Annotated in this window: 183 protein-coding genes and 8 pseudogenes (2 of these 191 running past the window's edge); 116 read left to right on the top strand and 75 right to left on the bottom strand. The window is 69.4% G+C overall.

What is annotated here, in order from left to right; translation table 11 throughout:
- A protein-coding gene (locus ACWPN5_RS30495) for a MarR family winged helix-turn-helix transcriptional regulator (RefSeq protein WP_145684022.1) crosses the window boundary here: on the bottom strand, window positions 1-120 show its 5' portion. It extends 354 nt beyond the left edge of the window; the window shows 120 of its 474 coding nt (coding positions 1-120); it begins with the start codon at window positions 118-120; its stop codon lies beyond the left edge, outside the window.
- 128 nt (window positions 121-248) lie between these two features.
- Here ACWPN5_RS30495 and ACWPN5_RS30490 point away from each other — a divergent pair, with 128 nt between their 5' ends.
- From ACWPN5_RS30490 to ACWPN5_RS30480, 3 genes are all read left to right on the top strand, one after another.
- Window positions 249-1,043, top strand: a complete 795-nt coding sequence (locus tag ACWPN5_RS30490; RefSeq protein WP_145684024.1) for an alpha/beta fold hydrolase — start codon at window positions 249-251, stop codon at window positions 1,041-1,043.
- 49 nt (window positions 1,044-1,092) lie between these two features.
- Window positions 1,093-2,706, top strand: coding sequence for a GMC family oxidoreductase (locus ACWPN5_RS30485; protein WP_492299286.1), 1,614 nt, complete (start codon window positions 1,093-1,095; stop codon window positions 2,704-2,706).
- Window positions 2,707-2,848: 142 nt separating this feature from the next.
- On the top strand, window positions 2,849-3,016 hold the full coding sequence (locus ACWPN5_RS30480; protein WP_492299284.1) for a hypothetical protein: 168 nt from the start codon (window positions 2,849-2,851) through the stop codon (window positions 3,014-3,016).
- Here ACWPN5_RS30480 and ACWPN5_RS30475 read toward each other — a convergent pair.
- The 3 genes from ACWPN5_RS30475 to ACWPN5_RS30465 are packed head-to-tail and all read right to left on the bottom strand — an operon-like array spanning window position 2,982 to window position 5,553.
- Complete coding sequence (locus ACWPN5_RS30475; protein ID WP_492299282.1) at window positions 2,982-3,455, bottom strand: SRPBCC family protein; 474 nt, start codon at window positions 3,453-3,455, stop codon at window positions 2,982-2,984. The two genes, ACWPN5_RS30480 and ACWPN5_RS30475, sit on opposite strands and share 35 nt — an antisense overlap.
- A 12-nt stretch (window positions 3,456-3,467) precedes the next feature.
- Complete coding sequence (locus ACWPN5_RS30470) at window positions 3,468-4,304, bottom strand: phosphoenolpyruvate hydrolase family protein (RefSeq protein WP_200478016.1); 837 nt, start codon at window positions 4,302-4,304, stop codon at window positions 3,468-3,470.
- A gap of 13 nt (window positions 4,305-4,317) precedes the next feature.
- Entirely contained in the window at window positions 4,318-5,553 is a 1,236-nt protein-coding gene (locus ACWPN5_RS30465) for a Tm-1-like ATP-binding domain-containing protein (RefSeq protein WP_492299281.1), read from the bottom strand.
- A 96-nt stretch (window positions 5,554-5,649) separates the two neighbouring features.
- On the opposite strand from ACWPN5_RS30465, the pseudogene ACWPN5_RS30460 reads away from it, so the two are divergent.
- Both ACWPN5_RS30460 and ACWPN5_RS30455 read left to right on the top strand, forming a co-directional pair.
- Window positions 5,650-7,233: pseudogene (locus tag ACWPN5_RS30460) on the top strand (phosphoenolpyruvate hydrolase family protein); the annotation flags it as partial.
- Complete coding sequence (locus ACWPN5_RS30455; protein WP_492299459.1) at window positions 7,158-7,439, top strand: helix-turn-helix domain-containing protein; 282 nt, start codon at window positions 7,158-7,160, stop codon at window positions 7,437-7,439. The pseudogene ACWPN5_RS30460 and the gene ACWPN5_RS30455, both read left to right, overlap by 76 nt.
- On the opposite strand, the gene ACWPN5_RS30450 is transcribed toward ACWPN5_RS30455, so the two are convergent.
- Window positions 7,421-8,005, bottom strand: coding sequence for a phosphoenolpyruvate hydrolase family protein (locus ACWPN5_RS30450; protein ID WP_186466082.1), 585 nt, complete (start codon window positions 8,003-8,005; stop codon window positions 7,421-7,423). The genes ACWPN5_RS30455 and ACWPN5_RS30450 overlap by 19 nt on opposite strands.
- A gap of 217 nt (window positions 8,006-8,222) precedes the next feature.
- Between ACWPN5_RS30450 and ACWPN5_RS30445 the strand changes: the two genes are divergently transcribed.
- From ACWPN5_RS30445 to ACWPN5_RS30415, 7 genes are all read left to right on the top strand, one after another.
- Entirely contained in the window at window positions 8,223-9,452 is a 1,230-nt protein-coding gene (locus ACWPN5_RS30445; RefSeq protein ID WP_247888811.1) for an ABC transporter substrate-binding protein, read from the top strand.
- 450 nt (window positions 9,453-9,902) lie between these two features.
- Window positions 9,903-10,895, top strand: coding sequence for an ABC transporter substrate-binding protein (locus ACWPN5_RS30440; RefSeq protein ID WP_492299279.1), 993 nt, complete (start codon window positions 9,903-9,905; stop codon window positions 10,893-10,895).
- 8 nt (window positions 10,896-10,903) lie between these two features.
- Window positions 10,904-11,728 (top strand): ABC transporter permease, encoded by an 825-nt coding sequence (locus tag ACWPN5_RS30435; RefSeq protein WP_492299278.1) that lies wholly within the window; start codon window positions 10,904-10,906, stop codon window positions 11,726-11,728.
- A gap of 178 nt (window positions 11,729-11,906) precedes the next feature.
- A complete protein-coding gene (locus ACWPN5_RS30430) occupies window positions 11,907-14,192 on the top strand; it encodes a TonB-dependent receptor family protein (protein WP_492299276.1) in 2,286 nt (761 codons plus the stop codon).
- Between the two features lie 27 nt (window positions 14,193-14,219).
- On the top strand, window positions 14,220-14,993 hold the full coding sequence (locus ACWPN5_RS30425) for an ABC transporter ATP-binding protein (protein ID WP_492299275.1): 774 nt from the start codon (window positions 14,220-14,222) through the stop codon (window positions 14,991-14,993).
- Complete coding sequence (locus tag ACWPN5_RS30420) at window positions 14,990-16,204, top strand: NnrS family protein (RefSeq protein WP_492299274.1); 1,215 nt, start codon at window positions 14,990-14,992, stop codon at window positions 16,202-16,204. The genes ACWPN5_RS30425 and ACWPN5_RS30420 overlap by 4 nt, the downstream gene beginning before the upstream one ends.
- Before the next feature lie 26 nt (window positions 16,205-16,230).
- Window positions 16,231-17,427, top strand: coding sequence for an NnrS family protein (locus ACWPN5_RS30415; protein ID WP_492299272.1), 1,197 nt, complete (start codon window positions 16,231-16,233; stop codon window positions 17,425-17,427).
- A 209-nt stretch (window positions 17,428-17,636) separates the two neighbouring features.
- Here ACWPN5_RS30415 and ACWPN5_RS30410 read toward each other — a convergent pair whose 3' ends face one another.
- Window positions 17,637-17,933 carry a hypothetical protein gene (locus ACWPN5_RS30410; protein ID WP_211101663.1) on the bottom strand — a complete coding sequence of 99 codons (297 nt, stop codon included), beginning with the start codon at window positions 17,931-17,933 and terminating at the stop codon, window positions 17,637-17,639.
- 56 nt (window positions 17,934-17,989) lie between these two features.
- Between ACWPN5_RS30410 and ACWPN5_RS30405 the strand changes: the two genes are divergently transcribed.
- Window positions 17,990-18,250, top strand: coding sequence for a DMT family transporter (locus ACWPN5_RS30405; RefSeq protein WP_492299270.1), 261 nt, complete (start codon window positions 17,990-17,992; stop codon window positions 18,248-18,250).
- Window positions 18,251-18,387: 137 nt separating this feature from the next.
- Window positions 18,388-18,676 (top strand): annotated as a pseudogene (locus ACWPN5_RS30400) (transposase); the annotation flags it as partial.
- A gap of 72 nt (window positions 18,677-18,748) precedes the next feature.
- Here ACWPN5_RS30400 and ACWPN5_RS30395 read toward each other — a convergent pair.
- Window positions 18,749-22,390 (bottom strand): FG-GAP-like repeat-containing protein, encoded by a 3,642-nt coding sequence (locus ACWPN5_RS30395; RefSeq protein ID WP_492299268.1) that lies wholly within the window; start codon window positions 22,388-22,390, stop codon window positions 18,749-18,751.
- Window positions 22,391-22,687: 297 nt separating this feature from the next.
- Here ACWPN5_RS30395 and ACWPN5_RS30390 point away from each other — a divergent pair.
- Both ACWPN5_RS30390 and ACWPN5_RS30385 read left to right on the top strand, forming a co-directional pair.
- Window positions 22,688-22,883 (top strand): annotated as a pseudogene (locus tag ACWPN5_RS30390) (IS256 family transposase); the annotation flags it as partial.
- Between the two features lie 69 nt (window positions 22,884-22,952).
- Window positions 22,953-23,134: pseudogene (locus ACWPN5_RS30385) on the top strand (transposase); the annotation flags it as partial.
- 66 nt (window positions 23,135-23,200) lie between these two features.
- On the opposite strand, the gene ACWPN5_RS30380 reads toward ACWPN5_RS30385, so the two are convergent.
- Entirely contained in the window at window positions 23,201-24,379 is a 1,179-nt protein-coding gene (locus tag ACWPN5_RS30380) for an ROK family protein (RefSeq protein WP_492299267.1), read from the bottom strand.
- Between the two features lie 189 nt (window positions 24,380-24,568).
- Here ACWPN5_RS30380 and ACWPN5_RS30375 point away from each other — a divergent pair, with 189 nt between their 5' ends.
- From ACWPN5_RS30375 to xylB, 7 genes and pseudogenes are all read left to right on the top strand, one after another.
- The gene (locus tag ACWPN5_RS30375) at window positions 24,569-26,128 is read left to right on the top strand and encodes a sugar ABC transporter ATP-binding protein (protein ID WP_492299265.1); all 1,560 of its coding nucleotides are present in this window, start codon (window positions 24,569-24,571) and stop codon (window positions 26,126-26,128) included.
- The gene (locus ACWPN5_RS30370) at window positions 26,106-27,110 is read left to right on the top strand and encodes an ABC transporter permease (protein ID WP_186466083.1); all 1,005 of its coding nucleotides are present in this window, start codon (window positions 26,106-26,108) and stop codon (window positions 27,108-27,110) included. The genes ACWPN5_RS30375 and ACWPN5_RS30370 overlap by 23 nt, the downstream gene beginning before the upstream one ends.
- Window positions 27,111-27,137: 27 nt before the next feature.
- On the top strand, window positions 27,138-28,091 hold the full coding sequence (locus ACWPN5_RS30365) for a substrate-binding domain-containing protein (RefSeq protein WP_035681887.1): 954 nt from the start codon (window positions 27,138-27,140) through the stop codon (window positions 28,089-28,091).
- A gap of 79 nt (window positions 28,092-28,170) precedes the next feature.
- Complete coding sequence (locus ACWPN5_RS30360) at window positions 28,171-29,226, top strand: sugar phosphate isomerase/epimerase family protein (RefSeq protein WP_492299263.1); 1,056 nt, start codon at window positions 28,171-28,173, stop codon at window positions 29,224-29,226.
- A gap of 13 nt (window positions 29,227-29,239) precedes the next feature.
- The gene (locus ACWPN5_RS30355; RefSeq protein WP_492299261.1) at window positions 29,240-30,415 is read left to right on the top strand and encodes a Gfo/Idh/MocA family protein; all 1,176 of its coding nucleotides are present in this window, start codon (window positions 29,240-29,242) and stop codon (window positions 30,413-30,415) included.
- A gap of 11 nt (window positions 30,416-30,426) precedes the next feature.
- A pseudogene (xylA, locus tag ACWPN5_RS30350) lies at window positions 30,427-31,716 on the top strand (xylose isomerase); the annotation flags it as partial.
- Between the two features lie 47 nt (window positions 31,717-31,763).
- Complete coding sequence (gene xylB / locus ACWPN5_RS30345) at window positions 31,764-33,239, top strand: xylulokinase (RefSeq protein ID WP_492299259.1); 1,476 nt, start codon at window positions 31,764-31,766, stop codon at window positions 33,237-33,239.
- 6 nt (window positions 33,240-33,245) lie between these two features.
- Here the strand turns inward: xylB and ACWPN5_RS30340 are convergent, their stop codons facing one another.
- The 3 genes from ACWPN5_RS30340 to ACWPN5_RS30330 form a co-directional block, all read right to left on the bottom strand.
- On the bottom strand, window positions 33,246-33,923 hold the full coding sequence (locus ACWPN5_RS30340) for a GntR family transcriptional regulator (protein WP_492299257.1): 678 nt from the start codon (window positions 33,921-33,923) through the stop codon (window positions 33,246-33,248).
- 121 nt (window positions 33,924-34,044) lie between these two features.
- Complete coding sequence (locus ACWPN5_RS30335) at window positions 34,045-34,773, bottom strand: amino acid ABC transporter ATP-binding protein (protein WP_492299255.1); 729 nt, start codon at window positions 34,771-34,773, stop codon at window positions 34,045-34,047.
- 74 nt (window positions 34,774-34,847) lie between these two features.
- Entirely contained in the window at window positions 34,848-37,802 is a 2,955-nt protein-coding gene (locus ACWPN5_RS30330) for an FAD-dependent oxidoreductase (RefSeq protein WP_492299253.1), read from the bottom strand.
- A gap of 139 nt (window positions 37,803-37,941) precedes the next feature.
- Between ACWPN5_RS30330 and dapA the strand changes: the two genes are divergently transcribed.
- The 11 genes from dapA to ACWPN5_RS30275 all read left to right on the top strand — a co-directional run bounded on the left by dapA (window position 37,942) and on the right by ACWPN5_RS30275 (window position 49,648).
- Window positions 37,942-38,862, top strand: coding sequence for a 4-hydroxy-tetrahydrodipicolinate synthase (dapA, locus tag ACWPN5_RS30325; RefSeq protein ID WP_492299251.1), 921 nt, complete (start codon window positions 37,942-37,944; stop codon window positions 38,860-38,862).
- A 47-nt stretch (window positions 38,863-38,909) separates the two neighbouring features.
- The gene (locus ACWPN5_RS30320; RefSeq protein WP_492299249.1) at window positions 38,910-39,740 is read left to right on the top strand and encodes an ABC transporter substrate-binding protein; all 831 of its coding nucleotides are present in this window, start codon (window positions 38,910-38,912) and stop codon (window positions 39,738-39,740) included.
- Window positions 39,741-39,812: 72 nt separating this feature from the next.
- A complete protein-coding gene (locus ACWPN5_RS30315; protein ID WP_492299247.1) occupies window positions 39,813-40,508 on the top strand; it encodes an amino acid ABC transporter permease in 696 nt (231 codons plus the stop codon).
- Window positions 40,509-40,518: 10 nt separating this feature from the next.
- Window positions 40,519-41,202 (top strand): GntR family transcriptional regulator, encoded by a 684-nt coding sequence (locus ACWPN5_RS30310; protein ID WP_492299245.1) that lies wholly within the window; start codon window positions 40,519-40,521, stop codon window positions 41,200-41,202.
- 145 nt (window positions 41,203-41,347) lie between these two features.
- Window positions 41,348-42,772: a dihydropyrimidinase gene (gene hydA, locus ACWPN5_RS30305; RefSeq protein ID WP_492299244.1), complete on the top strand. Its 1,425-nt coding sequence runs from the start codon at window positions 41,348-41,350 to the stop codon at window positions 42,770-42,772.
- Window positions 42,773-42,883: 111 nt separating this feature from the next.
- On the top strand, window positions 42,884-43,300 hold the full coding sequence (locus ACWPN5_RS30300) for a DUF3830 family protein (RefSeq protein WP_114859247.1): 417 nt from the start codon (window positions 42,884-42,886) through the stop codon (window positions 43,298-43,300).
- Window positions 43,301-43,499: 199 nt separating this feature from the next.
- Window positions 43,500-44,075: an RNA polymerase sigma factor gene (locus ACWPN5_RS30295; RefSeq protein ID WP_492299242.1), complete on the top strand. Its 576-nt coding sequence runs from the start codon at window positions 43,500-43,502 to the stop codon at window positions 44,073-44,075.
- A 20-nt stretch (window positions 44,076-44,095) separates the two neighbouring features.
- Window positions 44,096-45,109: a FecR family protein gene (locus ACWPN5_RS30290; protein WP_492299240.1), complete on the top strand. Its 1,014-nt coding sequence runs from the start codon at window positions 44,096-44,098 to the stop codon at window positions 45,107-45,109.
- 176 nt (window positions 45,110-45,285) lie between these two features.
- Window positions 45,286-47,763 carry a TonB-dependent siderophore receptor gene (locus tag ACWPN5_RS30285; protein WP_492299238.1) on the top strand — a complete coding sequence of 826 codons (2,478 nt, stop codon included), beginning with the start codon at window positions 45,286-45,288 and terminating at the stop codon, window positions 47,761-47,763.
- Complete coding sequence (locus tag ACWPN5_RS30280; protein ID WP_492299236.1) at window positions 47,760-48,050, top strand: hypothetical protein; 291 nt, start codon at window positions 47,760-47,762, stop codon at window positions 48,048-48,050. Before ACWPN5_RS30285 ends, ACWPN5_RS30280 begins: the two co-directional genes overlap by 4 nt.
- Window positions 48,047-49,648 carry a PepSY-associated TM helix domain-containing protein gene (locus tag ACWPN5_RS30275; protein WP_492299234.1) on the top strand — a complete coding sequence of 534 codons (1,602 nt, stop codon included), beginning with the start codon at window positions 48,047-48,049 and terminating at the stop codon, window positions 49,646-49,648. The genes ACWPN5_RS30280 and ACWPN5_RS30275 overlap by 4 nt, the downstream gene beginning before the upstream one ends.
- A 32-nt stretch (window positions 49,649-49,680) precedes the next feature.
- Here the strand turns inward: ACWPN5_RS30275 and ACWPN5_RS30270 are convergent, their stop codons facing one another.
- From ACWPN5_RS30270 to ACWPN5_RS30240, 7 genes are all read right to left on the bottom strand, one after another.
- Entirely contained in the window at window positions 49,681-51,588 is a 1,908-nt protein-coding gene (locus ACWPN5_RS30270) for a nitric oxide reductase activation protein NorD (RefSeq protein ID WP_492299232.1), read from the bottom strand.
- A 21-nt stretch (window positions 51,589-51,609) separates the two neighbouring features.
- Window positions 51,610-52,422, bottom strand: a complete 813-nt coding sequence (locus ACWPN5_RS30265) for a CbbQ/NirQ/NorQ/GpvN family protein (RefSeq protein ID WP_200477786.1) — start codon at window positions 52,420-52,422, stop codon at window positions 51,610-51,612.
- 88 nt (window positions 52,423-52,510) lie between these two features.
- Entirely contained in the window at window positions 52,511-53,863 is a 1,353-nt protein-coding gene (locus ACWPN5_RS30260) for a cbb3-type cytochrome c oxidase subunit I (protein ID WP_200477787.1), read from the bottom strand.
- A gap of 16 nt (window positions 53,864-53,879) precedes the next feature.
- Window positions 53,880-54,332, bottom strand: coding sequence for a c-type cytochrome (locus ACWPN5_RS30255; protein WP_014199532.1), 453 nt, complete (start codon window positions 54,330-54,332; stop codon window positions 53,880-53,882).
- Window positions 54,333-54,613: 281 nt separating this feature from the next.
- On the bottom strand, window positions 54,614-56,092 hold the full coding sequence (locus ACWPN5_RS30250) for an aldehyde dehydrogenase family protein (RefSeq protein ID WP_492299229.1): 1,479 nt from the start codon (window positions 56,090-56,092) through the stop codon (window positions 54,614-54,616).
- A gap of 149 nt (window positions 56,093-56,241) precedes the next feature.
- Window positions 56,242-57,174 (bottom strand): LysR family transcriptional regulator, encoded by a 933-nt coding sequence (locus ACWPN5_RS30245; protein WP_492299227.1) that lies wholly within the window; start codon window positions 57,172-57,174, stop codon window positions 56,242-56,244.
- A 52-nt stretch (window positions 57,175-57,226) separates the two neighbouring features.
- The gene (locus ACWPN5_RS30240; protein ID WP_492299225.1) at window positions 57,227-57,940 is read right to left on the bottom strand and encodes a UbiX family flavin prenyltransferase; all 714 of its coding nucleotides are present in this window, start codon (window positions 57,938-57,940) and stop codon (window positions 57,227-57,229) included.
- Window positions 57,941-58,270: 330 nt separating this feature from the next.
- Here ACWPN5_RS30240 and ACWPN5_RS30235 point away from each other — a divergent pair, with 330 nt between their 5' ends.
- From ACWPN5_RS30235 to ACWPN5_RS30215, 5 genes are all read left to right on the top strand, one after another.
- A complete protein-coding gene (locus ACWPN5_RS30235) occupies window positions 58,271-60,010 on the top strand; it encodes a thiamine pyrophosphate-requiring protein (protein ID WP_492299223.1) in 1,740 nt (579 codons plus the stop codon).
- Entirely contained in the window at window positions 60,010-61,341 is a 1,332-nt protein-coding gene (locus ACWPN5_RS30230; protein WP_492299221.1) for an alpha-hydroxy acid oxidase, read from the top strand. The genes ACWPN5_RS30235 and ACWPN5_RS30230 overlap by 1 nt, the downstream gene beginning before the upstream one ends.
- Window positions 61,342-61,410: 69 nt before the next feature.
- Entirely contained in the window at window positions 61,411-62,805 is a 1,395-nt protein-coding gene (locus ACWPN5_RS30225) for a sodium:solute symporter family protein (protein WP_145684103.1), read from the top strand.
- 340 nt (window positions 62,806-63,145) lie between these two features.
- A complete protein-coding gene (locus ACWPN5_RS30220; protein WP_492299219.1) occupies window positions 63,146-64,318 on the top strand; it encodes a UbiD family decarboxylase in 1,173 nt (390 codons plus the stop codon).
- Between the two features lie 171 nt (window positions 64,319-64,489).
- Window positions 64,490-65,350: an AraC family transcriptional regulator gene (locus ACWPN5_RS30215; protein ID WP_145684107.1), complete on the top strand. Its 861-nt coding sequence runs from the start codon at window positions 64,490-64,492 to the stop codon at window positions 65,348-65,350.
- Here the strand turns inward: ACWPN5_RS30215 and ACWPN5_RS30210 are convergent.
- From ACWPN5_RS30210 to ACWPN5_RS30185, 6 genes are all read right to left on the bottom strand, one after another.
- Window positions 65,316-66,467, bottom strand: a complete 1,152-nt coding sequence (locus tag ACWPN5_RS30210) for a hypothetical protein (protein WP_492299216.1) — start codon at window positions 66,465-66,467, stop codon at window positions 65,316-65,318. The genes ACWPN5_RS30215 and ACWPN5_RS30210 overlap by 35 nt on opposite strands.
- 160 nt (window positions 66,468-66,627) lie before the next feature.
- On the bottom strand, window positions 66,628-67,437 hold the full coding sequence (locus ACWPN5_RS30205) for an enoyl-CoA hydratase/isomerase family protein (RefSeq protein ID WP_492299214.1): 810 nt from the start codon (window positions 67,435-67,437) through the stop codon (window positions 66,628-66,630).
- 27 nt (window positions 67,438-67,464) lie between these two features.
- The gene (locus ACWPN5_RS30200) at window positions 67,465-69,006 is read right to left on the bottom strand and encodes an AMP-binding protein (protein ID WP_200477792.1); all 1,542 of its coding nucleotides are present in this window, start codon (window positions 69,004-69,006) and stop codon (window positions 67,465-67,467) included.
- A complete protein-coding gene (locus ACWPN5_RS30195) occupies window positions 68,999-69,598 on the bottom strand; it encodes a (2Fe-2S)-binding protein (RefSeq protein WP_492299212.1) in 600 nt (199 codons plus the stop codon). Before ACWPN5_RS30195 ends, ACWPN5_RS30200 begins: the two co-directional genes overlap by 8 nt.
- Window positions 69,586-70,422, bottom strand: a complete 837-nt coding sequence (locus ACWPN5_RS30190; RefSeq protein ID WP_492299211.1) for an FAD binding domain-containing protein — start codon at window positions 70,420-70,422, stop codon at window positions 69,586-69,588. Before ACWPN5_RS30190 ends, ACWPN5_RS30195 begins: the two co-directional genes overlap by 13 nt.
- Complete coding sequence (locus ACWPN5_RS30185) at window positions 70,419-73,445, bottom strand: xanthine dehydrogenase family protein molybdopterin-binding subunit (RefSeq protein WP_492299209.1); 3,027 nt, start codon at window positions 73,443-73,445, stop codon at window positions 70,419-70,421. The genes ACWPN5_RS30190 and ACWPN5_RS30185 overlap by 4 nt, the downstream gene beginning before the upstream one ends.
- Before the next feature lie 262 nt (window positions 73,446-73,707).
- Here ACWPN5_RS30185 and ACWPN5_RS30180 point away from each other — a divergent pair, with 262 nt between their 5' ends.
- Together ACWPN5_RS30180 and ACWPN5_RS30175 are read left to right on the top strand one after the other, a co-directional pair.
- Complete coding sequence (locus ACWPN5_RS30180) at window positions 73,708-74,352, top strand: ParA family protein (RefSeq protein WP_492299207.1); 645 nt, start codon at window positions 73,708-73,710, stop codon at window positions 74,350-74,352.
- Window positions 74,345-75,031, top strand: coding sequence for a hypothetical protein (locus tag ACWPN5_RS30175; RefSeq protein ID WP_145684118.1), 687 nt, complete (start codon window positions 74,345-74,347; stop codon window positions 75,029-75,031). The genes ACWPN5_RS30180 and ACWPN5_RS30175 overlap by 8 nt, the downstream gene beginning before the upstream one ends.
- Before the next feature lie 70 nt (window positions 75,032-75,101).
- On the opposite strand, the gene ACWPN5_RS30170 is transcribed toward ACWPN5_RS30175, so the two are convergent.
- From ACWPN5_RS30170 to ACWPN5_RS30155, 4 genes are all read right to left on the bottom strand, one after another.
- A complete protein-coding gene (locus ACWPN5_RS30170) occupies window positions 75,102-76,001 on the bottom strand; it encodes a LysR family transcriptional regulator (RefSeq protein ID WP_145684121.1) in 900 nt (299 codons plus the stop codon).
- 200 nt (window positions 76,002-76,201) lie between these two features.
- Window positions 76,202-76,444 carry a hydrogenase maturation nickel metallochaperone HypA/HybF gene (locus ACWPN5_RS30165; RefSeq protein WP_492299205.1) on the bottom strand — a complete coding sequence of 81 codons (243 nt, stop codon included), beginning with the start codon at window positions 76,442-76,444 and terminating at the stop codon, window positions 76,202-76,204.
- A 77-nt stretch (window positions 76,445-76,521) separates the two neighbouring features.
- Window positions 76,522-78,693, bottom strand: a complete 2,172-nt coding sequence (fdhF, locus tag ACWPN5_RS30160; protein ID WP_492299203.1) for a formate dehydrogenase subunit alpha — start codon at window positions 78,691-78,693, stop codon at window positions 76,522-76,524.
- A 63-nt stretch (window positions 78,694-78,756) separates the two neighbouring features.
- Entirely contained in the window at window positions 78,757-79,299 is a 543-nt protein-coding gene (locus ACWPN5_RS30155) for a 4Fe-4S dicluster domain-containing protein (RefSeq protein WP_492299202.1), read from the bottom strand.
- 550 nt (window positions 79,300-79,849) lie between these two features.
- On the opposite strand from ACWPN5_RS30155, the gene ACWPN5_RS30150 reads away from it, so the two are divergent.
- The 12 genes from ACWPN5_RS30150 to ACWPN5_RS30095 are packed head-to-tail and all read left to right on the top strand — an operon-like array spanning window position 79,850 to window position 92,184.
- A complete protein-coding gene (locus ACWPN5_RS30150) occupies window positions 79,850-80,443 on the top strand; it encodes a 4Fe-4S dicluster domain-containing protein (protein WP_145684130.1) in 594 nt (197 codons plus the stop codon).
- Window positions 80,440-82,467, top strand: coding sequence for a hydrogenase 4 subunit B (hyfB, locus tag ACWPN5_RS30145; protein ID WP_492299199.1), 2,028 nt, complete (start codon window positions 80,440-80,442; stop codon window positions 82,465-82,467). The genes ACWPN5_RS30150 and hyfB overlap by 4 nt, the downstream gene beginning before the upstream one ends.
- A 12-nt stretch (window positions 82,468-82,479) precedes the next feature.
- On the top strand, window positions 82,480-83,418 hold the full coding sequence (locus ACWPN5_RS30140; RefSeq protein WP_492299198.1) for a respiratory chain complex I subunit 1 family protein: 939 nt from the start codon (window positions 82,480-82,482) through the stop codon (window positions 83,416-83,418).
- A 19-nt stretch (window positions 83,419-83,437) separates the two neighbouring features.
- A complete protein-coding gene (locus ACWPN5_RS30135; protein WP_492299196.1) occupies window positions 83,438-84,901 on the top strand; it encodes a hydrogenase 4 subunit D in 1,464 nt (487 codons plus the stop codon).
- A 14-nt stretch (window positions 84,902-84,915) separates the two neighbouring features.
- A complete protein-coding gene (gene hyfE, locus ACWPN5_RS30130; RefSeq protein ID WP_492299194.1) occupies window positions 84,916-85,569 on the top strand; it encodes a hydrogenase 4 membrane subunit in 654 nt (217 codons plus the stop codon).
- A gap of 57 nt (window positions 85,570-85,626) precedes the next feature.
- Window positions 85,627-87,198: a hydrogenase 4 subunit F gene (locus ACWPN5_RS30125; protein WP_492299193.1), complete on the top strand. Its 1,572-nt coding sequence runs from the start codon at window positions 85,627-85,629 to the stop codon at window positions 87,196-87,198.
- Window positions 87,195-88,910, top strand: coding sequence for a hydrogenase large subunit (locus ACWPN5_RS30120; RefSeq protein ID WP_492299191.1), 1,716 nt, complete (start codon window positions 87,195-87,197; stop codon window positions 88,908-88,910). The genes ACWPN5_RS30125 and ACWPN5_RS30120 overlap by 4 nt, the downstream gene beginning before the upstream one ends.
- A gap of 12 nt (window positions 88,911-88,922) precedes the next feature.
- Entirely contained in the window at window positions 88,923-89,513 is a 591-nt protein-coding gene (locus tag ACWPN5_RS30115; protein ID WP_492299190.1) for a formate hydrogenlyase complex iron-sulfur subunit, read from the top strand.
- Entirely contained in the window at window positions 89,510-90,313 is an 804-nt protein-coding gene (locus tag ACWPN5_RS30110) for an NADH-quinone oxidoreductase subunit B family protein (RefSeq protein WP_492299188.1), read from the top strand. Before ACWPN5_RS30115 ends, ACWPN5_RS30110 begins: the two co-directional genes overlap by 4 nt.
- Window positions 90,310-90,777 (top strand): formate hydrogenlyase maturation protein HycH, encoded by a 468-nt coding sequence (hycH, locus tag ACWPN5_RS30105; RefSeq protein ID WP_492299186.1) that lies wholly within the window; start codon window positions 90,310-90,312, stop codon window positions 90,775-90,777. Before ACWPN5_RS30110 ends, hycH begins: the two co-directional genes overlap by 4 nt.
- The gene (gene hycI, locus ACWPN5_RS30100; protein ID WP_492299184.1) at window positions 90,774-91,232 is read left to right on the top strand and encodes a hydrogenase maturation peptidase HycI; all 459 of its coding nucleotides are present in this window, start codon (window positions 90,774-90,776) and stop codon (window positions 91,230-91,232) included. The genes hycH and hycI overlap by 4 nt, the downstream gene beginning before the upstream one ends.
- Before the next feature lie 43 nt (window positions 91,233-91,275).
- A complete protein-coding gene (locus tag ACWPN5_RS30095) occupies window positions 91,276-92,184 on the top strand; it encodes a formate/nitrite transporter family protein (protein WP_200477010.1) in 909 nt (302 codons plus the stop codon).
- Between the two features lie 78 nt (window positions 92,185-92,262).
- Here the strand turns inward: ACWPN5_RS30095 and fdhD are convergent, their stop codons facing one another.
- Window positions 92,263-93,048 (bottom strand): formate dehydrogenase accessory sulfurtransferase FdhD, encoded by a 786-nt coding sequence (fdhD, locus tag ACWPN5_RS30090; RefSeq protein ID WP_247888662.1) that lies wholly within the window; start codon window positions 93,046-93,048, stop codon window positions 92,263-92,265.
- A gap of 536 nt (window positions 93,049-93,584) precedes the next feature.
- Here fdhD and hypA point away from each other — a divergent pair.
- Genes hypA through ACWPN5_RS30075 form a run of 3 tightly spaced genes read left to right on the top strand, consistent with a single transcriptional unit; the run spans window position 93,585 to window position 94,829 of the window.
- On the top strand, window positions 93,585-93,926 hold the full coding sequence (gene hypA / locus ACWPN5_RS30085) for a hydrogenase maturation nickel metallochaperone HypA (RefSeq protein ID WP_145675620.1): 342 nt from the start codon (window positions 93,585-93,587) through the stop codon (window positions 93,924-93,926).
- A 23-nt stretch (window positions 93,927-93,949) separates the two neighbouring features.
- Window positions 93,950-94,231, top strand: coding sequence for a HypC/HybG/HupF family hydrogenase formation chaperone (locus tag ACWPN5_RS30080; RefSeq protein WP_492299181.1), 282 nt, complete (start codon window positions 93,950-93,952; stop codon window positions 94,229-94,231).
- 43 nt (window positions 94,232-94,274) lie between these two features.
- Window positions 94,275-94,829, top strand: coding sequence for a HupE/UreJ family protein (locus ACWPN5_RS30075; RefSeq protein WP_145684159.1), 555 nt, complete (start codon window positions 94,275-94,277; stop codon window positions 94,827-94,829).
- A gap of 193 nt (window positions 94,830-95,022) precedes the next feature.
- On the opposite strand, the gene ACWPN5_RS30070 is transcribed toward ACWPN5_RS30075, so the two are convergent.
- Window positions 95,023-96,195, bottom strand: coding sequence for a hypothetical protein (locus ACWPN5_RS30070; protein WP_145684162.1), 1,173 nt, complete (start codon window positions 96,193-96,195; stop codon window positions 95,023-95,025).
- Window positions 96,196-97,032: 837 nt separating this feature from the next.
- Between ACWPN5_RS30070 and ACWPN5_RS30065 the strand changes: the two genes are divergently transcribed.
- From ACWPN5_RS30065 to ACWPN5_RS30050, 4 genes are all read left to right on the top strand, one after another.
- Window positions 97,033-97,842 carry a helix-turn-helix domain-containing protein gene (locus ACWPN5_RS30065; protein WP_492299179.1) on the top strand — a complete coding sequence of 270 codons (810 nt, stop codon included), beginning with the start codon at window positions 97,033-97,035 and terminating at the stop codon, window positions 97,840-97,842.
- 93 nt (window positions 97,843-97,935) lie between these two features.
- Entirely contained in the window at window positions 97,936-98,481 is a 546-nt protein-coding gene (locus tag ACWPN5_RS30060; protein WP_247888661.1) for a hypothetical protein, read from the top strand.
- A 142-nt stretch (window positions 98,482-98,623) separates the two neighbouring features.
- On the top strand, window positions 98,624-99,634 hold the full coding sequence (locus ACWPN5_RS30055) for an AAA family ATPase (protein ID WP_145675626.1): 1,011 nt from the start codon (window positions 98,624-98,626) through the stop codon (window positions 99,632-99,634).
- Window positions 99,624-100,571 (top strand): ParB/RepB/Spo0J family partition protein, encoded by a 948-nt coding sequence (locus ACWPN5_RS30050; protein ID WP_492299176.1) that lies wholly within the window; start codon window positions 99,624-99,626, stop codon window positions 100,569-100,571. The genes ACWPN5_RS30055 and ACWPN5_RS30050 overlap by 11 nt, the downstream gene beginning before the upstream one ends.
- A gap of 214 nt (window positions 100,572-100,785) precedes the next feature.
- Here ACWPN5_RS30050 and ACWPN5_RS30045 read toward each other — a convergent pair whose 3' ends face one another.
- Window positions 100,786-101,388: a cysteine hydrolase family protein gene (locus ACWPN5_RS30045; RefSeq protein ID WP_492299174.1), complete on the bottom strand. Its 603-nt coding sequence runs from the start codon at window positions 101,386-101,388 to the stop codon at window positions 100,786-100,788.
- Between the two features lie 84 nt (window positions 101,389-101,472).
- Between ACWPN5_RS30045 and ACWPN5_RS30040 the strand changes: the two genes are divergently transcribed.
- Window positions 101,473-102,387, top strand: coding sequence for a LysR family transcriptional regulator (locus ACWPN5_RS30040; RefSeq protein ID WP_492299173.1), 915 nt, complete (start codon window positions 101,473-101,475; stop codon window positions 102,385-102,387).
- Here ACWPN5_RS30040 and ACWPN5_RS30035 read toward each other — a convergent pair.
- A complete protein-coding gene (locus ACWPN5_RS30035; protein WP_492299171.1) occupies window positions 102,354-103,340 on the bottom strand; it encodes an MBL fold metallo-hydrolase in 987 nt (328 codons plus the stop codon). The genes ACWPN5_RS30040 and ACWPN5_RS30035 overlap by 34 nt on opposite strands.
- Window positions 103,341-103,488: 148 nt before the next feature.
- Here ACWPN5_RS30035 and ACWPN5_RS30030 point away from each other — a divergent pair, with 148 nt between their 5' ends.
- On the top strand, window positions 103,489-104,394 hold the full coding sequence (locus tag ACWPN5_RS30030; protein ID WP_200477002.1) for a LysR family transcriptional regulator: 906 nt from the start codon (window positions 103,489-103,491) through the stop codon (window positions 104,392-104,394).
- Between the two features lie 45 nt (window positions 104,395-104,439).
- Here ACWPN5_RS30030 and ACWPN5_RS30025 read toward each other — a convergent pair whose 3' ends face one another.
- The 3 genes from ACWPN5_RS30025 to ACWPN5_RS30015 are packed head-to-tail and all read right to left on the bottom strand — an operon-like array spanning window position 104,440 to window position 108,242.
- Window positions 104,440-106,620 (bottom strand): xanthine dehydrogenase family protein molybdopterin-binding subunit, encoded by a 2,181-nt coding sequence (locus ACWPN5_RS30025; RefSeq protein ID WP_492299168.1) that lies wholly within the window; start codon window positions 106,618-106,620, stop codon window positions 104,440-104,442.
- Window positions 106,617-107,618, bottom strand: a complete 1,002-nt coding sequence (locus ACWPN5_RS30020; protein ID WP_492299166.1) for an FAD binding domain-containing protein — start codon at window positions 107,616-107,618, stop codon at window positions 106,617-106,619. The genes ACWPN5_RS30025 and ACWPN5_RS30020 overlap by 4 nt, the downstream gene beginning before the upstream one ends.
- A gap of 3 nt (window positions 107,619-107,621) precedes the next feature.
- Complete coding sequence (locus ACWPN5_RS30015; protein ID WP_145684181.1) at window positions 107,622-108,242, bottom strand: (2Fe-2S)-binding protein; 621 nt, start codon at window positions 108,240-108,242, stop codon at window positions 107,622-107,624.
- A 449-nt stretch (window positions 108,243-108,691) separates the two neighbouring features.
- Between ACWPN5_RS30015 and ACWPN5_RS30010 the strand changes: the two genes are divergently transcribed.
- From ACWPN5_RS30010 to ACWPN5_RS29980, 7 genes are all read left to right on the top strand, one after another.
- Window positions 108,692-109,399 carry a GntR family transcriptional regulator gene (locus ACWPN5_RS30010; protein ID WP_492299164.1) on the top strand — a complete coding sequence of 236 codons (708 nt, stop codon included), beginning with the start codon at window positions 108,692-108,694 and terminating at the stop codon, window positions 109,397-109,399.
- Window positions 109,400-109,441: 42 nt separating this feature from the next.
- On the top strand, window positions 109,442-110,293 hold the full coding sequence (locus ACWPN5_RS30005; protein WP_145684189.1) for a transporter substrate-binding domain-containing protein: 852 nt from the start codon (window positions 109,442-109,444) through the stop codon (window positions 110,291-110,293).
- Window positions 110,294-110,384: 91 nt separating this feature from the next.
- Window positions 110,385-111,050 (top strand): amino acid ABC transporter permease, encoded by a 666-nt coding sequence (locus tag ACWPN5_RS30000; RefSeq protein WP_492299161.1) that lies wholly within the window; start codon window positions 110,385-110,387, stop codon window positions 111,048-111,050.
- Window positions 111,051-111,062: 12 nt separating this feature from the next.
- Window positions 111,063-111,728, top strand: a complete 666-nt coding sequence (locus tag ACWPN5_RS29995; protein WP_492299159.1) for an amino acid ABC transporter permease — start codon at window positions 111,063-111,065, stop codon at window positions 111,726-111,728.
- A gap of 26 nt (window positions 111,729-111,754) precedes the next feature.
- The gene (locus ACWPN5_RS29990) at window positions 111,755-112,549 is read left to right on the top strand and encodes an amino acid ABC transporter ATP-binding protein (RefSeq protein ID WP_145684195.1); all 795 of its coding nucleotides are present in this window, start codon (window positions 111,755-111,757) and stop codon (window positions 112,547-112,549) included.
- Between the two features lie 92 nt (window positions 112,550-112,641).
- Entirely contained in the window at window positions 112,642-113,565 is a 924-nt protein-coding gene (locus ACWPN5_RS29985) for an aminotransferase class IV (RefSeq protein ID WP_145684197.1), read from the top strand.
- Window positions 113,566-113,613: 48 nt separating this feature from the next.
- A complete protein-coding gene (locus ACWPN5_RS29980; protein ID WP_492299157.1) occupies window positions 113,614-115,389 on the top strand; it encodes a chloride channel protein in 1,776 nt (591 codons plus the stop codon).
- Between the two features lie 64 nt (window positions 115,390-115,453).
- Here ACWPN5_RS29980 and ACWPN5_RS29975 read toward each other — a convergent pair whose 3' ends face one another.
- Complete coding sequence (locus ACWPN5_RS29975) at window positions 115,454-116,110, bottom strand: DUF6064 family protein (RefSeq protein ID WP_492299155.1); 657 nt, start codon at window positions 116,108-116,110, stop codon at window positions 115,454-115,456.
- Complete coding sequence (locus tag ACWPN5_RS29970; RefSeq protein WP_492299154.1) at window positions 116,110-117,024, bottom strand: aldo/keto reductase; 915 nt, start codon at window positions 117,022-117,024, stop codon at window positions 116,110-116,112. The genes ACWPN5_RS29975 and ACWPN5_RS29970 overlap by 1 nt, the downstream gene beginning before the upstream one ends.
- A 574-nt stretch (window positions 117,025-117,598) precedes the next feature.
- Between ACWPN5_RS29970 and ACWPN5_RS29965 the strand changes: the two are divergent.
- The 3 genes and pseudogenes from ACWPN5_RS29965 to ACWPN5_RS29955 form a co-directional block, all read left to right on the top strand.
- Window positions 117,599-118,317 (top strand): annotated as a pseudogene (locus ACWPN5_RS29965) (IS5 family transposase); the annotation flags it as partial.
- A gap of 250 nt (window positions 118,318-118,567) precedes the next feature.
- Window positions 118,568-118,717 (top strand): annotated as a pseudogene (locus ACWPN5_RS29960) (IS5/IS1182 family transposase); the annotation flags it as partial.
- Between the two features lie 485 nt (window positions 118,718-119,202).
- Window positions 119,203-119,805 (top strand): DUF1003 domain-containing protein, encoded by a 603-nt coding sequence (locus ACWPN5_RS29955; RefSeq protein WP_492299152.1) that lies wholly within the window; start codon window positions 119,203-119,205, stop codon window positions 119,803-119,805.
- An 18-nt stretch (window positions 119,806-119,823) separates the two neighbouring features.
- On the opposite strand, the gene ACWPN5_RS29950 is transcribed toward ACWPN5_RS29955, so the two are convergent.
- From ACWPN5_RS29950 to ACWPN5_RS29925, 6 genes are read right to left on the bottom strand one after another with little or no spacing between them, the layout of a single operon-like run.
- A complete protein-coding gene (locus tag ACWPN5_RS29950; protein WP_492299151.1) occupies window positions 119,824-120,921 on the bottom strand; it encodes a CgeB family protein in 1,098 nt (365 codons plus the stop codon).
- Entirely contained in the window at window positions 120,918-122,012 is a 1,095-nt protein-coding gene (locus ACWPN5_RS29945) for a CgeB family protein (protein WP_200478080.1), read from the bottom strand. Before ACWPN5_RS29945 ends, ACWPN5_RS29950 begins: the two co-directional genes overlap by 4 nt.
- The gene (locus tag ACWPN5_RS29940) at window positions 122,009-123,133 is read right to left on the bottom strand and encodes a CgeB family protein (protein ID WP_492299149.1); all 1,125 of its coding nucleotides are present in this window, start codon (window positions 123,131-123,133) and stop codon (window positions 122,009-122,011) included. Before ACWPN5_RS29940 ends, ACWPN5_RS29945 begins: the two co-directional genes overlap by 4 nt.
- Window positions 123,130-124,272, bottom strand: a complete 1,143-nt coding sequence (locus ACWPN5_RS29935) for a glycosyltransferase family 4 protein (protein WP_200478082.1) — start codon at window positions 124,270-124,272, stop codon at window positions 123,130-123,132. The genes ACWPN5_RS29940 and ACWPN5_RS29935 overlap by 4 nt, the downstream gene beginning before the upstream one ends.
- On the bottom strand, window positions 124,257-125,564 hold the full coding sequence (locus ACWPN5_RS29930) for a TIGR04295 family B12-binding domain-containing radical SAM protein (protein WP_492299147.1): 1,308 nt from the start codon (window positions 125,562-125,564) through the stop codon (window positions 124,257-124,259). The genes ACWPN5_RS29935 and ACWPN5_RS29930 overlap by 16 nt, the downstream gene beginning before the upstream one ends.
- A gap of 37 nt (window positions 125,565-125,601) precedes the next feature.
- Entirely contained in the window at window positions 125,602-126,714 is a 1,113-nt protein-coding gene (locus ACWPN5_RS29925; RefSeq protein ID WP_492299145.1) for an NAD-dependent epimerase/dehydratase family protein, read from the bottom strand.
- 312 nt (window positions 126,715-127,026) lie between these two features.
- Here ACWPN5_RS29925 and ACWPN5_RS29920 point away from each other — a divergent pair, with 312 nt between their 5' ends.
- The 5 genes from ACWPN5_RS29920 to ACWPN5_RS29900 are packed head-to-tail and all read left to right on the top strand — an operon-like array spanning window position 127,027 to window position 132,269.
- A complete protein-coding gene (locus ACWPN5_RS29920; RefSeq protein WP_492299143.1) occupies window positions 127,027-128,130 on the top strand; it encodes an inositol-3-phosphate synthase in 1,104 nt (367 codons plus the stop codon).
- 8 nt (window positions 128,131-128,138) lie between these two features.
- Complete coding sequence (locus ACWPN5_RS29915) at window positions 128,139-128,735, top strand: histidine phosphatase family protein (protein ID WP_307833644.1); 597 nt, start codon at window positions 128,139-128,141, stop codon at window positions 128,733-128,735.
- Window positions 128,732-129,547, top strand: coding sequence for a TIGR04290 family methyltransferase (locus tag ACWPN5_RS29910; RefSeq protein WP_492299141.1), 816 nt, complete (start codon window positions 128,732-128,734; stop codon window positions 129,545-129,547). The genes ACWPN5_RS29915 and ACWPN5_RS29910 overlap by 4 nt, the downstream gene beginning before the upstream one ends.
- Window positions 129,544-130,470 (top strand): beta-xylosidase, encoded by a 927-nt coding sequence (locus tag ACWPN5_RS29905; protein ID WP_492299140.1) that lies wholly within the window; start codon window positions 129,544-129,546, stop codon window positions 130,468-130,470. The genes ACWPN5_RS29910 and ACWPN5_RS29905 overlap by 4 nt, the downstream gene beginning before the upstream one ends.
- A 44-nt stretch (window positions 130,471-130,514) precedes the next feature.
- Window positions 130,515-132,269 carry a hypothetical protein gene (locus tag ACWPN5_RS29900; protein ID WP_492299138.1) on the top strand — a complete coding sequence of 585 codons (1,755 nt, stop codon included), beginning with the start codon at window positions 130,515-130,517 and terminating at the stop codon, window positions 132,267-132,269.
- A 99-nt stretch (window positions 132,270-132,368) separates the two neighbouring features.
- Here the strand turns inward: ACWPN5_RS29900 and ACWPN5_RS29895 are convergent, their stop codons facing one another.
- The 7 genes and pseudogenes from ACWPN5_RS29895 to ACWPN5_RS29865 form a co-directional block, all read right to left on the bottom strand.
- On the bottom strand, window positions 132,369-133,451 hold the full coding sequence (locus ACWPN5_RS29895) for a potassium channel family protein (RefSeq protein WP_145684227.1): 1,083 nt from the start codon (window positions 133,449-133,451) through the stop codon (window positions 132,369-132,371).
- An 89-nt stretch (window positions 133,452-133,540) separates the two neighbouring features.
- Window positions 133,541-136,846, bottom strand: coding sequence for a DEAD/DEAH box helicase (locus ACWPN5_RS29890; RefSeq protein WP_492299136.1), 3,306 nt, complete (start codon window positions 136,844-136,846; stop codon window positions 133,541-133,543).
- 184 nt (window positions 136,847-137,030) lie between these two features.
- A complete protein-coding gene (locus ACWPN5_RS29885) occupies window positions 137,031-137,960 on the bottom strand; it encodes a YsnF/AvaK domain-containing protein (protein ID WP_492299135.1) in 930 nt (309 codons plus the stop codon).
- Between the two features lie 4 nt (window positions 137,961-137,964).
- Window positions 137,965-138,381 carry a YsnF/AvaK domain-containing protein gene (locus ACWPN5_RS29880; protein ID WP_103039891.1) on the bottom strand — a complete coding sequence of 139 codons (417 nt, stop codon included), beginning with the start codon at window positions 138,379-138,381 and terminating at the stop codon, window positions 137,965-137,967.
- 604 nt (window positions 138,382-138,985) lie between these two features.
- Complete coding sequence (locus tag ACWPN5_RS29875) at window positions 138,986-139,378, bottom strand: response regulator (RefSeq protein WP_492299133.1); 393 nt, start codon at window positions 139,376-139,378, stop codon at window positions 138,986-138,988.
- Window positions 139,379-139,416: 38 nt separating this feature from the next.
- Window positions 139,417-139,839 (bottom strand): annotated as a pseudogene (locus tag ACWPN5_RS29870) (transposase family protein); the annotation flags it as partial.
- A 288-nt stretch (window positions 139,840-140,127) separates the two neighbouring features.
- Complete coding sequence (locus ACWPN5_RS29865) at window positions 140,128-141,030, bottom strand: ferritin-like domain-containing protein (protein ID WP_145684235.1); 903 nt, start codon at window positions 141,028-141,030, stop codon at window positions 140,128-140,130.
- 229 nt (window positions 141,031-141,259) lie between these two features.
- On the opposite strand from ACWPN5_RS29865, the gene ACWPN5_RS29860 reads away from it, so the two are divergent.
- From ACWPN5_RS29860 to ACWPN5_RS29815, 10 genes are all read left to right on the top strand, one after another.
- Window positions 141,260-143,515, top strand: coding sequence for a 4Fe-4S binding protein (locus tag ACWPN5_RS29860; RefSeq protein ID WP_492299132.1), 2,256 nt, complete (start codon window positions 141,260-141,262; stop codon window positions 143,513-143,515).
- A gap of 52 nt (window positions 143,516-143,567) precedes the next feature.
- Window positions 143,568-145,511: a TAT-dependent nitrous-oxide reductase gene (gene nosZ / locus ACWPN5_RS29855; RefSeq protein WP_492299130.1), complete on the top strand. Its 1,944-nt coding sequence runs from the start codon at window positions 143,568-143,570 to the stop codon at window positions 145,509-145,511.
- A 145-nt stretch (window positions 145,512-145,656) separates the two neighbouring features.
- Window positions 145,657-147,024, top strand: a complete 1,368-nt coding sequence (locus tag ACWPN5_RS29850) for a nitrous oxide reductase family maturation protein NosD (RefSeq protein ID WP_492299129.1) — start codon at window positions 145,657-145,659, stop codon at window positions 147,022-147,024.
- Window positions 147,021-147,890: an ABC transporter ATP-binding protein gene (locus ACWPN5_RS29845; protein WP_492299127.1), complete on the top strand. Its 870-nt coding sequence runs from the start codon at window positions 147,021-147,023 to the stop codon at window positions 147,888-147,890. Before ACWPN5_RS29850 ends, ACWPN5_RS29845 begins: the two co-directional genes overlap by 4 nt.
- On the top strand, window positions 147,887-148,717 hold the full coding sequence (locus tag ACWPN5_RS29840; protein ID WP_492299125.1) for an ABC transporter permease: 831 nt from the start codon (window positions 147,887-147,889) through the stop codon (window positions 148,715-148,717). Before ACWPN5_RS29845 ends, ACWPN5_RS29840 begins: the two co-directional genes overlap by 4 nt.
- Entirely contained in the window at window positions 148,717-149,316 is a 600-nt protein-coding gene (locus tag ACWPN5_RS29835; protein WP_145684245.1) for a nitrous oxide reductase accessory protein NosL, read from the top strand. Before ACWPN5_RS29840 ends, ACWPN5_RS29835 begins: the two co-directional genes overlap by 1 nt.
- The gene (locus ACWPN5_RS29830; RefSeq protein WP_492299124.1) at window positions 149,313-150,299 is read left to right on the top strand and encodes an FAD:protein FMN transferase; all 987 of its coding nucleotides are present in this window, start codon (window positions 149,313-149,315) and stop codon (window positions 150,297-150,299) included. The genes ACWPN5_RS29835 and ACWPN5_RS29830 overlap by 4 nt, the downstream gene beginning before the upstream one ends.
- 27 nt (window positions 150,300-150,326) lie before the next feature.
- A complete protein-coding gene (locus ACWPN5_RS29825; protein ID WP_200479768.1) occupies window positions 150,327-150,515 on the top strand; it encodes a twin-arginine translocase TatA/TatE family subunit in 189 nt (62 codons plus the stop codon).
- A gap of 22 nt (window positions 150,516-150,537) precedes the next feature.
- A complete protein-coding gene (locus ACWPN5_RS29820) occupies window positions 150,538-151,251 on the top strand; it encodes a cyclic nucleotide-binding domain-containing protein (RefSeq protein ID WP_492299122.1) in 714 nt (237 codons plus the stop codon).
- 28 nt (window positions 151,252-151,279) lie between these two features.
- Window positions 151,280-152,326, top strand: a complete 1,047-nt coding sequence (locus tag ACWPN5_RS29815) for an NnrS family protein (RefSeq protein WP_492299120.1) — start codon at window positions 151,280-151,282, stop codon at window positions 152,324-152,326.
- 177 nt (window positions 152,327-152,503) lie between these two features.
- Here ACWPN5_RS29815 and ACWPN5_RS29810 read toward each other — a convergent pair whose 3' ends face one another.
- Window positions 152,504-169,504, bottom strand: a complete 17,001-nt coding sequence (locus ACWPN5_RS29810; RefSeq protein WP_492299118.1) for an Ig-like domain-containing protein — start codon at window positions 169,502-169,504, stop codon at window positions 152,504-152,506.
- 107 nt (window positions 169,505-169,611) lie between these two features.
- Between ACWPN5_RS29810 and ACWPN5_RS29805 the strand changes: the two genes are divergently transcribed.
- The 4 genes from ACWPN5_RS29805 (at window position 169,612) to ACWPN5_RS29790 (ending at window position 175,690) form a co-directional block, all read left to right on the top strand.
- Window positions 169,612-170,508: a LysR family transcriptional regulator gene (locus tag ACWPN5_RS29805; protein WP_145683563.1), complete on the top strand. Its 897-nt coding sequence runs from the start codon at window positions 169,612-169,614 to the stop codon at window positions 170,506-170,508.
- Window positions 170,509-170,747: 239 nt separating this feature from the next.
- Entirely contained in the window at window positions 170,748-171,818 is a 1,071-nt protein-coding gene (locus ACWPN5_RS29800) for an HlyD family secretion protein (RefSeq protein WP_492299117.1), read from the top strand.
- Complete coding sequence (rbbA, locus tag ACWPN5_RS29795; RefSeq protein WP_492299115.1) at window positions 171,815-174,565, top strand: ribosome-associated ATPase/putative transporter RbbA; 2,751 nt, start codon at window positions 171,815-171,817, stop codon at window positions 174,563-174,565. Before ACWPN5_RS29800 ends, rbbA begins: the two co-directional genes overlap by 4 nt.
- A 3-nt stretch (window positions 174,566-174,568) precedes the next feature.
- Entirely contained in the window at window positions 174,569-175,690 is a 1,122-nt protein-coding gene (locus tag ACWPN5_RS29790) for an ABC transporter permease (protein ID WP_492299113.1), read from the top strand.
- Window positions 175,691-175,739: 49 nt separating this feature from the next.
- On the opposite strand, the gene ACWPN5_RS29785 is transcribed toward ACWPN5_RS29790, so the two are convergent.
- The 13 genes from ACWPN5_RS29785 to ACWPN5_RS29725 all read right to left on the bottom strand — a co-directional run bounded on the left by ACWPN5_RS29785 (window position 175,740) and on the right by ACWPN5_RS29725 (window position 189,475).
- Window positions 175,740-178,058 carry a TonB-dependent hemoglobin/transferrin/lactoferrin family receptor gene (locus ACWPN5_RS29785; RefSeq protein WP_492299112.1) on the bottom strand — a complete coding sequence of 773 codons (2,319 nt, stop codon included), beginning with the start codon at window positions 178,056-178,058 and terminating at the stop codon, window positions 175,740-175,742.
- A gap of 110 nt (window positions 178,059-178,168) precedes the next feature.
- Entirely contained in the window at window positions 178,169-178,717 is a 549-nt protein-coding gene (gene hutX / locus ACWPN5_RS29780; protein ID WP_186466071.1) for a heme utilization cystosolic carrier protein HutX, read from the bottom strand.
- Window positions 178,718-178,804: 87 nt separating this feature from the next.
- The gene (locus ACWPN5_RS29775) at window positions 178,805-180,271 is read right to left on the bottom strand and encodes a sensor histidine kinase (RefSeq protein WP_492299111.1); all 1,467 of its coding nucleotides are present in this window, start codon (window positions 180,269-180,271) and stop codon (window positions 178,805-178,807) included.
- Complete coding sequence (locus ACWPN5_RS29770) at window positions 180,258-180,926, bottom strand: response regulator transcription factor (protein ID WP_145683572.1); 669 nt, start codon at window positions 180,924-180,926, stop codon at window positions 180,258-180,260. The genes ACWPN5_RS29775 and ACWPN5_RS29770 overlap by 14 nt, the downstream gene beginning before the upstream one ends.
- Before the next feature lie 75 nt (window positions 180,927-181,001).
- A complete protein-coding gene (locus tag ACWPN5_RS29765) occupies window positions 181,002-181,823 on the bottom strand; it encodes an ATP-binding cassette domain-containing protein (RefSeq protein WP_145683574.1) in 822 nt (273 codons plus the stop codon).
- A 2-nt stretch (window positions 181,824-181,825) separates the two neighbouring features.
- Window positions 181,826-182,935, bottom strand: a complete 1,110-nt coding sequence (locus ACWPN5_RS29760) for a FecCD family ABC transporter permease (protein WP_492299110.1) — start codon at window positions 182,933-182,935, stop codon at window positions 181,826-181,828.
- Window positions 182,932-183,807: a heme/hemin ABC transporter substrate-binding protein gene (locus ACWPN5_RS29755; protein ID WP_492299108.1), complete on the bottom strand. Its 876-nt coding sequence runs from the start codon at window positions 183,805-183,807 to the stop codon at window positions 182,932-182,934. Before ACWPN5_RS29755 ends, ACWPN5_RS29760 begins: the two co-directional genes overlap by 4 nt.
- Before the next feature lie 17 nt (window positions 183,808-183,824).
- The gene (locus tag ACWPN5_RS29750) at window positions 183,825-184,784 is read right to left on the bottom strand and encodes a ChuX/HutX family heme-like substrate-binding protein (protein ID WP_492299107.1); all 960 of its coding nucleotides are present in this window, start codon (window positions 184,782-184,784) and stop codon (window positions 183,825-183,827) included.
- 183 nt (window positions 184,785-184,967) lie between these two features.
- Window positions 184,968-185,939 (bottom strand): carbon-nitrogen hydrolase family protein, encoded by a 972-nt coding sequence (locus ACWPN5_RS29745; RefSeq protein WP_174451648.1) that lies wholly within the window; start codon window positions 185,937-185,939, stop codon window positions 184,968-184,970.
- Window positions 185,936-186,637, bottom strand: coding sequence for a flavin reductase family protein (locus ACWPN5_RS29740; RefSeq protein ID WP_492299105.1), 702 nt, complete (start codon window positions 186,635-186,637; stop codon window positions 185,936-185,938). Before ACWPN5_RS29740 ends, ACWPN5_RS29745 begins: the two co-directional genes overlap by 4 nt.
- Before the next feature lie 71 nt (window positions 186,638-186,708).
- Window positions 186,709-187,767: an ABC transporter substrate-binding protein gene (locus tag ACWPN5_RS29735; RefSeq protein WP_492299103.1), complete on the bottom strand. Its 1,059-nt coding sequence runs from the start codon at window positions 187,765-187,767 to the stop codon at window positions 186,709-186,711.
- Complete coding sequence (locus tag ACWPN5_RS29730) at window positions 187,764-188,618, bottom strand: ABC transporter ATP-binding protein (RefSeq protein WP_492299101.1); 855 nt, start codon at window positions 188,616-188,618, stop codon at window positions 187,764-187,766. Before ACWPN5_RS29730 ends, ACWPN5_RS29735 begins: the two co-directional genes overlap by 4 nt.
- A 17-nt stretch (window positions 188,619-188,635) precedes the next feature.
- Entirely contained in the window at window positions 188,636-189,475 is an 840-nt protein-coding gene (locus ACWPN5_RS29725; RefSeq protein WP_492299099.1) for an ABC transporter permease, read from the bottom strand.
- Between the two features lie 295 nt (window positions 189,476-189,770).
- Between ACWPN5_RS29725 and ACWPN5_RS29720 the strand changes: the two genes are divergently transcribed.
- Window positions 189,771-190,520, top strand: coding sequence for a TrmB family transcriptional regulator (locus ACWPN5_RS29720; RefSeq protein ID WP_247896700.1), 750 nt, complete (start codon window positions 189,771-189,773; stop codon window positions 190,518-190,520).
- A gap of 6 nt (window positions 190,521-190,526) precedes the next feature.
- On the opposite strand, the gene ACWPN5_RS29715 is transcribed toward ACWPN5_RS29720, so the two are convergent.
- The 4 genes from ACWPN5_RS29715 to ACWPN5_RS29700 all read right to left on the bottom strand — a co-directional run bounded on the left by ACWPN5_RS29715 (window position 190,527) and on the right by ACWPN5_RS29700 (window position 194,758).
- Window positions 190,527-191,417: a LysR substrate-binding domain-containing protein gene (locus tag ACWPN5_RS29715; RefSeq protein WP_492299097.1), complete on the bottom strand. Its 891-nt coding sequence runs from the start codon at window positions 191,415-191,417 to the stop codon at window positions 190,527-190,529.
- Window positions 191,418-191,499: 82 nt separating this feature from the next.
- The gene (locus ACWPN5_RS29710; protein WP_492299095.1) at window positions 191,500-191,964 is read right to left on the bottom strand and encodes a nuclear transport factor 2 family protein; all 465 of its coding nucleotides are present in this window, start codon (window positions 191,962-191,964) and stop codon (window positions 191,500-191,502) included.
- A 48-nt stretch (window positions 191,965-192,012) separates the two neighbouring features.
- A complete protein-coding gene (locus tag ACWPN5_RS29705; protein ID WP_492299093.1) occupies window positions 192,013-194,088 on the bottom strand; it encodes a 2Fe-2S iron-sulfur cluster-binding protein in 2,076 nt (691 codons plus the stop codon).
- A 55-nt stretch (window positions 194,089-194,143) separates the two neighbouring features.
- Window positions 194,144-194,758 carry a glutathione S-transferase family protein gene (locus ACWPN5_RS29700; RefSeq protein WP_137118433.1) on the bottom strand — a complete coding sequence of 205 codons (615 nt, stop codon included), beginning with the start codon at window positions 194,756-194,758 and terminating at the stop codon, window positions 194,144-194,146.
- A gap of 266 nt (window positions 194,759-195,024) precedes the next feature.
- Between ACWPN5_RS29700 and ACWPN5_RS29695 the strand changes: the two genes are divergently transcribed.
- The 3 genes from ACWPN5_RS29695 (at window position 195,025) to ACWPN5_RS29685 (ending at window position 198,176) form a co-directional block, all read left to right on the top strand.
- Window positions 195,025-195,708, top strand: coding sequence for a GntR family transcriptional regulator (locus tag ACWPN5_RS29695; RefSeq protein ID WP_492299092.1), 684 nt, complete (start codon window positions 195,025-195,027; stop codon window positions 195,706-195,708).
- Window positions 195,709-195,803: 95 nt separating this feature from the next.
- The gene (locus ACWPN5_RS29690; RefSeq protein ID WP_492299091.1) at window positions 195,804-196,853 is read left to right on the top strand and encodes a phosphotransferase; all 1,050 of its coding nucleotides are present in this window, start codon (window positions 195,804-195,806) and stop codon (window positions 196,851-196,853) included.
- Between the two features lie 6 nt (window positions 196,854-196,859).
- On the top strand, window positions 196,860-198,176 hold the full coding sequence (locus ACWPN5_RS29685; RefSeq protein ID WP_200478690.1) for an aspartate aminotransferase family protein: 1,317 nt from the start codon (window positions 196,860-196,862) through the stop codon (window positions 198,174-198,176).
- Between the two features lie 55 nt (window positions 198,177-198,231).
- Here the strand turns inward: ACWPN5_RS29685 and ACWPN5_RS29680 are convergent, their stop codons facing one another.
- A complete protein-coding gene (locus ACWPN5_RS29680) occupies window positions 198,232-198,852 on the bottom strand; it encodes a pentapeptide repeat-containing protein (protein ID WP_145683600.1) in 621 nt (206 codons plus the stop codon).
- A gap of 98 nt (window positions 198,853-198,950) precedes the next feature.
- Window positions 198,951-200,861 (bottom strand): methanol/ethanol family PQQ-dependent dehydrogenase, encoded by a 1,911-nt coding sequence (locus tag ACWPN5_RS29675; protein ID WP_492299089.1) that lies wholly within the window; start codon window positions 200,859-200,861, stop codon window positions 198,951-198,953.
- A gap of 314 nt (window positions 200,862-201,175) precedes the next feature.
- Here ACWPN5_RS29675 and ACWPN5_RS29670 point away from each other — a divergent pair, with 314 nt between their 5' ends.
- Together ACWPN5_RS29670 and ACWPN5_RS29665 are read left to right on the top strand one after the other, a co-directional pair.
- Window positions 201,176-202,552: an ATP-binding protein gene (locus ACWPN5_RS29670; RefSeq protein ID WP_492299087.1), complete on the top strand. Its 1,377-nt coding sequence runs from the start codon at window positions 201,176-201,178 to the stop codon at window positions 202,550-202,552.
- Complete coding sequence (locus ACWPN5_RS29665) at window positions 202,549-203,196, top strand: response regulator (RefSeq protein WP_492299085.1); 648 nt, start codon at window positions 202,549-202,551, stop codon at window positions 203,194-203,196. Before ACWPN5_RS29670 ends, ACWPN5_RS29665 begins: the two co-directional genes overlap by 4 nt.
- Before the next feature lie 60 nt (window positions 203,197-203,256).
- Here ACWPN5_RS29665 and ACWPN5_RS29660 read toward each other — a convergent pair whose 3' ends face one another.
- Window positions 203,257-205,320: a methyl-accepting chemotaxis protein gene (locus ACWPN5_RS29660; RefSeq protein WP_492299083.1), complete on the bottom strand. Its 2,064-nt coding sequence runs from the start codon at window positions 205,318-205,320 to the stop codon at window positions 203,257-203,259.
- A gap of 298 nt (window positions 205,321-205,618) precedes the next feature.
- Here ACWPN5_RS29660 and ACWPN5_RS29655 point away from each other — a divergent pair, with 298 nt between their 5' ends.
- The 10 genes from ACWPN5_RS29655 to ACWPN5_RS29610 all read left to right on the top strand — a co-directional run bounded on the left by ACWPN5_RS29655 (window position 205,619) and on the right by ACWPN5_RS29610 (window position 216,130).
- Window positions 205,619-206,587, top strand: a complete 969-nt coding sequence (locus ACWPN5_RS29655) for a helix-turn-helix domain-containing protein (RefSeq protein ID WP_200478099.1) — start codon at window positions 205,619-205,621, stop codon at window positions 206,585-206,587.
- A 121-nt stretch (window positions 206,588-206,708) separates the two neighbouring features.
- A complete protein-coding gene (locus tag ACWPN5_RS29650; RefSeq protein WP_200478100.1) occupies window positions 206,709-207,323 on the top strand; it encodes a YbhB/YbcL family Raf kinase inhibitor-like protein in 615 nt (204 codons plus the stop codon).
- Between the two features lie 36 nt (window positions 207,324-207,359).
- Window positions 207,360-208,262: a polysaccharide deacetylase family protein gene (locus ACWPN5_RS29645; protein WP_200478101.1), complete on the top strand. Its 903-nt coding sequence runs from the start codon at window positions 207,360-207,362 to the stop codon at window positions 208,260-208,262.
- 60 nt (window positions 208,263-208,322) lie between these two features.
- Window positions 208,323-209,327, top strand: a complete 1,005-nt coding sequence (locus ACWPN5_RS29640) for a TRAP transporter substrate-binding protein (protein WP_492299080.1) — start codon at window positions 208,323-208,325, stop codon at window positions 209,325-209,327.
- A gap of 76 nt (window positions 209,328-209,403) precedes the next feature.
- Window positions 209,404-209,931 carry a TRAP transporter small permease subunit gene (locus ACWPN5_RS29635; RefSeq protein ID WP_492299078.1) on the top strand — a complete coding sequence of 176 codons (528 nt, stop codon included), beginning with the start codon at window positions 209,404-209,406 and terminating at the stop codon, window positions 209,929-209,931.
- 1 nt (window position 209,932) lies between these two features.
- Entirely contained in the window at window positions 209,933-211,225 is a 1,293-nt protein-coding gene (locus ACWPN5_RS29630; protein ID WP_145683619.1) for a TRAP transporter large permease, read from the top strand.
- Between the two features lie 26 nt (window positions 211,226-211,251).
- The gene (locus ACWPN5_RS29625) at window positions 211,252-212,058 is read left to right on the top strand and encodes an enoyl-CoA hydratase/isomerase family protein (RefSeq protein WP_492299076.1); all 807 of its coding nucleotides are present in this window, start codon (window positions 211,252-211,254) and stop codon (window positions 212,056-212,058) included.
- On the top strand, window positions 212,058-213,422 hold the full coding sequence (locus ACWPN5_RS29620; protein ID WP_492299074.1) for an MmgE/PrpD family protein: 1,365 nt from the start codon (window positions 212,058-212,060) through the stop codon (window positions 213,420-213,422). The genes ACWPN5_RS29625 and ACWPN5_RS29620 overlap by 1 nt, the downstream gene beginning before the upstream one ends.
- A gap of 10 nt (window positions 213,423-213,432) precedes the next feature.
- Window positions 213,433-214,818 (top strand): phenylacetate--CoA ligase family protein, encoded by a 1,386-nt coding sequence (locus tag ACWPN5_RS29615; protein WP_492299072.1) that lies wholly within the window; start codon window positions 213,433-213,435, stop codon window positions 214,816-214,818.
- Window position 214,819: 1 nt separating this feature from the next.
- Entirely contained in the window at window positions 214,820-216,130 is a 1,311-nt protein-coding gene (locus ACWPN5_RS29610; protein WP_492299070.1) for an amidase, read from the top strand.
- A gap of 34 nt (window positions 216,131-216,164) precedes the next feature.
- Here ACWPN5_RS29610 and ACWPN5_RS29605 read toward each other — a convergent pair whose 3' ends face one another.
- From ACWPN5_RS29605 to ACWPN5_RS29595, 3 genes are all read right to left on the bottom strand, one after another.
- Window positions 216,165-217,043, bottom strand: a complete 879-nt coding sequence (locus ACWPN5_RS29605; RefSeq protein ID WP_492299068.1) for a CPBP family intramembrane glutamic endopeptidase — start codon at window positions 217,041-217,043, stop codon at window positions 216,165-216,167.
- The gene (locus ACWPN5_RS29600) at window positions 217,040-217,711 is read right to left on the bottom strand and encodes a helix-turn-helix domain-containing protein (protein ID WP_492299066.1); all 672 of its coding nucleotides are present in this window, start codon (window positions 217,709-217,711) and stop codon (window positions 217,040-217,042) included. Before ACWPN5_RS29600 ends, ACWPN5_RS29605 begins: the two co-directional genes overlap by 4 nt.
- A 363-nt stretch (window positions 217,712-218,074) precedes the next feature.
- The gene (locus ACWPN5_RS29595) at window positions 218,075-219,103 is read right to left on the bottom strand and encodes a GlxA family transcriptional regulator (protein WP_492299064.1); all 1,029 of its coding nucleotides are present in this window, start codon (window positions 219,101-219,103) and stop codon (window positions 218,075-218,077) included.
- A 119-nt stretch (window positions 219,104-219,222) separates the two neighbouring features.
- On the opposite strand from ACWPN5_RS29595, the gene ACWPN5_RS29590 reads away from it, so the two are divergent.
- The 5 genes from ACWPN5_RS29590 to ACWPN5_RS29570 all read left to right on the top strand — a co-directional run bounded on the left by ACWPN5_RS29590 (window position 219,223) and on the right by ACWPN5_RS29570 (window position 224,148).
- Entirely contained in the window at window positions 219,223-220,293 is a 1,071-nt protein-coding gene (locus tag ACWPN5_RS29590) for an ABC transporter substrate-binding protein (RefSeq protein ID WP_035681838.1), read from the top strand.
- A gap of 26 nt (window positions 220,294-220,319) precedes the next feature.
- Window positions 220,320-221,417 (top strand): ABC transporter ATP-binding protein, encoded by a 1,098-nt coding sequence (locus ACWPN5_RS29585; RefSeq protein ID WP_492299063.1) that lies wholly within the window; start codon window positions 220,320-220,322, stop codon window positions 221,415-221,417.
- Window positions 221,414-222,277: an ABC transporter permease gene (locus ACWPN5_RS29580; protein WP_492299061.1), complete on the top strand. Its 864-nt coding sequence runs from the start codon at window positions 221,414-221,416 to the stop codon at window positions 222,275-222,277. The genes ACWPN5_RS29585 and ACWPN5_RS29580 overlap by 4 nt, the downstream gene beginning before the upstream one ends.
- Complete coding sequence (locus ACWPN5_RS29575; protein WP_145683651.1) at window positions 222,274-223,062, top strand: ABC transporter permease; 789 nt, start codon at window positions 222,274-222,276, stop codon at window positions 223,060-223,062. The genes ACWPN5_RS29580 and ACWPN5_RS29575 overlap by 4 nt, the downstream gene beginning before the upstream one ends.
- A 78-nt stretch (window positions 223,063-223,140) precedes the next feature.
- The gene (locus ACWPN5_RS29570) at window positions 223,141-224,148 is read left to right on the top strand and encodes a proline racemase family protein (protein WP_247888829.1); all 1,008 of its coding nucleotides are present in this window, start codon (window positions 223,141-223,143) and stop codon (window positions 224,146-224,148) included.
- A 128-nt stretch (window positions 224,149-224,276) separates the two neighbouring features.
- On the opposite strand, the gene ACWPN5_RS29565 is transcribed toward ACWPN5_RS29570, so the two are convergent.
- A complete protein-coding gene (locus tag ACWPN5_RS29565; protein WP_492299058.1) occupies window positions 224,277-224,978 on the bottom strand; it encodes a GntR family transcriptional regulator in 702 nt (233 codons plus the stop codon).
- Window positions 224,979-225,138: 160 nt separating this feature from the next.
- Here ACWPN5_RS29565 and ACWPN5_RS29560 point away from each other — a divergent pair, with 160 nt between their 5' ends.
- From ACWPN5_RS29560 to ACWPN5_RS29545, 4 genes are all read left to right on the top strand, one after another.
- Entirely contained in the window at window positions 225,139-226,011 is an 873-nt protein-coding gene (locus ACWPN5_RS29560) for an isocitrate lyase/PEP mutase family protein (protein ID WP_145683653.1), read from the top strand.
- A gap of 26 nt (window positions 226,012-226,037) precedes the next feature.
- A complete protein-coding gene (gene leuC, locus ACWPN5_RS29555) occupies window positions 226,038-227,453 on the top strand; it encodes a 3-isopropylmalate dehydratase large subunit (RefSeq protein ID WP_200478115.1) in 1,416 nt (471 codons plus the stop codon).
- Window position 227,454: 1 nt separating this feature from the next.
- Window positions 227,455-228,081 carry a 3-isopropylmalate dehydratase small subunit gene (gene leuD / locus ACWPN5_RS29550; RefSeq protein ID WP_492299056.1) on the top strand — a complete coding sequence of 209 codons (627 nt, stop codon included), beginning with the start codon at window positions 227,455-227,457 and terminating at the stop codon, window positions 228,079-228,081.
- 67 nt (window positions 228,082-228,148) lie between these two features.
- Window positions 228,149-228,855, top strand: the 5' portion of a protein-coding gene (locus ACWPN5_RS29545; protein ID WP_492299055.1) for an ABC transporter substrate-binding protein. The gene runs 244 nt beyond the window's last position; the window shows 707 of its 951 coding nt (coding positions 1-707); it begins with the start codon at window positions 228,149-228,151; its stop codon lies off the right edge, out of view.

Raw genomic sequence — 228,855 nt, 5'->3', positions numbered from 1 at the left:
GGTGAGACCAAGGGCGTCCAGCAACGGTTTGTAGGCCCGCTGGATGGCGATACCGGCCGAGTAGATCGCGAAGCAGAGCTGCTCCTCCAATGGCACCGGCGGGTTGTTCTCATCCGACATAGGCTGGCTCCCTTCGCAACGCATCATCCAAAAATATATATCGCGATAAATTTCTCTGGACAAGGCAGCTCTTCGGCGATACAAACAGTTATCGCGATAACAATTATCGCCATTGAGCGGAGGCAAACATGAAAAACACGCTTCAGTCCCTGATCCTGGCCGCTTCGGTCGTCACGCTGCCGCTGTCGGTGTCGCAGGCGCAGACGATCAGCCATTCCGCCGATCAGGCGGCCGTTAAGAACATCGTCCTCGTTCATGGCGCCTTTGCCGACGGATCGGGATGGCGGAAGGTCTATGAGGATCTGACCACCCGTGGCTACCGGGTCACGATCGTCCAGAATCCGCTCACCTCTTTCGACGACGATGTGGCGGCCACACGGCGCGCGCTCGATAGGCAGGATGGTCCCGCCATTCTGGTCGGCCACAGCTGGGGCGGCACGGTCATCACCGAAGCCGGCGTCCATCCGACGGTGCGTGGGCTGGTCTATGTGTCGGCCCTGTCGCCCGACGCCGGCGAGACCACGGCTCAGCAATATGGCGGCTACACGACACCGCCCGAGTTCGTCATCGAGACGAGCAAGGACGGCTTCGGCTTCATCAAGCCCGACAATTTCGCCGCCGGCTTCGCGGCGGATGCGACGAAGGCCGATGCCGATTTCCTGAAGGCGTCGCAGGTTCCGATCAATATGGCGAGCTTCAGCGTGAAGCTCCAGCATGCCGCCTGGCGGACCAAGCCCAGCTGGGCGGTGATCGCGACGGAGGACAAGGCGTTCGATCAGCGGATGCTCCAGGACATGGCGAAACGCATCGGTGCGAAGGTCACGAACGTCCCGGCCAGCCATGCCGTCTACTTCACGCAGTCGGACGTCGTCGCAAAGGTGATCGACGAAGCGGCCCAACAGTCGGGCGCGGCGTCGCCCTGATCCCCGGTCTCGTCAGACCACGCTCCCCGCTCACTGAAAGGTCCATGACATGAGCGAACCCACGTCCGAAGGCTCCGAGGAGTTCAACAGACGCGTCCGTGACAATCAGACGCAAAGACTCGCCAACCTCAAGTCTGCCTACGACTTCATCGTTTGTGGCGCCGGCGCATCGGGATCCGTGATCGCGCGCCGCTTGGCCGACAACGCCGACTGCTCCGTGCTTCTCATCGAGGCGGGGGGCGGCGACGAGGATGAGGCGGTGCTGAATCCGGCATTGTGGCCCACGAATCTCGGCAGTCGGCGCGACTGGGGATTCCAGGCCGAGCCGAACCCGCATCTGGACGGCCGCGCGCTTCCCATGTCGATGGGCAAGGGGCTCGGCGGCGGGTCGAGCATCAATGTCATGGTCTGGGCGAGGGGCCATCGCACCGACTGGGATTATTTCGCGCAACAATCCGGCGATGCCGGCTGGGGCTATGAGGCGGTTCTCGGCATCTACCGACGCATCGAGAACTGGCAGGGCGCGCCGGACCCGCAGTATCGCGGCGATTCCGGGCCGGTGTGGGTGCAGCCCCCGCAGGACCCGAGCCCGATCGCCGGCGCTCTGCTCGACGCGGCCGAGTCCCTCGGCATCCCGCGCTACGACAGCCCCAACGGCCGGATGATGGAAAGCGCGGGGGGTGCGGCCCACACCGACATGCTCGTGCGGGACGGACGGCGCAACTCGCTCTACCGCGCCTATGTCCATCCTGTGGCCGACCGACCGAACCTCACGATCCTGACAGACACGCTCGTGCGCCGCGTGCTCCTCGACGGGACGACGGCAACCGGTGTCGAGGTCGAACGGGGCGGCGCGATCCGGTCGTTCATGGCGGGTTCGGAGGTCATCCTGTCCGCCGGCGCCATCAACACGCCCAAGCTGCTCATGCTGTCCGGAATCGGCGACCGGAGCCAGCTCGACCGGCACGGCATTCCGATGGTGGGTTATCTGCCCGGCGTCGGCCGCGGCCTGCAGGATCATGTGTCGTTCGGCTGCACCTGGGAGTATCGGGAGCCGATCGCTCCACGCGCCAGCGGGAGCGAGGCGACCCTCTACTGGAAGAGCCGTCCCGACCTGGAGGCCCCGGACCTTCTGTTCTGCCAGGTCGAGTTCCCCGTTCCCAGCGAGCGCACGGCGGTGCGCGGCGTCCCCGATCATGGCTGGACGATGTTCGCAGGGTTGGCGCAGCCCCACAGTCGTGGCGAGGTGCGGCTGCGGTCGGCGGACCCGGCCGCAGCACCTCTGGTCGATCCCAACATGCTGTCCGATCCACGGGACCTGGAGACGGCACGCGCCTGCGTGCGGCTGTGCCGCGAGATCGGAAACGCTGCGGCTTTCGCCCCCCATGTCCGGCGCGAGGCCATCCCCGGGGTGGGAGCGGCGATCGACGATCAATTCCTCCGCGACGCGGCGGTGACCTATTGGCACCAATGCGGGACGGCTCGGATGGGCGTGGATGACCTGTCGGTCGTTGACGCGTCATTGGCGGTTCACGGCATCGACCGGCTGCGCGTCGCCGACGGCTCGATCCTCCCGAGGGTCACGACGGGCAACACGCAAGCGCCATGCGCGATCGTGGGCGAGCGCGCGGCGGACATCGTGCAGCGGCGGCACCGGTTGTAGACGTCTGTCATCAACTCCCGCGCCAGACGTTGCTTGCTAAGCGTCCAACCGGTCGAGGGGTGGCCGACACACCGTGGACCGGTTTCAGTCGAAAATCACTGTCGTGCAATGAGTCCAGCTCGGCCAGACCGGCAAGATCGTGGTGCCGGAGCGTCACATCGCCGTCGGCATCCCAGGGGGGCTCCGGCACCACGTCGGCATGAAGGACAGCACGGTCAGCGTCGCGATCAACAAGAACGAGAAAAACCCCCCGATCCTCCAGGTCGCCGACCTGTTCAAGGCGGGGCCGGAGTTGCAGCAGGCGCTGTGACGCCGGCGCGGCACAGGTCCGCCAGCGCCCGGAACCCGGCGGCGAAGGTGTTCCGGCCGACCTGCTCGCGCAGCGTGGGCAGGTCCTCGGGCCGGCAGTCGAAGTCGGCCCACCATTCGCCGAAGGTCCGGTTTCCCTCCGTCACCTCGGTCAGGCGGAAGGTCGCGACGTAGTCGGTGAGCGGCAGCGGGGATTCGAGAATCGTGTAGGTGTAGGAGCGCTCGCGATCGCTGAAGGACACCAGCTGTTCGCGCAGCCGGCCGCCGGGCTTAAGCCCGAAGTTGCGGACGCAGCCGACCGTGTCGCTGCGCAGCCCGTCCTCGATGTGGCTGTCCGCGATGATGGGATGCCAGGCGTGATGGCCGTTGAAATCCCGCGCCTTGCCCCAGACCTGCCCGACGGGCGCGTCGATGACGGCGCTGACATAGACCCGTGCCATGCGTTCCCCCCTTCAGCGTTGCTTGGTGATGGCCTTGAAACGGCGCGTCTGCTCGGTCAGCGCGGTTTCCGTGGGCAGGCGTTCCATGCTGGACGCCCCGTAGAAGCCGTGACAGACGGTGCACGCGCCGAGAACGAAGGAGGCGTCCTCCGGCGTGGCGATCGGGCCGCCGTGGCACAGCACGATCACGTCCTTGCGCACCCGCAGGGCCGCCTCCGCCCAGGCGTCGATCTTCGGGACGCAATCCTTCAGCGACAGCGCCGTTTCCGCCCCGATGCTGCCGCCGGTGGTCAGGCCGAGGTGGCAGACGATGACGTCGGCCCCGGCCTCGGCCATCGCAACCGCCTCCCCTTCCGAGAAGACGTAGGGCGTGGTCAGCAGGTCCAGCCCATGGGCGGCGCGGATCATGTCCACCTCCAGCCCGTAGCCCATGCCGGTCTCCTCCAGGTTGGCCCGGAAGACGCCGTCGATCAGCCCGACGGTCGGGAAGTTCTGCACGCCGGAGAAGCCCAGATCGGCCAGCCGCCGCAGGAACTGGTCCTGAATCATGAAGGGATCGGTGCCGTTGACGCCGGCCAGCACCGGGGTGTGCCGGACCACCGGCAGCACCTCGCGCGCCATGTCGACGACGATCTCGTTGGCGTTGCCGTAGGCGAGCAGCCCGGCCAGCGAGCCGCGCCCGGCCATGCGGTAGCGGCCGGAGTTGTAGATGACGATCAGGTCGATCCCGCCCGCCTCCTCGCATTTGGCGGACAGCCCGGTCCCGGCGCCGCCGCCGACGATGGGTTCGCCGCGGGCCATCATGCCGCGGAACCGGTCGAGGATTTGTTGGCGGAGAATGCGGGGCATCGTCGAAGGCTCCTTATGGCGTCGTGCCGTGGCCGGCCGCGGCGATGTCCCGGAAGGCCCGGACGAGCGCGGCGGCGAAGGCGGGGTCGTTGATGTTGTGGGGAAGGCGGATCAGCCGGCGCGCGTCCGTCTGCTCGACGGTGCGCTCCAGCGCGTCGAACAGCGCGGCGTCCGCCTCGGGATCGTGGAAGGGCTGGCCCGGCGCGTCGAGCACCGAGACGCCCCCTTCGGGGATGAGGAAGCGCACCGGCCCGGTGAAGGCGTTCAGCTTGCGGCCGATCCAGGCGCCCATCGCCCGGTTTTCCTCCGCCGTGGTGCGCATCAGCGTGACCTGCGGGTTGTGCACGTAGAACAGCCGGTCGCGGTAGCGGTCGGGCACGGTGTCGCGCGGGCCGAAATTCACCATGTCCAGCGCGCCGCAGGACCCGACATAGGGGATGCCGGCCCGCGCGATGGCGTCCAGCCGCTCCTCCCCGGCGCTGAAGACGCCGCCCATCAGCAGGTCGCAGACCTCGGTGGTCGTCACGTCCAGCACGCCCGCCAGCAGGCCCGAGGCGACGAGCTTCTCCATCGCCCGCCCGCCGGTGCCTGTGGCGTGGAAGACCAGGCAGTCGTAGGCGGGGTCGAGCGCCTGGGACAGCTGCGTGACGCAGGGCGTCGTCACGCCGAACATGGTGAGGCCCAGCGCCGGCTTGGCGTCCGTCTCGGGAATCGCGCGCGCCACCATGCCGGCCATGGCGTGGGCGGCGTTGCCCAGCACACGGCGCGAAATCCGGTTCAGCCCGGCGACGTCGGTGACCGAGGCCATCATGCAGAGGTCCGTCTCGCCGACGTAGGACGCGACGTTGCCCGACGCGACCGTGGACACGATCAACTTGGGCGTCCCCACGGGAAGCGTCCGCATGCCCGGCGCGGTGATCGCCGTGCCGCCGGAACCGCCCAGCCCGATCATGCCGGCGACGTCGGTGCGCCGCTCGACGAAGCGCCGGAACGCGTCGGCCATGCGCGACACGGCCAGCCCGCGGTCGTCGGTGCCCAGCACCGCTTCCGCCCCGTCGGGGTGGCAGGAGGCGACGTCCCGCGCCGAGACATCGGCCGGGACGGCCGGCGGGCGGGTGCCCACATCGACCGTCACCGTGCGCAGCCCCTCCGCCGCGATCAGCCCCCGCACATAGTCCAACTCGATTCCCTTGGTGTCGTAGCAGCCGACAACATAGACCGTCGCCGCGCCGTGCTCCGCATCCGCCATGGCCGGGCCTCCTCCCTTCGTCTTTTCCGGAAGTGTAGGCCGCCCGCCGAGGGTGCCAACCGGAGCGTTGCAGCAGAGCGGGTAATATTGGGTATAATGGTTGGCATGACCCATTACCGGACTCAGTTGCTGGATGATCTGCGGCGGGCCTGCGCGGGCCGGCACACGCTGCTGGTCGGCGCCGCCATCGGCACCGGCCTCGCCGCCCGCGCGGCGGCGCGCGGCGGCGCCGACTTCCTGCTGGCGCTGGCCGCAGGACGCTTTCGCACCATGGGGGCGTCGTCCATCGCCACCATGCTGGCGCTGCGCGACAGCAACGCCCTCGTCACCGAGTTCGCCTGCTCGGAGATCGTCGACGCGACGCCGATCCCGGTCTTCTTCGGCGCCTGCGCCTGGGGCCTCGCGGAGGAGGAGTTTGCCCCTTTCATGGAGCGGCTGAGCGGCTGGGGCTTCGCCGGGGTGGTGAATTTCCCGACCGTGTCGCATGTCGATGGACGCTTCCGCGAGGCGCTGGAGCGCACCGGCCTGGGCTTCGCGCGCGAGGTCCGCCTGCTGGAGGCGGCGCGGGCGGCCGGGCTGGCGACCGTCGGCTATTTCCGCCGCCGGGAGGAGGCGCTGGCGCTCGCCCGGGCGGGGGTGGACGTTTACTGCTTCAACATCGGCTGGAACGCCGGCGGCGCCGTGGGCGTGCCCAGCGGGGAGTCGGTGCTGCAGGTCGGCAACCGCGCCCGCGGCCACATCAAGGCGATCCGCACCGCCAACCCCGGCGCGCTCTGCGTGATCGAGGGCGGGCCGATCACCACCCCGCAGGAGATGCACGAGGCCTGCCGCGAGGCGCGCGCCGACGGCTACATCGGCGGCTCGACCATCGACCGCCTGCCCTCGGAAAGCTCGATGGAGGAGATGACCGCCGCCTTCAAGCTGGTCTCCACCCTGCAGCGGCGCATCGACCGGCTGGAGCGCCGCCTCGACCAGACCGGCCAGGGGATGGGGCTGGTCGGCCGCACCGACGCGCTGGTGGAGGCGCGGGCGCGGCTGGAGCATCTCGGCGCCGACGGCGGGCCGGTGTGGGTCGCCGGGCCGGACGGCAGCGGTCGGTCGCTGGTGGCCACACTGCTGCACGGGCGCGGGCCGCAGCGCCAACGCCCGCCGATGACCGTCGATGCCCGCCATCTGGACGGCGGGTGGCTGTTCGGAGCGGAGCCGGTAGAGGGCGGACGCCGCCGCCTCGGTTGGGTCGAGGCCGCCAACGGGACGACGCTGGTGATCGAGAACGCGGAGAGCTTGCCTTCCGGCACGCAGGCCGAACTTGCCGACTTCCTGGAGCGCGGCAGCTTCCGCCGCCAAGGCGGCCAGGACAACCTGCGCTCCAACGCGCGGATCATCCTGATCGGGACGGCGGGTCTGGAGGCCGCGGCCGGCGCCGGGACGCTCGTGCCCGACCTGGCCCGCCGCCTCGCCCGCCGCGGCATCGACCTGCCGCCGCTGAGCGAGCGGCTGGACGACATTCCGCTGCTGGTCGAGCATTTCGCGGCGGCGCTGCGCCCGTCGGCGGGTCCCGTGCGCCTGTCGCCGCGGGCGTTCCGGCTGCTCATCGCCCATGACTGGCCGGGCAACCTCCGCGAACTGCGCGCCGTGGTCGAGCAGGCGCTGGACGACGGCGGCGACGTCATCGAGGCGGAAGCCCTGCCAGTTCTGGACGGCAAGCGCACGGGCCGCCCACGCCCCGACGCGCCCGGAGACCGGTCGCCCAAACAGTCGGAGCGGGACTGGATTCTCGACGGCCTGCGGCGGCACCGTTTCCGCCGGGGGAGACGGCCCGCTTCCTCGGCCTGTCGCGCAAGACGCTCTACAACAAGATGCGGCACTACGGCCTGTTGGAGTGACCGGCGCCGGGCGGAAGCACCAGCCCGTCGGCCGCCCGCCTCATGACATCATGATGGTCTTCGAAGCCGGCCGCTCGATAGAGGAGGACGGGACCGCCGCCCTCTCCGCGCAGGTCGGCGGCGACCGCGGCGGCGTTCGCGACCGCCTCGGCGTCGCGTGACGGATCGCCGGTCGCGGCGCCCGGATGCACGACGAGGCGTCCCGCCCCCACCGCCCTCAGGCGATGGCCGATGTCCGCGTCGGCGGCGAAACCGGTGACGGCGAATCCCGCACGGGCGGCCTGCTCCAGGAACGACACCTCCCGCTCCGCGCCGAGCCCGACGCCGCGCAGCGTCTCGCCGGTTTCCCCGTCGAACAGCGCGGTGGTGGGGAAGTTGGCGACCGCGCGCACCCCGAACCGGTGCAGGGTCTTCAGGAACGGACCCACCGGCCGGAAGGGGTCGACCGCCAGCACGCCGACGCACACGCCCTCCGGCGCGCCGTCCGGCAATTCGGCCAAGGCGGCGAGCAGCCGCCCGTTGCTGTCCTGGACGGGAAGCAGGGCCAGATACTCGGCGCGGTCCACCGGATGCCCGCCGAAGGCCGGGCAAAACAGCCGCTCATCGGACGTTTCCGCCGAGGGACGGAGCGCAGAAACGATTTGTACGTCGAACCGACCGTTTTTCCCCATTTTACCCATGCCCCGGATCACGCGCCGTTGTGGAATCGACCATGGGGCGGGACGGTATGGCAACGGGTTTCGGTGAAGGCTCGCCGGGACGACGCAAAACTGGGAGGAAGCGATGAAGCGTCAGTTGGGCACCGCGCTGCTGTCCGGGACCGCGCTGCTGCTCGCCACCATGCTGCCGGCGGCGGCGCAGCAGGGTGCGAAGATCTCGAACGACGTCGTCCGGATCGGGGTCATCACCGACCTGTCCGGGGCCTTCTCCGACCAGAGCGGCCGCGGCTCCATCGCCGCCGCGCAGATGGCGGTGGAGGATTTCGGCGGCAAGGTGCTGGGCAAGCCCGTCGAGGTTCTGACGGCGGACCACCAGAACAAGGTGGATGTCGGGTCGGCCATCGTGCGCGAGTGGATCGACGCGCAGAACGTCGATCTCATCCAGGACGTGGCGAACTCCGGTCTGGCGCTGGCGGTGGCGGACATCGTCCGCGACAAGAACCGCGTCGCCATCTTCAACGGCCCGTCCGTCACCCGCCTGACCGGCGACAAATGCACGCCCAACACCATCCACTACGCCTACGACGCCTACGCGCTGGCCAAGGGCACCGGGGCGCAGACCATCAAGCAGGGCGGCGACACCTGGTACTTCCTCACGGTCGATTTCGCCTTCGGCCACGGGCTGGAGGAGAACACGGCGAAGATCGTGCAGGAGAACGGCGGCAAGGTCCTGGGCGCGGTGCGCTTTCCGCTGAACAATCTCGATTTCGCCTCCTACGTGACGCAGGCGCAGGCGTCCGGGGCCAAGATCGTCGGCCTCGCCACCACCGGGATGGACGCGCGCAACGCCATCAAGGCCGCCTCCGAATTCGGTCTGACCCAGAGCGGGCAGCAGCTCGCCGGTCTCCTGCTGTTCGACACCGACGTCCACGCCCTCGGGCTGGAGGCGACGCAGGGGATGTACCTGACCACCGCCTTCTACTGGGACCGCGACGACGAGACCCGCGCCTTCTCCCGGCGCTTCCACGAGCGGGTGAAGATCATGCCGAACATGGGGCAGGCCGGCGTCTATTCCTCGACGCTCGCCTACCTCAAGGCCATCGAGGCCGCCGGCACCGACGAGGCCGGTCCGGTCATGGAAAAGCTGAAGAGCATGCGGATCAACGACGTGTTCGTGAAGGACGGCTGGGTGCGCGAGGACGGCCGCTTCATGCGCGAGATGTACCTGATGCAGGTGAAGAAGCCTTCGGAGTCCAAGTACCCCTGGGACTACTACACCCTGCGCGCCACGATCCCCGCGGAGGAGGCCTTCCGGCCGCTGTCGCAGAGCGATTGCCCCCTCGTGAAGAAATGATGGCGGTGGCATAGGCCCCCGTTCAGGATGGTGATGCCGCTCCATGCCCCCGCGTTGTGAACCGCTGGGGTCGGAGCGAGGCGCGTTCCTCCTCGGTCGCTGTGGACTTCCGCGGCGTCGAGGCGGACGCGTGCCCGCGTGTTGGCCGGGGCTGCCTTCGGCGGTGTCGCCCGGCACCGCGATCGCGCGGCGGGAAAACGTCGTGTGATCGGGAGCCGCAGCGAAAATCGAAGCCCGCGGTGATCCTGCTTGTTCCTGCACAACGATCCCCAACCAGCCGACCGGCACTGTCGCTTCCGATACCGCTCATGAGCATGCGGCCTCGGTTGGAGACACCATCATGCCCAAAGATCTGCAAACCTTCGTTCAAGAGCCCTGGAAAGCCGTCACCGCCCTGAAGCGGGGCATCGTCGGCACCGCCAAGACGGCAATCCGTTGATGGCCCCCTCCATGATCCGTCCGAACCGCCGCGCCGCGCTGGCGGGGCTCGCCGCCCTGCTGACCCTTCCCGCCCTCCACCGCCCCGCCGCAGCCGCCACGGCCCCCCTCCCGCAACTGACCTTGTGGGGGCCTCCGGCGGGGCCGTCGATCACGCTGGTCCATGCCATCGCCTCCGGCCTGCTCCGCCCGGTCGCCGACAAGGTGGTGTTCAAGGCGTGGCGCACCCCCGACGAACTGCGCGCCGGCCTGACCTCCGGCACCATGCAGACCTTCGTGCTGCCGACCCAGTCCGCCGCCAACCTGTTCAACAAAGGGCTCGGCGTCCGGCTGGTCAACGTGATGACCAACGGGCTGCTCTATCTGCTGTCGGCCGATCCGTCGCTGACTTCGGTGGCCGCGCTGAAGGGCCGGAGCGTCGCGATCCCCTTCCGCAACGACACGCCGGAATACGTGTTCCGGCGCCTCCTGGCGGCGGAGCGGCTGACCGCCGACGGCGATGTCGCCCTTCAATTCACCGGCACGCCGATGGAGGCGATCCAGCTTCTCGTCACCGGACGGGCCGACACCGCCCTGCTGCCCGAGCCGGCGGCCTCCGCCGCCATCTTGCGCGCCGGGATGGCTGGAAAGACGGTGACCCGGGTCCTCGACATCCAGCAAGCCTGGGGCGCCGCCACCGGGTTGGCGACCGTGCTGCCGCAGGCCGGCCTCGGCGTCTCCGGCGCCTTCCTGGCGGAGCATCCCGCCGCCGTCGAGGCGCTGCACGACGCGCTGGTCAAGGCGACCGCTGCGGTCAACGCCGACCCGGCGCGGGCCGCCAACGACGCCGCGGCGCCGCTCGGCCTGCCCTGGCCGGTCATCGAGCAGGCCATCCCCCATTCCAATCTGGTCGCCCAGCGCGCCAGCGCCGTCCGCGAACCGATGGAGGCCGTCTTCCGCGCCCTGGCGGCGTTCGACCCCAAGATCATCGGCGGCGCGCTGCCGGCGGCGGACTTCTATCTGTGAGGCGCGGCATGACGACGATGCACGCCGACGCGATCCTCGACCGGCTGGGCCGGGTTGGGCAATTCCTGTGGTCGGGCTGGGCCGGGCTGGCCGGGCTGGCCCTGTTCGCCGCCCTTTGGCAGGCGGGGCATGAGCGCTACGGCGACTTCATCCTGCCGGCCCCGCTGGCGACCCTGGCCGCCGGCCTGACCATTGCCGGCGATCCCGCCGCCTGGGAGCTGGCCGGACAGACCACGCTGCGCGCGGTCGAGGGCTTCGCTCTGGCCGCCCTGGCCGGTGCGGCGGGCGGGCTGGCCGCCGGCTACTCGCCGGCGACGATGCGGTTGGCCCGCCCCATCCTGACCGTCCTGCTGGGGGTGCCGCCCATCGCCTGGATCGTTCTGGCGATGATCTGGTTCGGCTCCACCGACGGAACGATCATCACGACGGTTCTCGTCGCCGCGACCCCGGTGGTCTTCGTCGGCGTGGCCGAGGGCGCCGTCACCCGCGACCGCGGGCTGGACGACATGGCCCGCGCCTTCGGCGCCGGCCCGCTCGCCCGGCTGACCACGCTCGGGCTGCGCCACGTCGCCGCCTTCCTGTTCCCGGCGCTGACCGTGGCGCTGGGGTCGGCCTTCAAGGTGGCGGTGATGGCCGAGCTTCTCGCCAACACCGGCGGCATCGGCGGCGCGCTGGCCGCCGCCCGCGCCAACCTCGACGTGGCCGAGGCGCTGGCCTGGGTGCTGATCGCGGTGGCCGGGCTGATCGTCGTCGAACACACGCTGGTCCACCCCATCCGGTCCGAGTTCGAACGCTGGCGCAACGCCGCGCGCCCCTGGGGCGTCAAGCGCTGACCGCCAGACGCTGACTGGCAGGGCCGGCGCCAGCGGGGAAAAAATCGACCGTGCACGCTGCTTTTCCGCCTCGAACTTGACCGCGGACAAACAGCCCGCCCGAAAGGCCGATAAAATGCGAACGACAATCATTTGCATTTAAGTCCGAGCCATCGGCTTCTTCGGGGAAACGAGCACCATGACGACACGGGGACAGGCCGGCCAAGCGGCGTTCCGAACCGCGCGAGCGGACACCGCCACCCGCGCTCCCATCCTTCTGGCCGGATTGGCCCTGGCCTCCCTGGGCGCCGCGGCCTCGCCGCCGGCCCACGCGCAGTCGGCGGCGCCGGGGGCCGCCGTCGTGCTCTCCCCGGTCATGGTCGAGGGACAGGCCGACAGCGCCGAGGCGACCGCCCGCCGCCGTCTGGAGGCGATCCCCGGCGGCACCGCCCTGGTGGCGGAGGAGGATCTGGCCGGCAAGGCAAACGTCACGGTGTCCGACGCGCTGTCCGGGGTGCCCGGCGTGGTGGTGCAGAACTTCTTCGGCGGCAACGACCAGCCGCGCATCCAGATCCGCGGCTCCGGGCTCCAGCAGAATCCGGTGGAGCGCGGCATCCTGGCCCTGCAGAATGGCCTGCCGCTGAACCGGGCCGACGGCTCCTACATCGTCGGGCTGGCCAACCCGCGCCAGGCGGAATTCACCGAGATCTACCGCGGCTACACCGCCAACCGGCTGGGCGCCAGCATGCTGGGCGGGGCGATCAACTTCATCTCCCCCACCGGCTCCTCCGCGCCGGGCTACCGGCTGGGCGTCGAGGGCGGCAGCTTCGGCCAGTTCAACACCAGCCTGCAGGCCGGCGGCAGCGCCGGGAATCTCGACGGGCTGGTCCAGGTCCAGCGCAGCCAGCGCGACGGCTACCGCGACTACAACAGCTCCGAACGCACCGGCTTCGACGCCAATGTGGGCGGCGTGCTGTCCGACACCGTCACCACCCGCTTCTTCGCCGGCTACACCGACCTGTCCTTCGACGTGGCCGGCCCGCTGACCCGCCAGCTTCTGGAATCGAACCCCAAGGCGGTCTACACCGGCCCCCGCGTGGTCAACGGCGTCGCCACCAATCCGGGACCGAACGTCGTCCGCGACCGGCCCGAGCGCGAAGCCAGGCAGTTCCGCGTCGGCAACCGGACGACGGCGACCTTCGGGGCGCACCTGCTGGACGTGGCGCTGGGCTACACCCACACCGACGACACGTTCCGCTTCCCGATCTCCTCGGGCATCCGCAAGACCGAGGGCGGCGACGTCACCGCCGTCGCGCGCTACGCCTACAGCCCCGACGCGAGCCAGCCCCTGCCGCTGTTCGAGACGACCCTGCGCTACGTCGTCGGCTCGGCGGACCGCGAGGACTACCTGAACAACGCCGGCAGCCGCGGCGCCCTGTTCGGCCGCAGCACGATGGACGCCTCCACCCTGGCGCTCCACGGCGGCCTGAACCTGCCGCTGGGCAACGCGGTCACCCTGTCCCCGGCCCTCACCGTCACCCACGCCACGCGCGAGAACGACGACACCTTCGGCGCGGCGCGGCGACCGACCATCGCTTTCAACCCGGCCAACCCGCGGGTGGCGCTGCCCGCCGGTTCGATCCCCGCCGGCGACACCAGCTACGACCGCAGCTACACCGGGTTCAGCCCCAGCCTCGGCCTGACCTGGAAGCCGCTGGAGGACCACACCCTCTACGCCGCGGTCAGCCGCAGCTTCGAGCCGCCGACCCACGACGACCTGATCGCCACCGTCAACGGCACACCGAACAGCAGCGCGGGGCGTCCGAACCCGGCCCAGCCCGGCCTCGTCTCCACCGCCTACCGCACCCCGGACCTCAAGGCGCAGACGGCGACCACCGTCGAGGCCGGTTGGCGCGGCCGCTTCGGGGTCGTCGCGGTCGATGCCGGGACCTATTACTCCTGGGTCAAGAACGAGTTGCTGAGCCTGCGCGACGCCACCGGGGCCTCGCTCGGCGCGGTGAACGCCGACCGGACGCGGCATTTCGGCGTCGATCTCGGGCTGTCGGCCTTCCTCACCGAGCGGCTGAGCGGGCGGATCGCCTACACCTTCCAGGACTTCCGGTTCCAGGACGATCCGGTGCGCGGCGACAACCGTCTGGCCGGCGCGCCGCGCCACGTCATCAACGCCTCGGCGCGCTACGACATCACCGGCGCGTGGTCGGTGGGGGCGGAGGTGGACTGGTATCCCGGCAAGACCCCCGTGGACAACATGAACAGCGTCCACACCGACGGCTACGCCACCGTCGATCTGCGCAGCACCTACGCCATCAACGAGCGTGTCAGCGTCTATGGCGAGGCGCGCAACATCTTCGATGCGACCTACGCCTCCTCGACCCTGATCGTCGATCAGGCGTCGCCGACCCAGGCGGTCTATCTGCCGGGCGATGGGCGGGCCTTCTACGCCGGCCTGAAGGTCAGCTTCTGACACCCGATCCTTGAAAGGCACTCCGCCATGACCCGGGAAACGACGGGCACCACCCCCTCCCTGACGCTGTCCGGCATCGGCCACGCCTATCTCGGCCGCACGGTGCTCGACGCCGTGGACCTGTCGCTGGCGGCCGGGGAGGTGGCGGCACTCATCGGCCCCTCGGGCTGCGGCAAGAGCACGCTGGCGCACATCGCCGCCGGGGTGGTCGAGCCGTCGCGGGGCCGCGTCGCGCGGCGCTACCGCCGCCACGGCATGGTGTTCCAGGACCCGCGCCTGCTGCCCTGGGCAACGGCGCGGGCCAACATCGCCTACCCGTTGCGCCTGCTCGGCCTGCCCCGCCGCGAACGGCGGGAGCGGGCGGAGGAGGCCGCGCGTCGCGTGGCGCTCGACCGCGCCGACCTCGACAAGTACCCCGTCGAGCTGTCGGGCGGCATGCGCCAACGCGCCGCCATCGCGCGGGCGCTGGCGATCGACCCCGACTTCGTCTACTTCGACGAGCCCTTCACCGCGCTCGACGTCGCCCTGAAGCGCCGCATGCAGGATCTGGTGATCGAGGCGGCGCGCGGGGCGCGGTTCGGCGCCCTGTTCATCACCCACGACCTGATGGAGGCGGTGCGCATCGCCCACCGCGTCGTGGTCATGGACGCGCAGGGGCGCGGCATCGCCGGGACGCGCGCCGTTCCCGGCGAACCGGGCGGGCGCGACGACGGCACCGTCTACCGGCTGGTCGCCGGATTCCTGACCGACGACCCGCTGTTCCGCCACATCCACGACATCGACGAAAGGCGGACGCCATGACGGACGCGATCCGAACCGCCCATGCACCGACCCTCGCCGGCATCCTCGGCGACGAGGGGCTGCGGCTGTTCTTCCCGCTGTCGGCCCTGCACGCCGCGCTGTGGCCGGTGCTGTGGGCGGTGGTCAACGGCTTCGCCCTGCCCTTCGACGGCACGATCCCGCCGGGGCTGTGGCACGCGCACGAGATGCTGTTCGGCTCCTTCGGCGCGGCGGTGATCGGCTTCATCACCACCGCCATCCCGGAATGGACCGACAGCCGGCGGCTTCAGGGGCGCGCCCTCTTCGCGCTGGCGGTGCTGTGGGGGATCGGGCGGGTCGCCGGTCTGGCCGGCACCGACGGGGCGGCCGTCGTCGCCGCGGTGGCCGACACGGCGTGGCTCGCCGCCCTGCCCGTCTACGTCGCGGCGGTGTCCTGGCGCAAGCGCACGGGCCGGCTGATCGGCGTTCTCCTCTGGCTGAGCGCGCTCGCGATGTCCGGTGCCGTGGTCCACGCCGCCTTCGTTCTCGGTGACGTGGAACGGGCGCAGGCCGGGCTGCACGCCGCCGGTCTGGTGCTGCTCGGGCTCCTGGGTCTCGTTCTGGCGCGCATTACGGTGCCCGTCACGAATCTCGTGCTCGACCCCAGCCAGGGCAGTTCACCCTACCGGCCTCATCCGGGACGCCTCAATCTGGCGCCCGGTCTGGTCGCCATCGCCCTGGCCGGGGAGATCGCCGGGCTGTCGCCCGCGGTGAGCGCCTATCTCTTCATCGCCGCCGGGGCCGCCTTCCTCGACCGGGTCGCGGAATCCTTCATCGGACGCGCCGTCTTCCGCGCGGAGATCCTGGCCCTGGCCGGGTCGAGCCTGATGGCGGGCGCCGGGCTGCTGCTGGTCGGGGCTTCCCGGCTGGGGGCTGGGTTCGCCGAGACGCCGGCGCTGCATCTGGCGCTGATGGGCGGGCTGGGCCTCGGCGTGCTGGCGGTCTTCGCCATCGCCGGGCTGTTCCACACCGGCCGGACCTTCCCCCTTCCAGCGGCGGCGCGTCTGGCCGTTGCGCTGCTGACCGGGGCCGTGGCCCTGCGGGTCTTGCCGGAGCTGGGCGTCCTGCCGGCGCCGCCCGGACCGCCCCACGCGCTGGCGGCTCTGCTCTGGGCGGCGGCCTTCCTGCTCTGGCTCAAGGTCTATTGGCCCTTCCTGTCGCGGCCCCGCGTGGAGGAGGCCGCCGTGTGCTGATCCCGCGGCGAGGCAGGCGAAACCCGATGACCCCCCCCTCCCCCTCCAAAGCCGGCGGCGGCCCCTTCCTCCTCTTCGGAGCGCTCCACGCCGCGGCGCTGGCCGCCGTCTGGGTGCCGTGGTTTCTCGGCCTCATCAGCCCGGAGATGGCGCTCTCACCCTCCTCCTGGCACGCGCACGAGTTTCTGTTCGGCGTCGTGCCGGCCGTCATCGGTGGCGTTCTGCTGACGGCGGCGCCGAGCCGGACCGGTCATCCGCCTCCAGCCGGCTGGCCGCTGATCATGCTGCTGGCTGTCTGGATCGTCGGGCGGCTGGGCTTGGTCGGATCGGCGGCGCTGGAGCCAATGACCGTCGCGCTGCTCGCCCTGCTGTTCCCGGTCGCCCTCCTCGCTGTGGCCGGACGGGAGTTTCTTCTGACGAGAAACGGCCGCAACCTGACGATCCTCGCCGTCCTTGCCGTCCTGGTCGGCGCGCAGGGCCTGTTCCATTGGGAGCTGTGGCGCTTCGGACGAAGCATCCAAGGCACGCGCCTCGCGGTGGCGGCGCTTCTGGCCTGGACCGTGCTGGAAGCCGGGATCATGCCGGGCATCGCCGGAGGCTGGCGGAAGGCGCACAGCCCCTCCCATCCGCAAGCTCCCTCCTCCCGCATCGACGGGGTGGCGATGGGGCTCGGGCTGCTTGCCCTCGGGATCTGGATCGTTCAGGACGAGGGCATTTTGAACGAACACCTGTCCGGCGCCCTGCTGCTGGCCGCCGGATTCGCGCAGGCGGCGCGGCTCGCACGGTGGCGACCGCGTCACGCGCCGTCCGGGCGATCCGTGGGTGTGCTGCGTGTTTCCTGCGCCTTCATCCCGGCCGGGTTCCTGCTGGAGGCCTGGGCCTCGCTGGGCGGTGGTACGGCCCTCAACGCCGCGGCGCTCCACGCCTGGACCATGGGCGCCATTGGCGGCATGGCGCTGACGGTGATGGCGCGGACCGCCGCCGGTCACAGCGGGCCTGCGCCCACCGCCTCCCGGCTGACGACCGGCATCCAGCTCGCCGTGGCGGCGGCGGCCTGCGCGCGGATCGCCGCCGCGCTCGACCCGCAGCGCACGATGCTGCTGATTCCGCTGGCGGGTGCCTTGTGGATCGCCGCCTTCCTGACATTCGTGCTGCTTCATGGCCGGATATCGGACCGCTGGTCATCCGGCGATGCCAATCGCCATAATCACGCGCCGACATGAAGAGCTTTCACTCCCCTCTTTATGGAGGCTGACGGCTGCAACCTTCGCGTCCTGTGGAGCTGTGCCGGTCCATTCATCCATCGGTGCGCTGGGAACGGAGACGGTCATTCCAGGGGCAAGGACAGGCGGGGCCGGCGGAGCAGCAGCAGGCCGAGGCCAAGCTGGACCTGTCGAACCGCCAGCTTGCCCGCGCATCGGCGCCGGCCGCATCAACCTCGGCAACCATCAACCCGTCGCTCCGAAGAACCCTTGTCTTTCGCCCCTTCCTGACCGGCGAGCATGCGACGCACGTCCAGGGCGACGGCAATCAGCATCAGGGCGGCCGTGCCGACGACACCGGTGAAGGCTTGATCGAAGGCCACCCGGGCCACGCCGATCACCTGCTCGGCCTGGAATGGTACCAGTCCTTCCGATAGAGCAAGGGCCTCATCAATGCTGTCGCGCGCCTCGGGAGCGACTGCAATCCCGGGCGGCACGAGCATGGCCCGTGTGTAAAGCAGCGACATCAGGCTGCCCGGCAGCGCGATGCCGAGCGTTCCTCCCAGCTCGTAGGAAGCCGCGCATGGGGATGCCCCGGATCGGCCCGATGGTGATCGTCGCCGTCGGCGATGCCCTGTCCTTCTGGCTGTTGTCCATATCCCTTCAACGTTTCCCCATCTCGCTCGTCTATTCGGTCTGGGCGGGGTCCGGCATGGCCGGTGCCGCCATCGGCGGCTGGTGGCTGTTCGGCGAAGCCCTGGCCCCGTCGGCGCTGCTCGGCATCGCCGTCATCGTTCTGGGTGTCGTCATCCTGTCAGGCGCCATGGAGCCGTCCACGGCTTGATCCCCGCAGCGCAACCGCTCACGACCACCCTTCACAAATCGATCGCCTGTCGCCGTTATGGAGTGCTCTGCAAACTGAGCCTCCTCCGGATCGGTGAACACCTCTGTTAGGCTCCCGCTGGGAGCGGAGAGCTGGACATGACGACGTCCCGGCGCCTTTTCACGGACGAGTTCAAACGGGAGGCCGTGGCCCCGCTGGAAAGCAGTGGGCGGCCCCTGGAGCACATTGCCAAGGAGTTGGGCATCCAGCCGTCGATGCCGCGCACATGGCGACGGCGCGTATCCGGACCGGGGGGCCGGCGATCAACCGGCGGAGAGCGCGCGCTTGAGGCGCGAACTGGATCGCGTCCGCAAGGGGCGGGACATACTAAAAAAAAGCCGTGAGCATTCTTTCGGAGCCTCTGAAATGAGGCTCCGGATCATTGAGGACTGCCGTGAGGAATGAATTCAGAGCGTTCTACATGCCAGTTCTGTTCGCGTGACAATGCCATCCAGACAGTTACAGCAAGCTCCACCCTTGCTGAGGCGCGGTGTCCAGCATCTGAGCGGACTGGACGGTGGTGCCGTTCATGCTCCACAGAGACAGCGCCCCACTGCTCTGCGAGCGCCACAGGATGTCGGTCTGGCCGTCCCCGGTGAAGTCGTCGAGCTTGGCGATCCGCCAGTCCGTGGAGCCGGGGTCGCCGACGGGCTGGACCTTGAAGACGTCCTTGCCGTGCATCTCCCACAGCGACATCGTGCCGCTGCTCTGCGAGCGCCACAGCAGGTCGGTCTGGCCGTCGCCGGTGAAGTCCGCCGCCCCGGCCAGCTGCCAGTCCAGCGAGCCGGGGTCGCCCACCGCGTTCACCGCCGTCACGCTGGTGCCGTTCATCGTCCACAGCGACATGTTGCCCTGCGAGGCCGAGCGCCACAGGATGTCCGGCCGGCCGTCGCCGGAGAAGTCCTCCACCGCGGCGATCTGCCAGTCGGTGGACCCCGGATCGCCGACCGCGCTGACCGCGGCCACGCTGGTGCCGTTCATCGTCCACAGCGACATGTTGCCCTGCGAGGCCGAGCGCCACAGGATGTCGGTCTGGCCGTCGCCGGTGAAGTCCTGGGTGGCCGCCACCTGCCAGTCGGTCGAGCCGGGATCGCCGACCGCGCTGACCGCCGCCACGCCGCCCTGGCCGTCCATCGTCCACAGCGACATGATGCCCGCCGACTGCGAGCGCCACAGGATGTCCGCCTTGCCGTCGCTGGAGAAGTCCTTGAAGCCGGCCGGCCGCCAGTCGGTCGAGCCGGCGTCGCCCATGAAGGTCGCCGTCGCCTGCGCCCCGTTCATCGACCACAGCGTCAGGCCGCCCTGCGCGTTCTGCCACACCACATCCGCCCGACCGTTCCCGTCAAAGTCAAGGCGTGGCGCGGCAGCAGCCGGGACCGTGATTGCCCCGTTGCTGAAGACAAGAGTCTCAATGCCGGTCAGGGTGTCGGTACCGTAGACACCCCGCAGATCACGCACCGTGATGCTGGCACCGGTGCGGGTGATCTCATAGTCGGAATCGAGCCCGAGGAAAAATGCCCTATCCTCTCCGGCCCCGCCGTCCAGCGTATCGTTGCCCAAACCACCGGTAAGCCAGTCATTGCCATCACCGCCGATCAGCACATCGGAGTTGTAGCCGCTGGGCAGAGACGCGTACTCACCCGCCGTCCACAAGATGCCGCCGTCATAATCGCCATAGAGGCTGTCGTCTCCGGCACCGCCGTCCAGCGTGTCATTGCCATCACCACCGGTGAGCCAGTCATCGCCATCGCCACCGATCAGCGAATCGTAGCTTTCGCCGCCGGACAGAAAGTCGTTGCCACCCCCACCCCACAAGGTGTCGTCATTATAATAGCCGTAGAGGGTGTCGGCACCGGAACCACCGATCAGTACGTCGTAGCCGAAGCCACCATCAAGGGAATCATCGCCATCGCCACCGTTCAACTCGTCATCGCCCTCGCCACCATAGAGTGTGTCCTTGCCGTTGCTGCCGTTCAGGGTGTCGTTGCCGTAGCCGCCGCCAAGGCTCTTGCCTCCATCACCGACGTAGAGAGAATCGGGACCTGAGGTTCCGTATTGGTCGAAGGCGACCAGGACTCCTGATCCGGGCCGGTCCTCCACAAGGTTGAGCCAACCCGCCAGGGTCAGCGTAGCGTCGGCCGTGCCATTTCCATCGGCATCACTGGTGATGACGGTGTTCTGCCCCTGCACCTCAAAGCGTATCTGGGCCTGCCCGACGCCGGCGAAGGCTGCATTTCCAATGAATTCCACATTGTAGTAGGTCCATAGGAAGATCTCATCTCCCGCTGAGAAATCCGCGATGTAATCATTCACAAGGGAACTAATGCCTCGGTTGTATACATAGCTGTCGTTTCCGGTGCCGCCATAGAAGATGCTGTGCCCATTGCTGATGTCAAACCAGTCGTCGCCGGCACCACCTTGAATGTAGTTGTTTCCGCTGCCGCCTATTAAATGATCATCGCCATCGCCACCGTAAATAGTGTCATCACCGTTGCCGCCTGCCAGTTGATCGATGCCAATTCCGCCATACAGAACATCGTTCCCATTTCCGCCGTCGAGAGTATCATCCCCATCCTCACCATAAAGGACATCATTGCCATTCTGTCCATGGAGGTAGTCATTTCCATTTCCTCCATAGAGGGCATCATTACCATCATCGGCCCAGTAGAAATCGCCTCCGTAAATGAAATCGTTTCCATCCCCGCCATAGACGGTGTCGTCTCCTCCGGCCGAATAGACAGAGTCGTTTCCAGCACCGGCAATAACTATTTCCGCGGCAGCTCCCAATGTGTAGTCATGTTTTACTCCTCCGGAGTAGTAATAATAAGAATTGCTGTCATTGTTGGGCGTTCCAAAAACAACGACAAAATCACCAGACCCGTTTCCGACATCCACAGGGAGCGCTGTTGGCGAGTAATGCACGGTGTAGATCGCCGTCTGCGCGCCCAGGCTGACGTTGGTGGTGTGATCGTAGAGGTAGAGCGGGTCGGAAGACAGGCCGCCATCGGGAAATTCGGCGTCAATCAGCGGGCCGCCGGTGGCCGGCCAATTGAAGTCATACCCCACCACATCGCCCGAAAAAGCCAGATCGCCGGCCTTCAAGGTCAAGGCCGCGTTGGCGACGATGCCGGTCTGATTGCGCAGGACGCCGGTCAGCGAATAGGTCGCGGTGACCGTCAGATCCCCCGATCCGGTTGTCGGCGTGGAAAACAGGAATTTGCTGCCCAGTTGGCCGGTCTGGCGCTCCCCGGTCGAGGACACCATATCGACCAGCACCGCGGTGGGGGTGAAGGTGAAGCTTTGCGCCTCGCTGAGCCGGGCTTCCGCGTCGACATCCAGGATGGTGTAGTCGAGTGCCAGCGAACCGGCCGTGCTGTTCCAGGAATAATCGCCCTCCAGCGCATCGCCGGGGATGCCGAACAACCGTTGTGCGATGTCGTCGAGGTCGAGGCCGAGGGTCAGGAACGGATCGCCGGTCCCGCTGCTGTGCAGGCTCGGCAGCGTGCCGGACGACGACGCGCCGCTGCCTGTGGTGCTCAGGGAAGACGGCACCGAAAGTGAAGCCTCGAGCGGCCCGAGCCGGGCGTCGAGGCTCGGATTGCCCATCGTGAGATCGACGAGGCGGATGGGATCGGTGCCGATCTGCGCCAGGACGATGTCTTCGAAGGTGACCGGCTCCACCAGTGGCGGATGATAGGCGATATCCGTCACCGACGCCGAGACATCGAAGAGGAAATCCAGCGTCGCCCCGAAGGTTTCTCCACCGGGGCCGACGCTCGACAGCATCGAGTTGCCCACCATCCAGGAGGAGGTGTCGATGATGAACCAGTCCCCGCTCCGGACCTCCTCCGGCAGCGTGGCATCGACGGTGATCGGGTAGGCGATATCGACGCTGCCGGTCTCCGCCCACATATGCCCGATCAGCCCGACCTCGGCATTCAGGTTGACCGTTGCCGACAGGCCATTCCAGGAATACGTCGTGGCGCTGTTGTGCTGCCAGTAAAGGTCGTCCCAGACCGTATTGAACGATAGGGAAGACCCCTCACCCCACATGTTCAGATCATCAGCCAGGAATGAAAGCTGGTTTGAAATCACTGACATAGGATGCACAACCTCTATCTAGGAAAATTGGCTTTTTGATGGAGAATGGCCGGTTCGATCAACCGAATTGGTGAACTCTGGTTCGAAGATACTCTAAACCAGCTCAGTTTTGTAACAAAATCCAATCTCAAGTAGATCATGAGCGGCGACATCAACTTAAAGAACTGACGCGGTGGCGTTCTGGCCGTTGAGAGGGGAATGGCTGCACCCCACGCACCCGACCCCCTTTGAACCATGATTGAACCGTTGCTCCCGCCGGGGCCGCCGAAGCCGACAGGCAGGCGGTCCCGGCGGGACACTGTCCGCCACCGGACCGTTCGCTCGAAGGGGGTGCTGTCACAAGGAACCGCCAAGCTGATGGTCTTCAAGCTGATCACCGCCGCGAAACCATGGCGCCGCCCGCAGGGGGAGCAAGTTGCCCAAGGTCATCCAGGGCGTCACATCCCGTAACGGCATTGAGCCCACGGAAACCGCCTCACAGGACGCAGCCTGACCAGACCGTCACCCAGTTTCCCGCATAGTTCGTTCGAGCACGCCCAAGACGCGGTACGAGACCATCGACGGTGCCCGTGGACGGATGGAGAACCGGATCGAGGCGCATAAACTGCATCTCGCCTCCGACCGGACGTCCTGCAGCAAGGCAACCGCCAACCAGTTCCGGCTGCTCATCCACACCGCCGCCTACTCGCTACTCAAACCTTGCGCGGCTTGGCACCGAAGACGTCGTTCTGGCGCGACGCGCAGCGGCCTGCCCGCGCTGGAGGAAGCGGTGAAGAAGAGCCGGCAGCGCCCCGCGGCCGGACCCCGGCGTCACAGGATCGGGCCGGGCACCGACAGGAAGCCGTCCATGGCCAACGCGATCCCCCCCATGGGAACGGCGTCCGGGCCGAGTGGTGAGACCACAAGCCGCAGGTCGCGGCGCAACGGTTCCAGCGCGTGCTCGTCGAGGGCGGCGTTCAGAGTCGGCAGAACGAACTCCGCGACGATCGACAGGTTGCCGCCCAGAACCACCAACTCCGGATTGGTCAGGTTGACCATGTGGGACAGCGCGACGCCGAGGTGCGAACCGGCTGCCTCCAGCAAAGCCCGCACCACCGGGTCGCCGTCACGCGCCGCGGCGGCGGCGGCCCAGAGGTCGGGCAGGGCACGCCCCCGTTCGCCCGCCTGGGCGAGGATCGAGGTTTCGGAGACGTAGGTCTCCAGGCACCCCCGCTTGCCGCAGCCGCAGGGACGCCCGCCCGGCACCACGGTCAGATGCCCGATCTCCCCGGCGAAGCCCTGCGCGCCGCGGTACAGCCGCCCGCCGAGGAACAGCCCGCCGCCGACGCCCGAATGGCCGGTCAGATAGACGAAGTCCTCGACCCCCCGGCAGGCGCCGAACAGCCGCTCCGCCATGGCGGCGGCCTTGGTGTCGTTGTCGACATGGACCGGCGCGCCCAGCGCCTCCTCCAGCAGCGGACGGATCGGCGTGTCGCGCCAGCCAAGGTTGGGCGCCAGGACGAGCCGGCCCTCGCGGTCCATCAGCGCCGGAATGCCGATGCCGATGCCGCGCAAGGGCGGCGGTGCCGCTCCGCCCTCGGGCCGGCTCGCCGCGACGACCGCATCGATCCCCTCGTGCAGGTGGCGCAGCGCCGTGGCGAGATCGGTGCTGCCGGGGATCTGCGACTGCTCGACCACCGCGCCGGCCAGCGTGGTGGAGACGATGCGGATCGTTCCCGGCTCCAGCCGGGCGCCCACCAGCAGCCCGGCCGACGGAGCGATGCCGAGCGCGGTTTCCGGCCGCCCGATGCGGCGGGCGCGCGGCGCCTCGCTCCGCTCGACCAGCCCCTCCTCGATCATCTGAGCCACGATGGCCGAGGTCGTCGCCTTGTCCAGGCCGGTCAGCCGGCTGAGGTCGCGCTGCGCACAGCGCGGGTTCTCCCGCAGCGCGTGGAAGACGCGAACCATGTTGAGGCGGCGGATCGCGGCCGAGTTGACCCTTGGCAGCATGCGGATTCCTGTCTCGCGCGTCGGGCGGCAATCGTCGGGCGCCGGGCGGGGCATACACCGAAAAGGTGGGGGACGTCGCCCCGACATGGCTTGACGCGGGCTGATTCGAATCATACGCTTCCATTTGTTAGACCGTCTATCTAATTCGCGGCCACACGAGAAGCCGCAATCCAGGGAGGGGGCGACCCCATGGCCGAGCCGCTTTTGGCAGCGTTCGGCGTCACGAAGAGCTTTGGGCCCGTCGAGGTCCTCCATGGGGTGGATTTCACCGTCCAGCGCGGTGAGGTGCACGCCCTGGTCGGCGAGAACGGGGCCGGCAAATCGACGCTGATGAAGATCCTGTCCGGCTTTCACCAGCCGACCTCGGGCGCCGTGCGCGTAGATGGGCGCCCGATGAGCTTTTCCGGCATCGGCACCGCCGAGGCGGCGGGCGTCGTGCTGATCCACCAGGAATTCAACCTCGCCGAACATCTGACGGTCGAGGAGAACATCTTTCTCGGGCGCGAGCTGCGGCGCGGCCCTTTCCTCGACAAGCGCGCCATGCGCGAGCGGTCCCGCGCCGTCCTGGCGGAGCTGGAATGCCCGGTGGACCCGCGCACAAGGGTGCGCGACCTCGCCGTGTCGGAGCGGCAGATGGTCGAGATCGCCAAGGCGATGTCGCGCGAGGTCCGCGTCCTCATCATGGACGAGCCCACGGCGGTGCTGACCGGTACCGAATCCGCCGTGCTGTTCGGCCTGATCCGCCGGCTGCGCGACCAGGGGGTGGGGATCGTCTACACCTCCCACAAGCTGGACGAGGTGCGGGCCATCACCGACCGGGTCACCGTTCTGCGCGACGGCCACCACATCGCCACCCGCCCGACCGCCGAATTGACGGAGGACGGCATCGCCCAGTTGATGGTCGGGCGGGCGATCAGCGACCTGTTCCCGTCCAAGACGCCGCCGGCGCCGGACGCGCCCGTGGTGCTGGAGGCGCTGGGGATCGACGTTCCCGGCTGGGTGCGGGGCGCCGGCTTCGACCTGCGCCGCGGTGAGATCCTGGGCTTCGCCGGGCTGATCGGCGCCGGGCGGACCGAGCTGGCCGAGGGGCTGCTCGGCCTGCGCCGCCGCACCGCCGGCACGCTGTCCCGCAACGGGGAGCCGCTGCGCGTCCGCCGCCTGGAGGACGCGGTGGCCGCCGGCATCGCCTACCTGACCGAGGACCGCAAGGGCAAGGGCCTGCTGCTCGCCAAGGGCTTGCAGCCGAACCTGACGCTGCTGGCGCTGGACCGCTACGGCCGGGTCTTCGTCGACGAGCGGCGGGAGGCCGCGGCGCTGGAGCGCGCGGTGACGGAGTTCGACATCCGCGTCCGGACGCTGGACGTGCCGGTCGGCAGCCTGAGCGGCGGCAACCAGCAGAAGCTGCTTTTGGCCAAGACCATGCAGGTCGATCCGGAAATCCTGATCGTGGACGAGCCGACGCGCGGCATCGACATCGGGACCAAGCAGCAGATCTACCAGTTCCTGCACGAGTTCGCCCGCCGGGGCGGGTCGGTGATCCTCATCTCCTCGGAAATGCCCGAGATCATCGGGCTGTCGCACCGGGTGGTGGTCATGCGCTCCGGCGTGGTGACCGGCATCCTGGAGGATGACGAGGTCGAGGAGGGCGAGATCGTCCGCTACGCCACCGGCCTGAAGGGCCGCACGGTCGATGGTCTGAAGGGCTTCACATCAAAAGGAGACGCGCATGACGCCGTCGGTCATGCCTGAGGCCGCGCGGAAGCCCTCCTCCGGCTTCGATCTGAAACTCTACGGGCCGTTCCTGGCGCTGGCCGCGCTGATCGTGCTGGGCACCATCGTCAACCCGGTGTTCCTCAGCCCGGGCAACATCGGCAACGTGCTGACCCGCACCGCCTTCATCGGCATCATCGCGGTCGGGGCCACCTTCGTCATTACCGCCGGCGGGATCGACCTGTCGGTCGGCTCGCTGGCGGCCTTCGCGTCGGGCGTCATGATCGTGGTGATGAACGCGCTGGTCGGCTCCATGGGCGCCGGACTGCCGGTCATCCTGGTCGGCGTCCTGGTGGCGCTGGGGCTCGGGTTGGCGGCGGGGCTGGTCAACGGGCTGCTGGTGACCAAGGGGAGGATGGAGGCGTTCATCGTCACGCTGGGGACGATGGGCATCTTCCGATCCCTGGTCACCTACATCGCCGACGGCGGCACGCTGTCGCTGAATTCGGAGATCCGCACGATCTACCGGCCCGTCTATTACGGCGGCGTCTTCGGCATCTCCTACCCGATCCTGGCCTTCGCGGTGGTGGCGCTGATCGGCGCGCTGATCATGTACCGCACGCGCTTCGGCCGCTACTGCGCCGCCATCGGCTCCAGCGAGGACGTGGCGCGCTATTCGGCGATCAACGTGGACCGGGTCAAGCTGCTGGCCTTCGTGCTGCAAGGCATCTGCGTCGCCATCGCGGTGGTGATCTACGTGCCGCGGCTGGGATCGGCCTCGGCCACCACGGGCCTGCTGTGGGAGCTGGAGGCCATCGCCGCCGTCATCATCGGCGGCACCATGCTGAAGGGCGGCTACGGCCGCATCTGGGGCACGGTGGTGGGCGCCGTGATGCTCACGCTGATCGACAACATCCTCAACCTGACCGGCGCCATCAGCGTCTACCTGAACGGCACCATCCAGGGGGTGATCATCATCGTCGCGGTGCTCCTGCAACGGGGAACCGCGGCGCGTCGCTGAAATAATACGAAGAGGGAGGAATCGACCATGACGTTCCGTTTCGGTCTGGCCGCGGCGCTGGCCGCGGGCCTGATGGTGGCGCCGGTCGCCGGCTGGGCGCAGCAGAAGATCAAGATGGGCGTGTCCATCCCCGCCGCGACGCACGGCTGGGCCGGCGGCCTCAACTGGCACGCCCAGCAGGCCGAGAAGCGGCTGGAGAAGCAGTACCCGAACCTCGACGTGGTGATCGTCACCGCCCGCGACGTCGGGCGTCAGGCCAACGACCTGGAGGATCTGGTCTCGGTGCAGCGGATCGACGCGCTGGTCATCCTGCCCTTCGAATCCGCGCCGATGACCGACCCCGTGCGCGCCGTCAAGCAGGCCGGCAAGTTCGTCACGGTGGTGGACCGCGGCCTGACCGACCCGTCCATCCAGGACCTCTACGTCGCCGGCAACAACCCGCAGATGGGCGAGGTCTCCGCCCGGTTCATGAAGGAGAAGATGGGCGGCAAGGGCGACATCGTGGTGCTGCGCGGCATCCCGACCGTGATCGACAACCAGCGCGTCGACGCCTTCATGAAGGAGATCGAGGGCACCCAGATCAAGGTGCTGGGCATGCAGTACGCCAACTGGAACCGCGATGACGGCTTCAAGGTGATGCAGGACTTCCTGTCCCGCTTCCCGAAGATCGACGCGGTGTGGGCGCAGGACGACGACATCGCGCTCGGCGTCATCGAGGCGGTCAAGCAGGCCGGCCGCGAGAAGGAGATGTTCATCCTCGGCGGCGCCGGCATGAAGGACATGATCAAGCGCGTCATGGACAAGGACGTGCTGGTCCCCGCCGACGTCCTCTACCCGCCCGCGATGATCGCCGAGGCCATGGAGATCACCGCCAAGCATCTGGTGGAGAAGGCGCCGATCCAGAAGGAATACATCATCGAGGCGACGCTGGTGACCCCGGAGAACGCCGCGAAATACTACTACCCGGACTCGCCGTTCTAAGTGCGACTGCCCCCTCCCTAAACCCTCCCCCGCCTTCGGCGGTGGAGGGGACACCCGCACACTCATGGGGAGACCCACCATGAAGACGATCAAGGGGCCGGCGATCTTCCTCGCGCAATTCGCGGGGGACGCGGCGCCGTTCAACAGCCTTCCGGCCATCAGCGCCTGGGCCGCCGGGCTGGGCTTCAAGGGCGTGCAGATCCCGTCCTGGGACGGCCGCCTGTTCGACCTCGCCCAGGCCGCCGAGAGCAAAGGCTACTGCGACGAGGTGAAGGGCGTGCTGGCCGAGGCCGGCGTGCAGATCACCGAGCTGTCCACCCATCTCCAGGGGCAGCTCGTCGCCGTGCACCCGGCCTATGACGAGGCGTTCGACGGCTTCGCGGCACCGGAGGTGCGCGGCAACCCGAAGGCCCGCCAGGAATGGGCGGTCAACCAGCTGCTGATGGCGGCCAAGGCGTCGGCGAACCTCGGGCTGACGGCGCACGTCACCTTCTCCGGCGCGCTGGCCTGGCCCTACGTCTACCCCTGGCCGCAGCGCCCGGCGGGGCTGATCGAAACGGCCTTCGACGAGCTGGCGCGGCGCTGGCGGCCGATCCTCGACGCCTTCGACGCGGCGGGGGTGGACCTCTGCTATGAGATCCATCCCGGCGAGGACCTGTTCGACGGAGCCACCTTCGAGATGTTCCTGGAGCGCGTCGGCAACCACCCGCGCTGCAACATCCTCTACGACCCCAGCCACTTCGTGCTGCAGCAGCTCGACTATCTCGGCTACATCGACGTCTATCACGAGCGGATCAGGATGTTCCACGTCAAGGACGCGGAGTTCAACCCGTCCCCGCGCCAGGGCGTCTATTCCGGCTACCAGCCCTGGATCGACCGGGCCGGGCGCTTCCGCTCGCTCGGCGATGGGCAGGTCGATTTCGGCGGCATCTTCTCCAAGCTGACCCAGTACGGCTTCGACGGCTGGGCGGTGCTGGAGTGGGAATGCGCCATGAAGCACCCCGAGCAGGGGGCCGCCGAAGGCGCGCAATTCATCGACGCGCACATCATCCGAGTGACCGAGAAGGCCTTCGACGACTTCGCCGGGGCCGGCACCGACGAAGCGGCCAACCGGCGCATGCTCGGCATCGGCTGAGCGGGAGGGAAGCATGACCATCGAAGGGAAGACGGCCTCCGGGCCGAACCGCCGGCTGCGCCTGGGCATGGTCGGCGGCGGACGGGGCGCCTTCATCGGAGCGGTGCACCGCATCGCCGCCCGCCTCGACGACCGTTACGAGCTGCGGGCCGGGGCGCTCTCCTCCGATCCCGAGCGGGCGCGGGCCAGCGGCGCCGACCTGTTCCTGCCGCCGGAGCGCTGCTACGCCAGCTTCGCGGAGATGGCGCGGGCCGAGGCGGCGCGCGACGACGGGATCGACGTGGTCAGCATCGTCACGCCCAACCACCTGCACCACGACGCCGCCAAGGCGTTCCTGGAGGCGGGCATCCACGTCATCTGCGACAAGCCGCTGACCACCACGGTGGAGGACGCGGAGGATCTGGCGGCGGCGGTGGAGCGCAGCGGCCTCGTCTTCGCGCTGACCCACAACTACACCGGCTACCCGATGGTGCGGCAGGCCCGCGCCATGGTGGCGGCCGGCGATCTCGGCGCCCTCCGCGTCGTTCAGGTCGAATACCCGCAGGACTGGCTGAGCACCCGGCTGGAGGAGAGCGGGCAGAAACAGGCGGAATGGCGGACCGACCCGGCGCGCAGCGGCATCGCCGGCTGCGTCGGCGACATCGGCACCCACGCCTTCCAACTGGCGGAGTTCGTCACCGGCCTGCGCTGCACGCGGGTCGCCGCCGACCTGACCGCCTTCGTGGAGGGGCGCCGGCTCGACGACAACGCGCACATGATGCTGCGCTTCGGCAACGGCGCGCGCGGCATGCTGTGGGCCAGCCAGGTGGCGCCCGGCCACGAGAACGGGCTGCGCCTGCGCGTCTACGGCGACAAGGGCGGGCTGGAGTGGTTCCAGGAGCAGCCGAACCACCTGCGCTACAGCCCGCTCGGCGAGCCGCCGCGCACCATCACCCGCGGCGGCCCCGGATCGGACGGAGCGGCGGCGCACGCCACGCGCATCCCGTCGGGCCATCCCGAAGGCTATCTGGAAGGCTTCGCCCAGATCTACCGCGACGCCGCCGACCTGATCGTCGCCCGCATGGGCGGTGCCGCCGCCGGTGCACCGGCCGCCCTTGTCCCCACCGTCCGGGACGGCGTACGCGGCGTGCGCTTCATCCACGCCGCCGTGGAATCGAGCCGCCGGGACGCCGCCTGGGTCGAGCTTTGAAAGGATTTGTCATGACCGAAGCCTATTTCACCGGCGTCGAGCGCATCCGCTACGAGGGGCCGGACAGCGACACCCCGCTCGCCTACCGCTGGTACGACCCCGACCGCATGGTCCTGGGCAAGCGCATGGCCGATCACCTGCGCGTCGCCGTCTGCTACTGGCACAGCTTCTGCTGGCCCGGCTCCGATCCCTTCGGCGGCGGCACGCTGGACCGGCCCTGGATGGGCAGCGGCGATCCGGTGGCGCTGGCCGAGGCGAAGATGGACGTGGCATTCGAGCTGTTCGAAAAGCTCGGCGCGCCCTTCTTCACCTTCCACGACCGCGACGTTGCGCCCGAGATGGGCTCGCTGCGGGAAACCCAGGCCACCTTCGCCCGCCTGACCGAGCGGCTGCAGGGCTGCATCGAGCGCAGCGGCGTGAAGCTGCTGTGGGGCACCGCCAACCTGTTCTCGCACCCCCGCTACATGGCCGGCGCGGCCACCAACCCCGACCCGGAGGTCTTCGCCTGCGCCGCGGCGCAGGTGCGCGACGCGCTGGAGGCGACGCACCGGCTGGGCGGCGTCAATTACGTGCTGTGGGGCGGGCGCGAGGGCTACGACACGCTGCTCAACACCGACATGGCGCGCGAGCTCGACCAGCTCGGCCGTTTCCTGACGATGGTGGTCGAGCACAAGCACAGGATCGGCTTCACCGGCACCATCCTGATCGAGCCCAAGCCCATGGAGCCGACCAAGCACCAGTACGACCACGACGTGGCGACGGTCTACGGCTTCCTGAAGCGCTACGGGCTGGAGAAGGAGGTCGCCGTCAACATCGAGGTCAACCACGCCACGCTGGCCGGCCACAGCTTCGAGCACGAGGTGGCGACGGCGCTGGCGCTGGGCGTCTTCGGCTCCATCGACATGAACCGGGGCGACCCGCAGAACGGCTGGGACACCGACCAGTTCCCCAACGACCATGTGGAACTGGCTCTGCCCATGGCGCGCATCCTGGAGGCCGGCGGATTCACCAACGGCGGCTTCAACTTCGACGCCAAGATCCGGCGCCAGAGCGTCGAGCCCGACGACCTGCTGCACGCCCATGTCGGCGGCATCGACACGCTGGCCCGCGCGCTGCTCGCCGGGGCGCGCCTCGTCGAGGACGGCCGGCTGCGAGACTTGCGCGCGGAGCGCTACGCCGGCTGGAAGGGCGATCTCGGGCAAAGGCTCCTCGGCGGGCTGGATTTGGCCGGCGCGGCGGACGCCGGCCTCGGCCTCGATCCCCGGCCACGCTCGGGCCGGCAGGAGATGCTGGAAAATCTGGTGAACCGTCTCGTTCTGAGGCCGCCGGCTGATTGGGGGGAGGCTCCATGTATCTCGGCATCGACCTGGGGACGTCCGGCGTCAAGGCGGTGCTGGTCGACGCGGCGCAACGCCTCGTCGGCCAGTCCACCGCGCCGCTGGAGGTCAGCCGCCCGCACCCGCTGTGGTCGGAGCAGGACCCGGAAGACTGGTGGGCCGCCACCGGACGCGCCGTCGCCGGCCTGCGCGCCGCCCATCCCGACGCGATGGCGGCGGTGCGGGGGATCGGGTTGTCGGGGCAGATGCACGGAGCGACGTTGCTCGACCGGCAGGACCGCGTGCTGCGCCCGGCCATCCTGTGGAACGACGGGCGCAGCGGCGCCGAATGCGCGGAGTTGGAGCGCCGCGCCCCCAGCCTGCGCGCCATCGCCGGGAACCGCGCCATGCCCGGCTTCACCGCGCCCAAGCTGCTGTGGGTCGCCGCGCACGAGCCGGACTTGTTCAAGGCGACCGCCAAGGTGTTGTTGCCCAAGGACTGGCTGCGCCTGCGCATGACCGGAGACCACGCCTCCGACCTGTCGGATTCCGCCGGCACGCTGTGGCTGGATGTCGGCCGGCGCGCGTGGTCGGACGAACTGCTGGCCGCCACGGGGCTCGGCGAGGCGCACATGCCGACGCTGTACGAAGGATGCCAGCCCACCGGCACATTGCGGGCGGAGGTCGCCGCCGATTGGGCCGTTCCGCCGGGGACCGTGGTGGCGGCCGGGGCCGGGGACAACGCGGCCGGGGCCGTGGGGGTCGGTGTGGTGGCGCCGGGCAGCGCCTTCCTGTCGCTGGGCACCTCGGGCGTGCTGTTCGTCAGCGGCGACCGCTTCGCCCCCAACCCCGAGCGCGGGGTGCACGCCTTCTGCCACGCCCTGCCCGGCCGCTGGCACCAGATGTCGGTGATGCTGAGCGCGGCGAGCTGCCTGTCCTTCGCCGCCCGCCTGACCGGTGCCGCGGACGAGGCGGCGCTGCTGCGCGAGGCGGAATCTCACGGCGGCGATCCCGGCGCGCTGGTCTTCCTGCCCTATCTGTCGGGGGAGCGCACGCCGCACAACGACCCGCACGCCAAGGGCGTCCTCTTCGGCCTGACCCACGACACCGACCGCGGGGCGCTCGCCCGCGCGGTGCTGGAGGGGGTGGCCTTCGCCTTCGCCGACGGGCTGGACGCCTTGGAAGAGGCCGGCGGGCGCGTCGAGCGCTTCCTGGTGATCGGCGGCGGCGCGCGCAGCGCCCTGTGGGGCCGCATCCTGGCGAGCGCGCTCGGCCGGCCGCTCGACTACCCGGCGGGGTGCGAGGTCGGCCCGGCCTTCGGGGCGGCCCGTCTGGCGCGCCTCGCGGTGACCGGCGAGGAACCCGAGGCGGTCTGCCAGCCCCTGGAGATCCGCCACACCGTGGAGCCGGACCCGGCCCTGGCCGCCGCCCTGGCGCCACGCCGCCGCCTGTTCCGCCGCCTCTACGGCGACCTCGGCGCGGCCTTCCGCGAGGCGGACGGGGTCTGAGGCTTCTCAGCTCTTGGCGATCTCGCCGAGCACGTCCTTGGCGAGGCTGCGGATGTGCCCCTCCATGGCGGCGCGGGCCTGCGCCGGGTCGCCGGTTTCCAGGGCGGCGATGACATCGAGATGCTCATCGCAGTCCGGACGGATGCGCGACGGCAGGCCCGACAGTTCGAACAGGCGGGTGGTCACCCGCAGGTCGCGGATGATCTGCGCCAGCACCGCGTTGCCGGACGCCTCGGCGATCAGGGTGTGCAGCTCCTCGTCGGCCGCCCAATGGTCCTCGAAGCGGATCTTGGGCTCGTCGCGCAGCCGCAGCATCTCCGCCTTCACCGCCTGCAGGCGGGCCGGGTCGATCCGCGACGCGGCGGCGGCGATCGCCTCCCCCTCCAGGATCTCGCGCAGGCGCATGCTCTGGAAATACTCGCGGTTGGAGACCTCGCGCACCCGGTAGGGGCGGTTGAACTCCTTGCGGATCAGCCCTTCGCTGGCCAGCCGGACCAGCGCCTCGCGGATCGGCGTGCGCGAGATGCTGAGCGCGGTGGCTAGCCGATCCTCGACGATCACCTCGCCGCTGGGGATGCGGCGGTCGAGGATCATCTCCAAGATGGTCCGGTAGGCCATGCTCGCCAGATTCACGCCGGCGGCGGCCGGGCTCGCGGTTTTCGGGCTGTCCATGTCCGTGCTCATACCAAGTCCTGCCACCTGACGCTGATTTCTCTCTAACAAAGCAGACGAATCGTTGTCCTGCAAAGCTTCTTGACGATCCATCCGGATGGCGGGATGCGGCGCGGCGCCCTCGGTGCTGGCCTCAATGCTGCAAAATCTTGGCGAGGAACTGGGTGGCGCGCTCCGAGCGCTGGGTCTCGAAGAACTCGGCCTTGGTGCAGTCCTCGATGATGCTGCCATGGTCCATGAAAATCACCCGGTGGGCGACCTTGCGGGCGAAGCCCATCTCGTGGGTAACGCAGATCATCGTCATGCCCTCGTTGGCCAGCTCGACCATGACGTCGAGCACCTCGTTGATCATCTCCGGGTCGAGCGCGGAGGTCGGCTCGTCGAACAGGATGGCGATCGGGTCCATCGCCAGCGCGCGGGCGATGGCGACGCGCTGCTGCTGCCCGCCGGAGAGCTGGCCGGGGAACTTGTGCGCCTGATTGCCCAGCCCGACCCGCCTCAGCAGCGCCTCGCCCTTGGCCTCGGCCTCCGCCGTCGCGCGGCCCAGCACCTTGCGCTGCGACAGGGTCAGGTTCTGCATGATGGTCAGGTGGGGGAACAGCTCGAAATTCTGGAACACCATGCCGACGCGAGCGCGCAGCGCCGTCATGTTGGTGCTCCGCCCGCCGACGTCGATGCCGTCCACCTGGATGCGGCCGGACTGGAAGGGCTCCAGCCCGTTGACGCACTTGATCAGCGTCGACTTGCCCGAGCCGGAGGGGCCGCAGACCACCACGACCTCTCCCTTCCGCACGGTGGTCGTGCAGTTCTTCAGGACCTGGAAGGTGCCGTAGTGCTTGCTGACGTTCTCGATGGCGATCATGCGGCTTCTCTTGCGGATGGGCGGCGCCGCTGCGGCGCCGGGCGTTGAAGGACGGGGGCGGTTCGGCGGACGCGTCAGCGGAACCGGTCGAGCAGGAAGGGCGTCGGGTCGATGTCGGTCCGGCCGTCGAGCAGCAGGTCGGCGGTCATGCGGGCGACGACCGGGGCCAGCGTGTAGCCGTTCGACGTCACCGTGTTGAAGAAGCCGGGCAACCCCGGCACCGGGCCGATGATCGGCGCGCCGTCGATGTTGATGTTCATCGCCGCCCAGGCGCGCACCACATGCAGCCCGGCGATCTGCGGCAGGACATGGCGGGCGACCCACAGGTTGCCCTCGATGCTGGAGCGCGACACCGTGTTGAAGCGGCGCGCCGGGTCGAAGACGGCGGTCCAGGCGCCGCCGATGATCAGCCCGCCGGTGACCGCCTGCTTCAGGCTGAGATGGCGGTCGGCGTGGGCGACGAGCTGGCTGACCAGCTTGGGCGCCGGCTCGGTGACGATCATCTGCAGCGGCGCGCTGTGCACCGGCACGTCGATGCCGACCAGCCGCCCGGTCTCGCGCGCCCAGGGGCCGCTGGCGTTGATGATCCGCTTGGCGCGGATGCGGCAGCGCGGGGTCTCCACCCGCCAGCCGCCGCCCTCGACCGCCGGGGCCGCGGCGATGCCGGTGACGTTGACCCCGCGCAGGAAGCGGGCGCCCTGGCGGCGCGCCTGCTCCAGCACGGCGTAGGTGGCGCGCAGCGGGTTGATCTTGCCCTCCTGCGGGGCGTATTCGGCGCCGACCAGATCGTGCGACAGGGCGGGGGCGAGACGGCGCAGTTCGGCCGCGTCGATGATGGCGTTCTCGACGCCGTAGCGCCGCTCCAGAGCCGCCTTGGCGCGCAGGAAGTCCATGCCGGCCGGGCTGTCGGCGACCATCAGGCCGCCGGTGACGGCCAGCTCGAAATCGACGCCGCAGGCGCGCTCCAGGTCGCGCCACAGCGCGATGGAGCGCGGGCCGAGCGCCAGAGTCGCCGCCGCCGGACCGCCGCCCGCCTCGGCCTTGGCGCCGAAGTCGAAGGACAGGAGCTGGACGTGCAGGCTGCCGGCGTTGGCCCCCGACGCCTGCAGGTTGGTGTCGCCGCGCTCGACCACCAGCACGTCGCGGCCGGCCTGGGTCAGGTAGTAGGCGAGGCAGGCGCCGACCACGCCGCCGCCGACGATCAGGTTCTCGGCCTCCTGGTCGGGCAGCGGGCCGTCCTCCAGCGGGCGGGCGAGGTTGGGGGTGATGGCGCGCTGGTGGCCGCCCCACTCCGGCTTCTCGAAGGCGAAGGCGCCGGCCGGGGTCGGCTTGGCCGGCAGGCGTGGCGCCAGATACTGCTCGGCGGCGCGCGGCCGGCCGGTGGCCTGCTCCAGCAGCAGGGCGGCGGTCGCGGCGCAGTAGCGGCCCTGGCAGCGCCCCATGCCGAGCCGGGTGTTGCGCTTCAGCGCGGCGAGGCTGTCATGGCCGGCGGCGATCTCGGCGCGTACCTGCCCGAAGGTGACCTCCTCGCAGCGGCACAGCGTCGCCTCGTCGGGCACGGCGTCGAGACGCGGCGGCGGTGCCTGGTAGATCGACCACAGCGCGGCCTGGAAGCCCTCGGCCCGCCGCAGGTCGGTCCGCGCCCGCCGGCCCTGCTCCGGGTCGGTGTCGACGAAGCCGAGCTGGGCGGCGGCGGCGATCCCGGCGAGGGTTCCGCGCGCCTGCGCCACCTTCGACCCGCCGAGATCGACGCCGTCGCCGACCGCGAAGACGCCGGGCAGGCTGGTGGCGCCGTCCTCCGCCGTCTCGGTGGCGAGGTAGCCGAGATGGCGGTCGACCAGCCGATGGGCGCAGCCGAGCGCGCGGGCGATCTCGGTGGAGGGAATGAAGCCGTAGCCCAGGCACAGCGCGTCGGCGGGAACGGAGACGGCTTCGGCCAGCCGCGGCGCGCCGTCGGCGCCGAGCGGGGCGTAGCGCACGCCCTCCAGACGCTCCACACCCTCCGCCGCGACAACCCCGTGCGACCACAGCACCGGCACCCCGGCGCGCCGCAGCCGCAGCAGATAGCGGGCGCCGTCGCCGATCAGGCCGGGGGCCGAGCGCACGGCCGTCCACAGGGCGCGCCACTGGGCGGGCGACGGGCGCGGCGCGCTTTCCAGCACGGCGGCGACGGTGACGCCGCCCTCGACCAGTTCGCAGGCCAGTTGCAGGTTCAGCGGGCCGTTGCCGGCGATCACCACCCGGCGGCCGGGCGCCACCCGGTAGGCGCGCGCCAGGGTCTGCCCGGCCCCGGTGGTCATCACGCCGGGCAGCGTCCAGCCCGCGAAGGGCGCCGGCCGTTCGTAGGCGCCGCTGGCGATCACCAGCCGGCGCGGCCGGTAGACGGTCTCGCGCCCGGCGACGACGGCGACCACCTCGTCGGGGGCGTGGGCGCCCCACACCGTCGCCTCCTGGACGATCGTCGCGCCGGCCAGCCGCGCCGCATCGACCAGGGCGCGGCCGGCGCGGAACTGGTGGTCGGTCGGCCGGTCGGCGCGGTGCGACGGGGCGAGTGGCTTGAAATACTGGCCGCCGCTCTGCGGCCGCTCGTCGAGCACGACCACGTCGGCGCCGCGCCGCGCCGCCGCTTCCGCCGCCGCCAGACCGGCCGGGCCGGCGCCGAGCACCAGCAGGTCGGGCGTCCGCTCCTCCGGCGCCGCGCCATCGGGCGGCGGCACCAGCGGGGCCAGCGGATCGGCGGCGGTGCCGGCCGGCGGCTGCGAACGGACGACCTGCCCCTCGGCCACCTTGGTCAGGCAGGCGCGCTGGCTCGCCTTGCCGTCCACCGTCACCAGACACTCGAAGCAGGCGCCCATCCCGCAATAGAGGCCGCGCCGCCCGCCGTCGCGGGTGTGGCGGTAGGCGGCGACGCCGTGCGCCGCCAGGGCGGCCGCCACGGTCTCCCCGGCCAGCGCGGGAATCCGCTCGCCGTCGTAGGTGATCTCGATGAGGGCGCCGTCGCGGCGGACGTTGGGATGTTCGAGGCGCATGGGCGGGCGGCTGTGTCCGGATTGCGGTGGGAAGCGGCTTTTTGAGGGTGCGTCAAAATGCGCTGGATTCCTGTATACAGATAGTATACGAGTAGTATTTAGGCAAGGTCAAAAATTAGGCAGGAGCTTGGGGGAACCCATGACGGCATTGCGCGGCACCTACACGGTTCTCATCACCCCCTTCACCGCCGACGGCGGCGCTGTGGACGTTCCGGCCCTCAAGAAGCTGGTGAACTGGCAGATCGAGCAGGGCATCCACGGACTGATCCCGCTCGGCAGCACCGGCGAGTTCCTGTCGATGACCCCGGAGGAGCGGGCCCAGGTCATCGAGATCTGCGTGCAGGAATCGGCGGGCCGCGTGCCCGTGCTGATCGGCACCGGCGCGGAATGGACCCGCGACGCCGTCGCCCACGCCAAGGAAGCGGAGCGGATGGGGGCCGACGGGATCATGGTGATCCCGCCCTATTACAGTTCCCCGACCCCCGACGAGCTGTTCGAGCATTACCGCCGCATCGGCGAGGCGATCTCGCTGCCGGTGATGATCTACAACAACCCGGCGACCGCCAACGTCGACCTCACCCCGCCGATCGTCGCGCGGCTGAGCGAGATCGACAACGTGCTCTACATCAAGGAATCGACGCTGGAGGTGACGCGGGTCCGCGACATCATCGAGCTGTGCGGCGACCGCATGACGGTGTTCGCCGGCATCCTCGGCTACGAATCCTTCTGGCTTGGCGCCCAGGGCTGGGTCGCCGTCTGCTCCAACCTGATCCCGCGCGATTCGGCCCGGCTGTTCGAGCTGGTGGCCGACCACAACGACAAGGATCAGGCGCTGGCGCTCTACAAGAAGATGCTGCCGATCGTCCGCTGGGTCGGCGGCCACCGCTACGTCGCCGCGTCGAAGGCCGGGCTGGGCATGATGGGCCTGGCCGTGGGCGCGCCGCGCGCGCCGCGCCTGCCGCTGCCGGCGGGCGACGCCGAGGCCCTGCGCGCCGATCTGGCGGCTTACGGGCTGATCAATTCCCTGGGCGCTCCCTCCGTTGCCGGGGCCGGGCGCTGACCGGGTGTGAGTGCTGGACCGTCCAACCAAGACAGAAGGTGACCACGATGACCATTCGCACGCTGCTGATCGCCGCCGGCCTGACCCTGTTCGCGTTGCCGGCCGCCGCCCAAACCGCCGGCTGCAAGCCGGCGGTGGCCGATTCCGAGCTGGTCAAGCCCGGCACGCTGGTGATGTCGACCAACCCGACCCTGCCGCCGATGCAGTTCGTCGACTCCAACGGCCAGCTGAAGGGTATGCGCATCACGCTGGGCAACGAGATCGCCAAGCGGCTCTGCCTGACCCCGGAATATGTCCGCATCGAGTTCTCGGCGATGATCCCCGGCCTCCAGGCCGGCCGCTGGGACCTGATCAACACCGGCATCTTCTGGACCGAGGAGCGGGCCAAGATGATGCCGATGATCAACTATGAATCCCAGGCGATCAGCATCTCGGTGTCCAAGGGCAACCCGCTGAAGATCACCAAGCCGGAGGACCTGTCGGGCCGCCCGGTCGGCGTCGAGCTGGGCGGCTTCGAGGAGCGCAAGCTCCGCGAACTCGACAAGATGATTGTCGCCAAGGGGCTGAAGCCGATCGAGATCAAGACCTTCGACAATTTCGCCACGGCCTATCAGGCGCTGCGCGCCGGCCAGACCGAGGCGTCGGTGGCCATCGACCCGACGGCGGCCGAATACAGCAAGCGCGGCGACTTCGACCGCGCCCTGCACGGCCTGTTCCCCACCCCGGTCGCCCTGGCGATGAAGAGCAAGGCGCTGAGCGAGGCGGTGGTGGCCGTCCTCAACGACATGCAGAAGGACGGCTCCTACAAGGCCCTGATGGAGGAGTACGGCCTGCTGCCCAACGACGGCGCCTTCAAGGTCAACGGCCCGGGCATGTGAGTGGGTGCGGGCGGCGGCGGGGCGCGTCCCGGCCGCCGCCCGCGCGACGGATAAGAGCGAAAGGTTGACGGAATGACCAGCGGCTGGAACTGGGACGGCTTCTTCGACTACCTGTTCAACGGTTACCTGCTCAGCGGAGCGATCACGACCCTGTGGCTGACGCTGGCGGGCATCGCCGGCGGTCTCGTGGTCGGCTGCCTGCTGGCGCTGCTGCGGCTGTCGCCCTACCGCTGGGTATCGGCGGCGGCGCAGGCCTACATCTGGGTGTTCCGCGGCACGCCGCTGCTGGTCCAGCTCATCATCATCTACACCGGCCTGCCGCAGATCGGCATCAAGCTGTCGGTGACGGAATCCGCGCTGATCGGCCTGATTCTCAACGAGGCCGCCTATCTGGCCGAGATCATCCGCGGCGGCATCCTCGGCGTCGCCGCCGGGCAGAGCAACGCCGGCCGCGCGCTCGGCCTGAACTCGGCCCAGGTGATGGTCTACATCGTGCTGCCGCAGGCCATCCGCATCATCATCCCGGCGCTCGGCAACAGCGTAAACGGGCTGCTGAAGACGACCTCGGTCACCTCCGTCATCTCGATGGAGGAGCTGCTGCGCAGCACCCAGCTGCTCATCCAGGAACGCTTCATGGTGCTGGAGCTGTTCACGGTGGCCGCCCTCTACTATCTGCTGATGACCTCGCTGTGGGACATCGTCCAGCGCCGCATCGAGCGCCATTTCGGCCGTGCCTACCGCAACGTCGCGATCGTCGACGGTCAGTGAGGTCCCGCTCATGACCCCTCCCCCGGCCGACCCGCTGTTCCCCAGGCCCGCCAACCTCGGCGACCAGACCTACGGGCATCTGCGCGAGCTGATCCTCAGCCGCCAGATTCCCGGCGGCGCCGAGGTGCCGGAGGGGCGGCTGGCCGAGCGGCTGAGCGTGTCGCGCACGCCGATGCGCGAGGCGCTGGTCCGGCTGGTCGGCGAGGGGCTGCTGGAACGCACCAGCGAGCGCAGCTACCGCGTCCGCGTCGTCTCGGCCCGCGAGTTCTTCGAGTGCATGCAGATGCGCGAGCTGCTGGAGTGCCACGCCATCGCGACGGCGGTGCCGCTGGTCGGCGACGCCGACCTCGCCGAGCTGCGGCGCGGGCTCGAATCGCTGAACGGCAGCGAGGACGACATGCAGCACTGGCTCTACGACAACCACTTCCACAGCTTCTTCGCCCGCGTCAGCGGCAACGCGACGCTGGCCGAGACCATCACGCGGATGCGCGTCGTCGCCCGCCTGTTCCGCATCTCCAGCGCCTTCCACCGCAAGGGCGAGATCGACACGGAGCACCGCGCGGTGCTGGAGGCGGTCGAGCGGCGCGACGCCGCCGCGGCCACGGCCGCCATGCTGGCGCATCTGCGCAACCTCCAGGACGACGCCCGCCGCGCCATCGCCGCCGAGGCCAATCCGGGCGGCTATTTTTTGTAGCACCGACACGCCAATGAACTGGCGTGTCGTATTGCATTCAAACGCCACGCAGGCTTTTCCGCGCCCATGTGGGCGCGCCGCCGCAGTCGCGACGGTACAAACCAGCAACCGCAAAACCCGTCCTTCGGGACCGAGGGAGAGTTTCATGCCGCAGTTCGACACCGTGATCCGCCATGGCACGCTGGCCACCGCGTCCGACGTGTTCGCCGCCGACCTCGGCGTGATCGGCGGCCGCATCGCCGCCATCGGCACCGGGCTCGGGCCGGGCGCCCGCGAGATCGACGCGACCGGCAAGCTGGTGCTGCCCGGCGGCGTCGACGGCCATTGCCACCTCGACCAGCCGACCAGCGACGGTTCGCAGTCGGCCGACGATTTCGAGACGGGCACGCGCTCGGCGGCCTGCGGCGGCACCACGACGGTCATCCCCTTCGCCTGCCAGTTCAAGGGCCAGTCGCTGCGCGACGCGGTGACCGACTACCACCGGCGGGCCGACGGCAAGGCGGTGATCGACTACGCCTTCCACCTCATCGTCAGCGATCCGACCGACCAGCTCCTCGGTCAGGACCTGCCGGCGCTGATCCATGACGGCTACACGTCGTTCAAGATCTACATGACCTACGACGACATGAAGCTGAACGACCGGCAGGTGCTGGAGCTGCTGAGCGTCGCCCGGCGCGACGGCGCCATGGCGATGATCCACGCCGAAAACGCCGACTTCATCGGCTGGCTGACCGACAAACTGCTCGCCGCCGGCCACACAGCACCGCGCTACCACGCCGATTCCCGGCCGATGCTGGTGGAGCGCGAGGCGACCCACCGCGCCATCGCCATGGCGGAACTCGCCGACGTGCCGATCCTGATCGTTCATGTCTCGGGCCGCGAGGCGATCGAGCAGATCCACTGGGCGCAGGGCCGCGGCATGCGCATCTACGCCGAGACCTGCCCGCAATACATGGTGCTGACCGAGCACGACCTGCACGGCCATGGCATGGAGGGGGCCAAGTGCATCTGCAGCCCGCCGCCGCGCGACAAGGCCAACCAGGCGGCGGTGTGGGACGCGCTGGCCGGCGGCACCTTCCACATCGTGTCGTCCGACCACGCGCCGTTCCGCTACCAGGACCCCAAGGGCAAGATGCTGCACGGCGCCAACACGCCCTTCAACTGGATCCCCAACGGCGTGCCGGGCATCGAGACGCGGCTGCCGATCCTGTTCTCGGAAGGCGTCAAGAAGGGCCGCATCAGCCTGCAGCGCTTCGTCGAGCTGTCCTCGACCAACCCGGCCAAGATGTACGGCCTGCACCCGCGCAAGGGTAGCCTCGCCATCGGTGCCGACGCCGACATCGTGATCTACGACCCAGACCGCAAGGTCACCATCACCAACAGCATGCTGCACCACAACGTCGACTACACCCCCTACGAGGGGCTGGAGGTGACCGGCTGGCCGGAAACCGTGCTGTCGCGCGGCGAAGTCGTGGTGGAGGGCGGCGCCTGCGTGGCGCAGCCCGGCCGCGGCGCCTTCCTGCGCTGCGACACGCCGGATCTGGCGCGCCCGAAGGTGGCGGCTGTCTGAGAAAGCACCTTCCCCCACAAAGCAGTTTTCCCCACCCTGGCCCTCCCCCGCCGGGCCGGAGAGGGTTAGGGTGGGGCCTATGAGAAACCAGGAAATGAGGACCGCCACACCATGGACGCCCTGACCATCACCGCCGGCCCCTTCACCTTCGGCGCCCGCTTTGAATCGGCGGCGGCGCCGAAGACCTGCGCCAAGTTCCGCAGCCTGCTGCCCTACGAGGGTCAGATCGTCCATGTCCGCTGGAGCGGCGAGGGCGTGTGGATTCCGCTGGGCGACACCGATTTCGGCCTCGGCTACGAGAACCACACCAGCCACCCGGCGCCGGGCCAGATCATCCTCTATCCGGGCGGCATCAGCGAGACCGAGATCCTGCTGGCCTACGGCGGCGTGCAGTTCTCCAGCAAGATGGGCCAGCTCGCCGGCAACCACTTCATCACCATCACCGACGGGCTGGAGAATCTGGCCGAGCTCGGCAAGCGCACCCTGTGGCAGGGCGCGCAGCCGATCCGTTTCGAGCTGGCCCGCTGAGGCGCGGGGAACCGCCGTGCCCCGATGCACGGCGGTTCCACAGGCGGAACATATCATTGCGAATGATACGCATTCTAAGTATATTGCCGCCGTCATGCACCGGTCATGGCGCGGCCAAGCCGCTTACCTGTGGAGTGATGGGGCAACTCCATGCCCGAGCAGAATCGCGTGAGGTTGCGGGTGCCTCGTCCGGTGGCGCATGGCTGACGCCGTCAAGCCGTCGCTCGACACGGTGTTCATGGGGCACCGGGGCACGCTGGTCCGCCTGCTCTCCCGCATGGTCGGCAGCGCCGCCACCGCCGAGGATCTGGCGCACGAGGCCTATCTCAAAGTGAGGGCGGCGGAACGCGACCGACCGGTGGACCATCCCCTGCCTTTCCTGTTCCAGACCGCCCGCAATCTGGCCTTCGACCATCTGCGGCGGGAGCGCCGGCTCGCCGTGCTGGTGGTGCAGGACACCACCGTCGAAGGCGTGGAGGAGGTCGCCGCCCCCCTGCCCTCCCCGGAAACCCAGGCCGGCGACCGCCAGCGGCTGGCCCGGATGAACGCCGCGCTGGCGACCCTGTCCGAGCGGCAGCGCGGCGTTCTTCTGCTGAACCGGATGGAGGGGCTGTCCCACGCGGAGATCGCCGAGCGGCTCGACGTCTCGGTCAGCACCGTGCAGAAGGATCTGAAGGCCGCCCTGCTGGTCTGTCTGGAGGTGTTCGCCCGGCTCGACCGGGAAGGATTGCGGATTTCCGCCGGCCCGAACGTCTTACAAAGAGACAGACCGTGACGGCACCACCCGCGAGTCCCATGCCCCCCTCCACACCCGACGACACCGACCCTTCCTTACCGCTGGAACAGGCGCTCGACTGGTTCATCCGGCTGCAGGCGGAGGACGCGGGAGAGGAGTGCCGGCGGGCCTGCGCCGACTGGTGCGCCGCCGATCCCCGCAACGCCCGCGCCTGGGCGCTGGCGCAGGACATGTGGGCCTCCCCCCTCCTCAGCGAAGCGCTGGCGGCCAGTACGGTTCCAGCCACAACGGTTCCGGACAGCCCGCCACGCCGCCAAGCGCCCGCCGGCCCGCTCCGGCAGCCCCGCCGTTCCCGGCCGCTGGCGCGCCGGGCGATGGCGTGGGCGGCGGGACTCCTGGTGGCGGTCGGTCTCGGCTTGGCCGCCGACCTGCCGCTGCGCCTGCAGGCCGACCACCGCACCGCGACCGGCGTGCAGGAGCGCCTGGAACTCGCCGACGGATCGCGGGTGCTGATGGACACCGGGACGGCGCTCGCCACCGACCTCGACGGGGACGAGCGGCGGACCCGGCTGCTGCGCGGGGCCGCCTTCTTCGAGGTGACGCCCGACCCCACCCGCCCCTTCCGGGTCACGGCCGGCCCCGCCGTGGTGACCGTGGTCGGCACCGCCTTCGCCGTCCGTTACCTCGACGACCGGGTGACGGTGACGGTGCGCCACGGAACCGTCGACGTGGCGCGGTCCGGCGGCCCCGCCGTGCGGCTGCGCGCGGGCGAGGAGGTGGTGGTCACGGCGTCGGGAGTCGGCGCGGAGCATCCCGCCGACCTCTCCGCGGCGCTCGGCTGGGTCGATGGCCGGCTGGTCTTCGAGGACCGCCCCCTGGGCGAGGTTCTGGATGAGTTGGACCGCTATTATCCGGGGCTGATCCTGGTTCCCGACTCCCTCGCCGACCGGCGGATCACCGGCAATTACCGGCTGGACGATCCGGTGCGGACGGCGACGGCCCTGGCCGGGCTGGTGCGGGCCGAGACGCTGCGGGTGTCCGACGCCTTGCTGATCCTGCGCGCGCGCCCCTGAGTCCACCGGCTTTCCCTGCCCACGAAACGGCCCCTCAAAAAAAATTTCCGCTTTTCACCATCCCCGAACGTCAGGTCGCCACGGCTATTAGGAATGCGTCGCAATTGCAATATGCGGCGCGCTCCGGCCGGTCGATACGTCGCGATCATGGGGAATGCGTTACGATGGGTGCGGGGATGATGGATCGGGGTGCGCGGGGGCGTCGGGGGGCGGCCCTGCTGCGGGCGGCGCTGCTGTCGTCGGCGGTGGCCGGCATGGGTGCTGCGGCGGGAAGCACCGCCCTGGCGGCACCGGCGAAGACCGGCGGGCAGGTGGCCCAGGCTTCCGGACAAGTGGCGGGGCAGCGCTTCGACATCGCCCCGCAGGGGCTGGTCACGGCCCTCAACGCCTTCAGCACGGCCAGCGGCTGGGAGGTCGGCTTCCCGGCCGAGGTGGCGCGCGGTCTGGCCTCGCCCGGCGTGTCGGGCACCATGAGCGCCGACGAGGCGCTGCGCCGCCTGCTGTCCGGCACCGGCGTGTCGTACCAGATGACCGGCCCCGGCCGCGCCGTGCTGTCGCGGCCGCAAGCCGGTGGGGTGGTGCTGGACCCGGTGACCGTCGAAGGCACGCGCGAGCGGGCGACCGGCCCGGTCATGGGCTATGCCGCCCGCCAGAGCGCCACCGCCACCAAGACCGACACGCCGATCCTGGAAACGCCGCAGTCGATCTCCGTCGTCACCCGTGACCAGATGGACGCCCAGGCGGCGCGGAGTCTGGCCGACGTCCTGAACTACACCTCCGGCGTCACCACCGCCCGCAACGGCGGCTCCTCCTCCTTCGGCGGCGACGGCATCTCGGTGCGCGGCTTCGGCGGCAACGGCACCACCGGCGTTTCCTTCAACGAGTATCTCGACGGGCTGCGGCTGAAGGGCAGCGGCTTCCTGACCTCCGGCATCGACCCGTACCTGTTCGAGCGGGTCGAGGTGCTGAAGGGCCCGGCCTCGGTGCTGTTTGGCCAGACCAGCCCCGGCGGTCTGGTCAACATGGTGACCAAGCAGCCCTCCCCCGACGCCCGGCATGAGATCCTGCTGCAAACCGGCAACCAGGGCCGCAAGCAGGCCGCGCTGGACGTCGGCGGCGACGTGACCGGCGACGGCCGGCTGTCCTACCGCTTCGCCGGCGTCGCGCTGGACAGCGACACCCAGACCGACATCGCCGAGCGCCGCCGGCTGGCCGCCGCCCCGACCGTGACCATCCGGCCGACCGACGACACCAGCCTGACCCTGATCGGCCTCTACCAGCGCGACAACTACGACGATTCGCCGCTGAACTACCTGCCGGCCCAGGGCACCGTGCTGCCCAACCCCAACGGCAAGTTGCCGACCAAGCTCTTCACGGGCGATCCCAACTTCAACGACTGGGACCGCAAAACCATGAGCGTCGGCTATCGCTTCGAACACCGGTTCGACGAGCGCTGGACGGTGCGGCAGAACGCCCGCTACCTGCACAACGACCTCGACCTCAAGCAGGTCTACGCGTCCGGCCTGCTGCCCGACCAGCGCACCACGCGGCGCACCAGCTTCTCGGCCCGCGAGCGCGCCTACGACCTGACCGTCGACAACCAGGTCCAGGTGAAGGTCGACACCGGCCCGCTGCGCCACACCGTGCTGGCCGGCGTCGATCACCAGCGGCTGCGGAGCGACACGCTGCGCGGACAGGCGGTGGCGCCGAACCTCGACCTGTTCAACCCGGTCTACGGGCTGCCGATCGCCACCCCGCCGATCTACCAGAGCACCGCCACCCGCATCACCCAGACCGGCGTCTACGCCCAGGACCAGATCAAATGGGGTGGCCTCGCCGTCCTGCTGGGCGGGCGCAAGGACTGGGCCGAGACGCAGCAGCGCAACCGGCTGAACCAGGGGCGGACGTCGCAGCAGGACGACGCCTTCACCGGCCGCGTCGGGGCGCTCTACCTGTTCGACAACGGTCTGGCGCCCTACGCCAGCTATTCGGAATCCTTCGAGCCGACCTCCGGCAGTGATTTCTTCGGCAACCCGTTCGAGCCGACCACCGGCCAGCAGTACGAGGCCGGGCTGAAATACGAGCCGCCGGGCTCCGGCAGCCTGTTCACCCTGTCGGCCTTCACCATCACCCAGCAGAACGTCACCACCGCCGACCCGCTGCACACCAACTACAACATCCAGACCGGCGAGGTCCGCTCGCGCGGCTTCGAAGCGGAGGCGCGCGTCAGCCTTGGCGCCGGACTGAACGCGGTGGCCAGCTACACCTTCCTCGACGCCGAGGTGACCAAGAGCAACGGCGCCGACCGCGGCAAGCAGCCGGTCGCCGTGCCGACCCATTCGGCGGCCGCCTGGGGCGACTACACGGTGCAGGACGGCCCGCTGGCCGGCCTGGGCGGCGGGCTCGGCCTGCGCTACGTCGGCTTCACCTACGGCGATCCGGCCAACAGCTTCAAGGTGCCGTCCCACACGCTGGTCGACGCCGCGCTGCGCTACGACCTGTCCTACCTGAGCCCACAGCTTCAGGGCGTTCAGGCGGCGATAAACGCCAACAACCTCTTCGACAAGGAGTATGTCGCGGCCTGCTCGCGGGCGACCAACTGCTACTACGGCCTGCGCCGCACCGTGATCGGCTCGCTGAAGTATTCCTGGTGACGCGAAAGACCGAGATCGCGCTGCGGGTCGTGACCGCCGTCGGCGGCGGCTACGCCCTGGCGGCGGGAACGGCGGCGGCGCTGTCCCTGGCGCTGCCGGCGGTGCAGGACCGGGCGGAGGCGGTGCTGACCGCCACCATGGCGGCGCTGCTGCCCTGCGTCCTGACCGTGGTGATGGTGTTCGCCGCGGCCAGCGCCCGGCGCGCCCTGGCCTGGACCGCCGGCCTGACGGCCGCGGTCTGGGCGGTGGTCTCACTGTTGAAAAGCATGACGGGAGCCGGGGTATGAACGGCAGTTTCCGCCTGTCGATGACGTGGCTGCACAATTGGGGCGGGCTGGTGGTGGGTTGGCTGCTGTTCTGCGTCTTCCTGACCGGAACCACCGCCTACGCCCGCTTCGAGATCACCCGCTGGATGCAGCCCGAGCGGGTCGAGGCGACCGACAGCCCCGACGCGGCGGCGGCGGCGATCGCCAGCCTGTGGCGCGAGGCGCCGCAGGCGCGCCGCTGGCTGATCACCATGCCCGACGAGCGGCGGACCGCGACCCAGGTCTACGTCTACAACCCGCCGGGGATACAGCCCGCCTTCCGCAAGCTGTGGCTGGAGCCGGACGACGGCCGCCCGGTGCAGGCGCGGGCGACCTTCGGCGGCGACTTCCTCTACTACTTCCACTTCGACCTGCGCGTTCCCGGCCTCGTCGGGCGTTACCTGATCGGCGCCGCCGGGGTGGCCCTGCTGGTGGCGCTGATCACCGGATTCGTCATCCACCGGCGGGTCTTCTGGGACTTCTTCACCGTCCGCCCCGGACGGTCGCGCACGCGGCTGTGGATGGACGTCCACAACGCCCTGGGCATCATCGTGCTGCCCTACCACGCGCTGATCACGGTGACCGGGCTGGTGCCGCTGATGCTGCTCTACATGCCCTGGGGTCTTCAGGCGGCCTTCGGCGACCGGCCCGCGGCCTTCAACACGGCGGTCTATGCCGAACCACCGCCGCCGCCGGCCGCGGGACGGGCCGCCCCGCTCACCGCCATCGAACCGCTGCTGGCGGAGGCGGCGCGGCGCTGGGACGGCGGGCGGCCGGGGTGGATCGTCATCGACAACCCGGGCGACGCCGCCGCCACCATCCTTCTCAAGCGCACCGATTCCGACCGGGTGGTGATCACGCCGGAAGCCATCCTGTTCGACGGCACGACCGGCGCGGTGCGCACGGTCTGGGACGGGACGGGCGGAGCGGCGGCGACGCGGGCCGGCGCCTACGGCCTGCACATGATGCGCTTCGCCGACACGCCGCTGCGGCTGGCGATGATCCTGTGCGGGCTGGCCGGCACCGCGATGATCGGCACCGGGCAGGTCTATTGGATCATCAAGCGGCGCAAGCGCGAGACGGTCCCCTCCTTCGGCCTGCGGCTGGCCGACGGCGCCAATCTGGCGGTGATGGTCGGGCTGCCCATCGCCATCGCCGCGTATTTCTGGGCCAACCGGCTGCTGCCCGCCGGGCTGGCCGGGCGGGAGACGACGGAGGCCCTCGTCTTCTTCGCAGCGTGGTTTCTGGCGGCCCTGCACCCGGCGCTGCGCGGCGTCCGGCGGGCCTGGGGTGAGCAGCTGGCGGCGGCGGCGCTGCTGTGGACCGCCCTGCCGTTGCTGAACGCCCTGACCAGCGAGGCCCATCTCGGGGTGACGCTGGCGCGCGGGCTGTGGGGAATAGCCGGCATCGACCTGACCGCCCTGGCGACGGGCGCCCTGTTCGCGCTGCTGGCGTGGCGCCGCGTGCGCGGCACCTCCACCCGGTCGACCGCCCAGAAACCGGCTCCGGCCTTGCGGAATGCGGAACGGCCTGACGACGCGTCCCAATCCCCGCTGCACCGGCGCCTGCCCTCACGGTGAGGCACGCGGCGGTCGGCCGGTGCCAGGGGCCCTTACCCCACCACCTGCCGGTAGAGCGCCGGCAGCGCCTTGGTCAGATGCGTCACCTGCGGGAAGATCGCGTGCCCGCCCCGGCCGAACAGGTAGGGGAAATATTCGCGGGCCTCGGCGTCGACGGTGATGCCGAACAGGGCGATGCCCTGGCGGCGGGCCTCCTGGATCGCCACGCGGGTGTCCTCGATGCCGTAGCGCCCCTCGTAATGATCCACGTCGTTGGGCTTGCCGTCCGACAGCAGGATCAGCAGGCGGTGGCGGTTGGGCCGCTCCGCCAGACGGGCGGCGGTGTGGCGCAGCGCCGCCCCCATGCGCGTGTAATGGCCGGGCTTCAGCGCCTGGATCCGGCGCTGCACGCGGGCGTTCAGGGGCTCGTCGAACTCCTTGACCGTCTGCACCCGCACCCAGTCGCGCTTCTTCGATGTGAAGGCGAAGATGGCGTGCGGGTCGCCGCAGGCGTTCAGCCCGTTGGACAAGGCCAGCAGGGCCTCCTTCTCGACATCCAGCACGCGGTGCCCGTCGACCCAGCCGTCGGTCGACAACGAGGTGTCGACCAGGACCGCCACCGCCAGATCGCGCGCCGCGTTGCGCGCCGCCTGATAGACGCGGTCGCTGCCCGCCCCGCCCGCCTGCTGGTCGGCGCAGCGGCGCACCAGGGCGGTGAGGTCGAGGTCGTCGCCGTCCGGCTGGCCGGTGAAGACCATGCGCTTGGGGCGCAAGGCCTCGAACTGGCGGCGCACCTGCCGGATGCGGCGCTGCGCCGCCTCGCCGGGCGCCCAATCCTCCCCCTCCTCGGGCGCCGGTTCGGCGATGACGCGACAATGGGCCGGGTGGTAAGCGCGGCGGCGGTGGTCCCATTCCGGGTAGGTCAGCACCGCCGTCAGCGGCGCCGCGTCCACGGCGGCGGGCGCCAGATCGAGATCGAGCTTGAGGCGGGTCGAGGGCTTGCGCTGATGCTGGGCCAGCGCGATCTCCTCCATGTCGTCGGCGGCCTGCCGGGCGGCGTCCTCGTCGTCGTCATCGACCGGGCGGGGGATGTTCATCATCTCCGCCAGACCGAAGATCTTCTCGAAGCGGTTCAGGATCAGCGGGTCCTCGCGCTGCACCTGATCGCTGTCGCGCCGCGTCGCCTTGCGGCGCTGGCCATCGCCTTCGGCGGCGGGGGCCGCCCCGTCCTCGGCGGTGGCATCGGAAGCGGGGCGCGCGCCGGAGCGCGCGGGCCCCGACACCTCGCCCCACAGCGGCACCGGCAGGAACGGCCGGTAGCCGGCCGGAGCGGTGAAGCGGTCCAGGGGAACCGCAGCGTCCAGCACCTCACCGCCGTCGCCGGCCCCCAGCAAAGCCAGCACCGCCGCCTCCACCATCGCCTCGTCCTTCGGCAGGGAGCGCCGGGGCCGCACGGCGATCAGCGCCGCGCACAGCTCACCGTGCAGGCGGGCCAGCCCCGGCCAGCGCGCGAGGACCCGCACGGTGGTCGCATGGGCCTGCCGCAACGCCCGCACATCAGCCCGCAGCGGGTCAGCGGGGGCCTCGCCGTCGGCCTCGGCGTGGGCGAAATAGGCGGCCAGCCATTCGTAGAGCCGCTCGTTCAACGCCGCATCGGGAAACACGTCGAGCAGGGCCGGCAACTGCAGCACGTCGCCGTCCAGCGCCGGCCGTTCCAGACGCTCGGTGCCGAGGCCGATGCGCTCCAGCAGCGACAGCCGATGGCCCGAGGACGCCCGCGCGGCGGCGGCCAGCCGGACGCCGCGGTCACCGCCCAGCCCGCGGAAGAACACCGCCAGCCGGGGCCGGATCGCCTCCAGCGTCACCGCGGCGTCCGGATGGTGCGGCAGGCTCGACCGGCCGCCGACCAGACGGTGCCAGTGGCGGCCGATGAACTCCTCGGGCTCGAGCAGCGACAGCATGGTCCGATTCCCTTGTTTCGCTTACCCGAGGGCGATGTCGGCGACGCGCAGCAGCGCCTGCCGCACGTCGGCGTCGTCGGTCAGCGGTTCGATCAGCGCGGTGCGGATGGCCCGCTCGGGCTTCACGCCGGAGCGGATCAGCGTGGCACAATAGACGAGCAGGCGGGTGGAGACGCCTTCCTCCAGGTCCTGGCCCTTCAGGGCGCGCAGCGCGCCGGCCAGACGGACCAGCGGGACGACGCGCCCCTCCGCCAGACCGCTTTCACGGGCGACGATGGCGGCCTCGTCCTCCGGAGCCGGGAAGTCGAATTCGATGGCGAGGAAACGCTGACGCGTGCTGGGCTTCAGCGCCTTCAGGACGTTCTGGTAGCCGGGGTTGTAGGAGACGACCAGCATGAAGTCGTCCGGCGCCTCCAGCAGTTCCCCCGTGCGGTCGAGCGGCAGCAGGCGGCGGTCGTCGGTCAGCGGGTGGAGCACGACGGTCACGTCCTTGCGCGCCTCCACCACCTCGTCGAGGTAGCAGACGGCGCCCTCGCGCACGGCGCGGGTCAGCGGGCCGTCCGCCCACACCGTGTCACCGCCCTTCAACAGGTAACGCCCGGTCAGGTCGGCGGCGGTCAGGTCGTCGTGGCAGGACACGGTGTAGAGGGGGCGCCCCAGCCGGGCGGCCATGTGCGAGACGAAGCGCGTCTTGCCGCAGCCGGTCGGCCCCTTCAGCAACAGCGGCAGGCGGTGGCGGAAGGCGTGCTCGAACAGCTCGCACTCGTCGCCGACGGCCTTGTAGTAGGGAATGTCGAGGTCGTCCGCGACGGCCTTCAGGGCGCTGCGGGTCATGGGGGTCTCCTCGAAAGCGAAAGGCGAAAACGGAAGGCGGAAAAGAGAGGCCCCCTCCCCCGGCGTGCGGAGGAGGGGAAGGCCCTGATCACTCGGCGGGCTGGACGGCCGCGCCGATCCCGGTGGTCTTGCGGGACGCGGGCACCGGCCCGAGCAGAGCGTAGAGATAGAGGACGGCGCCGATGAACACCGCCGCACCGGCGGCCAGACGCACCCAGTAGAAGGGGGCGATCTCCGCCTGGACGGTCATGTAGTCCATGCCCATCACGCGCTGCAGGTGGACCTGCACGACCCCGGCGAAGGTCAGGGCGAAGGTCATCACCGTCATGCCGCCGGTCATCAGCCAGAAGCTGGCCTTGTTGAGGGTCTGGTGGTAGGGCGCGACGCCGCGCAGATGCGGCATGGCGTAGCTGAAGATGGCGAGGTTGATCATCACATAGGCGCCGAAGAAGGCGAGATGCCCGTGCGCCGCCGTCACCTGCGTGCCGTGGGTGTAGTAGTTGACCCAGGACAGCGTGTGCAGGAAGCCCCAGACGCCGGCCCCGAAGAAGGCCGTCACCGCGCAGCCGACCGACCACAGCAGGGCGGCCTTGTTCGGGTGATCGCGCCCGCCCTTCAGCACCATCTTCACCGCGAAGACGACCATGAAGAAGAAGGGGGCGACCTCCAGCGTCGAGAACAGCGAGCCGATCCACTGCCAGTAGCCCGGCGTGCCGATCCAGTAGTAATGGTGCCCGGTGCCCAGCAGGCCGGAGAAGAGGGCCAGCCCGACGATGGCGTAGAGCCACTTCTCGACGATCTCGCGGTCGACGCCGGTCATCTTGATCATCAGGAAGGCGAGGATCGAGGCCATCACCAGCTCCCACACGCCCTCGACCCAGAGATGGACGACGTACCACCAGTACATCTTGTCCAACGCGAGGTTGGTCGGGTTGTAGAAGGAGAACAGGAAGAAGATCGCGATGCCCCACAGCCCCATCACCAGGATGTTGGTGATGACCGTCCGCCGGCCCTTCAGCACCGTCATGGAGATGTTGTAGAGGAACATCAGCGCGACGACGACGATGGCGACCTTGATCCACGTCGGCTGTTCCAGGAACTCCCGCCCCTCATGGATGCGGAAGACGTAGCCGACGACGGCGGCCAGCGCGCCGAACATGAACAGGCCGAACTGGATGTAGGCCAGCTTCGGGCTGTGCAGCTCGCGCTCCGCCTCTTCCGGGATCAGATAGTAGGCGGCGCCGAAGAAGCCCATCAGAAGCCAGACGATCAGCGCGTTCGTGTGGATCATCCGCAGGATGTTGAAGGGCAGCAGTTCCGACAGGACGTTGGGCAGCACATAGACCGTGCCGGCCAGCAGGCCGACCAGGAGCTGAACGCCGAACAGGGCCAGCGCGCCGTAGAAGTAGGGCAGCGCGACCTTTTGGGATTCGTATTTCATGGCCTTTCGTCCTTCGTCAGCCGGAAATCTTGGGCGGCCAGTTCTGGGTGTTGATGCGGCTGGTCCACTCCAGGAAGGCGGCGAGGTCGTTGACCTCCTGCTCCGTCAGGTGGAACTGCGGCATCTGGCGGCGGCCCTCGATGCCGCTGGGCTGGGCGGCCATCCAGCCGGCCAGGGCGGCGCGCGCGCCCTCGGGGTCCTTGTCGCCGCCGTAGCGGATCCAGACATTGCCCAGCTCCGGCGCGAAGTAGGCGCCCTCGCCCAGCAGCGTGTGGCAGTTGATGCAGGAGTTCTTCTCCCACACATGCTTGCCGCGGGCGACGCTGTCGGTCAGCCCCTTGCTGTCGGTGCCGGTGTTGACGACGTAGATGTGGCTTGCCGCCGTCAGCGAGACGAAGGCGGCGAAGAAGAAGAGCGATCCGCCGTAAAAGATGTTTCGGGCGGCCGCTTTGGTGAAGCGTTCCGTCATGCGTTCGTTTCTCCTGGGTCAGGCCCCCCTTGGTCAGACCGTCGTGGACGGTGGGGCCTTGAGCGGCGTTGGCCGTGCGCCATACCGGAGAAAGTTGACTGATTTGGTGCGACTATCCTTGACGGCGGTCAAGCGGACGGTCGCGTCACGAACGCGAAGGAAACCGCGGCCATCCCGTGGACGAACGCTCGGTCCCAGAGTGTCCTGGCCCGGAGCGTCGTGGTGGGACGACCGGCCCGCCGGAACCGGCGGAGGCGGGCCGGTCGTCCGGCGTCCCGGAGTTACGAAACCCGGCCGACGCTCTGGCAGATGTGCTTGAGCTCGGTGAAGTCGGCGAAGGCGTCGTAGCCGTGCAGCCGGCCGAGCCCGCTCTGGCGGTAGCCGCCGGTCTCGGCCTCGGCGAAGAGGCGGTTGTGGTCGTTGATCCAGACGGTGCCGTTGCGCAGGGCGCGGGCGATGCGCAGCGCGCGCGCGCCGTCCGTCGTCCAGACGCTGGCCGACAGCCCGAACACCGTGTGGTTCGCCTTCGCCACCGCTTCGGCCTCGTCCTCGAAGCGCTCCAGCACCAGGAAGGGACCGAAGATCTCCTCCTGGCAGAAGAAGGCGGCGGTGTCGCCGTGCGCGACCAGCGACGGGGTGAGGAAGGCGCCGGCCGCCGGCAGGCCGTCCGGGACGCCGCCGCGCAGGACCACCTCGTCGCACAGGTCGAAGGCGCGCTCCACCTGCCCCTGGACCTGGGCACGCGCCGCCCTGTCGATCAGCGGCCCCATGCCCATGGCCGGATTCATGCCGTCGCCGACGGCGATGGACGCCAGCGCCGCGCGAAGCTGCTCCTTCATCGCGTCGTAAACGGAGCCATGGACCAGCACCCGGCGGGCGGCGGTGCATTGCTGCCCGGAGATGATGGTGGCGGCGGCGGCGATGCGCGCCGCCGTGGCGGCGATGTCGGCGTCGGGAAAGACCACGCAGCAGCTCTTGCCGCCCAGCTCCAGCGACAGCTTCTTCATGGTCTCGGCGGCGGTGGCCATGATCCGCTTGCCGGTTGCGGTCGACCCGGTGAAGCTCAGCACGTCCACCAGGGGAGACTCGACCAGCCGGGCCGACGCGGCGTGCCCGGTTTCGCTGACCATGTTGCAGACGCCGGGCGGCAGCCCCGGCACCTCGGACAGGGCGCGCAGGAAGGCGGCGGTCAGCAGCGTGGTCTGCGCCGCCGGCTTGACCACGGCGGTGCAGCCGCAGGCGAGCGCCGGGCCGATGGCGCGGGCGAGCAGGACGGCCGGCGCGTTCCAGGGAATGATCAGCGCGGCCACGCCGGCGGGTTCGCGCAGCATGGTGGAGACGACGCCGGGCTCGACCTCCAGCACATGGCCGGGGATGTGCCGGGCGAGGCCGCCGTAATAGCGGATCTCCGAGATGGCCCCGGCGATCTCGCCGCGCGACTGGGCCAGGACCTTGCCGTTCTCCAGGGTCAGCAGGCGGGCGAGATCCTCGGCCTGCGCCTCCAGGTTGCGCGCCCAGTCCAGCAGGACGGTCTGGCGCAGGCGCGGGCTCTGCGCCCATTCCGTCCGCTCGAAGGCGGCGCTGGCCGCCGCGATGGCGGCGTCCGCCTCGTCCCGTCCGCCATCGGCGAAGGCTCCGACGACCGTGCCGTCCATGGGGTTGAGGCTGTCCGCCGTGGTCCGGCCGGGAATCCACGCGCCGCCGATCCATTGTCCGGTCGAAAGGCGGCCGGTCGTTCGATGGCTGTCGGTCATGGTCATGTCTGTTTCCTCCATTGTCTTTGGACGGCCGTGGCGCGTCGGGAACGGGCCGGCGCGAGGCCGCGCGGCGGCGGGCCACGGCACCGGGCAGGCGCCAGCTAATCCCGAGGGCGGTCAGGCGGGCAAATAATCTATTCCAATCAAGGAGATCACTTCGCGTGATGGTCCGCTGTCACCGACGAGGTCGACCGCGCCGCCTCCAGAAGCCGCTCGTTCATGATCTCCATGAAGCGGACGGCGGCGAGGCTGAGCGGGCGTCGCGGGTTGTGGATCCAGGCGAGCGTGCGGGCGATGGCCGGGTCGACGATCCGGTGCGCCCGCAGCGTGCCGTCGGCTAGGCCGCGATGGACGCCGATGCTGGGCAGCACCGTCACCCAGTCCGTCCGGGCCACCAGCTCGGCGATGGAGATCAGCGAGTCGATCTCCAGCTTCGGCTTCAGGTCGATGCCCTGGGCCTCCATCTCCTGCTCGAGCACCGCGCGCAGGCCGTGGCGCTTGGACGGGATCACCAGACGGTAGCGGGACAGGTCGGCCAGCCGCACCGGCTCGACGATCGCCGGGCCCTGGGCCGTGCCGCTGACCAGGACCATCTCCTCCTGCAGGATGTCCTCGGTAGTGAGCGCCAGCTTCTTGCGGGAGCGGTTGATCAGCGCGATGTCGAGCTGCCCCGTGGTCACCTGCTCCACGAAATTGGCGGTGTAGCCCTCGGTGACGTCCAGTTCGACGCTCGAATACTGGCTGGAGAACCGCTCGACCGTCTGCGACAGCGCCGACTGGGTGACGGACGCGATCAGCCCGATGGCGACGTGGCCGGAAATCCGGCCCGACAGATTGCTGATCTCCTGCTTCGCCGCGGCGATGTCGCGGAGGATCGGCAGGAACAGCCGGTACATGGTCCGCCCCGCGGCGGTCGGGATCATGCCCTGGGAGCTGCGCTCGAACAGCTTCTCGTTCAGCTCCGCCTCCAGCTTGGCGATCTGCATGCTGAGCGCCGGCTGCACCACGTTCAGGCGCCGGGCGGCCCGCGTCACGTTGCCCTCCTCGAACAGGCAGACGAAATACTGGAGTTGCCGCAGGTCCATGACGATCTCGCAGGGTCGAAGGGCGCCAGGACGGCGCCGCACCGTGGTTCCCTCAGGTGTCCAACACGGAATCCCCAGCCGGCTCGGCGGCCCGTTCCGGATCCCGATGAGCGGGCGAACGGCCGGAGCGCCGGGCCGTTTCGCCCCAGCGGCGGACCTTTCCGCTGTCCAGGTCGAAGAGGTCCAGGACCCGGCCGACGGTGTGGTCGATCATGTCGTCCAGATCCGCCGGCTTGGCGTAGAAGGCCGGGACCGGCGGGGCCAGGATCGCCCCCATCTCGGACAGCGCGGTCATGGTGCGCAGATGCCCGAGATGCAGCGGCGTCTCGCGCACCATCAGGACCAGCCGCCGCCGCTCTTTCAGCACGACGTCGGCGGCCCGGCTCAGCAGGCTTGTCGTGGTGCCGCAGGCGATCTCCGACATGCTGCGCATGGAACAGGGGGCCACCACCATGCCCAGGGTGCGGAAGGACCCCGACGAGATCGACGCCGCGATGTCGGCGATCGGGTGGGCGACGGAGGCCAGCGCGCGGATGTCGGCGATCTTCCAGCCCGTCTCCATCGCCGCGGTGATCTCCGCCGACCGCGACATCACGAGGTGCGTCTCCACCCCGAGCAGCCGCAGGGTCTGGAGCATCCGTATGCCGTAGATCACCCCGGACGCGCCGGAAATCCCGACGATCAGACGCGGCGGCGCGGCGGCCGGCCGTTCGCGTCCCCCGTCCCCGGCGTCCCTCCAGGCGGAGGTGTTTGGAACCATGTTCATCAGGCACTTCCTTCGCGACTGGACCCTGTCTTTGGCGGCGGCCGCGCCGCCCTGTCCACCGGCCCGAAACCCATTATGAAGAGGTCGCCGGACGATCACTAATAGTGATTGCTAATGCCCGCAATCACGATCCCTGATGGCTGGCACCACCGTCATGAACCGCCGTCATATCGGCCGGCCGGCCATGAGGCGGACTGGGGCATGGCACGGCTTCTCCATCAGTTTTCATGATCGCTTCGATGACTCGAAGTTATTTGATTAATTGGCATCACAAAGCGTCTTATGGACGAACTAAGCCGGACCGGTCGATGAACCGCGGCAGTCGAGGGAGTGACAACGTTGATCGAACAGAAGCAGACGACCGAAGCACTGGAGCAGCATGACGAGTCCGCTTCGGACCAATTCCTGCGTCAACTGTCCGCTTGCGGGGTCGACTACTTTTTCGCGAATGGCGGAACCGACTTTCCTCCAATCGCCGAGGCCTTCGCCCGGGCGGCGGAGCATGGCACGGCGGTTCCCCGCCCCATGGTGATTCCGCACGAGAACGTCGCCGTGTCGATGGCCCACGGCGTCTACATGACGACCGGCCGGCCGCAGGCGGTGATGGTGCATGTGAATGTCGGGACGGCCAACACGGTCAACGCGGTGCTCAACGCCAGCCGCGACGAGACGCCGGTCCTGCTGTTCGCCGGACGCTCCCCCTACAGCGAAACCGGGCGGCATGGCACGCGCACCCGCTACATCCACTGGGCGCAGGAAATGTTCGACCAGGGCGGCATGCTGCGCGAAGCGGTGAAGTGGGATTACGAGCTTCACCTGCCGGAGCAGGCCGCCGACCTGGTGGCGCGGGCCTATCAGGTGGCGATGACCTCGCCGCGCGGCCCCGTCTACGCCACTCTGCCGCGCGACGTGCTGGCCGATCCCATCCGCGTGTCCCGTCCCGACAGCGGCCGCCGGCCGGCGCCGGCGGTGCCCTACCCGCAGCCCGACGACATCCGCCGCCTCGCCGACTGGATCGCCACGGCGGAACGGCCGCTGATCATCACCCAGGGCGCCGGGCGCACCCGGGCGGGCTTCGACGCGCTGGCCCGGCTGGCCGAGCGCTTCGCGATCCCGGTGGTGTCCTTCCACCCGCGCTTCCTGAACATCGCGGCCGACCACCCGATGAATCTGGGCTTCCAGCCGGGCGAGCTGCTCGCCCGGGCCGACCTCGTCATCGCGCTGGAGGCCGACGTCCCCTGGATCCCGAACCTCGAAGCGCCGCCCGACGGCTGCCGCGTCGTTCAGATCGGCGAAGACCCTTCCTTCACCCGCTACCCGATGCGCAGCTTCCCGACGGATCTCAGCATCACCGGCGACACGGCCACGGTCCTCGACGCGGTCGAACGGCGCCTGACCGGCCATGACGCCATCGACGAGGGGCGGATCGCCGCCCGCGGCGCCGTCCTGCGCACCCAGTCCCGCGCCCTGGCCGCCAAGCGTTGCACGCCGGACGCGCCACAGCCGGGCGCGGCCATCGGCCCGGAGTGGCTGAGCGCCTGCATCGCCGAGGCGGTCGGTCCCGACGCGCTGATCGTCAACGAATACCCGCTGCGGCTGGAGCATTGCCCGCAGACGACGAGCGGCCGCTATTTCGGGCTGAGCGCGGCCGGCGGCCTCGGCTGGGGCCTGGGGGCGGCGCTGGGGGCCAAGCTCGCGAACCCGGACCGGCTGGTCGTCGCGACGCTCGGCGACGGCGCCTACATGTTCGCCAACCCCACCGCCTCCCACTGGGTCGCGGAGGCGCACGATCTGCCGGTCCTGACGATCATCTTCAACAACCAGCTCTACGGCGCGGTGCGCAACGCCACAATGGCGATGTACAAGACCGGCGTCGCCGCGCGCGACGGCGGCCGCATGCTGGCCGACCTCAGCCCGGCCCCCGCCTACGAGAAGCTGGTGGAGGCGAGCGGCGGCGCCGGCTTCCGCGTCGAACGGCCGGAGGACCTGCGCGAGACGCTGCGCCGCGCGGTGGCGGTGGTGACCGGCGAGCGCCGGCAGGCGCTGGTCAACGTGCTGTGCGACTACTGATGTCGGCCCGCGACCAGACCATGACGGGGGCCGGGACCGGGGCCGCCACCCCGGCTAGCGCCACAAGCCCGGCAAACGCCGCAAGCCCGGCAGGCGCCGCGAAGCCGGCGGGCGGCTGGGGAACCGGCGGCCTGTCGACGGAGGCCGCGCGCCTGCGCCGCCGCTTCCCGACGGTCGCCGACCTCGCGGCGCAGGCCCGGCGGCGGACGCCGCGCTTCGCCTATGACTTCGTGTCCGGCGGGGTGAACGACGACCTCGGGCTGGCGCGCAACCGCCGGGCGCTCGACGCCATCGAGATCGTGCCGCGCTATGGGCTGGACGTCCGCTCGGTGACGACGGAAACGACCCTGTTCGGCCGCGGCTACGCGCTGCCGGTCGGGGTGGCCCCCATGGGGCTGGCCGGCCTGCTCTGGCCGGACGCCGACGAGTCCATCGCCCGCGCGGCGCAGCGGGCGCGCATCCCCTACGTGATGTCCACGGTCGCCAACACCTCCATCGAGCGCATCGCGGCGATCGCGCCGGACGTCTTCTGGTACCAGCTCTACAACGTGCCGGAGAACGACCACGCGGTCTCGCTGGACCTGATCCGGCGCGCCCAGGCCGCGGGCGCCCACGCGCTGGTCCTGACCATGGACGTGCCGGTGCGCTCCAAGCGGGTGCGCGACGTGCGCAACGGCTTGGTCGTGCCCTTCCGCCCCACCCTGCGCACCGCGTGGGACGTGGCGCGGGCGCCGGCCTGGGCGCTGGCGATGCTGCGGAAGGGCCAGCCGCGCTTCCGCAACTTCGAAGCCTATCTGGGGCCGGACGCGAGCACCGCCGATCTGGCGAGCTTCGTCTTCCAGAAAATGACCGGCCCGCTGACCTGGGAGTCGGTGGCCCGCTTCCGCGACGCCTGGACCGGCCCGCTGATCGTCAAGGGCATCCTGCATCCCGACGACGCCGAGACGGCGGTCGCGCTGGGCGCCGACGGAATCCTGGTGTCGAACCATGGCGGACGCCAGTTCGACGCCGCCCCGGCCACCGCCAGCGCCCTGCCCGCGATCGTCGAGCGGGTCGGCGGACGGGCGACGGTCCTCGTCGACGGCTCCATCTCCTCGGGCCTCGACCTGCTGCGCGTCCTCGGCCGGGGCGCCGTCTCCGCCTTCGCGGGACGCGCCTTCCTGATGGCCTACGCCGCGGCCGGCGAGGACGGCGTCGACCATGTCGTGCGCCTCTTCACCGAAGAATTGCGGGTGGCGCTCGCCCAGAGCGGCGCCGCCGCACTGGGTGTCACCCTGGGCACCGCTCCGGGCGGCGCCGGGGGGCCCACCGGCCCCCACCATCATCCATAACCAACCGGCGCCCCGAACAAGAGCCTCACCCACGGGCCTGGCGTCATCAAACTCCGGGAGGGTATCCGCATGGAAGCCAATTGGACGGCCATGTCCCTGGCTGTCGTCTACATCCTGGCGATGGGCGTGGTCAGCTACGCCGCGCGCCGCTTCTCCAACACCGCCCACAACTTCACGTCCGGCGGCACCACCTACCCCGCCATCCTGGTGGGCTTCCTGCTGATGTCGGAATTCATCGGGACGACCGCCAGCGTCGGCACCGCCCAGGCCAGCTACAAATGGGGCATCTCGGCGGCGTGGAACCTCGTGGCGCTGGGCATCGGCTTCATGCTGTACGCCTTCCTGTTCGCCCGGAAGTTCAAGGACCTGGGCGAGAACACCATCTCCGGCGCCCTGGCGCGGACCTACGGCACGCCGACCAAGGTCGCCACCAGCGTCATCATGATCTTCGCGCTGCAGATCGTCGCCGTGTCTGTCTACGCCAGCGGCGGCGCGGTGCTCGCCGGGCTGCTGAAGATCGACCGGTCGCTGGCCATCGTCTTCACCGGCCTGTTCGCCGCGCTCTACGTCGGCATGGGCGGGATGCGCTCGGTCATCTACACGAACGTGATGCACGCCGTCGTGAAGTACATCGGCATCATCGTCGCCACCGCCTTCGCGCTGAGCCAGGTCGGCGGCTGGTCGGAGCTTCAAGCGCAGCTTCCGCCGGCCATGTTCACCATCGACAACGCCGGCTGGCCGCAGATCCTCGCCTGGATCCTGGCCGGGACGGGCGCCGTCTTCTCCACCCAGTACGTGCTCCAGGCGATCAGCACGGTCGGCGATGCCGGCAAGGCCCAGAAGGCCAGCTTCTACACCTCGGTCCTGCTGATCCCCTTCGGCATCGCCGCGGCCATCTGCGGCATGTGCGCAGCCGTGCTGTTCCCGAAGATCAACTCGCTGCAAGCCTTCCCGATGATCGTGGCGCAGATGGACAGCATGATGGCGGCGGTCGTCGTCGCCGGCCTCGCCGCCTCGCTGTTCGGCACGATCTCCGCCATCAGCATCGGCACGGCGACGCTGCTCTACAAGGACTTCTACCTGCCGATCACCGGCAAGGCCACGGGCGACAGCCAGTCCCTGGTCTTCGTTCGGGTCGCCGCCATCGTCGTCGGCCTGCTGCCGATCCCGCTGGCCATCTTCGCGCCGGACGTGCTGAAGGTGACCTTCCTGGCCAAGTCGCTGCGCCTGACCCTGGCGGTGCTGGTCCTGTTCATCTTCTACGCCCCGTCCTTCGGCACCCCCAGGGGGGCGGTGACCAGCATCGTGCTGTCGCTGTTCCTGACCATCGGCTGGTACATGGCCGGCGATCCCTACGGCATCGACAACGCCTACGTCGCGCTGGTCATCCCGCTGATCGTGATGAGCATCAGCCACCTGCCGCGCCTGACCACCGCGGGCCGGGCCATGCGGGACACCGCCTGACGGCGCGGGCCGGGGTAGCGTCACGGCCCCCCGGCCCCGTTTGAGGCGGTCCCTCCCGCGTCCTCGAAACTCCTCCATCAGGGCACAAACGCCATGAGCGCGCACATCATCGAACGCATCCATTCCCAGGACCCGCGCGGCAAGGCCTTCGGCCTGCGCGGCTGGCTCGACCGGCTGGCGGCGACCAACCGCCTGACGGTGATGCGCCCCGGTGTCGGGCTGGTCCATGAGCTGGCCGCCGCCGCCAAATGCCTGGACGGCACCACCGCCACCCTGTTCCCCCGCCCGGACGGGCATCCGGGAACGGTCGTGTTCCGGCCTCGTGTCGGACCGCGCCTGGATGGCCGAAGCGCTGGGCGTCTCCGGCGACGCGCTGATCGCCCATGTCCGCAAGGCCGCCGAGGAGCCGCTCCCCTGGCGCGAGATCACCAACGCCCCGGCGCAGGAGGTCGTGCACCGCGGCCCCATCGACCTGACCCGGCTGCTGCCCATCCCGACCCACAACGAGCATGACAGCGGCCCCTACATCTCCGCCGGACTGACCATCGCACGCGACCCGGAGACCGGAGTCCAGAACGTCTCGATCCACCGCTGCCAGATCAACGGGCCGGACCGCATCGGCATCCTTCTGCTGCCGCGCCACACCGACCATTTCTACCGGAAGGCCGAAGCGAAGGGCGAGGCGCTGGAGATCGCGCTGGTCATCGGCGTCGACCCGGCCACGCTGCTGGCCTCCCAGGCGATCGTGCCGGTCGGCCAGGACGAGCTGGAGATCGCCGGCGCGCTGCGCGGCGAGCCGCTGGAGGTCGTGCGCTGCCTGACCAACGGGGTTCGCGTCCCGGCCCGGGCGGAGATCGTGATCGAGGGCCGCCTGCTCCCCCGCGTCCGCGAAGCCGAGGGGCCGTTCGGCGAGTTCCCGCAATATTACGGGGAGCGGGCCGACCGCCACGTCATCCAGGTGGACGCGGTGACCCACCGCATCAACCCGATCTTCCACACCATCGTCGGCGGCGGGCTGGAGCATCTTCTGCTGGGCGCCATCCCGCGCGAGGCGACGATCCTCGCCTCCCTCCAGCGCAACTTCCCCGGCGTGCAGGACGTCCACCTGTCGCTGGGCGGCGTCGGGCGCTACCATCTGGTGGTGAAGCTGCGGAAGACGCAGCACGGCGAGGCCAAGAACGTCCTGCTCGGCGCCTTCGCCGCCCATTACGACATCAAGCACGCCGTCGTCGTCGACACCGACGTGGACATCCACAACGCGCGCGAGGTCGAGTGGGCCGTCGCCACGCGCTTCCAGGCCGACCGCGACCTCGTGGTCGTCGGCGACAGCCAGTGCTCCAAGCTCGACCCGTCCACCGCCGACGGGCTGGGCGCCAAATGGGGCATCGACGCGACCATTCCGGTCGACGCGCCCGAGATGAAGTTCAAGCGCATTCGCGTGCCCGGCGAGGACAGCGTGGATCTCGACCGGCTGGTCGATCCCGGCGCCTCCTGGCGCACCGCGATCGGCTAGCTCCGGCCGGCCGCACCGAGTCACGTCCCCACTCGCGCCGATCCGGAGATAAAAGGCCGGATCGGCCGCTTTTTTTGCCGGGTTTACACCCGTCACCCTGTTTCCATCGGCAGACGTCCCCGCGCCATGGCCCCGCGCCATGGGGGACGAGCAGAACGAGGACCGCGCATCATGTCGAAGGCCATGCGGATACACCAGGGCGCGTTCGGCCGCGTCGCGCTGCTGGACATGGACCACGCGCTGATCCACCACGCGCACCCCCATTGCCATGTGCTGATCAAGGCATCGGGCGCCGACACCCAGTTCGCGGTGCGCGAGCGGTGCCACCCCTTGCGCGACGACACCGCCGTGCTGGTGAACAGCTGGGAGGCGCATTCCTACGCCCACCAGCCTGGGGCGCCGGGCACGGTGATCCTGGCGCTCTACATCGAGCCCGGTTGGCTCGGCGCCATGCAGCGGGAGTTCACCGCCAGCGCCACCCCCGGCTTCTTCGCCCACCCCTGCGGCGAACTGACGCCGCACATCCGGCGCCTCGCCGACCGCATGACCGCGGAGCTGCTGTACGGCGATCCCTCGGCCGAGCGGATGGAGCAGGCGCTGGTCGAGCTGATGCTCGCCATCGTCGACCGCTTCTCCGACTGGCGAAGCCTGCGCGGCAGCGCCCTGTCCTCCGTCACGTCGCCCGTGGACTTCCGCATCCGGCAGGCCATCCGCTTCATGAGCGGCAATCTGGGAGAGGAGTTCGACGCCGCGCGCGTCGCCGCCGCCGCCGGCCTGTCGCGGGCGCACATGTTCCGGCTGTTCCAGCGAGCGCTGTCGATCACGCCGGCGCTGTATTTCAACGTGCTGCGGATGGAGGCCGCCATCGGCGCCATGGCGGCTGGGCGGGAAAGCGCCACGGCGATCTCCGGCCGGCTCGGCTTCGCCGCTCCCAGCCATTTCAGCCGCTTCTTCCGCAACCACCAGGGCGTGACGCCGACCGAGTACCGCCGCGTCGTCATGCACCACGGGCCGGCCACCGCAGGGGCCTGAAGGCGTTTCGGACGGTCCAGCGCGCCACCTTGCCCAAGCGCCACAGAGTCGCAAGCGCCATCAGCGCCCCGACCATGAAGGACAGGACACCGCCCGCCAGGGTAAGCAGGGCGCCCAGCGCCATCCCGGACAGCGCACCGACGCGGCCGACCGTCGCGAGAACCTTCTTCCCGGTCAACCGGAAGGCACCGCTTACCGGCTTGCCGAGCAGCTTGGCGGCGCGTTCAGCCTTCTGGACGTCCTTTGCGTCATCCATATACCGCAGAACCGCAAGGGTCCGGGTGGGTGATGTCGCTTGGCTGATCGCACCGAACGACGCGAGCAATGCCCGCGTCTCACTCACATCCACACGCGTGGCGTGACGCCGCGCCACGGCCACCAGATCGTCCAAGCGGTACCAGGGAATGTCGCGGACGGAGTGCCGGAACGCAGGCAGGTCCATCGACCTGGCGACGACGCGCCCAAGCTCCGCCTGGAAGGCCACGCTCAATCGTCCGGTCTTCCGCGCCAGCTTCGCCAGGGAGACGCCCGTCTTGGCCGGCAGAGCCCCGCCGGCCGTGGCCACGGTCCCGGCGGTCAAGGCCACTCCCGCCATCGAGAGGCCAAGCGTCAGTTCGTCCACCGCCTCCCCCCGGATCATCCGCGACGCCTGGACGGCAAGGTCCCGGACATCGCCGACGACGGTCAGGTCGGAGGCGAGTGCGGCGGCGATGCCGACGGCATCCTCCCCCTCGCCGGTCGCGACGCCGGCAGCCGCACGCCGCGCCGTTCGCGACATCGCCCGCCATCCAGAGGTCTCTTCGGCCCAGCGGGAACGAAGGCTGGGATCGAGCGGGACGCCGACGAGGTCGCCCACCTCGAAATATTCTTCCGCTTGTTCCGGGGCGTCACGATCGAGCGCTGCGGCGATCTCCGCCTCCAGCCGCTCGCGCGGAGCGTTCTCCCTGATCATCGCGACCAGATCGGCGCGAACGGCCTCGTCGCTCCGTTCGTCTGCGTTATCGGCCAGCAGCACGAAGGCCGCAGTCACGGCGAACACCGACCCAGCCATCATGAGCACGCGCGCCGTCCGCACCCGGCGCGCCCTCGATGGTTCCGCCATGGCCTCGTCCGGCATCGGACCCCGAACTTCCGCAGCCTGTCGTTTCATGCCTTGTGGATGCCATCAGCCGGCCACCGGTACAAGACGGAATTCAGGCGCACCTCCTTGCCGTAGCGAATGGCCTGCAACGGGGATGCGCCCGTCCGTTGCCGAAAGGGCGCATCCGTTCCAACGTTCAGAGTCCCTTGAAGACCGGCTTGCGCTTCTCGTGGAAGGAGGCGACGCCCTCCGCGAAGTCCTCGGAGCCGCGCAGGCGGCCGTAGGCTTGGCCCTCGATCTCGATGGCGCCGTTGACCGACACGTTGTTGCCGCTGTTCAGCACGCCCTTGATGGTGCGCTGGGCCAGCGGGGAGAAGCCGCGCAGCTCATCCACCAGCGCGGCGACGGTCGCCTCCAACTCGGCGTCGGCGACGCATTCGGTGACGAAGCCCCAGTCGGCGGCCTGACGGCCCGGAATGCGCTTGGCGCGCATCACCATGTCCTTGGTCCGGCCGATGCCGATCATGTGCAGCAGGCGGGCCGAGCCGCCCGAGCCGGGAATCATGCCGATGCGCATCTCCGGCAGGGCGAACTGCGCGGTCTCCGAGGCGATGCGGAAGTCGCAGGCCAGCGACAGCTCGAAGCCGACGCCGAAGCAATAGCCGCGGACCTGGGCGATCACCGGCTTGCGGCAGCGTTCCGGCGCGGCGACGTTGATCGCCAGCTCGGACACATGCTCCGGGGTCTGCTCCAGGAAGCCGGCGATCTTGCCGCCGGAGGAGAAGTTCTCGCCCTCGGCCCGCAGGACGATCACGCGCACCTTTGGATCGCGGTCGAGCGCGGCGAAGGCCGCGCCGAACTGGTCGCGCTGAAGCATGCTGATGATGTTGAAGGGCGGGCGGTGCAGGACGATGTCGGCGCGCTCCTTGGATTCGCCGATCTCGACGCGGAAGCCGTCGAGATCGGCGAGGAGGCGGTTGCTGCTGTCGAACGAATAGGGCTTCACGGGGTCTCTCCAGAAAAGTCGGGTTGTTCAGTGCGCGGTGGGGCTGTGTTCGAGCTGGTATTCGCCGGCCTGGAGCTTGCGCCGCAGGATCTTGCCGACCGGCGACTTGGGGATTTCGTCCAGGAAGACGTACTCGCGCGGGCGCTTGAAGTTGGCGAGGCCGGAGGTGCGGCAGTGCGCGTCGAGGTCGGCGGCCTCCACATTGGGCGCCCGCTTGATGAAAGCGACCACGCGCTGGCCCCAGCGCTCGTCAGGCAAGCCGGCGATGGCGACCTCCAGCACGCCGTCGTGCAGGGACAGGACGCTCTCGATCTCCACGGGCGAGACGTTCTCGCCGCCGGTGATGATCATGTCGTCCACCCGCCCGGTGACGAACAGGTCGCCGTCGGCGTCGAAGAAGCCGATGTCGCCGGTGAAGTACCAGCCGGCGTGCAGCGCCTTCGCGTCGGCGTCGGGGCGCTTCCAGTAGCCTTCGAAGGCCTCGTCGCCCGCCAGATCGGCGATGATCTGCCCCTCCTCGCCCGCCGCGGCGACGTCGCCGGCGTCGTAGGAGCCGAGCCTCACGACGCGGATGCGCTGGTTCAGCGCCGCCTTGCCGGCGGAACCGGGCTTGGCCGGCGCGTTCTGGTCGAGCGTGAAGGTGTAGATTTCCGACGATCCGTAGTGGTTCACGAACAGCTCCGGCCGGAAGGCGGCGTCCAGCCGCTTCAGCAGCCCGTCGGTCATCGACGCGCCGGCGAAGCCCAGCTTGCGCACCGACGACACGTCGGTGGCGGGGAAGCGCGGGTCGGCCAGCAGGTCGTGGTAGAGCGTCGGCACGAGGTAGAGGCAGGTCAGGCGCTCCGCCGCGATCAGTTCCAGCGCGCGGGCGGTGTCGAAGCGCGGCAGGCAGACGAAGGTGCCGTCGACCAGCGCCATCGCCAGCAGGGAGCGCACGCCCATGGTGTGGTAGAGCGGCATGACCCCCAGCGTGCGCTCGCCGCGGCGGTAGCAGTTCTGGGCGACATGGGCCACGGCGGCGGCGCGCTCCGCCCGGTGGCGGCGCGGCACGCCCTTCGGCTTGCCGGTGGTGCCGGAGGTGTAGAGGAACAGCGACACATGATCGTCGGTGGCCCGCGGCACCGCCGGGGCCGGCGCGGCGTCGAGAAGGGCTGCGAAGCGGTGGGTGCCGCCGGACGCGCCGGAGCCGACGGCGACCCGCGGCAGGGCCTGAGCGACGGGGGATCTGGCCGTGGCCTCCGCCGAGACGTCCTGGAAGAACAGGGCGCGCACCTCGGCGTTGGGCAGGCAATAATCCAGCTCGTCCGCCTTCACCCGCCAGTTCAGCGGCACCACGGCGATGCCGGCCAGCTGGCAGGCCCAATGGATGGTCGCCATCTCCCAGCTGTTCTGCAGGGCGGTGGCGATGCGGTCGCCGGGGCGCAGACCGAAGCGGTCGAAGGCGCCGACCAGCCGGCGGATGCGGTCCAGCCACTCCGCGTAGGTCAGGCGCAGCTCGCCGTCGACGATGGCCAGCGCGCCGGGGCTGCGCTCCGCGCTGGCCAGGATGCTGCGGCCGAGGTCAAACATGCGCCGCCTCCCCGCTCCTGGTGTCGCAAGCCGCTGCCTGTCCGGTCACGTCCATCACGGCGCGGACAATCCCGGCGTAGCCGGTGCAGCGGCAAAGATGGCCGCTCAACATGTCGCGTAGCTCCTCCTCGGTGGGTTTCGGGTTGCGGCCCAGGTAATCGGACAGCGACATCAGGATGCCGGCCGTGCAGAAGCCGCATTGCAGGGCGTGGTGCCGGCGGAAGGCCTCCTGAAGCGCCGTCATGCGCCCCTCGGTGGGCCCCTGGTTGGGCACCTCGTTGGGCCCCTTGTTGGATTGGGACAGCCCCTCGACCGTGTCGATGCGCCGCCCGTCGGCCTGCACGGCCAGGGTCAGGCAGGCGCGCTGCGCCACCCCGTCGATGCGCACCGTGCAGGCGCCGCACACCCCGTGCTCGCAGCCGACGCGGGTGCCGTGGGCGCCCAGCTCGTGGCGCAGGAAGTCACTCAGCAGCAGGCGCGGGTGGGCCTGGCCGGTGCGGGGCGTGCCGTTCAGGACGACGGTGACGGTGTGGCGCGCGTCGGCGGCCAGGACGCTGGCGACCGGAGTGGCGGCGCTCTTCAGCGGCGGCATGACAGGGCCTCCTCGAGGACGGTGCGGCCGATGCGGCGCACGAGGTCGCGGCGGTAGCGGGCGGTGGCGTGCTGGTCGTCATCGCCCCCGAGATCCCAGGCGAAGGCGTTGAGCGCCGCGTCGAGGTCCGACAGCAGCGCCCCACCGACGAGCGGCCAGGAGCGCAGCGTCGGCCGGTCGGCCACTCCACCGACGGCGAGGCTTGCCCGCTCCCCATCCACCGTCGCGGCGCAGGCGGTGATGGCGAAGTCGCCGTGCCGCATGGAGACCTCGCGGAAGGCGTGGCCGCTGCCGGCGGCGGCGAGCGGGAAGCGCACGCTCTCGACGATCTCGTCCGCCGCCTTCACCGTGGTCAGCGGACCGACGAAGAAGTCGGCGGCCGCCACGGTGCGGCGGCGCTTGGCGTTGCGCAGAACCACCGCGCCGCCGGTGGCGACGAGGCAGAGCGGCATTTCGGCGCTGGGATCGGCGTGGGCGACGGAGCCGCAGACGGTGCCGCGGTTGCGGGTCTGAAAATGACCGACCCAGGGAAGCGCGGCGGCGAGCAGCGGCACCTCGTCCCGCAGGGTCGGGCGGGCCAGAAGCTCCGCCTGGGTCACCGCGGCCCCTACGCTCAGCCAGCCGGATTCGGCCTTGAGCGCGCGCAGCTCCTCCAGGCGGCTGAGGTCGATCAGCAGGCGCGGCTGCACCAGCCGCATGTTCAGCATCGGCATCAGCGACTGGCCGCCGGCGATCACGCGGGCGTCGTCGCCCCCCGCGGCCAGCGCCGCCAGGGCGTCGGCGACCGTGGCCGGCCGCAGGTAATCGAAGGAGGCGGGTTTCATCGGTTCAGCCCCAGAAAGCGCAACAGGCGGGCGAGAAGGCCGGGCCGTTCGGCCGGCGCCGGAGCGCCCCCGGCGCGGACGACCAGCTTCTCGAAGAACTGGCCGATCAGCAGACGCGAGGCGCTGTCGAGCATGCGCCCGCCAACCGCCGCGACCTTGCCGCCGACCTCGGCGGAGTAGCGGTAGGTGACGCGGGTGCCACCGGCCGTGCGCTCCAGCGTGACGTGGCCGGTGCCCCGCCCGGTGCCGAGCGCGCTCGACCCGCTGCCGGACAGGGTCAGCGATCGCGGCGGGTCGAGGTCGGACAGGGCGACCTCCGCGGTGTAGCGGCCGCGCACCGGCCCGATGCCGACCACCACCTCCGCCCGGTAGGCGTCGGGACCGGCGATATCCAGAGCCTCGCAGCCCGGCAGCAGGGCGGCCAGTTCCTTGGGGTCGAGCAGGATCGCCCAGACCTGTTCCGGCGGCGCCGGAACCTCGCGGCTGCCCTCCCCGGTCAGGCCGCGCCCGCCGGACGCCGACGGCGCCGGTGCGGCCACCGCGCCTGCCGGCCCAGCCGGGCGCGGCGGCTCCGGCGGATGGATCAGCGCGGCGATCTTGGCCGGGGTCAACGGCAATGACGGCACCGGCCCGCCGAGCGCGTCGGCCACGGCGTTGGCGAGGCAGGCGGGCGTGCTCATGCAATTGCCCTCCCCCACGCCCTTGGCGCCGAGCGGCGTGACCGGCGACGGGCTCTCGCGGTGGAGGATGACCGGCACCGGCACCTCGCAGGCGGTCGGCACCAGATAATCGGCGAAGGTGCCCGACAGGAAGCGCCCGTCGTCGCCGTAGGCGTATTCCTCGTAGAGCGCCGCCCCCACCGCGTGGGCGAAGCCGCCGAGGATCTGCCCCTCGACCAGCAGCGGATTCAGCAGCCGGCCGGCGTCGTGCATGGTGACGTAGCGGTCGATCCGCACCGCCCCGGTGTCGCGGTCGATCTCCACCCCGCAGAAGTCGAAGATGAAGCCGTAGCAGGCCGAGCTGTTGATGTGGTCGGCGTCGGTCGGCGCCTTCAGCGGCTCCGGCGTCCAGAAGGCGGTTTCGCGCAGCGCCGCCTCCCGCCCGTCGGGCAGCGTGCCCGGCGCCCAATGGCCGGCGGCGGCGACGCGCGAGAAGGACAGCGCGTTGTCGGGGTTCCCCGCCGCGAAGACCTTGCCCCCGGCGAAGCGCACCTCCTCCGGCCGGCTGTTGAGCGAGCCGGCGACCAGCGCCGCCATGCGGTCGCGCAGCCGCGTCGCGGCGACCTGCGCCGCCCCGGCCACCGCCCCGGCGAAGCGGCTGGAATAGTTGCCCGACGCGATCGACCAGGCGTCCTTGCCGGTGTCGAGGTCGGTGTTGACGCGGACATCCTCGAAGCGCAGGCCGAACACGTCGGCCACCACCTGGGCCAGCACCGTGCGATGCCCCTGCCCCTGCGGCGCGGAGGAGACGTGGACCGAGACTCCGCCGGTCGGGTCCACCGCGACGCTGGCCGTCGCCTGCGCGCCGTTCTTCGGCCCGGCCTTGCGCCGCTCCTCGGCGGTCAGGACGGTGGTGATGTAGCCCATGTTGGAGATGGAGGGCTCGACCACCGCGGCGTAGCCGATGCCGTAGAGCCGCCCCTCGGCGCGCCGCGCGTCGCGCCGGGCCTTCAGCGCGTCCAGCGCGCCGTCGCGCACCGCCTCCTCCAGCGTGGCGGGATAGTCGCCGGAGTCCAGCGACCCGCCCGACGCCGTGCGGTAGGGCATGGCCTCGGCCGCCACGAGGTTGCGGCGGATCACGTCGAGCGGGTCGAGCCCAAGCTCCACCGCGACGCGGTTCATCAGCCGCTCCAGCCCGTAGTAGAGCTGCCCGCCGCCGAAGCCGCGGTTCAGGCCGGTCGGCGTCTTGTTGGTGACGACGATGCGGTTGGTCACCGCGAGGTTCGGGATGTCGTAGGCGCCGGTCAGGTTGCCGTGGTTGCGGTAGAGAGAGGCCGGCTCCGGAGCGCGCAGATAGGCGCCGCAATCCTCCGTCTGCTCCATGCGCAGGGCGAGCACCCGGCCGTCCGCCTCCACCGCCGCATCGATGCGCATCCGCCGCGCCGTGGCCGAGGTGGCGGCCATCAGATGCTCCAGCCGGTCCTCCACCCACTTCACCGGCCGGCCGGCGACGCGGGCGCACACGGCCATCAGCACGATGTAGGGGAAGACCGCCTGCTTGTTGCCGAAGCTGCCGCCGGAATGGGGCGGCGTCTTCAGCCGCAGCCGCGATCCCGGAACCTTCAACGCCCTGGCCATCACCGGATGGACCGCGAAGGGGCCGGAGAAGTTCGACAGGACCTCGTAGGCGTCCTCGGCCGCGTCGTGGTCGGCCAGCACGACGAAGCACTCCATCGGTGTGCAGGAGTTGCGCGGGAACTCCACCTCGACCGACACGCTGCGGTCCGCGCGGGCGAAGGCGGCCTCGGGGTCGCCGTAGCGGAAGCTGCGGCTGTTGACGAGGTTGCTGCCGAGCGCCGGGTGCAGCGGCTCCGACGCCGGGTCCAGCGCCTGGACGATCGAGGTGACCGGCGGCAGCGGGCGGTAACGCACCGCGATGCGGTCGAGCGCGTCCTCCGCCTGGTAGCGGCTGTCCGCCAGAACCACCGCGACGGGCTCCCCGACGTGGCGGACGCGGTCGACGGCCAGACACCAATGCTCCATCGGCGCGCGCACGCCGACCAGGAAGGGGCTGGCGACGCGCTGGGCGTCGGTCCCGGTGACCACCGCGGCCACGCCGGGGACCGCCAGGGCGGCGGCGGTGTCGACGCCAAGGATCTCGGCGTGGGCGTGCGGCGAGCGCAGGATCGCCGCGTGGAGCGTCCCCGGCTTGGCCGGCAGGTCGTCGGCGTAGCGCGCCACGCCGGTCAGCAGCGCCCCATCCTCGACCCGCGGCATCGGGCGCCCGACCAGAGCCGGTGCGCCGGTCCCCGCGGCGGCCTTCGGATCCGCCGCTCCATTCCAAACAGTCCGCATCACCGTCATGTCGGCCCTCCCATTGCGGAAAGCCTAGGGGACCGGACGGCGAAACCTTTTACCGTGGAGTATCACGATTTATCAGCGGGTCTGATTTTCAGCGAGGGCACCTCAGCGCGTGATGGTGCGGGGACAAACGGCCGGTCGTTCGAGTCCGCAGCTTGACGGCCCCTCCCCTATCGCGCACCTTTCGCCCGAAGACGTCACCGAATTCCTTTTCTGAGCGGTCGAGGTGCCGCCGGCCCGTCCGGCGAATCCGGCAGGGGTTGCAATGGGCCAGATCATCACCGTGGGCAGCAGCAAGGGCGGCGTTGGAAAGACGACGCTCGTCAACGCGCTGGCCGAGTTCCTCAGGCGCCGCGGCGCGTCGGTGTTCTGCATCGATGCGGACCCGAACAAGAACCTGAGCGGCTGGCTGTCCGCCACCGGGCGGACGGAGGTCCGGGTGGTCCAAGCCGACGATCTGGTGCAGATGGCCAACGAGGTGTCGGCCGTCAACGACTTCCTGCTGATCGACGTGCCGGGCGCCAACAGCACGGCGCTGGTCAACGCGATCGACATCTCGTCGCTGGTGCTGATCCCGACCAAGGCCGACGCCAAGGACGTGGTGGAGGCGTTCCGGACGTACCAGCATGTGGTCAACGCCATCACCAAGGCCCGGCGCTTTTCCCCCAAGGCGTTCATTCCGGCCGCCGCCGTGCTCTCGCAGATCGACCGCCGCGCGAGCGTCGATCAGGTCGCGCGCCGGCAGCTCGAAGGTTTGGCGATCCCGACGCTGAAGGCGGACCTCGGGCAGAAGGCGTCGATCAACCACGCCAGCTTCGCGCAGAAGCCGGCGCCCTACTCCGCCATGGCGGACGACATCGAGGCGATCGGCGCGGAAGCCTTGGCCCTGCTGGAGACCTTCCGTGGCTAAGCGCGAGGGAAAGGTCGCCGGAAAGGACGTCGAGGTGGTGCGCAAGCCGCGCCTGCGGAAGCCGAAGGAGGCGCCGCCGCCCCTGGCGATGTCGGCCTACCTCACCACCGTGATGGCCGAGGCCGCCCCGCCGGTCGAGCCGCCCCCGCAAGACCCGCCCGCTCTGAGCGGCGACGTCTTCCCTCCCCTTCCCGAAGGACGCGTTCCCCAGACGGTGGAGGAGTTCCTGACCCGGATCGCGGAGCTGTGGGAAGACGCGCAGCAGCGGTTCCTGCGCATCGGGGAGCTGCTGTCGCTCGCGGAAAGCCGCCTGGGCGAGGAGGAGCGCGCCGCGTTGGCCGAGGGGCTGAACCGGCGTTTCGGGAAATCGGCCCGATCCCAGCTCATGAGCGCCTACCGGGCGATCCGCGACGAGGTGGTGCCCTTGGAAATGGCGGCGACCGGCTATGGCACCGTCTACATGCTGGCCCGGCTCTCCGATGCCGAACGCCGGCAGGCGGCGGAGCGCGGCCTGCTGCGCCCGGACGTCCGGCAGTCCGAAATCCGCGCGTTCTGGAAGTCCGTGAGAACGCCGCTCTCATCGGCCGCCACGCGGCGCGCGGACCTGGAGGCGCGCCGCGCGAAGCTGCTCCTCGAAATCTCGAGGATCGACGACGAGCTGGCGCGTTTAATCGATTAAACCTGCGGACTCGATAGTTTTGCAGGATTTCCGAGCCCGCCCATGTGTGGGGGGGGTTCGGAAATCCTGCTTAGGCGGCTGTCGCCATTTCGGGAGCGAGGCGGCGGGCGTCGGCGATCAGCGCCGCGGTCAGCGGCGGCTGCGGGTCGCGCCGGGCCACCACCAGACCGATCAGGGTCGACAGCTCCGGCGCCACGATGGGAATGGCGCGGATGATGGGGGGAAGCAGCAGCGAATCCGCCATGATCCGCGGCATGATCGTCGACCACATGCCGGTGCGGAGATGGTTGGTCAGGACGACGATGGAGTTGGATTCGAGCATCGGTTCGGCGTGCACCCCCGCTTCGGCGAAGGCGCGGTCGATGATCCGCCGGTTCTGCATGGTGGTGTTCAGCAGGCAGAGCGGCAGGGTCGCCGCCTCCTCCCAGGTGACGCTGTCGCGCGCGCCGAAAGGGCCGTCGGCCGCCGTGATCAGGTGATAGCGTTCATGATAGAGCGGCACCTCGTCCACATTGCCGAGCGGCTCGTTGTCGAGATAGGTGATCCCGGCCTCCGCCTCCAGATTCTCCAGCTTGGAGAGGATCTCGGTGGAGCTGTGGGAAGCGATGGTGATCTTGATGCCGGGATGCATCGACCAGACGGTGGCGGTCAGCCGCTGGACCATCGGCAGCGCCGTCGGCACCACCACCAGCCGCAGCGTGCCGGTCAGCCCCTGCTTCATCGTCTCGACATCGGCGCGCATCGCCTTGTAGTCGCCGACGATGCGCCGCGCCCATTCCAGCACCCGCTCCCCCTCGGCGGTGAAGCCGATGAAGCGGGCGCCGCGATCGACCAGCGGCACGCCGAGGGTCGTTTCCAACTGCTTGATCGCGGCGGACAGGTTGGGCTGTGACACCCCGCAGACCTGCGCCGCACGGCCGAAATGCTTCTCCGTGGCCAGCGCGATCAGAAATTCCAGCTTTTCCTGCATGCCGGGGTTCCTCTCACCACGTCCTGCGCCGCGCACGAACGGTGACCGCCGTGGCGGCGCGTCGCAGGTGGGACGTTATCGTTCACAAACCCGGGCACGATCATTGATCCGAGTCAGCCGTTTCCGTCGCGGCGCCGCCTGCCGCAGCGGCAAAGGGACGCATCGTTGGCGCACGTATCGTCTTTCAGGGTCGTCCTCGCTCACGACACCTCCATGTCCACGAGCCGGAACGCCGCGCCCGGCGGCTGATCGATCCAAAGATCGGCGCCCTCCAGGAAGGTGTCGCGGCTGAGCAGGTCGAAGGCGTGGCGCAGGGCGTCGGGCTGCACCCGGCTCTGCCGGCCGACCGACAGGGTGACGCGGACCACCCGGCCGAACGGCGTGGCCTCCCGCGCCTTCATCGCCTGCTCCAGCAGGGATTGGCAAAGGGCGATCTCATGCATGGGCTGGCTCCTGCGAAAGCGGGGGAACACCCCGCCCCTCCCCCGAGGGGAAAGGCGGGGCGATCGGTCCCTCGCGGTCAGGCGTAGGCCGGGGCCTTCTTCACGGCGCGGCTCACCGCGTTGCTGAGGCCGCCCTTCAGCTTCGCGTATTCCTGCTGGACGTGGTTCTCGGCCCAGACCTGGTCGGCGATGGCCTCCACCCGGACGGCGGCGTACTTGTATTCCGGCGTCTTGGCGATGGGATCGACGGCGTGGATGGTCAGCTCGTTGCAGGCGCCGATCCACCACTGGTAGGTCATGTAGACCGCCCCCTTGTTGGTGCGGTCGGTGACGCTGGCCCGGCTGATCACCTTGCCGCGGCGCGACGACACCCAGACCAGCTCCTGGTCGCGGATGCCCAGGGCTTTGGCGTCCTTCGGGTTCATGGTGACGTAGCCCGGCTCGTCGGCCAGCGTCTGCAGGGCGGCGCAGTTGCCGGTCATCGAGCGGCAGGAGTAATGGCCGACCTCGCGCACCGTGCAGAGGATCAGCGGGAACTCCTCGGTCAGCTGGTCCCGCGGCGGACGCCATTCGGTGGCGAAGAGCAGGCCCTTGCCGCCCGGCCGCTGAAAGACGTTGCCCTCGTAGAGATACTTGGAACCGGCCGAGTCGAGGTCGCGGCACGGCCACGGCACGGCGCCCAGCCCCTCCATCTTCTCGTAGGTCACGCCGTAGAAGATCGGGCACAGCTCGCGCAGCTCGTCCCAGATCTGCTTGGTGTTGTCGTAGTGCATGGGATAGCCCATCGCCGTGGCGAGCAGGCTGATGATCTCCCAGTCGTGCTTGACGTCGCCCTTGGCGTCCACCGCCTTGGTGAAGCGCTGGAAGCTGCGGTCGGCGGCGCTGAACACGCCCTCATGCTCGCCCCAGGAGGTCGCCGGCAGGATCAGGTCGGCGAACATCGCCGTCTTCGTCATGAAGATGTCCTGGACGATGACGAACTCCATCGCCTCGAAGCCCTTGCGCACCAGCGCCAGGTCCGGCTCGGTCTGGGCCGGGTCCTCGCCCATCACGTACATGGCCTTCAGCTTGCCGGTCTCCGCCAGATGCGGGACGTCGGTCAGGCGGAAGCCGATCTGGTCGGGCAGCGACTCGACCCCCCAGGCCTTGGCGAACTTCGCCCGCACCTCCGGGTCGGTGACCTTCTGGTAGCCGGGGAACTCGGTCGGCAGCACGCCCATGTCGCAGCTGCCCTGCACGTTGTTCTGGCCGCGCACCGGGCCGACGCCGACGTTCGGCCGGCCGAGGTTGCCGGTCAGCAGAGCCAGCCCCGACAGCCCCTTCACCACATCGACGCCCTGGCCCCACTGGGTGACGCCCATGCCCCACAGGATGGTGGCGGAGGGTGCCGCGGCGTAGATGCGCATCGCCTCGCGGATGTCCTCGGCGGGCAGGCCGGTGATCGCCTCGGCGTATTCGGGGGTGTATTTGTCGACGATTGCCTTGTACTCGTCGAAGCCCTCGGTGTGGTTGGCGACATACTCCTTGTTGTAGAGCCCCTCGTTGATCAGGACGTTGGCGAAGGCGTTGACCAGCGCCATGTTGGAGCCGTTGTTCAGCGGCAGCCACAGATCGGCCAGACGCGCCGTCTCGATCTTGCGCGGGTCGCAGACGATGATCTTAGCGCCGCGCTCCTTGGCCTTGATGATGCGCTTGGCGATCACCGGGTGGCTGTCGGCGACGTTGTAGCCGAAGACCAGGACGCATTTGGTGTGCTCGATCTCGGGGATCGAGTTGCTCATGGCGCCGTTGCCCAGCGTCACCTGCAGCCCGGCGACCGACGGGCCGTGGCAGACGCGCGCGCAGTTGTCGACGTTGTTGGTGCCGAGAACCGCGCGGGTGAATTTCTGCATCACATAGTTGGTCTCGTTGCCGGTGCCGCGCGACGAGCCGGTGGTCATGATCGAGTCGGGGCCGTACTTGGCCTTGATCGCGCTGAGCTTCGTCGCGGCGTGTTGGATCGCCTCGTCCCACGACACCGCCTCGAAGGCCGCGTCGCGGCTGCGGCGCAGCATCGGGTTGCGCAGACGCGGCGTCAGGATCTTGGTGTCGTTGATGAAGTCGTAGCCGAAATAGCCCTTGAGGCAGAGTTCTCCCTCGTTGGTGACGCCGTTCAAGGGTTCGGCACCGACGACCTTCCCGCCCTCGACCAGCAGATTCAGTTTGCAGCCCGTACCGCAGTAGGGGCAGACCGCCATATGCTTTTCCATCTCGACCTCGATGTTCGCTCGATTGTGCCGGCTGTGCGCCGGCCGCAGTGATGGGAGGGGGGATCAGGCCGCGACTTCGGCGGCCTCCTGGGCGGCGCGCTCGCGCCGGCGGCGCAGGGTCTCGTCCATCGCCTCCCGGTCCATCAGGGTCAGGGCGCTGGTCGGGCAGACCGACACGCAGGCCGGGCCGGCGTCGCGGCCGACGCACAGGTCGCATTTTTGCGCCTGCGCCTTGACGCCCAGGCTCAGCGTCATGCCGGCGAACGACCGGACCGCCGGCACCGTCACCACGTCCATGACGCCGAACGGGCAGGCCAGAACGCAGTTCTTGCAGCCCAGGCAGCGCTCCTGCTCCACCTGCACGCTGTGCTGGCGGTAGACGATGGCGTTGTTCGGGCAGGCGTTGACGCAGGGCGCGTCCTCGCAATGGTGGCACATCACCGCGGTGCTGACGTCGGCCGTCCTCACCATGCGGATGCGCGGCTTGAAAGTGTCCGGCGCCATTCCTTCGACGCCGGCACCATCGGAATGGGCAAGCGCACAGGCGACCTCGCATGTGCGGCAACCGATGCACTTGCTCGGGTTGGCAGTGACGAATCTGTTCATTCCCGTCGTCCTTGTTGGCAGCCGGAAGGGGGCCGTCGAACGGCCCCGCCCCGGCGTCGCTTCACTGGTCCCTGACGTTGCGCGCCGGTTGGCCGAATCCGGTGCCGGTGGCTTCGCGACCGATTGAAATCGCTTATCGCCCGATCTTTAAAAGTAATCGACGCCGATAAGCCGATCCTATCGAGTATCTTTTCTCGTTTATCGGAATTAACGGGAGGCCATTCGACAATCAAAACGCCTTCGAACTTCCCGTCTTTGTGTCGCACACCTTATACCCACTTTTTTTGTGTGTCTAGTTGACATCGCGCCATCCAGGGGAATAGCGTATTGAAGTCAACGATGGCGATTACGCATCACCGTTGCTCTGACAAAGATTCGCAACAGATGGCTCTCCTTCTGCCACACCGTCCGTGACAACAGGCGGCTGCTGGGGCGTGCGCGAGCCAATACTGTCTTCTTATTGGTCGATCAGGTTTTCTTATCAGGACTTTCAAAACAGATCCTGATTGGCCGATTCGACGCACCCGCCCGGGAAGCCGGAGGTCTGGACATGAATCGCTTCGTTATCGCGGAACCGAGAAAGTGCATCGGGTGCAACACCTGCATGGCGGCCTGCACCGAGTCCCATAAGAAACAGGGGCTGCAGGCGCATCCCCGGCTGGCCGTCATGCGCACCGGAGACGACACCGGGCCCGTCCTTTGCCACCAGTGCGAGGACGCGCCCTGCGCCCGCGTCTGCCCGGTCAACGCCATCACCCATGGCGCCGACGCCATCCTGCTGGATGAGCAGGCCTGCATCGGCTGCAAAATGTGCGCGCTGGCCTGTCCCTTCGGCGCCATCACGCCCAGCGGCACCGGCATCGCCGGGGTCGCCGGCATCGCCACCGCCACGCCCCGCCACTCGGCGGCGCTCGATCCGCTGCTCGCCTGGGAGATCGGCGTCCGCAGCGTGGCGGTGAAATGCGATCTCTGCGCCTTTTCCGGCGACGGGCCGGCCTGCGTGCGCGTGTGCCCGACCGCCGCCCTTTACGCGGCCGACGCCGATGCCACCCGCCAGGCTGCCGCCGTCAAGCGCACGCTGGCGGCGGCGGCACCGGTCAGTCTTGAAACGCCGCTCGCCTCGCTGGAGGGGCTGGACCCATGATTCCACTCTCCCTGCTCATCATGTCGCTGCTGCTGTCCTGCGGCGGCGGCATCCTCTGCCTCCTCCTGAAGCGTCGGGAGGGGGACATCCGTCTTGGCGGCAGCGGCGTCGGCATCGCCGCGGCGCTCGCCGGGCTCGGCGCCGGGCTGACGGCCATCGGCGCCGGCCAGCCGGCCGTGCTCGACGCCGCCGGCCCCTACCCCTTCGCCCATTTCGTCCTGCGGCTCGACCCGCTGGCCGGCCTGATGATCGCGGTCATCTCGCTGCTGTCGCTGGTCGCCTGGATCTACGGCTTCGCCTATGTCCGCGAATACGCCGGGCGCGGCGTCGGGGCGATGGGCTTCTTCATGAACGCCTTCATCGCGTCGATGATGCTGGTGGTGGCGGCCGACAACGCCTTCTGGTTCCTCATCTTCTTCGAGATGATGTCGCTGGCCTCCTACTTCCTGGTCATCTTCGACCAGGACGACGAGGCGGTGGGCGCCGGCTTCCTCTACTTCCTGGTCGCCCATGGCGGCTCGGTGCTGATCATGGCCGCCTTCTTCCTGATGGCGAACCAGGCCGGCGGCTTCGATTTCGCCGCCTTCCGCGCCCATCCGCTGCCGGCCCCGCTGGACAGCGTCGCCTTCCTGCTGGCCTTCATCGGCTTCGGCGCCAAGGCCGGCATGATCCCGCTGCACATCTGGCTGCCGCGCGCCCATCCGGCCGCACCCTCGCACGCCTCGGCGCTGATGTCGGGCGTGATGATCAAGATCGGCGTCTTCGGCATCGTCAAGATCGGCATCGACCTGCTGGCCGCCAGCGCCGGGCCGGCGATGCTCGGCTGGGGCCTGCTGGTGCTGGCCTTCGGCGCGGTGTCGTCGGTGCTGGGCGTCGTCTACGCCCTGGCCGAGCACGACATCAAGAAGCTGCTGGCCTACCACTCGGTCGAGAACATCGGGATCATCCTGCTGGGCGTCGGCACCGGCATGATCGGCATGGCGCTGCACCAGCCGGTGCTGGCGGTGCTCGGCCTGATGGCCGGCCTCTACCATCTGCTGAACCACGCGGTGTTCAAGGGCCTGCTGTTCCTGGGCGCCGGCTCGGTCATCTTCCGCATGCACAGCAAGGACATGGAGGAGATGGGCGGGCTGGCCCGCAACATGCCCTGGACCGCCCTGTCCTTCCTGGTCGGCGCGCTGTCCATCTCGGCGATCCCGCCGCTGAACGGCTTCGTGTCGGAATGGTACACCTACCAGGCGCTGTTCGCCGCGGCGCTGGACGGCACCCCGCTGGTGGCGTTCGCCGCCCCCATCGCCGCCGTCCTGCTGGCGCTGACCGGCGCGCTGGCGGTGATGTGCTTCGTCAAGGCCTACGGCATCATGTTCGCCGGCGCGCCGCGCAGCCATCATGCGGAGGAGGCGCGCGAGGCTCCGGCCGCGATGGTTGCCGGCATGGCGGTGCTGGCCGTCGCCTGCGTGGCGCTCGGCCTGCTCGCCCCGCTGGTGGCGCCGGTGATGGGCCGCATCGCGGCGGCCACCATCGGCGCGGCTCCGGTCACGCTGGCCGTCGGCGCCACCCTGCTGCCGGGCGACGCGCAGCAGGCGACGCTCTCCACCCCGCTGATCGCCATCCTGCTGATCGCCATGGCTTTCCTGCCGATCGGCCTGAAGGCGGCCTTCGCGGCCAAGCGCGGCGGCGACCGCAAGGCGGCGGCCCCCTGGGCGGCCGGCTATCTGCCGGACCACCACATGCCCGCCACCGCCGGCAGCTTCGCCCAGCCGATCCGCATGTTCTTCGCGCCGCTTTACACCCTGCGCCGCGCGATCGCGGGGCGCTGGACCGGCATCACGCTCGGCTTCGAGCGGGTGGTCACGCTGGCGCGCCGCACCGAACCGCTGGCCGACCGGAGCGTCATCGCCCCGATCGTCGGCGTGGTCAACGCGGGCGGCAAGCGGCTGCAGGCCATCCAGGGCGGCGATTTCCGGATCTACTGCCTCTACATCGTCGCGGCGCTGATCGCGCTGCTGGCGCTGGCCGTCTGACGGGAGGACGCCATGCTGACCTTCTCACACTTCATCCTGGGGCTGTTCCAGGCGCTCCTCCTGCTCGCCGCGGCACCGCTGGTCTCCGGCCTGTCGCGCATGGTCCGGGCGAAGCTGCACACCCGCCACGGGCCGGGCCTGCTGCAGGACTACCGCGACATCGCCAAGCTGCTGACCCGCCAGGACCTGACCCCGCCGAACAGCGGCTTCGCCTTCCGGGCGATGCCGGCGGTGATGCTGACGACGGTGCTGGTCATCGCCATGGGCATCCCGATGCTGACCCGCTTCACGCCGGTGGCGCCCATCGGCGATCTGATCACGGTCATCTATCTGTTCGCGCTGGCCCGCTTCTTCTTCTCGCTGTCCGGCATCGACAGCGGCAGCTCCTTCTCCGGCATCGGCGGCAGCCGCGAACTGACCATGGGCGTGCTGGTGGAGCCGGTGATGCTGCTGTCGCTGTTCGTGGCGGCGCTGCTGGCCGGCTCGACCAACCTCGGCGCCATCGGCACAGCCATCGCCGACGGCCATGTGCGGTCGGCCACCGCGACGGTGATCGCCGCCCTGTCCTTCGCCTACGCCATCTACATCGAGCTGGGCAAGCTGCCCTACGACATGGCGGAAGCCGAACAGGAGCTTCAGGAAGGCCCGCTGACCGAATATTCCGGCCCGTCGCTGGCGCTGATCAAGTGGGCGATGGCGCTGAAGCAGACGGTGGTCGTCGCCTGGTTCATCGGCGTCTTCCTGCCCTTCGGCAGCGCGTCCGGGATGACGGTCTTCGGGCTGCTGTTCGGGCTGGTCGCCTTCGCCATCAAGCTGGTCCTGATCTTCGCCGCGGTCGGCGTGGTCGAGAACAGCGTCGCGCGCGTCCGCTTCCGCCTGACCCCCCAGCACAGCTGGGTCGGGGTCGGCGCCGCCTCGCTCGCCTTCGTCTTCTATCTGGTCGGCCTGTGAGCCGGCGAGGGGCAGCATCATGATAACACTCCCCACGGAACCGCTCGGGCTGTTGGCGCTGGCCGCCATCCTGGTCCCCTTCGGCGGTGCGGCGGTGATCGCCGCATCGAAACGGGCCTCGGCCAAATGGCTGTGCCAGGGCTTCGCCGCCGCCACCGTCGCGGTGATCGCCATCCTCGCCCTGTCGCTGCTCGGCGACGGCAGGATCGGCGGCACCTACGCGCTGATCGCCTTCGGATCGGTCTCGATCCTCGGGCTGGTGGTGGACAGCGTCAGCGTTCTGATCGCGCTGGCGGTGATCGCCATCGGCCTGCTGGTGGCGGTCTATTCCGCCGCCTACCTGAACGCCGGCAACCGCGAGCATCCCGACATCGGCCGGCGGCGCTTCTACGCCTTCCTGCTGGTGTTCATCGGCGCGATGACCGGGCTGGTCTTCAGCTCCACCGTCGTCGGCCAGCTCGCCTTCTTCGAGCTGACGGGCGCCTGCTCCTGGGCGCTGATCGGCTACTACGAGTCGCCCAAGGCGCTGCGCTCGGCGGCCAAGGCGCTGCTGGTCACCCATGTCGCCTCGCTCGGCCTCTACGTCGCGGCGGCGCTGCTGTTCCTGTCGACCGGCACCTTCGCGCTCTCCGCCATCGCCGACCTGGCGCCGGGGATGAAGGCGGTGGTCCTGCTGGCGATCCTGGTCGCCGCCTGGGGCAAGTCGGCCCAGCTGCCCTTCCACATGTGGCTGCCCGACGCCATGGAGGCCCCGACCCCGGTCAGCGCCTACCTGCACGCGGCATCCATGGTGAAGGTCGGCGTCTACATCTTCGCCCGCGGGCTGATGTCGTCCGGCGGCGCGCCGGAGATCGTCGGCTGGGTCGGTTCGATCATGGCGGTTCTGACGCTGGTCTACGGCTTCTTCATGTATCTGCCGCAGGTCGACCTGAAGCGCCTGCTCGCCTACTCGACCATCACGCAGCTCGCCTACATTCTGCTGGCGCTGTCGCTGTCGGTCTTCGGCTCCGACCTCGCCTTCAAGGGCGCCATCGCGCACATCTTCAACCACGCCTTCGCCAAGACGCTGTTCTTCCTGGTCGCCGGCGCGCTGAGCTACACCGCCGGCACGCGCCTGCTGCCGTCGCTGCGCGGCATCGTCACCAAGTCGCCGCTGCTGGGCGTCGCCTTCGTCTGCGCCGCCCTGGCGATCACCGGCGTGCCGCCCTTCAACGGCTTCTTCAGCAAGTTCGCCATCTTCGCCGGCGGGTTCGAGGTCGGGGCGCAGCATTGGGCGCTGATGCTTCTGGTGGTCATCGCGCTGGCGGAATCGGTCGGCTCCTTCGCCTGGTTCCTGAAATGGCTGGGCCATTCGGTGCCCGGCAAGCCGTCCGCCACCATGGCCGCGGCGGCCCCGCTGCCGGCCGGCATGAAGTTCGTGCTGGTCGCCCTGGTGGTGATGACGGTGGTCTCAAGCTCCATCGCCGCCTCGTGGCTCGGTTGAGGGAGGGAACGGTCATGAACGGATTTCTCATCGTCAACGGCCTGTCGGGCCTGCTGATCGTCAGCTCCCTTCTGGTCACGCTCGCCGGCAACCCGGCCAACTCCGCCCGCTTCTATGCGCTGCAGAGCGTCATCCTGGTGATGCTGTTCGTGGCGCTGGCGGGGGCCACCGGGTCGGGCGAGCTGTATCTCTGGTCCTTCACCGCGCTGCTGACCAAGGTGATCCTGGTCCCGGCGATCATGGTCCGCGCCTTCCGCCGGCTCAGCGATCCGGCCATCGGGTCGGGGGCGGTGATGCCGACGGCGCTGTCCATCGTCGGCGCGGCGGTCGCCGTCATCCTGTGCTTCGTCGTCGCGTCCAAGGTGACGCTGCCGGCGGCCGACGCCATCAAGCCGGCGCTGGCGGTGTCGCTCGCCCTCTTCTTCATCGGGCTCGGCTGCATCGTGGCGCAGCGGAACATCCTGAAGCAGGTGTTCGGCTATTGCCTGATGGAGAACGGGTCGCACCTGACCCTGGCCCTGCTGGCCCCCAACGCGCCGGAGCTGGTGGAGATCGGCATCGCCACCGACGCCATCTTCGCGGTGGTGGTGATGGCGGTGCTGGGATCGCGGATCTTCGACACGCTGCACACGCTCGACGCGCGCCAGCTCACGAGCCTGAAGGGATGACCGCCATGGTACCCTCGATCCTTCCCCCTCCTCCTGATCGGCCCGCTGGCGGTGGCGGTGTTCCTGCTGACCCTGCCCTGGTTCCGGGAATCCCTGCCCGAGACCCTGGCGAGCGACCAGGACAGCGTGGCGCTGCTGGAGCGCATCCATCTCGGCTCCATCGCCTACGTCTTCCTGCTGAGCGCCGCGGCGCTGGTCCAGGTGCTGTCGAACGGGGCGATCGCCGCCTTCGGCGACTGGCTGTTCGTCGACGCGCTCGGCGCCGTCTTCATGATGCTGATCGGCGTGGTCGGCCTGCTGACCGGCCTCTACTCCATCGCCTACATCCGCCACGACCTGGAGGCCGGCCTGATCGACGCCGCCAAGGTGCGGATCTACTACGGCTTCTTCAGCCTGTTCCTGTTCACCATGCTGCTGGCGGTGACCGCCAACAACATCATCATGATGTGGGCGGCGATCGAGGCGACGACTCTCGGCTCCGCCTTCCTGGTCGGGCTGTACGGGCAGAGGTCCTCGCTGGAGGCCGCCTGGAAATACGTCGTCATCTGCACGGTCGGCGTCGCCTTCGGCCTCTACGGCACGGTGCTGGTCTTCTCCAACGCCGCCGACGTGCTGGCCGACCCGCACCAGGCGGTGCTGTGGACGGCGCTGGTCGGCCACGCCGCCGAACTCGACCCGATGCTGGTCAAGCTGGCCTTCGTCTTCGCCCTGATCGGCTTCGGCACCAAGGCCGGCATCTTCCCGATGCACGCCTGGCTGCCCGACGCCCATTCCGAGGCGCCGAGCCCGGTGTCCGGCCTGCTGTCGGGCGTGCTTCTGAAATGCGCGCTGCTGATCGTCATCCGCTTCTACGTCATCACCGTCGGCACGGTCGGCGTCGGCTTCCCGCAGACGCTGCTGCTGACGCTGGGCCTGCTGTCGGTCGGCGTGTCGTCGCTGCTGTTCTTCGTGCAGCAGGACCTGAAGCGCAAGCTGGCCTATTCCAGCATCGAGAATGTCGGGCTGATCGTCGTGGCGCTCGGCGTCGGCGGGCCGCTCGGCATCGCCGCCGCCCTGCTGCACGCCATCAACCACAGCGTCACCAAGGCCCTGTTCTTCTGCACCGCCGGCAACGTGCTGATGAAGTACGGCACCCGCGACCTGCGGGCGGTGAAGGGCGTGCTGCGGGCCGCCCCGGCCACCGGCCTGCTGATGATGGCCTGCGCCCTGGCGCTGGCCGGCTTCCCGCCCTTCAACATCTTCGTCAGCGAATTCATGGTCTTCATGGCCGGGCTGAACGAAGGCTACGGCTGGATCATGGCTCTGGTCGCGCTCTTCCTGTGCATCACCATCGCCGGGCTGGTGAAGATGGTCGCCGACAGCGTTCTGGGCAAGAGCCCGGAGACGATGGCCAAGGGTGACGTCGGTTGGAAGGCGCTGGCCCCGCTGGGCGTCCTGGCGGTGCTGGTGCTGACGCTGGGCTTCGCGGTGCCGCAGCCGCTGTCCGATCTGGTCCAGCAGGCGACCGCGGTGGTGATGAACGGCGACAGCCGCCCGGTGGTCGCCGCCCCCTGGCAACACTACGACACGGTGCGCGCCGGTGGTCTTCTGGTGACCGGCAACCTCTCGCAGACGGAGATCTCCAAATGAACCTCATCGCTCCGGAACGGGTCGGGAGCGGCATCATCGCCTCCCTGCGCGAGAGCCTGCCCCACGCCATCCTCGACGAGTCCTGGCAGACCGGCGCCCAGGTGACCATCACGGTCAAGCCGGCGTCGCTGCCCGACGTGGTCGCCAGCCTCTACTACGACCACAACGGCTGGCTGTCGGTGGTCGTCGGCAACGACGAACGGCCGCTGAACGGCGCCTACGCCGTCTATTACGTGCTGTCCATGGAGGGCGCCGACCGGTGCCACGTCGTGGTGCGCTGCGAGGTGCCCGCCGACACGCTGGAATTCCCCTCCGTCACCCCGCGGGTGCCCGCCTGCGTGTGGGGCGAGCGCGAGGTGCGCGACATGTTCGGCCTGCGCCCGGTCGGGCTGCCGGACGAACGCCGCCTCGTCCTGCCCGACGACTGGCCGGACGAGCTGTACCCGCTGCGCAAGGATTCGATGGACTACCGGCTGCGGCCGGCGCCGACCAGCGACGACGAGACCTACCAGTTCATCAACGAGGCCAAGCAGGAGACCCGCGTCGTCCCGCTGGGGCCGCTGCACATCACCTCCGACGAGCCCGGCCATTTCCGCCTGTTCGTCGACGGCGAGGACATCATCGACGCCGACTACCGCATGTTCTACGTCCACCGCGGCATGGAGAAGGTGGCCGAGACGCGGATGGGCTACAACGACGTGACCTTCCTCGCCGACCGCGTCTGCGGCATCTGCGGCTACGCCCACAGCGTCGCCTACGCCAGTTCGGTGGAGAACGCGCTCGGCATCGCGGTGCCGCCGCGGGCGCAGGCCATCCGCGCCATCCTGCTGGAGACGGAGCGGATGCACAGCCATCTGCTGAACCTCGGCCTCGTCTGCCATTTCATCGGCTTCGACACCGGCTTCATGCAGTTCTTCCGCGTGCGCGAGAAGGCGATGACCCTGGCGGAGCTGCTGACCGGTGCCCGCAAGACCTACGCGCTGAACCTGATCGGCGGCGTGCGCCGCGACATCCTGGGCGACCAGCAGGCGAAGACCCGCGAGCTGGTCGCCGAGTTGCGCGACGACGTGACCCGGCTGGTCGAGGTGCTGCTGTCCACCGCCAACGTCAGCGGCCGCGTCAAGGGCGTCGGCCGGCTCGACCCGCAGATCGCCCGCGACTACAGCCCGGTCGGGCCGGTGGTGCGCGGCAGCGGCCACCGCCGCGACACCCGCGCCGACCACGCCTTCGCCGGCTACACGCTGCTCGACATGCCGGTCCATGTGGAGCAGGGCTGCGACGTGCTGGCCCGCACGCTGGTGCGGGTGTCGGAGTTCTTCGACAGCCTGTGGATCATCGAACAGCTGCTCGACAAGGCCCCGGCCGGTCCGGTGCTGAACGAGGATTTCACCTATGTCCCGCACAAGTTCGCGCTGGGCTTCACCGAGGCGCCGCGCGGCGAGGACATCCACTGGTCGATGACCGGCGACAACCAGAAGCTCTACCGCTGGCGCTGCCGCGCCTCGACCTACAACAACTGGCCGGTGCTGCGCTACATGCTGCGCGGCAATACGGTGTCGGACGCCCCGCTGATCGTGGGCAGCATCGACCCCTGCTATTCCTGCACCGACCGCGTGACCGTGGTGGACGTCCGCAAGAAGCGCTCCAAGACCATCGCCTACAAGGAGATGGAGCGCTACTGCCGCGAACGCACGGACTCACCGCTGAAGTGACGGGGGCGACCAATGCTCAAGCTACTCAAGGAAATCCTCCGCACGGGCGAGGCGACGGTCAAGTACCCCTTCGCCCCGATGGAGGTCTGCAAGGACTTCCGCGGCAAGCCGGAACACCGGGCGGCGGACTGCATCGCGTGTGCTGCCTGCACCGTCGCCTGCCCGGCCAACGCCATCCAGATGGAGACCGACACCGCCGCCGGCAGCCGCACCTGGTCGATCAACTACGGGCGCTGCGTCTTCTGCGGCCGCTGCGAGGAATCCTGCCCGACCGGCGCCATCCGCCTGTCCGCCGATTTCGAGCTGGCGGTGGGCAGCAAGGCCGACCTGACGCGGAAGGCCGTCTTCACGCTGGCCGGCTGCGCCTGCTGCGGCAAGCCCTTCGCCCCGGCCAAGGAGGTCGACTACGTCGCCCGCCTGCTGGGCCAAAGCGCCCGCAGCGCCGAGGAGGCGGAGCGGCTGCGCCTGACCGCCGCGACCTGCCCGGCCTGCAAGCGCGCCCAGGACGTCCAGCAGATCGCCAGCATGGGGATCGCCCGGCAGATGGACGCCGGGCATTCTGAATCCGAACACGCGGTCAAGGAACGGGAGACCACGCCATGAACGCCCCACTCGCTCCCAACGCCCTGATGGCGGAGATGTCGCCGGTCTCCACCAGCGACCAGATCGCCACGATGAAGACGGCGCTGCTGAAGACCATCCAGCGCTCCGCCTACGTCTATCGCGTCGATTGCGGCGGCTGCAACGGCTGCGAGATCGAGATCTTCTCGTCCATCACCCCGGTGTTCGACGCGGAACGCTTCGGCATCAAGGTGGTGGCCTCGCCCCGCCACGCCGACATCCTGCTGTTCACCGGGGCGGTGACCCGCTCCATGCGGATGCCGGCGCTGCGCGCCTATGAGGCGGCACCCGACCCGAAGATCGTCGTCTCCTACGGCGCCTGCGGCTGCACCGGCGGCATCTTCCACGACCTCTACTGCGTCTGGGGCGGCACCGACAACATCGTGCCGGTGGACGTCTACATCCCCGGCTGCCCGCCGACGCCGGCCGCGACCATCCACGGCTTCGCCGTGGCGCTCGGCCTGCTGGAGCAAAAGCTGAAGGCCGAAACCCACGTCGAGGCCACGGGCGAGGCCGCCACCCTGCCCCACCCGGACATCCCCTACGCGCTGCGGGTCCGGCTGGAGCGCGAGGCGCGGCGCATGGCCGGCTACCGCCAGGGCCACACCATCGTGGAGGAGTTCATGGCCCTGCTGGAAGGGCATGCGCGCGCCCCCGGAGCCCTGACCCTGCCCGACCGCATGACGGCGGCCGTCGCCGCGGAACGCGACCCGCGCCGCGCCGAGATCATCGGCCGGCTGGCCGAGGTCGTGCAGCGGACCATCCGGGGAGAGGCGCCATGAGCACCCTCGCGCACGCCGACCCCGGCTCCATCCCCGGCCTGCGCAGCGGCCGCGGCCGGGAGCCGGAGGTGGTCTTCTACCAACTGAACGCCAAGGTGCTGGAGCGCAAGGAGGACATCCCGGAGGACGCCCGGCAGGTGGTCTATTATTCGCTGGCCATCGGGCATCACATCGGGGTCTTCGACTGCTTCAAGCCGGCCTTCCGCTGCCCCACCGCGCTGTTCGACCGCGTCCTGGACGCGCTGCAAGACCACGAGGAGGCGCACCGCAAGCTGTCCGGCCTGCTCCGCTTCGGCGAGATCACGGTGGACGGCACCCACACCCGGCCGCTGCTGGCGGCCATCGCTGCGGCGCGGCCGGCCGCCCCGCCCGACGTGGCGGCGTGGCTGGACGGGCTGGGCACGGCGCTGGAAGCCATCCGGCGCGAACCGGCGATCTATCTGATGGGGAGACGGTTGTCATGACCGATGTCGTGTTCACGGTTGGGAACGTCCTGCGCGGCGACGACGGCGCCGGCCCGCTGCTGGCCCAACTGCTCGAGGATCTGCCCGCCCCCGGCTGGACCGTGGTGGATGGGGAGGATGTCCCGGAAAACCACACCCACCACGTCCGCTCGCTGGCGCCGCGCCGGGTGCTGATCGTCGACGCCGCCGACATGCAGCTGCCGCCGGGCGCGGTCCGGCTGATCGAGCAGGACAGCGTCGCCGAGCAGTTCATGGTCACCACCCACGCCATCCCGCTCAACTTCCTGATCGACAGCCTGCGCGAGACCGTGCCGGAGATCCTGTTCCTGGGCATCCAGCCGGAGGACACCAGCTTCTTCGCGCCGGTCACCAGCACCGTCCGCAACTCCGTGGAGGCCGTTCACGACCGGCTGGTCCGCGGCGAGGGATTCGAGGCCTACGAGACGGTGGGCTGATCCGCTGTTCGGGGCAACCCAAGACATCTGAAGGAGTTTCGCCATGGGGGACTCTGCGTCGAAAGACACGCCGGTTCTCGGCATGGACGCCTATGCGCCCGCTGAGATCCAGGACAAGGTCGAAAAGCTGGGGGTGAAGAAGGCGACGATGCCGTTCCTGCCCAGCTTCATGCTGGCGGTGGTCGCCGGCGGCGGCATCGGGTTGGGCGGCATGTTCTTCGTCATCGTGCTGGCCGACCCCGCCCTCAGCTTCGCGGTCCAGCGGCTGCTCGGCGGGCTGGTCTTCTCGCTCGGCCTGTCGCTGGTCATGGTCGGCGGGGCGGAGCTGTTCACCGGCAACTGCCTGATCGTGATGGCGCGGGCCAACGGCCAGATCAGCACGGCCCAGGTCCTGCGCAACTGGGCGACGATCTGGATCGGCAACGCCGTCGGGGCCATCGGCCTCGTCGTCCTGATCTACCTGTCGCACCACACCGAGATGAACAACGGTGCCGTCGGCGCCGCCGTCCTGAAGCTCGCCATCGGCAAGATCGCCCCGGACGCCGTGACGATCTTCTTCAAGGGCATCCTGTGCAACCTGCTGGTCTGCCTGGCGGTGTGGCTCGCCTACGCCGGCCGCACGGTGACCGATAAGATCGTCGCCCTGACCCTGCCGGTCGCCGCCTTCGTCGCCGCCGGCTTCGAGCACTGCATCGCCAACCTGTATTTCCTGCCGCTGGCCTATTTGCTGAAGGTGACGGGCCATGTCCCGGCCGGGCTGGACGTCTCGATGATCACGCCGGGCGGCATCCTGCACAACCTGCTGTTCGCCACGCTGGGCAACATCGTCGGCGGCTCGGTGTTCGTCGGCGGCATCTATTGGCTGATCTACCGCAAGGGCCTCGGCGGCCTGACCCCGCTGCCGCCGCGCAAGCCGCTGCCGTCGATCGGGCAACCGGCGGCGACCCATTGACCGTAAAAAAACCGCGGGCTGGCGATGAACCAGCCCGCGGTTCTTTTTGATTGCGGTGCTTTTTGATTCAGGTGCGGTTCACGCGGGCGTCGCGACCCGCGACGGGACGGCGTAGACCGTCAGACGGCTTTCGCGCACGAAGGCGACGACCCCCACCTCCACCGTCGCGGCGAAGCCCAGGCACAGCGAGGTCGGGGCGGAGATGGCCGCGATCAGCGGGATGCCGGCGGCGGCCGTCTTGTGGACCAACTCGAAGGAGCAGCGGCTCGACACCACGACGAAGCCGCCGGTGGGGTCGATGCGGGCGCGGGCCAGCGCCCCGATCAGCTTGTCGAGCGCGTTGTGCCGGCCGACGTCCTCGCGCACCGCCACCAGTTCGCCGTCGGGCCGGGCGAAGCCGGCGGCATGGACCGCCCCGGTCTCCCGGTTCAGGCTCTGTCCCGACGGTAAGGCCGCCATGGCGCGGCGGATCGCCTCCGGCGCGAAGCGGGCGTCGGAGCGGAGCGGGTCGAGCGGCCTCAGGGTGTCCGCGAAACTGTCGGTGCCGCAGCGGCCGCAGCCGGAACCGCCCATCAGGTTGCGCTTGCGGCGCAGCAGGGCGGCCAGCCGCTCCACCGGCACCTGCATGCGGATGCGCACTCCGTCCGTCACCTCGTCGACGGCGGTGACGGCCAGTTCGTCGGCGCTGCCGACGATCCCCTCGCTGAGGGAGAAACCGGTGGCGAAATCCTCCAGGTCGGTGGGAGTCGCCAGCATGACGGCGAAGAGGTCGTCGGCGTACAGCAGCCCGATGGGCACCTCGTCGACGATCTTCTCCTCCCGCCGGTCGATGCCCGCCCCGGTGCAGACGGTTGCCGGCACCATCCGGAATCCCTGATGGGAAAGCGGACGGGACGGGGAGGACGGCGCGGAGAGCGGGGCCGGACAGGCGATTGCATGTTCCATGATGTGGCCGAAACCCTGGCTGTGGCGGCACCGCCGGACCGGCGCCCGCTGTCCAACTCTGCACCCAACCGACACACAGCGACATGCGGCATTCCGGCTCACCACAAATATTCAACAGTCCATTTAGAATAAGAACAACTTATTGCACCATAAAAACCGATTATCGATCACTTTTTGTCAATCAACGCCGCGACGCCTTTCTTATTTGATGTTTGCAACACTCATCAATCAATGGTATTTCTTGAGAACGGTTGAACAAACCGCCTTTCCAGGCAGCCTGCCAGCGACCCGTCATCTCGATTGTTCCAACGATGATGCGCCAGGGCATGGTCGATCCGCCACGGAGATTTCCAACCAGGACCCGAAGCCACCGACTTCCGGCCCATCGCTCGACCAGCACGGAACCGGCGCCTCTCCTGAATCGGGACCACCGGCTCTCACAGCGGAGAAGGACGATGCATGAGCTTTCCTTGTGCGAACGGTTGCTGGAGATGCTGGAGGAGGCGTCGCAGCGCCACGCCTTCCAGCGGGTCACACGGATCAAGCTGGCGGTGGGCCAGTTCGCCTGCGTCGATCCGGACGCCCTTCGCTTCGCCTTCGACGTGATCCGACGCGACACGCTGGCCGGCGGCGCGACGGTCGACATCCAGCAACCGCCCGGGCTGGTCTGGTGCGAGGACTGCGCCGACGAGAGGGAGGTTCCGACGCGGATCGCCCCCTGCCCGGCCTGCGGCGGCCTGCGCCTGACCCCGCGCGGCGGCGACGACCTGACGCTTGTGGAACTGGAAGTGGCGTGACCGCCGCGACAAGGAGTCCCGCCATGTGCCTTGGAGTCCCGGCCAGGATCATCGCCATCGCCGATGCCGGGCGGATGCTTGCCGTCGCCGACATCCTGGGCGAACGGCGGGAGGTCGACCTGTCCTGCATCGCCGACCCGGACGAAGCCCTGTCCGATCAGGTCGGGCGGTGGGTCCTGGTCCATCTCGGCTTCGCCCTTTCCCGCGTCGAGGAAGCCGACGCACGGGTCACCCTCGACCTGCTTCGCCAAATCGACGAGGCGGAAGCCGGGAAAGGGCACCTGAAGGCCTCCCTGCTCGCCTGACCAGTGCGACGCGGCCGGCCGAACCCAACAGGAGATCGTTCCTATGAACCGGTTGATTTCCGCCGGCCTCGCCGGCGTTCTTTCGGTGGCGCTGGCGCTGCCCGCGGCTGCCCACACCGGCCATGCCGGCGACGCGATGTTCGTCCAGGGGCTCCTCCACCCGCTGACCGGCATCGACCATCTGCTGGCCATGGTGGCGGTCGGCGTCTGGGCTGCGCAGAATGGCGGCCGTGCGCTCTGGCTGCTGCCGATGGCCTTCATCGCCATGCTGTCCGCCGGTGCCGCGCTCGGCATCGCCGGAATCGAGCTTCCGGCGGTCGAGGCCGGAATCGCCGCCTCGGTGGCGGTGCTCGGCCTGCTGGTGCTGCTGAACAAGCGCGTGCCGGCCACCGCCGCCGCGCTCCTCGTCGGTGCCTTCGCCGTTCTGCACGGTCACGCCCACGGCACCGAGATGCCGCAGGCCGCGGACCCGCTTCTCTACGGGCTGGGCTTCGTGCTTTCCACCGCGCTGCTGCACGGCACCGGCATCGCGCTCGGTCTGGCCCGCCATCTCCCACGGCGGCTGCTTGCCCTCCGTGCGCTGCAACGGCCGGAGTGAGGCGAGCGCACCACGACACCCAAGCGGAAAAACCCGCGCTTATCCCTCAAGCCGAACTCCCGCCGCCCCCTTTGTCACCAGGGGCGGTGGGAGCGCATCACTTGCGCCGCTGTCCTGCCGGACGCGCAGGGTGGAAATGTGGAGCCGCCGAGATGGCCGGCCCTCCCCTCTCAGGCTGCGCGGCGGTTGCCCCTCAGGCGTCACGCTCCAACAGGGGCGCCGGCTTTTCGACCGCCCTGGACGCCCGGTCACGGCGAAGCCGGGTGCCGGCCAACCGATCCACGCGCTGGAACGGTCCGTGCGGCGTGCCCCCCATCTGCGCCAGGGTATCCTCGGCCTGCGCCTTGGCCAAGCGGGCCATCTCGATTTCCGCCCGGAAGGCGGCGGATGGCGTCAGCGTGTAGATCTCGTCGTCGATCGAACGGCCCTGGACCTGCCGTTCCAGCTCGAAGGGCTCGATGATGCCAGCGTCCTGGACCGCCGCCAGCGAATCCCGGATGGTGCTGAGCGTGTCGCGGAAGCGTGAGCGCTCGGTCATGCCGCTGTCGCGGATGATGGACCGCGCGTTGATGACGATCGGCTCGTCCAGGCTCCCCGCCTCGTAGTACCAGGACAGCATCTTGTAGATCCACCGGCCCACCGGCGGCAGGCAGATCAGGGTCTCGTAGGAGACCATCCGGTAGCGCAGGTTGCGGATGTCGCTTGCCACCAGATCGTTGAACTTCAGGTAAGCCATGGTGCCGCCGTTGACGCCGGCCTGACCCTTCACCTTCTTGGTGCCGAAATGCAGCGTGGGGAAGGCGGAGCTCGACAGCACGGCCTCCTTGGTGCCGTCGTCGACCGTCACCTCGACGACGCTCTTGTGCAGGATGGTCAGGGCGTCGCGGATCTCGTAGTGGGACAGGGTCTTGTTGACCTTGGCCAGTTCCTTCTGGATCTCGTGCAGCGAGAAACGCAGGACGATCTCGTCGTGCTTGTCCAGGCTGAGGCGGGCGCGCCGGGTGGCGATCAGGCGAACCACCTCCTCGACGATCTGTTCCCGGTTGCCGGGCATCACGACCTTCCAGCGGCTCTTGTCGTCCTTGGCCCCGTCGTCATCACCGCCGTCGGAGCGCAGGCGCAGGCTGACCGGGTTGATGGTCAGCCGGTAGGAGCGGCCACCGGCCTGGAAATGCCGGTCGATCGGCGTCTCCACCATGTCGTCGCCGAAGAAGAACCGCGGAGCGGTGTCCCACAGCCCAAACGCGTTCGTCCGGCGCGGTTCGCCCTGCTGGACCGCCAGATTCTCGGTCTCGAAAAGCAGCAGTTGAACCGCATCCGGTCCGGTGCTGGCCGAATTGGTCAGCTTCGTCGACGTCTGGGCCATGCCGGTCGCTCCTTCATCCACGCCGAGCGTAGGGCGGGATCGGCTCCGGTGCAACGCACGCCGGCGCAGCCCCCATGGGAACACGAGGTTCTGCGCGCGCTGTTCTAGGATGAGCGCGCGCATCATCTAGGAATGACGCGCGCATGGGCGCGCTCCCCCCTGCCGCTTCTAGGTTTGGCGCGCGGTTGCCGCCCGAATCGGGCAATTCCGCACGACTCGGGAGTCGCGGTTCTAGGTTTGACGCGCGGTTCATCCCAGCGGCCTTCGGCAGTGGGCCGACAACATCTTGTCGCTCATGAAGGCTCACCCCACCGGATATCGGGCTGCAAGCCCCCGAAACGCGCGTGCTTCCTTGGTTTTCAGATCAGACGGAGCGCCTGAAGCGCGCGCTGCTCCTATGAAACACGCGGTCGAAGACGCGCTGGCGCGGGAGGGTATGTAGGAATGGCGCGCGCTGAATCCGGCCGGTTGTGCGCTTGTGCCCCCATCCACGCGCGCGCTGTTCCTAGAACCCCCGCCACTCTGCGATGCGCCGCTGGATTTTCCGAGCCCGCTGGCCGCGCGCCAATCCTAGAAGATGTGCGCGCGAAACCCAGAGAGTCCGAGTCCGCCCGATTCTCGGGCATGCGCGCGCCAAACCTAGAACAGGCGCGCCTTGGTCCTAGAAATCCGCGCGGACATCCTCGAACACCGCGCGTGGAACCTTCCATGAGCGCGCGGCAAACCTTCAATGAGCGCGCGCCCATCCTGGAACGGCGCCGAGTCCCGGTTGCGGTGACACGCAAGGCTCCCAAGCATGACGGGGAAACGGGACGAGACTCCGGAGCCAGAGCGACCATGACCACATCGACCGACCCGATCAGCCGCTGGGGCAAGATTCCCGCCTGGTGGCTTGACCACCCCGATCTCGAGGCCGACGGATTCGCCGTCCTGGCGGCGCTGGCCACCTACGCCGACGAGCAGGGAGTCTGCTGGCCGTCGCAGTCGACGCTGGCGGCCAAACTCAAGCGGTCCCGCCCGACGATCAACCGCATTCTGCAGCGCCTCGACGACATGGGTCTGGTCCGCATCGAACACCGCCGCGGTCGCGACGGCTCCCGGCTGTCCTGCCTCTACCGGCTGCGCGTCGAGCGGGACGGGGAAACGGCCGACGAAGCCGCCACGCGCCCTGTTTCGGACATCGACAGGGATGACTCGGAGGCGGACGTCCCCTGTCCGCCGGCGAGTCAGGAACAGCTCCATTCCGAACAGATTCCGGACTCGCTCGCTTCGGGCGGGCGCAGGCTGGCGCATGAGGTGCCGGCGGATTGGGTTCCGAGCGCCGACGACCTTGCCTGGGCACGCAGCCGCTTCGACGCCGTCGACATCGGCCGGCATGTCGAGGGGTTCGTCCTGCGCTGCCAAGCCCACGGCTACCGCTACCGGGACATCTCCGCCGCCTGGCGCGCTTGGCTGGCCCAGGACGAGGCGGCCGGGAAGGCACCGGCCGTGAAGACTGCGGCCGTGAAGACTGCGGCAGCCGCCGACATCACGCCACCGCCGTCCAGCCGGCCGCGGGAAAGCGCCGCCGAGCAGCGCATCAATGCGTGGCTGGCCGTCGCCGCTCGGCTCAAGGGCACGCCGCCGGCCCCCCGTTCCTGCTCCTGAGGAGACCCAACCATGTCCGCCGCCGTGATGCCGTTGCCGGAACGTTCGCCGCTCCCGTTCGATCCCACGATGCCGTCCTCGGACCGATGCCGGTTGCTCGAATCCGCCTTCCCGGAGCCGCTGCGGGACGTCCTGGCCGCCGGCCATTTGGACCACCGCCCACGCTTCAACGAGGACGGCTTCGAGGGGCTTCAGGAAACCTGGACGCCGCCGGCGACCGTCACGGTCCGGCAGGCGGCCATGGCGCAGCGGGTGCTGGCCGACCTGGAGGGCTCCATCCTGGCCCCGGCGGAACCCGACCGGCTGCTCGGCCGCGTCTTGGCGCTGCTGTCGCACTATCCGGCCAAGGGGCTGACTCCCGATGTCGAGCAGCTGGTCGCCCTGGACTGGGTCGACGATCTCGGCGAGTTCCCGGCCTGGGCGATCGATCAGGCGGCGCGCTCCTGGCGGCGGTCGAAGAAGTGGAGGCCGAGCATCGCGGAGATCCGGGCGCTGTGCGAGGAGGCCTGCGCGAAGGAGCGTGTGCTTGCCGGGCGGCTGCGGACGATTGTTCGGGCGGGGCATGTTGCCGCAACATCGGGGCCCGTGCCGGGGGCCTTGCGGACCATGGGGGCACCGGGGCTTCGACGGATGCCTTGAATTTGCTGGAGTTCCAGGCCTGGGTGTGACCGCTCGGACAACACCGAAGGAGCGGATCGTTGCCGCACCCCCTGTCACCTTGACCGGAGCCGCACCCCTTCATAGAGTGCGACCAGGGATGTGCGCCAGGAAGGGGAAATCCATGCGTGGCGAGGACATGCGCAGTTACCGCGAGGGCCGCGGGCTCAGCCAGCCTGATTTCGCGGTCTTTCTGAACGAGGGCCTTGGGCGCCGGTACGGCCGCCAGCAGATCTCCCGCTGGGAGAACGGCGCCGAGCGGATTCCCGAAGCGGTGGCCGGCCTGCTTCGCAAGGAGATGCTGGGGCCCGAGGCTGTGCACGGCCCGGCGCTGGTCACCGTCCTGACCAACCAGAAGGGCGGCGTCGGGAAGACGACGACGGCTGTGAACGTCGCGACCATCATCGCGCAGAACGGCTCGAAGACCCTGCTGATCGACGCGGATGCGCAGGCGAACGCCACCCTGCACCTCGGCGTTAACGCTATGGAGCGGGAGGAGCAAGCCCGGACCCTGTACGACGCCCTGCTCGGCAAGGCGGACATCCGGGACTGCGTCCTGACGATGGACCGATCCGGCCTGGACCTGTTGCCCTCCAGCATCCGGCTGTCGCAGGGCGAGGTCGAGCTGGCGGCGAAGCCGGCCCCGAACTTCACCCTGCGCGGCTGTCTTGCCGAGATCCGGAAGCGCTACGATCACATCATCATCGACTGCCCGCCCAACCTGGGACAGATGACGCTCAACGGGCTGACGGCGGCCGATCTCGTCCTCATCCCCTGCCAGGCGGAACTGATGGCGATCGCCGGTGTCGATTACCTGCTCAAGACGATCGACGAATTGCAGCGGCTGTGCCACCCGACGCTGAACATCCTTGGCCTGCTGCCGACCATGTACACCCAGCGCAACACGCAGGACCGCGAAAGCCTCAGCCTCATCCATGAGCGCTATGGCAAGACCATGCGCGTGTTCGAGCCGGTGCCGCGCTCGACCACCTACGCGCAGGCCGTTGCCGCCGGCCGCGCCACCATCGAGGTGGCTCCGGAGGTTGCCGGTGCCCCCGCCTTCAACACCATCGCAAGCGCACTGATGGCCGAGCGGGCGAAGCGCTTCGGCTCGGAGGTCTCCCATGCCGCCTAAGATCCAGCGCTCCAACCCCGCCTTTTTCGGGACGAAGCCGGCAACCGTGGCGGCCGGAGAGCCCGAGCGTCGGGCCTCGACGGTGGGCGTCCTGGTCGGCGCTCCTGAAAACGCGGCCCGGATCGTCCATCTGCCGGTGGACCTCGTCGACGACAACCCTCACCAGACGCGGACCCATTTCGACCCGTCGGACCTCGCGGCCCTGCAGCAGTCCATTTCCACGCACGGCCTGCAGCAGCCGATCGGTGTCCGGCAGAAGGACGACGGCCGGTATCGGCTGGTGTTCGGTGAACGCAGGCTGCGCTGCGTCCGCGCCCTGGGCCAGCGGACCATCGCCTGCGTGCTTGTCGGCGCCGAACTTGACGATGCCGAGATCACCGTCGTCGAGAACATGCTGCGGACGGACCTCAACCCCTTCGAGCAGGCCGACGCGATGGCGCTCCTCAAGGAGCGTCGCAGCTGCACGAACGTCGACGTTGGGCGCATCGTCGGCATGGACCGGAGCGACGTCTCGCGGACGTTGCTGCTCCGCAACCTTCCGGCCGAGATCCGCGCGGAGTACGAGCAGCAGGCCGAAAAGCCCGCCCGATACAAGCTGTGGAAGATCGCCGCCCTGGCCTCCCCCGAGGAGCAGATCGCCGCTTGGCAGGCGATGATCGGCAACGACGAGGCTGTCACGCTTGCGGCAGACGATCAGGCCCTGGATGAGAGGGCCGAGGCCGACGACGGCCGCCGGCGCGATATTCGTCGGGATTCCTCTGCCGTTACCCTGAGCGCGTTCAGTTTGCGCGTCGCCCGGCACTTCCAGCGGTCGCGGGACGCCCTTCTGGCCTTCCAGGACAAGCCGAAGCGGCTTGAGGACAGCGATCGTCAAATGCTGAGTGACATGAAGGCCGCGATCGAGAAGATCCTGGCCGTGGACGCCGATCCGGCGTGACCACCGGCGGCGTGGAAATTTCCACGCCGCGACTGTCGCCGCCACGACGACGACGGATGGCTTGATCGACCGGCCACGGCCATCGCTTGCCATCCGTCGCCCCCGCTCCGACGATGAAGCGTGGAAATTTCCACGCGCGTTTTTCGCTCACACCGTAAGACGGCACTCCCCTTTTCTAGGCGTCTGCCACGGGGACGCAGTCGCCACGATGCCCTCAATCCCAGGCCCGGCTGTCCTTGACGACCACCGCGAAGCGGTCGGCCAAGGCCGCGAGATTGGCGCGGTGCAGCGCCGCGGCCGGAATCACGCCGCCATTCCCGTCCGGAAGGTCGCGGGTGGCGCCGGCCGCGTCCACCACGGTGGTCCGCCAGCCGAGGTCGAGGGCGGCGCGCACCGTGCTGCTGACACACATGTGGGTCTGGAAGCCGGCGACGATCAGCTCCGTGCGCCCGGTGGCGCGGATCAGAGCGTCCAGCTCCGTTCCGGCGAAGGCGTTGGGCAGACGCTTCACCACCACCCTCTCGCCGTCCTGCGGAGTCAGCGGGGCGACGATGCCGGCCAGCGGCCCGTCCGGGTCGAACAGGGCGCCGCCGGGCTTGCCGTGGTGGACGATGTGGAAGATCGGAACGCCGGCCCTGCGCGCCCGCTCCAGCAGGCGCGCGGCTTCGGCCACCGCGGCCTCCACCCCGACCAGGGGAAGGGCGCCTTCGATGTATTCGCGCTGGGCGTCGATCAGCAGCAGCGCCGCGGAGTCGAGCGGGCTCGGCGTGGCGGGGGCGCCGGCGAGGGCGAGCAGGGTCTTCGGGGTGGCGCTCATGGTGGTTGGGGCTCCGGAACGGGGAAAGGTCGGGGCGCAGTGTGCCCCGTGTGCTTTTGCCCGGATATCCGCTAGGTTTGCGCAATGACTGTTCATAAACAGACAGCCTCCCTCAATTGGGACGATCTGCGGATCTTCCTGGAGCTTGCCCGCACCGGCAGCCTGTCGGCGGCGGCGCGCGCGCTGCGGATCAGCCACGCGACGGTCGGGCGCCGCGTCGCCGCGCTCGAGGAGGGGCTGGGCCGCCGTCTGGTGGAGCGGCGTGCCGACGGCTACGGCCTGACCGCGGACGGCGAGGCGGTCTTCGCGCTGGCTGACGGGATGGACGAGCGCGCGCTGGCCATCCTGCGCCAAGCGTCGAGCCAGGGCGGGCGCGAAGCCGGGCTGACCGGCACCGTCCGGCTGACCACCACCCCGGCGCTGGCCGACCGCTTCCTGATGCCGCGGCTGGGTCCGTTCCGCACCCGCCATCCGAGGATCGACCTGGAGGTGATGGTGGACAACCGTTCGCTCAGCCTCGCGCGGCGGGAGGCTGACATCGCCATCCGGCTCGCCCGGCCGCAGCATGGCGACCTGATCGCGCGGCGGCTCGCCACCATGGGCTACGGCCTGTTCACCGCCGCCGGTGCGCCCGACGCGGTGATCGGCTATGACGAGGCGCTGGCTGACTTGCCGGAGGCGGTCTGGCTGGCCCGCCATATGGTTGGGCGCCGCGTCGCCTTCCGCTCCAACAGCCTGCAGACCCAGCTCGCGGCGGCGAAGGCGGGGTTCGGGGTGGCGCTGCTGCCCTTCTGGCTGGCGGCGGGGGAACCGGACTTGATGCCGGTGCCTGGTGAGGCGCCGCCGCTGGAGCGCGAGGTCTGGCTGGTGCTGCACCCGGACCTGCGCGACGTGCCGCGGGTGCGGGCGGTGATCGAGCATCTGGTCGTGCTGTTCACGGCGGAGTTCGCCGCCGCACCGGATCGTCAGAACTGCCAGTTCGCGGGGACCCAGGCGTAGCCGCCGTCGGTCTTGAGCATCCGTCCGAGGCCGGGAAACGGAAAATGGAAGCCCAGCACGGGGATGCGGTCGGCGGCGGCCCGGTCGAAGATGCGCCGGCGCGAGGCGAGCGCCGTGTCCTTGTCGCGATCGGGGCCGGGACGCCAGGGGTTGTCGACGTTGACGACCGGGTGATAGGCGAGGTCGGCGGTCAGCAGCAGCTGGTCGTTTCCGGAATGGACAAGGAAGGTCGCCATGCCCGGCGTATGGCCGGAAGCGACGATCGTCGTGAGGCCCGGCACGATCTCGGCCCCGGCGTCATAGAGTTCGACATCCTTCCCGACCGGTTCGAGGCTGCTCTTGATCGCGGCGGCGAAGCGCCGGCGGAAATCCTCCGGAACCGGCATGTAGGACAGATCCGGATCGTTGCGGACGAAGAAATCCCAGTCCGCCCGCGGCACGAAGACAGTGGCCCGGGGAAACGCCTTGCCGCCGCTCGCGGTCCTGAGATTGCCGATGTGGTCGGGATGGGTGTGCGAGATCACGATGGCGTCGATGTCCGCGGGGCCGAGCCCGATCGCCGCGAGGTTCTGGAAGATCCGACCGCCGTTCGGCCCCATCGTCGCGCCCGCGCCGGCCTCGACGAGGATCCGCCGTCCCCCGGTTTCGATCAGAAGGGTGTTCAGGTTCAACGTCATGTGGTCCGTCGACAGGAAGGCGCGGCGCAGCACCTCCTGAAGCTCCGCTTCGGGGGCATCGCTGGCGTAGACGCGGGGCGGACCGCCGATCACGCCGTCGCTCAACACCGTCGCGCCGATGTCGCCGACGCGGAACCGGTAATGGCCGGCGTTGCCGCTCGCGGGGGGTGGCGGCGATTGCGCCTCCGCGCCTCCGCCGCCGGCAACGAACAGGGTGGGGGCGCCGACGACCGCGGAAAGCATGATCGTGCGTCGGTTCAGGGTGAACGCGTTCATCGCTGTTTCCTTCTGAGTTGGGCGCCCCTCCGCCGCTTCCGTCTGCGGTGGAGGGGGCGCGACAATCAACCGCAGATCGACCATGACACGGTGTGATTGCGCTGATAAGCTCGGCAAATCTGAGCAGCTTGATTAGGCCAGCTTTGCAATGAACCCGATCCGCCTGGACAGCTTCGACGTGTTCGTGGCGATCGTGCGCTGTGGCGGCTTCCGCGCGGCGGCGTTCGAGCGGGGCGTCTCGTCATCGGCCTTGAGCCAGACGATGAACGCCCTGGAGGAGGCGCTCGGCATCCGGCTGCTCAACCGGACGACGCGGAGCGTGTCGCCGACGGAGGCCGGGCAGCGCCTGCTCGATCGCCTGGCCCCGGCCTTGAGCGACATCCAGCGCGCGATCGCCGAGGTCGACGAGCTGAGGGACAGCCCGTCGGGAACCTTGCGGATCAACGCGCCGGCCCCCGCCATCGACCATCTCCTCTGTCCGCTGGTGTTCGACTTCATGGACGCCTATCCCGAGGTGAAGATCGAGATCATCAGCGACGCGGCGGTGATCGACATCGTGGAGCAGGGATTCGACGCCGGCGTCCGCTTCGGCAAGCAGTTGGCGCAGGACATGATCGCGGTCCCCTTCGGGCCGTCGCTCCGATACGCGATCATCGCCGCACCGGACTACATCGCCCGGCATGGGCGGCCGGAGACGCCGCACGCCCTGGTCGGCCATGACTGCATCCGGCGGCGGTTTCCCGGCGGCACCCTGGTCACCTGGCGGTTCGCCCAGGGGGACGAGGAGCTGGAGGTCACGCCGGCGGGACGTCTGACGGTCAGCACGGTGCACAACGAGCTTCAGGCCGCCCTGGCCGGCCGGGGCATCGCCCATGTCCTGGACGATTATGCGAAACCCCATGTCCGCGACGGGCGGCTGGTGGAGCTTTTCCCGGACTGGAGCCCCACCTTGCCGCATTGGTTCCTCTATTACCCCAACCGCCGCCTTCCCAGCGCGGCGATGCGGGCGTTCCTCGATCACATGAAAGGCTACGACTGGACGGCCGGCGGCTGAACGGAGGGTTTTTGCGCGCCGGCCCGGGCGGTTGGGCGAGGGGAGCTAGAGCAGGTCTTCGATGCGGATCGGCAGATGCCGGATCCGTTTTCCGGTCGCGTGGTGGACGGCGTTGACGATGGCGGCGGAGGCGCCGACCATGGCCACCTCGCCGAGCCCCTTGACGCCCGATATGTTCAATCGGCTGTCCGGCTCGTCGATGAAATCCACGTCGATGGCGCCGATGTCGGCGTTGACCGGCACCACATACTCCGCAAGGTCGTTGTTGAGGACGCCGCCGAACCGCGGATCGCTTTCGGCGGCTTCGCGCAGGGCGGCGCCGATGCCCCAGACCACGCCGCCGCGGACCTGGCTTTCCGCCGTGCGGCGGTTCATGACCCGCCCGCAATCGGCGACGCTGACCACCCGCCGAACGCGCACGCGCCCCGTCGACGGCTCGACATGGACCTCGGCGAAATGCGCGATCCAGCTGAAGGCCAGGAAGTCGGGGTATTCGGGACCGGTCACCACGGGCATGCCCCGGCGCAGCTGCTCGATCGCCTGCCGGTCCTTGCCGAGCGGCAGGGTGTCCACCGACACCTCCAGAAAGGGGCGCCGGGTCCGGGCGAGCTGGGCATGAACGGGCTCGTCCGTCAGCGCCGCCCCGGTCAATTGGGCCAGTTCCTCGCGCAGCTTCAAGGCGGCGGCCCGCGCCGCCGGCGCCGCGCTTCCGGCACCCCAGGAGCCCGCGGTGAGGTGCTGGGGGGCGTGGCCGGTGTCGCCGATCCGGATGTCGAGCTTGCCGGGGTCCACGCCGAGAACCTCGATCAGCTCCGCGGCGATGACGCTGCGCAGCCCCTGTCCCATTTCATGGCCGGACGTCGCAATTCGGCATTGGCCGTTGGCCGAGAGGCGGAGCGTGGTGACCGAGGGCGTCATCGCCGCCTTGTAGCTGCCGCAGGCGACGCCGAGGCCGATGCGGTCGCCGTTGGCGGCGACCAGGGCGCCGGGCTCGCTCGTCCATCGGTCCCAGCCGAACAGCGCGGCCCCGCGCGTCAGGCAGGCGGCGAGATGGCGCGAGGAGAAGGGCTTGCCGGTGAGCGGATCACGCTGGGTGTCGTTGGCGAGGCGCAGCGCGACGGGGTCCATGCCGAGCGCCCCGGCGAGTTCGTCGATCGCGCATTCAGTGGCGTAGCTGGCCGGATGCTCGTGCGGGGCGCGCTGGTGCCCGGGGGTCTGGGTGTCGACCCGGACGATGCGCTCGCGTCCCAGCCACGCGCCATAGCCATACAGGCGCGGTGGATTGGCGCCGTGATCGCTGGCGAAGCCGTCATACCGGCTGTTCTGCTGCACCGTTTCGTAGATGCCGGCGAGCAGGCGGCCATCGCCGTCCGCGGCAAGCCGGACGCGATGCCGGCTGTGCGGGCGATAGGACGCGGTGTGGAACAGCTGGCCCCGCGGCATGACGAGCTTGACCGGGCGGCGCAGCAGCAGGGCGGCGCTCGCCACCAGCACGCTCTGCTCCTGGACGCCGTTCTTCTGGCCGAACCCCCCGCCCGTGTAGGGGCTGACACCGCGCAGCGCCTGCGGCTCCATCCCCATCATGCCGGCCAGACCGCCGGCAAAGGCCGCGGCGGACTGCGTTCCCTCGTAAATCCGCAGCGTGCCGTCCTCGAACGCGGCGGTGGTCGAGATCAGCTCGATGGGGTTGTGATGCTGCTGGGGGTGTCGATACTCCACATCGACGATATGGGCGGCGTTGGCGAAAGCCGCCTCGGCGTCGCCGGACGCCTGCTGGCTGACGGGCTCCGGCTCCGGGGTGGCAAGGCTATCGTCCATTTCCGCGCTGAACGGTTCCTCGGCGTAGCGCACCGTCACGGCTTCGGCGCCTTCGACCGCCGCCTCCAGCGTTTCAGCGACCACCAGGGCGACCGGCTCGCCCCGATGGCGGACCTGCGGGCCGGTCATCGGCTGGTAGCCTTTTCCCGGCTGTCCATAGGCGCCGCGGGCTGCGGGCGTCGTCCGGATCTGTGCGAAATCACCATGGGTGAAGACGCGCACGACACCCGGAACCGCCAGGGCGGCGGCGGTGTCGATGGACAGAATCTGCCCCTTGGCGATCGTCGCGGGCACGGTCATCGCGTGGAGCAATCCGGGAAAGGGCTGGTCGGCGGCGTATAGCGCACGGCCGAGCACTTTTTCGTGGGCATCGATCCGGGGGCGGTCGGCGTTGCGGTTCGGCGTCATTGACTCTTGCTTCCGGCGGTGATGAGGGCGTCGGCGAGGGTCCGTGCGCCGAGTTCGATCTTGAACGCGTTGTGGCGGCCGGCGCGGGCGTCGGCGAAGGCCGCTGTGGCCGCCGCCAAGGCTCCCTCGCGATCGAGCGTGCGACCGCGCAGGAAAGCCTCGGCCGCGCGGGCGCGCCACGGCACGGTGGCCACTCCGCCGAGCGCCACATGCGCCTGCCCCACGCGGTCTCCGTCCATCTCCAGCGCCACCGCGGCGGAAACCAGCGCGAAGGCGTAGGATTCGCGGTCGCGCACTTTGAGATAGACGGAGTTCCGGCCGGCGGCGGTCTTCGGCACCGCGATGCCGGTGACGATCTCTTCGCGGCCGATGGTGAATTCGAGATGAGGGGTCTGGCTGGGCGGCCGGTAGAGTTCGGAAATCGGGATCACCCGCGTTCCGTCGCGGCCCTGCAGCTCGATCGTGGCATCCATCGCCATCAGGGCAACCGGCCAGTCTCCGGGCGACACGGCGTTGCACGCCTCGCTCGCCCCCAGCACCGCCTGCGACCGGTCCAGCCCGCCAAGCGCGGCGCAGCCGGAGCCCGGCTCGCGCTTGTTGCACGGGTAGGTGCCGTTCACGCCGTTCCTGAAATAGGGGCAGCGCGTCCGTTGAAGCAGGTTGCCGCCGACGGTCGCCATGTTGCGCAGTTGCTGGGACGCGGCCTTCGACAGGCTCTCCGCCAGCACCGGATAATCGCGGCTCACCACCGGATCCTCGGCGACATTCGCCATCAGCGCGGCACCACCGAAAAACAGCCGGTCGCCGTCGGTGTCGATCCGGTCGGCGCCTTCCAGATCGGCGATGTCGATCAGATGCGCCGGCCGCTCGATGCCGAGCTTCATCAGGTCGTAGAGATTGGTGCCCCCGGCGATGTAGCGGGCGCCGTCGCCGGCCGCGACGAAGGCATCGATCGCTTCACGGGCCGTCCCGGCGCGGACGTAGGACAAAGGCTTCATGGCTCAGCTCCTCTCGATCTGGGGAGCGGCCTGCTCGATCGCCGCGACGATGCCGACATAGGCGCCGCAGCGGCAGATGTTCCCGCTCATGTACTCCTTGATCTGCTCCGGCGTCGTGGCGTGCCCCTCCTTGACGCAGGCGATCGCGGCCATGATCTGGCCCGGCGTGCAGTACCCGCATTGCAAGGCGTCGTGGTCGATGAAGGCCTGCTGCATGGGATGAAGACCGTCCGCCCCGGCGATGCCTTCGATCGTCGTCACGTCACGGCCGTGGGCTTTGGCGGCCATGGTCAGGCAGGAGGCGATCCGGCGGCCGTTCATGTGGACGGTGCAGGCGCCGCATTGGCCGTGATCGCAGCCCTTCTTCGCGCCGACGAGGCCCAGCCGTTCGCGCAGCAGGTCCAGCAAGGACGCCCGCGCATCGATGTCCAGCGCCGCCGGACGGCCGTTGACGCGGAAGGAGACAGGGACGGTCACGCCGTTCTCCGGCGAGGGCTGCGGGCCGGCCTGTTGGGCGAGCCCGGTGGTCGGCAACATCGCTCCGCTCAAGGAGATGATGGTCCCGGCCTTCAGAACCCGCCGGCGGGTGGTTTCGAGACGGTGCTTGCCTTGTGAGTTCGGCATCTGAACTCCCTCGATGATGGCATCATGGTGATCGCCGGCCGCGTGCGGGACAGGGGCCGTGGGATCGCAGAGCAATGAGAATGGTTCGCGACCACCGGGAGAATAAGGCGCGTTGTCCTGAGCGGACTGGTAAGCTGTTCTTTGCAATTGACGATGAGTCCCCGCGGAAGCGGTTGAGGCCAAGCCAGCTTGGAAAGGGTGCCTCGCGCGATGCGATCACCACGGAATTCCTTCTTCCGATCAATGGTATAGGCACTAGGGAGGCCAGCGCCGGAAGTTGTCGTGAAGCGGGCTTCTCCACCGCGTTCGGGAAAAGGCAGCAGCGGCAGGCCTGTTCCGGTGACTACGGATGGGATGATCACATTCGTGTGATGAGGCCGGCGTCGCCGGTTGACTCCCAGCAATCCATACGGCAGATTGTCAACAATCGACTGATGACGGTGGACGGAATGACCAAGGGCAGGGCAGGGGAAGCGGTTTTGGCGCGGGTGCCGAAATCGACCTTTCGCGCCCACATCGCGGACGGGTTGCGGGCCGCGATCCTGAATGGCGACATCGAGCCGGGGGCCCAACTCGTCGAGACCGCGCTGGCCGAACAATTCGGGGTCAGCCGCGGCCCCTTGCGCGAGGCCATGCGGCAGCTCATCGACGAGGGGCTGCTGGTTGCCGTGCCCTACACCGGGACGCACGTCGTCGGTCTGTCGGTCGATGACGTGCGCGAGATCTATTCGATGCGCGTCACCCTGGAGATCTTCGCCTTCGAGCAGATCTGGGCGCGGCGCGAGCCGGCGTTCCGCCAAGGTCTGGTCGCCCGCCACGACGCGCTCACCGCCTGCATCGACGCCGAGGACGATGCCGCCAGCATCGTCGCCGAGCTGCAGCTGCACGGCTTCGTCTACGAGGCGACCGGGCACAAGCTGCTGCTCAGGACCTGGGAAAGCATCCGCGGACGCCTGCAGCTCTATTGGGCGGCGCACCACCGGGCGCACGGCATCCGCGGGCCGCGCCGCGACGGCCACGACCGCTATGTGGCGATGGCGCTCGCCGACGACTTCGATGCGCTGAAGGCCGAAATCACCGACCACATGGCCCGCGGTGGCCAGCAGACCGAGGCGTTCCTGCGCAACCGGGAAGCCGGTGCCGTTCACGGCCCCTGACCGGACCCATAAAAGACGACGCACAGACAGAGGAGGCTTACGATGACCATCAACCGGGGGACCATCGACCGCAGGACCCTGCTCGGCCTTGCCGCGGCCGCCGCTGTGGGGCTGTCGGCTCTGCCGGCGCTCGCCGCTTCGCCCTCCACGCTGGACCGGGTCAAGGAGAGCAAACGGCTGCGCATCGGCGTGACCTCCGCCGAACCGTGGTTCTTCAAGGACCCGATGACCGAGACCTGGACCGGCGTCGGCGTGGCGATGGGCCAGCGGCTGGCCGCCAGCCTCGGCGCCACCCTGGTTCCGGTGGAGACGACCTGGGCCAACGCGGTGGGAGCGCTGCAGGCCGACCAGATCGACCTGATGTTCGTCCTCGACCCGACCGAGGAGCGCCGCAAGGCCATCGACTTCCCAGAATCACCGCTGTTCTACTACGCCATGGGCGCCCTGGTCGCCGCCGACTCCCCCATCAAGGCCTGGGCGGACATCGACAAGCCAGGGCTGCGCATCGGCGTGACGCTGGGCACCTCGCTTGACAAGAACGTCACGGCGATGGTGAAGCAGGCCGCCATCAACCGCTTCTCCAACAACGACGAGACCATCGCGGCCTTCGCGGCCAAGCGCATCGACGTCGCCGTCCAGTTCCATCCGGCGCTGGTCGTCCAGCAGACCCGCCTGCGCCTGGGCAAGGTCATCCTGCCGGAGCCTGTGGAGCCGGTGGCGACCAGCGTCGGCCTGCGCAAGGAGGAGAATCCGGCCTTCCGCGACTGGCTGGACGGGCAGCTCAAGACCCTCTACGCCGAGGGGGTCCCCGACCAGGTGTTCGCCGCCTACCTGAAGTCGAAGAACGTCGACGCGTCGAAGATCCCGGGCCTGATCAAGGAAGCCTGGCGCTGACCGTCCGAGGCGGCGGAGCGGGTCCGCCCCGCCGCCGTCCCGCTCCGCATCGGGCCGCAAGCCGCGCAAAGGACAGCGACAAGGACGCCGCATGACCTACCAATGGGATTTCTCGCCGGTCCTGATGAGATGGCCGCTGCTGCTCGACGGTCTGTTGAACACGGTCAAGATCGCGGCCATCGCCATTCTCTTCGGCGTCATGGTCGGGCTGGTTCTGGCGCTGCTGCGGCTGTCGCCGCGGCGGTACCTGCGCCTTCCGGTGGCGGTCTTCGTCGAGTTCTACCGCAACACCCCGCCCATCGTGCATTTCTTCTGGTTCTTCTATGCCCTGCCGGTGGTGCTCAACATCAGCCTCGACCCGCTGGTCGCCGCCGTGCTCGCCCTGTCCACCCAGTCCGGCGCCTTCTATGCCGAGGTGTTCCGCGGCGGCATCCAATCCATCGAGCGCGGCCAGTGGGAAGGGGCGAGGGCGCTGGGCATGTCCCACACCCAGCTGATGCGGCGCATCGTGCTGCCCCAGGCGGCGACGCGCATGATCGCTCCCTTCGTCGAGCGTTCCTTCGAGCTGATCAAGACCACGGCGCTCGCCTCCACCCTGGCCTATGGCGAGCTTCTCTATCAGGCGATGATGGTGAACAGCGAGACCTTCCGGCCGCTGGAGGTCTACACCGCGGTGGCTCTGCTCTATCTGGTCCTGCTGGTCTCCTGCAGCGCTCTGGCCCGCCTCGCCGAGGCGCGGCTGGTCGCCTACCGCTGAGGAGGCGGCGCGATGGAATACAGCTTCGACTTCGCGCTGGTGGTCGAGACCTTCCCGATCCTGATGCGCGGCTTCCTGGTGACGCTGCAATTGTGGTTGCCCAGCCTCGCCATCGGGTTGGCCGCCGGCTTCCTGCTGGCGCTGGCCCGGCTGGCGCAGAGCCGGCTCCTGCGCGGCGGCAGCCTCGTCTACATCGAGCTGTTCCGCGATACCCCGGTGCTGATCCAGCTCATCTGGTTCTACTACGCCTTCCCGATCCTCATCGGGGTGCAGCTGTCGCCCTTCACGGCCGCGCTGCTCGCGCTGGCGCTGAACACCTCCGCCTATGGGGCGGAGATCTTCCGCGGCGGCATCCAGTCGATCGCCCGCGGCCAGTGGGAGGGGGCGAAGGCGCTGGGCATGCGGCACGCCGACGTGCTGCGCCGGATCATCCTGCCGCAGGTCTTCAAGCTGATGCTGCCCGCCTTCACCAACCGCGCGGTCGAAGTGGCCAAGATGTCGTCGCTGGCCTCGGTCCTGTCGGTTCACGAGCTGATGTATCAGGGCCGGCTGTTGAGCTCGACCTACTACCGGCCCTTCGAAATCCTCACGACGGTGGCGGTCGTCTATTTCGTCCTGATCTATCCGGTCACCTTCCTGTCGATGACCCTCGAACGCCGCATGGCCGGCAAGGGATGACGGTCATGCAAGCGGAGCCCCTCTCCATGCCAGAATCCACCCTCCCGCCGCCCATCCTCCAGGTGTCCGGCCTCCACAAATGGTTCGGGTCGCTGCATGTGCTGCGCGGGATCGATTTCTCGGTGGCGGCCGGCGAGCGCGTCGCCATCATTGGCGGCAGCGGGTCGGGGAAGAGCACCTTCCTGCGCTGCCTCAACTTCATGGAGATGCCGACGGCCGGCCGGATCGCGCTCGACGGCACGCCGCTCGGCCGCGCCGCCGCCGGAAGGCCGGACGAGGTGCGCTATCCCGAGGGCGAGCTGTGCCAGGTCCGCGAGCGCGTCGGCATGGTTTTCCAACAGTTCAACCTGTTCCCGCACATGACCGTGCTGGAGAACGCCATGGAAGGCCTGGTCACGGTCAAGCGGATGAAGAAGGCGGAGGCGCGCGAGCGCGCCCTGCGCGAACTGGACAAGGTCGGGCTGGGCGGCAAGACCGACGTCTATCCCGGACGCCTGTCCGGCGGCCAGCAGCAGCGGGTGGCCATCGCCCGCGCGCTTGCCATGGAGCCGGAAATCCTCCTGTTCGACGAACCGACCTCGTCGCTCGACCCCGAACTGGTGGGCGAGGTGCTGCGGGTCATCCGCCAACTGGCGGAGGAGGGCAGGACCATGCTGCTGGTCACCCACGAGCTGGGCTTCGCCTATCATTTCGCCACCAAGGTGATCTTCCTCGCCGACGGCGTCTTCCACGAGGTCGGGACGCCGGACGAGGTGCTGAAGCATCCCAGGCAGGAGCGCACGCGCGCGTTCCTGGAGCGCTTCACCGAATTTTCCTTCTGATCCTTCGGATTGATCTTCCTCCCGGACATCCGGGAACACGCGGCGCGGGGCGGGCCGGCAGGGCCGGCCGCCGCCGGGAAAGGACACATGTGATGGTATCGAACAGCGCGGTCAGCCGGACGAGTTCGCAGGGCTATGTCGATGACACCCGCAACGACGAGGTGCTGATCTACGTGAACGGCGCGTTCTTCAAGCGCGACGAGGCGAAGGTCTCGGTCTTCGACGCCGGCTTCGTGCTGGGCGATGGGGTGTGGGAAGGGCTTCGCCTGGTCAAGGGCCGCATCCTGGCGCTCGACGACCATATGGACCGCCTGTACGAGGGCGCCAACGCCATCCAACTCGACATCGGCATGACACGCCAGGAGCTGGTCGTGGCGATCCAGGCCACGCTCGACCGCAACGGCATGACGGACGGCGCCCACATCCGCCTGATGGTCACCCGCGGCCGCAAGAAGACGCCCAACCAGGACCCGCGCTTCGCGCTCGGACAGGCGACCATCGTCATCATCGCCGAATACAAGGCGCCGAAGCCGGAATCGAAGGCCAACGGGCTGACGCTGCTGACTTCGACCATCCGCTGCAGCGGCCCCGACGTCTTCGACCTGCGGCTCAACTCGCACAGCCGCCTCAACTTCATCCAGGCGCTGATCCAGGCGATCAACGCCGGGGCCGACGAGGCGCTGATGCTCGACCCGCACGGCTTCGTGGCGAGCTGCAACTCGACCAACTTCTTCATCGTCCGCAAGGGGGAGCTCTGGACCTCGACCGGCCGCTTCAACTTCAAGGGCATCACCCGCGCCAAGACGATCGACCTCTACCGCAAGGACGGCGGCACGGTGCGCGAGCACGACTTCACCTTGGCGGAGGTCTACGGGGCCGACGAGGCCTTCGTCACCGGAACGCTGGGCGGCATCACGCCGGTGGTGCGGGTCGACGGCCGGCGGATCGGCGACGGCAAGCCGGGGCCGGTCACCGCGCACATCGCCGACCTGTACGCCCGGGCGATGCTCGGCTGACGGCGGGGCCGTCCTGACTCCCCATCGCGCAAGGGGGCGCGGAGGCGCATGTTCCAATCGCTGAGGGCCAGGCTGCCCGATCCGGACCAGGGGCCGGGCGTCAGGGCTCCCGCCTGGCTGCGCGCCTTCGTGCGTGGCGACGAGATCTGGCTTGTCGTTCTGGCGGCCGGGATCGGGATCGTCGCCGGCGGGCTCGTCGCCGCCATCGTGGCGGCGATGCAGTCCGCCCACCACGTCCTGTTCGCGGTGGAGGGGCACGACGTCAGCGGGGCCGCCGCCGTCGACCCCTGGCGGGCCGCGCTGGTCCCGGTCGCCGGCGGGCTCCTGATGGCGATGCTCGGCTGGCTGCTCGGCCGGTTGCCCCGTGTCCCCATCATCGATCCGGTGGAGGCCAACGCGCTCCATGGCGGCCGCATCCCCATCCGGGGAAGCCTGATTCTGGTCCTGCAGACGATGCTGTCCAACGGTTTCGGCGCTTCGGTCGGCATGGAGGCCGGCTATGCCCAGGCCGGCGCGATGGTGGCGTCCAAGCTCGGCCGCATCTTCCATGTCCGGCGTGCCGACCTGCGCACGCTGGTCGGCTGCGGCACGGCGGCGGCCATCGCGGCGGCCTTCGACGCGCCGCTGACCGGCGCCTTCTACGCTTTCGAGTTGGTGATCGCCAGCTATTCGATCTCCACCCTGGCCCCGGTGGGCGTCGCCGCCATGACCGGGGTCGGCGTCATGCGGCTGATCCTGCCCCAGCCGTCGCTTCAGGTCGGTTTCGCCGGCAGCCTCGGGGCGGCGGATTACGCGCTGGTCTGCCTGATGGGCGTGCTGTGCGCCCTGCTCGGCATCGCCATGATGCGGACGGTCGGGCTGGTGGAGGCGGTCTTCAACAAAAGCCGCGTTCCGCCGTGGGCCCGTCCGGTGGTCGGCGGTGGCTGCATCGGGCTGCTCGCGCTTGCCACGCCGGCGGTGCTGTCCTCCGGCCATGGCGCGCTGCATGCGGGGTTCAACGCCTACTACACGGCGCCGGTGCTGCTGGGGCTGATCGGGTTGAAGGCGCTGGCCTCGGCGATTTCCATCGGGTCCGGCTTCCGCGGCGGGCTGTTCTTCGCCTCGCTGTTCCTGGGGGCGATGCTGGGCAAGTTGGTGGCCATCGGCTGGATGCTGGCGGTCGGGCTGACCATCCCGGCGGTGGTGATCGGCATCGTCGGCATGTGCGCCATGGCCACCGCGGTGCTCGGCGCACCGCTGACCATGGCCTTCCTCGCGCTGGAGGTCACCGGCAGCCTGCCCCTGACCATCGCGGTTCTGGCCGCCGCGGTGGTGTCGTCGATCACCGTCCGGCGGGTCTTCGGTTATTCCTTTGCAACCTGGCGCTTCCACCTGCGCGGCGAGTCGATCCGCAGCGCCGCCGACATCGGCTGGATCCGCGAGCTGACGGTCGGGCGCATGATGCGCAAGGACGTCCGCACCGTGCGCGCCGACCAGACGCTCGCCCAGTTCCGCCGCAACTTCCCTTTGGGTGCGGCCCAGCGGGTCATCGTGGTCGATCACGCCGACCGCTACGCCGGGATCGTCTTCGTGTCGGATGCCCACCGTGACATGACCGAGGCGGAGGGCCTCGCCGACCTCATCCGCCTGAAGACCGACGTGCTGCTGCCCAACGTGAACGTCCGCGAGGCGATGAAGACTTTCGCCGCGGCGGAAAGCGACGTGCTGGCGGTGGTCGACGGCACCGACCGGATGCGGGTGATCGGGCTGCTCACCGAGCAGCACGCGCTGAGGCGCTACAACGAGGAGCTTGACGGGCGGCTGCGCGAGGGCGGGCTGCTGTGACGGGGGCCGTGGACCCAAGCCCGGTCGGCCGGCCGGCCGCCATAGCCACCAGCGTCGGTGCCGGTCAAGCGGTGCGCCGGCGTGGGACGGGAACGAGGGCGATCAGCACCGCCCCGAGAAGCGCCCACTGCTCCCCGGCGCCCATGCCGTGCAAGGTCGCCCAACCGGCGAGACACCACGCCACCGGCACGGCGAGCAGCAACCAGGACCACCGCCCCTGCGCCATCATGACCAGTCCGATGGTGGCGATCGCGGTCGGATCCGGTGTGATGCCGAAGACCTCGGCTCCGTGCAGGGGGCGCCCGGCGAGGAGCGCCGCGAACGGGTGAACGGCAAGCGCATAGAGGAACAGCGCAAGCCCCAAGGGCGCCCGCCCCACCCAAGAGAACGACCAGCGAAGCCGGCCTCCGATCAGGGCCAGCAGGACGGCCTGGAGCGCGAAGAGCGGCGCCACATAGGATGCGGCCCAATGGATCGTGGCGTAGCGTTCCCACAGGAAGCTCCAGGCCAGCCATGCCCATAGGACGGAAAGGATCCCCGCGATCGCCCGGTGCGACCAGGGGCGGGGGCGGACGAGCCACAGCAGGATGGCTGTGCCGAGCAGAATCATCAGGACATGCGCCGGCCAGAGCGTCTCGTTGTGCCGTTCGATCAGCCGCCAGTAGGTGCGGGGGCTGAAGAGCAGAAAATCCTCGGTCGAGTAGGTCCACCATTCCGGCATCAGAGGCCTCTTACGTAATCGGCCATGCGCCGTCGCATCGCGGTGTCCGGCATCGGCCCCGCCATCGCGGCCATGTTCTCGCGCACGTGCGCGACTTGGCTGGTCGCCGGGATGGCCACGGTGACGGCGGGGTGGGAAATGATGAACTTCAGGGCGAACTGCGCCCAGCTCGATGCGCCGGCGTCGGCGGCCCAGGAGGGCAGGGGATGGCCCGACAGCCGGCGGAGCAGCACGCCCTGCTGGAACGGGCGGTTGACGATGACTCCCATTCCGCGCTCCGCGGCCAAGGGCAGGATGCGTTCCTCCACCTCGCGGTCGACGATGTTGTAGCTGAGCTGCACGAAATCGAGCGGTTGCCGGCGCATGATCTCCTCGAACAGGTCGTGGCGCCGCCCTTCCGACGTCGTGATGCCGACGTAGCGGAGCTGACCCGCTTCCTTCATGGCGAACAGCGTTCTGAGATGCTCCTCCCAGGACAGCAGGTTGTGCACCTGCAGAAGGTCGAAGCGCGGCACGTCCCACAGGCGGCGCGACTCCTCGATCTGCGACGGTCCGCGCGAGGCCGAGGAAATCCAGACCTTGTCCGCGGCGAACAGCGGGACGGCCTGTCCCAACGATCTGAGTCCGTCGCCGATCACCGCCTGCGAGGAGCCGTACATGGGCGAGGAGTCGATCATCCGACCCCCCATTGCGAAGAAGGCCCGCATGACCGCCGCGCACTCCGCACGCAGTTCGGCGTCGTCGCCGACGTTGAACGTAATCCAGCTGCCCAGGCCCACGGAAGGAACGGCCTCTCCCGAGGATGGAATGCGCTTAACCGCCGCCTCCGCGGTCTGCGCCTGGACGCGCAGCGGTGTCATCAGGGCGGCCCCGGCCAGAACACCCTGCAGAACGGCGCGTCGTGTCGCTTTCATGCTTCCTCTCTCTTCCTTCCCGTGCCGCGTCCTTCCGACGGCTTCAGCTCCCAGACGCGTCGAAACGCGTGGGCCGACCGGTAAGGCTTTTGCGCCGTGCCGGTGCGGAAGGCGCCAAACCCTCGGTGAGATCAGGTGAGATCGAACGTCCCTTTTCCAATGGCAACCTGAGGGCACACGGAATATGCGGTCCCGCCGCCGTCATTTCGACGGGTCGGAGATCGGATTGACGCCCGACCTCTTGATCCGGTCGGCCATGCCCTTGTCGGTTTCATCCGGAGTTTGGTTGCAGCGGGGGCTCCCGGATGGGCTCGTAGAGCGGATCACGCAGTGAGTTCCTGAGGTCGGTTGGTAATTGCCGTGGCCAACGCCATTGTCTACAATTCCTGAAATGCATTTTCTCACGTATTCAGATGAAAATCTGCGTGAACATTATTTTGAGGAAAATTTCGAGACCTTCATCAAGAAGGCCTCTGTTGTCCACAAAGACGGCCAGCGTGTTTCCGGCAAAGGCTGATTAATGTGCGACCATAAGAGTGCGTAACAAAACCGGCTGGGAGCGGTTGGTAGGGGCATGGCAACCCCTCTTGTTTGCGACGCCTTGTGGGCGATCATCGAACCTCTGATCCCGCCGGAGCCGCCCAAGCCAAAAGGCGGACGGCCCCGGTTGGACGATCGTGCGGCGTTGACCGGCATCCTGTTCGTGCTGCGCACGGGCATCCCTTGGGAGCTCCTGCCGGAGGAGATGGGCTGCGGCTCGGGTATGACCTGCTGGCGGCGTCTGCACGAGTGGCATCGGGCTGGCGTGTGGGAACGGCTGCATCGTGTGCTGCTCGACCGGCTCGGCTATGCCAACGCCATCAACTGGGATCGTGCGGCGGTGGACAGCGCCAGCGTCCCGGCAAAAAGGGGGGTGAGGAGACCGGCCCGAACCCGACGGATCGCGGCAAGCCGGGCTCCAAGCGCCACATCCTCGTCGATGCTAACGGCATCCCGCTCGCCCTGAGGATCTCGCCAGCCAACCGGCACGACAGCAAGCTGCTGGAGGCGCTGGTCGATGCCGTGCCGGCGATCCGCCAGTGTGCGGGCCGGCCCCGGCGGCGACCGGCCAAGCTGCATGCCGACAAGGGTTACGACTTCGCTCACTGCCGGCGGGCGCTGCGCCAACGAGCGATCATTCCGCGGATTGCCCGGCGTGGCGTCGAAAGCAGCGAGCGCCTCGGCCGATACCGATGGGTGGTCGAGCGTACGCTCGCTTGGTTTGCCCGCTTCCGCCGCATCGCCGTCCGCTACGAACGGCGCGCCGACATCTTCACTGCCTTTCACCATATCGCGGCCGGCCTCATCTGCTGGCGCTTCGTCCAGAGATGGTTCTGTTAGGCGCTCTTATTCCATGCCGATTCACAATGACGCCCATCCGCGGCACCGGCACGGCTGAATTGGCAGGGGATGGGAGCCTCGAGGTCGAAATCAGCATCCACCACGGCGACGAGATCCGGCTCAAGGCTCATCGCTGGTAGTTTTTCAGCAGCCTGATAAGGGCGAAACGGCGATGGCCCGCTACAAGGGCATCCTCGGTGACCGCTTGCACGCCCGGACCCTGCCCGCCCAGCAAGCCGAGGCCATGATCGGCGTCACCGCCCTGAACCGCATGCTCGAGACAGGACGCCCGGTCTCGGTTCGCAAGGCGTAACCAGCGGTGGACAGGACGAACAGACCGACCGTCCGCTTCCGTGCACCAACGCTACTACGTGGGGCACTTTTCGCCAGCCCGACGGCGCAAAATATCGTGCCGTCGGGCTGGCGAAAAGTGCCCCGCCTGCTGTTGACGCCGGAAAAGGGGGCGTAAATTCGGACGTTGAAACGATCACTCGTGAGAAAAAGGGGCAGCCTCCGCCCGATGTTGTGGTGAGCAAGTTCCGGTTCGCCGGTTGGTTGACCGGGCTGAAAGCCATGCCGCGGTCCGTCGGTCGGCGGTGCCGGTCACCGACAATCTAACGCTGCACAATCCCTTTTCCCGGGGGGATCTGAAACTGTCCCAGGCCAAAGCCTCAACTACCTCCCGCAACCGGTGGGCGACATCGAAAGCGCCATTGAGCGCAGCCTGTGGGTCGACCGCAATCCCAATCTTGGAAGAGGAGCGAAACGAAAACGATTCACTTAAGCAAGGCAGACGCCATGAACGCACAACCGCCCCAGCATGGCGGAAATCGCGCGGAGAAGTCCGCAAGCCCACCAACCTACCCGCCACCATCCCCTGGCTTGAGTGCTGTGTTCGAACGGAACATCCAGGCGCTGCACCAGCGCAGGGAACGGGAGGAGGTCGAGGCGACCGTGGAGGAGCGGATCGCTGATGCGATCACCCGCTTCACCGGCAGCATGACATTCGTTTATCTGCATTTGGCATTCTTTGGTTTCTGGATCATCGCCAACCTGGGGTGGGTGCCCGGCGTTCCGCGCTGGGATCCCTCCTTCGTCATCCTGGCGATGATCGCGTCCGTGGAGGCCATCTTTTTGTCCAGCTTCGTGCTCATCAGCCAGAATCGGATGTCCGAGGTCGCCAGCAAGCGGGCTGATCTCGATCTGCAAATCAGCCTGTTGGCGGAGCACGAAATCACCAAGTTGACAGCCCTGGTGTCGTCCATTGCCGATCACATGGGGGTGAAGACGGACGTTGACTCCGATCTGGACGTCATCAAGCAGGATGTCGCCCCCGAAGCGGTGCTTGACCAGATTGAGGCTAAGAAGTCTTCGAAGAAGCCCGCGGACCGGGAGCCATGACGGACCGTTTGCGCCGCCTTACTGGAAGGGCAGGGCCGTACTGGTGCCGCGGCTGGCCCTTCGCATCGCGCATTTCAGTTCCCGTTCCAACGTGTCCGCGCGATGCGCGGCGGTGTGGTGTTCCAGGATTCGCCGCCGGGCCCTTGCGCCCATTGCTTGGCGGGTGTTTTCGTCCAATTGGTGAAGGGTGTGCAGAACGTCGCCCGACGTATGGGCGAAGATGATCTCGCGATTTGGCTCCAGCAGCGCGTCCAGGCCGTCCCAACAGTCGGAGATGATCGGAGTGGCGCAGGCAGCGGCCTCGAACAGCCGGACGCTGGGGCTGTGGCCGGTGCGGATCATGTCCTCGCGCGTCACGTTCAAGGTGAAGCGGCTGGCCGCATAGAAGGCGGGATGCTCGGCTGGAGGAACATGATGCCGACGTTCAACATTTCCGGGCCAAGCGATCCCGTCGGGGTATTGCGGACCGGCGACGACGAAGCGCAGCGACGGCACACGCCGGGCCGGCTCCAGCAGCAACCGCTCCAGCGTCGGTTGCCGGTCGGGGCTGTAGGTGCCGAGATAGCTCAGATCCCAGCGCTTGGGCATAGGCAGGGGCACGTAGGCGTCGGCATCCACGGAGCAATGAAGCGCGCGCGCCGCCGGAGAGCCGTAGCGGGATTGCAGCCGCTCCAGCGTCGGTCCGCCCGTGAAGGAGAAATACACATCATAGCCGGGAATGAGGGCAGGGGAGAGATACTCCTCGTCGCCGCGTTCCAGCTTCGCCAGGGTCACCGGCGTGTCGATGTCGTAGAAGGCGACGATCCCCTGCGCGGTTTCCTGCGCCCAGCGGCCGACGGTGACGCCGTCGGGCACGTAGGAACCGACGAGCACCGCGTCGGCCCCCTCGACCATTCCGGCCCACCGCCGCAGGTCGGCAAGGTCCTCGTAGAAGGCCAGCCGGCAATAACCGGGATCGGCGAGATCACGATTCTGCGCGTACCAGGGAACGTCGCGCTCCAGGAACAGGATGTCGTGGCCACGCGCGGCGAACGCCTTGAGGAGGGCGCGGAAGGTGGTGGCGTGGCCGTTGCCCCAGGAAGAGGACAGGCTCAGCCCCAGCACGACGAGCTTCACGCCGCGCTCCTTTCCCGCAGCGCCGCCAGGGCTTCGCGCAGCAACACGTCGACCTCCGCGCCGCGCCGTGCGTAGGTGTGTTCCGCAAGGGTGCGCCGCCGCGCGGCATCGCCGATGGCGCGGGCGCGGGCCGGAGTGAGGGCGCGCAGATGATCGGTCACGTCCTGGCCGTCGCGGGCGACGAGGATCTCCTCGTCCGGGGTGAGGAACAGTTCGACCCCCGTCCAAGCGTCGGTGATCAGGCAGGCCGCCGCTCCGGCAGCCTCGAACACCCGCGTGGCGGGAGAGAAGCCGACCTCGGCCATGCTGTCGCGGGCGATGTTCAGAACCGCCAGCGCCGAGCTGTTGAAGGCGTTGTGGTCGGCGGTGCCGACATGGCCGATGTGGGTGACGTTGGCCGGCAGCCCCTTCGTCTCCCAGCCGCTGCCGCCGATGGTGTAACGCCCCTGCGGGTTGCGCGCGGCGGGCTCCAAGAAGAAGCGCTCCACCCGCTCCTCGCGGTCGGGCAGCCGGTTGCCGAGAAAGCTGAGATCGGCGGCGAAGCGCGGTTGGGGAGGTGCCGGCTGGTGCGTCGCCGGGTCCAACGCGTTGTAGATGGGGCGGCACAGGCGGGCGCCCATCGCCTCGTAGGCCGCGACCACCGGCGGGCCGCCGCCATAGGTCAGCACGGCGTCGATCCGCGGCAGCCGACGGCGCAGGGGATGATCCGGGGCTTGCCGAAGTTCGGCCAGGGTGGCGGGAGCGTCGACATCCCAATAGACACGCAAAGCGTGGGGACCGGCGGCATCCATCACGCCATCGAGCAACTCGTCGTCGAAGACGCCGACGCCGTTCGCCTTTACCACCACGTCGGCCTCGGCGGCACGGGCGATCACGGTGCGGCAGGCTTCGGCGGTGGCCTCGTACACCACGACGCTGGCCCAGCCGGGCGGCTCGATGTCACGGTGCCTCTGGCGGTCGAAGGCGTCCGGTTCGTAGAAGGTGACGTCCCAGCCCCGCTTGGCGAGTTCGCTCAGCATGCCGCGATAGTAGGTGGCGGCGCCGTTCCAGTAGGAGGAAAGCAGGCTCGAACCGTAGAAGGCCATCTTCATCGGACAGGCTCCAGCATCGAAGAGGGGGCGGGCGTGCCGGCCAGAGCGGCGGCGATGGCGAGCAGCTCACGGGCGCGGTGGGCGCAGGTGTGGCGGGCGCGGATCGTTTCCAGGCCGTTGCGGACCAACGCGCCTCGGAGGTCGGCGTCGCCGTCCACGGCGCGCAGATGGGCGGTCATATGGGCCCCGTCGCGGGCGACCAGGAAATCCGTTCCCGGCCGGAACAGACCTTCGCAATCGCTCCATGGCGCGCTGACCAAGGGGATGCCGCAGGCCAGCGCCTCGAACACGCGGATGGTCGGGATGCCTGGCAGGGATTCGACGTAGAAACGGCGCGGCACATGGACGGTGACCCGATGGCGGGCGAAGGTCGCGGGCGCGCGGGCGTTGGGCAGCCAGCCCTTGTAGGCGATGCCGTGCCGCTTCAGCGTCGCCAGGGCTTCGGTGGGATAGCGCACGCCATAGACGTCCAGAGCCAGACCCGCGGCGCGGGCGGGAGCGAACAGAAAGCTCCCCAGCTCCTTCGTCCGCTCGCCATCACCCCAATTGCCGATCCACACCGCTCCGCTGCGCCGCTCCTCCCCGGGCAGCGGGTGGAACAGCCGGACGTCGGCGGCTTCGTGCCAGACGAAGACCCGATCCTCCCAGCCCCAGCGCCGGTACACGGCGGCCAGGGTTTCGCCGAAGGCCAGGACGCCATCATAGCCGGAGAGATCGAAGGCGGAGATGGCTTTCGGATCACTGACCGCGCGATGGTGCGTGTCGTGGAACAGCAGGAGAAAGCGACCGCCCTGCGCCCGCGCCCGGCCCACCGCCGCGACCAGAGCCGGGTCGTTCCATTCATGGACGATGACCAGATCGGCCCCCTCGCACAGCGCCGCCGCGTCGGTGCCGGCCGTGAAGGTCAGCGAGGTCAGGTCCGGATAGGCGGTCCGGTAGGGCGCCAGCCCCGCTTCGCCATGATCGGCCAGCAGGTTCCGCAGACTCCACGCGCCCTGCGGCTCGAAGACGCGGACCTCATGGCCAAGGGTGATCAGCTCCCTCAGGACGCCGCGCAGGAAATGGGCGTTGCCGTGGTTCCAGCAGGACGCCAGCGAATGGGTGAAATAGACGATCCTCACGCGACGGCCTCCTTGCGGGAGGGGGTGGAGGTGTGGCGGGCCAGGACGTTGCGGTAGAGACCGCGCATGCCGGAGGCCATCGACTCCATGCCGTATTGCCCGGCTTTGAGCCGCGCCGCCTCGCCGAGGCGCCCGGCTTCCCCCGGATCGTCCAGCAGGCGGCGGATCGTGGCGGCGAGGGCTGCGCTGTCCCTCGGCTCCACGAAGAGTGCGGCGCCGTCCCACAGCTCGCGGAAGGTCGCGATGTCCGACAGCACCAGCGCGCAGCCGGCCTGGGCGGCTTCAAGCACCGTCAGGCCGAACGGCTCGTAGAGCGCGGCGGAAGCGAAGACCGGTGCCCGCGCCAGCCACGTCGCGACCGACGCCGCATCCAGACGCCCGAGCGCCGCGGCGTGACGCAGGGTCCGGCGATTCCCGCCCGGACCTTCCAGCGAGCCGGCGGCGACCACCGGCACCGTCAGCAGCGCCGCCGCCGCGTCCAGCGTTGCGATGTTCTTTCCATCGTCCCACAAGCGTCCGGCGGTGAAGACGAGACGCTCCCGTCCGCCCGGCCCACCGCCTGGAGGAGGACGGCGTCCGTTGCGCACCACCACCGGTGGCGGCAGACCATAGGCGGCGGCGGTGGCCTGCGCGAAGGCGGCGCTCGGCGCCGCCAGCGCATCGCAGGCTTGGTATCCCCGCTCCAGAACCTCGATCCGCCAGTGAAAGTCGCCCGGCAGGGCGCCGCCGCGCAGGGTGGCCCACCACGTCGCCAGACAGGAATGGCAGACTCCCACGACCGGAACCGTGAACCCGGCGTCCGCCGCCAGGGCCGGGCTGTTGAGGTGGACGAGATCCACATCCAACCGCCGAGCGAGCGTTCCCAGCGCTTCTGCACCGCGCCGGATCGCGGCCGGATCTTCCGCCATCCAGTCCAGCGGGAGGCCGGTGTCGATCAATTCCAGGCCGGGGATGGCGCGCGCCGCCGCGGTCTGGTCCTCCTGCGGTGATGGCCCAAGCACCGCCAGGGTGACGCGCAGGCCGCCTGCCGCCAGTTCCTGCGCGAGGTCGAGCGCGTAGGTCCACACTCCACCCACGCTGTCCGCCGTCATCAACAGATGGGCGGGGGCTGCTGCCGGGGGCATCACCGGCAACCGCATGCGGCCTCCAGCTCATGCAAGGGCAGGGGCTCCTCCTCCTGAATGTCGCTCAGTCGCGCGAACTGGCGCAGATAGTGCTCGTGCGTCCTTTCCCATGCCCGGTCGTCCGGTTCGCCCCACAGGCGGCGGTAATCGGGCGAAGCGGGGTAGGGGTAGAGCGGCACCGGATCGTTGGCCCAGACACCGGCACCGCGCAGCCTCTCCCGCCATCGCGCGACGAGCCCGGCGTCGTCGCCGGCCATGGCGATCAGGTTGGCCTGGACGAAGGGCACGCTGCGCCGGGCGTGGATCAGGCGGTCGGCCAGTGCGTCGGTGCTCATGCGGCAGTTCTTGTCGAGCGCCGCGCGGCCCTCCTCGGTCAGGCTTTCCACCCCCGCCTCGATCGACACGCAGCCGGCGGCCCCCAGGAGGTCCAGCAGGTCGGGCTTCCACAGGTCGATGCGGGTCTGGATGCCGAACTCGACCAGACGCTCCACCAGCGCTTCCAACAGATCACGGCGGGGCAGGAAGATCTCGTCGATGAAATAGACGTAGCGCACGCCGACGGCGGTCAGCCGGTCGATCTCCTCCAGAACGATGGCGGTATCGCGGCGGCGGTACTGGTCGCGGAAGTCGATCTTGGCGCAGAAGGAACAGGAGTAGGGGCAGCCGCGCGACGCCTCGACCTCAGCCCCCGCGCCGAGCGGTTCGGTGCCGTAGCGGTGGTGATGGTGGGGGTGGCGCTCCAGCCATTCGGCGGGCCAGGACAGCGCCGGCAGATCGACGAAGCGGCCGGCGTGCGGGACGCCGGTGACGACGGTTCCGCCGCCGCCGCGGAAGGCCAGCGCCGGAACGCCGTCCAACCCTGGCTGGCCGGAATCCAGGCGGTCGGCAAGCCGTTTCACGACCTCCTCGCATTCGCCCCGCACGATGACGTCCACGCCCAGCTTGTCCAGGGCTGCACCGGGGGTGGTCGATCCGTGCGGACCCACCGCGACGGTCCGGCCGCCGCGTCCATCCAGCGCCAGCAGGAAATCACGGGGGATGCGCAGCTCCGGCGGGGCGCAACGCCAAAACAGGTAGGTCGGCGCGGTCGTCACCACGGTCACGCCGGGTGCGAAGCCGGCGACCCGATCCGCCAGTTCGCCGTTCGACAGTCCCGTCAACGGCCCGTCGAGCAGCAGGACCTCGTGTCCGGCCTGCTCCAGCAGCGTCTTGCAGTAGCCCAGTTCGAGGGGAAGATGCGGCTCCCGGCAGCCGAAATAGATGCTGTGCGCGAAGGCCCAGGCCGGGTTGACCAACGCCACACGCATCACGTCGCCTCCACCGAGGCCGGTCCGGACCGGCGGTTCATGCCACCAGCCCCCGCGCTTCGAGTTCGCTCCGGGCCTCGGCGACGCGGTCCTGCGCCTCCTGCCGGGCAACCCATTCGGCGAGTTCGGCCAGCCCCCCGGCGAAATTCTGCCGCGGTTCGTAGTTCAGGACCGTCCGCGCTTTGCTCAGGTCAGGGATGTTGTGGCGGATGTCGCCGGCGCGCGCTTGGCCGGTGATTTCCGGCGTCAGGTCTGGCCGGCCCATCGAGGCGGCCTGGAGCCGCGCCACCTCCTCCACGGTGCGGTCCTCTCCGGACCCGATGTTGAAGACTTCGCCATTGGCGGCCGGTTGGTCGAGCGCCAGCAGGACAGCGCGTGCCACGTCGCCGACATGCACGAAGTCGCGCCGCTGACGGCCATCCTCGAAGATCATCGGCCACTGACCGTTGGCGATGCGCGAGGCGAAGATCGCCAGCACCCCGGTGTAGGGGTTCGACAGCGCCTGCCCGGGGCCGTAGACGTTCCACAGCCGCAACGCCGCCCCTTCCATCCCGTACTGGGCGGTAAGCGTCAGGGTCAGCCGCTCCTGCACGTATTTGCCGATGGCGTACACGGACCTGAGGGCCGGGCGCTTGCTCTCGGGCGTGGGGACGGGGATCAGCGGCCGTCCATCGTAATCGAGCGGGTCCCAGGAGCCGTCCGGGTTGCGCGGGCCGCGCACCACATCCTCCATCGGCGTGCCGTCGGCGGTCCGGTACAGCCCCTCGCCGTAGATGCTCATCGAGGAGGCGACCACCACCCGGCGGACCGGTCGGTCGATCAACCGCTGGAACAGCACGGCCGTCCCGTGGTCGTTCACCGAGGTGTAGCGGTCCACCGCGTACATGCTCTGGCCGACACCGACCTCGGCGGCGAGATGGATTACGCAATCCACTCCCTCCAACGCCCGACCGACCATGGCCTCGTCGCGTATGTCCCCGATCAGCAACTCGACGTCCGGGTCCAGTTCGTCGGGCCGCGTCCGGGTGGGATGGACCTGCGCGATCAGACTGTCGAGAACCCGAACCCGGTCGCCGCGGGCGAGGAGTGCCCTGGCGACGTGGCGGCCGATGAAACCGGCGCCACCGGTGACAAGAACGGATTCTCCCACGAGCCCCTCCGCTGATGGACAGTGATGTCTATGTCAGCTATTTTTGGTTGTGTTAGGTATGTATAAAATTGCCAGCAATTGCCACGATTCTTCTTTGAAAAGAAATACAGCTTTTCACTTGCATGCGTGAGACATCGCTATGTTCGCTTCGTGAAAAGAAGCGCGATCACGTCAATGTTAACATCGCCGTTGAACTTTCAGCACCTTATCCAAAGGGCGTGGTCAGATTGGACGATCTTCCAGCAATTATTTTTCCAAGATACAAATACCATTCCGGTCCATTAAGATAATTTTCGGGACAAGGAGAATTTCGTGACTGGGAAAAAGCTGCGGGTGGCGATTGCCGGTGTCGGAAATTGCGCTTCATCCTTCGTGCAAGGTGTAAGCTATTATGCCGATGCTCACGCTAACGAGCCGCCACCCGGGCTGATGACGCTCGATCTCGGTGGCTATCGGGTCAGCGACATCGAAATATCCGCCGCTTTCGATGTGAACGCCACCAAGGTCGGACGGGATTTGTCCGACGCTATCTTTGCCCCTCCGAACAACACGTGCCGCTTCGCAAGCCCGTGTGCTTCGGGGGTGCACGTGGAGCGCGGTCCGACACTGGACGGCATCGGCCGCTATTTGGCCGATGACATTGAGGAGTCGGGGGAGGCACCGGTTGCCATCGCCGAGTCCCTACGCCGCTCAGGCACCGATATCCTGGTGTCTTATCTGCCGGTCGGTTCGCAGCGGGCCACGGAGTTCTATGCCGAGCAGGCGCTGGAGGCCGGCTGCGCCTTCGTCAACTGCATCCCGGTCTTCATAGCCTCCGACCCGGGTTGGGCGAAGCGGTTCGAGCGGCACGGCCTGCCGGTCATCGGCGACGACATCAAGAGCCAGATGGGTGCCACGATCATCCACCGCGCGCTGGCGAACCTGTTCCGCGAGCGCGGCATCCGGCTCGACCACACCTATCAGCTGAACTTTGGCGGCAACACCGACTTCAAGAACATGCTGGAACGCGAACGCCTGGAATCGAAGAAGATCTCGAAGACCCGTGCCGTCACCAGCCAACTGGACGTGCCGCTCGACGCGGACGACGTCCATATTGGTCCCAGCGATCATGTGCCCTGGCTGGCCGACCGGAAATGGGCGCACATCCGCCTGGAGGGCACCGCCTTCGGGGGTGTGCCCCTCAGCGTGGAACTGAAGCTGGAGGTCTGGGACAGCCCGAACTCCGCCGGCATCGTGATCGACGCGGTGCGCTGCGCCAAGCTGGCGTTGGACCGGAAGATGGCCGGGCCACTGATTGGACCGTCGAGCTACTTCATGAAATCGCCTCCCGAGCAGTTCACCGACCATGAAGCGCGCGACCGCACATTGCGCTTCATCGCCGGCGAGGCAGCGGCCGGCCCGCGCTTCCGGGCGTGAGCGGCGGCGTGGAAACGATCCTGGTCCTGCTGCGTCACGCGTCGCATGACCGGCTGGGCTCCGTGTTGTGCGGACGCATGCCCGGCGTGACGCTCAGCGAGGCCGGCCGGCGCGAGGCCGACGCGCTGGCCATCACAGTGGCGCGTCACCGGTTCGCCGCCGTGCTGTCCAGCCCGTTGGAACGCGCCGTGGAAACGGCGGCCGCCATCGCCGCGTCACAGGCCTTGGCCGTGGAGGTGGACGAGGATCTCAACGAACTCGATCTCGGTGCCTGGGCCGGCATGCGCTTCGAAGACCTGCGCGGCCACCCGGCTTGGAATGTGTGGAACAGCGCGCGGTCGCACGCGCGCCCACCTGGGGGCGAAACGATGCTGGAGGCTCAGACCCGGATGACGCGCTGCATTGAGCGGCTGCGCCACCGGTACGCTGGCGGGACCGTCGCGCTGGTCAGCCACGCCGACGTCATCAAGGCGGCGCTGTCCCACGCCTTGGGGCTTTCCGTGGACTTCCACGCCCGTTTCGAGATCGCTCCGGCATCCCGCAGCGTGCTGATCGCCGGGGAATGGGGCCTGAAGGTCCACAGCATCAACGAGGCGGCGGAATGACGAATCTGACGACCGATCAAATCCGCGCCCGGGTCGCCGCGCTGGGGGATTGGTTCCACAACATCGATCTGAACGGCGTCAGCACCGCCCCCGACCACTTCCTGCACGATTACCCGAACGTGAAATGGCGACGGTTCGCCCATGCGGTCCCGGAGGATCTGAGCGGCCTGACGGTGCTCGACATCGGCTGCAACGGCGGCTTCTACTCCATCGAGATGAAGCGGCGCGGCGCCGAGCGGGTGGTGGGAATCGACTTCGACGACCGTTACCTCGCACAGGCGCGCTTCGCCGCCGAAGTGACCCGCCAGGACATCGAGTTCCGCAAGCTGTCGGTTTACGACCTCGCGTTGCTGGGGGAGCGGTTCGACGTCGTCTTGTTCATGGGGGTGCTTTACCATCTGCGCCACCCGCTGCTGGCTCTCGACCTGATCCACGAGCATGCCGCCTGCGACCTGATGATCTTCCAATCGATGCAGCGCGGCTCCGAGACGGTCGAACCGGTGGGCACCGATTACGATTTTCGCCAGCAGGACCATTTCAACGCGCCAGGCTATCCGAAGCTGCATTTCATCGAACACCGGTATTCCGGGGACTGGACGAACTGGTGGGTCCCGAACGCCGCCTGCGCCGAGGCCATGCTGCGCAGTGCCGGCTTTCGGGTCGTCGAGCATCCGGAGCAGGAGGTCTATGTCTGCCGACGCGCTCCACGGCCGACGGAGGCGGGCGCCGTCTATCCCGCCCTGCCATCCACCGCCGCACCATCCGCCGGACCGGCACCGGCAAACCACGCCAGGACGGGAAGCCAGGGATGATCGAAGCCGCCAAGATCTGGAACGAGCCCAACAACAAGTCCCACTGGAATCCCGATCTCGATCCGGAATGGGATCTGTTCGCCCGCATGACGATCCTGTCCGGACAGGCGATCCGGGCGGAGAATGGCGCGCTCACGCGCGTGTTGGGCGGCATCTCGCCCATCGATCCCTCCTTCATCCGACGTCTGGACGAGCGTGGTGCGCTGGACCATGTGGATGTGGTTGCGGTGCATGGCTTTCCGCTCGACTGGAATCTTTGGCAGATCCGGGAATGGCCGGACAAGATCGAGGAGATTCGCGCCGTCACCGGCAAGCCGGTCTGGGTGACGGAGGCCGGCGTTTCGTCCTTTGGTGCGGAGGAGGTGCAGGCCTGGGGCGTCACCCGCACCGCGGAGCTGCTGATCGGCCGGGTTCCGCGCATTCACTGGTACAGCCTCTATGACCTGCCCAGCGCCTGGGAGGCGACGACGCGCCACAAGGAGGCGGAGGGCTCCTCCTACTACCGTCATTTCCACATGGGGCTGCTGCGGGCGGACGGCACGCCCAAGCCGGCGCTCGACGCCTACGCGCCCTACGCGGCCGAGATGGGGATTTGCCAGTGGTTCCACTTCGAGGATCACCGGCTGGACGAGGCGGTGGCCTGGATGAAGCGGTTGGGTGTCCGGCACCTGCGCACCGGCCTGTCCTGGGCCGACAGCTTCCGGCCGAACGCGCTCGCCTGGTTCGACCGTCAGATGGAAGCGCTGGCCGATTTCGATGTCACCATAACCTTCTGCTTCACGCCCGAGCATCGTGGAATCGAACCGCACCACACCAGCCCGCCCCAGGTCGCCGAGGAGTTCGCGGATTTTTGCGCCGCCATGGTCCGCCGCTACGCCAGCACCGCTCCGGCCGCGCCGTTCCCCCTGCTGGCGTTGGGATAGGAGGCGGTAGGCTAAGACACTTCGCCGCGCGGAGCGGTTGAACCATGCTGGTTTACGGCGATCGCGACCGTCTCGAGAAGCCGTGCGTCGCCGTGGTGCGGATCGCCGCCGCCCTGCATACAGCCGCGGCCAAGCCTGACGGGCTGATCCGTCATGCCATGCTGGTGTCCTTGTTCATCGAGGCGGCGGAGCTTGCGCAGGGCCTCGCCGATGCGGAATTCGCGGCGCTGGGGGAGGACGATTGCACCCCGTGCCGCCATGCGGCGATGGCGGTCGTGATGGGGCTGGCCCGCGCCGTTGCCCGGTCCTGGCGCGGCGAGCCGCAGCCGGGCGCTTGCGCGCTGGCGGCTGACCTGGAAACGTTGTCGGCGCAGCCACTGCCCGAAACCGTGCGAATACGCCGATCCGAAGGCTATGCCTTCTATGGCCTCTATCCGGAAGCCTATCTGGAGGCTGCGGCCCGGCTTCCGCCGGACCTGCCCGCTCCGGTCGTCGTGATTGGCCTGCGCAGCATCGGAACCGGACTGGCGGCGATGGCGGCGGTTGCGCTGGACGCAGCGCCTCCGGTCACTCTGCGTCCGATCGGTCATCCGTTCCAACGCGCCGTCCGCCTGTCGGCTCGCCTGCGGGCCGCCCTGCTGGCCGACGCGGGCGCGTCCTATGTGATCGTCGATGAAGGGCCGGGACTGTCGGGCAGTTCGTTCGGCGCCGTTGCCGATTGGTTGGAGGCGGCGGGCGTGCCGCCCCGGCGGATCGTGTTCCTTCCCAGCCATAAGGGCGATCCGGGTCCGCGCTCATCCGACCGGCACCGCCGCCGCTGGGCCGAGGCGGTGCGCCCGGTGATCGACTTCAATGAACTGGTGCACGCTGCGCACGGCGCGGTGCCGCCGTTGGAGCGCTGGTTCGACGACACGCTCGGCCCTGCGGTCGCACCGTTGCGTGATCTGTCGGGCGGCGCATGGCGGACGGCATCGGCGGAATTGGCGGCGAATGTTGCGGCGGACTGGCCGCCGGTCCATGCGCAGCAGGAACGCCGCAAGTTCCTGCTGCGCACTGCCTCCGGCTCCTGGCTTTTGAAATTCGCCGGCCTCGGACGCCTGGGCGAGGCCAAGCTGGAGCGGGCCCGCGCGTTGCATCAGGCGGGTTTCACGACGAAACCCATGGCACTCCGTCATGGCTTCCTGGCGGAGCGCTGGTTGGACGGCGCGCAACCGCCCTCCACCATGCCTCTGGAGCGCTTGGCCGACTATCTCCTGTTCCGCGCCCAACGCTTTCCGGCGGAGCGTGACACGGGCGCCAGCCTTCCGGACCTGCTGGCTATGGCGCGCGTGAACATCGGCGAAGCGCTTGGCGCCGCGGCAACCGTCTCCTTGGATCGCTGGACGCCGGACATCCTGAGAGAGCTGGACGCCGGGGTCCGGCGCGCCGTCACCGACAACCGCCTTCACATCTGGGAGTGGCTGCGCACCACCGACGGCCGGTTGCTGAAGACCGACTCGCTCGATCATGCCGACGCGCATGACCTGATCGGCTGCCAGGACATCGCTTGGGACGTGGCGGCGGCCATCGTCGAATTCGGCCTTGCAGCGGCGGAAGCCGGCCGGCTGTGCGGCGCGGTGGGCGCTACAAAGCGGCTGGTGGCCTTCCATCTTCCCTGCTATCTCGCCTTCCAGATCGGCTGCTGGTCATTCGCCTCCTCCGATGCGGGAGCGGCGTCGATGCGCCGCTTCTACGAGGAGGCTTGGAAACGGCAAGCGGGCCGTGGCGAGCGCTCCCCACCTCCCACCGGCACATCATAACCGCCGCTTCGAGCATCACCTTCGGACCTGGCTCGTTCCCGGCAATCGTGGAACTCGTGCTCAGCCGGTGTGGGCAGCGCCTTCGAAGACCGACAGCGTTCATTGGCCTTCTGCCGTCTCGTCACCGTGCGCCGGACTGATCACAAGCAGCAGGTCTCCGGGCTGGATGATATGGCGGTGACGCTCCGTGAAGGGAATGATGTGGCCATTGCTGTGGATCTGCACGACCACGCCGGCGGTCGCCATTGCCATAGTCTTGCCGATCTCCTCCGGGGCCGCCGGGCGCTCCGTCAGCACCATTTGGCCACCCACCGACATCAGGTCGCACAGGAAGGGTGTCGCATGGCTGGTTTCCACGGCATCGGCCATGAGATAGCCGCCGATCCTGGGCGGCGACACCACCAAGTCGGCGCCGCTCAGCTTGGCCAGCTTGATGTTCTCCTCCTGCTTGATGTTGCCCACGATCTTGGTGCCGGCGGCCAGATGGCGGACCGTCAGGATCACCAGAATGGTGGTGTCGTCCCGGCCCGAGCTGACGATCACGGCCTTGGCGCTTCCCACGCAGGCCCGGGTGAGCATCTCTTCGCTGGTGGCGTCGCCGAGCAGCCCGATGAACCCCGCCTCGGCCGCCAGCCGGATGCGTTCCTTCGACTGGTCGATCACGACGATCCGTTCGCCCGGATGTCCCTTGGCGACCGTCTCCTGCGCGGCGATGAACCCACTGTGACCAAAGCCGCACAGCACGATGTGCCCTTGCAGATGCTTCTGAATTCGGCTCATTCGGAAATCCTCGATGATCCGCTGCACAACGAATTCGTAGGCGGTGCCCAGGAAGATGAACCAGATGAAGATGCGGATGGGCGTGACCGCGAAGGCATCGATCAGCCGCGCCGTGTGGCTGACCGGAACGATGTCGCCGTAACCCACGGTGGTGACGGTGATCATCGCGAAATAGAGGATGTCAGGGAAGCTGACATGGCCGTCGATCTGGTCCTTCAGGCCATCGCGGTCGAACCAGAACACCGCGATGACCAGGGCGATCAGGACGACGACAAGCCCGACACGAAGGGCGAGCGTCTGTTCCGCCGACATCCCGGAGCGGACATGAAGAACCCGGCCCCGCCGGGGCGCCGACTTGATCCGCCACGTCTCGTTGCCATTGCGCTCGCCAAGCTTCGGCATGGGCCATCCATCGAATGACACTCCCGGCCATCATAACGGGGATCGCCGCGTGTCGCTCCACAAGGTGGCCATGTGGAACGACTGTCCGCTCAGGCCGTGCCGATAGGCGGAAGCTGATCGAGCAGGGAGCGCGCATTGTCCAGGATCTCCGACGGTCCATCGGCGCCCAGCGCAAAGACGAGACGGTCGTCCGTCCGGCGCACCTGTCCGGTCCACAGACGCTCCAGCGCCGCTTCGCGCATGGCCCGGCAGGGCGTGTCGTTCAGGGTCAGCGACACACCCGAGGGTCCGGCGGCCAGGGCGGCGACACCCAGCCGCCGGCAGCGCGCGCGGAGCGCGGCAGTCGCCAGCAACAGCTCGACCTCCTCCGGCAACGGCCCGAAGCGGTCCTCGATCTCTTCGCGCAACGGCTCGACCGCCGCTTCGTCGCGCAGACGCGAGAGGCGGCGGTGCAGGCCGATGCGCAAGTCCTCCTCCGGAAGGTAGGCGGCGGGAATGGTCTGCGGCACGCCCAGGCGCAGGTCGGGGGAATCGTCCGCCTCGGCGCCGGCCAGCGCGCGGGCCAGCAGATGCTGGTACAGCTCGGTTCCGACCAACCGCAGATGGCCGCTCTGGTCGGTTCCCAGCAGGTCGCCCGCCCCGCGCTGGTCGAGATCGAGCACACTGAGAGCGAAGCCGCCACCCAGGCTTTCGATCGCCTCAAGCGAGCCCAGCCGCCGCTCGGTTCGCTCGCCGAGCGGAGTGTCCGGATCGCTCAGCAGATAGGCGTAGGCCTGCGCTCCCCCGCGCCCGACCCGGCCGCGGAGCTGATGGAGCTGCCCGAGCCCGAACAGGTCGGGGTGGCGGATCACGATGGTGTTGGCACGGGGAATGTCGATGCCGGTCTCGATGATGGGGGTTGAGACCAGCACGTCGACCGTTCCTTCCGCCACATCGACCATGACCTGATCGAGTTCGGCAACGGGAAGGCGCCCGTGCGCGACGGCGACCGACAGACCGGGAGCGAGCGCGCGCACCTCGGCCTCCAGCGATGGCAGGTCGGCGATCCGCGGGGCGACGCAGAAGCTCTGTCCACCCCGCGCCTTTTCGCGCATCAAGGCGGACCGCAGAACCGAAGGGTCATAGGAGGTGACCCGCGTGCGCACCGGGCGCCGCCGCACCGGAGGGGTATCGATGACGCTGACTCCGCGCAGCCCCGCCAGCGCCCCCTGCAGCGTCCGCGGAACCGGCGTGGCGCTGAGCGCCAGACAGTGGACGCCGGCCGAAAGCCGGGCCAATGCCCGCTTCTGCACGGTGCCGAAGCGCTGCTCCTCGTCGACGACAACCAACGCCAAGTCGGCGAAGCGCACCGTCTTCGACAAGAGGGCATGGGTACCGACCGCGATCGCCACCGATCCGTCGGCGAGGCCTTCACGCACGGCTTTTGCGGCCGACGCCGCCATGCCGCCGCTCAACGGCTCGATGCGCAGGCCCAAACCAGCCAGCCGCCGTCGGAACACCTCCAAGTGCTGGCGGGCGAGCACGCTGGTCGGAGCAAGAACGGCAACCTGCCGGCCGGTGAAGGCGACCGCCGCCGCGGCGCGCAACGCCACTTCGGTCTTGCCGTAGCCGACGTCGGCGCAGACAAGATGGTCCATCGGGCGCCCGCTGGCGAGTTCGGCCATCACAGCGTTGATGGCGCGCCGCTGGCCTGCGGTCTCCTCGTAGGGGAAGCGGGCGGCCACGCGCCGCATCGGTCCGGCCGGCGGCGCGATCACGGGGGCTTTCTCGCGGGCACGGCGCTCGGCTTGGCGCACGAGGCTTTTCGCGGTTCGGCCGATCTCGCGCTCCAACTCCGCACGGCGGGCGAACCAATTCCCGCCCTTGAGCCCATCGAGCGCCACCCGGGCGTCGCTGCTGCCGTAGCGCCACACGCGATCGAAGTCGGCGGCCGGCACCAGAAGCCGATTCTCTCGGGCATACTCCATCACCAGAACGTCTTCGGGCTGGCCTCCGGTCTCAACCGTTTCGAGCCCGCGCACCGCACCGATCCCGTAGTCGAGATGGACCGCAAGATCGTCGCACGACAGGTCGACGGGTGCCAGCGGAGCGACCGGGCCGGCTCCGCCTTCCGGATGGGGGCGTTGGGCGAGCACCGCAACCCCGTCGAACGTGAAGCCCGCGGCGACCCGAAGCACCAGGGCTGCCGGCGTCACGGGAGGCGCATTCACCGGCCACCGGTCGAGCACCGGCACCGGCCGGCCTGTCGCCGCCGCCACCCGCTCCGCCATCCTGGCCGCGTCGGCGGCGTTCGCGGCGGCAATGATCACGGATTCGCCCGCGGCAATCCGCTCTCCGGCGAGGCGGGGGAGGGTGCGTTCGGACACCGCCGGTGCTTCGCTGGACGAGGCTAGCCCGTCGGGCTCCAGCGTCAGAACCGCGCGCCCCCGCAACGCTGTCTCCCACGCGTTGCGGTCGAGGTGCATGGCGGATGCGCCGGCCTCCTCCAGGTCGTCGAACCGCGCCTCCAGCCGGTCTTCAACCCCCTCGTCCATGACGACGGGACTGTCGGCAAGAAGCTCAAGCACGCCCGGTAAGCGGTCGTAGGCCAGGGGCAGCAGGCGCTCGAAAGCGTAGGGGCGCCGTCCGGCGGCGAGTTCCTCCGCGAGCCCTGCGGCCGTCGGGTCCCTGCGGCTCTCCAGCCCTCGGATCAACCGTGCGACGATCTCCGGCACCGCCGGGATTTCGGTCACCGGATGAACGGTGATCCGGTCGCAGTCGCCCGTCGAGCGCTGGCTTGCCGGATCGAAGGTCCGTATCCGAGCGACCCGGCCATCGACAATGTCGCAGCGGACGGGACGGTCGGCATCGCCCGGAAAGATCTCCACCACGGAACCGCGGAACGCGGCCTCCCCTGGTTCGTCGATCCGCTCGTCGAGGATGTAGCCGCCGGCAATCAGGCGCCCCCGCCAAGTCTCCTCGTCATAGAGGGTGCCCGTCGCGATGACCAAAGCGACGTCAGGCCAGGCATCGGGAGGCGGAAGACGTTGCAGCGCCGCCTCGGCGGTCGCCAGAACCAGTCGCCCGGAGCCCTTGGCCGGTCGGGACATGGCGGCGATGGCAGCGGCGCGTTGCCCAAGCACAGCCCGCGATGGCTGCTCCCGCTCCCCAAGGGGGACGTCCCAACCTGGAATAAGCACGACGTCAAGGTCCGGCGCGGCGCCCCGGATCGCCCTGGCGAGCCGGACAGCCCGGGTGTCGCTGCGGGCCACGACCAATGGCGCTGCCTGTGAACAGGCGGCGCCTCTGGCAAGCTCAATCGCCAGTGCGCCTTCGGCCGGGGAGGCGCAGGTCATTGACCGGTCCAAGCGGAAAGCGGTGCGGGCGAGTTGCATCAAAGATGCGGAATCAGGCATGGCACACTGCGTCAGGGGAAACAGGGACGGTTGGCTCTTAACAGCCGGACACCCATTCATTCCCAACAGAGTTGGCAAATTCGTTGGACGTTCCGTACGCGCTGCGTCCTAATGACCAGTCTGCTTGCCGAACAAGGGGCGGCACCGGCCGCCCCTTTATCTTTGTGAAACATCACTGTGAGCGTTACCGCTCGATGTCGTCCCGGCGCACGGTGTTCTCCACCCCACCGCGCGACGTTCCGGTTCGGCTGTCCTCGACCTCAACCTCAGTACGGCGAACCGTATCCGACACGGTCTGGGCGCGTTCCTCGACGTCCTTGCGGATGACGACCTCTTCCTTGATCACCGCGCGTTTCTGGACCACCGCCTCCTCGTCGGTTTCGCTCACTTCAATGGTGCGTTCACGGAACGCGTCGGCCGGAACGTCTCCAACTTCGCGCATGATGGGACGGCGCTCGACGGAAACCGTCTCGTCGCGCAGACGAACCTGCTCCTCGACCGGTGTTTCGGTGACATAGGTGCGCACGCGCACGACTCCGCGCTCCACGGCGCGCTTGCCGATGGACAATTCCTCTTCGGTGACCGGAATCACCTCTTCGCGACCGCTGCCAACCCCGGTGTTCATCGCGGCATCCGCCGTGGTGTCGGTCGTGTTTACGCTGCGGAATGCTTCGGCTGCGTTGCCGAGTTGGGCAGTGCTTCCCGCCCCGCCAACCGCATAGCGCGCGCGCTCCTCGGCGGCCGACGCTTCGTCATATGGCGCGGCCGTCTCGTCGTAACCCGTCCATCCGGTCGAGCGGTACGCCTCGCCCCGGTGTTCAATATCGACAACGGTGCCGCGCTCCAGAATCGCGATGGCCCGGTCCACGTCCTCATCGTCCAATCGCAGCTTCAGAAGCGTGCCGCCACGCCGCATCCCCTCGGCATAGACGTGAGCATCGGTGTCTGGGACGTTCCAATTGCTCAAGCGGGACAGGAAGCCATCGCCGCCACTGGTGTCGCTGTGCGAGACGATCTCGCCGACGCTGCGGTCGAAGCCCTCGGCTTCGAGGTCCCGAAGGGCTGCTTCGGCGTCGGCGCGGGTATCGTAAAGGGCAATGATGGTCTTGTTCATGAGCCTAGTCCTCGTTGGGTTGGTCGGTCCTGGCATCCCGCACCCCAGGTTCGTCGATGAATTCGACGATGGCTTCTTCCGAACGGAGAGTGATCGGCTGCTCGGCTTGGACGGTGCTCGTGGTCTTGCGCAGATGGATCTCTTCCCGCAAGACCAGCCGACGTTCGACCACCAGCATCTCCTCGACCACCGGGATGATGGTTGTGGTGCCATCCTGGCGAATGTCCGGACGGGCATCGATGGCACGGTTCACCGGCACCCGAACGATCTCGACATCCTCGCGCTTCAGCGCCTGCCGGACGAGTTCCTCATGCTCGGTGACTTTGGTGGTCACCCGCACACGACCGCGCTCAACCTGACGTTTGCCAACCGAGGCGGTTTCCTCATGAAGCGGAACGACCTCTTCGCGGTCGCTGGCCATGACGCACCCTAGCGCAAGAAAAAGTACAGGACGGTCGCGAGCAAAATCAGCCCGACGATGATCCACGTCCAGTTTAGACCACCTGCGCTTGCGGTGTCGTAAACACCGAACTTTTTAGGACCTCGATCGTTCGCCATGACGTCATCTCCGGCTGGGTCGCTCTGGTCTTAACAGAAGTTCTTCTTCACCGTTCCGATAAAGAAAGGAGAGATGAAAACAGGGCATTGTCTTTTGGCCTGGCTGGCGTTGAGCCCAGCCGTTGTGGCGCTCCGGGCAGCGCAACGATGTGTAAAGACCAGATAAAAAATGGCCCGAACGGACATCCGACATCATTGGTGAAAGATGTCGGGATTTCTCCACACTTCGCCATTGCGAAAACGCGGCAACACAGCCGACAGCGCTGGAGCGGACGGCATCGGTTCCCTGGTGAACGTCACGATGCACCGACTGTACGGCTATACCCAACGCCACCAGCCCGACGTCAACTGCGGCTTGATGGAGCAGGATTCCGGGTAATCAGGAACGAGTGGGTCAAAGAATTTTCAGCCGTCGCGCAGCATTGCATTCACCTGGGCGAGGAACTGGTCAATGGCAATGGGCTTGCTCAAAAGTCGTGTGTGTGTGGCGCCAGCAGTTCCTTGTCCAGCACGGCATTGCAGGTGTAGCCGGTCAAAAACATGACTTTCAGGTCCGGCCGCAATGACCGGGCTATTTCCGCGACCCGTTGTCCGGTGATTCCTGGCAAGCCGACATCCGTTACCAGAAGGTCGATCGCCACCGGGGAGTTGAGGATGGTTGAGGCTTCGTTTCCATCCTCGGCCTCCAAGACCGTCGCCCCATGTTCCCGGAGCGCTTCCACAATCACCACGCGGACGATCGGTTCGTCCTCCACCACCAGCACGGTTCCCGGCACCGGCTGCTGCGGCTGATCGGGGGCCTTCACAGGAACGGAACCGAGATTTTCCGCTTCGTGAGAGCGAGGCAGGTACAGTTTCACGGAGGTTCCATGTCCCACTTCGCTGTCGATGCGGGCATAATGTCGATGTGCAGGAAGCCGAGGTCGTATGCCTTGAACTTCTTAGTGCTCTTATTGGGCGTGGTGGTCGGGGGTGTCGGCAGGCGCCCCAGGCCTTCGGCCTTCAGGATCCGGTAGATGGCGTCGCGGTTCAGATGAGGGAGGAAGTGGCGTAGCGTGAACGTGAGGTCATCGAGTGGGAACCCGGTGCTCCGGCGCAGCTCACAGACGATGGCGCGTTTTTCCTCGGTTGCCCGCCAGCGCAGGTGCTGGGGGCGCGACGAGTGATCCTGAACGTCCTCGGGACCACGCTTGCGCCATTTGCGGATGGTTTCGGTGCTGACACCGTAGCGCTTGGCCAGCACGCTCGAGGGCTCCGTGGTGGCGGCGATGGCGGCGCGCACCACTGGGGTGGTGCGGGCGTTGGGATGGATCTGGTGCATGGCGGCTCCTCCCGGCTGGGGCCGAACGGGATCAGCGTCGCCACAAGGGATGATGCCAGCCGCGGCCGGCCCGTCAACCCTGGCCCTGACGGGCCACCGCCGAAGGCGGCTGTGGGGTTGACCGGCCGTCGCGCGGCGGGCGCTTTGGGCTCGTCATGGCGACGACGGACGGGACTGCGCCAAAAGCTGGCCTACTGAGGCGCAGGGCCCAGACGCCTTTCGATCCACCAGCCATGCTTTTGGATGGCCCAACAGACCGGGTCCCAACAACGTTCCGCCATCAGACAACTAGCCGGCGGCGTCGATCCGCTCCGCCAGCAGCGCGAGGTGTCCGACCACGGCTTCCTGAAAACGCAGGGATTCGGTCAGGACCAACTCGTCGGTCGCCTGGGCCGCCACGTCGGCGAAGGCTTCGGCGAGCCGTTCGGAGGCGGCGACCGCCGCGCGCAGGACGGCGGCTGCGGTGTCGGGAAGGGCGGGCTGTGACGCCGCCGCGTCGGAGCCGGAGGGGATCAGCGACCGCTCCTCTCCGGCGATGCGGGTCAGCAGCGCGGCGCCTTCTCCGTCGCCCAGGGCGAGCAGGCGCACCGCCAGCGCGCCGTGTTCGGCGGCGGTGGCGGACAGCAAGGCGACGGCCAGCCGTTCCAGCTCCGCCGGGGTGTCCGCGCGGGTCGGCTTGTGCTCCGCCCGGCCCCGCTCGCGGCGGTAGGCCTTGCGGCGCTCGCGGCGGAGCAGGGCGGCGTGGCGCAGCTCCTCGCGGGCCAGCGCCTCGGCGTGGGTGCGGATCGGTTCGTCCGGGGCGCTGGCGGCGATGTAGCTGTAGAAGGCGAAGGCGCGCTGCTCGTTGACCACCGCCAGCGACAGCGCCTGATAGGGTGTCAGCCGCGTGCGCTCGGTCAACTCCTCCCAGGAGGCGGCAAGCTCCGGCGGCAGGCGCCAGAGAAAGGCCGGAGCGTCGGGGGCGGGACGGCCGAGGCGGTGCGCCCAGCCGTCCACCGCCTGCACATGGTCCTGCTCCTCCGCAATGAGGGCACGGAAGGTGGTGGCGGTGTCGGTCTCGCCGCGGCGGTCCATCAGGGCCGCCAACTGGGTGTAGCGGCGCACCGCCTCCTGCTCCAGCGCCAGCGCGATGCCCAGAAGCTCGTCCAGCGAGCGGACCCCACCCTGTGGTTCGTGGCGCAGCAACGGCATGGAAACCCCCGGTCGCGAGTGAACTTCGCCTAAAATGCAATCGATATTCCCGCCCGATCAGCAATCGTACGGACCCTGGGGAGGAGGATAGCCCGGCTTCATTTTTCCGCGACTTGACGATGGTCAAGAACAGCGGCCCGAACCTGCGGTCTCATGGGCGCGTCAACGGGGCATGCGGCCCCTTGATCAAGATCAAGACTTCAAGGCAAGGGCGATGGTTGCGGACTTCTTGCGGGGAACACGCGCGCTGGTGGTGGGGCTGCTGATCCTGCTGGCCGGCTTCGGTACGGCGGACGCCGCCGAGGCGCTGCTGGCGCGGTATCTCGGCACGGTGCAGCCGGGCGATCTCGCCGCCGGGGCGGACCGCTTCGGCGCCCCCCTGCCGAACGCGCCGCTGGTTCCCGTCTACAAGGGCGACGCGCTGGTCGGCCATGCCTATCTGACCTCCGACTTCGTGAACACGACCGGCTATTCGGGGCGCCCGATCCATGTGATGGTCGGGCTGGCGCCGGACGGCACGGTGACCGGGGCGAAGCTGGTCGACCATCACGAGCCCATCGTCCTGATCGGCATCCCGCCGGCCAAGGTCAACGCCTTCATCGACGGCTACGTCGGCAAGAATGTGCTGACCCTGGCCTCGCAGAGCGCGTCCAGCCCGCCGGTGGACATCGTGTCCGGCGCCACCGTGACGGTGATGGTGATCGGCGATTCGATCATCCGCTCCGGCAAGAAGGTGTTGCAGGCGCTGGGCGCGCCGGGAGCGGCCGAGGCTGCGCCGACGGTGACCCGCAGCCTTGACCTGTCCAAGACGGGAATTGAGGACTGGGCCACGCTGGTCGGCGACGGCTCCGTGCGCCGCCTGACGCTGACGGTGGGCGAGGTCAACGCCGCCTTCGAGCGCACCGGCAAGGCCGAAGCCGCCGCCCGTCCCGAAGCCGGCGATCCGAACGACAGCTTCATCGACCTCTACGCCGCGCTCGCCACCATTCCCGCCGTCGGCCGCTCCCTGCTGGGCGACGCGGAGTACGAGACGCTGGTGCAGCGGCTGAAGCCGGGCCAGCACGCCATCGTCGTGGCGGGGCAGGGGCGCTATTCCTTCAAGGGCTCGGGCTATGTGCGCGGCGGCATCTTCGACCGGTTCGAGCTGGTCCAGCACGAGGGCGCCATCCGCTTCCGCGACCGCCTGCACAAGCGCCTGGGTTCCCTGGCCGCGGCGGGCGCGCCGAATTTCCCCGAGATCGGCCTGTTCGTCATCCCCGAAGAGGTCGGCTTCAACCCCGCCGATCCGTGGCGCCTGCAGCTGCTGGTCCAGCGCGCGACCGCGGCGCTCGACAAGGCCTTCGTCACCTTCGACCTCGGCTACCAGCCGCCGGAGAAATTCCTGAAGGTCGAGCCGGTGGCCGCTCCTGCCGCTGCCGCGGCGACCCCCGTGGCTACGGCCGCCGTGGCTCCGATGGCCGCCGCCCTGGCGGAACAGGACGCGGCCGACGAGATCCCGCTGTGGCGGCGCATCTGGGAGAACCGGCTGTTCGACGTCGCCATTCTGGCGAGCGCGATCCTGCTGCTGACCGGCATCTTCTTCTTCCAGGACCAGCTCGTGAAGCGTCCGGCCCTCTACGAGCGGGTGCGCACCGGGTTTCTCGTCTTCACGCTGGTCTGGCTCGGCTGGTACGCGACGGCGCAGCTGTCGGTGGTCAACGTGCTGACCTTCGCCAACGCGCTGCGCACCGACTTCCGCTGGGACTATTTCCTGATGGACCCGCTGGTGTTCATCCTGTGGTTCTCGGTCGCCGCGTCGCTGCTGTTCTGGGGCCGGGGCGCCTTCTGCGGCTGGCTGTGCCCGTTCGGCGCGCTTCAGGAGCTGGCCTCCAAGGCCGCCAAGAAGCTCGGCGTCCGCCAGATCGCCGTTCCCTTCGGGCTGCACCAGCGGCTGTGGCCGATCAAGTACATGATCTTCCTGCTGCTGTTCGGCCTGTCGCTGACCTCGCTGGCGACGGCGGAGAAGGCGGCGGAGGTCGAGCCCTTCAAGACCGCGATCATCCTGCATTTCGTCCGCGACTGGTGGTTCGTCCTGTTCGCCGTGGCCTTGATCGTCGCCGGCCTGTTCATCGAGCGCTTCTTCTGCCGTTACCTGTGCCCGCTGGGTGCTGCGCTCGCCATCCCGGGCCGGATGCGGATGTTCGACTGGCTGCGCCGCTACAAGGAATGCGGCAACCCGTGCCGGCGCTGCGCCAACGAATGCCCGGTCCAGGCGATCCACCCCGACGGGTCGATCAACCCCAACGAATGCATCCAGTGCCTCCATTGTCAGGTGCTCTACCACCACGACCGCAAATGCCCGGTCATGATCCAGAAGCGCTTGAAGCGGGAGCGCCGCGACGCTTCCCAATCCACAGCTACGGCCGCCGAACCCAAATCCCGCGCCGCCGTGCTGACCACCGATCCCACCACCGGGCACCTGTCCGCCCGGCCGGAAGGACTTTGACCCACCAGGTCGAAACAAGAGCCCCGTAAGGGGACATCGAAGGAGTTCACCCATGTCGGACACAAAAGCGTCGAACATCAAGGTTGAGCGGACGGGCGTGAACCGCCGCGATCTGCTCGGGGGCACCGCCAAGGCGGCGGCGCTGGCCGGAATCGCCGGCGCGGTGGCCGGCGGCACGGCGGGCGGCGCGCTGTTCGGCGCCGGGCCGGCCGCGGCCGCGGGATCGGGCAACCAGAAGTACGAGGTCAAGCCGGGCGATCTCGACGAATATTACGTCTTCCATTCCGGCGGACAGTCGGGCGAGCTGCGCATCCTCGGCCTGCCCAGCATGCGCGAGCTGCACCGCATCCCGGTGTTCAACCGCTGCAGCGCCTCGGGCTGGGGCCTGACCAACGAGAGCCGCAAGATCCTGACCGAGGGTCTGACCGAGGAGAACCGGAAGTATCTGGCCAACCACGGCGGCACCTGGCTGAACGGCGACCTGCACCACCCGCACATGTCCTTCACCGATGGCACCTACGACGGGCGCTACATCTTCGTGAACGACAAGGCGAACACCCGCGTCGCCCGCATCCGCTGCGACATCATGAAGGTCGATAAGATCATCGACATTCCGAACGTCTCGGCGATCCACGGCCTGCGCCTGCAGAAGTACCCGCGCACCGGCTACGTCTTCGCGAACGCCGAGCAGCTCGTGCCGATGCCGAACGACGGCAAGAACGTCGATCCGAAGAACTACCGGACGCACTTCTCCGCGATCGACGGCGACAGCATGACGGTGTCGTGGCAGGTCCGGGTGGACGGCAACCTCGACAACACCGAGGCGGACTACCAGGGCAAATACGCCTTCTCGACCTGCTACAACTCCGAAGGCGGCGTGACCACCGCAGAGATGACGGCGAACGAGCAGGACTGGATCGTCATCTTCAACATCAAGCGCATCGAAGAGGCGGTGAAGGCCGGCAAGGTCGAGGTGATGCACGGCGTCCCGGTGGTGGACGGCCGCCACGGCTCGCCCTTCACCCGCTACGTCCCCATTCCCAACAGCCCGCACGGCGTCAACGCGGCGCCGGACGGCATCCACGTCACCATCAACGGCAAGCTGTCGCCGACGGTGTCGGTGATGGACGTCCGCCTGCTCGACGACCTGTTCGACGACAAGATCAAGCCGCGGGACGTCATCGTGGCCGAGCCGCAGCTGGGCCTCGGGCCTCTGCACACCGCCTATGACGGGCGCGGCAACGGCTACACCACGCTGTTCCTCGACAGCCAGATCGTGAAGTGGAACATCGACAAGGCCAAGCGCGCCTACAAGGGCGAGAAGGTCGATCCGATCATCCAGAAGCTGGACGTGCACTACCAGCCTGGCCACACCCATTCCTCGATGGGCCAGACCAAGGACGCCGACGGCAAGTGGCTGATGGTGCTGAACAAGTTCTCCAAGGACCGCTTCCTCAACGTCGGTCCGAGCAAGCCGGAGAACGACCAGCTCATCGACATCTCGGGCGACGAGATGAAGCTGGTGCACGACGGCCCGACCTACGCCGAGCCGCACGACACGCTGATCGTCCACCGTTCCAAGCTGAACCCGAAGAGCATCTTCACCCGCGACGACCCGATGTGGGAGGAGGCCCGCCAGCAGGCCAAGAAGGACGGCGTCAACCTGGACGACGACGCCAAGGTGATCCGCGAGGGCAACAAGGTCCGCGTCTACATGTGGCAGCGCGCTCCGGCCTACGGGCTTGAGGAGTTCACGGTCAAGCAGGGCGACGAGGTGACGCTCTACATCTCCAACATGGACGATGTGGACGATCTGACCCACGGCTTCACCCTGTCCAACCACGGCATCGCCATGGAGATCGGGCCGCAGCAGACCAGCTCGGTCACTTTCATCGCCGAGCGTCCGGGTGTGCACTGGTACTATTGCCAGTGGTTCTGCCACGCCCTGCACATGGAGATGGGCGGCCGCATGATCGTCGAGCCGCGCGCGTCGTAAGGCGCCATTCGCCCCCTCCCTAACCCTCCCCCTCTTCGAGGTGGAGGGGACTGCCGCAACCCTCCCTCCCCCGCCATAGGCGGGGGAGGGAGGGACCCGCGAAGCGGGAGGGAGGGGGCAACGGCCCATAATCGGGACTTATCATATGCCCCATCACTCCCCACTCCCCCTCTTCGCCGCGGCGCTCGTCTTCGCCGCCGGGACGGCCGGCGCCGCCACGGTGACGGTGGCGCCGGGCGGGCTGGAGGGCGCGCTCGCCGCGGCGGCGCCCGGCGACACGCTCGTCCTGGCCCCCGGCATGCACCCCGGCCCCGTCGTGGTCCGCAAGCCGGTGACGCTGCTCGGCGAGCCGGGGGCCGTCATCGACGGGGGAGGGGCGGGGAACGCCGTGACGGTCTTCGCCCCCGACGTGACCGTGCGCAACGTCGAGGTCCGCAACTCCGGCATCAGCCTGTCCGAGCAGAACACCGGAATCTTCCTCGGCAAGGAGGCGCACCGCGGCGTGATCGAGGGCAACCGGCTGCGCGACAACCTGATCGGGATCTATGTCTGGGGCGCCCACGATGTGATGGTCCAGCGCAACGACGTCGTCGGGCGCACCGACCTGCGTCTTTCCGAACGCGGCAACGGCATCCAGCTGTGGAACGCGCCGGGCACGCAGGTGGTGGACAACAATGTCCAGGACGGGCGCGACGGCATCTTCACCACGACGTCGAAGAAGAACCTGTTTGCCCGCAACCGGTTCGAGCGGGTGCGCTTCGCTGTCCATTACATGTACACGAACGATTCCGAGGTGTCGGACAACGTCTCGGTCGGCAACCATGTCGGCTACGCGATCATGTATTCCAACAACCTCGTGATCCGGAACAACCGCTCGCAGGGCGACCGGGAGCATGGGCTGCTGCTGAACTACGCCAACAGCGCGCTCATCGAGGGCAACGTGATCGACGGCCATCTGTCGCCCGAACAGGCGGCGCCGGTGGAGGTGGTGGCCGACAAGGACATGCCGGTGGCGACCGACGGCCCGGTGGAGGGCCAGCGCACCGGCACCTGGAAATGCGTCTTCATCTACAACGCCAACAAGAACCGCTTCACCGGCAACCGGTTCGAGGGCTGCGAGATCGGCGTGCACTTCACCGCCGGGTCGGAGCGCAACACCCTGACCGGCAACGCCTTCATCGGCAACCGCACCCAGGTCAAGTATGTCGGGACGCGCCATCTCGACTGGTCGGAGAAGGGGCGCGGCAACTACTGGTCCGACAACGCCGCCTTCGACCTGAACGGCGACGGCGTCGCCGACGAGGCCTACCGCCCCAACGACGTCGTCGACCGCGTGATGTGGGCCTATCCGGCGGCGAAGCTGCTGATGAACAGCCCCGGCGTGCAGGTGATCCGCTGGGCGCAGAAGCAGTTCCCGGCGCTGCACCCCGGCGGCGTGATCGACAGCGCCCCTCTGATGAGCCCGCCGCCGTCTCCGGCACGGACCCAAACGGCGGAAAGGAACGCCCAATGACCGACACACCGACCATCCGTGTGGAGGGAGTCTCCAAGCGCTACGGCGACGCCTTCGCCGTGCGCGAGGTGGATCTCGACCTCGCCGCCGGAGAATGCGTGGCCATGGTCGGCCACAACGGCGCCGGCAAGAGTTCGCTGATCAAGCTGATGCTCGGGCTGACCACGCCGACCGCCGGCGGCATCCGCGTGCTGGGCGGCGATCCGGCGAGTGCCACCGCCTCGCACATCCGCCGGCAGGTCGGCTTCCTGCCGGAAAGCGTCGCCTTCCACCCCAGCATGACGGGGCGGGAGACGCTGGACTTCTACGCCCGGCTGAAGCGCGTGCCGCGCGACGGCAACGACGCGCTGTTCGAGCGGGTGGGGCTGGAGCCCGCCGCGGTGAAGCGCCGCGTCGGCACCTATTCGAAGGGCATGCGGCAGCGGCTGGCGCTGGCCCAGGCACTGCTCGGCGGGCCGAAGGTGCTGTTCCTCGACGAGCCGACGACCGGCCTCGACCCGGCGCTGCGCCAGAGCTTCTACGAGATCGTGCGGGACCTGCGCGACGCCGGAACCACCGTCCTGCTGTGCAGCCACGCCCTGACCGAGCTGGAGGGGCAGGCCGACCGCGTCGTCGTGATGAACCGCGGCCGCAAGGTCGCCGACGGCTCGCTCGCCACGCTGCGCGGGCTGGCCCAGTTGCCGGTGCGCATCCGCCTGACCCTGCCGTCCGGGGAGATCGTGGAGACGGCCTGCGCCAACGACGACAAGGTGGCGACGCTCCGCCGGATCGCCTGCGAAGGCCCGGAGCTTGCCGACATCGAGGTCGTCCAGCCGAGCCTGGACGAGATGTACGCCCACTTCCTGCGCCGGGAGGCTGCGGAATGAACACGCTTCTGACCATCGCCGCCAAGGAGGTGCGCGACGGCCTGCGCAACCGCTGGGTCGTCGCCACCACGCTGCTGATGGCGGCGCTGGCGCTGACGCTGAGCTTCCTGGGGGCCGCCCCGACCGGCACGGTCGGCATCGGCCGGGTGGAGGTGACCATCGTCAGCCTGTCCAGCCTGACCATCTTCCTGCTGCCGCTGATCGCGCTGCTGCTGTCCTTCGACGCGGTGGTGGGCGAGATCGACCGCGGCACCATGACGCTGCTGTTGTCCTACCCGGTGGCGCGCTGGCAGGTGCTGATCGGTAAGTTCCTCGGCCACGCCGCGATCATCGCCTTCGCCACCGTGCTGGGCTACGGTGCCGCCGGGGTGGCGCTGGCGATGAGCGGCAGCGAGATCGGGCCGGAGAGCTGGCGCGCCTTCGCCGCGATGATCGGATCGAGCGTCCTGCTGGGTGCCGCCTTCACGGCCATGGGCTACCTCGCCTCCACGCTGGTCCGCGACCGCGGCACGGCGGCGGGCATCGCCGTGGCGATCTGGCTGGTGCTGGTCCTGCTCTACGACATGGCGCTGCTGGGGCTGCTGGTGGCCGACGGCGGGAAGACGGTGAACGCCGGCCTGCTGAACGGGCTGCTGCTCGCCAACCCGGCGGACGCCTTCCGCCTCTTCAACCTGACCGGCTTCAAGAGCGTCAGCCAGTTCGCCGGCACCGCCGGGCTGGCCGCGCAGGTGCAGGTGTCGGCCTCCGTTCTGCTGGCCGTGCTGGCCGGCTGGGTCGCCGCACCGCTGGCGCTGGCCGCCGTCCTCTTTTCCAGAAGGCAGATCTGATGAACACCTCCCTGAGAGCCACGCTGCTGGCCGCCTGCCTGCTGCTGCCGCTGTCCGCCTGCCAGCAGCAGAAGGCGGAGACCGCCCCGCCGCCGCCCGTCGCCATCACCGCCGACGCGATCGGCCATTACTGCGGCATGAATCTGGCCGACCATCCCGGTCCGAAGGGGCAGATCCTGGTCGGCGGGCGCGACCGCCCGGTCTGGCTGTCCTCGGTCCGCGACACCTTCGCCTTCACCATGCTGCCGGAGGAGGAGAAGGACGTCCGCGCCATCTACGTGACCGACGTCGGCCAGGCCCCTGACCCGCGCAAGCCCGACCTGTCCGTCTGGATCGAGGCGCGCAAGGCCTGGTACGTGGTGGGCAGCCGCCAGCGCGGCGGCATGGGCGAGGCGGAGCCCTTCCCCTTCGGCGACGAGGCCGCCGCCCGCCGCTTCGCCGCCGAGAACGGCGGCGCGATCAAGCGCTTCGCCGAGGTGACCGAGGACGAGATCCTTCACCCCACGCTTCCCTCCGAGCAGACCGCCGCCGATGAGCCGGCGGAGCAGGGCGGCAATCATGGTGGCGGCCACGGTGCCGGGCATGGAGGCACGCCATGACCACCCGCCGCCGCTTTCTCGGCATCGCCGCGGTGGCCGCCGGGCTGGCGCTTCTGCCGGGCGGCCTCCGCGCGGCCGGCGTGCCGGTGCGGACGTGGCGCGGCGTCGCGCTGGGGGCGGATTCTGTCCTCCAACTGGCGCACCCGGACCCCGCCGAGGCCGATCGGCTGATCGCCCTGTGCCTGGAGGAGGTCGCGCGGCTGGAGCGGGTCTTCAGCCTCTACCGGACGGATTCGGCGCTGGCCCGCCTGAACCGCGACGGCGTTCTCGACGCGCCGCCGGCCGATCTCGTGCGGCTGCTGTCCGAGGCCACGGCCGTCAGCCGACGCACCGACGGCGCCTTCGACCCGACCGTGCAGCCGCTGTGGCAGCTCTACGCCGGCCATTTCGCCCGACCCGGCGCCGATCCCGCCGGCCCGCCGGAGGCCGTTCTCCGCGCGGCCAGGGAGTTGGTCGATCACCGCAAGCTCCGCGTCGAGCCGGGCCGCGTCGCCTTCGCCGGGCGCGGCATGGCGGTGACGCTGAACGGCATCGCCCAGGGCTACGTCACCGACCGCGTGTCCGAACGGCTGCGGGCGGAGGGCATGACCGACGTGCTGGTCGATCTGGGCGAAATCCGCGCGCTCGGCCATCATCCCTCGGGCCGCCCCTGGTCGATCGGCCTCGCCGATCCGCTCGTGGACGGCCGCAACGCCGGCACGCTGGAGATCGCGGACCGGGCGGTGGCGACGTCGGGCGGCTATGGCACGCCCTTCGACCCCGCCGGGCGCTTCACGCACCTGTTCGACCCGGCGACGGGCGGCTGCGCGCGGGAGTGGCTGGCGGTCACGGTGCTCGCCCCCGACGCCACGACCGCCGACGCCCTGTCCACCGCCCTGTCGGTTGCACCCGAAGCGCGGGCCGCCGTTCTCCTCGACCGCTTTCCGGGCACCGCCGCCCGCCTCACCCGCCGCGACGGCAGCGTCCTCGCGCTGCGCGCCTGACCGTCCACCACCCGGGAGACCTTCGTCATGGGAAGTTTCAGCCTGATGCATTGGGCCATCGTCCTGCTGCTCGTCCTGCTGCTGTTCGGGGCGGGCAAGCTGCCCAAGGTCATGGGCGACCTCGCCAAGGGCGTGAAGTCCTTCAAGGCCGGCCTGAAGGACGATGACGCACCGGTTCTCGTCGAGGCGTCGCGCAAGCCCGCCTCCGAATCCTGACCGCGACCGCAGAGCCGGGACGATGAGACAGGGCGCCCTGACGCTGATGCGCGACCTCCCGCTGTTTGAGGGAGTCGCCGACGAGACCCTGGAGGCGCTGACCTACGGCGCGCTTCTCCAGTGGTTTCCGCGCGAGACACGGCTGTTCGCGGACGGCGAGATCCCCGACTTTCTGCACATCCTCGTCGAGGGCACGGCGATGCTGGCCGGCTGCGACGAGGCGGGGCAGGAGACGGTGATCGACATCGTGCGCCCCGGCGATTGCTTCGTGCCGGCGGCGGTGCTGGCCGACGCGCCGTACCTGATGTCGGGGCGGACTTTGGAATCGTCGCGGATTCTCATGCTGGCCGCCCCCGTCCTGCGTGGGCAGGTCGCCCGTGACCACGCGCTGGCGCTGCGGGTGATGAGCACGCTGGTCGGGCAGTGCCGCGGGCTGGTGCGCGAGGTCAAGAATCTGAAGCTGCGCACGACGACCCAGCGGCTCGCCGCCTTCATCCTGTCGCAGGTCCGGCCGTCGCCTCAGGACGAGGCGGAGGACGGCGCGACGGTCGAATTGCCGGTCAGCAAGCGCGTGCTGGCCAGCCGCCTCGGCATGACGCCGGAACAGCTGTCGCGCACCTTCACCAAGCTGACCCCCCACCAGCTCCACGTCACCGGCAACACCGTCCGGGTGCGGTCGGTCGAGCAGCTGCGGCGGCACTGCAACGTCGGTCCGCTGAACGGCCATCACCCATGATCGGAAACGGACGGAGCGGGGCCTGACGGTGCCGTTCCGTCCCTTCTTCCTGCTGACCGCCCTGGACGCGCTGCTGGCGGTGGGGCTGTGGCTGCCGGTTCTGCGGGGCTGGGACGTGTCCGGCCTGATCGCCGACCCGCCGGGGTGGCACGGGCGGGCGCTGTTGTTCGGCACGCTGCCGGCGATGATGGCGGGATTCCTGCGCACCGCTTTGCCGCGCTGGACCGGGAGGCCCCTGGTCGGCGCGGGCCTCTGGCGATTCCTCGTGCCCCTCTGGCTGGCGGGGCGGGCGCTGTCGCCCTGGGTCGCAACGGCGCACGCGCCCTTTCTCGCCGCGCTGGCCCTGCTCGTGCTCGCGCAGGTTGCCGCCGCGCGGAACCGGCGCAACGCCATCGTCGCCGCCTTGCTCGGAGCACTGGCCGGCGCGGCGCTGTGCGACGCCGTCCCGTCCGCCTTGGCGCTGTCGCTCGGGCTGGTCATGGTGCTGGGCGGCCGCATCGCGCCGAGCCTGACCGCCACCCATCTGGGTCTGCCCGGCAAGGCGGACCTGTTCACCGGGCGTCCCTGGTTCGAACGGGCCGCCGCCCTGTCCGCGGCCGGCGCGCTGGCCGGCTGGCTGCTCGCCCCGGATTCGGGAACGACCGCCGCCGCATGCCTTCTCGCCGCGCTGACGCAGACGGCGCGGCTGCTGCAATGGCGGGGCTGGCGGACGCTCGACCGTCCTTCGGTCCTCGCCGTGCACACGGCCTACGCCTGCATTCCCCTGGGCTTCGTGGCTGTGGCGGCGTCACCCGGCATGGCGACCCATCTCTGGACGGCCGGGGCGCTCGGGCTGATGGGGGTCGCGGTGATGTCGAGCATGATCCGCAAGCACATCGGGAACGCCTTCGCACGGTCGGCGGTGGTGACGGCCTGTTACGCGTTCACCGCGCTTGCCGTTGTCGCGCGGGCGATGGCCGTTCTGGCGGGTGAGGAAGGCCCCGTCTGGCTGCTGGCCGCGTCCTGCGCCTGGAGCGTGGCGGTGCTCCTGTTCCTCGCCGCCTTCGGTCGTCCTCTCGTCCTGGGCCGCCCTTGAAGGGAAGGAACGTTTCGGTCAGCGTTGAGCGGCAAGATCCATGGTCGGGGCCAGGAGGCCTCTTGCGCACCCCGACACCGCGTTGCGCGGCGTCCTCCCCCGGACAAAAAAAGGCGGGTGTCGGAGCCCGCAAGGCCCCGGCACCCGCCGGTTACGGCTGGCGCGTCGCTCCTGTTGTCAGGCGAACCAGGCGGCGACGTTTCCGGTCTGTCCGACGATGGTGATGCGGTTGCCCCCGCCGACGTCGAGGGTGGTGTTGCCGCCCTCGACCCGGGCCGAGCGGATCACCGCGCCGAGGTCCATGCCGGCCTCGTAGAGGGCCAGCCGGTCGACCCCGACCTGGAAGTCCATCACCACCGAGCCGCCCGACGACCGCCCGAAGGCGAACAGGTCGGCGCCCGCCCCACCCCACAGCGTGTCCGCCCCGCCGTCGGCGAACAGCACGTCGTTGCCCGCCCCGCCGTGCAGCAGGTCGTTGCCCGCCCCGCCGAACAGCGTGTCGTCGCCCTCCTCGCCGAACAGCGTGTCGTTGCCGTCGCCGCCCACCCCGAGGTCGTTGCCGGCGCCGAGCCCGATCAGGTCGTTGCCCGCCCCGCCCAGCGCCGTGTCGTTGCCCGCCCCGCCGCTCAGCGTGTCGTCGCCGTCGTCGCCGGCCAGCAGGTCGTCGCCGTCCTCGCCGAACAGCAGGTCGTTGCCCGAACCGCCGACCAGCGTGTCGTTGCCCTCCTCGCCGGTCAGCGTGTCGTCGCCCTCCTCGCCGAACAGCAGGTCGTCGCCCGTCCCGCCGAACAGCCGGTCGTTGCCCGTGCCGCCGCCGATCAGGTCGTTGCCCGCCCCGCCGAGCAGCCAGTCGTCGTCCTCGCCGCCGTGCACCACGTCGTCGCCGTCGTCGCCGTACAGCGTGTCGTTGCCGCCGGCGCTGGTGATCGTGTCGTTGCCGCCGCCGCCGTGCAGGATGTCGTCGCCGGCGCCCAGATGCATGTACTGCTCGTGGTCGTCGCCGTAGACGATCTGCTCGCCGTCGCCGCCGACCAGCGTGGCGTTGCCGACCACCGCGGCGAACTCGACGTTGTCGAGCTGGATGCTCACCGGCCCGGTCAGGCCCGTGGTGTTGAGCACCACCGCGGTCGGCGCCGTGCTGGCGACCCCGGTGCCGCCCAGCGTGTTGCCGGTCACCTTGGTCTGCACCGCCTGGCCGGCGGCGACGCCGGGGGCGGTGAAGTCGATGGCGCGGACCAGCAGCTGGGCCTGGGTGGAGAGCACCGAGAGGAAGCCCGAGCCGCCGCCGGTCAGGTTGCCGCGCGAGGTGGTGCCCTCGTCGGTGCGCGCCTCGATGGCGGCGATCAGGCCGCTCAGCCCGGTCAGCGCTTGCGAGGCGGTCTGGCGCTCGGCGCTGCCGGTGGCGGTGACGGCGACGCCGGTGGAGACGCTGACCGTCAGGGTGGTCTGGGTGGAGACCTCGCCGGTCCGGCGGTCGACCACCTGCTCGCGCACCACCGGGACGTCGGCGAGGTCGGGGTTGGCGGTGTTGCTGTCCTCGACGCGGGTGCTGTTGCTGGCCGCGATGGTCACGGTGGTGGTGCGGGTGCCGTCGCCGTTGGTGGTGACGGCGCCGCTGACGGTGGCGCCGTCGACCGTGGCGACCGGCGGTGGGGCGACCGGGGCGGGCTTGTCGACCGTGGCGGTGAGCTTCTGCGTCGTCGCGGTGAAGGGCACCGAGGCGTTGCCGGCCGGGTCGGTCAGGCCCAGCGTCAGGGTCAGCGTGCCGTCGCCCAGGCCGGAGAGGTCGAGGCCCTCGACGCGCGCGGTGGGCCCGCTCATCACGCCGCTGCCGGAGACCTGGCCGCCGCCGGCGGAGGTGATGGTCCAGGTGAAGGCGGCCCCGGCCTCGCCGCCGCTGATGGTGAAGGCGGCGCTGGACTGCTCGATGGCGTCGATGCTGTCGTCCTCGAACAGGACGGTGGCGGTCGGCGCGGTGGTGTCGACGGTCAGCGACCGGGTGCCGGGGGTCGAGCTGTTGCCCGCCGCGTCGGTGGCGGTGGCCGCGACCGGGTTGGCGGCGTTGGCGGTGAGGCTGAGCGTGCCGGCGGTCGGGACGGCCGTGGCGAGGTTCAGGCTCCAGGCGCCGGTCCCCGACGCGGTGGTGGTGTAGGTGGCGCCGCCCACCGTGACGGTGACGGTGCTGTTCGCCTCGGCCGTTCCGGCCAGGGTCGGGGTGGTGCTGTTGGTCAGCGCCGTGGTGACGGTGGGGGCGTCGGGCGCGGTGGTGTCGACGGTCAGGGTCTGGGTGCCCGGCGCCGAGACGTTGCCCGAGGCGTCGGTGGCGGTGGCCGAGACGGCGTTGGCGCCGTTCGGGTTCAGGCTGAGCGAGCCGGTGGTCGGCGTCGCCGTGGCGAGGTCGATGGACCAGCTTCCGCCGGTGGCGGTGGTGGTGTAGGTGGCGCCGCCGACGGTGACGGTGACCGTGCTGCCCGTCTCGGCGGTGCCGGTGAGGATCGGCGTCGTGCTGTTGCTCAGCGCCGCGCTGGTGACGGTCGGGGCGTCGGGCAGCGTGGTGTCGATGGTCAGCGACTGGGTGCCGGCCGTCGAGGTGTTGCCCGCGGCATCGGTGGCGGTGGCCGAGACCGGGTTGGCGCCGTTGGCGTTGAGGCTCAGCGAGCCGGTGGTCGGCGTCGCCGTGGCGAGGTCGATGCTCCAGGTTCCGTTGGACGCGGTGGTGGTGTAGGTCGCTCCACCCACCGTGACGGTGACGGTGCTGCCGGCCTCCGCCGTGCCGGCGAGGGTGGGGGTGGTGCTGTTGGTCAGCACGGCGCTGGTCACCGAGGGCGCGGTGGGCGCGGTGGTGTCGATGGTCAGCGACTGGGTGCCGGCCGCCGACGTGTTGCCCGCGGCATCGGTCGCCGTCGCCGAGACGGCGTTGGTGCCGTTCGGGTTCAGGTTGAGCGAGCCGGTGGTCGGCGTCGCCGTGGCAAGGTTGATCGACCAAGTGCCGTTGGTTGCCGTGGTCGTGTAGGTCGCACCGCCGATGATGACGGTGACGGTGCTGTCTGGTTCCGCCGTGCCGGTCAGGGTGGGGGTGGTGCTGTTGGTCAGCGTGGCGCTGGTCACCGCCGGGGCGTTGGGCAGCGTGGTGTCGACAACCAGCGACTGCGTGCCGGCCGAAGACGTGTTGCCCGCGGCATCGGTGGCGGTGGCCGAGACCGGGTTGGCACCGTTGACGTTCAGGCTGAGCGAGCCGGAAGTCGGCGTCGCCGTGGCGAGGTTGACGCTCCAGGAACCATTCGTCGCGGTGGTCGTGTAGGTCGCCCCGCCCACCGTGACGGTGACGGTGCTGCCGGCTTCCGCTGTGCCGGTCAGGGTCGGCGTCGTGCTGTTGCTCAGCGCCGCCGAGGTCACCGCTGGGGCGGTGGGCGCGGTGGTGTCGATGGTCAGCGATTGCGTGCCGGCCGTGGAGACGTTGCCCGCAGCGTCGGTGGCGGTGGCCGAGACGGCGTTGCCCCCGTTGAGGTTCAGGTTCAGCGACCCGGTGGTCGGCGTCGCCGTGGCAAGGTTGATCGACCAGGTGCCGTTGGTCGCCGTCGTGGTGTAGGTGGCTCCACCCACCGTGACGGTCACCGTGCTGTTCGCTTCCGCCGTGCCGGTGAGGGTCGGCGTCGTGCTGTTGCTCAGCGCCGCGCTGGTCATGATCGGGGCATCGGGCAGAGTCGTGTCGACGGCCAGCGACTGCGTGCCCGGCGCAGAGACGTTGCCGGCGGCGTCGGTGGCCGTCGCCGAGATGGCGTTGCCGCCGTTCGGGTTGAGGCTGAGCGTGCCGGCGGTCGGGACGGCCGTGGCGAGGTTCAGGCTCCAGGCGCCGGTCCCCGACGCGGTGGTGGTGTAGGTGGCACCACCGACCGTGACGGTGACGGTGCTGTTCGCTTCCGCCGTGCCGGTGAGGGTCGGCGTGGTGCTGTTGCTCAGCGCTGTGGTGACGGTCGGGGCATCGGGCAGCGTCGTGTCGACGGTCAGCGACTGGGTGCCGGCCGTCGAGATGTTGCCTGCCGCGTCGGTGGCTGTGGCCGAGACGGGGTTGGCACCGTTGGCGTTGAGGTTCAGCACCCCCGTGGTCGGCGTCGCCGTGGCAAGGTTGATCGACCAGGTGCCGTTGGTCGCTGTGGTCGTGTAGGTCGCCCCACCCACCGTGACGGTCACCGTGCTGTTCGCTTCCGCCGTGCCGGTCAGGGTCGGGGTGGCGCTGTTGCTCAGCGCTGTGGTGACGGTCGGGGCGGTCGGAGCGGTGGTGTCGATGGTCAGCGACTGCGTGCCCGGCGTGGAGACGTTGCCCGCGGCGTCGGTGGAGGTCGCGGAGACCGGATTGGTCCCATTGGCGTTGAGGCTCAGCGAGCCGGAGGTCGGCGTCGCCGTGGCAAGGTTGATCGACCAGGTGCCGTTGGTCGCCGTGGTGGTGTAGGTAGCCCCGCCGATGGTCACGGTTACCGTGCTGTCCGCTTCCGCCGTGCCGGTGAGGGTCGGGGTGATGCTGTTGGTCAGCACGGCGCTGGTGACGGTCGGGGCGTTGGGCAGCGTGGTGTCGATGGTCAGCGACTGCGTGCCGGCCGAAGACGTGTTGCCCGCGGCATCCGTGGCGGTGGCCGACACCGGGTTGGCACCGTTGGCGTTCAGGCTCAGCGAGCCGGTGGTCGGCGTCGCCGTGGCGAGGTCAAGAGTCCAGGTTCCGCCGTTCGTGGCTGTGGTGGCGTAAGTGGCACCGCCCACCGTGACGGTGACGGTGCTTCCAGCCTCCGCCGCGCCGGTCAGGGTCGGCGTCGTGCTGTTGCTCAGCGCCGTGGTGACGGTGGGCGCGTTCGGAGCGGTCGTGTCGATGGTCAGCGACTGGGTGCCCGGCGCCGAGACATTGCCCGCCGCATCGGTCGCCGTCGCCGAGACGGTGTTGGTACCGTTGGCGTTCAGGCTCAGCGAACCAGCCGCCGGAGTGTCGGTGGCAAGGTTGATGCTCCAGGTCCCGTTGGTCGCTGTGGTGGTGTAGGTCGCCCCACCCACCGAGACGGTGACCGTGCTGCCCGTCTCGGCGGTGCCGGTGAGGATCGGCGTCGTGCTGTTGCTCAGCACGGCGCTGGTGACGGTTGGGGAGTTGGGCGCCGTCGTGTCGATGGTCAGCGTCTGTGTCCCGGCCGTGGACGTGTTGCCCGCGGCATCGGTCGCCGTTGCCGACACCGGGTTGGCACCGTTGGCGTTCAGGCTGAGCGTGCCGGTGGCTGGCGTCGCGGTGGCGAGGTTGATGGACCAGGTGCCGTTGGTCGCCGTGGTCGTGTAGGTGGCGCCGCCCACCGAGACGGTGACGGTGCTGCCGGCTTCCGCCGTGCCGTCGATGGTCGGGGCGGCGCTGTTGGTCAGCGCCGTGGTGACCGCCGGGGCGTTGGGTGCCGTCGTGTCGATGGTCAGCGACTGGGTGCCGGCCGTGGAGACGTTGCCCGCGGCGTCCGTTGCGGTCGCCGAGATGGCGTTGCTGCCGTTGGCGTCGAGGGTCAGCGATCCGGCGGTCGGTGTCGCGGTGGCGAGGTTGAGGGTCCAGGTCCCTCCGTTCGTGGCGGTGGTGGTGTAGGTGGCGCCGCCCACCGAGACGGTGACGGTGCTGCCGGCTTCCGCCGTGCCGGTGAGGGTCGGGGTGGCATTGTTGGTCAGCGCCGCGCTGGTCACCACTGGGGCGGTCGGTGCCGTCGTGTCGATGGTCAGCGTCTGCGTGCCGGCCGTGGAGGTGTTGCCGGCGGCGTCGGTCGCCGTCGCCGAGACGGCGTTGGTCCCGTTGGCGTTTAGGCTCAGCGACCCTGAGGTCGGCGGCGTCGTGGCAAGGTCGATGGACCAGGTTCCGTTGGTCGCCGTGGTGGTGTAGGTGGCGCCGCCGATGGAGACGGTGACGGTGCTGCCGGCCTCTGCCGTGCCGGTGATGGTCGGGGTGGCGCTGTTGCTCAGCGCCGGGCTGCTCACCGCAGGCGCGTTCGGCGCTACGGTGTCGATGGTCAACATCTGCGTCCCGGGGGACGAGGGATTCCCGGCGGGGTCGGTGGCGGTCGCGACGACTGGTACGGGAACGTTCGGCAGGAGGCTCAGCGTGCCGGTGGTCGGCGTCGCCGTGGCGAGGTCGATGTCCCAGGTGCCGCCGTTGGTGGCGGTGGTGGTGTAGGTGGCGCCGCCCACCGAGACGGTGACGGTGCTGCCGGCCTCCGCCGTGCCGGCGATGGTCGGGGTCGTGTTGTTGGTGAAGGCCGAGCTGGTGACCGTCGGGGCGGTGGGGGCCGTGGTGTCGACGACCAGCGACTGCGTAGCGGCCGTTGAGATGTTGCCGGCCGCATCGGTGGCGGTGACCGAGACGGGGTTGCTGCCGTTGGCGTTCAGGCTCAGCGAGCCGGTCGCCGGCACCGCCGTGGCGAGGTTGATCGACCAGCTTCCGTTGGTGGCGGTGGTGGTGTAGGTGGCGCCGCCGATGGTGACGGTGACCGTGCTGTCCGCTTCCGCCGTGCCGCTGACCACCGGCGTCGCGCTGTTGGTCAGCGCCGCGCTGGTCACCGCCGGGGCGTTTGGAGCTGTGGTGTCGATGGTGAGCGTCTGTGTCCCGGCCGTCGAGGTGTTGCCGGCGGCGTCGGTCGCGGTGACCGAAACCGGGTTGGCGCCGTTGGCGTTCAGGCTCAGCGATCCGGTGGCCGGCGTCGCCGTGGCGAGGTCGATGCTCCAGGTCCCGTTGGTCGCCGTGGTGGTGTAGGTCGCCCCACCCACCGTGACGGTGACGGTGCTGCCGGCCTCGGCCGTGCCGGTGAGGGTCGGGGTGGCGTTGTTGCTCAGCGCCGCGCTGGTCACCGCTGGCGCGGTCGGCGCCGTCGTGTCGATGCTCAACGTCAGGGCGGTCGATGCCGACGAGGTGCCGTGGACGTTGCCTGACGTGACGGTCAGCGTGTGCGCGCCATCGCTCAGCGACGCGGTGGTGAAGGTCCAAAGGCCGGTGGCGGCGTCGGCCGTCACCGTGCCGATGGCGGTGGCGCCGTCGTACAGCACCACCGTCGACGAGGCGGCTGCCGTTCCGACGATCGTTGGCGCCGTGACGTTGGTCAGCGTGTCTGTCGTCGATCCGCTGTTCGACGCCGTTGTCAGCGTCGGTGCCGTGGGGGTCGCGGGCGGCGGCGTGGTGTTGCGGAAGAGGACCGTCTTGCCGTCGTCCCGGCCGATCAGCGCGTCGAGATCGCCGTCACCGTCGACGTCCGCGAAGATCGGCTTCGCGTTGCTGCCGACATCGCCCAGGTTGAAGGGGTTGGTGCCGTCCAGCGTGAAGGTGGGCGCCGTCGCCGTTCCGATGTTCCGGTAGAGGACCGTGTTGCCACTGTCGTTGCCGATCAGCGCGTCGAGGTCGCCATCCCCATCGATGTCCACGAAGATCGGTGTGGCGTTGCTTCCGACATTGCCGAGGCCGAAGGGATTGGTGCTTTCCAGCGCGAAGGTGGGCGCCGCCGCCGTTCCGACGTTCCGATAGAAGAGCGTATTGCCATCCGCGTTGCCGATCAGGGCATCGAGATCGCCGTCGCCGTCGATGTCCGCCAGGGACGGTGACGCGAAGCCCCCGGCATTGCTCAAGCCGAAGGGATTGGTGCCCACCAGGGTGAAGCTGGGCGCCGTCGCCGTCCCGTTGTTGCGGTAGACGACGATGTCGCCGCCCGCGTTGCCGGCCAGCAGGTCGAGGTCGCCGTCGCCGTCGATGTCCGCGAGGGTCGGCTTGGCGAAGGCGGGCATGCCGCCGCCGACGGTGTTCAGGCCGAAGGGGTTGGTGCCCACCAGGGTGAAGCTGGGCGCCTCCGCCGTGCCGACATTGCGGTAAACGACGATGTTGGCGTACCAGTCGCCAACCACCGCGTCGAGGTCGCCGTCGCCGTCGATGTCGGCGAAGACCGGGGCGGACTGACCGACGAAGGTGCCGAGGCCGAAGGGATTGGTGGCTTCCAGGGTGAATTTGGGGTCGCCGCCCACGCGGACCGGCTGGCCGTTCAGCGCGCCCGCGGCGTTGCCGGCGGCGTCCACGGTCCTGGCGCCGGAGCCCGGCGGGGTGTAGCTGACCGTCGCGCCCTCATAGAGTGAGGTGGCTCCGGCATCCAGCGTCAGGGTGACCGTCCGGCCGGCGGTGGCGACCGCGGTGACCGTGCGCACCACCCCGCCGACCGTCACCGTGAAGGCGCCGCCCACCGGCGTCTGGGTGCCGTCCAGCGCTTCCGAATAGGTCAGGGTCAGCCGCGTCCCGCTCAGCACCGCCGAGGTCAGAGTCGGTGCCGTCGTGTCGATGGTCACGTTCAGCCGGGAGGACGGCAGCGACGCGTTGGTGCCGTTGCTCGCCACGGCGGTCAGGGAATGAGCGCCTTCGCTCAGCGAGGCTGCCGTGATGGTCCACAGGCCGTTGGCGTCGGCCGTCGTCGTGCCGAGCGCCACCGCCCCATCGTACAGCACCACCGTCGTGGACGCCTTGGCTTGGCCGGTGATCGCCGTCGCCGTGACGTTGGTCAGCGTGTCCGTCGTGGAACCGCTATTGGACGCGTTGGTCAGCGCGAGGCTCGCCGGCTGCAGCGGCAGGTTGCGGAAGAGGATGATGTTGTTGCCGACGGTGTCGCCGCCGGCCAGCACGTCGAGGCTGCCGTCCCCGTCGATGTCCACGAGGCTCGGGACGGACTTGAAGGTGACGTTGCTGAGCCCGAAGGGATTGGTGCCCTCCAGCGTGAAGCTGGGCGCCGTCGCCGTGCCGACGTTGCGGAAGAACAGCATGTCGCCGGCGAAATTGCCGACCAGCGCGTCGAGGTCGCCGTCGCCGTCGATGTCCTGGAAGGTCGGCTGGGCGTAGCTGCCGACGTCGGTCAGCCCGAAGGGGTTTGTGGCTTCAAGGGCGAAGCTCGGAGCCGTCGCCGTGCCGATGTTCCGGAAGAACACCGTGTTGCCGTCGTAGTTGCCGATCAGCGCGTCGAGATCGCCGTCGCCGTCGATGTCCACGAAGGAGGGGGTGGTGGCGGAGCCGACGGTGCTCAACCCGAAGGGATTGGTGCCCACCAGGGTGAAGCTGGGAGCCGTCGCCGTTCCGACGTTCCGGTAGACCACCGTGTTTCCGTTGAAGTCACCGATCAGCGCGTCGAGCGTGCCGTTCCCGTCGATGTCCACGAAGGTCGGGGCGGCGTTCATATCGAGCGCGCCCAACCCGAAGGGGTTGGTGCCCGCCAATGTGAAGCTGGGGGCCGTCGCCGTTCCATCGTTCCGGTAGAACCGGATGGTGCCGTCGCTCATGCCGACCAGCGCGTCGAGATCGCCGTCGCCGTCGATGTCGGCGAAGGTCGGGATCGACCAGGGCCCGGTCGTGGCGAGGCCGAAGGGGTTGGTGCCTTCCAGGACGAAGGAGGGGTCGGCCACCTCGCGCACCGGCTGGCCGGTCAGCGCGCCCGCGGCGTTGCCGGCCGCGTCCGCGGTCTTCGCGCCGGAGCCCGGCGGGGTGTAATCGATCGTAACGGCCTGATAGGCGGAGGTCGTCCCGGCGTCGAGCGTCAGGGTAACCGTCTTGCCGCTGGTGGCGACCGCGGTGACCGTCCGCGCCACGCCGCCCACCAGCACCGTGAAGGCCCCGGTGGGAGCCTGGGCGCCGTCCAGCGCCTCCGAATAGGTCAGCGTCAGGGTCGTTCCGCTCAGCACCGCCGCGGTCAGCGTCGGCGCCGCCGTGTCGATGGTCACGCTCAGCGCCGTCGAGGCCGCCGAGGCGCCGTTGGCGGTGTTTGCATTGGCGGTCAGCGAATGCGCGCCGTCGCTCAGCGACGCGGACGTGATCGTCCACAGGCCCGCGCCGTCGGCCGTCGCCGTGCCCACCACCGTCGCCCCGTCGTACAGCACCACCGTGGCGGACGCCTCCGCCGTGCCGGTGATCGTCGGCGTCGTGACCTTGGTCAGCGTGTCGGTGGTCGAGCCGCTGTTCGATCCCGCCGTCAGCGCCAGACCGCCCGGCGCGGCCGGCCGCGGCGGGCCGTTGCGGAACAGCACCGTATCGCCGTCCGTGTTGCCGATCAGGGCGTCGAGGTCGCCGTCCCCGTCGATGTCCACGAAGATCGGCGTGGCGTTGTCCCCGACATCGCCGAGACCGAAGGGGTTGGTGCCCTCCAGGACGAAGGTGGGCGCCGCCGCCGTTCCGACGTTGCGATAGAAGTATGTCTTGCCGTCCCCGCTGCCGATCAGGGCGTCGAGGTCGCCGTCGCCGTCGATGTCCAACAGCTTCGGAGTCGCGCTGACCCCGACGTTGCCGAGACCGAAGGGGTTGGAACCCTCCAGCGTGAAGGTGGGCGCCGTCGCCGTCCCGACGTTGCGGTAGAAGACCGTGTGGCCGTCGTCAACGCCGATCAGGGCGTCGAGGTCGCCGTCGCCGTCGATGTCCGCCAGCTCCACCGACGATCCGAACCCGGCGCGGCTGAGGCCGAAGGGGTTGGAGCCCTGCAGCGTGAAGGTGGGCTGCGTCGCCGTTCCGACGTTGCGGTAGAAGTAGGTGTTGCCGCCGGCGGTGCCGACCAGGGCGTCAAGACGGCCGTCACCGTCGAGGTCGGCGAAGGTCGGCTGCGCCCCGCCGGACCCCACGGGGTTGAGGCCGAAGGGGTTGGTGCCAGCGAGCGTGAAGGTGGGCGCCGTCGCCGTCCCGACGTTGCGGTAGAAGACGATCTTGCTGGCGAAGTTGCCGACCAGGGCGTCGAGGGCGCCGTCGCCGTCGATGTCCACGAAGATCGGTGTGGCGTTGTCTCCGACATCGCCGAGGCCGAAGGGGTTGGTGCCCTCCAGCGTGAAGGTCGGATCACCGACCACCGTGACGGTCCGGCCGCTCACCGCGCCCGCGGCGTTGCCCGCCGCATCCGCCGTCTTCGCGCCCGAACCCGGCGGGGTGTAGTCCACCGTGACGCTCTGATAGAGCGTCGCCCCGGCGTCCAGCGTCAGGGTGACCGTCCGGCCGCTGACCGAGACCGCGCTCACCGTCCGCGCCACGCCGCCCACCGTCACCGCGAAGGCGCCGGTGGGAGCCTGGGCGCCGTCCAGCGCTTCCGAATAGGTCAGCGTCAGCGTTGTGCCGTTCAGCCGCGCCGAGGCCAGCGTCGGTCCCGTCGTGTCGATGGTCACGCTCAGCGCCGTCGAGGCCGCGGACGTGCCGGTGTAATAGGCGCTGGTGGACTTCGCGGTCAGGGTGTGGAGGCCTTCGGCCAGCGTCCCCGTGGTCAGGGTCCATTGGCCGAGGGAGTCCGCCGTGACGGTGCCGATCGCCGAGGCGCCGTCGTACAGCACCACCTCCGACAGCGGCACGGCCGAGCCGGTGATGGTCGGCGCGGTGTTTCCGGTGATGGTGTCGGCCGTCGAGCCGGTGTTGGTGCCGGCCGTCAGCGCCAGGGCCGAGGGCGCCGCGGGCGGCGGCGGACCCTGGAGGTAGACGACGAAGTTGCCGTCGCCATTGCCGATCAGCGCGTCGAGGTCGCCGTCGCCATTGAGGTCGGCGAACACCGGCAGGGCGGCGGTGCCGACGTCGCCCAGGCCGTAGGGGTTGGTGCCGACGACGGTGAAGCTGGGCGCCGCGTTGGTGCCGACGTTGCGGAACACCACCGTGTTGCCGTCGAAATTGCCGACCAGCACATCGAGGTCGCCGTCGTTGTCGATGTCCACGAAGGTCGGCGTCGAGGCGAAGCCGACATCTTCAAGACCATAGGGGTTGGTGCCGACGACGGTGAAGCTGGGCGACGCCGACGTTCCGACGTTGCGGTACACGGTCAACGTGCCGTCGTTGCCGCCGAACAGCAGGTCGAGGTCGCCGTCACCGTCCAGGTCCCAGAGAGTCGCCTTGGCGTAACCGCCGCCGACTTGGCCGATGCCGAAGGCGCTGGTGCCAACCATGGTGAAGCTGGGCGCCGTGGCGGTGCCGTTGTTGCGGTACACCACCGTGAGGCCGGAGCCGTTGCCGAGCAACAGGTCGAGGTCGCCGTCGCCGTCGAGGTCGCCGAAGGTCGGCGTGCCGTACGTGGTGTTGCCGATACCGAAGGGGTTGGTGCCGACGAAGGTGAAGCTGGGCTCCGCCGCGGTGCCGTCGTTGCGGTAGAACCGGACGGACGAACCGCTGTTGCCGGTCACCAGATCGAGATCGCCGTCGCCGTCGATGTCGACCAGGGTCGGCCGGGCGGTCGTGCCGATGTCGACGAGGCCGAAGGGGTTGGTGCCGAGCAGGATGAAGTTGGCATCGCCCACCGTGACGTTGCGCACCTCCCGGCCGGTCACCGCGGCGGCGGCGTTGCCGGCCACGTCCTGCGTCTTGGCGCCCGACCCCGGCGGCGTGTAGCCGACGGTGACCGTCTGGTAGCGTTCCACCGCGCTTCCCAGCGTCAGCGTCACCGTCGTGCCGGAAGCGTTCGCCCCCGTCACCGTGCGCGCCACGCCGTTCACCATCACGGTGAAGGCCGACCCCGCCGCGTCGGCGGCGCCGTCCAGCGCTTCGGAATAGGTCAGGGTCAGGGTCGTGCCGTTGACCGACGCCGAAACCAGCGACGGCGGGGTGGTGTCGGGCGAGTTGTTGGTGACCGGCCGGGCGGTGAAGCTGGCGGCGTCGTCACCGTTGGTGGCCTGGACGGCGCTGGCGTCGTTGCCGGTGGTCGGGTCGGTGTAGGCGACCGTGACCGTGTCCGCGTCGGTGACGCCCTGGGCCAGCGTCAGCGTGACCGTCTTGTTGACGCCGTCCACGGCGACGTTGCTGACAGAGACCGTGGTGCCGCCGACCTTGACCTCGAAGGCGCCGGCCGCCGGCGGGTTGGCCGCGTCGAGGTCCTTGTCATAGGTCAGCACCAGCGTCGTGCCGTTCACCGTCGCGCTTTGCACGACGGGCGGATTGGCGACCGTCACCATGACGGAGCTGGAGATCGCCGAATTGGTGAGATCGATGCCGGTGGACATCGAGTAGATGCTGATGGGGAACGCGCCGGTCGTGTCGGTCCCGGAGGACATCACGTCGAAGGTCAGCGTGAAGGTGTCGCCCGAACTGACGATGCCGGAGATCGTCGGGGAAAGGGTCGCGCTGCCCACCGACCAGCCGCTGGGGGCGTTGATCCCGAAGATGACGTTCGACCCGACCAGGGTCCTCGCCTGGGTGGCCGTCAGGGTGAAGGACACCTGCTGCGGCGTTCCCGGCGTGAAGGTGATGGACGGGTTCGTCGGGACGACCGTCAGGAACGGGCTGTAGCTGGTCGTGTTCGCGATCGAGACCGTGGCGACCTTGTCGATCACCGTGGTGTTGGCGGACGCCCCGCTGTCGGTGATGGAGCGCAGGACGACCGAGCGGGTTTCGCTGTTGCCGACGGCGACGCTGGACGATCCCGTGTTCTTGTAGGCGATGCCGTCGATCAGCGTGTCCATGCCGCCGTTGCTCAGCGCCATGCCGCTCAGCGTCACCGTGGCGACGCCGTTCGCCAGCGTGACCGTGTAGGCGCCGCCGGCGACGCTGCCCGAATTGGCGTTGCTCAGCGCGATGTCGGTGCCGCCGATGCTCAGGAACTCGGTGCTGCCGGTGCCGCCGACGTTGTGAACGGTCAGCACCATGCCGGTGAAGGTCTGCCCGCTGTCGACCGTGGAGGCGGTCACCCCGTCGAACAGGTCGGTGCCGCCGCTGCCCTGGCCGGATTGGAAGCCGCCGTCCTTGGCGGTCAGCGCCAGCGTCGGCGGGACGCCGTTCGGGTCGGGCGTGGTGTTGGTGGCCGACCGGCCGGTGAAGCCGGCGGCGTCGAGGCCGCCGCCGAAGGATTGGATGGCGTTGGCGTCGTCGCCCGCGGTGGGGTCGGCATAGGAGACGCTGACCGCGGCGCCGTGGGCGACCGGCTGGGCGAGCGTCAGCGTGACCGTCTTGGTCGCGGTGTCCACGGCGACGCCGCTGACGGTCACCGGGCTGCCGCCGGCCAGGACGGTGAAACTGCCCGCGGACGGAATGTTCACGGCGTCGAGCGCCGTGTCGTAGGTCAGCACCAGCGACGTGCCATTGACCGCGGCGCTTTGCAGGACCGGCGACGAGGGGGCGCCGATGTTGATGACGGCGGAGATGCCGGTGAGGGCGCCGACGTTGTTGCTGACGCCGCTGTCGGTGACGCTGGCGAGGGTGATGATGCGCTGGCCGTTGGACGGCGTGCTGGCGTTGTTGTTGTAGTAGAAGCCGTCCAGGAGGGACTGCATTTCGTCAGCCGACAACCGCAGGCCGCTGATCGTCACCGTCAAGGTGCTGCCGTTGAGCGTGGCGCCGCCGGTGACCCCAAAGGTGCCGCTCATCAAGCTGGCGCCATTGGTCAAATTCATGATGGAGGACGTGCCCCCGGGGACCATGAAGATCAGATATTCCGACCCACCGTCCAGGACGCCGGTCACGGTGAAGGTCAGACCGGTGAAGACCTGTCCCAGATCATTGGCGTTCGCCGTGACCGACGAGAACAGGTCCGCCGGGCTCGAGGAGTTGGTGAAGGTCGTCGCGTTGCCCGTCGCCGTCAGGCTCGGGGTGTTGACCGCGCGGGTGGTCGTGACCATGGTGGCGAAGCGGGTGTCGGGGAGATCCAGGCCCGACAGGTTCTGCAGGACGTTGGCGGTGTCGTTGCCCGCGGTGGGATCGGTGTAGGTGAAGCGGACGTAATCTCCCTGAGCGAGCGGGCTCGCCGTGGTCAGGATCAGCTTGTTGCCGGAGATGACCGCCGAGCGCAGATCGACCTTCGTGCTGCCCACGAGGATGGCGTCGGTGCCCAGATCCAGCGGAATATAGCTGTCGACGGCGCCGAAACTGGAAAGCAGCAACGGACTCTGGGCGTCAAGGGCCTGATCGAACGTCACGATGATGACGTTTTCGCCGACATAGGCATCGATGGCCGTGACGGATGGCGGCGTGGTGCTCGGATCGGGCGAATTGTTGGTGACCGACTGGCCGGTGAAGCTGGCGGCATCGCGCCCGCCGGTGCCGGCCTGGATGGCGTTCGCGTCGTCGCCCGCGGTGGGATCGGTGTAGGAGACGGCAACGGTGTCGCCATAGGCGACCACTTGGCCGAGCGTCAGCGTGACCGTCTTGTTGGCGCCGTCCACAGCGACGCTGCTGACCGCCACCGAGGTGCCGCCGACCGTGACGGTGAAGGCTCCCACCGCCGGCGGGTTGGCGGAGTCGAGGGCCACGTCGTAGGTGAGCACCAGCGAATCGCCGGTCACCGCGGCGCTTTGCAGGACCGGCGTGGGAGGGGCGGCGGTGACGTTGACGGTTGCGGAGACGCCGGTGAGGCTGGCGGTGTGGTTGTTGCCGCCATCGTCGGTGACGCTGGTGACGGTGATGACGCGGCTGCCGGCGGTCACGTTGCCGGACATGGGGGACCCGTTGAAGGTGCCGCCGGTGTAGTTGATGTAGGACAGACCGTCGATCAGCGTCGCCAGTTGGGCGTTGGTGTGGTTCAGCCCGGAGAGCGTGACGGTGGCCGTCGTGCCGTTCATCGACACGCCGTAGGTGACGCCGGGCAGACCCACCACTTGGGTGAGGGGGGGCATGACCGAGAGGGCAATGACATTGGTGCCGATGCCCAGCAGCGCCTCGGCGTCGCTGACGTTGGTGATCGTCAGGGTCAGGCCGGTGAAGACCTGCCCCGTGTCGTTGGTGTTCGCCGTCACCCCGGAGAACAGATCGACGCCCACGGGCGATCCCTGGCTGAAGGCCGGCGTGCCGCCCGTCGCCGTCAGGGTGGGCAGGGTCAGCGGCGGTGCGCCGACATTGATGGTGGCGGCGATGCCGGTCAGACTGGCCGTGTTGTTGCTCGCCCCGTCGTCGGTGACGCTGGTGAGGGTGACGACGCGCTGGCCGTTGGACGGCGTGCCGGCGGTGTTGTTGTAGGCGATGCTGTCGATGAACGACTGCATGTCGGCGGCCGAGTATTGCAGGCCGCTGATCGTCACCGTGGCGGTGCTGCCGTTGAGCGTGACGCCGCCGACAGCCGACCCGACGAAGGGACCTGTCAGGGTGCCGGCGCCGGTCAACGCGATGGTGACGGGCCCCCCCATCATCCCCGGTATGGTGAAGCCCAGCATTTCCGACGCGCCGTCGACGAGGCCCGTCACGGTCAGCGTCAGGCCGGTGAAAACCTGCCCCGTGTCGTTGGTGTCGGCGGTGACCGACGAGAACAGATCCACCGGGCTGGCGTTGAACGTCGTCGTGCCGCCCGTCGCCGTCAGTGTCGGGTCGGTGGTCGGACGGGCTCCATAAACCGTGACATTGTTCTGAAAGGTCGCGACATCGTCACCGGACAGCGATGCCTGGAGAACGCCGCTGGTCTGATTGCCGGTCGGGTCCTCATACTTGATGGTGAGCACGTCACCGCTGGTGAACGTCTCCATTGGAAGCGTCAGCGTCAGCGTGTTGCCGGAGATCACGGCGGCCGACAAGTTGGTCGCGGCACCGTTGATCTCCACGCTGCTCGGGGTCAGCATGTCGGAGGCGAAGTAACTCAGGGTCGGCTGGCTTGCGGCGTCCAGCGCCTGATCGAACGTCAGCACGATGGTGTTTTCACCGACGTAGGCGACGCCGCTCACGATGGTCGGAGCCGCCATCACCCCGCAATACGAGTCGAACCGCAGCGCATCGGTGGTGACAGCGCCGTGCACCCAGTCGAGGTCCCAGTCACCGCCCCGGTCCGCGGCACCCGTGGGCGTCCGCGAGGCCGCGACGTTGGCCCCCGTCGCCTCCGCCAGCGCGGTGAGGAAGTCGGCGCCCCGGCCCGACGCCACGTCGCAGCCGTAGAGCAGGATGTCGCCATCCGGGGCGAGGCTGGAGGCGATGGACGCCAGTTCCTCGACGCGCTGCGCCAGGGCCGTGGTGTCGAAACGGCCGGAGCCGAGCTGGAGGCCGCCTTCGAAGCCGTGGCTGAGCACATGAATGGCGTGAATGTCGCGTCGGCCATCCAGCGTCCGCGCCATCGCCGCCATGCCGTCGGCCCGGCTGTCGATCAGGAAGACCTCGATGCCGGCCGGCGTCCCGGCCTCCAGGGCCCGCCAGTCGTCGAGCGCCGTGTCGATGAACGCGACCTCGCGCCTCGAAGCCTCGGGAGCACCCTCACAGCCCAGGATGGCGGAGACGGGCCGGGACGCGGTCGAATGGAGCATGACGAGCATTCCTCGAAGGGGTTAGGCGCTTTGGGACCTCCTTTCGGCCTATACACACACAAGTTGCTTTAGTAAAATGCAGGGTTATAAAGTCCGGAATTCACGCCATGAATTTGACCCGTATCGACTTGAATCTGCTGGTGGTTTTCGACGCGATCGCGCGCACCGGCTCTGTGAAGGATGCGGCTCCGCAACTGGCGCTGAGCCAACCGGCGGTCAGTCATGCGTTGAACCGGCTCCGGGTCCTGATGGACGATCCGCTGTTCGTGCGCGCCCGCAACCGTCTGGTGCCGACGGAGCGGGCACAATCGATGATTGGGCCGGTGGCGGGCATCCTCCAATCCGTCCGCGTCCTGATGAGGAGCGACGGTTTGGACATCGTCGAGGACAACCGCCATTTCCGGATCGGCATCAGCGATTTCGCCGCCCTGACCATCGTGCCCAGGCTCACCCGGAAGCTTCAGCAGGTCGCCCCCAACGCGACGCTGGAACTGATCAATGTCGGGGAGCACACCTTGGCGCAGTTGGCCAATGGGGAACTCGATTGCACCTTCTGGGGCCTCCAGCCGCCGGAATCGCCCTATCTGTCGCAATTCCTGTTCCATGACAGTTTCGTCGGGTTCTGTTCCGCGGACCACCCGCTGGTGGACCTGGGCGACCAGGGCGTGTCGATCGACGACTATCTGCTCTACCCCCACGCCGTCGCGCAGTTCCGCGCTTCGGGATCGAGCCCGATCGATGTCTTTCTGAAGAACATCGGGCGCCACCGGACCATTGCCCTGCGCTCCCCCAGCTTCATGAGCAACATCACCGCCATCGTGGGGACGAAAATGGTCGCCACCCTGCCGTCACTGCTGGAATCGATCGCCCTGTCGCAAGGCCTGCTGTCCTTCCCGTTGCCGTTCCTGATCCCGAACTTCAGTTACTCGCTGGTCTGGCACCGCCGCACCGAAGCCGACCCGTCCGGCATCTGGCTGCGGCGCCTGCTGGTCGAGATGCGCTGACCGCAGGAAGCTCTCCGCCGTGCCGTCGCGTGCCATGCGAAGACGGTCAACGCACGGACGCGGCCGGTTGCGCTGCGCGTCCGAATGAACTGTCCCCCGTTCAGGCGCGCGCGCCGGACCCCGTGGGGCGACAGGAGAAGCGTTCCACCTCAAGCTGAAAAAGTCGGTGGCGCTGCGCGGTTGGTCTGATAGGCTGGTCGCCCTTGAAGGCGTACGCCTGCAAGCGAATGGATTGGTGGATGATGAGGAAGCCAAGCCGGTGGCTGCTCAAGGCCGCAGCCGCGCTGTCCGTCGTCGTGATCCTCTACGGTGCGTGGCTGTTCCTGCAGCCCAGGGGGCTGCCCGCCGGTCTGGCCAGCGGCAACGGCCGGATCGAGGCGGTCGAGATCGACATCGCCACGAAAACCGCCGGGCGGGTCGAGGACATCCTGGTCGATGAGGGCGATTTCGTCACCGCCGGCCAAGTGCTCGCCCGGATGGACACCGACGTGCTCCAGGCCCAGGCCAAGCAGGCCGAGGCGCAGAAGCAGCAGGCGGTGATCGGCGTCGAGACCGCCCGCCATCAGGTGCTCCAGCGCCAGGCCGAACGGCAGGCGGCGCACTCCCTGGTCGCCCAGCGCGAGGCCGAGCGGGACGTCGCCCAGAAGCAGCTCGCCCGGTCCGAGGAGCTGGAGGCGCGGGGCACGACGTCGCGGCAGGTGCTCGACACCGACCGCGCCCGCTTCGAGAGCGCGAACGCCGCCGTCAGCGCGGCCAAGGCCCAGGTCGCCGCGGCCGACGCCGCCATTGCCACCGCCGAGGCCCAGGTCGTCAACGCCCAGGCGGCGGTCGAGGCCGCCGCGGCCACCATCGAGCGCATCCAGGCCGACATCCGGGACAGCACGCTCCGCTCGCCGCGCGACGGCCGGGTGCAGTTCCGGGTGGCGCAGCCGGGGGAGGTGCTCGGCGCCGGCGGCCGGGTGCTGAACATGGTCGACCTCAGCGACGTCTACATGACCTTCTTCCTGCCGACGGAGGCCGCCGGGCGGGTGAGGATCGGGACGGAGGTGAGGATCGTGCTCGACGCCTTCCCGCAATACGTCATTCCCGCCAAGGCCACCTTCGTGGCCGACGTCGCCCAGTTCACCCCGAAGACCGTGGAGACGGCCAGCGAACGCCAGAAGCTGATGTTCCGTGTCAAGGCGCAGATCCCGCCGCCGCTGCTCAGGAAATACATCCGCGACGTGAAGACCGGCCTGCCGGGGGTGGCCTATGTGCGGATCGATCCGGACACCGTATGGCCGGCCAACCTGCAAAACCTCGTGCCATGAGCGCCGCCGCGGCCCCCACCGCCACGCCGCGCGTCGCCCGTCTGCGGGACGTCCGTCTGGTGTACGGGAAGGTTCGGGCCATCGATGGGGTCAGCCTGGACCTTCCGGCGAGGCGGGTCTCGGGGCTGATCGGTCCCGACGGGGTCGGCAAGTCGAGCCTTCTGGCGTTGATGTCGGGGGCGCGCGCCCTGCAGAACGGAGTGGTCGAGGTGCTGGGCGGCAGCATGGCCGAGACGCGCCACCGCCGCGCCGTCTGCCCCCGCATCGCCTACATGCCGCAGGGACTCGGCAAGAACCTCTACCCGACGTTGTCGATCGCCGAGAATCTCGACTTCTTCGGGCGGCTGTTCGGCCAGGGCGGGGCCGAGCGCCGGAGGCGCATCGCCGACCTGACGCGCAGCACCGGTCTGGCACCCTTCCTCGACCGGCCCGCCGGCAAGCTGTCCGGCGGCATGAAGCAGAAGCTCGGCCTGTGCTGTGCGCTCATCCACGACCCGGACCTGCTGATCCTCGACGAGCCGACCACGGGCTTGGACCCGCTGTCGCGGCGGCAGTTCTGGGAGCTGATCGACCGCATCCGGGCGGACCGTCCCGGCATGAGCGTGGTGGTGGCCACCGCCTACATGGAGGAGGCGGCGCGCTTCGACTGGCTCGTCGCCATGGACGAGGGACGCGTGCTGGCCACCGGCAGCCCGCGGGACCTGCTCGACCGCACCGCGACCGCGACGCTGGAGGAGGCCTTCGTCGCGCTGATGCCCGAGGAGAAGCGCCGCGGCCACAAGGCCGTCGCGATCGTGCCGCGCACAGGGGACGGGAACGACATTGCCATCGAGGCGAAGGGCCTGACCATGCGGTTCGGTGATTTTGTGGCGGTTGACCATGTCAGCTTCCGCATCCCGCGCGGCGAGATCTTCGGCTTCCTCGGCTCCAACGGCTGCGGCAAGACGACGACGATGAAGATGCTGACCGGCCTGCTCCCGCCGAGCGAGGGCGAGGCCCGGCTGTTCGGGCAGCCGGTGGATGCCGGCAACATCGCGACCCGGCGGCGCGTCGGCTACATGTCGCAGGCCTTCTCGCTCTATTCGGAGCTGACGATCCGGCAGAACCTGGAACTGCACGCCCGCCTGTTCCAGGTGCCCGAGGACGTCCTTCCCCGCCGGGTCTCGGCGGTGGCGGAGCGCTTCGGCCTCGCCGACGCGATGGAGGCGTTGCCGGACCGGCTGCCGCTCGGCCGGCGCCAGCGCCTGTCCCTCGCCGTCGCGATGGTCCATGAGCCCGCCCTGCTGATCCTGGACGAGCCGACCTCCGGCGTCGATCCCATCGCGCGCGACGCCTTCTGGGAGATCATGATCGGGCTGGCGCGCCGCGACCGGGTGACGATCTTCATCTCGACCCATTTCATGAACGAGGCCGAGCGCTGCGACCGCGTCTCGCTGATGCACGCCGGCCGCGTGCTGGTCAGCGACACGCCGGCGGCGCTCGTCGCGACGCGCGGTGCCGCGACGCTGGAGGAAGCCTTCATCGGTTATCTGGAAGAGGCCGTGGCGGAGGGCCAGGAAAGCGATGCGGCGGCGGCCCCCGATGATCGCCGACAGGCCCCGCCGCCCGCCGCCCCTTCCGGCGAACAAGCGACGGGCCGGCTCTTCAGCCTGCGGCGCATGCTCAGCTACACGCGGCTGGAAGCGCTGGAACTGCGGCGCGATCCCATCCGCGCGACGCTGGCCCTCGTCGGCAGCCTCCTGCTGATGGTCATCATGGGCTACGGCATCAACATGGATGTCGAAGACCTGTCCTTCGCGGTTCTGGACCGGGACCAGACGACGGTCAGCCGCGATTACACGCTCAACCTCGCGGGATCCCGCTACTTCATCGAGCGGGCACCGATCGCCGACTACGCGGATCTCGACCGGCGCATGCGGACGGGCGAGCTTTCCCTGGCGCTCGAAATCCCTCCGGGCTTCGGCCGCGACGTCGCCCGCGGCCGCCCGGTGCAGATCGGGGCGTGGATCGACGGCTCCATGCCGACGCGCGCCGAAACGGTCAACGGCTATGTGCAGGGCATGCACAGTCAATGGCTGGCCTCGCGGACCGGCACGCCCAGCCTCGCCTCCATCGAGACCCGCTTCCGCTACAACCCGGACGTCGAGAGCCTGAAGGCCATCGTGCCGGCGGTCATCCCGATCCTGCTGCTGCTGATCCCGGCGATGCTGGCGGCGCTCAGCGTGGTTCGGGAAAAGGAACTCGGCTCGATCATCAACCTCTACGCCACGCCGGTCACCAAGCTGGAGTTCCTGCTCGGCAAGCAGCTGCCCTATGTCGGGCTGGCCATGCTCAACTTCCTTCTGATGGTGGCGCTGGCGGTCACCGCCTTCGGGGTGCCGCTGACCGGCAACGTCCTGGCCCTCGCTGCCGGCGCCGTGCTGTACACCGTTGCGGCGACGGCCATGGGGCTGCTGATGTCCAGCTTCATGCGCAGCCAGATCGCCGCCATCTTCGGCACCGCCATCGCCACGCTGATCCCGGCGACCCAGTATTCCGGCATGATCGATCCGGTGTCGTCCCTGGGGGGTGCCGCGGCGCTCATCGGCGAGGTCTATCCGACCACCCATTTCCTGACCATGTCGCGCGGCGTCTTCTCCAAGGCCCTGGGCTTCGGGGATCTGCACGCCGCCTTCGCCGCGCTGCTGGTCGCGGTCCCGGTCCTGATCGGCGTGAGCGCGCTGCTGCTGAAGAAGCAGGAGGTCTGAGCGATGCAGGCGTCCAACGTCCTGAACCTCGGCATCAAGGAACTGCGCAGCCTCGGCCGCGACCCGATGCTTCTGGCCCTCATCGTTTATTCCTTCACGCTGGCGATCTACACGGCGGCCACCGCCATCCCGGAGACACTCAACAAGGCGGCCATCGCCATCGTCGACGAGGACCGCTCGCCGCTGTCGGCCCGCATCGTCGGCGCCTTCTATCCACCTTATTTCCTGCCGCCGGTCCTGATCACCCCCGCCGAGATGGACGCCCGCATGGACGCCGGGCTCGACACCTTCGCGCTCGACATTCCGCCCAACTTCCAGCGCGACGTCCTCGCCGGGCGCCAGCCGGCGATCCAGCTCAACGTCGATGCGACCCGCATGACCCAGGCCTTTTCCGGAAGCGGCTACATCCAGCAGATCGTCAGCGGCGAGGTCACCGCCTTCGTTCAGCGCTACCGCGGGGAGCAAACCCTCCCGGTCGACCTCGCCCTGCGGGTCCGATTCAATCCCGAGCTGAACAAGGGCTGGTTCGGATCGGTGATCGAGGTCATCAACCAGGTCACGATGCTGTCGATCATCCTGACCGGCGCCGCCCTGATCCGGGAGCGCGAGCATGGCACCATCGAGCATCTGCTGGTGATGCCGGTCACGCCCGCCGAGATCATGGTCGGCAAGATCTGGTCGATGGCGCTGGTCGTGCTCACCGCCTGCGCCTTTTCCCTGGTCTTCGTCGTCCAGGGGCTGCTGGCGGTTCCCATCGGCGGGTCCGTCGCCCTCTTCCTCGCCGGCGCCGCCCTGCACCTGTTCGCCACCACGTCGATGGGCATCTTCCTGGGGACGGTGGCGCGCAGCATGCCGCAGTTCGGCATGCTGCTGATCCTGGTGATGGTGCCGCTGCAAATGCTGTCGGGGGGCATGACGCCGCGCGAGAGCATGCCCGCCCTGGTTCAGGACGTGATGCTCGCCGCGCCGACGACGCATTTCGTCACGCTGGCCCAGGCCATCCTGTACCGCGGCGCCGGTCTCGACGTGGTCTGGCCGCAGTTCCTCGCGCTCATCGGAATCGGCATGGCCCTGTTCAGCCTGTCGCTGGCGCGCTTCCGCAAGGCCATCAGCCGGATGTCGTGAGCCGCGCCGACGGGTTCCGGCGCGGCCTACCAAGGTCAAGGTCGGATCGTCACCATTTCAGCGTGGCGTGCACCAGGAAGGAACGGCCGGCCTCCAGATAGCGGCGGCGGTCGGCCGAGGTCTCGCTGACGCCGACGACGTTGACGTAGTTGTAATAGCCCTGATTGAACAGGTTGTTGACCGAGGTGCCGAGGCTGATGTTCTCCGTCGGGTTGACGTAGGCGGCCAGATCCACCGTGGTGTAGGCCGGAGCCTTCAGGTAGGTCGGGTTGCTCACGTCGCTCGCCGTCTTCGCCATCATGTGGGTGGCGGCGATCTGCGCGCCCCAGAAATCGTTGGGCGCGGTGTAGGACAGGCCGGCGTTGACGGTGAAGGGCGCCACCTCGTCGATGGCGGTGCCGGCGTCGATGTCGAAGCCGCGGGCGAAGGCCGCCGCGCCGAACAGCGCCCAGCCCGGCCGGAACCGCCACTCGCCCTTGCCCTCGGCGCCGAAGATCTCGACCTTCGAGACGTTCTGCGCCTGATAGCGCAGGATGCCGCCGGCGCCGGTGCCGACCGCCTTCTGCAGGATGAAGTCGCTGTAGCGGTTGTAGAAGCTGGAGACCTGGAAGCTCGACCCGTCGCCGAACTTGCCGCGCAGGCCGGCCTCGACGCCGTCGCTGCTCTCCGGCTTGAGGTCGGCGTTGGGCAGCACCTCGTAGCCGTAGGTCGGGTTGGAGAAGCCGAGGTTGGCGTCGTCGTATGGCGGCGCGCGGAAGCCGTGCGCGTATTGGCCGAACAGCGCGTATTCCTTGGTCAGGTCGTAGGTCGCGCCGAACTTCGGCGACAGGGCCAGCTTGTCCAGCTTTTCCGGCTGGGTGGACGGGTTGGCGGCGAAATAGGCGGCGTCCTTGTCCGGGTCCATCCGGTAATAGTCGAGCCGCAGCGCCGGCACCAGCCGCAGTCGGTCGATGGTGATCTCGTCCTGCACATAGGCCGAGGCCATCAGCGTGTCGGTGTTGGGGAAGGTGCGGCTGGGGTAGGTGTCGCCGTTGTAGCTCTTCGCGGTGGCCCCGGTCGCGAGGTTGGTCAGGGTCACGTCGCGCATCCGCTCGGTGCGGATGGAATCGACGCCGAAACCGTAGGAGATGCTGTTGCGCAGCCCGAACAGTTGGGTGTCGGAACGCAGGTTGACGGCGGCGCCGACGATCGTCTGCTTGGATTCGTTGCTGGTGGACTCGCGCAGGCCGGTGCCGGCGGTGAACAGCGGGCTGGTGGAGGTGGCGACGCGGGCGTTGCGGGTGCGCTTCTCCTCGCGGTCGAATTGGGTGCCGTAGAGGCGCCAGTCGATGTGGTCGATGAAGCCGATCGGCGCGTCGTGCGCGTGCTCCAGGCTGACGCGCCAGCGGGTCGCCGTGTCGTCGGCGGTCGAGCCGGTGAAGGCGCCGCGCGTCATCCGCATCGGCGCCATGGAGAAGATGTAGCTGGCGCTGCCGCCGACGTCGTTGCGCAGCGTCGTGTCGGTTTGGCGGTGGAAATACTCGCCGGTCAGAGTCACCTTGTCCGGCCCGTGGTCCCAGACCAGCTTGGCGAGGCCGTTGTTGCCCTCGTAATCCTGCGGGTTGCGGAAGGCCTTGTCCTTGGACTTGTACTCCTCCCCGTCGCGGCGCGTGTAGATGCCGAGCAGGGAGAAGTCGCCGGAGCGCAGCACCCCCGTGCCGGTCTCCGACAGGCTGGAATCGACGCTGTCGTAGGTCGTCTTCAGCGAGACGAAGCTGTCGCGGCCGGGCCGCAGGTAATCGGCCGGGTCCTTGGTCACATAGGTCACCACGCCGCCCAGCGCGTCCGACCCATAGAGCGCCGAGGCCGGGCCGCGCACGATCTCCACCTGTTTGACCGAGTCCAGATCGACCACATCGCGGTTGTAGCCGGCGGACGGGGCGGCGGAGGCCGGGGATTCCGGAAGGCGCGTGCCGTCGACCTGCATCAGGATGCGGTTGTTGCTGATGCCGCGGATGGTGAAGCCGCCGGCCCCGGCGCGGGACGGGGAGTTGCTGACCGTCACGCCGGGTTCGTAACGCGGCAGGTCCTGGAGGCGGTGGACGCCGCGCTTCTCAAGCTCGTAATCGGGGATGACCGACACCGTGCCCGTGTTCTCGCCCACGCTGCGCATCCCGCGCTCGCCATAGACCGTCACCGCGTCGAGGATGGTCGGGGGCGGCGCGGTGGTCGCCTGCGCGGTCTGGGTGGTGGTCTGCTGGGTTTGCTGCTGCGCCTGGGCGGCGGGGGCCAGCAGCGTCAGGGCGGAGGCCGACAGCCACAGCGCCGTGCGCAGGCGGGAGCGGGACGGTGGGAGGGCAGGGCGGTGGGACTCGGGTGGCACGATCATCTCCGTCTCTCTGCACGAGGTTTTTCTGCGTGTTGTTCTTATAAAAATGCGATTGCGTCTTATTCGCAATTGATGGGCTGAAGCCGCCCGGCGCCGGTTCAGGCGCCGGTTCAGGCGGTCTGGCGCGGCGCCCCGCACAGGCGGGCCTTCAGCGCCTCGAACCGCTCCACCTGATCGGGCAGGAGCTGGCGGGCGTCGTCGCGGCCGACGAAGACCTTGAACATCGCCTCCCCGTCGCCGTTGAAGAAGACGACGGAGGCGCTGTCGGCGCTGCCCATGAAGGGCCGGCGGACGAAGCCGACGGTGCGGCAGCGGTCCAGCCGGATGTGCCCGCCGATCGAGCTGCCGCCGGCAAGGTTGTAGAAGCCGCGCCCGAACTGCCCGCGCGGCAGCGGCCCTTTGCATTCCAGGACGAGGTCGGCGCTGTGCACCAGAACGGTGACCGTGCCCCACTCCGCCATGTCCAGCATCGCCGCCTCGGCGGTTTCCCCCGGCGCGAAGGCGCGCAAGCCGTCCGGCAGGCATTCGGTGACGGCGAGCAGGCTGACGCCGGTCTCCGTCGCGACCGCCTCCAGCACGCCGTTCGGCGCGGTGGCGAGGCGGTCGCGCAGGGCGGCCAGCGTGTCGGGGGATGGGGCAGTGGAGCTGCTGTGCGGCATGGAAGCGGTCCGAAGCGTCGGTTGCGAATTCATTTGAGAATAGTTCGCATTCGCAAATTGGCTCAACGGCGCTTCGCTTAATTTCGCTTAATGGAGAAGGCCGGTGATGGCGCCGGGAACGGGGGGAGCAGCCACCGGCCGGCCCCGGCGTTCCAGCCGGACCACCGCGCGCAGGCCCGGCCCGTTGTCCTCCAGCCGCAGGGCGCCGCCGTGCAGCCGGGCGATGGCGTCAACGATGGCGAGGCCGAGCCCATGGCCGGGCACCCGGTCCGACGGGTCGAGCCGGCAGAAGCGCTGCACCGCGAGCGCGCGCTGGCCGGGCGCCAGCCCCCGTCCGCGGTCGGCGACGGTGATCTCGTTCCAGCCGTCGCGCGGCCCGGCCGACAGGTGCAGCGCCTCGCCCGGCGCGTATTTCAGGGCGTTGTCCACCAGATTGGCGACGGTCTGGAACAGCAGCGTGCGGTCGCCGCGCAGATCGAGGTCGCGCTCCACGGCGACGGTGATGACCGTGCCGGTGCCCTCGGCCAGCGGCAGGTAGGATTCGGCCACCTCGTCGAGCAGCGCCCTGGCGTCGAGCGGCTCCACCGCCAGGGCGCAGCGCCCGGTCTCGATCTCGCCCAGCCGCATGATGGCGCGGAACAGGTGCTGGATGCGCCGCGTCTCCTCGATGCCCTCCTCCAGCTCGCGGCGCAGGGCGTCGTCGGGGCAGCTCTCGGCGATGGTGACCAGCCGGTTGTGCAAATGGGTCAGCGGCGTGCGCATCTCGTGCGCGATGCTGCTCGACACGCTGGACACCTCCTCGACCAGCCGGGTCACGCGGTCGAGCGTGCGGTTGATTTCGTGGCCGAGCCGCGCGAATTCGTCGTCCGGGCCGGTGATGGCGACGCGGCGGTCGCGGTCGCCCGCCGCGTAGGAGGTCAACGCCATGGTGATCGCCGACACCCGGCGCAGCGTGCCGGCGCTGAAGCGGATGCCGAAGGCCACGCTGGTCAGCAGGAACACCAGCACGCCGCAGCCCGCCGCCAGCGGCACGGCGCGGAGCTGGTCGAGCATGGGCTGGAGGTCGTAGGCGTTGATGTAGCGCCCGCCGTCGCCCAGCCGCACCACCATCCCGCGCACCTTCCAACCATCGCCGCGCTGGTCGATGCGGCCGGTCTCGCAGGGGGCCGGGCCGCCGCAGGCGATGACGGCCAGCAGGCGCCGGGCCATCGCCTCGTCGCCGTAGAGCACGCGCCCGTCGCGGTCGATCACCATGCGCCGCCGCGTGCCTTCCGGCGCGAAGCGCTCGCGGCGGCGCAGCTCCGCGACCAGAGCGGCGGCGTCGCCGAAGCCGCCGTGCAGGCGGTGCGTTTCCTGGTCGCGCTCCAGCAGGTCGACGACATGCTCGTTGACCAGCTCCACCAGCAGGGCGCGGCTCCACAGCACGGCGGCGCCGGCCACCACGAGGAAGACCGCGCCGATGGCCATGGCTTGGCGGAAGCTGCGCGTGTCGAGATGGCGGCGGAACCTTTGGACCCAGGCCGGCCCGGCCCCAGACGGGCTAGCCCAGGACATAGCCGATGGCCCGCACGGTCTTCAAAAGTGGCGGGTCGAAATCCTTGTCGATCTTCGCCCGCAGCTTGAAGACATGGACCTCCACCAGATTGGTCGGGGGGTTGAAGCCGTAGCCCCAGGCCTTCTCCAGCAGCATGCTGCGGGTCACGGTGCGGCCGGGGTTGCTCATCAGGATGTGCAGGAGTTTGAACTCCTTGTCGGTCAGCTCGATGGGCACGCCGCGCCGGGTCACCCGCCGGTGGGTGACGTCCATCACCAGATCGCCGACCTCCAGCACGTCGCCGGCCCCGGCCAGGACGGCGCGGCGGGTCGCCAGATGCTCCAGCCGGACCAGCAGCTCGGCGAAGTCGAAGGGCTTGCCCAGATAGTCGTCGGCCCCGGCGCGCAGCCCGGCCACCCGCTCCGTCGTCTCGTCCAGCGCGGACAGCACCAAAACCGGCGGGTGGCGGGTCCCCTGCAGGCGCCTCAGCACCTCCATGCCGTCCAGCTTGGGCAGCATGCGGTCCAGCACCACCACGTCGAACGCCTCCTCGCGCAGCAGGCGCAGCGCGTCCTCGCCGTCGCCGGCGAAGCGGCAGGAATGGCCGGAGCCGCCGAGCTTCGCCCCGATCCAGTAGCTGACCGCCGCGTCGTCCTCAACGACCAGAACACGCACCGTCCCCTCCCTCCAACGCCTTTTTGGGGCGCCTCTTCGGGGCGCCCCGTCTCGTTCCCTATTTGATATTAATAATCATTCGCAAATGATTTTTCCAGACGCCGCGGCGCGTCCCGTGGCGGCGTAGACCACGCCCTCCTCCTCCGGCAGGTCGAGCCGGACGAAGGCCGTGCCGAAGACGCGCTCCAGCACCGGTACCGGCAGGTTGGCCATGGACCCGGTCCAGGCAACGCGCCCGCCGGCCAGCAGCAGCCCGTCGTCGGCGTAGCGCGCGGCCAGCGTCAGGTCGTGCAGGATCACCGCGCAGCCGCCGCCGGTCCGCTCCACCCAGTCGCGCGCCGCCCGCAGCAGATGGTGCTGGTGGGCGGGGTCGAGGCTGGCCGTCGGCTCGTCCAGCAGCAGGTAGGACGGCCCCGCCACGTCGCGCCCGTGCCGACCGGCGGCCAACTGGGCGAGCGCGCGGGCAAAGGCGACGCGCTGGCGCTCGCCGCCGGAGAGCTGGGGCATCAGCCGGCCGGCCAGCCCGCCGGCCCCGGCGCGGATCAGGCAGTCGGCGATCAGGGCGCGCCGGTCGCCGGGGCGGATCAGCCAGGGCTCGGTCGCCAACTCCATCACCTCCTCCACCGAGAAGGCGAAGGCGACCGCTTGGTGCTGCGCCACCAGGGCGCGGCGGACGGCCAGCCGCGGCGCCGGGATGGCCGACATCGCCACCCCGTCGAGCAGGGCGCGGCCGGCGGTCGGCCGCCGCTCCCCGGAGAGGAGGGAGAGCAGGGTGGACTTGCCGGCCCCGTTGGGTCCCAGGATGGCCAGCACCCGGCCCGGCCGCACCGCGGCGGTGACGCCGTCGAGCAGGCGGGCGCGGCCGATGGTCAGGCCGGCGTCGATCGCTTCCAGCATGGTCAGGTCCCTCCCAGCGCGCCGGCGCGGCGGCGCAGAAGCCACAGGAAGAAGGGACCGCCGACGGCGCCCAGCAGCAGGCCGGCCGGCACGTCGGCCGGGGCGGCGATGGTTCGCGCCACCGTGTCGGCCAGGACCAGCAGGACCGCCGCCGCCAGCGCCGTCGCCGGCATCAGCCGGCGGTGCACCGGCCCCAGAAGAATCCGCATGACGTGCGGCACGATCAGCCCGACGAAGCCGATCAGGCCGGACACCGCCACCGCCGCCCCGACTCCCAGCGCCACCAGAAGCACCGTGCGCACGGCGAAGCGGTGCGGGTCGAGGCCCTGGAGGAAGGCCTCCCGCTCGCCCATGGCGAACAGGTCGAGCCGCCGCGCCACGGCCAGCAGCCCGGCGGTCGCCAGCCCCATCAGGAGCATCGCCGGCCATATCTGCGCCCAGCTGGAACCGCCGAAGCCGCCCATCATCCAGAAGGTCATCTGGCGCAGCGCGAGATCGTCGCCGAGGTAGCTGAACAGCCCGATGCCGGCCCCGCCCATGGCGTTCACCGCGATGCCGGCCAGCAGCATGGTGGCGGGGGCGTTGCGCCCGTCGCGGCGGGAGATCGCCAGGATCAGAACGGTGGCGGCCAGCGCGCCGAGGAAGGCGGCCAGCGGCAGCACGGTGGCGAGCGACAGGCCGCTGCGCGCCAGCCCCAGCCCCGACACCCCCAGCACCATGGCGGCGGAGCCGGCCAGCGCCGCGCCGCTCGACACGCCGACCAGCCCAGGGTCGGCCAGCGGGTTGCGGAACACGGCCTGGAGCGCCACCCCGGCCACGCCCAGCGTCACCCCGACCGCGGCGGCCAGGACGATGCGCGGCAGGCGCAGCATGGTCAGCACCATCCAGTCGCGTTCGGACAGCGGCGTGCCGGGCAGGCCGATCAGGGCGGCGAGGTGGGACAGGCTGCGGTCGAGCGGGACGGACACGCTCCCCGTCGCGACGGCGGTCAGCACGGCCAGCGCCAGCGCCACGGCCAGCGCCGCCAGCACCGGGACGAGGGGCGGGCGCCGGAAGGCCGGCGCCGCCCGGTCCCCTTTCCGGGAGGACGGCATGGTCAGGGTCAGGCTCATGGTTGTCCTTGAGGAGGGGTGCCCTGGACGCGGGTGAGTTCGGCGACGGCCTCGGCCGTGCGGGGGCCGAGCCCCATCAGCAGCGCCCCGTCCACAACCGCCACCCGCCGGGCCTTGGCCGCCGGGGTCAGGGCGAGCTGCGGCGTCGCCAGGAACGGGTCGAGCCCGCCCGAGCGGTCGACCAGCGACCGGCTGACCAGCAGGATGTCGGGTGCTGCGGCCAGGACGGCCTCCGACGACATCGGCACATAGTCGCGCTCGACCTCCAGGGCGTTGCGCGCGCCGGCCATGGCGATCAGCGCGGCGGGGACGGAGCGGCTGCCCGCCGCCATCAGACCGCCCGGCCCGCCGCCGACCACGCCGAGCACGACCGGCGCGCCGTCCTGCTCTCCGGACTTGGCGGCGACGGCGGCCAGAGCGGCGAGGTCGCGGTTCAGCGAGTCCGCCAGCCGCCGCCCCTCCGCCTCCCGGCCGAGCAGGCGGGCGACCCGCTCCACCTTGTCGAGCAGCCCGGCCAGCGTCGGCGTTTCCGGCACGACCTCCACCGTGACGCCGAGCGCCCGAAGCTGGTCGAGCGTCGTCTCGGGGCCGGCGCCCTGGATCGCCAGGACGTGGGTCGGGGCCAGCGACATCACGCCCTCCGCCGAGAGGGCGCGCATGTAGCCGACGTCGGGCAGGCCGTTCACCGGCTGCGGATAATGGCTGCTGGTGTCGCGCCCGACGACCGAGCCGCCATCGCCGAGCGCGTAGACCAGCTCGGTCACCGGAGGGCCGACGGTGACGATCCGCCGCTCCGCCGCCCCGGCCAGGGGGACGGCGGTGAGCGCGAGGGTGGCGGCGATTGCCGCGGGGAGAAAGCGCAGGCGCCTCATCGGCCGGTCCCCGCCCGTCACAGGGACGCGGCGAGCGCGCGCCACTCCGCCCGTTCCGGCTTGTCCTCGTCGCGTTGGCCGCACAGGATGGCCGCGTTGTCGCCCCGGTCGTCGTACAGCTCGACGGTGGTGATGCCGCCCTTGTCGGTCGGCTTGTGGACGACCCAGGCGCTGGACAGCCGGGCCTGGATGGCGCGCAGGGTGAAGCCGGGGTCGTCGATGCGCAGCAGCCCGTCGGCCGCCGCCGGGTGGTCCACCGTGCCGGTGTGGATCTGGATGCAGCCGGCGTTGCCGACGAAGATCATGATCTCCAGCCGGCGGTCGCGTGCCGCCTCCAGCAGCGGCAGGAGGGCGGCGGCGGGCAGTTCCCGCGCGAAGTCCGGCCCGGCGAGGCGCAGCGCCTGCCGGCGCCCGACCCCGAAGGTCCTCAACATGCCGAAGAACTCGTGCACGTCGGTCATGGCGCTCCAGGCGGCGCGCAGCCCCTCCACGTCGATCTCGGCGTCGGGCCGCTCGGCGGCGGGGGCGGGCAGGGGTTCCAGGACCGGCCCGTCCTGGTCGGCGGCGCGGTGCAGGATCAGGAAGGTGTCCCAGGCGGCGGCGTTCGTCTCCGCGGTGCGGTGGATGGCGTGGACGGCGCGGCCGTGCCGGTCGAAGACGCGGATGGCCTCGGCCTCGCCGTCCGTTTCCGGCGTGTGGACGGTGATGGCCCAGTGGCGCGGGAAGACGCGCAGATCAACCTCGCGGTTCAGCACGATCAGGGCCGGGCCGTTGCCGTCGACGTTGCCGAAGCGCCCGGTCTTCCCGTGGGTAATGCTCCGGTTGCCGGTGACGACCCGGACGGTCCCCAGAACGTCCAGTTTCCTCAGGGCGTCGGTCCAGTCCACCGCGAGCCGCATCGGGCGGGCGGCGCCGTTCTCCCAGCCGGGGAAGGTGGACAGGATCGGATCGGCGGTGAGCAGGTGGGTGTCGGGCATTGGGGGCTTCCCTTGACAAGATGCGGTGTGGTCGGCCTGTCCGGACAGGGCCAAATCTTCCGCAAATGATCATGAGAAGCATTATCAGTTACAAGGCGCCGATCATTAACCGGCATTAATCGCCGGGCACACGCGGGAACCGGGGCTTGCGTCGTCCAACGGCGACGCAAGCCCCTTCGCCCGTCAGGCCGCCTCTTCGACCGTCTCGTTGCGCTCCGGAAGGGCGGCCTCGCGCACCGTGGCGACCGGCGCGCGCGGGGTCTCGTCAACGCGCATGCTGAACAGGTCCGGCCGCGCGTAATGGCCCACCGGATCGAAATCGAGCTTGGCGCCGACCAGATCCTCGACGTCCACCTCGGCGGTCAGGATGCCCTCCGCGTCGACCAGCGGTCCGGCCAGGATCTCGCCGAGCGGCCCGACGATGACCGAGCGGCCGTGCATCATCCATTCGTCCGGCCCGGCGTCGATGCGGCTGGCGTAGTCCTCCGGGAAGTCCGAGCGGCGCATCACTTGGCAGGCGCCGATCACGAAGCAGCGCCCCTCCATGGCGACGTGGCGCATGGTGGCGATCCAGCTTTCGCGGTCGTCCGCCGTCGGCGCCGCCCAGAGCTGGACACCCTTGGCGTAGTAGGCCGCGCGCATCAGCGGCATGTAATGCTCCCAGCAGATGGCGCCGCCGACACGGCCGAACGGCGTGTCCATCACGGTGAGGGTCGAGCCGTCGCCGAACCCCCAGACCAGCCGTTCCGACCCGGTCGGCATCACCTTGCGGTGCTTGCCCATCCGGCCGTCCGGCGACAGGTAGAGCACCGTGCAGTAGAGCGTCCCGCCGTCGCGCTCGATGACGCCGACGACCGCGTGGATGCCGTGCCGCGCGCAGGCCGCCGACAGCGTCTCGGTCTCCGGACCCGGCACCGTGATCGCGCCGCGGACGTAGCGGGCGAAGTCGGCGCGGCCCTCCGGCGTGCGCCGACCGATCGAGCAGCCGAAGTCGAGCCCCTTCGGGTAGCCGCCGATGAAGGCCTCCGGGAAAACGGCGAGCGACGCGCCGGTGGACGCCGCCTCGGCGATCAGGTCGACCGTGCGGGCGGTCGCCGCGGCGGCGTCGAACGGCACCGTCGCCGCCTGCACCGCGGCCACTTTAACCTTGGTCATGCTTGTCGTTCCTTGCAGTGTGTTTCGGTGGGCTTGGGCGCGGTGTCGGCCCAGACCGGCCTCACCAGATCGAAGACGTCGCGGGTGCGCAGATAGGCCGAGGGGCCGTGCATGCGGGCGACGAGGTCGAGCGCCTCATGGTCGATGCGGGGGCGTTCGGGGTTGCCGGTCAGGACGCGCGTCGCGACATGGGCGTGCAGCACCTCGCCCACGAACAGCCACTGTCCGGGACCGCTTTCGAACTCGTGGATCACACGGCATTCGAAGGCGACCGGCGATGCGGCGATGCGCGGCGGCCGGACCGCGACGCTCGGCAGGGTGGCGAGCCCGGCGAGCCGGGTTTCGTCCACCTCGGGCGGCGCCTCGACGCAGGTGAGGTTCATAGCCTCCGCGAGATCGAAGGGGACGAGGTTGATCACGAACTCCCGCGTCGCCCGGATGTTGACCGCCGTGTCCTTCGGCCGGTCCGGGCGCGCCAGCACGCCGAGACAGACCACCGGCCGGTCGGAGCCGAAGACGTTGAAGAAGGAGTAGGGGGCCGCGTTCACCCGTCCCTCGGCCGAGCGGGTGACCGCCCAGGCGATCGGCCGCGGCAGGACCGCGGCGGTCAGAAGGCGGTAGCGGTCGGGTGCCGGCAGCGTGGCGAAGTCGAAATGGCGCGTTGGAGGGGCGGGGGGGTCGTCAAGTCGTAAGGTCATGAAGTCTCCTTCGGCGCGGCCCGGCACGGCCGCCGCCCCGTCCTGCGCGATGCGTCGGGACCGCCGGCCGATCAGCCGACGATCTTGACCGTCTTCGGATCGAAGTTTTGGGTGGCGAAAGCGGCGTCGACCTTGCCGGCGATGGTCGTGTCGACGAACTTCGAAACGTCCGGCAGGCGCGGCAGAAGCTTCGCCTCGACGCCCCATTCGGCGAGCTGGTTCAGCTTTTTGATCTGCTCGTCGGAGAGCGCCGCCTTGATGTCGGTGGGCGCCTTGGCGTTCCAGGCGGGGTCGTAGCCCGACGCCTTTTCCAGCACGGCCTCCGGGATGTTCTTCGCCGGCTCCAGCGAGCGGAACCAGCCGTTGACGAGGTCGTGGTTCTGGCTGGCGAAGTACAGCGCCTGGGAGTTTGCGAGCAGGAAGCGCTCCGCCACCTCGGGCCGGTCCTTGAAGAAGCGGTTGTTCGCGGTCAGCACGATGACCGGAGTCAGATTCTCCGAAACGACCTGGGCGAAGCCCGCGTTCTCGAAGAAGCTCACGAACGGGTCGTAGGTGAAGAAGGCGTCGATCCGCTGCGCGCCCACCGCGTCGGCCAGCTCCGCCGGCCCGACATTGACGAAGGTCATGTCGCGGCCGGGGGTGAGGCCGGCCTTGATCATCGCTTCCTGGGCGTTCTGGAAGGCGGTGATGCCGAAGGTGCCGTAGACCTGCTTGCCCTTCAGCCCGGCGACGTCGGTGATCCCCGACTTCTTGGTCACCAGCACCGCCGAGCGGAAGCGCGCCTGCGAGGCGATGGTGGTGACCGGCGCCCCGACCGCCATGGTGGTGACGGCGGCGAAGTCGGACAGCGTGCCGACATCGGCCGCGTTCGACACGATCGCCTCGTTCACCGCCGGCGAGGCGTTGAGCTGGATCATGTTCATGCGCAGGCCGTTGCGGGCCGCGATGTCCGTGCGCATCAGCACATGGGCGATCTGGGCCGAGACGGTGGTGGTGTTGAACCAGCCCATCTTGACGACGTCCGCGCCTTGCGCGCGGAGGATCGCCGGCTTGGCGAGGGTTGCGGCGGCGGCGATGCCGGCGGCGAGCTGGCCGAAGCGACGGCGCGAGAGTGTCGAGGTCACGTTCATTCCCCTTTTTGCCATTCGGGTTTCAGGGTCTCCCACAGGTCGTTGACCGTTGAGACGAACCAGGGATCGGAGCGCATCTCGGCCGTGCGGGGCCGCGGCAGCGGCACGGCGACCTCCTCGCGCACCCGGCCGGGCCGCGGGCTCATCACCACCACGCGGTCGGCCAGGAACACCGCCTCGTCGATGCCGTGGGTGACGAAGATCACCGTCTTGCCGGCCTCGGACGAAATGCGGGCGATTTCCTCCTGCAGAAGCACGCGGGTCTGCGCGTCCAGCGCGCCGAACGGCTCGTCCATCAGCAGGATGTCGGGGTCGGGGGCGAGCGCGCGGGCGATGGCCGCCCGCTGCTTCATGCCGCCGGAGATCTGGTGCGGGTACTTCTCCTCGAAGCCGGTCAGCCGGACCATGTCGATCAGCGAGCGGGCGATCTCCGCGCGCTGCTTCTTCGCCATGCCCTTGGCCTTCAGGCCGAACTCCACGTTCTCCTGCACGGTCATCCAGCCGAACAGCGCGTAGTCCTGGAAGACGACCGTGCGCGAGGGGTCCGGCCGGACGATGGGGCGGCCGTTCTGCAGGAGCGTCCCGCTCGACGCCGACTGGAAGCCGGCGACGATGCCGAGCAGGGTCGACTTTCCGCAGCCCGAGGGACCGAGCAGCGAGATGAACTCGCCGCGGCGGATGCGCAGATCGACCCCGTCGAGCGCGACCACCATGTTGTCGGACGAGGTTCCGCCATAGACCTTGCCCAGATTCCGGATGTCGATCTGGATGTCGGCCGGCTGGGCCTGTGGTGTGCCGGGGGGCGGGCCGGGGGGCGGGGCGGGGGTCTTGAGTGCGGTGTTGGCGGCCATGTTCCTTCGCCTCCTGCTCAATTGCGCTCGGAAGGCGCCCAGGCGTTCACCCGACGCTCGATCCGTTCGAGGACGGCGGACATGGCGAAGCCGACGAGACCGATGGCCACCATGCCCGCAACGACGTTGTTGATCTGGAACAGCATGCGTGACTGCTGGATCAGGTAGCCGAGGCCGGTCTGCGCGGCGATCAGCTCGGCGGTCACCACGCACATCCAGCCCACGCCCAGCGCGATCCGCAGACCCGGCAGGATGATCGGCAGGGAGGCCGGGATCAGCACGTCGGTGAAGAGCTGCCAGGGCGTGGCACCCAGGCAGAGCGCCGCGTTCATCTGGTTCCGGTCGAGGCCGCGCACCGCCGTGTAGGTGGCGACGAAGGCCGGGAAGACGGCGCCGAGGAAGACCAGGAAGTAGGACGCGGCATCGCCGAGCCCGAACCACAGGATGGTGATCGGGATCCAGGCGAGCGGCGGGATGGGGCGGAGCGCCTCGACCACCGGCCGCACGAAGTCCGCGACGCCGCGCCACCAGCCGCAGATCAGCCCGAGCGCCATGCCGACGACGCAGGCGAGCGCAAAGCCGACGGCCACCCGCTGCAGGCTGGCGCCGAGATGGACCCACAGCGAGCCGTCGAGCGCCATGTCCCAGAGCGCCCCCGCCACCGCGACCGGCGAGGGCAGCAGGAAGGCGTCGATGACGCCGAGGGAGGTCAGCGCCTGCCAGACGGCGAAGAAGGCGGTGAGGCCCAGCGCCGCGCGGAAGGACCGGTCCGTCAGAATGCGGGGGCTTGCGGCGCGGCGCGGCGCCCTCTGCGTGAAAGGCGGCGCCGCCGCATGCGCTTTTGAATTCGCTTCCATCACCTTCCCTCGTTCCACCGTTCGGCGCCGTCTCGCGGGACGTCAGCGTCCTCGGACGGCGACAAAACGATGACAGTGTCGGAAAAATCCGTCAATTCGAAAAATACAAATGAATGGCGTTTGGCAGGCCGAAACTTGCTGTTTTAACGGGCATATGGCGGGATGAAAGCCCATTTTATCGCCCTTGTGAAAGTAGGATGTTGCCGGATGCCGTGATTTTATCGGTGAAAACCGACGATGGACGGGTGGCGCGGAATCGGGCATGTTGCGACGCGATTCAAAAGGGAGCACGTGGGTGAATCTCGAGGAGAAGCTGTCCCGGATCGGCATATCGGGGACGCTCTACAAGCTCTATCTGACGACGATCCGCCTTGGCGGCGGCTCCGTCACGGAGGTGGCCGCGGGCGCCGGCATGGCCCGCACCACGGCGCACGACGCTCTCGCCAAGCTGGAGGCGGAGGGGCTCGTCCGCTTCGTCGATCACGGCAAGCGCCGCTTCGTGGTCGCCCAGGACCCGGGCATCCTGCTGGAGCGCAGCGAGGCCCGGCGGCAGATGCTCGAGGACGTGATGCCGGTCCTGCGGTCGATGTACCATCACGAGAACGGCCAGCCGAACGTCCGCTTCCACCCCGGCCCCGAAGGCATCCGCACCGTCCTGTGGGAGACGCTGAGCGGCGACGAGACGGAGCTGCGCGCCACCCTCTCCATGCGGGAGCTGATGGTCGAGCCGGGGCTGGAGGAGATGGAGCGCTATCTGAAGGAGCGGGCGCGGCGCGGCATCTGGCTGCGGGTGATCCGCTCGGAGGAGCGCGACATCGCGCCGATCTGGCCGTCGAGCCAGGAGGAGCGGCGCGAACTGCGCTACGCGCCCGCCACCTACAACCTCGCGATGACCTGCTTCATCCACGGCAGCAAGGTTTCGGTCATCTCGTCGGCGCGCGAAAGCTACGGCCTGATCCTCGACAGCGCCGATTTCGCGGCCTTCCAGGCGTCCATGTTCGACGCCATGTGGAGCCTGAGCACGCCGGCGCCGACGATTCCCTGACCGGTCCTAGTTGAGGAAGCGGTTCTCGCGCAGGCGGGCCACGGCGAGGTCCACGAAGGCCCTCACCTTGGCCGGCGCGTGGCGCCCCTCGGGATGAAGGACGTGGATGGGCAGGGGCGGTTCCTCATGGTCGGCGAGCACGATGCGCAGCTCTCCGGCCAGCAGGGCCGGGCCGATCTGGTAATGGAGCACCCGGGCGAGGCCCCAGCCCGCCTTGGCGGTCGCGATCACCGCCTCGTTGGTGTTGCATTGCAGGACCGGGTCGATGGTCACCCGCTGGTCCCGCGCGAACCGCCACTCCGGCGAGGCCCAGGCGCCGGTCGACAGGGCGATGCGGTGGTGTCTGAGGTCGGCCGGCGTTTGCGGGACGCCGTGGCGTTCGAAATAGGCCGGGGCGCCGCAGACCACGCGCCGGACCGTGCCGACCCGGATCGCCGTGAACCCGGAATCCGGCAGGTGACCGATGCGCACGGCGACGTCGATGCCCTCCTCCACGATGTTCACAGGGCGGTCGATGAAGAAGGTCCGTGCGCGCATGCCGGGGTAGCGGTCCAGATACTCGGTCACGATCGGCAGCACATGGATCGGGCCGAACAGAGCGGAGGCGGTGACGGCGAGCGTTCCGGTCGGGGTGGCGTAGACGCCGCCCGCCGCGGCCTCCGCCTCCGTGATGTCCGACAGGATGCGGCGGCAGTCCTCGAGATAGCGTGACCCGGCTTCGGTGACCTTGACCGAGCGCGTGGTGCGCACGAACAGGCGGGCGCCGATGAGTTCCTCGAGGGCGGCCACGGCGCGGGTCGCCGCGGGCGCGCTGAGGTGCAGGAGGCGGGCGGCTTCGGCGAAGCTTTCCGCTTCCGCGACCTTCACGAAGATCCGCATCGCCTGCAGCCGGTCCATGCGCGCCCCCGTTTCGCCGCGTCTCCGTCACAGTCTGTGGCCGAAGAGGCTTCGGATGGCAACCTCCGACTCCTCCGCCGGATCAGAAACCGAAGTGGCTGAGGCCCGGATGGTCGTCCGGACGGCGGCCCAGCGGCCAGTGGAACTTGCGGTCGGCTTCGGCGATCGGGTGCTCGTTGATGCTGGCGTGGCGGACGCGCATCAGCCCGTCCTCGGCGAACTCCCAATTCTCGTTGCCGTAGGCGCGGAACCACTGGCCGCTGTCGTCGTGGTATTCGTAGGCGTAGCGCACGGCGATGCGGTTGCCGCCGAACGCCCACAGCTCCTTGATCAGCCGGTAGTCCAGCTCGCGGTTCCACTTGCGGGTCAGGAAGGCCTCGACCTCGGCGCGGCCGTTGGCGAACTCCGCGCGGTTCCGCCAGCGCGTGTCGGTGGTGTAGGCCAGCGTGACCTTGGCGGGGTCGCGGCTGTTCCAGCCGTCTTCCGCGAGGCGGACCTTCTCGATGGCGGACTCTTCATTGAAGGGGGGCAGAGGGGGACGGGACATGGCGAACTCCTGTCGTTTCGCGGGGGAGGGGAAGGATGAAGGGGCAGGTCAGAGCGCGAGCTGAAGGGGAGCGTCCTCACCCGTCTCCGCTTCGGCGGGGACGGCGCAGCACAGCAGCACCTCGTCGGCGGCGACCGCCGCGCTCGGCTCCTTGACGTAGGTGACGGCGCCCTTGAGCAGTTTGGTGCGGCAGGTCCCGCAGGTGCCTTCGCGGCAACTGAAGGCGGGATCGAGGCCACGCGCTTCGGCGAGCTCGAGCAGCGTGCCGGAGCCGGGTGTCCAGCGCGCCTCCTTGAGCGTGTTCATGAAGGCGACCGGCACCGGCTTGGTCGAGGGCGGCCGGCGCGCCGGTGCGGCGGCGACTGTCTCCGCCCCCGTCCGCTTCAAGGACGACGGTCCGAACGCTTCGGCGTGAATCCGGTCGTCGGCGATGTTGTAGCCGCGCAGCCCGTCGTAGAGCGCCTGGGTGAAGGCGGGCGGCCCGCAGACGTAGAAGTCGTAATCGTTGAAGCCGAGGATGCGCGTCAGCAGCGCCATGTCGATGCGGCCCACGGCGTCGCAATCGACGCCCGGCGCGGCCTCGCCGGGATCGCTGAGGACGCGGACGAGCCGGACGGCGCCGTTCGCCGCCGTGACGAGGTCGGCGATTTCCCGGTCGAAGGGGCGCTCCGCCTTGGAGCGCGCGGCGTGGACCAGGATCGTCGGGCGGATGCGCTGCGTGCGCAGCCCCTCATAGACGACATGGCGCAGCATGGCGAGCAGCGGCGTGATGCCGACGCCGCCGGCCAGCAGCACCGCCGGCCGCGTCGCGCGGGCGTCGATGGTGAAGCCGCCCGCCGGCCCGCGCGCCTCGATGACGTCGCTGACCCGGACATGGTCGTGCAGGTGCCGCGACACCAGCCCCTCGCGCTTGACGCTGATGCGGTAGGCCCCGTCCGACGGGGCGACCGACAGCGTGTAGGTCCGGACGACCGGCTTCTCGGCTCCCGCCGGGGTGACGCGGATGGGCAGATGCTGGCCGGCCAGATGCGGCGGCAGCCCGGCGCCGTCGGTCGGCCGCAGATGGAAGGAGCGGATGGTGGCGCTTTCCTCCACGATGTCCGTCACCACCATCGGCCGCCAGCGCGTCGCCGTTTCCTCGGCGCGCAGCCGGTCGGCGGCCTGGGCCCAGTCGCCGGTCATCAGGGAGCTGGGCGACCAGCCGTCCGCCCGCAGCGTCCAGCGCAGGGCCAGGGCGCCGCGTCGCCGGACGACCTTGCGCGCCTTGAACGTCCACAGCCGCTCGGCCCCCTGGAAGGCGGCGATCTCCGGCGATTCCAGGACCAAAGCGGCGTCGCCGGTCATCTGCAGCAGGTCGCCGCTGGCGAAATCGATGAAGAGCAGCCCCGCCTTTCCGTTGAGCAGGATGTTGCCGAGCGTGGCGAAGAAGAGGTTGCCGTCGAAGTCGGGAATGGTGAGCGTGCCGTCCCCGGCCACCCGGACGAACCCGACCTTGCCACCGCGGTGCGACACGTCGACCTGCCGATGGTCGCCACGGTCGGCGTAGGAGGCGACGAAGAAGGCGTCCGCCGCGTCGATCACCGCCCGCGCCGCCGGATCGAGGGCCGTCAGCGCCTCAACGGCGCCGGCGAAGGGCTGGGCGGGGTCGCGGGCCAGCGTGGCGTCGCGCAGCTGGATGTAGCGGGGGCAGTTGCCGAAACTCTGGTCGACTGCGACGCGGAAGCCCGCGGGCATTGTCGAGGCGACGCCGTTCATGCGGTTGCGCCGCCGCGTGTTCATCTCGATGCCGAGGAGGCCGACCGGCGCCCCGTCGGTCAGTCCGGCCGCTGCGGGATCGCCAGCGCTCGGGCGCGCGGCGATGTCGAGAAGGGTCGGCGACGGCGAGGACAGGAAGCCGGGCCGGCCTTCCAGCACGGTCGCCCACGCATCGCCGTCCGGGTCGGCGCTGCCGATCACGAGGAAGGGGAGCTGGGCGTAGAAGTCGCGGTGCTGGTCGGGCATGAAGTCGCGGATGACCCGCTGCCCGACCATCGCCATCCGCTCGGCGACGCCGGCACCGACTTTTTCCTGCAGGAACGTCTCGCCCTCATGCCAGATCGGCAGCGGCTTCGCGGTCTCGCCCATATTCCGTCTCCCCGGTGAAAGAAGCGGGCGCGCCGGCGCGCGCCCAGGCGGCGCGTCAGGCGGCGGTGAGCCCCGCCGGGGTCTGGGCGAAGGGGACGAAGCCCGGCAGTGCCTCGACCCGGCGGAGGAAGGCGTTGACCGCCGGATAGCCCGACAGATCGACGTTGCCCTCCGGGGCGCGGGCGACGTAGCTGTAGATGGCGACGTCGGCGATCGTCGGCTGGACGCCGACCAGCCAGTCGCGGCCGGACAGGTGGCTGTCGAGCCGCTTCAGCAGGGTGTGGGCGCGGCCGATGACCTCATCGGGGTTGAAGCCGGCGCCGAACACCGTGACCAGCCGCGCCGCCGCCGGGCCGTAGGCAACCTCGCCGGCCGCGACCGACAGCCAGCGTTGGACGGCCGCCGCGTTCCGCGCGTCCTCGGGCAGCCAGTCGCTGCGGCCGGCCTTCTTCGCCAGATAGACCAGGATGGCGTTCGAGTCCGAGACGACCACGCCGTCGTCCTCCAGCACGGGCACCTGACCGAACGGGTTCAGCGCCAGGAATTCGGGAGTCTTGTGCGCGCCCGCCTTCAGGTCGACCTCGACCAACTCATGCGGCAATCCGAGCAGGGAGACGAACAGACGGGCGCGGTGCGCATGGCCCGACAGCGGGTGATGATAGAGCTTCATGGCTGACTCCTGCGATGCCGGCCGGGACCATCCCGATCCGCACACCGAGAGTGCGCCTGTCAGCCGATCATCGGAATGACCCGGTTTGGCAGTTCATCATTACAGCCAGCGCAATAATGCCGGTTGGGGTGGGGCGTTCGGCGGGAGTGCGTTGGAGGTTTCCCTCTCCCCTCTGGGGAGAGGGTTAGGAGTTGACCTGCGCCCGCCTCCACGGCATTATGATGCATCATACATCAGATGACCGGCAACGGCGGGAAGGGCGGAGGATGAGCAGTTTTGATCTCACCCTTCTCGAACACGACAATCTCGGCGGCACGATTTACCAGAAATTGTGCGAGGCCCTGATGAAGGGCGCCTTCAAGCCGAACGACCGCCTCAAGATCCGCGATCTGGCCGACCGGCTGGGGACGAGCGTCACGCCGGTGCGCGACGCCATCCTGCGGCTGGTGCAGGATCAGGCCCTGGTGCTGCGCTCGCCGCGCGACATCCGCGTCCCGATGCTGACCCGGGCCACCTACCTGGAGATCCGCGACATCCGCGTCAATCTGGAAGGGCTGGCCGCCGCGCGGGCCGCCGAACAGGCCACGCCCGCCCAGATCGAAGCCCTGGAATCGCTGCTCAGGCGCAACGAGGAGGCGATGGCCGCCAGCAACACCGCGCTGGCCACCGAACTCAACCAGATCTTCCATTTCACGGTGTCCGAGATCGCGGACATGCCGGTGCTCGGCGACATTCTGCGGCGGCTCTGGCTGCAGATGGGGCCGTTGATCGCCGACGTCTACGGCGGCGCCGGGCGCACGATGATCGACCATCACTACCCGCTGATGGACGCCATCCGCAGCCACGACGGACCAGCCGCCGCCCGCGCCATCCAGGCCGACATCCTGTTGGCCAGCGGTCCGATCCTGGAGAGGATCGACGGCGTGTGTCCCGAGCCGCTCGCCGTCTGATTTCCCCGCCGATCCCATCCGCTTCCGCAGCCGATCCACCCGCCACCATGATGCATCAAACATTGACCGCTTCGAACCACGAGGAGACACCGGCGATGACACCGGCCCCGACCCAGGGTGACGTTCTGACCACCGCCGCGCCGGCAATCTCCATGGAGGAGGCCAGCGCCATCCTGCAGCGCTGGTTCGGCGTGGCCGGCACCGTCCGCGAACTGAGCAGCGAGCGCGACCGCAACTTCCACATCGCCACGCTGGATGGGCAGGGCTATGTGCTGAAGTTCACCAACCCGGCGGAGCCGCAACCCGTCACAAGCTTCCAGACCGGGGCCATGCAGCATGTGGCCGACCGCGACCCGACCTTGCCGGTGCCGCGGGTCGTGCCGACGCTGGACGGGGAGGCCCAGGCGATCGTCCACATCGACGGCAGCGCCATGGTGCTGCGGCTGCTGACCTATCTCGAAGGAACGCCGCTCCACGCAGCACCGCCCTCGCCGGGGCTGATGCGGGCGCTGGGAACGACGCTGGCCCGGCTGGATCGGGCGCTGGCCGACTACGAGCATCCCGGCTCGGAGCGGGACCTGCTGTGGGACATCACCCGCACCGCCAGCGTCGCCGACCGGCTGCATTATGTGGCGGACGAGCGGCGCCGCCGGATGGTCGAGCACTTCGTCGCCCGCTTCGCCGACGAGATCGCCCCCCGGCTGCCCGCCCTGCGCCACCAAGTCATCCACAACGACCTCAACCCCCACAACGCGGTGGTCGATCCGGTCGGGCACGAGGCGGTCACCGGGATCATCGACTTCGGCGACGCGCTGCGGGCGCCGCTGGTCAACGATCTGGCGACGGCGCTCGCCTACCACGTCACCACCGGCGAGACGCCCTTCGGCTCCGTGGTCGAGATGACCCGCGCCTACAACGCCGTGCTGCCGCTGACGGCGGACGAGGTGGACCTGCTGCCCGATCTGGTGGCCGGCCGCCTCGCCCTGACCATCGGAATCACCGGCTGGCGGGCGGCCGAGTACCCCGCCAACGCCGCCTACATCCTGCGCAACGCCGAACGCGCCTTCGCCGGCCTGGACCGGCTGACCGGCGACGAGGCCGCCACCGCGCGCCGCCTGCTCCATCTCGCCTGCCAGAAAGTGTGAACCGCCATGACCATGATCAACGCCTATGCGCCCGACTCCGCCGGTTCCCTGCCGGAGCGCGAGCGCGCCCTGATCGCCCGTCGCGAGAGGCTGCTCGGCCCGGCCTACCGGCTGTTCTACGCCGACCCGATCCATGTCGTGCGCGGGGAGGGCTCATCCCTCTATGACGCCGAGGGCAACCGCTATCTGGACGCCTACAACAACGTCGCCTCGGTCGGGCACTCGCGGCCGGAGGTGGTGGAGGCGATGGCCCGGCAGGCGGCCGTGCTGAACACCCACACGCGCTACCTGACCGACGGCATCCTCGACTTCGCCGAAGCCTTCCTGGCGGAGTTCCCGGCGGAGCTGTCGCACCTGATGCTGACCTGCACCGGCAGCGAGGCCAACGATCTGGCCCTGCGCGTCGCCCGCGTCCACACCGGCGGCACCGGCGTCGTCATCGCGCACAACGCCTACCACGGCGTGACCTCGGCGCTGGCCGAGATGTCGCCCTCGCTGGGCGCGGCGGTGAAGCTGGGCGACCATGTCCGCGTGGTGCCGGCGCCCGACGGCTACCGCATGCCGGAGGCCGAGGTCGGCGCCGCCTTCGCCCGCTCCGTCGAGGCGGCCATCGCCGACCTGCGGGAGAAGGGGATCGCCCCGGCGGCGCTGCTGGTCGACACCATCTTCTCCAGCAGCGGCGTCTTCACCGACCCGGCCGGCTTCCTCGCCCCGGCGGTCGAGGTGATGCGCAAGGCCGGCGGCATCTTCATCGCCGACGAGGTGCAGCCCGGCTTCGGACGGCTCGGCACGCACATGTGGGGTTTCGCGCGCCACGGGCTGGTGCCCGACATCGTGACGGTCGGCAAGCCGATGGGCAACGGCCACCCAGTGGCGGGCGCGGTGTTCCGGCCGGAGGTGATCGAGGCGTTCGGCAAGAGCCAGCGCTATTTCAACACCTTCGGCGGCAACCCGGTGTCCTGCGCGGTGGCGCTGGCGGTGCTGCGCGTGATCAAGGCGGACCGTTTGCAGGAGAACGCCCTGGCGGTCGGCACGCAGATGATCGACGGCCTGCGCGCGCTCGCCGCCAAGCACGAGCTGATCGGCGACGTGCGCGGCAGCGGTCTGTTCATCGGCGTCGAGATGGTGCGCGACCGCAAGCTCAAGACCCCGGCGTCGGAGGAGACGGCCCGCGTGGTCAACGGAATGCGCCAGCGCCGGGTGCTGATCAGCGCGACCGGCCAGGAAGGGCACATCCTGAAGATCCGCCCGCCGCTGGTCTTCTCGTCCGAGGACGCGACGCTGTTCCTCGCCACGCTCGACGAGGTGCTGACGGCGCTGTAACGGCGCCTTAAGCCGCGCGGCCCTGTTGATCCTCTTCCGCCCGCCGGCCTTCCCGTCACCAGTCGGTGGGGCAGGAGCGGCAGTCGGTCATCAGCGCATCCTGGAAGATGGCGAAGCGGATCTTCGCGCCTTCCAGGTTGGCCTGCGACAGGTTGGTGAGGGAGAGCTTGGCCTCCTGAAGGTTGGCGCCCTCCAGGTTGGCGCCGGTGAGGTCGGCCTTGTCGGCGCGCAGCGCCTCCAGATTGGCGGCGGTGAGGTCGGCCTGCCGCAGGTCGGCGCCGTTGGCGCGGGCGAATTCCAGGTTGGCGCCGCGCAGGCGGGCGCCGGACAGGCGTGTGCCCTGGAGGAAGGCGGTGCGCAGATCGGCGCCGTCGAGGATCGCCCCGCTGAGGTCGGCCCCGCGCAGATCGGTGTGGCGCAGGTCGGCCCGCATCAGGTTGGCACCGCGCAGGTCGGCGCCGGCCAGCGACAGGCCGCGCAGGTTGCGGTGGCGCAGGTCGATGCCGGGGCAGACCGCCTTAGCCGTCAGGACGCAGCCGGCGACCTCGGTGACGCGCTCCTCCTCGCCGCCGCCGAGGCTGGCGGTTTCAACCTCCGCCGCCAGCGGGGCGGTGAGCGGGCCGGACAGGGACAGCAGGGCGCACAGGGCGAAGGCGGGTCGGAAGAGGCGGTTCATGGGGAGAACTCCCATCGCTGCGATGCATGAAGACCGGGGCGGGGAAACGGGCCGGACCGCCCGCTTCCCCGTCCCGGCGGGCGGTCACTTAGCGGCGGTCACTTGGCGCTGGAGACCTTCACGTCGGCCAGCTTGAACACCCAGAAGGAGCCGCCCTGGGTCACGCGGGTGGTCAGGTCGGCGAGATCGCCGCCCCACAGCGGCACCGCGCCGCCGTAGCCGGTGGTGATGCCGACATACTGCACCCCGTCCAGCTCCCAGGTGACCGGGGAGGAGATGATGCCGGAGCCGGTCTGGAACTTCCAAAGCTCCGCCCCGGACTTGGCGTCGAACGCCTTGACGTAGCCGTCGCCGGTCCCGGTGAAGACCAGCCCGCCGGCGGTCGCCAGCGTGCCGGACCACAGCGGCAGCTCCTCCTTGTGCTCCCAGGCGATCTTGCCGGTCGTCGGGTCGATGGCGCGCAGGACGCCGACATGGTCCTCGAACATCTTGTGGATGCGGAAACCCATGCCGAGATAGGCGGAGCCGGGGTTGTAGCCGACATGCTCCGTCCAATAGTCCTCCTTCCAGTGGTTGGCGGCGATGTAGAACAGGCCGGTGTCCTCGCTGTAGGACATCGGGTTCCAGTTCTTGCCGCCGAGGAAGGGCGGGGAGACCTCGACCGCCTTGCCGCGCTTCTCGCCCTCGGCGGGGGGCGGCGGGCGCTGGCCCTCGACCTCGATGGGGCGGCCGGTCTTCAGGTCGATGCCCTTGGCCCAGGTGATGCCGTCGACGAAGGGGAAAGCCGCCAGCACGCTGTTCGGCTTGTTCGCCTCGCCGCCCGCCGTCGCCAGCTTCGTCCGGTCGGTGACGTAGAAGAAGCCGTTGCGGTCGGCGTGGGCGGTCGCCTTCACCGTCTTGCCCGACGCGTCCTTGTAGTCGAACAGCACCAGCTCGTTGTTGCCGGAGAAGTCCCAGGTGTCGTTGGGTGTGTGCTGGTAGAAGCCCTTCAGCTCGCCCGTGGTCGGATCGACGTAGGCCTGGCCGGAGGTGTAGAGGCTGTCGCCGGGCCAGCGCGCCCAGCCGTTCCACGGCGCCGGGTTGCCGGTGCCGATGACGATGGTGTTGGTCTCCACGTCGAAGGTGGCGCTCTGCCAGGGCGCGCCGCCGCCGTGGTTCCACGCTTCGACGAGCTGCCCGTCCTTATCGCGCGGCCAGGACGGCGCCTTGGCGTTGCCGGTGGGGGTGCTGTCCTTGCCGTCGAGCCGGCCCATGTGGCCCTCGACCAGCGGGCGCATCCAGATCTCCTCGCCGGTGTCGGGATCGCGGGCGAACAGGCGGCCGACCACGCCGAACTCGTCGCCCGACGAGCCGTGGATCAGCAGCATGCGCCCGGTCTTCTGGTCCTTCACGACGGTGGGCGCGCCGGTCATGGTGTAGCCGACCTTGTGGTCGGCGAACTTCTTGCGCCAGACGACCTTGCCGGTGTCCTTGTTCAGCGCGACGATGGAGGCGTCGAGCGTGCCGAAGAACACCTTGTCGCCGTAGATCGCCGACCCGCGGTTGACCACGTCGCAGCAGGGCCGGATGTCGTCGGGCAGGCGGTGGGCGTAGGTCCACAGCCGCTTGCCGGTGCGCGCGTCCAACGCGAACATCCGCGAATAGGAGGCGGTGACGTAGATCACCCCGTCATGGACCAGCGCCTGCGTCTCCTGCCCGCGCTGCTTCTCGTCGCCGAAGGAGAAGGACCAGGCGGGGACCAGCCGCGACACGCTGGTGGTGTCGATCTGCTTCAGCGGGCTGAAGCGCTTGCCTTCCACCCCCATGCCGTACATCAGCACGTCGCCGGCCGACTTGGCGTCGTTGGCGATGTCGTCCCAGGTGACGTTGGCGGCCTGGGCGTTTCCCCAGGCCGCCGGGGCGGTGGAAGCCAGGAAACCAGCCACCAGCGCGGTGACGATCCGGCGCCGGACTCGTCCGGCCCCGCTGTCCGCCTTGGTTTCCGGCTTGGTGTGCAAGGATGAAGTCATGCGTTTCCCCCCGTGAAAGGCCGAATTTTGCCGGGGCGGATCGTCCGCCCGATCCGCCCCGGCTCCGGCACCGCGTCTTACGCCCTGCATGTTCGTCTTGGCGCTTCTCCGGTTCCATTGGACGATACGGGGACGAAACTCTGGCAAGTCGGGCGTGACGGCATCCCGGATGGGACGGGAAAACATCCCGACGCTGCGGCAAAAGGCCGGCCGGCCGCCCTTCCTTGGTCGAAGGACGCATAGCGGGACGACCGGATGTTTCGTTAACATTCCGCCGATGGTCCTATTGGTTCTGTTGGAAGGATCGGACGGCGGTGTCGTTGCGGGTGCGCATGCTGGCCCTGATCGGGCTGTTCCTGGCTCTGCTGGCGGGGGCCGGTGCTGCGGTGATGATCGCCAACGCGCGCGACGCCGTCCGCGCGGAGATGGCCTCCGCCCTTGATCTCGGCGTCGCGGTGGGGCGGGCGGAGGCCGGGCGGGGAGCGGTTCCGGACGCCGTCGCGGCGCTCGACCGGCTGGGCCTGCGCCATCTGCGCTTCGTCGTGGGCGACGCGCCTCCCGAACCCGCCGATGAGGGCGAGCCCGGCCACCCCTCGGTCCCCGGCTGGTTCAGGGCGCTCGTCGGTGTGGCGCCGCAGGCCCAGGCGCTGAGCGGGGCCGATGGGCGCGTCCTGCTGACCGTGGTCGCCGAACCGCAGGACGAGGTGGCCGAGGTCTGGGAGGACATGCGGGACCTCGCCCTGGCGATGCTGCTGGTCGGGCTGCTGCTGCTGGGCGCGGCCTGGGTGGCGGTGGGGCGGGCGCTCGCCCCGCTCGCCCGCATTGAGGCGGCGGTGCGGCGCCTGCGCCAGGGTGTTTACGAACCCGGACCGCGCGACGGCCTCGCCGGCGGCGGCGTGCCGGAACTGGCCCGGCTGGGCACCGGCATCGCCGACTTGGCCGGGGAGCTGGCGGCGGCGGGGCGCGAGAACCGCCGGCTCGGCCAGCGGCTGATCGAGGCGCAGGACCGCGAGCGTCGCGACATCGCCCGCGAAATCCACGACGAGCTGGGGGCGGCGCTGTTCGCCATCAAGGTGGACGCCGGACGCATCCTGCGCCTGAGCGAGGAGCCGAAGCCGGAGGCGACCATCAGCGAGCGGGTGGAGATCGCCGGACGCGCCCGCGCCGTGCTGTCCATGGCCTCGGACGTGCACCGGCTGAGCCGGCGCATCCTGGTCCGCCTGCGCCCGTCCCTGCTCCACCAGCTGCCGTTGGGCGAGGCGCTGTCCGGGTTGATCGACGAGTGGGCGCGCCGGGAGCCGGCGGTGCGCTGGTCGCTGGACGTCGCCGGGGACGATGCGCCGGACGGAATCGACGGGCTGGACGAGGTGCTGCGCCTGACGGTCTTCCGGCTGGCTCAGGAATCGCTGGTCAACGCCCTCCGCCACGCCCGGCCGACCCGCGTGTCGGTCACCGTGCGGCGCCGGGCCGACCAAGTGGAGGTCGTGGTGACCGACGACGGGCCGGGGTTCGCGGAGGGGCAATCCGTGGAAACCAACGAGGGCGAGCGCGGTGGATTGGGCATCTCCGGCATGGCGGAGCGGGTGAGGGCGCTGGGCGGCACGCTGCGCATCGGATCGGACAGCGGGCAGGGCACCCGCGTCGCCGCCTGCCTTCCCTGTGCCCCGGCCGGGCTTGAGGGCGTGGCATGACCCCGACCATCCTCCTGGTGGACGACCATCCGGTGGTGCGCGCCGGCTGTCAGAGCCTGCTCGCCGAAGCCAGGCTCGGCCGCGTCGTCGAGGCCGCAGACGTGGCGGCGGCGCTGGCGCTGTGGCGTTCGGAGCGGCCGGACGTGGTCATCCTCGACCTCAACCTGCCGGGCGGCATCGGGGGAAGGGACGGCGGCGGGATGGAGGTTCTGCGGCTGATCCGGGCGGAGAGCCCGGCGGTGCCGGTGCTGATCTTCAGCATGCACGAGGACCCGGCCATCGCCGCGCGGGCGCTGAAGGCCGGGGCCAGGGGCTACGTCACCAAGAACGACGCGCCGGAGACGCTGGTGACGGCGGTGCGCTGCGTGCTGGCGGGCCGGGTCCATCTCGACCACGCGCTGGCCCGCGAACTGGCGTTGATGGCGCTGGCCCCGGCCGACGACCCGCTGGCGGTGCTGACCCCGCGCGAGCGGGAGATTCTGGCGCTGGTGGGGCGCGGCCTGACCGCGGCGGCCATCGCCGAGGCGCTGGGCATCAGCCAGAAGACCGTCGCCAACGCCTGCACCCAGATCAAGGACAAGCTGGGCGCCGACAGCACGCGCGCCCTGATCCGCATCGCCATCGACCACGGGCTGGCCGCCTGACGGCTTGCGCATCTCCAGCGCCTCACGGCGGGTTGCTCCCCGCTACTCACGCCTCGCTGCTCACGCCTTGTGGACCCCGGCGATGAAATGGTCGATTTCGCGCGCCAGCGCCTTGGACTGGCCGGCCACCCCGGCGGCGGCGGCGAGGAGCTGGTCGGCGGCGGCGCCGGTGTCGCCCGCCCCGACCCGGATCTCGCCCATGCCGCCGCTGACCTCGCGGGCGCCGTCGGCGGCCTGCAGGACGCTGCGGGCAATGTCGCGGGTGGCGGCGGACTGCTGGTCCACCGCCGCCGCGATGCCGGACGCGATGCGGCTGACCTGCGCGATGGTCTGGCTGATTCCCCGCACCGCATCGACGGCATCGCCCGTCGCGTTGCGGATGCCGTTGATCTGGCCGACGATGTCCTCGGTCGCGCGGGCGGTCTGGTTGGCCAGGCTCTTGACCTCGCCGGCGACCACCGCGAAGCCCTTTCCGGCCTCGCCGGCGCGGGCCGCCTCGATGGTGGCGTTGAGCGCCAGCAGGTTGGTCTGGCCGGCGATGTCGCTGATCAGGCCGACGACGGCGCCGATCCGCTCCGCGCTGTCGGCCAGAACGGCGACGGCGGCGTCGGCGCGCTTCACGTCGGCCACCGCCGCCTCGGCGATGCGGGCGGACTCGCCCACCTGCTGCCCGATCTCCTCCACCGAGGCCGACAGCTCCTCGGTCGCGGCGGCGGCGGTCTGCACGTTGTCCGCGGCGGAATGGGCGGACAGCGTCATCCGCTCCGACCGCCCATGGGTCTGCTCGGCAATGCCGGTGAGCGCGCGGGCGGTGGATTCGAGCTGCTGCGCCGCCGACGCCAGCGCCCCGGTCAGGCCGCCCGCCCGCCCCTCGAACCCGCGCTGCAGGTCGAGCAGGGCGGCGGTCCGCGCCTCCCTGGCGCGCCATTCCGCCTCCTGCTGGAGGCCCAGGTCGCGGGCCTGCACCAGCCCCTGCTTGAACACCACGACGGCGCGGGCCATGGCGCCGGCCTCGTCCTTGCGGTCGGCGCCGGGGATGGCGGCGTCCAGATCGCCGGCGGCCAGCCGGTCCATGGCGGCGGTCAGCCCGGCGACCGGCCGGGCGATGCCGTCGCCCACCCGCCACGCCACCAGACCGCCGAGCAGGATGCAGCCCGCCCCGACCAGGATGGTCAGCAGGGTCAGCCGGTTGGCGTCGGCCATCACGCTGGACTGCGGCGCGGCGACCAGGAACGACCACGCGCCGTCGGCGCCGGTGAAGCGCACCGGCGACAGGCGCAGGTAATGTGGGGCACCGCCGAGCGTGACGACGCCGTCATAGGCCCGCCCCTCGGCGATGGCGCGGCGCGCCTCCGCCGGCAGGTCGTCGGCGGTCCGGGAGAGGCGGCCGGCGTCGGGATGGGCCACATAGACCCCGGAGCCGGTGAGCACCGCCGCGTGGCCGTCGCCGTAGGGCTTGACCCGGCGGACCAGATCGGTCAGGCCGCTCAGCGTCAGGTCGACGCCGGCGACGCCGATCACCCGGTCGCCGTCCTTCACCGGTGCGGCGGCGCTGGTCATCAGCGCCTTGGTCAGATCGTCCAGATAGGGTTCGGTCAGCACCGGCTTTCCCGCCGCGGCGGCGGACCGGTAATATTCTTTCTCCTTCACGTCGGCGAAGGGATAGCCCTCGCTGTCGTCGGCCTTGGGGCCGGGCAGCCACAGCAGGCTCATCCGCCCGGTGCCGGGCAGGCCCAGGATCTCGCCGGCGCGGTCCAGCCCGGCGACATCGCGGTCGCGGCCGTCGAACCCGTCGTCGGCCATGTCGACCCAGACCCCGGCGTAGAGCGGGCCGACCGCCATCAGGCGGTTGAGGTAGCGGTTGACGGTTTCCCGGCGGGGCGCGCCGGTGGAACGTTCGACCTCCACCAGCGCGGCGGCGGAGCGGGCGTCGGCCAGAGCGGCCGAGATGTCGGCGGCCACCCGCGCGCCGTGGTGGTCGGCGGTTTCGGCCACCAGGGTCGTGACCGCCCGCTCCGCCGCGTCGCGCGACAGGAGCAGGGAGACGGAAGTGACCGCCGCCGCCCCCACGGCCAGAACGGCGGTCATACCGATGATGATCTTGGTTCTGAAACGCCCCTTCATGCCCCCACCCTGTCCGAGCCGCCTCCCTGGATCGGGGGCGGTCGATCATCTTGGCACACCGGACGCGGAACGGCCACGTTCGGCAGGCCCCCGCCGCCGCTCAGGCGAACCAAACGGTGACATTTCCACGGGCGGGAGCGGAAACGCCGGGCGTTCGAGGGGGAACAACCGGTCCGGCCCGCCTCCGTGCGCCGGCACCCGGCCCGGTGGTCTCACCGGATTTGACGGCGCCTTGTGGCCCAATCCTTGCGTAATTCCGAGACCGAAACGGATTTCGGGCAACGAGGGAGCAGGCCGAATGTCGAGCCACGTGCAGTCCGGCATGGCGATGAAGGGGCGGGACCCGCAGACCGGTTTCCATGCCGCGCGCTACAGCGACGGCGAGATGGCGGCGATTGCCGAGCGCCAGGGTCTGCGGATGCCGCGGTCCATCGCGCAGCTCCACGGCGTGGCGTCGGCGGCCCGCGTCGATCAGAACGTCCGGCTGCTGACCCGCTCCCTCGTGCTCGGCGACCCGATGCTGGTTGCCGTTCAAAAAGGCTACAAGATCATTTCCACGCCATCCGGATGTCTGGAGGTGCACGCCGGCGAGGCCGTCCTGATCGAGGCGGGCGAGGCCATCGACGTGGAGAACGTCCCGGACGGCGACGGCCTCTACCAGGCGCATTGGATTGCCTTCGACAACCGCCTGCTGGCGGCCCTGGACGCCAGGGAAGGCGACGCCAGGGAGGGCGGTGGCGACCGCCGGACGGTGGCCAGCCCGGTGAACGCGCCGAATTCGGAGGTCCAGGAGGTGTTCCTGGACAGCGTGGAGCGTGCCTGCGAAGCGATCCTGAAGGAGTGCGTGGCGCCCGCCGCCGTGGGGCGGCCGCGCGTCATGGAACTGCTGGCCTGGGTGGAGGAGCTGTGCGGCTTCCTTCCGCGCCCCGCCCGCTGCTCGACGACCGGCCGGGTGCGCGCGCTGCTGACCGAGGATCTGGCGGCGCGCTGGACGACCGACCAGCTCGCCCGCCGCCTCGGCCTCAGCGAGGCGACCTTCCGCCGCCGGTTGGCCCAGGAGGGCACCTCGCTGTCGGTCCTGCTGACCGAGATGCGGATGGGGCAGGCGCTGCGGCTCCTCCAGTCCACCGACCTGCCGATCATCCAGGTCGCCTTCTCCGTCGGCTACGAAAGCCCGTCGAAGTTCGCCGGGCGCTTCCGCAGCCGCTTCGGCTTCCCGCCCTCCTCGCTGCGGCTGGCGGCGCCGCCCGCCGTCCCGGCGATGTGACGGCGCATCGGGAGGCGCGCGCCATTTTGAGCAGTCCGGCATCGGGTTTGATCGGCTCGGGACAGCGGGGGGAGGGGAGTGGCCCTAGGCTGGAGGCCGACCAAGACGACAGGATGCTTCCATGCCCTTTACCCGGCCAAACGCCCGTCCAGAGCCTCTGTGGGCGCCTCTGCTGGCCGCCGCCCTGACCCTCGGCGCCGTGACCGCCACCGCCCAGGCCCAGAGCCAGCCCCAGGCCAAGCCCTTCGCCCTGACCCTGCCGGGCCACGCCGATGGACGGTTCCAGGCGAAGAACAGCCTTCCGGCGGCCTACGGCTTCGGCTGCGACGGCACCAACCTTTCGCCGGAGATCCGCTGGGACAACGCTCCCGAGGGAACGCGGAGCTTTGTGCTGACCATCCACGACGCCGACGCGCCCACGGGCATCGGCTGGACCCATTGGGTGGTCGCCAACATCCCGGCCGACGCCCGCGTCATTCCGGAGGGCGCCAGCGGCAAGGCCGACCGCCTGCCGGCGGGGGCGTTGGAATCGCGCACCGACTTCGGCGCCCCCGGCTTCGGCGGCCCGTGCCCGCCGCAGGGAACCGAGCATCGCTACACCGTCACCCTCACCGCGCTGGGCCTCCCCGCCCTGCCCGCGATGGTGACCGCCGACTCCATGCCGGCCCTGGTCGGCTTCCTGAGCAAGGCCAACGCGCTCGGCGAAGCCAAGGCGGTCCTGCTCTACGGGCGGTGACCCCCGATCCCACGATTGCGAAACGGAACGACGGACATGCCTGACCTGACGCCTGACCCATCACCTGAACTGAGTTGGCCGGACGGCCGGACCCTCGCCCTGTCGATCGTCGTCAACGTCGAGGAGGGGGCCGAGATGTCCCTGGCCGACGGCGACAAGAAGCCGGAGCCGGTGGACGAGCTGGGGCTGGCGCTCGGCCTGCCCATCCGCAACTACGTCAACGAAAGCAACTACCAGTACGGCATCCGCGCCGGCGGGCCGCGCGTGCTCGACCTGCTGGAGGACCACGGCATCACGGCGACCTTCACCGCCGCCGCCGTCGCTCTGGAGCGGGCGCCGGAGCTGGCCGGCCGGATCGTCGCCCAGGGACACGAGGTCTGCTCGCACGGCTGGCGCTGGGTCCACCAGTTCTCCTACGACGAGGCGCGTGAACGCGACTTCATCGTCAAGGCCGCCGACGGCATCGAGCGGACGACCGGCCGCCGCCCGGCCGGCTGGCTTAGCCGCTACCTGCACACGCCGCGCACCCGCCGGCTGCTGGTGGAGGAGGGGTTCCTCTATCACATGGACGATGTGTCCGACGACGTGCCGCGCTGGGAGCCGGTGACCATGGCGGACGGCAGCTTGCGGCCGCTGGTCTGCGTCCCCTACGCCATCGACACCAACGACATGAAGTTCTGGACCCACCCCTCCTACACGCCGGAGCAGTGGCTGTCCTACGTCTGCAACAGCTTCGACTGGATGCTGGCGGAATCCCGGCGCAAGGGGCCACGGATGCTGTCGGTCGGGCTGCACCTGCGCATCATCGGCCGGCCCGGCCGCATCTGGGCGCTGGAGAAGTTTCTCCGCCACGTCGGCAATCATCCGGACGTCTGGATCACCTCGCGGCTCGACATCGCCCGGCGCTTCGCCGCCTGCGTGCCCTGGACGGGCGTCTGAACTCCCCTTTCCCGTGATCGGCCGGCTTCCCGGAACGGCCCCCCATCAAAGGACGACAGGATGCTTCATGCTGTTCTGAAGGCGACCCCCGCCGCGGTTCTGAAGGCCGCCGCCGTCGCGGCGCTCGTTCTGGCCGGCGGCGTCACCGCCCGCGCCGCCACCGTCTGGGACGTTTCGGTGCCCTGGCCGGCGTCCGAGTTCCACACGGTCAACGCCGAGCGCTTCGCCAAGGCCGTGGGCGAGGCGACCAAGGGCCAGGTGACGCTGACCATCCATTCCGGCGGCTCGCTGGGCATCCGGGCCAACGAATCGCTGCGTGCGGTGGAGGACGGGGCGGTGCCGATGGCCGAGGTCGCCGGCTTCCTGAACGTCGGCGACGTGCCGATCCTCGGTCTCGAAGCCATCCCCTTCCTGGTCAAGGACTACGCGGAGCTGCGCCGGCTGCACACGCTCCTGCGCCCGATCTGGGAGGCGGAGCTGGCGAAGCGGAACCAGAAGATCCTCTATGTGGTGCCGTGGCCCAGCCAGAACTTCTTCACCAAGACCCCCATCGCCAAGGTCGCGGACATGAAGGGGGTACGCATGCGCACCTACGACGCCAACACCACGGCGATGGTCCAGCGTCTGGGCATGGTGCCGCTCCAGCTCGGCAACGCCGAGGTGGTGGCGGCGCTGGCCACCGGCAAGGTTGACGCCGCGATGACCGCCGGTTCCACCGCGGCCGCCCAGAAATACTGGGAGTTCCTGAAATACGGCTTCAACACCAACCATCTCTGGGCGTCGAATCTGATGACCGTCAACCTCGACTCCTGGAAGACGCTGAGCCCGCAGCAGCAGGCCGCCATCGAGGCGGTCGCCGCCGGGCTGGAGCCGGACTTCTGGACGATCTCGGAGGGCGAGCACACCCGCCGCATGGCGGAGCTCCAGGCGCACGGCATGACCGTCGGGCCGATCGCCCCCGAGCTGCGCAAGGCCCTGGAGGAGGCCACCGCCGACATGACCGCCGACTTCATCCGCAAGGTCGGCGGCCCGTCGGCCGATGTCATCGCGGCCTTCAAAAAGTAAACGCCGCTCCGTCCCGGACGGCGGCACCGGCGTCGCCGCCCGTCCGGGCTTCCCTGTCCCGTCCGGAGGGTTTGTCATGCAGAGCATCATCGGCGTCTTCGACCGGATTCTGTTCGGCGGCGCGCTCCTCGCCTGTACCGCCGCCGCCCTGCTCGCGGTCATGCTGATCGTCGAGGTGGTCACGACCTCCTTCTTCACCTGGTCGCAGCCCTGGGCCATCGAATATTCGGGCTATCTCCTGGCCGTCATCCTGTTCGCCGGCTCCGGCTGGGCGCTCGACCAGGAGGCGCACATCCGCGTCTCGCTGCTGACGGCGCGGCTGCCGAAACGGTTCCAGGCGGCGCTTGAGGGCGTCACGGTGCTGTTCGGCTTCGGCGTCGCGTTGTTCATGGCGGTGGCCACCGCCGAGAACGCCCTGCGCAGCCTCGGCACGGGCTCCGTCAGCGTCTATGTCAGCCACACGCCGCTGGCCTTGCCGCAGGGCTTCCTCGCCCTGTCCATGGCGCTGCTGGCGCTCGGCTTCCTCAACCGGCTTCTGAGGCTCCTGTGCGGCCAGCCGGCCCTGCCGGCGTGCAACGCCCCGGCCGCCGTGGAGTCCGTCTGAGATGCTCGCTCCCTCCCTGTTCATCGTCCTCGCGCTGGCCGGCCTGCTCGTCTCCGGCCTGTGGGTCGGGATGTCGCTGATGGCCGTCGGCGTCTTCTCCCTCGAACTCTTCCGCGACATGCGGGTGGACCGCTTCCTGGCCTCCGACCTGTGGAGCACCGGGACGGCGCTGGAGCTGGTCACCCTGCCGCTGTTCATCCTGATGGGCGAAGTGCTGTTCCACTCCCGGCTGGCCGAGAACCTGTTCGCCGGGCTCAGCCCCTTCGCCCGGCTGCTGCCGGGGCGGCTGATCCAGGTGAATGTGCTGGCCTCGACGCTGTTCGCCACGGTCTCCGGCTCCTCGGCGGCGACCACCGCCACGGTCGGCCGCATCACCATCCGCGAGCTGGACAAGCGCGGCTATTCGAAGATGCTCAGCTACGGTTCGCTCGCCGGGTCGGGCACGATGGGCTTCCTGATTCCGCCGTCGATCCCGATGATCGTCTACGGCGTGCTGTCGGAGGTCTCGATCCTCGACCTGTTCATCGCCGGCGTCCTGCCGGGATTGCTGCTGGCGGCGCTGTTCTTCGGCTACATCGCGGTGCGGTGCGCGCTCGATCCGTCGCTCGCCCCGGTGGACGAGGCGCGCTTCACGATGGCCGAGCGGGTCCGGGCCATCGGCCAGCTCACCCCGACGGTGCTGCTGATGGCCTTCGTCATCGGCTCGATGCTGGGCGGCTTCGCCTCGATCACCGAGGCGGCGGCGATGGGCGTGCTGGGGGCCGTGATCCTGGTCGCCTGGGAGCGGCAGCTCTCCTGGGCCATGCTCGGCAAGTGCCTGCTGGGCACGGTGAAGACCTGCAGCATGATCGGCCTGATCCTGGCCGGCGCGCTGTTCCTGACCAAGGCCATGGCGCGGCTGGCCATCCCGGGTCAGGTCGCCGGGATGATCGAGGGGCTGCACCTGTCGCCGATGATGCTGGTGCTGCTTCTGCTGGCCTTCTACCTCGTGCTGGGCTGCGTCATCGACGGACTGTCCACCATCGTCATGACCCTGCCGGTGACGCTGCCGCTGGTCGTCAACGCCGGGCTGGACCCGCTGTGGTTCGGCGTCTTCCTGATCGTGACGATCGAGATGGCCCAGATCACCCCGCCCGTCGGCTTCAACCTGTTCATCCTCAACAGCATGACCGGAAAGTCGATCGCCTGGCTGGCGCGGGCGGCGGCCCCCTTCTGCGCGTTGATGGTTGTCCACGTCGCGCTGATCACCCTCTTTCCGGCGATCGTCACCTGGCTGCCCGCGGCGCTCCGCTGAGGCCCGAACCGACAGGAACCCGAACCATGCCCTCCTCCTTCAGCCCCGCCTCGTTCAACCTCGCCTCGTTCAGCCTCGAATGCGATGGGCCCGTCGCCCGCATCACGCTGGACCGGCCCGACAAGCACAACGCGCTCGACCGCGACGCCTGGGTCGCCCTCGGAGAGACGGTCGCGGCGCTGGGGGCCGCGCCGGAGGTCCGTTCCGTGGTGATCGCGGCCCGCGGCGGCCGTGCCTTCTGCTCCGGCGCCGACATCGCGGAGTTCGCGACGGCCTTCGCCACGGCGGACGCGGCGGCGGCCTACGGCGGTGCGATCGCCCACGCGCTGGAAACGGTCGCCGGGTGCCCCAAGCCGGTCATCGCCGAGATCGACGGCGCCTGCGTCGGCGGCGGCTGCGCGTTGGCCATGGCCTGCGACCTCCGCTACGCCAGCGAGCGCAGCCGCTTCGCCATCACCCCGGTGAAGATCGGCGCCGCCTACTCCTACGACGACACCCGCCGTCTGGTCTCGCTGGTCGGGCCGGGGCGCGCCAAGGAGATCCTGTTTTTCGCCGATTTCCTGTCGGCGGAGGAGGCCTGCGCCGCCGGGCTGGTCAACCGGGTGCTGCCCGCCGGGGAGCTGCGCGGTTTCGTCGCCGAGCGCGCCGCCCTGGCCGCCCGTCGCTCGCGCAACGCGCTCGGTGTCGCCAAGGCGGTGGTGAACAGCATCGCGGCCGGCGCCCAAACGCCGCCGCCGGAGGTGTCCGCCGCCATCGCCGGGATCTTCGCCTCCGCCGACTTCCGGGAGGGCTACGCGGCCTTCCTGGAGAAGCGCGCGCCGGAGTTCGCGTGATGGGCGCCCCGGCGACCGGGCCGTCGCTGACCGAGGAGCTGCACGGACTGCTGGCGCGGCCCGTCACCGCCGACGACCGGCGGCGCGCCGCCCGCCACGTCCTGGACTGGCTGGCCTGCGCCGTCGGCGGGGCCGCCACCCCGGCCGGGACGGCGCTGCGGGGGCAGGCTGCGCTGGCCGGCGCCGGCGCCTGCACCGTGGTCGGGGTCGACGGTCCCGCCGCCCCGCTCGACGCCGCCTTCATCAACGGCGGGCTCGGCAACATCCTGGAGATGGACGACATCCACCGGACCTCGATCCTGCATCCGGGACCGATCGTCATCCCGGCGGCGCTGGCCGCCGCCCAAGCCTTCGGACGCCCGGCGGAGGCCTTCCTCGACGCCGTGGTGCGCGGCTACGAGGCGACGATCCGCATCGGCCGCGCCGCCGGGACGCCGCATTACGCCCGCTTCCACGCCACGGCCACCTGCGGCGTCTTCGGGGCGGCCGCCGCCGTCGCCGCCCTGCTGGGTCTGGATCGCGCCGCCACCGTGGCGGCGCTGGGCAACGCCGGGGCGACGGCGGGCGGGTTGTGGCGCTGCCGGCTGGAGCCGGTGATGACCAAGCAGTGGCACAACGCCACCGCCGCCCAGAACGGCCTGCGCGCCGCGGCGGCGGCGCGGGCCGGGCTGACCGGCAGCCGCTTCGTGCTGGAGGGGGCGGAGGGCTTCTTCGAGACGCTCGCCTCCGGCGGCGGCGACCCGTCGCTGGTGCTGGCCGACCCGGACGCCCCCTGGCTGCTCCACGAGACCAGCATCAAGCCCTGGCCGTCCTGCCGCCACAGCCACCCGACCGTCGACGCCGCCCTGCTGGCGCGTGACGCCGGGATCGCGGCCGGGGACATCGCCGATCTCCTGGTGGAGAGCTACGGCGACGCCCTGCGCTTCTGCGACCGTCCGGAACCGGCGACGGAGCTGGAGGCGAAGTTCAGCCTGCAGCATGTCGCGGCGGTGTGCCTCGCCTCCGGTCCGCCGGCCCTGGAGGATTTCCGGCCGCAGGCACTGGACCGCGCGCCGGTCGCCGCGCTGCGGCGGCGGGTGCGGGTGGCGCGCTCCGACGCGCTGACCGCGGCCTATCCCGAGCATTACGGCGCCACCCTGACGCTGACCCTGACGACCGGCGAGCGTCGGCGCTTCCACGTCCGCGACGCGCTGGGCGACCCCGAGAATCCGGTGTCCCTGGACACCCTGCGCGGCAAGGCTCTGAGCCTGTTCGCGGCGGGCGGGCTCGACCCCGACCGCGCGGCCGACCTGACGACACGAACGCTGGCGCTCGGCGACGGGGGTTCCCTGGCCGACGTCGCCGCCGGCATCCCGAACCGCTGAGATCCCGACGATGAACTATTTCGACGCGCTCGACCTTCCGACCATCCGCGCCCGCTACCCGCTCGGTCCCGACTTCCTGCGGCGCTACCGCGGCATGAGCCGCGACGAACTGCGCGCCTTCCAGGATCTGCAATTCCGCGAGTTGATGGCCTTCGGCTGGCGTGTGCCCTTCTACCGGCGCCTGTGGGGCCGCCACGGCATCGAGCCCGGCGACGTCCGCGGCCTCGACGATCTGGAAAAGCTGCCGACCTACTCCAAGGACGACCTCATGGAGTCGGTGGAGCATTTCCCGCCGCTCGGCGACTTCCACGGGCTGGACGCCCATCCCGACGACGCCCGCCCGCCGCTCGTCTTCCAGACGACCAGCGGCACGACCGGCAAGCCGCAGCCGCTGCTGTTCGGCCCGAAGAGCCGCGAGGTGCAGTCGCTGTTCCTCGGCCGGATCTACGGTCTGCAGGGCATCACGGCGCGCGACGTCGTGCATTCCGTCTACGGCCACGGCATGGTCAACGGCGGCCATTACATCCGCGAGGCGGTGATGCACTGGGTCGGCGCGCCGCTGCTCAGCGCCGGCACCGGGATCGAGACGCGCTCGCTCAACCAGGTGACGCTGATGAAGGCGTTCCGGGCGACCGCCATCGTCGGCTTCGGCGACTACATCAAGCGGCTGGCCGAGGTGGCGATCGAGGCGGGGATCACCCCCGGCGAGGACATCCCGGTCCGCATCATCAGCGGCCATCTCGGCGCGGAGACGGCGGAGGGCATGTCGCGCATCTGGGGCGGCGCCGAGGTCTACGACTGGTACGGCGTTGGCGACACCGGCGCCATCGCCGGCGAGGGGCCGGACCGCTCCGGCCTGCACATCATGGAGGACGGCCAGCTCATCGAGCTGCTGGACGTGGACAGCCACGCGCCGGTGGAGGGCGACGCGCTGGGCGACATCGTCTGCACCTGCCTCTACAAGACGGACGTCTTCCCGATCATCCGCTTCAACACCCACGACGTGACCCGCTTCATCCCCGGCGACAACCCGCTGGGCATCCCGATGCGCCGCATGGCCGGCTTCCTCGGGCGCAGCGACAACATGGTGAAGCTGCGCGGCATCAACATCTACCCGCAGGGCATCGGCTCGGTGCTCACCAGCCAGTTCGCCGACGCCTCCGGCGAATACTACTGCGAGGTCGAGAGCCGCGACGGACGCGACGAGATGTCCGTCGCCGTGGAGACCCGCAGCCAGGACCCCACCCTGGCGGCCCGGATGGAGGAGGAGCTGCGCATGCGGCTGGGGGTCGCCATCGCCATCCGCCTGTGCGCGCCGGGCGACACCGCCGAGGTGACGCAGATCGAGAGGCGGCAGAAGCCGATCCGCCTGATCGACCGGCGCAAGGGGGCCTGACATGCCCGAGCCGCTGTCCCTCCACGCTCCACCCGGCCCCGCGTCCGCCGAACACCGGACGGAGGCCGCGCTGGAGCGCATCACCCGCGAGAACGGGCGGACCCGCATCGTCACCGCCGTCGATGCCCATGGGGCGCTGGCGGCCGCCCGCGCCGCCGACGGGCGGGCCGCGCGCGGCACCCCCCTCGGTCCGCTCGACGGGCGGCTGGTCGCGGTGAAGGACAACCTTGCCGTCCGCGGGCTGCCCTGGACCGCGGGAGTGGGCGCCTACCGCGACCGCATCGCCGACCGTGACGCGGCGGTGGTCGCGGCGCTGCGGCGGGCGGGGGCCGTCCTTCTCGGCACGCTCAACATGCATGAGGGGGCGCTGGGGGCGACCAGCGACAACCCGCATTTCGGGCGCTGCCAGAACCCGTTGCGCGAAGGCTTCACGCCCGGCGGGTCGAGCGGCGGATCGGGCGCCGCCGCCGCCGGCGGCCTGGTCGACGTGGCGCTCGGCACCGACACCATGGGGTCCGTGCGCATTCCCGCCGCCTATTGCGGGACCTACGGGTTGAAGCCCACGGACGGCAGCCTCGACCGCGCCGGGCTGGCCTTCCTGTGCCCGACGCTGGACACGATCGGTCCGGTCGCCGACGACCCGGCGCTGCTGCTGGCCGCGCACGAGGCGATGGCCGGCGTCTCCCGGCCCGCCGTCGTGGCGGAGCCCGCCGCCCTGCGTTTCGCGGTGCCGCGCCAGATCGCCGAGGTGGACAGCGAGCCCTGCGTCCAGGCGGCCCTGCAGATCGCCGTCGAGTGGCTGCGGCGGCGCGGTGCCGTGGTCGAAACGGTCGATCTGGCCGGCTGGGAGCCGTCCCGCGCCCGGCGCGGCGGCCTGCTGCTCATCGAGGCGGAGGCCGCCGCCATCCTGCCCGATCTGCTCGACCCGTCCGTCGCGGGGGTCAGCGCCGACTTCCGCGACTGCCTCGCCTACGGAGCGGGGCTGTCCGCCGCCCGGCTCGTCGACGCGCTGGACCGCATCAAGCGCGCGGGCGACGCCTGCCGAAAGGCCCTCGCGGCTTATGACGGCTTGCTGCTGCCCACGGCGCCGCAGCGGGCCTTTTCCTTCGACGTGGACCCCCCGCCCAATCAGGCCGATTTCACCAGCCTCGCCAATTTCGGGGGCTGCCCGGCGGTCGCCATGCCCGTCGCCGGGCCGCCGGGGCAGTTGCCGGCGTCGGTGCAGATCATCGGCACACCCTATTCGGAGGCCCTGCTGTGCGCTCTGGCTCGGATGTGGGGGGCGGACACCAAAGCGGCGGAAGGCTCATAAGCTCTGGTCCGGCCTCCGTCTGATCGCTGCCCGCTCACTCCGGCCGCAAAGTCGCCTGGGGAATGCGGGGCATCCCACCCGGACGGGGCTTTCCGAAGAAAAAGCCCGGATCGGCGATGATCAGGGCCGCGGTCAGCGCGACGAGAAGCCCCGTCTGGATCACCTTGGTGTCCGGGTGGGTCTGGAACATCTCGTTGAACAGCCCCGCGCTCAGATGGAAGACGATGACGACCGGAATGCTGCGGTTCGACCGGTAATAGAGCCAGTTCATGATCAGCACGAACGGGATGAGGCTCAGCGCGAAGTTCAGCGCGTGAATCCAGCCGGTTTCGGCGACCTGCGCCTGGTAATAGTGAGCGACCATGCCGAGCGGCGCGTGCCAGACGGTCCAATAGAGGGCGAAGACGATCGAGGTCCAGAACAGCGACATGCTGCGCCGGAGGCAGTCGGTCCCGTAGGAATGCCAGCTCAACTCCTCGATGATCGGGGCCAGGAGCAGGGGAAACCAGCCCGGCAGGATGCCGGCGGAAAAGGACGCGTTGGCCGCAAAGCGGAATTGATCGGTGCTGTAGCCGAGCAGCAGAGACAGGGCCTGCGCCAGAAGGATGCTGCCGAGCATGATGCCCGCGCCCAGCGTCGCGAGGCGCAACTGCCGCCGGTCGGGCCGGACCAGACGGCGGTGCAGGTCGTCGCGCAGAACCGGGTCGGTCCGCGTCAGCCGCCACGCGGTGAGGAACGGAAGGAGCAACCCCAGCAGCAGAAGCGCCGCCACGGCGGTCAGGCCGGCGCGGCCGATTCCCTCCTGATGGCTCAGCCACGCCGCGCCGCCCCAGGCCGTCCATGGGCCCAGCGTGGCGAGGGAATAGAAGGCCCAGGGACGGTCGTAGCGTTGAATGATCGCGTCGTCGCTCATGACGGGCCCTTTCCCGACCCGGCCGTGCCCGGTGCGGCTCCGGCCAGGACGGCCAGAAACGCCGAGACGAGGCTGTCCGGCCGCGCGCCGAGCGCCCGTTCGGTCAGGCGCAGCGTCGCCATCAGACGCATGCTTTGCTCGTCCGGTGACCAGCCGAAGCGCGGGTTTCCGAGCAGAAGGGCCTGACCGGCGAGAATGAACTGTATGGTCGACAGCGGGTCCTCGACGGCGAAGTCGCCGGTTTCGCAGCCGCGGTCGATCACACCGGCGAGCAGGGGACCGATCTTGCGGACCAGCGCGATGTTGGCCCGCTCCTGCAGTTCGACGTTGTCGGGGTGATCGAGCGCCTGAGTCAGCGGCGCGTTGTCCGTTTCCACCGCTTTCAGCGCGGCCAATGCGAGGACCAGCGTTTCACACGGCGGGCCTTCGTGCCCCGCGATGACCCGCTCGACGTTTCCGGCCATGGTCGTCACCGCCGCCTCCGCCATGCGCGCCAGCAGGTCCCGCATGGACTGGAAGTGGAGATAGAAGGTGCCCTTGGCGATGCCGGCCTCGCGGGCGATCTGGTCGACCGACACCGCACCGGCGCCATGCTGGCGAAAGAGCCGGGCGGCGGCGCTGAGGATTTCGACGGACCGGACCTCGGAAGGCTTGCTCGTGCGTGGCATGATAGGCACCTCAATTATGACTGACCGTCAGTCATTACCGCGACCACGGTCGCATTGCCAAGATGATTCGCAGGGCTGGCCGTGCTTGATCGTCTTTCCGCCCACGCGAAGACCGGTGTCGGGCAAGGCGGGCCGACCCGCCGCTCCTGTCGGTGGCCCTTTCGGTCGCGGGCGGCATGGTGGGCTGCGCGTCCACAATCCGGGTGCCGGCGATTACGCCGAGCGATCGCGGGCAGATCTTTGAAAAGTTCTGCCGGTCGTCCAACGTCAACCGCCTTTGCCGTGCGGCTGCCCCAGATGGCCGCGACGCCGAATGCGGTTCGCCTCAGCCCTGCCGAATGCCGGGTGTCCTGAACGGCCGCCTCACGCGCCGTCGCTCTTGCCCTTGCGCGCCCGGCTGGGCATCTCGCCGAACTGGGTCTTGAAATCGCGCGAGAAATGGGCGGCGTCGGCGAAACCGCAGTCGAAGGCGATCTCGGTGATCGTGCGGCGTGTGTGCTCCAGCAGCCAGCGGCCGTAATCCAGCCGCAGCCGGCGCTGAAAGGCCGACGGCGAGATTCCCAGCGCCGCCTGGAAGGAGCGTTCGAGCTGCCGGGCGCTGACCCCGACATAGCGGGCGATGGCCTCGACCGAAGGCGGGGAGTCCAGACGCTGCTCGATGAAATGCGTCGCCTGACGGACGCGGGCGTCGGTCACGCCGTCGAGGTTGGCGTAGAAATGGGCCTGCGGCAGCGCGCCGGGGCGGATGTCCTGCAGCATCATGTGGCGGACGGCCTGCCGCGCCTTCTGCCCGCCGCAGTGCCGTCCGACGAGATAGAGGCCGAGGTCGATCGCCGCCGTCGACCCGGCGCAGGTGATCAGGTCGCCCTCGTCGATGAAGAGATGGTCCACCGAGGCGTTGGCGGACGGGAAGCGCTCACGGAAGGTGTCCAGCACGTTCCAATGGACACAGACGCGGCGCGTGCCGACGAGGCCGGCGCGGGCGATGGCGAAGGTGCCCGTGCAGATGCCGAGGAGCCGCACCCGCTGCGCCGCCACCGCGCGCAGATAGGCGGTCACCGCCCCCGGCACCTCGTTCCGGTAGTCGTTGCCGCCGCACACCGCCACATAGTCGAAGGGCGCCGGGGCGAGCAGGTCGCTGTTGGGCGTCACCAGCACGCCGCAGCTGGACTGGCGCGGCTGCCCACCGACGCTCATCACCGTCCAACTCGCGTCGATCTGCCGGCTGCGCCCTCCGGGGTCGGCGGCGAGCCGGAGCGCGTCAATCAACCCGGAGAAGGCGGTCAGCGTGAACTGGTCGAGCAGCACGAAGCCGATGCGCAACCGGGGATCGGCGGAGGGCGGGGCGTCGCGGTCGGGGGCGTCCGTCGTGTCGGGTCTGGGCGTCGGCATGTCGGAAATATTCAAGGATTCGGCAGCATTCTTCTATCGGAAAATACGTCGGAACAATTAGCTTTCGAACGAACCACGGCTCTGACGCCCGCTGGACCGACACCACGAAGGAACCGGTCATGACCCATACGCGCGCCGCCACCCGCACCGTCTCACGCTTTGCCGCCCTGACCGCCGTCCTGGCGGCCGGGGTCTCCCTGTACGCCCTGCCGGCCGCGGCCCAGGGCGAAATCCGCGTCGCTTGGTACGGCGGCAACTGGGGCGAGGCGTTCCGCACCTGCGTCGCGGAGCCCTTCACCAAGGCGACCGGCGTCCGCGTCGTTCCGGAGATCGGCACCTCGACCGTGACCTTCGCCAAGCTGCAGCAGCAGAAGGACGCGCCGACGCTCGACGTCGCCTACATGGACGGCGGCATCAGCGAAATGGCGCAGGCGGCGGGCGTGCTGGAGGCCATCGACCCGACGGGCGTGCCGAACTTGGCGAAGGCGTTGCCGGAGGCGATCTACAAGGCGGACGGGTCGATCTTCGCCGTGGGGTCCGGCTACTACTCGCTCGGCCTGACCTACAACACCAAGGAGATCAAGACCCCGCCGACCTCGTGGAACGATCTGTGGAAGCCGGAGTTCGCGGACACGGTGACGATCCCGTCGCCGGCCAACTCCTCCGGCGTGCCCTTCGTCATGTTCCTGAACCGCATGTGGGGCAACCCGCCGGGCGACCTGTCCAAGACCTTCGAGAAGCTGAAGACGCTGAAGACCGCGCTCTACTTCGACAGCTCGGGGGCGGCGAGCAACGCCTACCAGAGCGGCGAGGCGATCATCGGCGCGCATTTCAACGTCGGCGCCTGGGATCTGGCCGACAAGGGCCTGCCCATCGGCTTCGCCGTCCCGAAGGAAGGCGTGTGGGCCACCGACGCCCGCCTGCATCTGGTCAAGAACGCCCCGCACAAGGCCGACGCCCAGCGCTTCATCGACACCGCCCTGACCCCGGAAGCCTCGGCCTGTCTGGCGGAGAAGCTCTATCTCGGCCCGGCGGTGCAGGGCGTGTCCGTGTCGCCGGACGTCGAGCGCAAGCTTCCCTGGGGCGTCGGCGGGTCGGTCAAGAATCTCCAGCTCTTCAACTGGGCGGACATCAACCGCGACCGCGCGGCGATCACCGACGCCTGGAACCGCGAACTCGCCCGCCAGTGAACCGCAGCCAGCCGGGGAGCCCCTCCATGTCCGCGACGCCCAAGCCCGACGCCCTGCTCTCCATCCGCTCCATCGACAAGCATTTCGGCACATACCATGCGCTGAGGGACGTGTCGCTGGATGTGGCCCATGGCGAGTTCGTCGCCCTGCTGGGGCCGAGCGGCTGCGGCAAGACGACCCTGCTGCGCTGCATCGCCGGCTTCCTCTCCCCCGATTCCGGGGCCATCCGGATCGGCGGAGAGGACGTGACGCGGCTGCCGCCGCACCGGCGCCCCCTGAACACGGTGTTCCAGCACTACGCCCTGTTCCCGCATCTGAGCATCCTCGACAACGTGGCCTACGGGCCGCGCCGTCACGGGGTGCCGCGGGGCGAGGCGCTGGAGCGCGCCCGCGAGGCGCTGGAGCTGGTCGGGCTGGACTCCGCGGCGGGTCGCCACCCGCGGGAGCTGTCGGGCGGCCAGCAGCAGCGCGTCGCGCTGGCGCGGGCCTTCGTCAACCGCCCGAAGCTCCTCCTGCTCGACGAGCCGCTGAGCGCGCTCGACCTGAAGCTGCGCAAGCGGATGCAGATCGAGCTGAAGCATCTCCAGGAGAAGCTCGGCATCGCCTTCGTGTTCGTGACCCACGACCAGGAGGAGGCGATGAGCATGGCGAACCGCATCGTCGTCATGAACCGCGGGGTGATCGAGCAGGTCGGTGACGGGCGGGCCATCTACACCCGCCCGGCCAGCCGCTTCGTCGCCGACTTCATCGGCGAGGCCAACCTGCTGCCGGGAACGGCGGAGGGCGACGCCGGGGTGCGGCTGGCGGTGGGGTCGGCGCTGCTGCCCCATCTCGGCGCCGACACGCGGCAGCGCTACACCGCGGTGCTGCGGCCCGAGCATGTGGAGTTGCTGAAGGAGCCGGAGGCGCCGGGCCTGATCACCGACCAGGGCTTCGTCGAGGACGTCATCGACACCGGCGGGCAGACCGTCGTGACGGTGCGCGTCGGCGAGCATCTGCTGGCCAGCCGCCGGCTGGGCATGGCGGGGGAGGGGCTGAATCCGGGGGCGCCAGTCTTCGTCGGCTTCCATCCGGGGCACGTCCACATCATCGCCGAGCCGGCCACCCACCGGTCCGGACCATGAGCACGACCATGAGCGCCGCCATGAACCGAGCCTTGCCCCTGCTGGCGGCCCCGGTCGCCTTCTTCATCGCCTTCTTCGCCGTTCCGATGATCGTGGTCGTGTCGTCCAGCCTGATGGCAGGCGGCGTGCCGTCGCTGGGCAACTACGCGCGGGTGCTGCTCGACCAGTATCACTGGGACGTGCTGGCGGCGACCTTCCGCATCGCCGGGCTGACCACGGTGGCCTGCGCGCTGCTCGGCTACCCGCTGGCCTATTATCTGGTGCGGGTGGTCAAGTCGGCGGCGTTGCGGCGGACCTGCGTCATCCTGCTCGTGCTGCCGCTGTTCACCAGCAACATCGTCCGCTCCTTCGGCTGGATGGTGCTGCTGGGGCGCAACGGCCTCGTCAACGACGCGCTGGTCGGCGTCGGCATCCTGGACCGCCCGATGCGCTTCCTCGGCACCGAGCTGGGCATCGTGATCGGGCTGGTCTACATCCTGCTGCCCTTCATCGTGCTGGCCGTCGGCAACGCGCTGGCCGCGGTGGACCCGGCGCTGGAGGACGCCTCCTCCGACCTCGGCGCCACGCCCTTCGACACCTTCCGGACGGTCACCTTTCCGCTCTGCCTGCCGGGGCTGATGTCGGGGATCGTCATGGTCTTCACCCTGGCGGTCAGCGCCTACGTCACGCCGGCCCTGCTCAGCGGCGGCAAGATCACGGTCTTCCCCATGCTGATCTTCCAGCAGTACAGCACGGTCTTCGACGTGAATTACGGCGGCGCGCTCAGCATGACGCTGCTGGTCATGACGCTGGTCCTGGTCGGTCTGGCCGGCTGGATCGGCAACGCCGGGGCCAGCGCAACGGGGAGGAAAGCCCAATGATCGCCCGGCTTCTTCTGCGGGTGGTGTCCTGGTCGGTCATGGCCTACCTGATCCTGCCGCTCCTGGTCATCGTCGGGTCCTCCTTCACCGCCACCAGCTACCTCGCCTTCCCGCCGCAGGGGCTGACCCTCGACTGGTACGGGCGGATGCTCGGCGACGGCTCCTATCTGGCGGCCTTCGGCACCAGCACCCTGCTGGCCCTGGTCGCCACGGCGGCGGCCCTGTTGCTCGGCGTTCCGGCGGCGCTGGCCATCGCCCGCTGCGAATTTCCGGGCAAGAAGTTCCTGCTGTCGCTGCTGATGTCGCCGCTGGTCCTGCCGCACGTTGTGCTGGGCGCCGCCCTGCTGCAATACTGCGCGGCGCTGGGCCTTATGCGCAGCTTCACGGCGCTGCTGGTCGGGCACATCGTGATCATCATGCCCTTCGTCCTGCGCTCCGTCCTGCCGCAGCTGACCCCGGAGCAGCGGGCGCTGGAGGAGGCCTCCGCCGACTTGGGCGCCCGCCCGATGGAGACCTTCTTCCTCGTTACGCTGCCGCAGATCCGCAGCGGCCTGGCGAGCGGCGCGATCTTCGCCTTCATCTCCTCCTGGATCAACGTCGAGCTGAGTATCTTCAACACCACGGCGGAGATGACGACCATCCCGGTCAAGCTCTTCAACTACGTCCAATACACGATCGACCCGGTCATCGCCGCGGTGTCCTCCATCACCATCGGCGTGGCGGCCCTGGCGATCATCATCCTCGACCTCACCGTCGGGCTGCATCTTCTGTCGGACCGGCGCTGACCGCCGGTCCCGGCACCCCCCGCTTCATCCCCCCGATCCAACACTGAATCCGATCCACGAAAGGGTCCTTCCATGCGCATGCAAGACGCATTCGATGTCCTGTACACCCACACCGAGGGCGAGCCGCTCTGCATCGTCCACAGCGGCATCCCCTATCCGGCCGGTTCCAGCATCCTGGAGAAGCGCCAGTTCCTGGAGACCCATTACGACTGGCTGCGCGAAGCCCTGATGCGCGAGCCGCGCGGCCACAAGGACATGTTCGGCGTCTTCCTGACCCCGCCGTCCGGCCCGGACTACGACGCCGGCCTGATCTACATCGACGGCACCCAGTATTCGCACATGTGCGGCCACGGCACGATCGCCGTCGCCATGGCGATGGTCGCCAACGGCCTCGTCCGCCGCGGCGAGAACGGCCGCACCACCATCCGCTTCGAAACCACCGCCGGCCTCGTCGTCGCCGAGGTGGCCCATGAGGGCGACCGGGTGCTGTGGACCAAGTTCGAGAACGTCCCGGCCTACGTCGCCGCGCAGGACGTGGAGTTCGAGCTGCCGGAGATCGGCCCGCTGAAGGCCGACATCGTGTGGGGCGGCAACTACTTCGGCATCATCGACCTGACCGGCACGTCGCTGCGCATCGGGCCGGAGAACGGCACCGCCCTGTCGCATTACGGCATCCTGGCGCGCGAGCAGCTCCGCCAGAAGGTGGCGATCCAGCACCCGGCGTCGGCGCACATCAACAACTTCAACTTCGTGACCTTCTGGCACGAGCCGACCATCGAGGGCGCCTTCTACAAGAACGTCCACGTCTTCAGCGCCGGCCAGCTCGACCGTTCGCCGGGCGGCACCGGCACCAGCGCCATGATGGCGATGTTCGAGGCGCGCGGGAAGATGGCGATCGGCGACACCATCCGTTCCGAGGGCCTGCTCGGCACCGGCACCTTCGAGGGCAGCCTGCTCGGCGAGACCCGCCTGAACGGCGTGCGCGCCGTGCGCCCGACCGTCAAGGGCACGGCCAGCATCCTCGGCACCGCCCGCTGGGTCATCGACCGCAACGATCCGGTCGGCGCCGGCTTCCTGGTCGCCTGACCGGGTCCTATCGGTAGCGTCCCGACCTTTGTCCCGGCGTCCCTTGAGGGCGCCGGGACCTTTGTGCTGCGCCGATCGGGGCGATCCACCTACCCATATCGGCGCGCCGTCGTTGTATACAATGACGCTCACTCGGTTTTCGGGACCGTGAAGACCGCCCGCCCGGCGCGCACATGGGCGCGCATCACCGACGATGCCCATTCCCCATCGCCGGCGGTCAGGGCTTCGACGATCTCGCGGTGGTGGTTCATGCTGCGGGCGAGGTCGCGCCGGCTGTAGCGGGCGAAGGTCCGCAGAACCAGCGGCATCTCCACCACCTGCCGGATCATCTGGCCTAGGCGCCGATCCCCGGCGATGTCGGTCAACAGGCCGTGGAAGCGGTCGTTCAGCGGCGTGATGCGTGAGAAGTCCACCGCGTCGCCGTCCCCCACGACCGCTTCCATCGCGTCGCACAGCGCCCCCAGCTCCGCCAGGTGCTGGGGCTCGGCGCGGCTGGCCGCGAGACCGGCCACTTGGCTTTCCAGCGTCGCGCGCAGCCCGAAAATCTCGTCGAGGTCCTGGATCGTCCAGGCGTTCACCTTGGCGCCCAGATTGGGCACGAGCTGAAGCAGCCCGTCGGCGGACAGGCGGCGCAGGGCCTCCCGCACCGGGGTGCGGCTGACCCCGGTCAACTCGGCCAGTTCCTGCTCGCGCAGATGGGCGCCCGGTGGCCAGCGGCTGGCCAGGATGCCTTCCCGGATGAAGCGGTAGGCGCGGTCGGCGGCGCGGTTCGAGCCACCGCTCGATCCGTTGTCCCATTGGGGCGCCAGAGCCCCGGCGCTGTCCGCCATGCTGACCTCCCTTGTCCTTCTGTTCGGCGCCCGAACTTTACGGGTTGCGTTGTATACAATGACGCATTATGTTCGTGGGCACAACAAATCAATCACCCGCTTCCGGTGCGCCCTGTTGGACGCCGCCGGCGGACGCGGCGGCGAGGGAGGGATACAACCGGTGACGACACCCGCACAACGCCTGAAAACGGCGCTGGAGGCTCCCGGCCTTCACCTGATGCCCTGCTGCTTCGACGCCCTGTCGGCGCGGCTGATCGAGCAGGCCGGTTTCCGCGTCAGCTTGATGAGCGGCTTCGCCGTCTCGGCCACCCGGCTGGGGATGCCCGACACCGGGCTGATCTCCTTCGCCGAGATGCTGGACCAGCTCCGCAACGTCTGTCAGGCGGCCCCCGGCCTGCTGGTGATCGGCGACGGCGACACTGGCTACGGCAACGCCATGAACGTGCAGCGCACCGTGCGCGACTACGCCCGCGCTGGGGCCGCCGCCGTCCTGATCGAGGATCAGGTCAGCCCCAAGCGTTGCGGCCACACCAAGGGCAAGCAGGTCGTCGGGCGGGCCGAGGCGCGCATGAAGATCCGCGCCGCCGTCGACGCCGCCCGCTCGGGGTCCGACGACATCCTGATCCTGGCGCGGACGGACGCGCGCGCCGTGCACGGCTTCGACGCGGCGCTGGAGCGCTGCCAGGATTTCGTGGAGGAGGGCGCCGACATCATCTTCATGGAGGCTCCGCACGACGCGGCGGAAATGGCCGCCTTCTGCGCCGGCATCGACCGGCCGGCCATGGCGAACATGGTGCGCGGCGGCCAGACACCGATTCTGCCGCCGCACGAGTTGGAGGCGCTGGGCTTCAAGCTCGCCGCCTATCCGCTGACCCTGATGTCGGCGGCCATCGACGCCATGCGCACCGCCCTGGCCGCGGTGGCGGACGGGCGGGAGGGCCACGTGGCCCAGGCCGATTTCGAGGCGCTGAAAACCCTTGTCGGCTTCCCCGACTATTACGAGCGGGAACAGGCCTACCGGGCCGCCGAATGACGGGCCGAATGACGGGAGGCAACGCCATGACCACGCCGCGTTCCATCATCGACAAGATCTGGGACCAGCACGTCGTCGCCGATCTGGGCGACGGGCGGGTGCTGCTCCACATCGACCGCCACATGCTGCACGAGGTCACCAGCCCGCAGGCCTACGCCGGGCTTGCCGCCGCCGGGCGCCGGCTGCGCCGCCCCGACCTGACCTTCGCGACGGCGGACCACATCGTCTCCACCGAGAACGGCCGCACCGACGACACGGTGCCGGGCGGGCCGGAGATGATCCGCGCCCTGCGCGCCAACGCCGAATCCACCGGCGTCGCGCTGTTCGACCTCGGCGACATCCGCCAGGGCATCGTGCATGTGATCGCGCCGGAGTTGGGGATCGCCCTGCCGGGCGCCACCCTGGTCTGCGGCGACAGCCACACCAGCACGGTCGGCGCGCTGGGCGCCATGGCCTGGGGCATCGGCACGTCGGAGGTCGAGCATGTCATGGCGACGCAGACCGCCATCCTGCGCCGCCCGCCGACCATGCGCATCACCGTCACCGGCACCCGCCCGGCGGGCGTGTCGGCCAAGGACATGGTGCTGAAGCTGATCGCCACCATCGGCACGGCGGGAGCGACGGGCTACGGCGTCGAGTACGCCGGTCCGGCCATCCGCGCGCTTTCCATGGAGGAGCGGATGACCATCTGCAACATGTCGGTGGAGCTGGGCGCGCGCTTCGGCCTGATCGCTCCGGACGATGTGACCTTCGCCTATCTCAAGGGGCGGCCCTTCGCCCCGGCGGGCGATTTGTGGGAACAGGCGGTTGAGGCGTGGCGCGCCCTGGCAAGCGATCCCGGTGCCCGCTTCGACGCCGAGATCGAACTGGACGTCTCCGGCCTCACGCCACAGGTGTCCTGGGGCACCAGCCCGCAGGACTGCATCGGCGTCGGCGAGACCGTTCCCGATCCGGAGCGCGAGGCCGACCCCAAGCGCCGGCAGGCGATGCGCCGGGCGCTCGACTACATCGGGCTGGAGCCGGGGACGCCGATCCGCGATCTGCCGGTGGACATGGTCTTCATCGGCTCCTGCACCAACAGCCGCATCGAGGATTTGCGGGCCGCCGCCGCCGTTCTGAAGGGCCGTCGTGTCGCCGCCGGCCTGCGCGCGCTGGTCGTTCCGGGCTCCGGCCAAGTGCGGCGGCAGGCCGAGGCGGAGGGGCTGGACCGGGTGTTCACCGCCGCCGGCTTCGAATGGCGGGAGCCGGGCTGTTCGATGTGCGCCGGGATGAACGCCGACCGGGTGCCGCCGGGCAAGCGCTGCGTCGCCACCTCGAACCGCAATTTCGAAGGCCGCCAGGGGCCGGGGGCGCGCACCCACCTCGCCAGCCCGGCCACCGCGGCGGCGGCGGCCGTGGCCGGCCGCATCGTCGATGTCCGCAGCTTCGAAGGAGGCGCCTGACATGCCGGAACCGATCCACCGCATCACCGGGATCGCCGCACCACTGCCGCAGGCCAACGTCGACACCGACGCAATCATCCCCAAGGCGCACCTGCTGACCATCCACCGCAGCGGGCTGGGCGCCGGCCTCTTCTCCGAATGGCGGTTCGACGACGACGGCCGGGAACGGCCGGACTTCGTCCTCAACCAAGCGCCCTGGCGGGAGGCCAAGATCCTGCTGGCCGGCGAGAATTTCGGCTGCGGCTCGTCGCGCGAGCACGCGGTGTGGAGCCTGATGGACTTCGGCATCGGCTGCGTGATCGCGCCGAGCTTCGCCAGCATCTTCCACGAGAACTGCCAGAAGAACGGTCTGGCCGCGGTGACCCTGGACGAGACCGCGCTCGCCCAACTCGTCGCCGTCGTCCAGGCAACGCCGGCCGCCACCATGACGGTGGACATCGAGACGTGCCGCGTCGCCGCCCCGGACGGGCGGGAGTTTCCCTTCACGATGGAGGCGGCGCGGCGGCAGGCGCTTCTGGAGGGGCTGGATGAGATCGGGGCCAGCCTGCGCCACGACGCCGCCATGGCGGCGTTCGAGGCGCGCGACCGGGCGCAGCGCCCGTGGATTCACGCCCTGCCCACCGCCTGAACGGGTCCGGGTCAACGCGCATGGCCGGAAAGGCCAGCGGCTATTGGGAGGAACAGCGATGTCGTTCATGACCACGATGAAGCGCAAGGCGGTCCTTGGGGCGGCGGCCATGGGAGTGGCGCTCGCCACCCTGGTCCCGGCGCAGGCCGAGGAGATCACGGTCACCCACTGGGGCGTGCTGATGTACGGCGCTCCCTACGCCGTCGCCATGGAGAAGGGCTATTACAAGGAGCAGGGGCTGGAGATCACCGGCGTCCTGACCTCCAAGGGCGGCGGCACGACCATGCGTAACGTCATGGCGGCGCCGATGCCCTACGGCGAGGTCGCCCTGTCGGCGGCGGTGGCGGCGATCAACCAGGGTCTGGACGTGAAGATCATCCACACCGGCGTCCGCACGGCGGGCGAGATCCTGTGGGTGACCAAGCCGGACTCCCCGGTGAAGACCGCCAAGGATCTGGACGGCAAGAAGGTCGCCTTCACCAGCCCGAAGTCGGTCACCGACATGCTGCTGACCATGGTGAAGGACAAGCACGGCATCACCGTGGACGGCGTGTCGGCGGGCGGCATCGGCGGCGGCCTGACCATGCTGGAGCAGGGCGCGGTGGCCGCCGCCCCGGTGATGGACCCGATCTGGGCGCGCGTGCAGAACAAGTACCGCATGGTCTTCGCGGTCGAGACCGAGCTGCCGACCATGGTGCAGACCGTGGGCGTCACCACCTCGGACTTCGCCGCGAAGAACGGCGACAAGCTGCGGAAGCTGATCGAGGCGCGGCG

It is taken from the genome of Azospirillum sp. UENF 211521, assembly GCF_058780535.1.
Note: the sequence above shows the minus strand (reverse complement) of the source record. Positions and strands in the feature narration are given on the sequence as shown.

What these genes read in the sequence shown, in the direction of transcription:
- ACWPN5_RS30275 (WP_492299234.1), top strand. Translation starts at nt 48,047, where the DNA reads ATGAACGGCAGTTTCCGCCTGTCGATGACGTGGCTGCACAATTGGGGC.
- ACWPN5_RS29905 (WP_492299140.1), top strand. Translation starts at nt 129,544, where the DNA reads ATGATCGAAGCCGCCAAGATCTGGAACGAGCCCAACAACAAGTCCCAC.
- fdhF (WP_492299203.1), bottom strand. Translation starts at nt 78,693, where the DNA reads ATGGAAAAGCATATGGCGGTCTGCCCCTACTGCGGTACGGGCTGCAAA.
- ACWPN5_RS29645 (WP_200478101.1), top strand. Translation starts at nt 207,360, where the DNA reads ATGCCTGACCTGACGCCTGACCCATCACCTGAACTGAGTTGGCCGGAC.
- ACWPN5_RS29640 (WP_492299080.1), top strand. Translation starts at nt 208,323, where the DNA reads ATGCTTCATGCTGTTCTGAAGGCGACCCCCGCCGCGGTTCTGAAGGCC.
- ACWPN5_RS29595 (WP_492299064.1), bottom strand. Translation starts at nt 219,103, where the DNA reads ATGCCGACGCCCAGACCCGACACGACGGACGCCCCCGACCGCGACGCC.
- ACWPN5_RS30065 (WP_492299179.1), top strand. Translation starts at nt 97,033, where the DNA reads ATGACCACATCGACCGACCCGATCAGCCGCTGGGGCAAGATTCCCGCC.
- ACWPN5_RS29990 (WP_145684195.1), top strand. Translation starts at nt 111,755, where the DNA reads ATGCCAGAATCCACCCTCCCGCCGCCCATCCTCCAGGTGTCCGGCCTC.
- ACWPN5_RS29975 (WP_492299155.1), bottom strand. Translation starts at nt 116,110, where the DNA reads ATGCCGGAATGGTGGACCTACTCGACCGAGGATTTTCTGCTCTTCAGC.
- ACWPN5_RS30475 (WP_492299282.1), bottom strand. Translation starts at nt 3,455, where the DNA reads ATGGCACGGGTCTATGTCAGCGCCGTCATCGACGCGCCCGTCGGGCAG.
- ACWPN5_RS29970 (WP_492299154.1), bottom strand. Translation starts at nt 117,024, where the DNA reads ATGAAAGCGACACGACGCGCCGTTCTGCAGGGTGTTCTGGCCGGGGCC.
- ACWPN5_RS30415 (WP_492299272.1), top strand. Translation starts at nt 16,231, where the DNA reads ATGACCCCCCCCTCCCCCTCCAAAGCCGGCGGCGGCCCCTTCCTCCTC.
- ACWPN5_RS29835 (WP_145684245.1), top strand. Translation starts at nt 148,717, where the DNA reads ATGAACACCTCCCTGAGAGCCACGCTGCTGGCCGCCTGCCTGCTGCTG.
- ACWPN5_RS29760 (WP_492299110.1), bottom strand. Translation starts at nt 182,935, where the DNA reads ATGAGCCTGACCCTGACCATGCCGTCCTCCCGGAAAGGGGACCGGGCG.
- ACWPN5_RS29685 (WP_200478690.1), top strand. Translation starts at nt 196,860, where the DNA reads ATGACCATGATCAACGCCTATGCGCCCGACTCCGCCGGTTCCCTGCCG.
- ACWPN5_RS30465 (WP_492299281.1), bottom strand. Translation starts at nt 5,553, where the DNA reads ATGGCGGATGCGGAGCACGGCGCGGCGACGGTCTATGTTGTCGGCTGC.
- xylB (WP_492299259.1), top strand. Translation starts at nt 31,764, where the DNA reads ATGTATCTCGGCATCGACCTGGGGACGTCCGGCGTCAAGGCGGTGCTG.
- ACWPN5_RS29945 (WP_200478080.1), bottom strand. Translation starts at nt 122,012, where the DNA reads ATGAAGATGGCCTTCTACGGTTCGAGCCTGCTTTCCTCCTACTGGAAC.
- ACWPN5_RS29775 (WP_492299111.1), bottom strand. Translation starts at nt 180,271, where the DNA reads ATGTCCTGGGCTAGCCCGTCTGGGGCCGGGCCGGCCTGGGTCCAAAGG.
- ACWPN5_RS30370 (WP_186466083.1), top strand. Translation starts at nt 26,106, where the DNA reads ATGACGCCGTCGGTCATGCCTGAGGCCGCGCGGAAGCCCTCCTCCGGC.
- ACWPN5_RS30225 (WP_145684103.1), top strand. Translation starts at nt 61,411, where the DNA reads ATGGAAGCCAATTGGACGGCCATGTCCCTGGCTGTCGTCTACATCCTG.
- dapA (WP_492299251.1), top strand. Translation starts at nt 37,942, where the DNA reads ATGACGGCATTGCGCGGCACCTACACGGTTCTCATCACCCCCTTCACC.
- ACWPN5_RS30055 (WP_145675626.1), top strand. Translation starts at nt 98,624, where the DNA reads ATGCGTGGCGAGGACATGCGCAGTTACCGCGAGGGCCGCGGGCTCAGC.
- ACWPN5_RS30320 (WP_492299249.1), top strand. Translation starts at nt 38,910, where the DNA reads ATGACCATTCGCACGCTGCTGATCGCCGCCGGCCTGACCCTGTTCGCG.
- ACWPN5_RS30375 (WP_492299265.1), top strand. Translation starts at nt 24,569, where the DNA reads ATGGCCGAGCCGCTTTTGGCAGCGTTCGGCGTCACGAAGAGCTTTGGG.
- ACWPN5_RS30120 (WP_492299191.1), top strand. Translation starts at nt 87,195, where the DNA reads ATGAACCTCATCGCTCCGGAACGGGTCGGGAGCGGCATCATCGCCTCC.
- ACWPN5_RS30365 (WP_035681887.1), top strand. Translation starts at nt 27,138, where the DNA reads ATGACGTTCCGTTTCGGTCTGGCCGCGGCGCTGGCCGCGGGCCTGATG.
- ACWPN5_RS30110 (WP_492299188.1), top strand. Translation starts at nt 89,510, where the DNA reads ATGAACGCCCCACTCGCTCCCAACGCCCTGATGGCGGAGATGTCGCCG.
- ACWPN5_RS30485 (WP_492299286.1), top strand. Translation starts at nt 1,093, where the DNA reads ATGAGCGAACCCACGTCCGAAGGCTCCGAGGAGTTCAACAGACGCGTC.
- ACWPN5_RS29705 (WP_492299093.1), bottom strand. Translation starts at nt 194,088, where the DNA reads ATGGGCGAGACCGCGAAGCCGCTGCCGATCTGGCATGAGGGCGAGACG.
- ACWPN5_RS29605 (WP_492299068.1), bottom strand. Translation starts at nt 217,043, where the DNA reads ATGAGCGACGACGCGATCATTCAACGCTACGACCGTCCCTGGGCCTTC.
- ACWPN5_RS30470 (WP_200478016.1), bottom strand. Translation starts at nt 4,304, where the DNA reads ATGCCCCGCATTCTCCGCCAACAAATCCTCGACCGGTTCCGCGGCATG.
- ACWPN5_RS29660 (WP_492299083.1), bottom strand. Translation starts at nt 205,320, where the DNA reads ATGAAGGGGCGTTTCAGAACCAAGATCATCATCGGTATGACCGCCGTT.
- ACWPN5_RS30140 (WP_492299198.1), top strand. Translation starts at nt 82,480, where the DNA reads ATGCTGACCTTCTCACACTTCATCCTGGGGCTGTTCCAGGCGCTCCTC.
- ACWPN5_RS30210 (WP_492299216.1), bottom strand. Translation starts at nt 66,467, where the DNA reads ATGCCGGACGAGGCCATGGCGGAACCATCGAGGGCGCGCCGGGTGCGG.
- ACWPN5_RS30095 (WP_200477010.1), top strand. Translation starts at nt 91,276, where the DNA reads ATGGGGGACTCTGCGTCGAAAGACACGCCGGTTCTCGGCATGGACGCC.
- ACWPN5_RS30015 (WP_145684181.1), bottom strand. Translation starts at nt 108,242, where the DNA reads ATGCCGAACTCACAAGGCAAGCACCGTCTCGAAACCACCCGCCGGCGG.
- ACWPN5_RS29880 (WP_103039891.1), bottom strand. Translation starts at nt 138,381, where the DNA reads ATGGCCAGCGACCGCGAAGAGGTCGTTCCGCTTCATGAGGAAACCGCC.
- ACWPN5_RS30330 (WP_492299253.1), bottom strand. Translation starts at nt 37,802, where the DNA reads ATGCGCCTCGAACATCCCAACGTCCGCCGCGACGGCGCCCTCATCGAG.
- ACWPN5_RS30255 (WP_014199532.1), bottom strand. Translation starts at nt 54,332, where the DNA reads ATGACGGAACGCTTCACCAAAGCGGCCGCCCGAAACATCTTTTACGGC.
- ACWPN5_RS30310 (WP_492299245.1), top strand. Translation starts at nt 40,519, where the DNA reads ATGACCCCTCCCCCGGCCGACCCGCTGTTCCCCAGGCCCGCCAACCTC.
- ACWPN5_RS29585 (WP_492299063.1), top strand. Translation starts at nt 220,320, where the DNA reads ATGTCCGCGACGCCCAAGCCCGACGCCCTGCTCTCCATCCGCTCCATC.
- ACWPN5_RS30185 (WP_492299209.1), bottom strand. Translation starts at nt 73,445, where the DNA reads ATGACGGTGATGCGGACTGTTTGGAATGGAGCGGCGGATCCGAAGGCC.
- ACWPN5_RS29695 (WP_492299092.1), top strand. Translation starts at nt 195,025, where the DNA reads ATGAGCAGTTTTGATCTCACCCTTCTCGAACACGACAATCTCGGCGGC.
- ACWPN5_RS30075 (WP_145684159.1), top strand. Translation starts at nt 94,275, where the DNA reads ATGAACCGGTTGATTTCCGCCGGCCTCGCCGGCGTTCTTTCGGTGGCG.
- ACWPN5_RS29830 (WP_492299124.1), top strand. Translation starts at nt 149,313, where the DNA reads ATGACCACCCGCCGCCGCTTTCTCGGCATCGCCGCGGTGGCCGCCGGG.
- ACWPN5_RS29995 (WP_492299159.1), top strand. Translation starts at nt 111,063, where the DNA reads ATGGAATACAGCTTCGACTTCGCGCTGGTGGTCGAGACCTTCCCGATC.
- ACWPN5_RS30155 (WP_492299202.1), bottom strand. Translation starts at nt 79,299, where the DNA reads ATGAACAGATTCGTCACTGCCAACCCGAGCAAGTGCATCGGTTGCCGC.
- ACWPN5_RS29590 (WP_035681838.1), top strand. Translation starts at nt 219,223, where the DNA reads ATGACCCATACGCGCGCCGCCACCCGCACCGTCTCACGCTTTGCCGCC.
- ACWPN5_RS29610 (WP_492299070.1), top strand. Translation starts at nt 214,820, where the DNA reads ATGCCCGAGCCGCTGTCCCTCCACGCTCCACCCGGCCCCGCGTCCGCC.
- ACWPN5_RS29935 (WP_200478082.1), bottom strand. Translation starts at nt 124,272, where the DNA reads ATGCGGTTGCCGGTGATGCCCCCGGCAGCAGCCCCCGCCCATCTGTTG.
- ACWPN5_RS29675 (WP_492299089.1), bottom strand. Translation starts at nt 200,861, where the DNA reads ATGACTTCATCCTTGCACACCAAGCCGGAAACCAAGGCGGACAGCGGG.
- ACWPN5_RS29985 (WP_145684197.1), top strand. Translation starts at nt 112,642, where the DNA reads ATGGTATCGAACAGCGCGGTCAGCCGGACGAGTTCGCAGGGCTATGTC.
- ACWPN5_RS30025 (WP_492299168.1), bottom strand. Translation starts at nt 106,620, where the DNA reads ATGACGCCGAACCGCAACGCCGACCGCCCCCGGATCGATGCCCACGAA.
- ACWPN5_RS29910 (WP_492299141.1), top strand. Translation starts at nt 128,732, where the DNA reads ATGACGAATCTGACGACCGATCAAATCCGCGCCCGGGTCGCCGCGCTG.
- ACWPN5_RS29845 (WP_492299127.1), top strand. Translation starts at nt 147,021, where the DNA reads ATGACCGACACACCGACCATCCGTGTGGAGGGAGTCTCCAAGCGCTAC.
- ACWPN5_RS29765 (WP_145683574.1), bottom strand. Translation starts at nt 181,823, where the DNA reads ATGCTGGAAGCGATCGACGCCGGCCTGACCATCGGCCGCGCCCGCCTG.
- ACWPN5_RS29570 (WP_247888829.1), top strand. Translation starts at nt 223,141, where the DNA reads ATGCAAGACGCATTCGATGTCCTGTACACCCACACCGAGGGCGAGCCG.
- ACWPN5_RS29600 (WP_492299066.1), bottom strand. Translation starts at nt 217,711, where the DNA reads ATGCCACGCACGAGCAAGCCTTCCGAGGTCCGGTCCGTCGAAATCCTC.
- ACWPN5_RS29955 (WP_492299152.1), top strand. Translation starts at nt 119,203, where the DNA reads ATGAACGCACAACCGCCCCAGCATGGCGGAAATCGCGCGGAGAAGTCC.
- hutX (WP_186466071.1), bottom strand. Translation starts at nt 178,717, where the DNA reads ATGCCGCACAGCAGCTCCACTGCCCCATCCCCCGACACGCTGGCCGCC.
- ACWPN5_RS30035 (WP_492299171.1), bottom strand. Translation starts at nt 103,340, where the DNA reads ATGAACGCGTTCACCCTGAACCGACGCACGATCATGCTTTCCGCGGTC.
- hydA (WP_492299244.1), top strand. Translation starts at nt 41,348, where the DNA reads ATGCCGCAGTTCGACACCGTGATCCGCCATGGCACGCTGGCCACCGCG.
- hycH (WP_492299186.1), top strand. Translation starts at nt 90,310, where the DNA reads ATGAGCACCCTCGCGCACGCCGACCCCGGCTCCATCCCCGGCCTGCGC.
- ACWPN5_RS30440 (WP_492299279.1), top strand. Translation starts at nt 9,903, where the DNA reads ATGATCCGTCCGAACCGCCGCGCCGCGCTGGCGGGGCTCGCCGCCCTG.
- ACWPN5_RS30290 (WP_492299240.1), top strand. Translation starts at nt 44,096, where the DNA reads ATGCCCCCCTCCACACCCGACGACACCGACCCTTCCTTACCGCTGGAA.
- nosZ (WP_492299130.1), top strand. Translation starts at nt 143,568, where the DNA reads ATGTCGGACACAAAAGCGTCGAACATCAAGGTTGAGCGGACGGGCGTG.
- ACWPN5_RS29850 (WP_492299129.1), top strand. Translation starts at nt 145,657, where the DNA reads ATGCCCCATCACTCCCCACTCCCCCTCTTCGCCGCGGCGCTCGTCTTC.
- hyfB (WP_492299199.1), top strand. Translation starts at nt 80,440, where the DNA reads ATGATTCCACTCTCCCTGCTCATCATGTCGCTGCTGCTGTCCTGCGGC.
- ACWPN5_RS29825 (WP_200479768.1), top strand. Translation starts at nt 150,327, where the DNA reads ATGGGAAGTTTCAGCCTGATGCATTGGGCCATCGTCCTGCTGCTCGTC.
- ACWPN5_RS29580 (WP_492299061.1), top strand. Translation starts at nt 221,414, where the DNA reads ATGAGCACGACCATGAGCGCCGCCATGAACCGAGCCTTGCCCCTGCTG.
- ACWPN5_RS29680 (WP_145683600.1), bottom strand. Translation starts at nt 198,852, where the DNA reads ATGAACCGCCTCTTCCGACCCGCCTTCGCCCTGTGCGCCCTGCTGTCC.
- fdhD (WP_247888662.1), bottom strand. Translation starts at nt 93,048, where the DNA reads ATGGTGCCGGCAACCGTCTGCACCGGGGCGGGCATCGACCGGCGGGAG.
- ACWPN5_RS29635 (WP_492299078.1), top strand. Translation starts at nt 209,404, where the DNA reads ATGCAGAGCATCATCGGCGTCTTCGACCGGATTCTGTTCGGCGGCGCG.
- ACWPN5_RS30000 (WP_492299161.1), top strand. Translation starts at nt 110,385, where the DNA reads ATGACCTACCAATGGGATTTCTCGCCGGTCCTGATGAGATGGCCGCTG.
- rbbA (WP_492299115.1), top strand. Translation starts at nt 171,815, where the DNA reads ATGAGCGCCGCCGCGGCCCCCACCGCCACGCCGCGCGTCGCCCGTCTG.
- ACWPN5_RS30295 (WP_492299242.1), top strand. Translation starts at nt 43,500, where the DNA reads ATGGCTGACGCCGTCAAGCCGTCGCTCGACACGGTGTTCATGGGGCAC.
- ACWPN5_RS30240 (WP_492299225.1), bottom strand. Translation starts at nt 57,940, where the DNA reads ATGAACATGGTTCCAAACACCTCCGCCTGGAGGGACGCCGGGGACGGG.
- ACWPN5_RS29890 (WP_492299136.1), bottom strand. Translation starts at nt 136,846, where the DNA reads ATGCCTGATTCCGCATCTTTGATGCAACTCGCCCGCACCGCTTTCCGC.
- ACWPN5_RS30190 (WP_492299211.1), bottom strand. Translation starts at nt 70,422, where the DNA reads ATGAAACCCGCCTCCTTCGATTACCTGCGGCCGGCCACGGTCGCCGAC.
- ACWPN5_RS29885 (WP_492299135.1), bottom strand. Translation starts at nt 137,960, where the DNA reads ATGAACAAGACCATCATTGCCCTTTACGATACCCGCGCCGACGCCGAA.
- ACWPN5_RS30420 (WP_492299274.1), top strand. Translation starts at nt 14,990, where the DNA reads ATGACGGACGCGATCCGAACCGCCCATGCACCGACCCTCGCCGGCATC.
- ACWPN5_RS30135 (WP_492299196.1), top strand. Translation starts at nt 83,438, where the DNA reads ATGATAACACTCCCCACGGAACCGCTCGGGCTGTTGGCGCTGGCCGCC.
- ACWPN5_RS30435 (WP_492299278.1), top strand. Translation starts at nt 10,904, where the DNA reads ATGACGACGATGCACGCCGACGCGATCCTCGACCGGCTGGGCCGGGTT.
- ACWPN5_RS29715 (WP_492299097.1), bottom strand. Translation starts at nt 191,417, where the DNA reads ATGGACCGGCTGCAGGCGATGCGGATCTTCGTGAAGGTCGCGGAAGCG.
- ACWPN5_RS30395 (WP_492299268.1), bottom strand. Translation starts at nt 22,390, where the DNA reads ATGTCAGTGATTTCAAACCAGCTTTCATTCCTGGCTGATGATCTGAAC.
- ACWPN5_RS30115 (WP_492299190.1), top strand. Translation starts at nt 88,923, where the DNA reads ATGCTCAAGCTACTCAAGGAAATCCTCCGCACGGGCGAGGCGACGGTC.
- ACWPN5_RS30270 (WP_492299232.1), bottom strand. Translation starts at nt 51,588, where the DNA reads ATGCTGTCGCTGCTCGAGCCCGAGGAGTTCATCGGCCGCCACTGGCAC.
- ACWPN5_RS29790 (WP_492299113.1), top strand. Translation starts at nt 174,569, where the DNA reads ATGCAGGCGTCCAACGTCCTGAACCTCGGCATCAAGGAACTGCGCAGC.
- ACWPN5_RS30430 (WP_492299276.1), top strand. Translation starts at nt 11,907, where the DNA reads ATGACGACACGGGGACAGGCCGGCCAAGCGGCGTTCCGAACCGCGCGA.
- ACWPN5_RS29735 (WP_492299103.1), bottom strand. Translation starts at nt 187,767, where the DNA reads ATGAACGTGACCTCGACACTCTCGCGCCGTCGCTTCGGCCAGCTCGCC.
- ACWPN5_RS29840 (WP_492299125.1), top strand. Translation starts at nt 147,887, where the DNA reads ATGAACACGCTTCTGACCATCGCCGCCAAGGAGGTGCGCGACGGCCTG.
- ACWPN5_RS29745 (WP_174451648.1), bottom strand. Translation starts at nt 185,939, where the DNA reads ATGACCAAGGTTAAAGTGGCCGCGGTGCAGGCGGCGACGGTGCCGTTC.
- ACWPN5_RS29625 (WP_492299076.1), top strand. Translation starts at nt 211,252, where the DNA reads ATGCCCTCCTCCTTCAGCCCCGCCTCGTTCAACCTCGCCTCGTTCAGC.
- ACWPN5_RS29930 (WP_492299147.1), bottom strand. Translation starts at nt 125,564, where the DNA reads ATGCGTGTGGCGTTGGTCAACCCGGCCTGGGCCTTCGCGCACAGCATC.
- ACWPN5_RS30405 (WP_492299270.1), top strand. Translation starts at nt 17,990, where the DNA reads ATGGGGATGCCCCGGATCGGCCCGATGGTGATCGTCGCCGTCGGCGAT.
- ACWPN5_RS30040 (WP_492299173.1), top strand. Translation starts at nt 101,473, where the DNA reads ATGACTGTTCATAAACAGACAGCCTCCCTCAATTGGGACGATCTGCGG.
- ACWPN5_RS29810 (WP_492299118.1), bottom strand. Translation starts at nt 169,504, where the DNA reads ATGCTCCATTCGACCGCGTCCCGGCCCGTCTCCGCCATCCTGGGCTGT.
- ACWPN5_RS30030 (WP_200477002.1), top strand. Translation starts at nt 103,489, where the DNA reads ATGAACCCGATCCGCCTGGACAGCTTCGACGTGTTCGTGGCGATCGTG.
- ACWPN5_RS30315 (WP_492299247.1), top strand. Translation starts at nt 39,813, where the DNA reads ATGACCAGCGGCTGGAACTGGGACGGCTTCTTCGACTACCTGTTCAAC.
- ACWPN5_RS29785 (WP_492299112.1), bottom strand. Translation starts at nt 178,058, where the DNA reads ATGATCGTGCCACCCGAGTCCCACCGCCCTGCCCTCCCACCGTCCCGC.
- ACWPN5_RS29710 (WP_492299095.1), bottom strand. Translation starts at nt 191,964, where the DNA reads ATGTCCCGTCCCCCTCTGCCCCCCTTCAATGAAGAGTCCGCCATCGAG.
- ACWPN5_RS29865 (WP_145684235.1), bottom strand. Translation starts at nt 141,030, where the DNA reads ATGCCGTTGCTGCGCCACGAACCACAGGGTGGGGTCCGCTCGCTGGAC.
- ACWPN5_RS29805 (WP_145683563.1), top strand. Translation starts at nt 169,612, where the DNA reads ATGAATTTGACCCGTATCGACTTGAATCTGCTGGTGGTTTTCGACGCG.
- ACWPN5_RS30045 (WP_492299174.1), bottom strand. Translation starts at nt 101,388, where the DNA reads ATGAGCGCCACCCCGAAGACCCTGCTCGCCCTCGCCGGCGCCCCCGCC.
- ACWPN5_RS30260 (WP_200477787.1), bottom strand. Translation starts at nt 53,863, where the DNA reads ATGAAATACGAATCCCAAAAGGTCGCGCTGCCCTACTTCTACGGCGCG.
- ACWPN5_RS30340 (WP_492299257.1), bottom strand. Translation starts at nt 33,923, where the DNA reads ATGAGCACGGACATGGACAGCCCGAAAACCGCGAGCCCGGCCGCCGCC.
- ACWPN5_RS30445 (WP_247888811.1), top strand. Translation starts at nt 8,223, where the DNA reads ATGAAGCGTCAGTTGGGCACCGCGCTGCTGTCCGGGACCGCGCTGCTG.
- ACWPN5_RS29665 (WP_492299085.1), top strand. Translation starts at nt 202,549, where the DNA reads ATGACCCCGACCATCCTCCTGGTGGACGACCATCCGGTGGTGCGCGCC.
- ACWPN5_RS30195 (WP_492299212.1), bottom strand. Translation starts at nt 69,598, where the DNA reads ATGCCGCCGCTGAAGAGCGCCGCCACTCCGGTCGCCAGCGTCCTGGCC.
- ACWPN5_RS29700 (WP_137118433.1), bottom strand. Translation starts at nt 194,758, where the DNA reads ATGAAGCTCTATCATCACCCGCTGTCGGGCCATGCGCACCGCGCCCGT.
- ACWPN5_RS30020 (WP_492299166.1), bottom strand. Translation starts at nt 107,618, where the DNA reads ATGAAGCCTTTGTCCTACGTCCGCGCCGGGACGGCCCGTGAAGCGATC.
- ACWPN5_RS30050 (WP_492299176.1), top strand. Translation starts at nt 99,624, where the DNA reads ATGCCGCCTAAGATCCAGCGCTCCAACCCCGCCTTTTTCGGGACGAAG.
- ACWPN5_RS30285 (WP_492299238.1), top strand. Translation starts at nt 45,286, where the DNA reads ATGATGGATCGGGGTGCGCGGGGGCGTCGGGGGGCGGCCCTGCTGCGG.
- ACWPN5_RS30220 (WP_492299219.1), top strand. Translation starts at nt 63,146, where the DNA reads ATGGCCGAAGCGCTGGGCGTCTCCGGCGACGCGCTGATCGCCCATGTC.
- ACWPN5_RS30300 (WP_114859247.1), top strand. Translation starts at nt 42,884, where the DNA reads ATGGACGCCCTGACCATCACCGCCGGCCCCTTCACCTTCGGCGCCCGC.
- ACWPN5_RS30005 (WP_145684189.1), top strand. Translation starts at nt 109,442, where the DNA reads ATGACCATCAACCGGGGGACCATCGACCGCAGGACCCTGCTCGGCCTT.
- ACWPN5_RS29620 (WP_492299074.1), top strand. Translation starts at nt 212,058, where the DNA reads ATGGGCGCCCCGGCGACCGGGCCGTCGCTGACCGAGGAGCTGCACGGA.
- leuC (WP_200478115.1), top strand. Translation starts at nt 226,038, where the DNA reads ATGACCACGCCGCGTTCCATCATCGACAAGATCTGGGACCAGCACGTC.
- ACWPN5_RS30200 (WP_200477792.1), bottom strand. Translation starts at nt 69,006, where the DNA reads ATGTTTGACCTCGGCCGCAGCATCCTGGCCAGCGCGGAGCGCAGCCCC.
- ACWPN5_RS29565 (WP_492299058.1), bottom strand. Translation starts at nt 224,978, where the DNA reads ATGGCGGACAGCGCCGGGGCTCTGGCGCCCCAATGGGACAACGGATCG.
- ACWPN5_RS29615 (WP_492299072.1), top strand. Translation starts at nt 213,433, where the DNA reads ATGAACTATTTCGACGCGCTCGACCTTCCGACCATCCGCGCCCGCTAC.
- ACWPN5_RS29655 (WP_200478099.1), top strand. Translation starts at nt 205,619, where the DNA reads ATGTCGAGCCACGTGCAGTCCGGCATGGCGATGAAGGGGCGGGACCCG.
- ACWPN5_RS29800 (WP_492299117.1), top strand. Translation starts at nt 170,748, where the DNA reads ATGATGAGGAAGCCAAGCCGGTGGCTGCTCAAGGCCGCAGCCGCGCTG.
- ACWPN5_RS29650 (WP_200478100.1), top strand. Translation starts at nt 206,709, where the DNA reads ATGCCCTTTACCCGGCCAAACGCCCGTCCAGAGCCTCTGTGGGCGCCT.
- ACWPN5_RS29730 (WP_492299101.1), bottom strand. Translation starts at nt 188,618, where the DNA reads ATGGCCGCCAACACCGCACTCAAGACCCCCGCCCCGCCCCCCGGCCCG.
- hyfE (WP_492299194.1), top strand. Translation starts at nt 84,916, where the DNA reads ATGAACGGATTTCTCATCGTCAACGGCCTGTCGGGCCTGCTGATCGTC.
- ACWPN5_RS30180 (WP_492299207.1), top strand. Translation starts at nt 73,708, where the DNA reads ATGGGCCAGATCATCACCGTGGGCAGCAGCAAGGGCGGCGTTGGAAAG.
- ACWPN5_RS30380 (WP_492299267.1), bottom strand. Translation starts at nt 24,379, where the DNA reads ATGCTGCCAAGGGTCAACTCGGCCGCGATCCGCCGCCTCAACATGGTT.
- ACWPN5_RS29725 (WP_492299099.1), bottom strand. Translation starts at nt 189,475, where the DNA reads ATGGAAGCGAATTCAAAAGCGCATGCGGCGGCGCCGCCTTTCACGCAG.
- ACWPN5_RS30425 (WP_492299275.1), top strand. Translation starts at nt 14,220, where the DNA reads ATGACCCGGGAAACGACGGGCACCACCCCCTCCCTGACGCTGTCCGGC.
- ACWPN5_RS29900 (WP_492299138.1), top strand. Translation starts at nt 130,515, where the DNA reads ATGCTGGTTTACGGCGATCGCGACCGTCTCGAGAAGCCGTGCGTCGCC.
- leuD (WP_492299056.1), top strand. Translation starts at nt 227,455, where the DNA reads ATGCCGGAACCGATCCACCGCATCACCGGGATCGCCGCACCACTGCCG.
- ACWPN5_RS29755 (WP_492299108.1), bottom strand. Translation starts at nt 183,807, where the DNA reads ATGAGGCGCCTGCGCTTTCTCCCCGCGGCAATCGCCGCCACCCTCGCG.
- hypA (WP_145675620.1), top strand. Translation starts at nt 93,585, where the DNA reads ATGCATGAGCTTTCCTTGTGCGAACGGTTGCTGGAGATGCTGGAGGAG.
- ACWPN5_RS30265 (WP_200477786.1), bottom strand. Translation starts at nt 52,422, where the DNA reads ATGACCCGCAGCGCCCTGAAGGCCGTCGCGGACGACCTCGACATTCCC.
- ACWPN5_RS30080 (WP_492299181.1), top strand. Translation starts at nt 93,950, where the DNA reads ATGTGCCTTGGAGTCCCGGCCAGGATCATCGCCATCGCCGATGCCGGG.
- hycI (WP_492299184.1), top strand. Translation starts at nt 90,774, where the DNA reads ATGACCGATGTCGTGTTCACGGTTGGGAACGTCCTGCGCGGCGACGAC.
- ACWPN5_RS30490 (WP_145684024.1), top strand. Translation starts at nt 249, where the DNA reads ATGAAAAACACGCTTCAGTCCCTGATCCTGGCCGCTTCGGTCGTCACG.
- ACWPN5_RS29740 (WP_492299105.1), bottom strand. Translation starts at nt 186,637, where the DNA reads ATGACCTTACGACTTGACGACCCCCCCGCCCCTCCAACGCGCCATTTC.
- ACWPN5_RS30410 (WP_211101663.1), bottom strand. Translation starts at nt 17,933, where the DNA reads ATGTCGCTGCTTTACACACGGGCCATGCTCGTGCCGCCCGGGATTGCA.
- ACWPN5_RS29690 (WP_492299091.1), top strand. Translation starts at nt 195,804, where the DNA reads ATGACACCGGCCCCGACCCAGGGTGACGTTCTGACCACCGCCGCGCCG.
- ACWPN5_RS30215 (WP_145684107.1), top strand. Translation starts at nt 64,490, where the DNA reads ATGTCGAAGGCCATGCGGATACACCAGGGCGCGTTCGGCCGCGTCGCG.
- ACWPN5_RS30230 (WP_492299221.1), top strand. Translation starts at nt 60,010, where the DNA reads ATGTCGGCCCGCGACCAGACCATGACGGGGGCCGGGACCGGGGCCGCC.
- ACWPN5_RS30165 (WP_492299205.1), bottom strand. Translation starts at nt 76,444, where the DNA reads ATGCATGAGATCGCCCTTTGCCAATCCCTGCTGGAGCAGGCGATGAAG.
- ACWPN5_RS30245 (WP_492299227.1), bottom strand. Translation starts at nt 57,174, where the DNA reads ATGGACCTGCGGCAACTCCAGTATTTCGTCTGCCTGTTCGAGGAGGGC.
- ACWPN5_RS29575 (WP_145683651.1), top strand. Translation starts at nt 222,274, where the DNA reads ATGATCGCCCGGCTTCTTCTGCGGGTGGTGTCCTGGTCGGTCATGGCC.
- ACWPN5_RS29820 (WP_492299122.1), top strand. Translation starts at nt 150,538, where the DNA reads ATGAGACAGGGCGCCCTGACGCTGATGCGCGACCTCCCGCTGTTTGAG.
- ACWPN5_RS30355 (WP_492299261.1), top strand. Translation starts at nt 29,240, where the DNA reads ATGACCATCGAAGGGAAGACGGCCTCCGGGCCGAACCGCCGGCTGCGC.
- ACWPN5_RS30360 (WP_492299263.1), top strand. Translation starts at nt 28,171, where the DNA reads ATGAAGACGATCAAGGGGCCGGCGATCTTCCTCGCGCAATTCGCGGGG.
- ACWPN5_RS30335 (WP_492299255.1), bottom strand. Translation starts at nt 34,773, where the DNA reads ATGATCGCCATCGAGAACGTCAGCAAGCACTACGGCACCTTCCAGGTC.
- ACWPN5_RS30170 (WP_145684121.1), bottom strand. Translation starts at nt 76,001, where the DNA reads ATGCAGGAAAAGCTGGAATTTCTGATCGCGCTGGCCACGGAGAAGCAT.
- ACWPN5_RS29630 (WP_145683619.1), top strand. Translation starts at nt 209,933, where the DNA reads ATGCTCGCTCCCTCCCTGTTCATCGTCCTCGCGCTGGCCGGCCTGCTC.
- ACWPN5_RS29750 (WP_492299107.1), bottom strand. Translation starts at nt 184,784, where the DNA reads ATGCCCGACACCCACCTGCTCACCGCCGATCCGATCCTGTCCACCTTC.
- ACWPN5_RS29980 (WP_492299157.1), top strand. Translation starts at nt 113,614, where the DNA reads ATGTTCCAATCGCTGAGGGCCAGGCTGCCCGATCCGGACCAGGGGCCG.
- ACWPN5_RS30150 (WP_145684130.1), top strand. Translation starts at nt 79,850, where the DNA reads ATGAATCGCTTCGTTATCGCGGAACCGAGAAAGTGCATCGGGTGCAAC.
- ACWPN5_RS29895 (WP_145684227.1), bottom strand. Translation starts at nt 133,451, where the DNA reads ATGCCGAAGCTTGGCGAGCGCAATGGCAACGAGACGTGGCGGATCAAG.
- ACWPN5_RS30250 (WP_492299229.1), bottom strand. Translation starts at nt 56,092, where the DNA reads ATGACCATGACCGACAGCCATCGAACGACCGGCCGCCTTTCGACCGGA.
- ACWPN5_RS30010 (WP_492299164.1), top strand. Translation starts at nt 108,692, where the DNA reads ATGACCAAGGGCAGGGCAGGGGAAGCGGTTTTGGCGCGGGTGCCGAAA.
- ACWPN5_RS30070 (WP_145684162.1), bottom strand. Translation starts at nt 96,195, where the DNA reads ATGGCCCAGACGTCGACGAAGCTGACCAATTCGGCCAGCACCGGACCG.